Consider the following 230,686-nt stretch of genomic DNA (forward strand, 5'->3'; position numbering starts at 1 on the left):
TTTTATTAAACAAGGTTTACTATTTGCCGCCTGTTACAATTACAGTAAAAAAAATTAAGTATTGTTATTTTTTGTCATGAGGATTTTATGAAAAAATTATTATTATCTACTGCTATTATCACTTCTCTTTTCACTATGGCTCAAGCAGAAGAAGCACTCATCCCTGCGGGGTCAGCTTCAGGTGAAATCACATTTGAAGGAACGATTACTGCTGCGGGTTGCACATTACTACCTGTTAAGAATGTTCAATTAGGTTCTTTATCTGTTGCATCTATCAATAAAGCCCCTGGATCATGGGGTAGTTCTAAAATTGAATTTGTAGACTGTAACATCGACCTTCCTGGAGGTACGGAAAAAGTTGAATCAGTCACTCTTACCATTCCAAAAGGTACAGCAGCTACCCAAGATAATCTATGGGCCTCTCTTGGAACAGCCAAGAACGTTGGAATTGAAATTAAGATCGCAGGTCAAAAAGTGTCTCCTGAAGGAGTCACAGGTGATGAGCTTACGGCTGACGTTAATACTGCGACGAATACCGTCACTTTCCCAGTACAAGGACGTATGGTGAAAGATACTGAAGGTGTTACTGCCGGTACAGTGAGAACAACCATCAACTTCATCGCAGATTATAAATAACTGTATTGCGGTATCAAGGGGATGAAATAACCGTTGAATCTATTAAAACCTCTTCGTTATAAATTCTAACTGTCCCCCAAAAGAGTAAGTATTTCATGCTACATGGTAATACTTACTCTTTTATATTTCCTTCAGATCTTATTTATCTTTCATTTAATATTTAACATAGCACTATAGATAGCTGGCGAGATAATATGCACCCCTTTAAACAACATTGGATAATGCTAGGATGCTTCCTTTGTCTAAATCCGGGATTTTCATTTGAATTTGATAATGAGATTTTAGAGTCGTTAGGCTTTGATAATGTCGATTTAACCATCTTCAATGGTAGCGAGAATAAGAGATCAGGCGAATATATCGCGAATATCCAAATCAATGAACAAGATATTCTCCGCAATCACTCTATCTACTACTATGTCGATGGGGATCATAGTCGTCTCTGTTTTACAGAAGCGCTTCTTCAACGATTACCTTTCAAGTCTGACTTTATTACAAAAGTACAGAAAGCGCCCCACTATGAATTCGATTCTAATATCTGCTATGGCGTTGAAGATTATGATTCACAAATTCATATTGATTTTAATGAAGCAATGCAACAGATCAATATCCAAATGCCCCATGCCTATATCACAGACTTTGATCCGAACTGGGTTCCCCCAGCACAGAGAGATCACGGTATCTCTGGCTTGGTCTTCGATTACAACTTACTTCAGACTTTTAATCGTCATAAGACAGGCGCTGGTTTTGAGAGCCGTAATAACCTCACAAGCTATGGTGCTGTCGGCATCAATATCGGCCGTTTTCGCCTTAGAAGTAACTATCAATATGATAAAAACAGCCATTCTGGACAAAAACTAGAGTGGGTGCAAACCTATGGTTTTACAGATATTGGCGCATGGAATGCCCATCTCTACGCCGGGGAGATTTACACCAGAACCAATCTCTTCGACTCTACGCGCATTAAAGGGGTGAGCCTTTTTACGGATGAGAATATGATGCCTAATTACCTGCAAGGCTATGCGCCCCAGATTACAGGCACAGCCCGAACTAATGCGATTGTCACAATTAAACAATATGGTTCGATTATTAAAAGTGTTCAAGTTCCCCCTGGGCCATTTATTATCTCTAATCTCCCCTCTTATCTTAATGGAGTGGTCGATGTCAGTGTGGAAGAGAGCGATGGCTCAGTCGATCAATATCAAGTGAATATCTCCCAAGTGCCTTTTTTAACTCGGAAAGGGGCGCTTCGCTACAATATTAATGCAGGAAAACTCAGCCCTTTTAATGAAAAAGGGGTTGATACCAATCTTATCGCCTTTGATGGTTCCTACGGATTAACCAATAATATCTCCCTATTAGGGGGCGCTCAATATACGACTAATGGAGAGTATCTTGCAGTCAATACCGGCGCCGGCATCAATCTTGAGAACTTTGGTGCAATCTCATTTGATGTGACCCATTCTATCAATAAAGCAGATTCAAATAGGGTATTGAAAGGACATAGCTATCGTTTCAATTATGCAAAACGCTTCGACAGAGGAACAACACTGAACTTAGTGGGTTACCGATTCTCTAGTAGAGATTACACGAATCTCAATAACTATATTCAACAAAAATCCTTACATGCTCGCCATAGCCCGCGAGAAAAGCAGCATCTATCCATCAGTGTCTCGCAAACCTTGCCGATTTGGGATATTAATTTCACAGCTTCAGTCTCTCGTTCACGTTATTGGAATAATGAATCCCAATCCCATTATAATATTTCAGCCAACAAAATTATTCGAGATGGTCTTTTTGCTAATACCTCGATAGCTCTCACCTTATCCCACAAAAAATCAAAATATTCCCCTACAGATAATCAAGTAGGTCTATTTATTAATATCCCGCTCGAATCACCTGATGCTTCACTCTCTTATAGTGGATCAATGAGTAATAACAATCAGAATGTATCGCAGCAAGTGAGCTATAGTGATGCGGGTCTTGGCGGAAGATACTCTATTGGCGCGGCGGTGGATCATCCTCGTAATTTTAGTGACGCCATTAATTACAATCTCTCCGCGTCATACTATACAAACTTCTACTTTGGTGGTTTTACCGGTATGGGGAATTACTCGGAAGATCAGCAGAGTTTAAATACAAGCTTTAATGGGTCACTCACGCTTACACAACATGGTATCACTGCACAACCGCAAGTCTATGATGAAGGTACGCGCTTAATTATCGATGCCAATGCGCCCGGCGTTGAAATTAGTGGTGTGCCTAGTAAAACTAACCTTTTTGGTATTGCCGGTATCAGTAATATTCCCGATTACTATCGTATGACATATCAAGTTGATAATGACAACCTCCCTGACAATGTGGAGATTCAAGATAATGTCATCGAAGTCGCAGCCACTAAAGGGGCTATTGCTTACCGCTCATTAAAAGGCATTACCGGGGAGAAGTCTCTCTCTACTATCACCCTTCCTGATGGTTCTTATCCGCCTTTCGGCGCAGGCGTCTATCGCATCTTCGACCAAAAAGAGATGGAGGTCGCCATTGTGGCAGATCGAGGTCGCACTTACATCACCGGTCTCAATAAAACCGCAATCTTTATTATTAAATGGGGAGCAACGAATAGTTGTCGCATAGAAATCCCTTCAATGGATCCTCACACACTTCAACAACTCACCTGTTATCCGGAGTAAATATTTATGAAAAATTCAATTAAAACAGTAATTCACCGATCAATCAAAATCGCTTTTTTCGTTACTGTAGGACTCTTTAGCACAACAGCCTATGGGCAATTAAGTCTTGACCGTACGCGGATAGTGTTCGATCGAGCCAAAACGAACTCGCAATCTATTACGCTCACCAACACTAATCCTGAAGTACCTTACCTTGCTCAATCATGGATTGAAAATGAGTATGGTCATAAAATTGAGGACCCTTTAATTGCGCTCCCAATCCTGCAGCGATTAGAACCTAAACAAGAGAAGCAAGTTAAAATCTCACTATCAGGCGCGAATAATCTTCCGACCGATCGTGAATCTCTCCTCTATTTTAATGCGCTAGGTATCCCACCTAAAGGGAGCAGCAGTGGCGGTAATGAAGTGAATATCGTTGTTCAATCTAAGATTAAGCTCTTTTATCGCCCGAAAGGTTTACCCGAGTTCCCCAATAATGGCTGGATCAAAAAGTTAGAGGTGAATAAACAAGGAAATCAATATACCTTGACCAATCCAACGCCTTATCACCTTGTTATTCTAGGATTTAGTAGCGGTCAAAAAGGACGTTTTATTGAAAAAGAGATGATGGTCAAGCCCTTTGCAACGGAGACCGTTAAGTTATCTTTAGGCAATACCCCGACAATCCATTTTATTAATGATTTTGGCAGCACCGAATCTAATCATTACGAATGTCAGAGCGCTACATGTAAGCTAATACCTTAATCTATTCATCAATATCTTTCACGAATGCCTTTCATGAATACCATTCATGAATGAGTACTGAAAATGAATAGAGAATAGAGGTTAATATTGCCATGTTAAAGAGAGAGAAAATGAACATATTCAAAAAACTCTTCACAGCAGCCCTGTTGTTAATCACATCGAGCAGCGTCAGTTTTGCAAGTTGTTATTTGTGGAAGTTTCAATCCTCCACAGGCAGGGTCATATCACAGGGAGGAAATCCCGTCATTACAGAGCTTTTAGATATTGTACAAAATGCCCCCCCGATTAGTTATAGCTTTACCGCACGCATCAGTTGTAGTATTGGCAATGGAAGCACGGCAATACAAGATCTTAATCTAGACCGGAACTTTACAACGAATAAGGAGAGGATAGACCGGGATTTTCGACCCACGTCCACTCAAGGTACCGCAAAAATTGTCGTCCGCAGTGATACAAAAACATTACTCGATGGTACCTCTAATATCTTTACAGGTGAGCGTACAGGAAAGACCGAGAGCAGCATCACCAATACTCGCAATGTGCACTACGATATTTCATTTACCATACCCGCCATTCAACTAATGTCGGATGAATTTCTAACAGCCGATAAGATTGATCCGGCAGGCTATCGGACAGGTGGGTTTATGCTTCGTATGAATGATATTAATACCAGCCCTGACTTCTTCTTCTATTTGTATGTCAGAATCAAGCCCATGACAATGGATTGCACAAGTCGCACCTTTGATGCGGTGATGAATCGTTCCCGCATTGATTTTGGAGCGATTGCGAAATCTGATCTCAACAGAGGTAAACAATTCCAACAACCTTTTGCGATGACAATCACTAAAAAACCCAGCAATTGTACCCGTGATATAACCCCAAAAATTACCTTTGAATCAGCGAACCTATTCGATAATCACTCGGTAGATCTCCATAATGGCCTTGTGCTTCGCCTTAAAGATCAAGATGGTGAGATCATTGAATTTGGTCAACCGGTAGGGAAAAAGGTTATTCCCGGCAATCAAGAACAATTTCAGATTCAAAATCAATTTCAAGCAGAGATTGAACGTTCTCCCAAAAAGGATGCGATTAAAGATGGTCATTTCTCAACAACGATTATCTATAAAATGGAGTATCACTAATACATTGATCACATCATGTTAGTGATTCTTTATCACAAGGCTGCGATAGGTTATATCGTAAATTTGGTTTAAGAAAAATGGGTTTTAAGTAGCGAGCGAGATTTAAAAGATTATCAATTTTACTAAACAACACTTGCAAGATGCCGGATAGAATAGCTTCCTCGCTTTTTATAGCCGATGCGCCGGCATTTTGATAAGCTTATTTTAAACCGATCTGACTATGAAAGTGATATATAAAAAACGGTTACACTGTATGTAGTGTAACCGTTTTATCATCTCTATTCATCGTATCAGACAATATAAGATATATGAATATACGACTAAAGACCGATATACAGTGATCCTTGAAGGATTATCCTTGAAGGATTCCGTCGATCTTCTTAATTAATCCGCGCTTTCTCTTTCTGCTCTTCGATCTCTTTACAATCGATACAAAGTTCAGCTGTCGGGCGTGCTTCTAAGCGACGAACACCAATCTCAACACCGCAAGTATCGCAGTAACCATAATCATCAAGACCTAAGCGACGAAGTGTCTTTTCGATTTTGGCGAGTAATTTACGCTCACGATCCCGAGTTCTGAGTTCTAATGAAAAACCTTCTTCTTGCGTTGCTCGATCATTAGGGTCAGGGAGATTAAATGCTTCATCTTGCATATTATTCACCGTCTTTTCCCCTTCTTGAACTAATGCCGCACGCCAACCCTCTAAAATGAGGCGGAAATGCTCTTTCATCGCATCGTTCATATACTCTTCACCCTCTACAAACTCATAGGGCTTGAAATCTTTAAACTCTTGATTTTTCATTAAAATCCTCTCTAACCTCTTTTGCAACAGTAATCATATATTGCATCATTACTATGACAAAGAAGAGATATAAAATATATAAGTACCTTAATAATAGATATTAATAATTTACATTGATTATTATATTAATAATTACTTTAATTGGCGTAGTGAAATTATCAAAAAAACAACATTACAGAAAAACAAATAATTTTATATAAGTTGCTAATTAATAATAGATTACAAAGTAAAGTAATGGCTTATATTACAAATACATTATTCTAATTCTTGTCTCAGAGCCATCATAATGTGGGCAAAATGATACAACAACTTGAAGTAAAAAGATACCATTTAATATCGCTACTCGATATCTCTACTCATTGAAAATAGATCAGTTATCACGCGACCGTAAGCAATAGAATTTTACGGTCACATTGAGATCATTCAAGTGCCTCAAAGGGGCATTACAATCATTAAAGCTCGCGATACTCTCCTTCATAGAGTTTACCGTTGGCCTTCCCATTGACTGTTCCATTGGGCTCTGTAGAGGCCCCTTGCCCTGGGTTATTTTGATTATTTTGGGTAAAACCATACATATTATTCATATTGCCATGCATATTACCATTCATCTCACCGCGCGCTTGTGCTTGGCGTAAGCCCTCTTCCATCTGTTTACGCACCTTGCGAACTTTCCACCAGAAATAGCCCCCAAATACGAGCGCAATGGCTAAGCCGATTAAGAAGATCGCAACGCCGAAGAATGCGAAGAATATTAATGAAGCCACAGCAATAATCGTCGCGGCGATACGTTGCATGAGGGATGCCGGTTTGCCATCAATATATAATTGGTTACTCAAAATGAGCCTCCTAAAACAGTAGAGCGCTAATCAACTATTAGCATAAGAGTCATTATGACCAAGATTCCTTAAGAGAGACTTAAGCGCTGATAAAACCATGGTTTTGATGAATAATTATCATCACAGATATTCATTCATCACAGACAATCATAATGCGATTTTATAATAATGGTGACGATATCCACGCTATTCAATATCTGCTTTGAGAGATAACACATCAAATATCGTATATTGCCCTGCTTTTTGCGTTAATAACCAATTTGCACATTTCACCGCCCCTTTTGCGAACAGCGTGCGATCAAATGCCGTATGCTTGATCGTGATCTCCTCTTCTAAACTGGTGAAAGTCACTTCATGCTCGCCGACAATCGAACCGCAGCGTGCAACCGAGATGCCGAGCTGATGCGGTTCTCGTGCGCCATCACCGACGGTATAAGGGGTAATGGTCTCGCCTCTTGCCTGCTTTGCCCGCTCAATATCAGCTATTAAAGTCTTTGCCGTACCTGATGGGCTATCCACTTTAAAGCGATGATGTCGCTCATGGAGATTAATATCAAATTCATCGCCCAAAGCCTTCGCCACCACTTGCACCAGATAGCGCTGCATCGCCGCACCGATACTAGTATTGGTCGCCACAATCACCGGCACTTGACGACTTAATTGCCCAAGCTGTTCACTGAGCGCTGCTTGATCCCAACCCGTTGTGCAGATCACTAATGGCTTAGGATTCTCAACTGCTGCCTCTAACAAGCTCACAGTTAATGAGGCATGAGAGAAGTCAATCACCACATCATTACCGGCAAAGACCTCTGCAAGTGACACTTCTCCTGCTAATTCATGGCTATAAGAGGGCCCAACCGCAAGCCCCGCTCTCTCTACTTCCCTACTCACTGCCTGCCCCATGCGACCACTAATGCCGATAATGCCTATTTTAGTCATACTTACTCTTCCTTTTTCTAATTAAAATAATGCTATAAATATAGAGCTTTATGATGCCCTATACAATAGCGATTTTATAGATAAAAAAGAGTGAACCTGATGCCCATCTATTGAATTTTGTATTACATTATTCACAATAGATCAATAATCAAACGCAATGACGCAACTATCTATATCAAAAGATCACAGATTAAGAGATAAAAAACTGAATCAACTTAATTCGCTTAATCGAACTGGTCATTTCAGTAAGTTACCTTCTTTATACACATTATTTATAATGCGTCACAAAGGTCACCGTTGCTTCAACACTTCCCGGTGTTGGCATAACATTTTTACCATAGTCCCCAACGATTCGCCCTTTTACAATAAATAAGGCGGTCTTATTAACAGGATCTATATCTGCTTCATAATAATCTGTTTTTTCCTTACCGGTAACAGAATGAGAACCATTTTTATCAATAATGGCAACATCAACATAGACATTTTTGGCCGTGCCTTGATTTCGCCAAAGCCACTCAGTTCCTCTATTTCCCCAGTCGATAACATCCCCAGGTAAAATAGAGAGATAGACAGCAGAAATCCCAGAATCTATTTCACAATCGATAAATTTCAACAGCCCTTGTGTCCAAGTATTTTCATGTAGCGCCGTACCACTTAATTGAGCAAGTGTTGCAACGGTTACGGAACCCAAATCTATCGTTGTCGAATTACCCGATACTAACGTACATCCTTTCTCTGTAATCGCACCAGAAAATTTTACTTGACCATTAGAACCCGCCACAGGCGAGGTATCAGCCCATACTGCTGATAAAGAAGTTAAAATAGCTATGACTGTTAAATTTAGTTTTTTCATGATCCGCAATGCCCATTTATTATTTTTTACCGTTACTTAAACCCAGCTCCATATACAACGTTATTCAAACCACTCCTTGTTTGAATAGTGATAACCAATTGATTAACTTATTATTGACACTTTTAATAAAGATCACCACATATCAATATCACATTACCACACTTAAAATATAAATAAATAGAAAACAACATCTTCAATATATTATTTTTTACTTTTACAAAGTAGATATCATAAATTGGAATATTCCGTTAGTAGTTATATTTTGACATTATTGATTATATTTTTATATTTTCACCACATATTCAAATACTAATTAATTTAATAAACAACATCATAAAAAATTGAATTGTTTGTATTCTCATAGTAAAACACGCGTAAAGATCAACAAATAATTATAGTTGTAAATTTAAGTCAAAAAATATAGAATTCAACACAATATATTGCATTATGCATATTATTATTCTATAAACCGAGACCAGATTATATTGGGTAAATACTACATAGATGGGATTAAATATTCAATAAATTCAAGTAGTTGGTGTTTTGCCACAAATATTTTTATTCACTACAACTTGATCATTTGTCTCTTTTTTATAATTATTTTATTACATATTGGGTTGTTATATTTATGAAAAAATTAACATTAGCGCTAATCACCACATTATCACTTTCTACTATATCCTTTGCTGCAAATGCAGTTCCCGGATCAAATGGACAAATGAAATTTTCCGGCGCGATCACTGAAAGCGGATGCAACATTGTCACAGGTAATGGATCCACGATTGATTTAGGTTCTCATACAGTTGCATCCATAAGACAAGCAGCTAGCAACTGGACACAAGGATATATTAAATTTGTCGACTGTCAGATGGATTCAGGTATCTCCGCAGTATCCCTTCAAGTAGTTCCTGGGGATATGGTAAATGTATCAGGAGAAAGATGGCTATGGAAAAATCAAGGAACCGCAAAAAATGTTAATTTAGATGTTGTCTTCATTGGCGACGAACCTGGTTATACCCTAACATCATCCCCGGCATCATTGACGGCTACTATCGATCCAGTCAATAGAACTGCAACCTATATTGTTGCAGCCAGAATAATACATAATTCTGAAATTACAGAAGGCTCTATTGAAGTGACCATCACTTATATAGCACACTACAAGTAATAACAATTCTTTATAGAACAATCAAATAAAACAAATTATATACAATAATGACTATGAGATTAATTTTATAACTTATTGGATATAAAAGAGAACAACTTTATTATATATATTTTTTAAATCTTATTTACATTACGATATTAAGAATATATAATTGCGTCATGTTTTTTAAACGGATGTAAAAAACTTTCAACTTTAAATATTTTAATTATGAGAGGTTTTATGAAAAAATTAGCTTTAGCATTAGTGGCAGCAATGTCTCTTTCTACTGCAGCATTTGCTGCTACCGAAGTTGCAGGTAGTACTGGACAAATCAAATTCACAGGTCAAATCACTGAAGCAGGTTGTACTATTGTGACTGGTAACAGTGCAACTATTAACCTTGGTTCAATGTCTGTTGCTTCAATGGATAAAATCGGAAACTCAGGTTGGTCTCAAGGTCAAATCAAATTTGAGAATTGTAACTTAGAGGGTGGCGATAGTAAACTTACTTCAGTTGAACTCACAATTAAACCTGGTACTACTGGTGGCAAAGATGATGCTTGGTTTAATGAGGGGGATGCAAGAGGTGTAGGTGTCCAAATTCAAATCGCTGGTGATGAGCCTGCAGTACCAGTTCCGCCTGCAGGTTTAGCAAAAGCAATCTCGGCAAAGATTGACCCTGTAAATGATACTGCTGTTTACACAGTTTCAGGTCGGATGGTTAAAACATTTGAGGACAGTACTAAGGTTGGTGCGGGTTCAGTTGAAACAACTATGACATTCGTAGCAAGCTACAAATAATTTCAGATTATTAAATCTTTAATATTATTGATTAAATAATTAATCAAGGATCCCTAGAGCTTTTCTAGGGATACCTCTTTATTAAGAACGGAAATAATATCTCTTTTATTATTGATTGGTTTATTTTTTATATTGTTCCTACAATAAAATAGATATTATTTTGATTCAAATATATTCTTACTCAATTAAGTGCTTTATTTCAAATAAAAACGAAATGATTTGCCCCCTACCTTTACAAGGTCAATACTAATGCGATCGCCCATATTCTCAATGACTAGAAGTGTTAGCTATCTCCTATTGATAGGAAGTATTGTGTCATCTTATGCTGATGCGGTTGAATTTAATACAAGTGTATTACAATCCATGGGGTTAGAAAACATCGATCTCTCTGCTTTTAATGGAGATAATGAACAGTTTGCAGGGAAATACCTAGCAGATATTGAGCTTAATGAACAAAATCTTTACTACAATCACCCGATACATTTCTACATTAAAGATAATGAGAGTCGCGTCTGCTTTACTAGTGAACTCTTAAGCGATCTTCCCCTATCATCAGAATTACGATCAGGAGTCCAAAAAGAACCCTCGCATACTACTGATATCGGAAATTGTTATGCTTTTGAAGAGTATGATCCTGCTATTCTAGTTGAATATGATGAAGAAAAACAGAAGCTTAAACTCCGTATTCCTCATGCTTATGTGGTAGACTTTGACAGCTATTGGATTCCCCCTAGCCAAAGGGATTACGGGATTAGTGGCTTAATATTGGATTATAATCTTCTCCAAACTTTCTCACATTCAAAAAACAATGGCTATAGCTATAGCAATAATCGATTTTCCAGTTATGGTGTAATGGGTTTTAATATTGGACGTTTCCGTTTTAGAACCAATTACCAGTATGATCCGAATGCCACCAAAAAATTTGAGCGCACCCAAACTTATGCTTTTACCGATATTGGATCACTCAATGCACAACTCTATGTTGGTGAATTACGATCATCTACTAATCTATTTGAGTCCGTTCAATTCAAGGGTGCGACGCTTTTTACTGATGAAAACATGATGCCTAATTATCTTCAAGGTTATGCACCACAAATATCAGGCACAGCAAACTCTACTGCTATCGTAACTGTACGTCAATATAGTAACATTATTAAACAAATTCAAGTTCCACCAGGTCCTTTTACAATCAGAAATCTCCCCTCTTATATAAGTGGTATTGTGACTGTTACGGTAGAAGAGAGCGATGGACAAACTCATGAATTTGAAGTTGAACTCTCTTCTGTACCCTTTCTCACGCGACCAGGGGCATTTCGTTATAATGTTAACATTGGTGAACTCGATTCTAGATATGGCAGAAACAAAGTAAGAGATAAATTTATCACTACAGATGGTTCTTATGGCTTAAGCAATACAATATCTGTTAATGGTGGTATTAACTATACTTTTAATCGAGACTATCAAGCTTATAGTCTTGGCTTAGGACTTAACCTCAACTTTTTAGGTGCACTCTCCTTCGATATTACTCGTTCTGAAAATAAGGTTGATCCTAATAAAAATTTATCTGGACAAAGTTATCGCTTCAATTATGCAAAACGGTTTAACCAAAATACTTCACTCAACCTTGTGGGTTATCGCTTTTCTAGTCGTGAATATACTACACTCAATAACTATGTTGATATGAAAAGTCATGATTATGAGCAATTACAACTGGAGAAGAACCGACTATCGTTAAGCGTCTCTCAATATATTCCAGATTTAGATCTCAGTGTTACGGCAACGGGATCTAAATCGACTTACTGGAACCAAAAAAGTAATTCCTACTATAATATTTCTTTCAGTAAAACAATCAACAAAGGGCTCTTTGAACGTACGAGAGTAACCTTCAATCTTGGTCATAACAGAAGTAGAGACTATAAAAATAATACCGTAGGGCTCTACGTCAATATCCCATTAGGAAATGATGCGGGTAATATCTCTTATAACAATTCATATAATGGAGGAAGTGAGACTATATCACAACAGCTAACCTACTATAATAAGGGGTTAGGGGGTAACTACTCTGTTGGAGTTTCTATGAATAATAAACGAGACTTTAGTGGCTCGGTAGATTATGCTTTAAACGCTAACTATAATACGAATCTCGCTTATGGTAATTTCAACAGTAATGTGAGTTATTCTGACCACCAACAATTTGCTAGCGCAAGCTTTAATGGTTCCTTAACCTTAACGCAACATGGTTTAGCTACTCATCCTTACGTTTTTGATGATAGCTCTCGTTTAATAGTTGATACAGATGTCTCGGGTGTAGGTTTTATTGGAAATAGTGCTAAATCCAATATCTTTGGTTTAGCTGGTATTGCTAATATTCCAGATTATACTAAGCAGACCTATCTCATTGATAATGACAACCTTCCTAATAATGTTGATATTCCTGATAATGTACTTGAAACGACATCAACTAAGGGCGCAATCATCTATCGTGATACACATGCTATTGGTGGTGAGAAAGCATTGGTGAGAATTATACTTCCTAATGGTGAGCATCCGCCTTTTGGTGCGACAATTTATCGCGAAAATGGCGCTGATACCGAAGTTGGGATGATTGCAGATAACGGATTAACCTATTTAGCAGGTCTCAATAATAAATCTACATTTATTGTGAAATGGGGACTAGATCAATCTTGTAAATTACAAATCACATCCACAGACCTAGCTGATCTCAGCGACGTTATGTGTCAATAGGAGAAAACAAACATGAAAAAAAGACTCTTTATTCTAGCAATTGCACTACTTAATGTCTCTTTTGCTCAATTAACACTTGATAGAACCCGTATTATCTTTGATAAGGGTCAAACTAATTCACAATCTATTGTCGTCACTAATACAAGTAAAACTGAGCCTTTTTTAGCTCAATCTTGGATGGAAGATGAGCACAATAGAAAAATCGAAAGTCCACTCGTAGCCCTGCCTATTTTACAACGTGTCAATCCTGGGCAGAATAAACAAGTCAAAATCTCACTTGCAGGACAAGATAATCTGCCAACAGATCGCGAATCACTACTCTATTTTAATGTGTTAGGTGTTCCCCCTAAAAATAATCAAATAGAGAATCAGCTCAATATTGCTATCCAATCTAAAGTCAAACTCTTCTATCGCCCTAAAGGATTGAAGAAATATGCAAATAATGATTGGCTTAAAGAAATGCAGGTTAATAAGAATGGTAATAGTTATATTCTTGAGAATCCTACCCCCTATCATTTTGTAATCTTTGCAGTAAGTAATGGTTCAAAAGGAAAATTACAAGAAGATGACATTATAGTTAAACCTTTTGGTAAATCCACTGTCAATCGTTCACTTGGTAATAACCCCACATTTTACTTTATTAATGATTTTGGTGGGACAGTTTCACAGAGTTATCAGTGTAATGGAAATCACTGCACACTAATGGCTGAATCAAACTAATAATGAATGCTTCTTAAAAGGCAGGATGGTAAATCCTCCCATTAATTATGGTATTACAGACTAATACATATTGAATGGGAGGCTAATGCTTAAATTACACAATGAGTAACTATTACATACTATGCGCAAAACACTCTCTTCTTTAAAAAAAATTATTGCTAGCATAGGATTGGCAATCCTTTTAATGAACTCTACACATATATTTGCTAGATCCTTTTGCCGAATTTCAAATATTGCAGCAATGGTTGGTAATGATCACCTAGATGTAACATATACTTCAGGAATATCAGCAAATGTATCTATATTCGGAACAGTGGTAGCTAATCATAACTCAAGTCCATTCCAATTTGGCTACGATGTTACTTGCGTTTTTACAGAGTATGAGGACAGGCCATTAGAGGTGGTTCTCGAAGTTGATCGAGAGGGGCCCAATTATGATGCAACATTAGAAGAATTTCATAAGGTATATGATCCCATCACACATGTAACAGATAACATGAATGTAATTGTAAAACTTGAAAAGGGAGTAACACCCGAGTGGTCAAGAAAGATTCTAACCACTCCTAAAGGCAATGGTCATAACCTCTATTTTTATTATCTTTGGGGAAATAATTCGAAGGAATATACCTTTAGAGTAAATATATCTTTTAGACCTGGTCTCTCATTTGACTCACAAAAGGAATATGATAAACCCTTAAGATTGTCATTTTCTCCATTGATCGCAAAAGTAACAGTGGGTCCAGGACCTACCGGTGCTGCCCGTGAAGAGCATATCCTCACAAAGATTGATTTTGATGTTGATCTTCTACCTGGAAGCGGGGAAGTCTCCCCTATCCCTGAATGTACAGGATCTGCATTTACTGTTATGACCCCTAATACAGTATCTTTTGGAGGAATAGTAAAAAGAGAGGCTATGCAAGCAAATAAAGTATATAAGCAAAACTTTGAAGTAGCCTTAATAAAAATGGATGCAGGTGAAACTGGTTGTCCTGTAGATGTAACCCCTTATATTACCTTTGAAGCAGATTCTAATAAACTGCTAAATGAGAATAACCTTGATCTTGACAATGGAATGCAACTGAGACTCAAATTTGCAGACCAGATTGGTGAACCTAGGCTCATACAATTTGGAAAAGAGTATAAAAGTAAACTGATACCTGGAAGTGAAACCTTATACGAGATCAGACAGAATTTTATAGCAGAAATTGAAAGAATCCCAGGTCAAAATATTAATGAGGGAACTTTTGAAGCTATAGTTCGTTATATAATCGAATATCGCTAATAACTCTTGAAATACGGCTATCTACAACATGGACTACCTTTTTCAATATTAGTTATGATCGAATCTCAAGCGCTCTAACAGAGCGCTTTTTTTATATTCTACGAATATTATCTATAACGATATCTATTATCGTAAATTTAATTTAAGAAAAATGATTTTTAAACAGCTATTGTGGAGTTTTAAAAGAAGATAAACCTGATTCACCAACACTTGCAAGATGCCGGATAGAATAGCTTCCTCACTTTTTACAGCTGATGCGCCGGCATTTAAATAGGCTTATTTTGAACCGATCTTATTATATTTCTAATCTAATCTTTGACGAACAGGGTACCTGTAGAGGGTACGGCTTTTTGACAGATAACAAAAAACCCTTGTAATTCATTGAATTAAACAAGGGTCTTGATAAATATGGCGGAGAAGGAGGGATTCGAACCCTCGATACGCTATTAACGTATATCCGCTTTCCAGGCGAACGCCTTCAGCCACTCGGCCACTTCTCCATATTGATCTTCTACAGTAGTTTAGTTACCTCATGCAAGGCTTCTCACAAACTGAGTAGAGGCTGATAAGATACTAAATATTGCGCCTTTTGACAAGTCTACTTGAGAAATAGATATCGCCCACGCCCCACAGAATATTCTAACGGTTGCTTACGTGTTTCAAATTGCGCATACCCTTCATGCAGATTATTCCAAAACTCATAATGAATGGAGTGTTTAGCGCGCTCTAAGCGTTCCGGCGTCATCTTAAATGGATAGGCTTGTACTTCTACATAAGTTTGTCCATTTTGTAGCGCCATCTCAACTAAGCGATAGATCTCATCGATCTGAGCATCAGTCATTGCATAACAGCCCACAGAATCACATTTACCATGTACCATTAAATAACTGCCTGTCCGCCCTAAAGAACGATCAAAGTTATTGGGAAATCCTAGATTAAAAGACTTATAGAAACGGCTATGAGGATTAAGCGAGGAGCGATAGACGCGATAGAAGCCCTCCGGAGATTGTAGATCACCTTCATACATCTTCGGCCCTAAGATCCCAGAGAAGTTACAGATCGGGTAATTGGCAAAATGGCGAAACTCTCGACTATTGTTAGGTTTCATCCAGAGCTCAAGCATCCCCTCTTCTTTAAAGATTCGAATTAAGACCTCATCTCCCTGCTTCAAACCATAATCTTTTAATCGTGCACTCAAACTTCCCCCTGAAATATAGGAAGGCCCTTGCGGTGCCGAACTACAAGCCACTAAAAAGAGGCCTATCGCACTCGATAAGCATAGCCATTTGATCCATGTGAACTGTTTCATCCATTGAACGACTTGCATTGATAATTCCTTGTAGCTTCTTTGAGAGTAATGTAGAGCGAACTTAAACAGTAACACCGCCGATGGCGATCCATCGACGGTGTAGAAATATTATATAAAAAGCCGGCAATAAGAGGAATTAATTTCAGTTTAATTTCCGCTACACTCCGATTATTTTATCTCGTGGCTTCGATCTGTGACATAACGAATTCAATCTTAGAATTGTAAGATTTCCAAAGCCTGAGCATGTAGACTCGGTGTTGCCGCAAGGATTGTCGAAACGGAGAGGTCAATCGGCGAGCCATCAAGGGCTGTCATTTTACCGCCAGCTTCATTAACAATAATAGAGAGCGCCGCGATATCGAGAATATTGACATCAGATTCCACAATTAGATCCACTTTTCCGGTGGCTAAGAAATGATATTGTAAGAAATCCCCAAAGCCTCGTGTTGAATTGACCTGCCCCACTAAATTCCCATAACGTGCCCATTTTTCAGGATCTTGGGTTAAGCGTTTCAAATTCCCTGAAGAGAAGACCGCTTGGGAAAGCGTATCAATATCACTCACTGAAACTCGTTTCCCCTCTAAAAAAGCACCTTGCCCTTTAACCGCATAGATTCTCTCTCCGCCATTAAAGCAAGGAGCGGTTGAAACGCCGAGAATAATCTCCCCTCGAACCATCAAGGCAATTTGACAAGAGAATAATGGCCGACCACGCACGAAGGCTTTCGTGCCATCAATGGGATCAATGAGCCAGATAAAATCAGACTCCATCTGCTTCTGCCCGCTCTCTTCCCCATAGAAACCATGTTCCGGAAATTGAGCAGAGATATGTTGATAGATCGCCTTTTCAACCGCAACATCCACTTCTGTCACCGGCGTCGCATCGGCTTTAATCTCAATTTTAAAAGCATTCTCTTCATAAGCGGTTTTAATTAATTGTCGGGCTATCTCTGACGCTTCTAAGGCACAATCTAAATAGGGTTGCATCTCCATCTCTTCTCTTCCTCTATCAGTTAAATTGATTAATTCTTTCTCTATTCGTTATCTTCTATTCTTTATCTATAGAGTAGTAGATCAACATAAAAATATAAAAATAGGTGCAAAAGTCTTATAACGCCTTTGCACCTATCGATCATTCTTTATCTATAACTATCATGATAGCAATGAGGGATCATCTTCTTAATCACCAAATCTATTATTCTATTAATTGTATTTAAGAAATCCACTACATCACGATTGTTTTAACATAGGGAAGCCGAGCGCTTCACGGGATTCGTAATAGCTTTTTGCCACCATACCGGCCATCTTACGAACCCGTAAAATATAACCTTGACGCTCTGTCACTGAGATCGCTTTACGCGCATCGAGTAAGTTAAAGGCGTGAGAAGCTTTCAAGACCATCTCATACGCCGGCAATGCTAATTTAGCCTCTAATAGACGAGAAACTTCTTTCTCGTAGAAATTGAAAGAATTTAATAAAAATTCCACATCGGCATGGGAGAAGTTATAGTGCGATTGCTCCACCTCATTTTGATGGAATACATCGCCATAAGTGATGCGGCCTAAGGGGCCATCTGACCAGATAAGATCATAAACGCTCTCCACTTCTTGCACATACATCGCAAAACGCTCAAGACCGTAAGTAATCTCCCCTAATACCGGCTTACACTCTAAACCACCTGCTTGCTGGAAATAGGTAAATTGGGTCACTTCCATTCCATTGAGCCAGACTTCCCAACCTAAGCCCCATGCGCCTAATGTTGGAGATTCCCAGTCATCTTCCACAAAGCGAATATCGTGCTTCGTAGGATCAATCCCTAAGGCTTTGAGAGAACCGAGATAGAGCTCTTGCATATTTTCAGGAGAAGGTTTAATCGCGACTTGGAACTGATAATAATGTTGTAGTCGATTCGGGTTTTCTCCATAACGACCATCCGTTGGCCGGCGTGAAGGTTGGACATAGGCAGCAGCCCAAGGCTCAGGGCCTAATGCACGAAGGAAAGTTGCGGTATGGAAAGTTCCGGCGCCCACTTCAATATCGTAAGGTTGTAATACCGCACAACCCTGCTCCGCCCAGTAGGTTTGGAGGGTAAAAATCATCTCTTGAAAGGTCATTTTTTTCATATTTTATTCTTTCTCTTCTTTCTTTTTAACGCGATCTTTTAAAATCTGTTTCTGCCAATTATTTCACTAAAATCAATCTTATAAAATTAATATAGTCATATCGGTTCAAAATAAGCTTATTCAAATGCCGGCGCATCAACTATGCTAGCTCATGACGCATCATAGCGCCTATTATAACGAAACGCTATCCACAATGCTGAAGCGATTGAAGTCTTTTAAATCCACCTTATCTATCTCGTCCTTTTTTATCCGCCTCTTTCGCTTCTCGTTCAGCAATCTCTGCTTCTACTTCCGCCTCTGCCTCTTCAATCGCCTCTTGCGCTAAGATATCTCGGCGCACTCGCTCAATCGGAAGGATCTCCCCTTCTCTAAAACGATGCTCTCGTTGTGGCAATGGAATCTCAATGCCATTTTCTCGAAGCGCGGTATCAATCGCCCACATATAAGCGGCACGAATACCATTAGGCCGTTTAACAGCTCTTGAGGTTAACCAGACAACAAGTTCAAATTCATAGTAATAATCTTGGAAATTAACGAGCCATACCGCAGGGTTTCGCCCAGGAATCCCTTTTAATGTATGAGGTAAACCTTCCGCGGCTGCTAATACCGCTTCTCGCACCAACTCTTTCGATGTACCATACGCCACCCTAAAAGGATAACGCACCCGACGCTGTGGCTCTTTGAGCGTCCAGTTCAGCATTTTAGTGTTAATAAATTCTGAGTTCGGAATGACAATATCCACATTATCATTATCGGTAATGATCGTTGCTCGAACATTGATCTCTTTCACCTCACCCCAGAGCGGTTTACCATTCTTCTGATCCTGAAGTTCAATAAAGTCCCCCACTTTGATCGAACGCTCAAAGAGAATGATCAAGCCCGAAACGAAGTTATTTACAATGGACTGTAATCCAAAACCCAGTCCGATCGCTAGTGCCCCGGCGACAAGTGCAAAGTTGGTAAAGTCAATGCCAACGGCGGTCAAACCATAAAGGAATCCGAAAAGAATAATGCCGTAATAGGTCAGACGGCCGGCAAGATAGTACGCCGGTAATTTGTCATCGCCGCGCTTATTCCCCATTCGATTAAAGACACGATTAAGCCAAAAAGCAATCCACCAACAGACTAAGACGATCATTAAGAATTGTGCAAAACTCAATGCCGTAACTGGCGTATCACCAATTGTAAAGAGTGGCGTACGAATCAATTGCTTCACATTACGCCATGCATAACTGAGTGCACTTTTAGTGCGATTAATGGTGTTGAGTAATACCCCTTGGTATTTCAGTAATTGATTCTCTAAGATTCGCCCCATAAATTGGCTATCGGCGATCTCAGTTTGTAATTTTTGCAGTAAAACTGAAGTCTCTTGAATCAGTGCTAAGCGATCATTCGCAATGCCCGCTAAGAAGCTATTTTCATTCATCCCACCACGGGTTTCAATATCAGCGAGTAATGCATTGGTACTACTGCGCTCTGCTTCATTTTGATTAAACCAATCTTTCGCTTTAAGTTGTAACTCCTGAATGGAGCGTTGTCTCTCGGCATAATCTTTCTGAATACGCTCAACATCTGTACCTTCATCATCAGTGGCAAGCAAAGTTAAGGTGTCTCGCTCATTTTCATACATATCAATCTGCGCTTCTAAAATCGCAACATTGATCTTCTCTTTAGAGACTCGCTGATTACGTAAACGCGCCACTGCCTGATCTTCTACCGTTGTTTCAGGCAACAGTAATAGCTGTGATTGCTCTCGTAACAACCGTGTATTAGCCTCTTGTAGCCGAACAATCGCATCGCTCAACCGGTGCTCTACATCTTCAAATTCCGCCTCAGAATAGGTCAGACGTGCGATAGCTGTCGACTTCACTTCTTGTAATAAGTTTGATTCTTCTTCCGCAAGCGTAAGATTCTCACGCAAAATCCGTAAACGCTCATTGAGTAATGCAAGCTCTGTCTGCTGCATAATCACTTTCAGTGCTTCAAGGTAACGCTCTGGAGAGTTTTCCCCTGTTTCAAAATAAGTGACAAATTGTTGACTAATTTGCCGAGAGAGATCTCTCGCTTGTCGCTCTTGGTCGCGGATATTCTCCCGGGTGCTCATCAAATCTGAGCTTAGCTCTCGTTCACGGTGAATAATGGCTAATAATTCTGCCACATTATAGTGCTCTTTGGCTGAAAAAGCCGGGGCTTTAACTTTGACACTTTTCTCGACTAATGCCACATACGCAAAGAGATTCGCACTGATATGGGAAATTTTCGTGGCTTCTTTTTTACGATTCTCTTCCGGTAATAGCAGCGCCGCCTCCTCGATCTCATTTAAGAAATCGATCACTGCTTGACGTAGATCTGCCACCTTTTTATCTTCAAAATATCCCCACCAAGTCGGTGTCAAATGCAGAGGATCAGGTAGGCTTTTCGCCTCCTCTTTTGTCGTCTCTCCGCCCAAACCATTTTGTAAAATAGAACCAATGGGATGCACTTGAGAGTAAGCGGTACTAACACTCATGAATAACACAAAAAACAGCGTTAATAGTCGCTGAGCCATGTACTAAATACCTCTTTAGATAACTTTGTAGATAATAATTACGATAATGATCGAGGGGATAAAGTTTTACGTCAGCAGAATGCTACGTAGGATGAAGCTATTATTATTGCATATAGCGCTCACTCAATCTAGAATATGAGATCGATATTATTAAATAATTTTAAGGATTGCTCTGTGTCTGAAAAAAATGTAGAAAATCAAAGCATTGAATCTTTACTACAAAAACTCAATGAAATTGTTGAATCGCTTGAGAGTGACGAGCTTCCGCTTGAAGAGTCCCTTAAACAATTTGAACAAGGCATTGCGCTCACAAAAGCGTGCCAAGAAACCTTAGAAGCTTCAGAAAAACGCATCAATCAATTATTATCGCACGATTAAGCAAGAATGAAGGATTAGAGAAATAATGCCTACCGCATGGTTTAGCCAACAGCTCTCGGCTTTTGAAGTAGAATTTGTACGCTATTTAACAGCCATTTCCGCACCTGATCGCCTTAAAGAAGCCATGCTCTACAGCACATTAAATGGCGGTAAGCGTTTACGCGCGCTATTAGTGATTGCGAGCGGTGAACTCAATGATGCACCTAAAGCACCCCTTACGGCAATTGCCATTGCGATAGAGATGATTCACGCTTATTCCCTTATTCACGATGATCTACCGGCAATGGATGATGATGATTATCGCCGAGGAAAACTCACTTGCCATAAAGCATTCGATGAAGCAACCGCTATTCTTGCCGGCGATGCACTCTTAACACAGAGTTTTGATTGCTTAAGCCATATTGATGGATTCTCTGCGGAGCAGCTCATTCAGCTTATCCAACTTATTAGCCACGCAAGTGGTAGCAATGGTATGGTCGGTGGTCAGATATTTGATATCGAAGCAGAAGAGCGGACTGTATCGCTCGTAGAGTTAGAGCGCATTCATCACAATAAAACAGGCGCGCTTATTAAAGCGGCGATTCTTGCGGGTGTCATTGCCGGCAATGGTGATAATGATGCTTATCAAAGACTTTCGATCTATGCAGATAATATTGGACTCGCTTTTCAGATCAAGGATGATATTTTAGATGTTACCGGCACCCAAGAAGAGCTCGGTAAGAAGCCCGGTGCCGATCAGCTACATGAAAAATCCACCTATATTTCATTATTAGGTTTAGAGGCTTCTATCGAAAAACTTGATCAGCTGATTGCTGAGGCAATTAAGCAACTTGAGCCTTTTGGAACTAAAGCCACACCGCTCATCGACTTGGCAAATTATATCCAAAAGCGTAATCACTAAGGTTAGATAACAACATGACGAATGCAACTACGTTATTACAAGAGATCGACTCTCCTGATGATCTTAAAAATCGTTCTCTGCAAGATCTGCAGACTATCTCTGATGAACTCAGACAATTTCTCATCGAAAGCGTTCTCGATTCCGGCGGACATTTTGCCTCGGGATTAGGGGTTGTCGAATTATCCGTTGCGCTCAATCATGTATTTAATCCCCCTTTTGATAAAATCATTTGGGATGTAGGACACCAAGCTTATCCCCATAAAATCCTCACAGGCCGTAAAGATCGAATTCAAACCATTCGTAAAAAAGGCGGACTTGGTCCTTTCCCTTCCATTTTTGAAAGTGAATACGATGCCTTTGGTGTCGGTCATTCATCCACTTCGATCAGTGCTGCTTTAGGAATGGCCATTGGCGCGAAACATCATCATGAAGATCGACAACTCATTGCGGTCATTGGCGATGGCGCACTTACCGCCGGGCAAGCTTTTGAGGCACTCAATCACGCCGGCGATCTGAAATCCAACATGTTAGTCATTCTCAATGATAACAATATGTCGATCTCGCCTAATGTCGGGGCACTTAGCACAATGCTCACCAGAATGCTCTCAAAGCCTGCATTACAATCGATTCGCGAAGGTGGCGCTAAGATCCTTGAACATCTCCCTTTCCCGAATGCACTCGATATTGCGAAACGCGCAGAAGCACATGTCAAAAGTACCGTTGCCGAACAGAGCGTGGTTTTTGAAGAATTTGGCTTTCAATATTTTGGCCCGATCGATGGGCATGATCTACCAACATTAATTACTACTCTGAAAAACCTCAAATACAAGCATGGGCCTAAGTTACTACACATTACCACTAAAAAAGGGAAAGGTTATGCTAAAGCTGAGGCTGAACCTGTAAAATTCCATGCTGTTTCAGCTTCTAAACCTACGGCAAAAAATACTCAAAATAGAGAATCAACTGATCAAATCAGCGCGCCGCCAACAACTAAACCGAAACAGCTCACCTACACCGAAGTCTTCTCGCAATGGCTCTGTGACATGGCGGCTGTAGATCCCAATTTGATGGCGATTACGCCGGCAATGTGTGAGGGCTCAGGATTAGTGGCATTTAGCCAACGTTATCCTCAGCGTTTCTTTGATACAGCAATTGCCGAGCAACATGCAGTAACACTTGGCGCCGGCATGGCATTAAGTGGCGTTAAACCAGTTGTGGCAATCTATTCAACTTTCTTACAACGCGCTTATGATCAGCTCATTCACGATGTGGCGATTCAAAATTTAGATGTCACTTTTGCCATTGATCGCGCCGGCATTGTGGGTCCTGATGGTGCAACGCACGCCGGTACATTTGATATGGCATATCTTCGTACGATTCCCAATATGGTGATTATGGCACCATCAAATGAAGATGAATGTTATCAAATGCTCACAACGGCTTATCAGTATAAGGGCCCTGCGGCTGTTCGTTACCCTCGCGGAAAAGGCATTGGCCGAGCAATCAAAGCAAGCATCCAAGATCAACTTCCTTTCGGTAAAAGTCATCTATTACAACGGGGCGAAAAATTACTCGTTATTAATATCGGCGCATTAATTGCAACGGCAACTGCTGTCGCTGAACACTTTAATGCCTCGCTCCTTGATCTTCGTTTCATCAAACCCCTCGATAGAGAAACCCTACTCGAACTTGCAAAAACACATCAAGCAATTATTACCATAGAAGATGGTGCGATTATGGGCGGTGCGGGTTCTGCTATTACCGAGTTATTAAACGATGAAGGCTACTATCTCCCTATCAAGCACTTTGGCATCAAAGATTACTACCCGCAACATGGGGAGCGAGAAGAGATTTTGGCTGATTATGGATTGACGGCAGAAGCAATTATTAATGAATCAAATCAATTAGTTAATATAATAAACAATAAATAACAGGCCATAGATAATAGGCAATGAATAATAAACAATAATAGAAATATTATTCATTGCAAATGTTCAGCGATTATCTCTCCTGCCGATTCTTATGAAAATAGAGCACATACTTTGAAAGCCTATACAGGTCAAAAAAGTATGTGCTTTTTATATTTTACATTTTTTTACATGCTACCATTGTAAGTGGATATCTATAATTATTTTAAATAACATCCCCTCATAGCCTAGAAAAAATCACAATAATAACAATAAACTATTTTATTGCAATGATCAATTATCAATAATAATCACTACGATTTATAAATATCTTTTATTCTAATTATTGATATTTTTTGACAAACATCCCGCTACAAAAATTCATTAAATATCATTTTTTATAATATATAAACATATAGTGCTACAATTTATTACAAACAGCACACTTAGTTAATGTGGTTAATCTCATTGAGATAATCTCTCAGATAGGGAATAGAGATTAATAAAACTATCATCAACATAACTGGTAGATAAAATATTATGAAAAAATCTTTTTATCGTAATCAATACTTTTTGGCGCTCTCCTCTATACTCATTCTCGGCTCAACCTCAATCGGCTGGGCTTACGACCCTTATATCAATGCACCTGGAAAAGAATCTATTAACGAAACTATTGATGGCGATCAATATGTAGAAAATGGCGGAAAAGCGGTCGGCAGCGTTGTGATTAATGATGGCCACCAAGTAGTTTCTAATGACGGTATCTCCATTCGCGCTAGCTTTAACAATCAGGCAAAACAGAGTATTTATGGGGGCGAAACCTCGGACAATACATTTTATAATCACTCTGGGCAAACCATTATGGGTGGCGAAGCAATTAAAAATAGCTTTGATAGCGGTTCTTGGCAACATATTAACGGTGGAAATGCTGCTGATAACACGTTCTATAATGGATCTAGCCAGACTATTACTAAGGGTGAAACCACCAAAAATAGTTTCGCTAGCCAATCATCACAAAACATTAATGGCGGAACAGCATTTGACAATACATTCTATGAAAACTCAAGCCAAGTTGTGAATACTGGAGAGGCAATTAAAAATAGCTTTGAGAGTGGGTCTTGGCAAAGAATTGAGGGCGGAGAGGCTTCTGACAATACCTTTTACCATCAATCTAATCAAACGATAACGGGTGGGAAAACTACACAAAGTAGCTTCGAAAGTGGATCTTGGCAACATGTTGACGGTGGAGAAGCCAATAATAATCAATTTTACAATGATTCTTTCCAAAATATTAACAATGGCGGCGTAGCGACCAACAATCAGTTTAATGATGCCACACAAACGATCTATGAAGGGGGATTTGCTACCGATAATAATTTCAATAATGGGTCTTGGCAAAATGTAGAGGGTGGTATCGCTCAGAATAATACGATACAAGAACTTTCCGGACAAAATATCAATAGTGGAATAGCTCGCAATACTCGAATCAAACAGGATGCATGGCAGAATCTGAATGGTGGCTCAGCGATTGATAACACAATTGAAGAAGGGGGCTTACAGAATATTTTTGCTGGGACAGCTACCAACAATGAGATATTCGGTAAACAGATCGTTGCCGGTGGATTAGCGACTAATAACACGATTCAACTCTCTGGTGAACAACAGGTCAATGCAGAAGGATTGATCAAAGATACTCACGTTCAAGGTAAGAGTTACTTCGCTTCTGGCGCGCATTCCGAAGGGTATTTCACCATTCAAGATGGTGGACAAGTTGAAATCATCACTAATGAAACAGACGCCAAAACAATTGATAATTTAGCCATCGAATCAGGAGCGAATGGCTTTATGACCCACAATAGTCAATTCGATAGCGCAGTCTCTTTCATTGGAATTGGGAATCTCACCAATTCCGGCGTGTTAGCGATTAATCATAACTTTGATATTGATCGTCCACAATATATTACTCTGTCTGCTGATACACTCTTAGGTGAAGGCACGATTATCATGCATACAGATATCGCAAACCATACCGGCGATTTACTCAAAATTAAACAATTAGACTCATCTACCAAACAAGGACTCGATATTCAAAATAATGGTGCAGCGAATGCGATGCGCGATGACGTGCTCACCGTGGTCAATACAGAATCAGGGGGAAAATCTGACCAGTTTTATCTTACCCATACTGTAGAATCGGGTGGATATCAATTTCTCCTACGCACTACCAATGATGGCAAAGATTGGGAACTCTATACCCCTAATGACCCATCAACTGGCAATGGTTCAGGTAATGGTTCCGGCAATGGTTCAGGCAATAGCTCCAACGGGAACGGGTCCGGCAATGGCTCCGGCAATAGTTCCAACGGAAACGGCGCCGGCAATGGTTCCGGCAATGGTTCCGACAATAGTTCCAACGGAAACGGCGCCGGCAATGGTTCCGGCAATAGTTCCAACGGAAACGGCTCCGGTAATGGTTCCGGCAATGGTTCCAACGGTTCTGGTTCGGACGAAGGGAACTCAACACCTAATAATAAACCGCTTTATACCTCTACTGCAGATGCAGCTGCCAATAGTATTATGAGTACCTATCTTGCCAACTTTGTGGATACACAAACATTGCTACAACGGATGGGAGCACTACATCACAACTATGAGGATGGTGTTTGGGGACGGATTTATGGCGGTAAATTAGATTCCTTTACCGATCAAGGGCTAGATGGCTTTGATATGAAATATTATGCACTGCAGATCGGAGCAGACCATCAATGGCACTTAGATCATTCTCGCCTATATCTCGGAATTGCAGCGAGCTATCTGAATGCGGATCAAGACTTTGATAAGCGGGCAAACTATTTAGACAATAGTGAAATTAAATATCGTAACCAAAAAGGTTCTGGCAACTTAAAGAACTATAACTTCTATATTTATGCCACTTATATCACAGATCATGACTTCTATATTGATACCCTTTTTAAAGCAGGACGTATGAGAAGTAAATTTGATGTAGAGGATAGTGCCGGCGCACTTGTTAGAGGTAAAATGTCGCTGAATCTCTTCTCATTATCTACAGAAATTGGGCAACGTTTCTACTTGAATGAGAATCACACAGGATGGTATATCACACCACAGGCCCAATTTACCTATACAAAATTTGGCAGCGGTACATTCCATGCAACGAATGGCCTCAATATCCAAGTAGACCGTCGAAAATCCCAATTAGGACGAATGGGCTTAGAAATTGGTTATCAATTAGATAGAGATAACACAACTAACCTCTATTTCAGAGGATCTTATCTCAAAGAATTCTCGGATGATGGGCAATTCTATCTCAATAATAGTCAAGAGAAATACTCTATGAAAGGACATTGGTGGCGCTATGAATTAGGAGCTACGCGGCAATTTAATAAACGCAATCATGGTTATCTCAATCTCAACTATAGTACAGGTCAACGCTTTGATCAGAAACAGATCGAAATTGGATTCCGACATGAGTTTTAATCTCCCTTAAAGCACTCTAACGCGCTTCCGTTATTACTAAGATAGGAATAAAAGCAATATCACCTATACAATAAAACCGCCTTTCTTCGATGAAAAGGCGGTTTTTTATAACCATAATATTAAGATGGACAAGCTATCAATAACTACTGAATCTCAGCCGCTAATACTGCAATTTGTGCTTCAGTAATCTGTTTAATCCCTTTCTCTGCCAAATCAAGCATTGCTAACAATTCTTCTTTGGCAAAAGGCGCTTGCTCTGCCGTTGCTTGAATCTCGATGAGTTTACCATCGCTCGCCATAATGACATTCATATCGGTATCAGCTTGGCTATCTTCTGCATAATCGAGATCAAGTACGGGTGTTCCTTGATACACACCCACAGAGATGGCCGCAATTTGTGCAACTAATGGCGTTTTCTCAAGCAATCCTGATTCGACCAGCTGGTGAAGCGCTAATACTAAAGCAATATAGCCTCCTGAAATAGCCGCCGTTCTCGTGCCACCATCGGCTTGTATGACATCACAGTCAATCGTAATTGTGCGCTCACCCAATAACTCAAGATTAACAGCGGCACGTAGCGAGCGGCCGATTAAACGTTGAATCTCTAAAGTGCGACCACTCTGTTTACCTTTTGCGGCTTCCCGTTGTGAACGCGTATGCGTTGACCCTGGTAACATACCATATTCTGCTGTAATCCACCCCTTCCCTTCACCACGCAAAAATCCGGGCACTCGCTCTTCAACACTTGCAGTACAGAGGACTTTAGTATTACCGAAAACAGCTAATACTGATCCTGCAGCATGCATTGTAAAATTAGGGATAAATTGCAAACTTCTCATTTCATCAGGTTTTCTATTAGATGGGCGCATTGCTCTTCTCTCTCTTTTTAGGTGTAATGTTCATTTCAATGATTTTTTAAATCTATTAGACAATTATATAGTAATATCGGTTCAAAATAAGCTTGTTTAAATGCCGGCGCATCGGCTGTAATAAGTAAGGAAGCCATTCTATCCGGCATCTTGCAAGTGTTGTTTAAAACCATTTTTCTTAAACCAAATTTACTATACATAGATTTCAATTCAGTATGATTTTGCATGACTCTCTATCGTTATTGTTGTTTATTTTTTTTAGTGAAAAACAACGAAGACAACAAAAACGCCCGTCTACTAAACGGGCGTCTATGCTTACACAATAGGTGTAATAAATACATTTATATAACTATCAGGCATTAATATTATATTCAATTAAAAATATTCAGACTGATAATGATCATTACAAATCATAGAATATATATAGATCTCTACTTTCTACGACTGGCACTCGATCCGATAGGTTTCAATCTATCTATTTACCACGATAAACAATTCGACCTTTGCTCAAATCGTAAGGAGTGAGTTCAACTTTTACTCTATCTCCCATTAAAATGCGAATATAATTTTTACGCATTTTTCCAGAAATATGCGCAGTAATAACGTGACCGTTATCTAACTCTACTCTAAATTGTGTATAAGGAAGGGTTTCTGTAACCGTTCCTTCCATTTCAATATGATCTTCTTTTGACATAGAACTCTTCAAATAACGATAAATATGTTGGTCGGGACAGCAGGATTTGAACCTGCGACCCCTTGCACCCCATGCAAGTGCGCTACCAGGCTGCGCCATGCCCCGACAAAATGAGGTTTAAATAGTAGCAAATAAAAAGCAAAATGGCAAGCAATTAACCGCTATCCTACCATTTTGCCTATATCGCTCAAGCGCCTATTTTACAATCTGAAATAGAAAATCGTCTCTTTTTTGCAATGATCAAGAAGGTTATCCTTATTCATCAAAAGATCGACTTTTTACGCTGACTGTTAACCGCGCTTATCGATTGATTCTAGTTACTGCTCTTGTGTACGAACTTCGACTTTAACACCATTAATATGTGTAATGGAGCTATCGGCTTGCGCAACATTGGTTTCAGGTACTTTAATCTCAGCACCGCCACCTAATGCGGCATAGAGCATCACATCATTGATATGCTTATCGAAGTAGGTTGTCAGCAATGCTTGACGTGAACTAAAGAGCGTTCTCTGCGCATCTAAAACATCAAGATAACTTGCAATACCATTCGTATAGAGTAGATTTGCTAAACGAAGCTGTTCTGACGTTGTGGAAACCAAGTTTTGCTGTGCACGTAACTGATCAGCAAGTGGCTGTTTCGATACAAGCGCATCAGATACTTCTTGGAAGGCCGTTTGAATAGTCTTCTCATAAGTCACCACAGCCATATTCTTACGAACGTAAGAGAGGTCTAAGTTCTGCTGAATTTTACCCCAGTTAAAGATAGGAATAGAGATTGATGGATTAAATGTCCAACCACTATGACCGCCTTTGAAGAGATCAGAGAGATCTTGTGAAGCTTGCCCTACCGTTGTCGTTAAGCTAATACTTGGGAAGAATGCAGCACGGGCAGCACCGATATTCGCATTGGCAGCCAATAGATTATATTCCGCTTCCATAACATCAGGACGCACCAATAAAACTTGTGATGGTAATCCCACAGGAAGGCTTTCAACAAAATGACTTGTTCTAAGAGATAAACCCTTCGGTAGGTCTGTTGCAACAGTTCCCACAAGTGTATAAAGCGCATTTCGTGCTTTACCGAGTTGTCCTTCGATATTCGCAACTTGTGCTTGGGCGGAGAAGACCTGTCCTTTTGCTTGTGCTAAATCGAGGTCATTGGCAATACCGGCATTCACCTGTTGCTGAACTAACGCATAAGACGCACGATTTGAATTCAACGTCTCTTTCGCCACACGCAGTTGTTCTTGCGCTAATACTTCTGTTAAGTAAGCTCGTGCAACCCCTGAGATCAGTGAAATACGCGCCGCTTTTTGCCCTTCTTCAGAGGCAAGATAACTTGCAAAAGCTGCATCGCTCATCGATTTCGCTTTACCGAAGAAATCAAGTTCGAAGCTACTCACACCGAAGTTAATACCTGATGATTCTGATATTCTCGCTTCCCCTGTAGGACTATTTTCTCTTCCCACTTTATTACGATTATAACTACCGCCGGCATTCACCCCAGGTAGACGCTCTGAAACAGAGATCCCGTAAGTAATTCTCGCCGCTTCCATATTCAAGGTTGCGAGTTTAAGATCTTTGTTATTCTCTAAAGCAAGGCCAATTAACGCTTTTAGACGAGGATCTTTAAAATATTGCTCCCAAGTAATTTCATACGCAAATTGTTGGTCAGCAAGGCTTCCTGCCTGAACCTTTGATGTTGCCGGGAATGTATCGATTACCGGTAAAGCCGGGCGATCATATTCAGGGGCTAGTGAACACGCCGCAAGAATAAATGGGGCGCTAATATATAACAGGTTTTTTTTCATAATACGTAATCAACCTCTAAGGTGTGTGCAATCAATTGACAATTGTGCTGTAACAATTTAATGAACTTTATAATCTATTTGATTTAAATCATTTACTTGATGCCGTATTGTAACAATCGACAACAAGGTTGTCATTATTTTAAATCTTCCCAAAAGCATAAAAATGCTTCTGCCAATAAGGGGTATCTAAACGGGTAATTTCTACACGTTTTCCCGAACTAGGTGCATGAATCATTTTATTATCACCGATATAGATACCGGCATGAGAAATGCGATTTCCTCGAATCTTAAAAAAGACAAGGTCACCCGGCTCCGGCGTTGCGGTCTTCGGCAAAAATTGATATTGCGAGCGAGTATCTCTTGGAATCTGAATTCCTACTTTCTGATAAGCATATTGGATCAACCCACTACAATCAAATCCTCTGCCCGGCTGTTTCCCCCCAAAAAGATAAGGGGTGCCCAACTGCTCTTTTGCGTAAGAGATAGCGGCATTTTTGATACTTGAAAAATCTGAAAAAGTATTTCGTCTATGATCTGCCATTGCCATATTCGACAATGATAAGGCTGAAAATAAGCAAAGCGCTACAATCATCATTGGCTTTGTAACTTTTGCTTTCAAATTTGAATGTGAATATTGTGTCATTCTATCCCCACAAAATGATGCATAATGGTCATATTAACGATAATTTTAATCTGAAATAGTGCAACAGGTAGTGTTATTTACACCACATTTATGATGTATGTTAATCATGTTTGTTATACTTTGATCTATCGATAATGACCGATCCTTTCCCTTTCAATTGAGGAATCCACAATACATGACCAAAAAAATCACAAATAATGTCTTAATTGTACACAGAAATCCGCAAGATGCTCAAAAAATTGCACGTTTATTGCGTGAGGCCAATTTTTACTCTGAAGTAATTCGCCCACAAGATCTTGAAGCACATCTTACACAATCTACGCCATCTGCGATTATTACTGATAGCCGAGCAACAATAGATAATAGTATCAATAAGATAGATGTCCACACATTAGAAATTCACCCGACTCATTCAGATCAAGATTTTCTCAATTTCTTACAAGAAGCAAACGTTAAAGCCGATTGGGATATCCCTGCTTTTATCACTCACCATACAAAAGCAATTCAAAATAGCGTCGGCCAAGATGAAGTGATCCTAGGACTTTCTGGTGGCGTTGATTCATCAGTCGTTGCAGCGCTCATTCATCAAGCAATCGGCACGCAACTTACCTGCGTATTTGTCGATACTGGATTACTTCGCCTAAATGAAGGCGATAAAGTGATGCAAACTTTTGCAGATAATATGGGCATTAAAGTGATTCGTGTGGATGCTGAAGATCGCTTTTTAGCAGCACTGAAAGGTGTTGCTGACCCAGAACAGAAGCGGAAGATTATTGGCGAGCTTTTTGTGAAGATTTTCGAAGAAGAGGCACATAAATTACCCCAAGCAAAATGGCTGGCTCAGGGCACAATTTACCCTGATATTTTAGAATCTCTCAATACTCAAGATGGTGTTGCTGTCAAATCGCACCATAATGTGGGTGGATTGCCGAAAGAGATGAACCTTAAACTGCTTGAGCCGATTAGCTCGCTCTTTAAAGATGAGGTTCGTAAACTTGGGGTTGCACTAGGACTGCCGGAATCAATGGTCTATCGTCACCCATTCCCAGGACCAGGTTTAGGCGTGCGGATTTTAGGGGAGATCAAAAAAGAGTATGCAGATATTCTACGTCTTGCCGATGATATCTTTATTGAAGAACTGATCAAAGCAGATCTCTACCATAAAGTTTCTCAAGCTTTTGCGGTCTTTGTACCAGTGAAATCTGTAGGCGTTGTCGATGAAAAACGGGTCTATGATTATGTGATTGCCCTACGCGCCATTGAAACCGTAGACTTTATGAGCGCTCGTGCGGCACATCTTCCTTGGAACTTTATTGAAATGGTCTCTAATAGAATTATTCGGGAAGTCAATGGTGTCTCTCGTGTCACTTATGATGTCTCTAATAAACCACCTGCCACTATTGAGTGGGAATAATTTACCTTATCACTGGTAATCAATTATCTAAGATCATCTAAAATTAATCTCAGATAGAAGAAGAGCCCGTAACGCTGCAGTTAGGGGCTCTTTATTATTGTATTGTGAGTTTTATCCTTAAGATTTTACACTAATGGCACTTCAGGGAAATCGATCTTAGGATCAACAACATTATTGAGCCAATTCGTAAAGCTATTGAGCGCAGTTAATAAGGTCAATTGCACAATATCAGCTTCTGTAAAGCCTTCAGCTTTTGCACGCGCCAATAATGCTTGATCTAACTTGCCATGATTTTTAAGTACCGCTAGTGCGATATCAATGATCACCTGTTCCCGCGAATCTTTGGCTCGCCCATGTTGCGCTTCTCGGCACTCTTCTTCATTCATGCCAGCCATTCTCTTAGCTGAAAAAGTATGAGCACTCACACAATAGTGGCAACCATTATAATTCGCGACCGCTAAAGCAAGCATCTCTTGATCACGCTTAGAGAATTTTGATTGCTCAAGTTTTGATTGTAATGCCATAAAAGCTTCTAAGCTGACACCATCAATACCTAAAGCACCGAAGAAATTCGGTAACATTCCAAATTTCCCCTGAAGTTGAGTTAAAATCGGTTTCGCTTTTTCATCGGCATTATCAGGGGTTGCTAAGTTAAATGTGTAGATCATATTTTCCTCTTAAAAATTGGTTTCAGTAGATGGATGATTGTTTTCCGTTAGTTATTTTTCAGTAGCAAGTTCTTGAAGCCAGATTTTAGATCAGTACTTACCTTAATTAAGAGCTATCATAGCAATAATATTTAAAATTACAATATATAATTTAATATATCGTATAACGCTTTGATTTCCTTTATCTCATCATTTCCCGATGATGAATCCCACAATAGAGGGCTATTTTCTAAAAAGAATGGATCAATAGTCCACTTTATGACCATAACTGATTTGAGCGTCACTTCATAAATGTGTATGATAAAAGGGTCATTAAGCCATCTCATAGAGGTGGATATTTATAACTTAAGGAGAGAATCATTTATGCGTATTGTCCTGCTTGGCGCACCGGGATCTGGAAAAGGAACTCAGGCTGAAAATATTGTTAAAAAATTTGGTATTACCCATTTATCAACAGGTGATATGCTTCGTGCCGAAGTCAGTGAAGGTACGCCGTTAGGCTTAGAAGCAAAGAAAATCATGGATGAGGGTAAATTAGTCTCTGATGAGATCGTTTTAGGCATGGTTAAAAATCATATTCTTAAAGCTGAAAATGGTTTTTTACTCGATGGTTTTCCAAGAAACATCAATCAAGCAGAGCAACTCGATGCGTTACTTGATGAGATCAATATGCCGATTGAAAAAGTCATCTATTTTGATGTCCCTTTTGAAGTCATCAAAGAGCGCCTACAATCTCGTGGCCGTTCTGATGATAATGAAGAGACTATCCTTAAACGCCGTAAAGTGTTTGAAGATGAGACATTCCCATTAGTGGACTATTTCACTATTCAAGGAAAACTCAAAACAATCAATGGTTATGGCGATATTAATGAGATTAGCGAAGAGATCTTTAAAACAATCGATCCTTCTCTCTAATGGCTTAAAGCTACTCACCTATTTTAACGCATGATTCAAAAAGAAACTTTGCGATTAAAAGCAGAAAAGGCTACGATTTCAGGTAGCCTTTTCTTTTATCACTGTTCAACCATTTCCAATCATTTTATAGTAAATTTGGTTTAAGAAAAATGGTTTTTAGCTGTCAGTATCGGATTTTCACAAGAATATAAAACCTTATTAAACAACACTTGCAAGATGCCGGATAGAACGGCTTCCTTGCCTCAATCAACTGATGCGCCGGCATTTAAATAATGCTTATTCTGAACCGATCTTACTATAAAAACTATTTTTAAATATTATTAAATGAATGATCATAATCTATCTCTTATTCTACTCGACCTATAACTCAAGGATTGATCCCGATGAAACGTAGTCTCTCTATCTTAGGCGTTGTGATTTTTATTGCTATTTTTGCCTATTTCGCCCAACCGCTCTTTATGCCACCGGCACAATCTGATCGGCAAACAGAACCCTTTTGGGTGATCGAAGCTACACCGAACTCTCTCACCGTATTCGATCTCACGCTCAATCAATCCTCTCTCAGAGATTTGATTGACGTATTAGGAAATCGTCTTGATCTCTCGGTTTTTGAGCAAAATGGCGAATATCAGTTAGAAGGCTATATTCGAGAAACATTTGTAGGAGGGCTGACCGCACGTATTCCCTTTACACTACAAGCATCTCAATCAGAATTGAAAGCGCTCACCGATCCTTTAACACCGAGTAAAAAATCACTCTCAACACATCGAATTTATGAGATCCCTGAAGATCAGCACCCACAATTTTATGACTATATCGTCCAAAGCCTCTCCTTTATTCCCATTGCGGTAACATTGGATGAACCTGTTATTCTAGGGAGATTCGGTACTCATCCACTCAAACTACAGGAAGCTAATAATGGCATCATCCATTACCTCTATCCTGAAAAAGGCGTAGATATTCTCTTAGACCCTAAGGGAGAAGCGCGCGCCGTTGTCCAATATTCAACACCAGATCAATTTCAAACAAAAGTGATTGACCCACTTTATGAAAATGGTGCAACGCAATTGCCGGTGACACAATAACCTAGAGTTACCTGAACGTTATATAATAATATCGGTTCAAAATAAGCTTATTGAAATGCCGGCGCATCGGTTGATCGAGGCAAGGAAGCCATTCTATCCGGTATCTTGCAAGTGTTGGTCAGTCAGGTTTTATCTTCTTTTAAAATTCCACAATAGCTGTTTCAAAACCATTTTTCTTGAACCAAATTACTATACAATACAGCCATTACGAGCCACAACGATAGTGTCCTTCTAGCCCTTCACAACCTTATTAATGACATAATTGGCGGCTAACAAGCCCATTGTAGCGGTTACAGCGACTGATGAACCATAACCTTGACAGCTTAAGCCGCCACTTGCATTCTTAACCGGCGCTCTATTTTCTTGGCTAAAGACAATAGGAATACCACTTTTTTGTGTATGACTCGGAAAACCATACTCCTTACGTAAAATCGATTTCAAACGCGCGCACAGGGGATCGTGGAATGTGGCATTGAGATCATCCACTAAGAGCTGTGCAGCATCTTGCTTACCGCCAGCAGCACCGGTCGTAATGATGCGATACTTCTCCCGTTTTGCAAATGCAATCAAAGCAGCTTTAACTTTCACTTGGTCCATCGCATCGATAATCCAGTAGTTTTCTCTCGGCGCTGCTAAATACTCCTTAAGATTATCCACTGTCAAAAAATCTTCGATGATATTCACCTGGCAGCGATCATTAATCTCGGCAATGCGCCGGGCCATCTCTTCTACTTTCGGCGCGCCAATCGTACGGCTTAGCGCATGAATTTGTCGATTAATATTACTCTCCGCAATATTATCTAAATCAATCAAAGTCAATTGCCCTATTGCACTGCGAGCTAAGGCTTCTACTGCCCATGAACCAACCCCACCAATGCCGATTACAACCACATGGGTTTCGGCTAAACGAGCTAATCCTTCCGCCCCATATAACCGTTCTAAAGTTGAAAATCGTCGATCATAATCCTGTTTCACACTACCCTCTTTTATCTATAATGAATCCTATCTATTTTCTAAGAATCTTAACATATCGATGAGATATCGATTAGCTTCTCAGAGATCCTTCGAAATAAAAAAGAGATGCCACCAGTGCATCTCTTCTCTCTATCCATATTTTTGATACTTAAATATATTCGAATATTCAAATATATCAGTCCGTTTGAGATTAACCTAAACGCTCGTTTACTTTATCCCAGTTTACTAACGCCCAGAAGTTCTCTAAGTAGTTAGGACGGCTATTACGGTAATCGATATAGTATGCGTGTTCCCATACATCACAAGTCAATAATGGTGTTTGACCTGCTGTTAATGGTGTTGCGGCATTAGAAGTTGAAACAAGCTCAATAGAACCGTCTGCATTTTTCACAAGCCATGCCCAACCTGAACCGAAAGTACCAATTGCACATTTATCAAATGCTTTTTGGAACTCTTCAAAAGAACCCCATTTTTTATTGATCTCTTCTGCAATTTTACCAGTCGCTGCACCACCACCTTGTGGTTTTAATGATTCCCAGTAGAAAGTATGATTCCATACTTGCGCTGCATTATTAAACATTGGACCTGAAGCTTTTAAAATAATCTCTTCAAGTGATGCATTCGCAAACTCAGTACCTTCAATAAGGGTATTCAATGTATTCACATAAGTTTGGTGATGTTTACCATAATGGTACTCTAAAGTCTCTTTAGAGATATGAGGTGCAAGCGCATCCATCGCATAAGGTAATTTTGGTAATTCAAATGACATAATACTTCCTCCAGTCAAATTAAAATAAAATCGTTGTGACCCATTAATTTTAGGCTTTATTCTGACCTAACACAAGTTATCGCGACTTTTCTTTCAAAAAAAGCGCTATCTCACTCATTTTAATGGTTATTTTACATTCTCAGCTTGACGGCTTGGGATTGTTTTCGCCAGTTTATCTAAGACACCATTGATATAACGATGACTTCCCTCTGCCCCAAATTGTTTTGCTAATTCAACTGCTTCATTAATCACAGATTTATAAGGGATATCAGGCTGATTCTCTAATTCATAAGCCCCTAACCATAAGATAGAACGCTCAATAGGATCAACATTCTCGATATCACGATCTAAAAAAGGATTAAGAAGTTGATTGAGCTCTGTCCGCTTTTGCGTAATCCCTTGTAATGCTTCGTGAAAATACTCACTATTCGCTTCAGAAAACTTAGGGTTATCCGCAAGATTCGCACTAATCTCACTCAAAGAGTTTTGGGCAATTTGCCATTGATAAAGTGCTTGAATTAAGAAAAATCGAGCAGATTTACGAGACTCGATTAATTTACGTTTTGACATAGACACGTCTATTATCCTCTTGATATTGAAATAAGAAAGCGCCCCATTAAAGGAGCGCCTACTCTTTTAAGTTAGAAGTAATCTTAAAAAGCTTTTAAAGATTACTACTTAGCAGCATTACGACGCTCTTCATGATAGATCAAGCCTGTACCTGCAGGAATTAAGCGTCCTACAATAACATTCTCTTTCAAGCCACGAAGATGGTCTTTCAAGCCTTTAATCGAAGCATCTGTCAAGACACGCGTTGTCTCTTGGAACGATGCCGCCGAGATGAAGCTATCTGTCGCTAATGATGCTTTAGTAATACCAAGAAGAACAGGGCGATACGTCGCAGGAATCTTACCTTCTGCTTCTAAACGCTCATTCTCTTCAAGTACTGCAACATATTCAGCTTGCTCACCTTTAATGAAGGTACTGTCATTTGATTCAAGAATCTCAACCTTACGAAGCATCTGACGAATAATCACTTCGATATGTTTATCAGAGATTTTTACCCCTTGTAGACGGTAAACATCTTGGATCTCTTTCACAAGATAAGCTGCAAGTTCTTTCACGCCTAAAAGACGAAGAATATCATGTGCACTTAACTCACCATCGACAATGATTTCACCTTTCTCAACTGATTCACCTTCGAATACGTTGACATGACGCCATTTTGGAATCAACTCTTCATGCGCATTGCCTGCTGAATCCGTAATAATCAAGCGTTGCTTACTCATAGTTTCACGCCCGAAGCTTACGATACCGCTCTGCTCTGCAAGAATAGCGGCCTCTTTAGGACGACGTGCTTCAAATAAGTCCGCAACCCGTGGAAGACCCCCGGTAATATCACGTGTTTTCGATGATTCTTGCGGAATACGTGCAAGTGGATCACCCACAGAAACTTGGTCACCATCATTCAAGTTCAAGATCGCACCAACTGGCAATGTGTACATTGCAGTCACATCTGTGCCTGGAATGTTAAGCTCATTACCTGCTTCATCGACAACATAGATTGAAGGACGTTTACCGCCAGCATTCCGTTGCTTAGAATCAAGTACGATCAAGTTAGAAAGACCTGTAACATCATCCGTTTGTTTCTGAATATTGATATTCTCTTCAAAATCCACAAACTTCACATAACCCGTAACCTCAACGATAACAGGGATAGTATGTGGATCCCAAGTCGCAACGATATCACCTACATCAACGCTACCACCTTCATCCACAACGATCACCGCACCATAAGGGACTTTATAACGCTCACGGTTACGACCAAACTCATCCATGATGATCAGTTCACCCGAACGAGAAGTAGAGACTAAGTTGTTATCTTTGTTACGAACAGTTTTCACACGAACAAGTTTCAATGTACCTTTTGTTTTAACCTGTACATTTGAAACCGCTGCTGAACCTGATGCCGCTCCCCCGATATGGAAGGTACGCATCGTTAACTGTGTTCCTGGTTCCCCGATCGATTGTGCTGCAATAACGCCCACAGACTCACCTGGGTTCACAAGATGACCACGACCAAGATCGCGACCATAACATTTTGCACAAAGACCATGACGATTCTTACAAGTAATCGGTGAACGGGCTAATAACTCATCCACACCTTTCTCATCAAGAAGATCAACTGCTGCTTCATCTAATAAGGTACCCGCTTCAAATAAGACTTCATCCGAACCAGGAACATAGACATCTTCAGCAACCACAAGTCCTAATACACGAGCGCGTAATGGCTCAACGATATCCCCACCTTCAACGATTGGTGTCATTAAGAGACCATCACGAGTACCACAATCTTCATTCACAATCACAAGATCCTGCGCAACGTCAACAAGACGACGTGTTAAGTAACCTGAGTTTGCTGTTTTAAGTGCCGTATCCGCAAGACCTTTACGAGCACCATGGGTTGATACGAAGTACTGAAGAACGTCAAGACCTTCACGGAAGTTTGCAGTAATCGGTGTTTCGATGATCGAACCATCTGGTTTCGCCATCAGACCACGCATCCCTGCAAGCTGACGAATCTGAGCCGCACTACCCCGCGCCCCTGAATCGGCCATCATAAAGATCGAGTTAAATGAAGTCTGCTCAACTTTTTCACCCGTTTTTGCATCAATCACTTCATCTTTACCGAGGTTGCTCATCATTGTCTTCGCAACTTCTTCATTGGTACGAGACCAAATATCGATGACTTTATTGTAACGCTCACCGTTCGTGACCAAACCTTGTGAATATTGATGCTGCACTTCTTTAACTTCTGCTTCTGCACGCTCAATAATTGCTTGTTTTTGTGGTGGAATCACCATATCTTCATAGCCTACTGAAGAGCCTGAACGCATCGCATAGTAGAAGCCGGTATACATCAATTTATCGGCAAAGATCACCGTATCTTTAAGACCTAAACGGCGATAACAGGTATTGATCAGGTTAGAGATCTCACGCTTCGTTAATACTTTATCGATAACTGAGAAAGGTAAACCGACAGGTAGAAGATCTGTCAAGATCACACGTCCAACAGTGGATTCTACACGACGATAAGTTTCACCCTCTTTCGCATCTTCAAACATTACGATAGGAAGACGAACAGAGATTTTTGCATGCACGTCAAGTTCTTTAAGGGCATATGCTCTATGAACTTCAGCAGTATCTGCAAAAACACGACCTTCACCTTTCGCATTTAGACGCTCACGTGTCATATAGTAGAGACCTAATACAACGTCCTGAGAAGGAACGATGATAGGCTCACCATTAGCAGGTGATAAAATATTATTCGAAGACATCATCAATGCACGCGCTTCAAGCTGTGACTCGATTGATAATGGTACGTGAACCGCCATCTGGTCACCATCGAAGTCGGCGTTGAATGCGGTACAAACGAGCGGATGCAACTGAATCGCTTTACCTTCGATCAGTACAGGTTCAAATGCTTGAATCCCTAATCTATGCAGGGTTGGCGCACGGTTAAGTAAAATTGGATGCTCAGTAATAACATGCTCTAAGATATCCCATACTTCCGGCACTTCACGTTCAACCATTCGTTTTGCAGCTTTAATCGTTGTTGCAATACCACGTTGAATCAATTGTGAGAAGATAAATGGTTTAAATAGCTCAAGCGCCATCTGTTTTGGTAAACCACACTGATGTAGACGAAGTGTCGGTCCCACCACGATTACAGAACGACCGGAATAGTCAACACGCTTACCAAGAAGGTTTTGACGGAAACGACCTTGCTTCCCTTTGATCATATCTGCAAGTGATTTCAATGGACGCTTATTCGCACCTGAAATCGCACGACCACGACGACCATTATCTAATAATGAATCCACAGACTCTTGAAGCATACGCTTCTCATTACGCACAATAATATCTGGCGCTTCTAATTCAAGAAGACGTTGTAGACGGTTATTACGGTTAATAACACGACGATAAAGATCATTCAAATCTGACGTCGCGAAACGGCCACCATCAAGTGGGACTAATGGACGTAAATCTGGCGGTAATACAGGTAAATTCGTTAAGATCATCCACTCAGGTTTATTACCTGATGCGATAAATGATTCGACTAATTTAAGGCGGTTAGAAAGACGCTTAAATTTAGTCTCTGAACGGGTTTCTTGTAACTCTTCACGTAATTTTGAAGCTTCTTCTTCAAGATCAATGGCTTTTAAGAGCTCAAGAATTGCCTCAGCACCCATACGAGCATCAAATTCATCGCCGTACTCTTCGATTGCATCGAGGAATTCTTCATCGGTTAATACTTGACCATGCTCAAACGGTGTTAAACCTGGTTCAATCACTACAAATGATTCAAAGTAGAGGATCTTCTCGATATCACGAAGTGTCATATCCAATAAAAGACCAATACGGCTTGGTAACGATTTGAGATACCAAATATGCGCAACAGGTGAAGCAAGACTAATATGCCCCATACGCTCACGACGGACATTTGAAAGCGTGACTTCAACGCCACACTTCTCACATACAACACCGCGGTGTTTTAAACGCTTATATTTACCACATAAGCACTCATAATCTTTTACAGGCCCGAAAATTTTGGCACAGAAAAGTCCATCACGCTCTGGTTTAAAGGTACGATAGTTGATCGTCTCTGGCTTTTTAACTTCACCATAAGACCAGCTAAGAATCTTCTCAGGAGAGGCAAGACCAATCTTAATTGCGTCAAAACCACCTTTATCTTCATTCTTAAATAAATTTAATAAGTTCATTCGTTATCTTCCAATCTATATTTAAAGAAATGTCTCTATGAAACGGTGTGAAAAGTGATGATTACTCATCATCACTATCGTTGACCGTATCAATATCGATACCTAGAGAACGAATCTCTTTAATCAGTACGTTAAAGGACTCCGGCATTCCCACTTCGATGTTGTGTTCACCATTCACAATATTTTTGTAAACAGCTGTTCTTCCCGCAACATCATCTGATTTCACAGTGAGCATCTCTTGTAGCGTGTATGCAGCACCATAAGCTTCAAGTGCCCACACCTCCATCTCACCAAAACGCTGACCACCAAACTGAGCTTTACCACCGAGCGGTTGCTGTGTCACAAGTGAGTATGGACCTGTTGAACGAGCATGCATTTTATCATCTACTAAGTGATTCAATTTGAGCATGTACATGAAACCTACCGTTACAGGACGGTCAAATGCATCTCCTGTACGACCATCGAATAACTTGATTTGGCCCGACTCAGGAAGATCCGCTAAGCGAAGCATCCGGCGTAACTCTTCCTCTGTTGCACCATCAAATACAGGGCTTGCCATTGGCACACCTTTTCTGAGGTTTTCGCATAATTCAAAGAGTTCATCATCATTGAATTTATCAAGATCAACCGTCTGTGCGCTGCCATCTTTATTATAAATTTGATCTAAGAAGCTGCGTAACTCATCTGCTTTTGCTCTCGCCTTAATCATCTTATCAATCTTAAGACCTAATCCATGAGCTGCCCAACCTAAATGCGTTTCAAGAATCTGACCAATGTTCATACGTGAAGGAACCCCGAGTGGATTCAAACAGATATCAACAGGCGTACCATCTTCCATATAGGGCATATCTTCTTCAGGAACGATCATCGAGATAACCCCTTTGTTCCCGTGACGACCCGCCATTTTATCCCCAGGTTGAATACGACGTTTTACCGCAAGATAAACTTTAACCATCTTCAGAACGCCCGGCGCTAACTCATCACCTTGAGTCAATTTCTCACGTAACTCTTCAAATTTCTTATTTGAATCTTTACGTTGTTGCTCAAGAAGTTGCTTCAGTTTTACTAACTCTTCCGCTTGCTCTTCTGATTTAAGTTTAAGCTCAAGCCATTTTTCACGTTCAATACCTTGAAGATATTCATCCGTAATTTTATCGCCTGCTTTAATCCCTTTATTACCAGCAACCACTTCTGCACCGATCAGGTTTCTACCCACACGCGCAAAAAGGTCATCTTCTAAGATACGTAATTGGTCATTTAAGTCCTTACGAACACCACGAAGTTCACGATCTTCAATCTCTTTCGCACGGCTATCTTTTTCAATACCATCACGTGTAAAGACACGTACATCGATAACAGTACCATCCATTCCAGAAGGAACACGTAACGAGTTATCTTTAACATCAGAAGCTTTCTCACCAAAGATGGCACGAAGCAATTTCTCTTCAGGCGTTAAAGTTGTTTCCCCTTTTGGAGAGACTTTACCCACAAGGATATCACCTGATTTTACTTCTGCTCCGATATAAGCAATCCCTGCTTCATCAAGCTTAGAAAGCGCTGATTCTGATACATTAGGAATATCTGAAGTAATCTCTTCAGGTCCTAACTTAGTATCACGAGCCACACAGGTTAATTCTTCGATATGAATCGTTGTGAAACGCTCTTCCTTCACAACACGCTCAGAGATCAAGATAGAATCCTCGTAGTTATAACCATTCCATGGCATAAACGCTACGAGCATATTTTGACCGAGGGCTAACTCACCTAAGTCTGTTGATGGACCATCCGCAAGAATATCTTTTTTAGAAACAATATCACCTTCTTTTACGAGTACTTTTTGGTTAATACACGTATTCGCATTTGAACGCTGATATTTCGTGAGGTTATAGATATCAACCCCTGATTGACCCACTATTGTCTCTTCATCATTCACACGAATAATGATTCGAGTAGCATCGACATAATCAACCACACCGCCACGCTTCGCAACCACACAAACCCCAGAATCGCGCGCAACAATACGCTCCATTCCAGTCCCTACGAGTGGTTTATCGGCATTTAAAGTAGGCACAGCTTGTCGTTGCATGTTCGATCCCATGAGTGCACGGTTCGCATCATCATGTTCAAGGAATGGAATCAATGCTGCTGCTACAGATACGATCTGCTTTGGAGAAATATCGATATAGCTAATTTGCTCTTTAGTTAAGAGCGTGAACTCACCCTCTACACGAGCAGCAATCAGATCATCAACAAAAGCGCCATTTTCATCTAATTTTGCATTTGCCTGTGCAATACCATAATTGGCTTCTTCATAGGCAGAGAGGTAATCCACTTGATCTGTTACACGACCATCGATCACCTTACGATAAGGTGTTTCAAGGAATCCGTAGCTATTCGTACGAGCATAACTTGCCAATGAGTTGATCAAACCGATGTTTGGACCTTCAGGAGTTTCGATCGGACATACACGACCATAGTGGGTTACGTGAACGTCACGAACCTCAAAGCCTGCACGCTCACGAGTCAAACCACCAGGGCCTAATGCAGAGATACGACGTTTATGCGTAACTTCTGATAGAGGGTTATTTTGGTCCATAAATTGCGATAACTGTGATGAACCAAAGAATTCTTTGATTGCTGCACCTACAGGCTTCGCATTAATTAATTCATGTGGTGTTAAACCTTCTGATTCAGCTAATAATAAGCGATCTTTAACTGCCCGCTCAATACGCACTAAGCCAATACGGTAAACGTTTTCAACCATCTCACCAACTGAACGAATACGACGGTTACCAAGATGATCTACATCATCCACAGTACCGTGACCGTTACGAATTGCGATAAGTTCTTTTAACACATCTAGAATATCTTTATTAGAAAGCGTACCCTCGCCGGTATCAGAATCACGACCTAGACGACGGTTAAACTTCATTCGGCCTACCGCAGATAAATCATAGCGATCACTAGAAAAGAAGAGGCTTGCAAATAAGCTCTCAGCAGCTTCTTTTGTAGGTGGTTCACCTGGGCGCATCATACGATAAATTTCGATTTGCGCTTCTAATTGGCTCTTAGTTGTGTCTGCACGAAGCGTATCAGAGATATATGAACCACGATCTACATCATTTGTGAAAAGTACAGGAATTGTATCGATACCGTATGCGACAAACTTCTCAAGTAAATCTTGCGTCACAACATCATTCGCAAGCGCTAAAAGCTCACCTGTTGATTCATCTAAGATATCTTGAGAAATAACACGGCCGATAAGGTAATCAAAGGGTACTTCAAGATCTTTAACGCCAGCATCTTCTAGTTTTTTCACGTGACGAGCTGTCACACGACGACCTTTCTCAACGAGAACTTCCCCATCAAGAATAATATCGAATGCAGCCATTTCACCGCGAAGACGAGCAGGAACTAATTCTAAGAAAAGTTTTTGTTTGCGAATTTTGAATGTATTCGTTTCAAAGAATTCCGCTAAAATTTCGCTATCAGATAAACCTAACGCTTTAAGGATAATCGTTGCATGAAGTTTACGACGACGGTCAATACGTGCATAAACAAGGTCTTTCGCATCAAATTCAAAATCCATCCATGAACCACGGTAAGGAATAATGCGTGCAGAGAAGAGTAGCTTTCCAGAAGAATGCCCTTTACCTTTATCATGATCAAAGAATACGCCAGGTGAACGATGGAGCTGAGAAACGATCACACGCTCAGTACCATTAATCACGAAGGTGCCATTTTCAGTCATCAATGGAATTTCACCGAGGTAAACACCACCACGACCAAACTGATCGATATCCGCTTCACGAATCTCTTTAATTTCCCCTGTTTCAAGGTCTGAAATTTTAAGACGCATCCCAATGCGAAGAGAAGCTGCGTAAGTTGTACCGCGCATTTGACATTCACGAACATCAAACTCAGGCTCACCAATATGGTAATCTACATATTCTAAAGAGAGACGAAAACCATTTGATGTTGCTGTTTTAGCCTTGATAGCTTCAATAGGAAATACGGATTTAAAAGCCGCATGCAACCCTTGATCACCACGCTCTTTACGAGAAACAGTATCTTGTAAAAAGTTATGATATGAATCGATTTGGGTAGCTAAAAGAAAGGGAACTTCTTGAATCTCAATTTGTTGCCCAAAATCTTTACGGATGCGTTTTTTTTCTGTAAACGAATAGACCATGCAATGAATTCCTCATAAGGTAGGAAATATAAACATATAAATTAATCCTTTGTGGCTTTTTCAGCCTAATCGCAATGATTCTCAACAGGCCTAATTTATACGCTCGAAAATATTTTTTTAAAGCTAGTAAAGGCTAGGGTCTAAACCCTAGCCTTTACGCTTAATTATTGCTTAAAAGAGAGCCCTCTTCAGGCATAGGTTTCACCATCTCTTCTAACGATAATACTATTTAAGCTCAACAGTTGCACCAGCTTCTTCAAGCTCAGCTTTGATTTTGTCAGCTTCTTCTTTAGATACTTGCTCTTTGATTGTTGCAGGAGCGCCTTCAACAAGGGCTTTAGCATCACCAAGACCAAGACCAGTGATTCCACGAACAACTTTAATAACGTTGATCTTTTTCTCACCAGCTGATGTCATTACAACATCAAACTCAGTTTGAGCTTCAGCAGCCGCACCAGCATCGCCAGCAGGACCAGCAGCTACAGCTACCGCTGCAGTTACGCCGAATTTTTCTTCGATAGCAGAGATTAATTCCATAACTTCTGCAGTTTTCATCTCTTCAATCGCATTAAGGATATCTTCGTGTGAGATTGCCATAATATAAAACTCCTAAATTATCTTAAAATTTTGATTAGTATATAATTCTAAATTAAGAATTACGAACAGTTGCGCAATTAAGCCGCTTCTGCTTCTTTTTTGTCTCTTACTGAAGCTAATGTCGCAGCAAGTTTCTGAACTGGTGCTTTCAATACAGCTAAGAACATTGAGATCGCTTCTTCCTTCGTTGGAAGTGATGCGATTGCTTTCAATGCTGAACCTTCATGAACTTCACCATCATGCGCGATTGCTTTAACAACTAACTTCTCGTTCGCTTTTTCCTTAAGGAAATTGTGAATTACACGTGCACCTGCCACTGGATCTTCTTCACTCATTGAAAAAGCCATAATGATAGGACCCACAAGACTTGGAATAGCATCTTCAAATTGAGTATCTTTCAATGCTAATCTTGCTAATGTATTTTTCACAACGCGGATATCTACATTCGCAGATCTTGCCGCATTACGAAGAGATGTAATCTGAGCTACCGTAAGCCCGTGGTATTCAGAAAGTACTAAAGAGTGAGCACCATTTGCTACCCCATGAACTTCTTGCACCACTTCTTGTTTACTTTGCAAAGAACTCATTTTTCACCTTTACATTTTTGGTAATTTTACTTACCACCTATAAACCCGAATATCTATCAACTTTAAAGGCTCATAGATATTCAGCCCTATACGGTAACCCTAATTTAGAACTACCGTCTACGTAGAACACTTTCGTTATTAAGCCAATTAAGGCATCTACGGTCTTCGACTCACCTTTAATTAAAATTAAAAGATAAGTTCAATTCTTTATTAAAAGATTAAACAGATGCTAAATCAACAGCGATACCAGGACCCATTGTTGATGCAACAGTTAATTTCTTAATATAAACACCTTTTGCAGATGCTGGTTTCAAACGTGTTACTTCAGCAATTAATGCTTTTAAGTTGCCACGAAGTTGTTCAGCATCAAATGCAACTTTACCGATTGAGCAGTGAACGATACCGGCTTTATCAGTACGGAAACGTACTTGACCAGATTTTGCATTTTTAACTGCAGTTGCAACATCAGGAGTTACAGTACCTACGCGTGGGTTTGGCATCAAACCACGTGGACCTAATACTTGACCTAATTGACCTACAACACGCATTGCATCTGGAGTTGCGATAACTACATCATAGTTAAGATCTCCACCTTTCATGCTTTCAGCAAGATCTTCAAAACCTACAACATCGGCACCCGCTTCTTTTGCCGCGTCTGCGTTTGCACCTTGTGCAAATACAGCAACACGAACATCTTTACCTGTACCATTAGGCATTACAGTTGCACCACGAACGACCTGATCAGATTTACGTGGATCAACACCAAGATTCAGTGCAACTTCGAAAGACTCTTCAAATTTTGCAGCAGGTACTTTTTTAAGAAGTTCAACTGCTTCATCTAAAGTGTATACTTTTGTAGAATCAACTAATTCTAAAATCGCTTTCTGTTTTTTAGTTAATTTAGCCATCTTACACGCCCTCCACTTCGATACCCATTGAGCGCGCACTACCTGCGATGATTTTTACTGCAGCATCTAAGTCAGCTGAAGATAAATCTGGCTCTTTTGTTTTAGCAATTTCTTCTAATTGCGCACGAGTCACTTTACCCACTTTTTGTGTATTTGGTCTTGGGCTACCAGATTTGATACCGGCAGCTTTTTTGAGCAAATATGCAGCTGGTGGAGTTTTAGTGATAAAGGTAAATGAGCGATCATTGTATACAGTAATCACTACAGGAATTGGCATTCCTGGCTCTAACTGTTGAGTCGCAGCATTAAACGCTTTACAGAATTCCATGATATTAACACCATGTTGACCAAGCGCAGGACCGATTGGTGGTGATGGGTTAGCTTTACCTGCAGCAACCTGCAAGTTAATATAAGACATTACTTTTTTTGCCATTTGGCGATACTCCTATGAATGGGTCAACGCACAAAAGTGCTCCCCTATTTTAAAGACCAATAATTGTAGCACTATTTTTAAAGCACTACAATTCTTTAATATTTAAATTTTCAAAATTCTTGAGTTTTAAAAACGTTAACTTTCAACTTAATCTCTTCATGAGAATCACTGATAACTGCATTTATTTTCTATCATCCAGAGATTCTATGAATCAATATCAAACTTTTTCTACCTGACTAAATTCTAAATCAACAGGTGTTGCACGACCGAAGATCATAACCGAAACTTTGAGGCGACCTTTCTCTGAATCCACCTCAGTAACAGTTCCATTAAATTCGTTAAATGGACCATCGATAACACGAACTTCTTCACCCACTTCATAAAGCACTTTAAGACGTGGCCCTTCTTCAGCTTGAGCAATACGATTTAAAATCGCTTGCGCCTCTCTTTCAGAAATCGGGCTTGGGCGATCACTTTTACCACCTACAAAACCGATCACTCGAGGAACACTATTCACAAGGTGCCAAACTTCCTCTGTCATATCCGCTTGCACTAAAACATAACCAGGGAAAAACTTCCGTTCACTTTTGCGGCGTTTACCATCTTTTACTTCCACCACTTCTTCTGTTGGAACTAAAATCTCACCAAATTTAGACTCAAAGCCTTCACGCGCAATATACTCATGTAATGCTCGAACTACCTGCCCTTCATACCCAGAATAGGCTTGTATTACATACCAATGCATCGCTCTCTCCTACGAAAATGATAATATCAATGAGATGATATTTTTAATAATAAAATCAACTAACATTAAAAATAGCAACGTCACAGCCATAACAATTACTACAAGCAATGTCATCTTTCTTGTTTCATCCATTGTTGGCCAGACAACTCTGCGCAACTCAATTCTTGCTTCTTTAAAGAAAGTAATGAGCTGCTTCCCTTTAGGAGATGTGAGGAAGAGACCGACACCAGCAACCAAACCCACAAGTAATGCACCAAATGCATACAAGCTATTTACGCCCTCAAAATAGTAGTAGGTAAATACACCTGCTAAAACAATGAGAATAGAGAGCCACATTAACCCCTTACCCTCACCTTTCACTTCTTGCCCTTTAGCGGAGTTCGTCGCTACTTTTTTAGGCGCTGTCTTTACTGCTTTTGTATCAGCAGGTTTTTTCTTTGTATTCATCTTATTACTTCTCTTTTCTATAAATAGTAGAGCTGCATTATACTCGATTATTTTAATTACATAAAATAAAAGCAGTCAGAGACTGACTGCTTTATTTATTTTGGCGGGCCAAGAAGGAATCGAACCCTCAACCTACGGTTTTGGAGACCGTCGCTCTGCCAATTGAGCTATTGACCCAGATACTGCTAGCAGTAGTTGTTACGCAATAACTTTAGCTACAACGCCCGCACCAACGGTACGACCACCTTCACGAATTGCGAAACGTAAACCTTCATCCATAGCGATTGGGTTAATCAACTCAACAACCATTTTCACGTTATCGCCAGGCATAACCATTTCTACACCTTCAGGTAACTCAACTGAACCGGTTACATCTGTAGTACGGAAATAGAATTGTGGGCGGTAACCTTTGAAGAATGGAGTATGACGACCACCTTCTTCTTTAGAAAGAACGTATACTTCTGCTTCAAATTTTGTATGTGGCTTGATTGAACCTGGTTTTGCTAATACTTGACCACGTTCAACATCTTCACGCTTAGTACCACGAAGAAGAACACCTACGTTATCCCCTGCTTGACCTTGATCAAGAAGTTTACGGAACATCTCAACACCTGTACAGGTTGTTTTTTGTGTAGGACGGATACCAACGATCTCTAACTCTTCACCAGTCTTAACAACACCAGTCTCAACACGGCCAGTTACAACTGTACCACGACCTGAGATTGAGAACACATCTTCGATTGGCATAAGGAAAGGCTTGTCGATTTGACGCTCTGGAAGTGGAATCCAGCTATCAAGCGCATCAAGTAATTTTTTGATTGCAGGTACACCAATCTCAGACTCATCACCTTCGATTGCTTTAAGTGCTGAACCTACGATTACTGGAGTATCATCGCCAGGGAATTCATATGCATCAAGAAGCTCACGAACTTCCATCTCAACTAATTCGATTAACTCAGCATCATCAACCATATCTGCTTTGTTTAAGAACACAACAATATACGGAACGCCTACTTGGCGAGATAAAAGGATGTGCTCACGAGTTTGTGGCATAGGACCATCTGCAGCCGAACAAACAAGAATTGCGCCGTCCATTTGTGCCGCACCAGTGATCATGTTTTTAACATAGTCAGCATGTCCTGGACAGTCAACGTGCGCATAATGGCGTAATGGTGACTCATATTCTACGTGAGAAGTAGAGATTGTAATACCACGCTCTCTCTCTTCCGGTGCATTATCGATCTGATCATAAGCACGAACATTCGCACCTGAAGATTCATTACCGACTTTAGTTAATGCAGCCGTCAACGTAGTTTTACCATGGTCAACGTGCCCAATTGTACCGACGTTTACGTGCGGCTTATTACGACTAAAAGTTTCCTTTGACATAATATCACTCTTCTAGATTAGATTTAATTACACGGAAGGGGAATGGTGCTCATAACCGGAATTGAACTGGTGACCTCGTCCTTACCAAGGACGCGCTCTACCAACTGAGCTATATGAGCATGAAATGGAGCGGGTGATGGGAATCGAACCCACACAATCAGCTTGGAAGGCTGAGATTCTACCATTGAACTACACCCGCAGAACTCATTTAAATTTGGTGGTGGAGGAAGGATTCGAACCTTCGAAGGCATAGCCGCCAGATTTACAGTCTAGTCCCTTTGACCGCTCGGGAACTCCACCAAAGAAGCTGTTATTATACACTGTGCTTTTTGTCTGTCAATTAAATTTATGTCTGTTTTTTTACCAACTCTAAATTTAATCTAAAACCATTTACTTACTCTACTTACTCAGATTATTAAGTGCCTTAATGAGCACTTGGTCTTTGTTGTAGATGTCAGCACGGAATGAGATACTATCACCCTTTACTCTCGTTGTCATGTATAAAGTATAGACAGGTATCTTTTTATCTTTTGCTAATCCTACATGTGATTCTTTTGATTGACGAAATGCCGATTTAATTTTTGATTGATTCCAACCTGCTTCCCCTAAAAAGTACTCTGCAAGCTCTTCTGGATTCTCAATTCGCACACAACCAGAACTAAAATCCCTTGATGTTCTATTAAAAAGTGATTTAGAAGGTGTGTCATGTAGATAGATCGCGTGCTCATTCGGGAACATAAACTTCACGCGACCTAAAGAGTTGTAATCACCGGGATCTTGTCGTAATTGGAATGGGAAATTATTGCGACTATATTGCGACCAATCTACAGTACCAGGATCGATCTCTTGCCCATTTCTAAAAATTCTAATTTTAGAGCCTGTAAGCGCATAAGGATTACGTTTTAATCTAGGTAAGAAATCATTTACAGCCATTGAGCGAGGAACATGCCAATAAGGACTAAAGACGATATAGCTCATCGGTGACATAAAGACAGGCGTTTTCCGCCCTTCTCTACCCACGACTGTACGCGCACTAAGTACAGTTTCTCCATCTTTGACCACTTCATAACGGAAGCCTGGAATATCCACTGCGACAAAATGCTCCCCCATCGTTTCGGGCATCCAACGCCAACGCTCTAAATTAATTTGAATTTGCTGAATACGTTCAGCATTAGAACGATTCAATTCAACAATTGTTTTTTTACCCGCAGCACCATCTGGCTCTAAGAGATGCGTTCTTTGGAAATCTTTAACTGCTTTTACCATCTGACTATCATAAGTAGTACCATTGCCAGCGTTATACCCTAAATAATTGAGACGATCACGCATCAACTTCACACGCTCTCCTCCCATACCCGGCTTAATCGTTGTGCCTTGAGGCACTATCGCCGGCTCTTCACTCTGCTCTTTAAGTTTAAAGGCTAACAGAGCTCTTTTGAGATCTCGATATTCCTTATACTGTGGTTCAAGTGCTGACAATGCTGCCTTTATATCATCACTTAATAATATCTGCTGATAAGTATCAGCCACATCAACGTTACGGCCTTCTAATAACCAATCTTTATCTTGCTTCTTAACTTCAGGCATCCCCTGAACGATATCTCGAACATAAGAGAGTCCTGCCTCTGTTAAGAGCGCCACCAATTCAGCCTGATGAGCGGCGACATCTCCACTTTGTAATAAATTCTCAATACGTCCTACGTGATAAAGTTGCGGCAATAGCCCTAAACCTTCACTCTCTAAAAGTGCGGTATAAAGAGCTTCTCCTTTAGGTGTTAGTCCTTTAACAGTCACTAGCACCGTAGCATCACCCACTGTTGGATCTTGTTGTAACTGATGAAACTTCTGAAGATCAGTTTTAGCTACTCGCGAACTATAGCTATAAGTTTCAGTTGCTTTGGGGGCTTTTTCTGCCCAATAAGCAGATTTTGTTCGATAATCAATAGCTCTATCAGGCGCTTCAAAAGGTTGGAAGTTTTCGATACCTCCATCATCTCGTTTAGCTCGCTCTTGTTTCACCTGATCTTGCTTTACTTCAGTTGAAATAACTTGTGCATTCTTAGGAGAAGCTGAAGAAATCCTCTCTTCTTGCTTTGGTACTTTTAGCACTTCAGGCTTACTTTGAGCAGTCATTTCAATAGGTGGTACGGAAACCTGTGGCTGCGGTACTTCAATTACAGTGACCGTTTCCACTACAGGCAAAGCATCAACATCCACTTCCCCATTCAAAACTTGATTTAAAGAAGAGACATTCTCCAAATCAATCTTTACTGTAATAGACTCTTGCGCTTCAGGCGCCGCTATACTGGCACTCTGAAGTAAAGCAAAAGTCAAACTCACCGCAACAAGGCTTCTTTTCATACTCAAACTCTCTAAGTTTACTGTAGGTTATATAGGTATAGGCTATTCAATATTACTGATAACAGTCAATTTATATACTCTTATCATTTATAAAATACGATTATCAACAACTATTCAGCAAAATACCATTTATACGAAATAAAGTTAAATACCTGCTAATAAATGCTTATTATACAAAAGTTTTTCTAACTGCGCTTTAAAGTATGAAGATCATAAGGTGTTTCTTGATACACACAATAATTTAACCAGTTAGCAAAAAGCATATTGCCATGAGAACGCCACGTCACTAACGGCTCATTATTAGGGTCATTATTGCGATAGTAGTTTTGTGGAGGATCAATCTCCATTCCTTTGGCTAAATCTCGGCGATACTCTTGATCGAGCGTATCAAAATCATATTCTCCATGCCCCATGACATAGACATGCCGTAGGTCACTATTCGCCACAATATGAACACCCGCTTCTTCTGACTCAGCTAGAATCATCAAATCAGGATGCTTCTCAATATCCGCTCGACGAACTTCTGTATGTCGGCTATGAGGGGCATTAAAACGATCATCAAATCCTCGTAATAGCTTTACTGTGGGGGAATAGATTTGATGAGAGAACACCCCAAACCGTTTCTCCGGCAAATCATATTTATCAATGCCATAACGATAATAGAGCCCTGCTTGCGCCCCCCAGCAAATATAGAGTGTTGAGAAGACATTCTGATCCGCCCACTCCATAATTTTCGTCAACTCATCCCAATATTGCACTGACTCAAAAGGAATTGTTTCCACTGGCGCACCGGTAATGATAAAACCATCAAAGACATCGTCTTTAATCTCTTCAAAAGTTCGATAAAAAGCATTTAGATACGCTTGATCCGTATTCTTAGGCTGATACGTCTCTGTCGCTAAGAAGACAGGCTCTACTTGCAGGGAAGTATTCCCTAATACTCGAAGTAGCTGTGTTTCTGTTACTTCTTTTAGTGGCATTAAATTTAATATTGCAATCTTCATCGGACGAATATCCTGCGTTACCGCACGATTCTCATCCATTACGAAGATATTTTCATTTTGTAAAACTTGATAAGCAGGTAGATTGTTGGGGATTTTAACAGGCATTACTGCCTCCTTGTGTAACGATGATGCATTGCGAAGAAAAGCAAGCTTGCAATAGATAAGTTGCTATTGCATCTTCCAATAATAGCCACTCAGTGATCGCAATCATCAATCAACGATATGTCAGTTAAATGAATAAATTAGAGAGGTAATTTATAAGCCAAGATACAAAATAGTATCAATGATAACAAATAGATATAGCAAATATATAACAAGCAGATACATCAATCTTCAAAGAAGTTTCTCAATATTAGAAGAATCTACAATTAACACTAAAACAGATTAATCAGGCTATCTTCAAAAGAAAGGATGATTCAACGTAAAAATTATCAACAATCATTGCTTCATCAATATTTGATATCAAGATCTTGCCGAATGTCTCGGCAAGATCCTACAGATAAATTGCTCTGTCAATAAAAACAAATCTATTTAATTACTGGGATTTGGCAAGCGCTTGATCAATATCAGCGATAAGATCGTTCACATCTTCAAGCCCTATCGAGAGACGAATTAACTCCGGCAATACACCTGCTTTCTTCAACCCTTCCTCATCTAATTGTGAATGGGTTGTACCCGCTGGATGAATCACTAAACTCTTCGCATCTGCGACATTCGCTAGAAGTGAGAAGATATTAAGGGAGTCAATAAAGCGAATACTTGCCTCTTTCCCACCCTTAACGCCAAAAGTAAAGATCGCTCCGACGCCTCTTGGAAAATACTGCTTCGCCCGATCATGATAAGGATTCCCCTCTAAACCAGGATGCTTCACCCAAGCAACCGCAGGGTGATTTTGTAAATATTGCGCAATTTTAAGCGCTGATTCTGTCATTCGTTCAACGCGTAAACTCAATGTTTCAAGCCCAAGTAGAATTAAAAAGGCGTTAAATGGACTAATGCAAGCGCCAGTATCACGAAGTAACTCCACACGCGCTTTTAAAATATAAGCCTGCTCCCCCAAATCTGCATATTGCAAGCCATGATAAGCCGCGTCGGGCGTATTGAAGCCAGGATAACGAGGATTATCTTTAAAATTAAAATTACCGTTATCGATAATGGCACCGCCAATCGATGTGCCATGCCCCCCGATATATTTCGTTAAAGAATGCACTACAACGTTAATTCCGTAACTTTTCAGATTAATAAGATAAGGTGTCCCAAAGGTATTATCTACGATTGTGATAATCTTGTATTTCTGTGCAATTGCAACAATTCGTGCAATATCAGGGATATTGATATCAGGATTACCGATGCTCTCAAAAAAGATCGCTTTCGTTTTATCATTAATCGCAGCTTCTAGGCCGGCAAAATCCTCTGGCTCAATAAAATGCACTTTAATGCCAAATTGAGACTGCAAACGATTATTAAAGAGTGTATAAGTACCACCGTAAATCGTACTTAGAGTGATAATTTCATCACCAGGTGTAGCTACATTTAATACTGAATAGAGAATAGCCGCCATCCCTGAGCTAGTGGCTAATCCGCCCACACCACCTTCAAGCGCTGCGACACGTTTCTCTAAGACATCCGTTGTAGGATTCATAATACGCGTATAGATATTTCCAGGCTTTGCTAAACCAAAAAGATCTGCCGCATGTTGCGAATCATCAAAGACATAGCTTGAGGTTTGGTAGATTGGCACAGCACGAGAACGGGTTTCATCCACCGTTTGCCCGGCGTGAAGCTGTAGAGTATCGAAACTCCAATTTGAGGTTGTCATTAAAAGAACTCCTAAATTTTATTGGTTACCACAGATCCTCTGCATCATTTAGCCTCTTCATATTCGTTCAAAGTATTGACTATATGAGAGAGCTGTTAGATTTTATTGCGATGAATAATCTTAATCGGATCTGCAAAATAATCACGCTCAGTCCAAAAAATTAGAAACATAAACTGATAGCGCTTAAGAGATAGCTATACCTTAGCCCTAAAGAGAATGCAAATAGTTCGTAGGAAAAAGGATCAGTTTCCTCGATCTTTTACAAAATTGACAAGCTCTTTTTATGCCATCGATAATCTTACATCTTAGAATATAACCTATTGATATAAAATTAATTAAACTATTATAACAACCTCTACCACCCCCTAATCATTATATCGCCTCATAAACCTTTTGCCCTGCAATATAGGTCGCCTTAATCGCCCGATCATCTCCTAAAATCATCTGTACAAAGAGAGCTTCTTCTAAACTCTCTACATGGCTCATGCGATAACGAATAATCGGCGTTGAATACAAATTGAGTACCGTTAAATCAGCTTCCATTCCCGGAGCAATCGAACCTATCTTATCGGCTAATGATAGTGCTTCAGCTGTTCCTTTTGAGGCTAAATAGAAACTATGCAGAGAGGAATAAGGGGCATTATTGAGCTGCGCCGCTTTATACGCCTCATTCATCGTCTGTAATAGGGAGAAAGAAGTACCGGCCCCTAAATCTGTGGCGAGCCCTACCTTTACAGGTCGATCTTTCCGTTTTGCTAATTGCACATTAAAAGCACCAGAACCTAAAAAGAAATTCGAAGTCGGACAATGGGCAATCGCCGCATTTTTCTCATATAATCGCTGAAATTCTCGCTCCGTTAAATGGACACCATGTCCATAGATTGCTCGATCTCGTAGAAGATGAAAACGCTCATACACATCGGTATAGTCAATAGCATCTGGAAATAAGGACTTCACCCAAGCAATCTCATCCCTATTCTCTGAAACATGGGATTGAATCAAGGTATCGGGAAATTCTTGTGCTAACGCGCCAACCATTTCAAGTTGCGCAACCGTAGATGTAGGGACAAATCTTGGGGTAATCACATATTCTGCTCGCCCCTTTTTATGCCACTTTTCAATTAGCGCTTTCGATTCATCGTAAGCCCGCTCCGGCGTATCAAGAAGTGCTTCAGGCGCATTTTGATCCATGCATACCTTGCCGGCCATAATACGCATATTATACTTCTCTGCCTCTGTAAAGAGTGCTTCTACCGATTCAGGATGGACCGTACAAAAAACAGTGGAAGAAGTTACGCCATTGCGATGTTGTTCCGTCAAGAATATATTAGCTACTTGATCAGCATAAGCGCGATCTTGAAACTTCTGCTCCGCTACAAAAGTATAATCATTCAACCAATCAAGTAGTTGCTGACCATAAGAAGCCATAATTTCTGTCTGTGGATAGTGCACATGACTATCGATAAATCCTGGCAGAATTAAGCTATCTCGATAATGAGTAATCGCTACAAGATCCTCTATGATCGCTATTTGGGACAATAATTGGGATGCTTCTCCTACAGCCACAATTTTCCCAGCCTGCATCACAATGAGCGCATCTTCTAAGTATTGGTATGCCCCCTCAATCCCATATAAAAAAGGATCGTGATGAAAGCTCAACATCGCCCCACGAAGCGCCGTTATCGGCTCTAGATCCTCACCTTTGTTGATAGCTTCCTGCATCTCTTGAACGAAAATTTCTAATGATAGTTCTGGCGCTATACTCATCTTCTTCTCACTTATATCCTAATATTTGTACTTGGTAGTTATATCTCTATTCACAAAACACAATCTCAACTTATGCTGACCACTTTAAGTGCGCAATGGCGTAAGGTTCTGCTAAAAGATCGCCAGGTTCAGGAATCGTCTCATCAAAAGGGGTAAATCCTCGTTTTTCAAAAAATTGGATTGCCGCTCGATTATCTTGGTACAGATCGAGATACTCTGCCTGATAATCTTCTTGCGCCGCTGTTAAGAGCGCAGAGCCTATCCCTTGACATTGATCACTAGGAAGTACCGCAAATCGCTCAATAGAATCTTCCTCAATGGCAATAAACCCTAATAAGCGCTTGCTCTCTTGATCATAAGCACCTAGTAGGGTTGTAATTACCTGCAATAAGGCGGTCGTTTGTCCTTCATCCACCTTATAGAGTGATTTGCCACAATGCTGATTAACAGCTTCTATCGCTCTTTTCCAAATGATCATAAGCTGATCGATCTCGGCATTTGATCGCTCTACTATCGGCGCTAAGAAAAAAGAAAACGCCTCCATAGAAGCGTTTGAATGATTATTGTGTTTCATTACGTTTAATTATCTCGTTCTTATTTTTGTTCTGATTCTGATGTCTATTGGTTTCTAATATTTATTATTCTAACCTTTATTATTCTGATATTTATTAATTAGGCTCTTCTACACGCCCAGGTTTAACAGTTTCATCATATCTCTTAGCTACTTTAGAAAATTTCCCCGCCACAACGGCACAGATATAAGCATAAATAGCACTTAAGACTGCACCAATGGGTACAATAATTAAAAGCTGCACTGAGAAAGCTTGTAGGCCAAGCATTTGCGCAATCGGTTCATCAATAAAGAGTACAAGACCAATAAAGATCAGCAGATAGAAGAATGAAAGCACAAATCCACGCTTCATCGCCGCCATTCTAAACTGATGATCGAGCGGTTGCGAGGCAAAAGCGCTCATCCAGAACCCCAACAACAACCCAAGGGGTAAAATGGCCGAAAAAGTGATGATCGAAAATGGCAAGATTTTACTTAACTGTACTGCTTCTCGTACATGCTCTGATGCCAGGGTATGTAGGGCACCAAAGCCGATTAGATACGTAATGAGCATCAAAAGATTAAAGAGATAGAAGAAAGTCAGAATAATTCTGCCCCGTTGATTATCTTTATAGACTTGTTCTGGTTGTGTTGTCATCATAAGCTCCTTTAGAGGTTTAATTAGAGGTCTTATATCCTCTATTTATGTCATCAATGATAGAGTGTTTAATAACCTGTTTAATAAAACTATTTAATAACCTATTTATCCATTAAATTTGACAACTATTTTAGCACATTAACATTTAATAACGGGTTTATTCTGTTTGAAAAGCCACAAAAGCAATAGACTCCGCCATAATGTTTTCGCATCCTATCTCTTTCACTGCCCTAATCTTCTTGGAATAAGCTATAATTTCAGTATTGTGACACAACAATTGAAGATATTAGTAATGGGGAAAGTAAGGTAAACGATGAAGATACTTCATACTGCAGATTGGCATCTAGGCAAATTGATTCATGGCATCTATATGACTGAAGATCAAGGTTTTCTTCTTGCACAACTGATCGATCATATTGAAAGAGAGCGCCCTGATCTTATTATCATCGCCGGTGATATCTATGACCGAGCCATTCCCCCAGTTGAAGCCATTGAACTCTTAAATCATTTCCTCAATCGTGTAGCATTAGAATTGAATATTCCCATTATCGCGATTACCGGCAATCACGATAGCCCTAAGCGCTTACAATTTGGGAATGATTTCCTTCAAGCCAAACAGTGTTACCTTATCACCGAATTAGATCCAACTTTTAAACCGATCATACTCTCTGATCAATTTGGTGAAATCCATTTTTATCCTATTCCCTACTTAGAGCCTGCTATTGTTCGCCACATATTACAAGATCATTCTATTACCGATCACGATAGTGCACTCAAAGCGATCGTGGGCAAAATTGCAGAACGATACAACCCCGATGTTCGAAATGTGCTTATTTTACACGCCTTTGTGACCCATTCCTCCTCCCCAGAAAAGCAGACTTCAGATTCAGAAAGACCCCTTTCAATAGGTGGCAGTGAATATGTCTCTGCTGAATATCTCGATATTTTTGATTATGTAGCTCTTGGTCATCTTCACCAAGCCCACTATATTAAAGATCAACGTATCCAATACGCTGGCTCCCTACTCAAATACTCACAATCTGAAGCCAATCACCGTAAAGCTATTTTAGAGATCGAACTCAATCAAAAAGGCGAGCTCACCATTGAAAAATGCTTTTTGACACCGAAACGTGATCTTCGGACAGTGAAAGGATACTTGAAAGAGATCCTGCAGATGCCAATGAGTGAGGATTACTGTTTTGTCACATTGCTCGATGAAACGCCGGTTCTACAACCGATGGAACAGATTCGTACCGTATTCCCCAATGCGATGCATGTAGAGCGTACTCCCCAAAATACGCCATTGTTTCACAAGAAACATTTCGATACTCCGCAAAAAAAACGAGAAGATGATCTCACGCTATTTAAGGGCTTTTATCGTACATTACTCGATAAAGAACCTGATGCCGAGACATTACGAATCTTTGCCGATGCGATTCAAGATAGCGATAAAATATAAAGGAGAATCGAAATGCGCCCTATTCAATTAACATTAACTGCATTTGGCCCTTATCAAGGGACGGAAGTGATCGATTTTCGTAAACTTGCACCCCACGATCTTTTTGTCATTTCTGGGAAAACAGGTGCCGGCAAAACATCGATTTTTGATGGCATCTCTTATGCACTCTTTGGGGAAGCGAGTGGTGCTGATCGTAAAGATGCGACCTTATCACTTCGCAGTGATTTTGCGAGCGATCAGGAGCCGACAACGGCGGAATTGATTTTTGAGCTCCGAGGAAAACAGTATCGTATCTTTAGGCAACTCCCTTATCTCAAAAGTGGGAATAAAACACTCACGCAAGGCAAAGCTGAGATATATGCACTTAATGATACAGAAACTCAAAATGATCTTTTTGCTGAAACGCCCTTAGTGGAACGACAAATCCCCAATATTGTCAACGCTAAGATAGAGGCACTGCTCGGTTTAAATCGAGATCAATTTAATCAGCTTGTCATGCTCCCACAAGGTGAATACCAGCGTTTTTTAACCTCTAAAACAGCTGATAAAGAAGCAATTTTACGCACAGTCTTTAATACCGAAAAGTATCAAAATGTCGTTGAAAACCTCAAATTGAGTGTCGATCAATCACAAAAAACAGTCATCCAACTGCAAGCCCATTATCGCTCGCTGATTCAGGCGATCTATCGGCAACTCCCCGTTCGTGAATCTCCTTTTTTCCAACTCTTCCAAGAAGACGCTGAATTGCAAATCAATAGTTATCAAGCTATTCAAGGTTTAGAGATAGAAAACCGTTTTTACCAAGAGCAAGTAGAAGCCATTGCGAACGATATCACCACTCAAAAGCAGACACTTGATGCACAGAAACAGGTATTACTGAAAAGTAAAAATATCAATGAAAAATTTCAATCTTTTGCCACTGCACAACAATATCTTGAAACCTTAAATACCCAACAGGCAGAGATTAATAGACTAAAAAATGAGATTTCATTAGCTGAAAAAGCACTCTCTATGGAGAAGTTTGCCCATGATGTTTTTCGCTTACGACAAGAAAAAGAAGAAAATGAAAATCACCTATCAACGGCAAAACAAACGCTCACCGAAGCGCAAAAAAATCATCAACAGGCAGTCGAACAATATCAAGAAATGCAAGAGAAAGAAGCCGAGATCTTGGCTTTGAGCGAGGAGATCACATTACTTGAGAGCCGAAAGAGAGAGGTTGAGACCCTTGCCGATCTACAATCGACAGTGATCAATACTCAAAAAATGAGTGAACAACTACAGCAAAAGATGACTAATTTACAACAGGAGATCGCCACAAAGCTATCAGAAAAAAAGAGACTACAGAATAATATTAGAGAAGCCGAAACCATTAGTCATCCTATTGCCATTTATCAACAATTACAGAGCTATTTAGAACAGCTAACAAAGTTATACTCGAAACAAGCAGAGCAAAAACAGGTACTCATTACGATCAATGAGCAAAAACAACAAAAATCGCTCATACTTCAAGCTGCAAAAGAAGCAAGAGAAAGCGCTGCCATAAATTTTTATCAACAACAAGCAGTGAACCTTGCACATACCTTAAAAGAGCACGAGCCTTGCCCTGTGTGTGGTAGCCTCGATCATCCGCAAAAAGCAAAGGATCCTCATCTGCAAATCGAGGATGATCGCACTCCAAATCCTCAAGCGGATTTTGACAACGCAAATGAGGCTTTGAATCAAGCTCAGAGAGAATATGATCAAGCTACCCATAGCGCACAAGAGATACTGACTCATATCGAAAGTCTCGAGCAAGAGATCTATCAAGGGTGGCAAACAGTAGATCACCTCGCTAATAGAGAAGCGCAATATATTGCACCGCTGACATTAGAGCTCGATATGGAAACAATCACAGATTCAGTCATACAAGCGAATATTGACAAGGTAGTATCAGCCTTTAAAAAAGGGCAAGCCTCTTGGCAGTTATTACAAACTTTACGCCCAGAGTTGAACGAAATTGAGCACTTAATCACACAACAGCAGACAGAACTAGAAGCGCTGAAAGAATCCTATCAAATTGAAAATACACGATTAGTGGAAGCTCAAAGTGCCTTAACTCAAATTTTGCAACATATTCCGAAACATCTCCAGGATTCAAACAGCTATCAAGCGCATTTATCGGCGCAAAAATCCCGTTTAACAGCGCTCAAAAGTCACTTACAAAAGGCTGAGAAAGAGCGCCAAGAGGCAGAGCAAAAACGCGCCCTTGCCTTCCAAAGCGTTGAACAATATCAAGCACAAGAAGCAAAACTCATCACGGCTTTAGAAAAAGCAGAGCACACTTTCCATGAAGCCCTTATCAATGCTTCTTGGACAACTGAATACTGCGAAACAGCTACAGAAAACAGAGGAAATCAATCTGCTGATGAAACCCAATTTCTGCAAGCCCAACTATTGATCCCTAAGCTTTCAGAGAATCGGCAAGTAGTTGAAACATTTACTCAGCGCTATCTCATAGCTCAAGAAAAGGTCAACACATTGACCTTAGAACTCAAAGATCAAAACCCTCAAGATACGGTTGAACTTGAGCAAAAAGTAGAGGAACAAGAAACGATCCTTGAAGCAAAGCAACGTACCCTTGTCACTCATCAACAATATATTCAACTCATTACCCAAACAATTACAAGCATCAAAGAACAAGCGCATGCGTTAGAATCAGCCCGTTCAATCCATGAAAAAACCGTAGAAGTATATAACCTGGTTCGAGGACAAAATCGGCACCGTATCTCCTTAGAGCGCTTTATTCTCATAGAGTATTTCGAACTCATTATTCATGCTGCTAATATTCGCCTACAACAGATGACCAATGGGCAATTTCAGTTTATTCGCTCTGAAGAGATTGCTGCTAGAAATGTGCAAAGTGGTCTTGATCTTAATGTTTACGATGCCTATACCGGGGAAAACCGAGATGTAAAAACCCTATCCGGCGGTGAAAAATTTAAGGCATCTCTGAGTCTTTCACTCGGTATGGCCGATGTGATTCAATCCCATAAAGGAGGGATTTCAATCGAAACGCTCTTTATTGATGAAGGATTCGGAGCTCTCGATGAAGAGTCGCTATTACAGGCCATTGATGTACTGATTGAACTACAAGCCTCCGGTAGAATGATCGGAGTCATCTCTCACGTTGAAGAGCTAAAGCAGACATTGCCGGCGAGAATAGAAGTCACTAAGACGAAAAGTGGCTATAGTAAAACAGCCATTATGCATTCTTAATGAGATCATCATAAAATCTTCAAGAAACCTTCATCGGAATCTGATCTTCTTCTCAATCAGCGATTCAACTCCAGGGATTCTCTATAAAACAAGGTTAATAAGAGTTCCGCCAAAAAATACACCTCATGCTAAAATAGTTAGCAATTATCATGATTTTTAGGATTAAAACAATGACAACATACCCTCGTGCACAATTGCATCGCCGGATTGGTGCGCTTTTATACGATATTCTCTGCATTGTGGCGCTTGAAATGGTTGTGGGGGCGATCTTCCTGCTCTTTAATGGTGGGGAAGCTATTACGCAAGGGCATCCTCTCTACAAAGTACAACAGACCTGTTTTGCCATTGTCCCTTTTCTCTACTTTCTCTTCTTCTGGCTAAGAGATGCCCATACAACCGGCATGCGTGCTTGGCGATTACGGATTCAAACACTCGATGAGAAGCCTATTACTGTATCTAAAGCCATTATTCGCCTCTTTTGCGCTATATTGAGTTGGATTCCTTTCGGTTTAGGCTATTGGTGGATTTTAGTCTCTCCAACAAGGCTCGCTTGGCATGATCGACTCTCTGGAACTGAAATTATTCAGTTACCGAAAAAACCGAAGAAATAGTGCCATTATTTAGTAGGGGCGCGATCCTTTATCAACATCGTTCCTAATCGTTATAATCCAAATCATTATAAAAAACCCATTCTACTCATACGACTATAGTCAATCTTCATAAAAATTCTATCCTATGAAAAAGATTTCGCTTAAGACCCTGCCTATCCCCGCTCAGAAACGCACAGTTGAATGGCAGATGGAAAATAGCGCTCACTTTGCACTACATCTTGTTCACTCGGCTAAAAGTAGTGATCGAACCTTAGTCGTTGTTGTGAATGATATGCGTCAAGCTGAAGATTTAGCTACAAACTGCCACTTCTTTGGCGGTGAAGCGGTGATTTTCCCTGATACAGAAACACTACCTTACGATACGTTTTCGCCACAGATCGATATCATCTCAGAGCGCTTATCGGTACTCTATCGTCTTAAAGAAGCACAACTATCCCTCATTATCGTTACCATTCCAACCTTAATGCAGCGACTCGCACCCCGAAGTTTTTTCGATGGATCCGTGCTTATTTTTAAAAAAGATGATCAGATCGATCGTGAACAATTTCGTGCGAATTTAGAAGCCGCAGGTTATCTGAATGTACAACAGGTTCTCTCGCCCGGCGAGTTTGCCGCACGAGGCTCTGTGTTTGATCTCTTCCCGATGGGAGAAAAGATGCCGCTTAGAATTGATTTCTTTGATGACGAGATCGACTCTATTCGCACCTTTGATCCTGAAACCGGCGATACCTTAGCCACATTCCCCTCGATCTCACTCCTGCCGACTCGGGAATTAGATACTAGTGAACGTGGACTGGCAACTTTTACCCAAAAGTATCAGGCTACTTTTTCCGATGACCCCACGCTTTTAAAACGGGCTTATCTCTATCAAGAAACGCTCAAAGGTAATCTTCCTTCCGGTATCGAGGGATATCTTCCACTCTTCTTTGAGGAAACCGCCACTTTCTTTGACTATCTGCCGGCAACGAGTACTTTAATGCTCTTCCCAGATATTAATACAGAAGGACTGAGTTTTCATCAATTAGTGGAAACCCGATTTGAACGCTATCGGCATGATCAAGAACGCCCAATTTTAACCCCTTCCCGACTCTATCTCACACCCAAGACGCTAGAGGGGCACTTAACGCAATATCCGCAAGTCTTATTACAATGGACTACCAAATTCCAACCGCTAGTCAATTTAGAAACATTACAAAAGCAAGTTGAACATGGTTCCTCTCCTTACATCTTAACCGCAGAAACTTCAGGACGACGAGAGAATCTACTCAACCGATTAGAGAATGAATCTATCAAGCCGAAAATGGCTCAAGATATCACTGAAGCTTTTCACTCCCCACACGCCTTAATGCTGGTAACGGGGCCTTTAACCCAAGGCTTTAGTAATCACAATCCTGATTTTCGTTTTATTACGGAAGCAGAGTTTTTAGGCATTAAACCGCGAGCCTATCGCGCTAAGGGGAAGGTGGCTGATATTGAAGCAATGCTCACTAATCTCGATACGTTAGAGATTGGCGATCCGATTATTCATATCAATCATGGTGTCGGCCGTTATGCCGGTATGGATATTGTGGATGGTACAGAATTAGTTGTCATTCAATATCGCGATAATGCCAAACTCTATGTGCCAGTCACTTCCCTCGACCTACTTGCAAAATATTCTGGTAGGGAGAAAAAAGATGCTCCCCTACATAAACTCGGCACAGATCAATGGGATAAAGCACGCAGAAAAGCGGCGGAAAAAGCCAATGATACAGCGGCGGAATTGCTTGATATCTATGCAAGACGGGAAGCACAATCCGGCAAATCGATGAGCGTCCCCGGAGAGTATGAACTATTTGCCCAACAATTCCCCTATAACACAACGCCCGATCAACAAAGGGCAATTGATGAAGTGATTGCCGATCTTGAACGGGGAAAAATGGATCGTATTATCTGTGGTGATGTGGGCTTTGGGAAAACGGAAGTCGCAATGCGCGCAGCATTTATGGCAGTAATGAATGGCTATCAAGTCGCCATTTTAGCGCCCACAACGCTATTAGCAGAACAACATGCCACCGCTTTCCAAGATCGCTTTGCCGATTGGCCGGTCAAGATTGCAGCACTCTCTCGCTTTCGTAAAACAAAAGAGACGCGAGAGATCTTAGCTGCCGTTGCCGAAGGAGAGATCGATATTGTGATCGGCACCCATAAATTACTCTCCAAAGATACCACTTTTCAGAAACTCGGCTTAGTGATTATCGATGAAGAACATCGTTTTGGAGTTAAGCAGAAAGAGCGATTACGAGAACTCCGCGCTGAAGTAAACTTTATTGCTATGACGGCAACACCTATTCCTAGAACTCTCAACATGGGACTCACTGGCTTAAAAGCTCTCTCCATCATTGCAACACCGCCGGAAAATCGTATTGCGGTAAAAACTTTTGTGAATGAATGGAGTGATGAACTAATTGTCGAGGCTTGTATGCGGGAATTTAAGCGTGGTGGACAGGTCTACTTTCTCCATAATGAAGTAAGAACGATTGAAGCGGTGCAGCAACGTCTACTTGAGCTGATGCCCGATATTAATATCGGTATTGCCCATGGGCAGATGCATGAAACAGAGCTTGAGCAAGTGATGCTCGATTTTTATCATCATCGCGTGAATATCCTCCTCTGTACCACTATTGTAGAATCAGGGATCGATGTCCCCAATGCCAATACTGTCATCATTAATCGCGCCGATCATTTAGGTCTTGCGCAATTACACCAAATTCGTGGGCGTGTAGGCCGCTCTCATCATCGAGCTTTCTGTTACTTAATTATCCCTGAATCAGCGGCTATGACCTCAGATGCGAAAAAACGAATTGAAGCTATTGCCACAACAGATACCTTAGGTGCGGGCTTTATGTTAGCCAATCATGATCTTGAGATTCGAGGCGCCGGAGAACTGCTCGGCGATGCACAAAGTGGAGAGATTAATGCCATTGGTTTCTCCCTCTACATGGAACTTTTAAGTGAAGCTGCTGAGATGGTCAAACGAGGGAGTAAGCTTGATGTGGCAGATCCTTTCAATAAAGGTTTAGAGATCTCCATTGGCGCACCAGCCTTAATTCAAGAGGATTATCTCTTCGATGTATCTCAACGACTCTCTTACTATAAACGCATTGCCAGTTGTAAAAATAGTGATGAACTTGACCACATTCAGGTAGAGATGATTGACCGCTACGGCTTATTACCGGATAGCACCAAGCGACTCTTTAGAATTGCTGCGCTCAAACTCAAAGCAAAACCGCTCAATTTGAAGAAAATTGAAGCCACAAGTCATGGAGTTCGCATTATTTTTGGCGATCAACCACGAATTAATCCGCAAAAACTGATTCAACTGATTCAAGAAAAACCACAATTTTATCAACTTCAAGGACAAGAAGCTTTACGTTATCAGATCCCGCTAGAGAATGCCGATATTAGACTCAACGCTATTCAACAATTACTCGATTTGCTGATATAAGTGAGTCATATCAAATTATTCTCAAAAAGAGATAAGGCTTAAATCTCTTGAAAAAAGTAGAAATTGCTTATGATAAGATAATGACAAGTTGAATTATGGCTTATATCGACCATCACATTGATGTCTATAAATAAAAATAGTGCGATACAATCCATCTTTCATCAAAAACAAATAACAAATAACAAATCAATTCCCTACATTGATGTCGGGATTCTCGCAGAAGGATCTTTTATGAAACAACTTTCTATCGTCATCCTCGCCGCAGGACTAGGCTCTCGTATGAAATCAGAGCTCCCTAAACCGCTTCATAAAATTGGTGGAAAACCAATGTTAGAGCATGTGCTCCACTGCGCACGCCAATTAAACCCTGATCGGTTAATTGTGGTTTATGGTCACCGTGGTGAAGAGCTCAAAGCCGCTTTTACTCATCATGATGATATTACTTGGGCCAAACAGGAGACTTTTGAAGGTACCGGCGATGCGATGAAATATGCACTCCCGCATACTATCGAAGGTTCAACCGTATTAGTGCTCTATGGTGATACCCCATTGATTCAAGCGCCGACTTTACAAAAACTTATCGATAATGCCGAGAAAACTCGCCTTAATTGGCTGATTTCCACTGTTGAAAATCCCACGGGCTATGGTCGCATCATCCGGGATCATAATCATCACATGATTGCCATTATCGAAGAGAAAGATGCTAATGAGACCGAAAAAGAGATCAGAGAGATCAATACCGGTATTTTTGCAATCTGCCAAAGCTTCTTAAAAGAGGCGCTTCCTCAGATCAACAATGATAATCAGCAACAAGAATATTATTTAACAGATGTTGCAAAACTCGCTGTTAAAAATGGTATTACCATTCACACCTTTGAAGAGCAACCCGCCTTAATTCAAGGGGTGAATGATCGTGTTCAACTCGCAACCCTGGAGCGTTACTACCAAAAAGAGCAGGCAAAGCAGCTGATGCTCAATGGCATTACCATCGATGATCCAGAATCATTGACGATTCGCGGTACAATAAAGAATGATCTTGATTGTCATATTGAACCGAATGTGATCTTAGAAGGTACCATTATCCTTGGTAAAAATGTCACGATTCGTACCGGCTCGGTTCTGAAAGATGTTGTAATTGGCGACAATACGACAATCCATCCCTACTCTGTTATTGAGAAAGCGTCCATTGGTAAAAATGTAGATGTAGGACCTTTTGCGCGTGTACGGGAAAACAGCAAACTCGGTGATCATACACGGGTCGGCAACTTTGTAGAGACCAAAAATACAACACTTGGAAATGGATCGAAAGCCGGTCACCTTACCTACCTTGGCGACGCGACAGTCGGCGTTGAGAGCAATATCGGAGCAGGCACCATTACCTGCAATTACGATGGCACCTTAAAACATCGCACTATTATCGGCGATCATGTCTTTATCGGTTCTAATAGCTCACTCGTTGCACCCGTTACTATCGGCGATCATGCCTCAACGGCAGCAGGAGCCATTGTTCCTAAGGATGTAAAAGCAAATACACTGATTCGTAATCGCTTAGAAATGATCGAAAAAGAGAAATAGCTAAGAATCGACAAGCAGTTCAATAAATAATACAACTTACTGATATTTAAAACATTTATTCAACATCTATCACAATATTTGCGATCATAAGTTAGTCATAAAGATATGCAATCTCATTATCTTTGATGATATAATGAGATATAATGTATATTTATTACACATTGCTGTATCGAATAAGTGTGACGAGCAGACATCATTTATTGAAGCAGCTTACTTTTCAGTAAATAGCACTCTCATAAGGAGTTTAATATGAAAAAATTACTCGTTGTTGCTGCTGCATTTGCAGCTTTAACTGCCCCGACATTTGCACAAGTAGATCCTGATCTTGCAAGTGCTTCAGGTTGTTTTGCTTGCCACCGTCAAGATCAAAAACTCATCGGCCCTAGCTATGATGAAGTTTATGAAAAATATCAAAATGATGATGGCGCTGAAACGTATCTTGTAGAGAAAGTAAAAACTGGTGGTTCAGGTGTTTGGGGTCCAATTCCTATGGCACCTAACTTACATGTGCCAGAAGCAACAATTCAATTATTAGTGAAACAAATTCTTCACAAAGCAAACTAATTTAAGAAACGTGATTTTATAGATCACACTTAGTTGTAAGCTTAATAATGAGTCATCAAAATAGCAACACCCTGAAAACCTTCAGGGTGTTTTTTCATGAATCATGATTTATAGTAGGTCGGCTCAAAATAAGCCCATTTATCGTGAAATCGGTTTTAAATTATTAACTGAAGATGTTTGCAAGCTTGTAAGAATCTTCATCCTATAATGATTGTGACTTTTCTTAAACCAGAATGGCTATAAATGCCGGCACATCGGTTGTAAAAAGAAAGGTAGCCATTCTATCCGACATCTTGCAAGTGTTGTTTAGTACGATTTGATCTTCTCTTAAAGTTCCACACTAACTACATAAAAACCATTTTTCTTAAACCAAATTTACGATAGATCTATTCCGCACTATTCTCTTTAGTCCACAATATTTCAAGTGCATCAATGACTTCATCACTGCTATCGACGATTTGAAATTTATCTAAATCCGCTTCTGCAATTAATCCCTCGCGTACAAGCGTTGTTTTAAACCAGGTAAATAATGGCTCCCAAAATGCACGATCCACAAGAATAATCGGTTTAACCGCCATTTTTTTCGTCTGCATTAAAGTAATGGCTTCAATAAGTTCATCTAAAGTCCCAAAACCTCCCGCTAAACAGATAAAAGCCTCTGAATAGGCCATAAAGATCGTTTTACGAGTTAAAAAATGCTCAAACGAGAGAGAAAGATCTTGATATTCATTTGGAAATTGCTCTTTAGGCAATTTAATATTGAGTCCAATAGAAAGCGCATTCCCAGCTTTACAACCACTATTGCCGGCTTTCATAATACCAGGTCCTCCGCCTGTGATAACGGCAACACCTCTTTGCGACAATTTTTCAGCAATTTCAAACGCCTGTTGATACGCATGACTCTCTTCCGTGAGACGCGCAGAACCAAAAATACTCACAGCAGGACCAATATTATCGAGTTTTTCAGAAGCCGCATTCAACTCTGCAACCACTAGATCAATATCAAATAGATGAGCTCTTGGCTTAAAATTAGCAAGTGATCTGAAAGCTAATTTCCCCTCTTTCTCTACACTCCCCTGCTCTGTACGTTGTTCCACGCAATACTCCTTCTATAGTCTGATCTTTTCTGATGTTTGATGTTTGATGTTAATAATAATGATAATAGATTCATTATCATAAGCGCTTTAGCATAACCGATCTTACCTATCGACTCAACGTCTCTACCGGGTGTTGCAGATAAACATCAAATCGAGTATTCGGTGACTCAACTGAGTGACTAGGTTTCAAATCTGCTACAAATTCAGCCCCTTTTGGTCGCTTCACAACAACACGCGGGACACCACTTGCAAGGGCCTTTTTAAGTAGTAACTCATTATCTAAATCTGCGCCCACTAAATTACGAATAATTCGAAGTTCCTTTTTCACTAGCGCCGATTTTTTCCGTTCAGGATACATAGGATCCATATAGATCACATCCGCTAAAGGAATAGCTATATCACTCCTTTGCATCTCTTGAGAGCCTCGATTTTGCAAAAAAGCAATTGCATCTTCGGGCATTAAATATAGATATGGATCTACTGCAGTACCAATATCTGCCTGCCCCACAGGTTGCGAAAGCTGTGCTAAACCATACTGTAGTAAGGTCTGTAATACAGGATTACGCTCAAACATTAATACTTGTAAACCTGCAAAATAGAGCAGCGCTGAATCCCGCCCGAGTCCGGCAGTTAAATCCCAAATCCGTTGCCGCTCGGTACTCTTCCAACCTACTGCACGAAGCAAGGGTTCTTGTGCTTTATTAAGTTTTTGCATCCGATATTGTAGCTTTTTAGAAGTAAAATCGATCTCTAGATTCCCAGCTTCTAAATCTTGCCAATAAAATCGAGCGCCATCCCAAATAAAACGATTAATATCCGAGCGATTCAATTCTGAAGTATGATTTAAACAATAGGTCTCAAAATCTTGTAATTCGATCTCTAAAGAAGCGGGCAATTGAATAGGATGCTCCAACCCTTTTTTGATTATTTCAAAAGGATATACGCTCTTTTGCTCCATTATCTTGCTCCCATATCGATCATCATTATAGACTTATTCACCGTTTTCCCCTAAGTTATCTACAAAGTTATCCACAGGATATCTCACTATGTAAATGACTACTCCTATTAACGGAGAGTAGTATAACGGTTTTCGACTGAAAGATAACAACTATCCCCTATAAATAGAGTAAATTTGGTTTAAGAAAAATAGTTTTTAAGCAGCTAGCATCGGGTTTTAAAAAAAATATAAAACTGCGTATTAAACAACACTTGCAAGATACCGGATAGAACAGCTTCCTTGCCTCGATCAACCGATGTGCCGGCATTTCAATAAGGCTTATTATGAACCGATATTACTATAATGAGAAGAGCAAACCTCTCATCAAGCTTCCCTTATCAATCCGCAATCTTATCTGCGCTCAGGTCACATTCGGCGAGATGATCGTAAACCATTCCCGCAGCTTGAAGAAAAGCATAGGCTGTTCGGCTACCAAAAAATTTAAAACCAAACTTTTTAAGCTCTTTTGCAATTTCATCAGATAGAGGTGTCGTAATAGGGCTTAACGCTTCAGACTGATAAACGTTAATGATCGGCTTTCCGCCTACCTTCCCCCAAAAATAATCACTGAAAGAGCGATACTGTTGACAAAAAGCGAGATAACGCTCAGCATTATGAATCATTGCGGTAATCTTAAGTCGATTGCGAATAATGTCAACATTTTGCATGAGTTGTTCGATATCAACATCATCCATTTGACTCATTAAAAGCGGATCAAACCCTCTGAAAGCTTTACGATAAGCCTCTCGTTTTGACAGCACTGTCCACCATGAAAGTCCGGCATGCTGTGTTTCAAGGGCAAAAAGCTCCCATAATTCAAATTCACTCTTATTAGGATTTCCCCATTCATCATCATGATAAGCTTGATAGAGCGGTTGCGTGCCACACCACCGGCAACGATGTATAATCTGTTTCTCTCCTCTGTCTACGTCTTTACTCATTCCTTTAAGCTCCTCATCTACTTTCAATAATCGAAATATGAGTGTGATCACACGCTTCACTCATCTAGTTTGTCACTTTACGCTCAGATTCTTCTACTTGCCCGATTCTTTTTATCCAATTCTTCTACTTCTATTATAGTAAGATCGGTTCAAAATAAGCTTATTAAATGCCGGCACATCAGTTATAAGAAGATAAGCTATTCCCCCCTTTTAGGATAATGCTTTCCACAACTTTAATTACTCGCTTGATACCCCCGATCAAGTGCGCGAAAGGCTAAACTCTCCGTTAAATGTCGGCTATTAATATTCATTTCCCCCTCAAGATCCGCGATCGTTCTAGCAACGCGCAAGATCCGATGATAACTTCTTGGAGAAAAATTGAGCCGTTTTTGTGCCATTTCAAGTAATTTCTGTTCAGCTTCTCCTAAATAACAATCTTGCTCAATATCTCGCACTGCAAGATCCGCATTCATTTTCTCTCGTCTTGTCAGTTGTTGTTGCCTTGCCCTCTCTACTCTACTACGAATCATCTCTGATGTTTCCCCTTGCTCATTACTTTGAAGCTCTTCTGTGCTAATTCTCGGAACCTCCACATGTAAATCAATTCGATCTAACATCGGCCCAGATACACGCCCACGATAACGGGCAATGGCATAATCACTACAAGTGCAATCGTGTACAGGATCACCATAATAACCGCAAGGACAGGGATTCATCGCCGATAACAGTTGAAATTTAGCAGGAAAAGTGACCTGCTGCATCGCTCTAGAAAGATGAATAGAGCCCGATTCCATAGGTTCTCGTAAAACCTCTAGCACATGTCGATTAAATTCCGGAAGCTCATCAAGAAAGAGAACGCCATGATGGGCTAGTGAAATTTCCCCAGGCTTAGGGTAAGTTCCCCCACCTACTAATGCAACAGAAGAAGCCGTATGATGCGGTGTGCGATAAGGGCGAACGCCAAATTGCTCTGCTCGAAATCCTTGCCGACTAACAGAAGCAATCATCGCACTCTCTATCGCCTCTTCTCGCGTCATACTTGGCATAATTGTAATAAATCGCGAAGCAAGCATCGTCTTGCCCGTCCCCGGTGGCCCTATTAAAAGAAGATTATGCCCACCCGCAGCAGCGATCTCTAATGCCCTTTTCGCAAAAAATTGCCCTTTCACCTCTGAAAAACAACGATTTTGAATCGAAGATTCCACTGTTATTTCTGGTGGCAGGGGAAGATCAATTCTCCCCTCTATAAAATCCACCACAGATCTTAGATCAGAGGCCACTAAAAAACGATCATATTGCAAAAAGCCAATCTCCTCAGACCGCTCTTTAGGCACAATCAAAATTCCCTCTTCTTGCATTACCTGAATGGCAGTGGGCAGTAATCCATTAATAGGACGCAACTCCCCCGTTAAAGCAAGTTCTCCGACAAATTCATAACGACTCACGTCAGAAGCAATCTGCCCTGAAGCTTCTAATACCGCTAATGCAATGGGTAAATCATAGCGCCCGCCCTCTTTAGGCAAATCAGCAGGGGAAAGATTAATGGTGATTTTTCGATTTGGAAATTCAAATCCTGAATTCACAATCGCCGCAATCACGCGATCTTTACTCTCTTTCACTGCCGTCTCCGGCATTCCTACAATCGTAAATGCGGGTAAGCCATTACTAATATGCACTTCAACCCGTACTTCCGGCGCTGATAGAGCATCTAATGCTCGAGTGTGAATCACTGAAACCATTGTTTTCCTCTCTCACTACTAAAGATCTTAATAGTAAGATTAGGTTAGATTATAAATTTAGGGGACTAACTCACTAAATCAATTTCAAACTTCATTCCATTTATAGCGTTAATGATTTCTATACCCTCACCATTAACTGATATATTGATTATATATATCCCACAATATTAATTTATAAATTTTATAAAAATTAAGGAAAAAGTATGTTTACTTATGAAGATGCAATGCGACCTGTTTTAGACTATTTGAAGTCTGGTGAAATAAAACAGAAAAAAGAAATTACTGAAGCTATTTTAGGAGAATCCTATTTTAATCTCTCAGAAGAAGACAGAGCTCAACAGATATCATCCGGCATTGGTTTATATGCAAGTCGAGTAGGTTGGGCCTTATCTTACCTCTATCAAGCAGGCTTGGTTTCTCGCCCCAAACGAGCACATTACCAAATGACCGATCGCGGATTAGATGCCTTACTATCAGGAGAAACAATTAACAAACAATATTTAGAATGCTTTGAAGAATTTCAAGATTTCCTTGGACGTAACAAGAATATGAAAGAGTCCAATATCAAGCAAACTATAGCTACTCTGACTACTTCCCCCAAATATCTTCCTCAAGAAGAAACACCAACCGAAATTATCGATCAACAATTAAAGATGCTACATAAAGAACTTTCCAGTGAGTTACTTGAAGAGATTCTTGCAAAAGATGCTTTTTTCTTCGAGCGGTTAGTGGTTAGGCTACTTTATAAAATAGGCTATGGTAGCCATATAGACCATGCAACAGTAACCAAAAAAAGTGGGGATGATGGTATCGATGGAATAATTTCTTCTGATCGTCTTGGATTAGATACTGTTTACGTTCAAGCAAAACGGTATGCTAGCGATAATATAATTGGAAATAACCAAATCCGAGATTTTATGGGTGCGCTTATTCAAAAAGGAGCTAGCAAAGGGGTTTTTATAACTACTTCTGATTTTTCTGAAGCTGCTAGAAAAGCCGTACAAGAGAATCGCCATCAAGTTATTGCACTGATTAATGGCCACCAACTGACATCTCTAATGATCGAATATAATATTGGGGTATCTATCGAAAGAGAAATCCATATTAAACGTCTAGATAGTGATTTCTTTGATGAAAATTTTTAGTTTCTTCCTTATCCGATTTTAAAAAAATCGGATCTTGCAGTTTAAATAGCAAACTCACTTTACATACTTTCATGGTAAAATAGCTCTATTTTAATTAGACAATCAATAAAATGCTGAGTTATCAATATAGCTCACAACATTATTTAATCATCGATTGTCTTAATCCTTATTCTTGATACAAGAGGTAAACTTATGGGATTTTTACAAGGTAAACGCGCCTTAATCGTAGGACTAGCATCAAATCGTTCGATCGCTTGGGGAATTGCTAAAGCAATGCGTGAGCAAGGTGCTGATTTAGCATTCAGTTTTCATGGCGAACGTTTAGAAGAGCGTGTACGCAATATGGCAGCTGAGCTCGATTCTAATATTGTTTTTCCTTGCGATGTAGCAAGCGATAGTGAAATTGAGACATTAATGACATCTCTTCATGGTGTTTGGCCTGAAGGGTTTGATATTGTGATTCATTCTGTGGGCTTTGCACCAAGAGAAGCATTAGAAGGTAATTACCTTGATACTGTCACTCGTGAAAACTTCCAAATTGCGCATGATATCTCTTCTTATAGCTTCGCAGCACTTGCAAAAGCAGCCCGTCCTTATCTGCGTCCGGGTGCTTCACTCTTAACACTTACCTATCTTGCAAGCGAGCGCACAGTACAAAACTATAATGTGATGGGATTAGCCAAAGCCTCTCTTGAAGCGAATGTCCGTTATATGGCAGCAGCACTAGGTGCTGATGGTTTCCGTGTAAATGGTATTTCTGCAGGTCCTATTCGCACATTAGCCGCTTCGGGTATTGCAAACTTTAAGAGCATGCTTTCAGCCTTTGAAGCCGCAGCGCCAATCGGTCGCTGTGTCACTATTGAAGAAGTAGGTAATGTGGCCGCATTCCTCTCATCTGATCTTGCATCAGGGATTACTGGCGAAATCACGTACGTAGATGGTGGATTCAATACCGTGATTGCCGGCATGTAATTGAACCTCATTACAATATGAGGATATTGCATCAATCAAAAATAGACCTCATTACAAATAGACTTAACCCCAAGAGATCACAAATAATCTCTTGGGGTTTTTATTTTATTTCAAACAGTTGTTCTAATCATTTCATTGAAAACTAATGGTTAGTATTCACTTTTTTCATTTTTTATCTTTTTGTAACATTACAATAGGACATAAAAGCAAGAGAAGTTTTCTATTCTATTTCATAATAATTATTTTTGATAATCAAAACTATATAAAATAGGTCTTAGACTACCTATGAGATAAATCAATTATCTCGACACTAAAAGTGCGATATACATTTGACAAGGCTAGTAATAACGACTATGATATGCAGGACGCTTGAGCAATCGAGCGTTCTCCTCCATATCCTCCTTTGGTGGTTATTTTGCCGACTCTTTTAGAGCTCGGCTTTTTTTTGGCTGTGAAATGGTCACATTTCTACACGATCTTCTCAAATAACAATTTATAAAAGAGCGCTACGATCCATATTGCCCTCAAAATTGCGCAAAAAATCCACTTTATTCTTACAAAGATGTTAGATGTTTTTAAAAAAAGTTAATTATTGTCATAATACTGACACTATTTTAAAGTAGCCATCATTGGTTAATGATAATTTTTAAAAGAATTCCTTTTCAGTTTAAAGGTAATTATTTTAAAATAACGCATTGCAACATTAGTCTAAATACGTCCCTATATACTATCTGGAATTATTATGAAACAATCCCGACTTACATTATCTCGACTATTCAGTAGCTTTCTCATAGGAGCCAGTTTGATGACAACCTTGCACAATCCGCTCTTCGCAAATGATCAAATCAACACATCTCAAGCATCGCAAGTATCTGAAGCGCAATTATTACAAACCTCTTCTTATGCATTTCCAAGTCTTGCTGAAGCGGCTAAAACTGAAGTAATGCACTATACAATGCCTTACCGTACAGGAGAGATGGCCAATGCAAGTGCGCTTCTGTTCTATCCTACAACTGAGAAACCACAAGAGGGTTGGAAAATTGTTGTCTGGACACATGGCACCGTTGGAGTTGCTCATAACTGTGCACCAAGCTTACAGCCTATTAATGATAACTTTAAAGTACTTGCACAATCACTATTAGATGCAGGCTATGTTATTGTTGCCCCTGATTATGAGGGCTTAGGTCAACAGAGAATCCATCCTTACCTAAATCTTAAAAGTGAAGCGGATGCGGCAATCTATGCAGTCAATGCATTAAAGAATGCACATCCTGATGACTTTCAAGGAGATTGGATGGTCGTCGGACAATCTCAAGGCGGACAAGCAGCCATTGGTACAGCGGAATATGCGAATAATGATCCTTATTTCAAAGGGGCTGTCGCAGGCGCACCCGCTTCTAGTTTAGATTATATTATTGGTACTGTTGCTCCGAAAGCCTTAACACAACTCGATCAAGCTGAAGCCAATGCGGGAATCCCCCTATCAGAACGCAACTCGCTACACTCTTTTGCCACCCTTCTCTCTTATGGCGCTTTTGTCGGGATCGGTATTAAGGCTGATCATCCTGATTTTGATTATGAATCACTCTTCTATCCGCGATCACAACCGCTTGCCGCTAAAGCAGAGGATCATGAGAATCAACCGGGACTTTGCCTCAATGAGTTACGAGAACTCTGGAAAGCAGATATCCGCGCCTTTTTAGCAGAAAATCCTCACCACCAATTAACTGATTATCCTGGCATTAATATTGATATCTTTGAGCATAATCCCGTACTACTCGATTTCTTCAAAATTAGTCAACCCGGCACACAACGAATCGATAAACCTTTGCTCATTATCCAAGGTGAGAAAGATACCAATGTTCCGGCAGGTGTGACGACGATTCTTGCTGAGCGATTAAAATCATTAGGTTCAGAAGCAGTGGATCTTGTTATCGTTCCCGAGGCATCGCATCAAGAAGCTATTGTTTGGGAAAATGATCGTGTCGTTGAATTTGTCGAATCGGTGATGCCTGCAAAATAGAGATTCCCTCTTTCGGAATATCATCAATACAATAAGTACAACAAATACAATCAATATTGATAAAGTAAGGTTACCGGATAGAGGTAACCTTTTTTATCACTAACTGAAATCGATCGGATCAACCTCGATCAACAAGCGAATATCTTTACGCACATTGGCCTCATAAATATAGCGTAATTGTAACGCCATTTGATGCAACTTTGTTCGAGATTGAGATTTAAAAATAGTGTGCACCCGATAGTAATCTTGTCGGCGACTTAAATTATTAGGCATCACTGGCGTAACTTCTACCTCCTCTATTGTGGGTAAAAAGGCCATAATTCCTTCTAAATAGTGATACGCCTCCATTTCACTCCGCGCTTCTACTTGTACTAATATCTGATAGGCATAAGGCGGTAACTCTAATAATTGTCGAATTTCTAACGCCTCTAATGCGTACGCATGGTATCCCACTTTCGGTAATTGATGAAAAAGGGCATGTTCCGGAAACATTGTCTGCACCATCACTTTTCCTCGTTTCTCGCCTCGACCCGCTCGCCCTGAAACCTGAACCAAAAGTTGGGCGAGCTTCTCATCTGCACGAAAATCATTGGCAAAAAAGAGCCCATCACTATTAAGCAGAACCACGAGCGTGATATTTGGAAAATCATGCCCCTTCGCTAACATCTGCGTACCGATAATAATATCCGCAGAAGCTTCCCCAATTTGTGTCAGATGCGCTTCTAGATCGCGGCTATTTTTAACACTATCTCGATCAAAACGAAGCACATTCGCCTGTGGAAATGCATCACTTAACACCTTTTCAATCTTCTGAGTTCCCACACCTAACTCTTTGAAAGTCTTGCCCCCACAGGCAGTACAATGATCGGGATAAGGATAGTGCCGACCACATTGATGACAATGCAACTTTCCCGTTGTTCGATGATAATTCAGATAGCAGCTACAATGATCACATTCAAGCATCACACCACAATCAAGACAAGCTAATACCGGTGAAAATCCTCGACGATTTAAGAAGATGAGGACTTGCTCTTTACGCGCAATAGTCGCTTCAATGGCCTCTAATACACGATTGGAAATCCCATCATAGACCTTCTCTTCATGACAATTGATAATCTCCCAGTCCGGCATTTTCCCAGATACCCGCTCCGGCAAGGGATAGTAACGAAATCGCCCTTGTTCAATATTTAAAATACTCTCATAAGTAGGAGTCGCACTCCCTAAAATAAGGGGCACAGATTCTAAAATAGCCCGCTTAATCGCACTATTGTGCGCTGAATAACGTACTCCATCTCGCTGAATGTAAGAGCCATCATGCGCTTCATCGATAATCATCAACCCTAATCGTGCAAAAGGGGTAAAGAGCGCTGAGCGAGTGCCGATGACTAGATCTAATTCCCCTAACATAGCGCCTCGCCACGTGGCAAATCGTTCACTATCGGTCACTTGAGAGTGAATCACACCCACACGAACCCCTAAAGCCTGCACGATTCGACTCACAAATTGTGGCGTAAGACCAATTTCCGGCACGAGCATTAAGACCTGCTCGCCTCTGGCTAATACTGCCCTTGCAATCTCCGTATAAACGGCTGTCTTACCAGAACCTGTAACCCCTTCAATAAAAGAGATTCGATCTTGAGGGTTTCGCGCTTCAATCGCTTGTTGCACAACGGTATCCACGATCGACTGCTGTGCTTCTGTCAACTGATGTGCCGGCTCTTTTGTAGGAAATTGGGGTGAAGCAATTTCATTATGTAGTCGTTCTTGAACCTCTAACAGCCCCTCTTGGACTAAAGCCCGGCAATGATTTTTAAAATTAGGAAAAGCCCGCAGTAGATCTGCTTCACTATAATATTTCTCAGGTGAAAGAGAGTTTAGGATTGCTAATTTCGCCTTTGCTCGTTGATTCTCTTTGGCTTCTCGCCACATCATACCGGCAGGTGTCATTTGATAGGTAAGCTCAACGGCAAATAGTGAACGACCTTGCCGAAGTGATGCCGGTAAAAATAACTGAATCACTTCCCCAATCGGAGCATGATAGTAACTTGCCATCCACTTCGCCAATGCTAATAACTGAGGCTGTAAAATCGGAGCTTCATCAAGGATTGTTGTAACGGCTTTGAGCTTTTCACGAGGATAATCACTCTCTGATTTTACCGCCATCACAACACCTACGACTCTACGACCAGCAAAATTGATCTCTACACGAATGCCCTCTTTAACAGGAATCGGCGTTAGATAATCAAAAGTTTTATAGAGTGGACAAGGTAAAGCCACTTCCACAATATCTGCCGGTTGTTCCATCAATCTCTTCTCTCCTCATAACTGCCGAATAGTGAACAGAGTATAGTTTACCATCTCTGTCTTAAATCCCTATAAGATCATTTTGTTATCTAAAACTGATGCAATTAAAAAACCGAGCATTCTACGATACTCGGTTATATAGTAAGATCAGCTGACAATAAGCATTATTTAAAGGCCGAGCATCGGCTGATCGAGGTAAGAAAGCTGTTCTATCCGGCATTTTGCAAATGGTGTTTAATAAGACTTTATGTTCTTTTCAATTCCCTATTCGCAGCCCTGAAACAATCCTAATGTCCTAATATCCTAACATCTTAAAATAATCATTAAGTTAGAATGGAATACGCTTCATAATACGCGTCAAGAAACGAGAAAGCCCTTGGCGAACCGTTGTCTTCTCCACATATTTAATGCTATAGACATTATAATCTTCAATAGCATCTAAAATATAAGCATCACTTGTTTTAAGTTCATCCACTAACTTTAATTCTAAACCTTTCACCGCCAACCAATACTCACCAGTTGCGATCGCTTCGATATCCAATTCAGGACGGTATTGCTGTACAAAGTTCTTAAATACTTTATGAATTGCCACTAACTCTTCGGTAAATTTCTCTTTCGCTTCATCGGTATTCTCACCGAACATTGTCACCGTACGCTTATATTCTCCGGCGGTAAACTGTTCATAATCCACATTATATTTCTTTAATACTTTATGGAAGTTTGGCATTGCCGCAACAACGCCAATAGAACCCACAATCGCAAAAGGTGCAGCCACAATATGATTTGCCACACAGGCCATTAAGTACCCACCACTTGCAGCAACTTCATCAACTGAAACAGTCAATTTAAGACCTTTATCGCGAATACGCACTAATTGTGATGCCGCCAATCCATAGCTATTCACCGCTCCGCCTGGACTGGTTAATTTCACTAAGACTTCATCTTCTGGCTTGGCTATATGTAAAAGTGCCGAGACCTCTTCACGAAGATTTTTCACCTCTTCTGCATGCACATCGCCATCAAATTCTAATACATAGAGGGTCTTCGATTTAGGTTCAACACTCTCCTCTTCCTCTTTTTTCCAGAATTGCCAGAAGCGCTTCGGTTTTGTCTCTTTAGCCGTTTTTGTAGCTTTTATACTCTGATTAGATTGAGTTGATTGAGTTGATTGAGTTGATTGGGTTGATTGGGTTGATTGAGTCGACTGCTCTGATTCTACAGAGCGATCTCTATCTAAAGCATGATCTGCTTCTTGCTTATTCTCTACTTTATCTGCACTATCAGCATTATCTGATTTTTTGTTTTTTGATACGTCAGATTGATCATTCTCTTCTGAATCTTGTTTACTAAACTCTAAAAATCCCTCCTCAATTTGGGTAAAACGATCACCTAGGTCTTTAAACTCTATTTTACCGCCACTATTGCCGCTATTGGCATTCCGTAGCGAGGCTAAAAAGAGAATCACAGCAATAAACCCTACTAATAAGGTCGCTGTTTTTGCCAAAAAAAGAATAAAATCAATTAAATAAATCATATATATCTATATCACCTAATGATAAAAAACCTGATCCATCTTTTCAGAGAATCAGGTTGAAATGTGTATTATCTCTACTGAACTACAGATTGTAGCAGAATAAAAATATTCGTTATCTAATTTAAGCAGTCTACTTTGAATATATCAGTAATCTTACTATCAAAGCTGACTCTGGATGCTCTAGTTTATTTTCTCGCTTATTTTATTAGATCGATCTTATTTTTTCTCAGCAGGTAATTCAACTTTAACGCCTTGTTGTACTTTATTCACATATTCTTGGAATAAAGGCTGTGCCAGTTGTAATTTAGTTGCTTCATCTAAATCAGCATAAGGGGTAATTTCAAGATCACGAACATCATCTAATACAATCACGTGATAGCCAAATTGTGATTGTACAGGTTTTTGAGTCATATCACCTTTTTTCATGGTTTTAAGCGCTTCACCAAAACTTGGGTCCATCATTGATAAACGGAACCAGCCACCAATGCTACCATCACGCTCAGCTGTCGCTGTATCAAGTGATTTTTCTTTAGCATCTTTAGCAAACAGCGCTTTTTTCGCATCAGGTGTTTTCTCTTTGTTGATTGCATCAATGATTGCTTGTGCTTCTTCTGCAGTCTCAACTAAAATGTGTGATGCTTCATACTCTTGCTTTTCAAGTTGAGACACAGCAGCATCATATTGTGCTTGAATCTCTTTATCTGAAATTTCACCTTTCTTAACCATATTTTGGAAAAGAAGATTAGTCAGAAGATTGTCACTGACCAATTTAACACGCATTTGATAATCAGCATCTTTATCTAAACCACGTTTTACAGCTTCTTTTGCCAATGCTTCTTGAGTACCGAGCATTAAAACAAGCTGTTTTGCTAGCTCTTCATTTTCTACCGCGTTCGCTTGAATGCCTTGGGATAGTAATAAGTAACTCTCAAACTCCGCCTTAGAAACATCACGCCCATCTACTTTTGCCACTGGATCTTGGAATACATATATTGATTCTTCATCTACAGCGGGTGCCGTAGTTGTCGCAGCCGGTTGCTGTGCAATGGCCATTGAAAATGCGCCCATTAATGCGGTCGTTAATAACGTTGTTTTGAATAATTTTTTCATTTTTACTCTTCCCTTATGGTTCTTGAGTCATAACTTGAATACTTAATGCGTGAATCTCATTCTGCATCATGGTATCTAATGCTTGATAAATCAAGCGATGTTGCTTAATTAATGTCAATCCCTCTAATTTAGGTGAGGCAATTTTCACTGTAAAATGCCCACCGCCACCGCGCGCCCCTGCATGACCTGCATGCAAATGGCTATCATCAATGACTTCTAAATAAGTCGGAGACAATGATTCAGTCAACAAGGTTCTAATTTTATCTAATCTTGCTTGATTATTCATCTTTTTTATCTATCTTCTACATTAACTATAATAAACCTATTACTATAATACCATTTATAACTCTTTTTATTTTCAATAAAAACAGCACTAATAACCAGATAGATATAGCCTATAAGGCTATTAAGACTATTCAAACTATCTAGTAATAATGCCTATTAACATAATGAATAAGATCTAAATCCTTCTGAAATTGGTATTAATCTTTTAACTTTGATTCTTCAATACTCGCTTTTTCAGCTTTATAGGCCTTACTTTTTTTGACTAGATAGATAATCAAGGTTAAAGCTAATACAAAGGTAATCGCCGGATTGATAATCATCTTAAAAGTCATCCAAATATCATTTGAAAGATCTAATAAGACAATAATGGTATTGAGAAGCGCCATCGCCAACATATAAGCTGCCCACCATAAATTGGTACGTAACCATTCACTTTCCGGTAATTCCAGTTCTAGGGGCTTTTCAAAAATCATCTTAATCGGTGATTTTTTAAGATAAAACATCCCAACTAAACCCAAAGCGATCACCACATTAATGATCGTGGTGCGCCATTTAATAAAGATATCATTATCAAAATAGATCGTCATTGCACCAAAAAGGACTGTGGCAATCAGAATCAACCAATCTTTACGCTTTGTGGTATAGCGAAAAAAGATCAGGGAAACGACTAAAGCAATAAAGGCACAGCCTACAAGTGCTTTCGTCGCAAGTACTAAATCTTTATTGAAAAAGAGATAGATCGTAATAAAAAGAACCGTTCCTAATCCTAAGATAAGTTGCGGAATTGCTTGATATTTAGATTTCTTTGATAACTCGGTCAAGGGAAGCTCCATCAAATACGTTATAAGTGATTAAACTTTTATCAATACGGCGAATTAAACCTGTTAAGACTTTACCCGGCCCGCATTCAACGATTGTCGTCACGCCTTCACGAACTAACTGTTCAATCGTCTCTGTCCATCGGACAGGCTCATAAAGCTGACTAATCAACGCTGTTTTGATCTCATCACTATCGCGGTGCGCTTGAACATCAACATTATGAATCACCACTTCACTCGGCGAAGCAAGCAACATATTGTCTAATAAAGCGGATAAGCGCTCGGCGGCAGGCTTCATTAATACAGAGTGAGAGGGTACAGAAACCGGCAATAAGAGCGCCCGTTTTGCACCACGCTCTTTTGCAAGATCACAGGCTGCAGCTACCGCATCTTTTTCACCGGCAATCACCACTTGCCCTGGAGAATTAAAATTCACAGCCGAGACAATACCATGCTCTGCTGAATCTTCACAAAGCGCAATTACAGCAGCATCGTCTAATCCTAAAATAGCCGCCATAGCACCGGTTCCTTCCGGCACTGCTTCTTGCATATATTGCCCACGGAAATGCACTAATCGCACCGCATCTTTGAACGCCATAACACCCGCGGCCACTAAAGCCGAGTATTCACCTAAGCTATGCCCTGCAAAAAAAGCAGGTTTTGCACCATTTTCTGCAGCCCATACACGCCATAAAGCGATACTCACCGTTAAAATCGCAGGTTGTGTGATCTCTGTTTTGCCAAGTGCAACTTCATCCCCAGTGCGAATAATATCAGATAGAGAAAAACCTAAAGCCTCATCTGCCTCTGATAAAGTCTGTGTAACAATGGCATGATCTAATAGATCTGCGATCATACCTACAGATTGCGATCCTTGCCCTGGAAATACAAATGCTAATGTTTGATTGATCTCACTCATCTCTTATTCTCTCTTATTCTATTGATCTAGCGCTGCTCTTTGATAATGTAGAGTACAACTATAGCTATATAAATCAACGATCTATTCATCTATCTCTATATTATAGAGTATCACCACTAGATTGACCTTTAATCATTATTTTTAATAACTTAGACTTTAACCACTAAGTTCTAGATCATCTCTTTGGGATTTAAACCCCATTAAACAATAGGATCGTAGCAGGATACTCTTGAACTACCCTATTACGATCCTTTTCGAATTCTATTGATATTACTATTTACATTCTAACTAATGCAGAGCCCCATGTAAAACCACCGCCAAAGGCTTCCATCAAGACTAAATCACCTTTCTTAATACGACCATCTTTTCGTGCAACATCTAACGCTAACGGAATACTCGCTGCAGAAGTATTTGCATGCTGATCAACAGTAACAACCATTTTCTCTTTCGGCATACCAGCCCGTTTTGCAGTGGCTGTCATAATACGTAAATTTGCCTGATGGGGAATGAGCCAATCGATATCATCACCGGTCAAATTTGCTGAAGTCAAAGTCTCATCGACAATTTCATGAAGTTTGGTTACTGCATGCCGAAAAACTTCATTACCTTTCATCTGAACAAAAGGATAAACATCCGGTTTAGAGATAACACTCTTCTTCACAGATAGAAGATCTTGATAACGACCATCTGCATGTAGATGTGTCGCAATAATTCCCTCTTCCTCTGTGGCTTCTAACACAACGGCCGCCGCACCATCACCAAAAAGTACACAGGTCGTCCGATCTTCCCAATCTAAAATACGTGAGTAGATCTCAGAACCAATGATCAATACTCGCTTTGCTGAGCCCGCTTTAATAAAGTTATCACCGATCGATAATGCATAGATAAATCCTGAGCAAGCCGCACTAATATCAAAAGACGCGGCATGATGATTTCCGAGCATCTCTTGTACCATCGTTGCTGTAGAGGGATAAGTCTGATCGGGCGTTGTTGTCGCAAGTACAATCAAGTCAATATCATCGGCAGCAAGATTTGCATCAGCTAAAGCATTCTTGGCGGCTTCAAAAGCTAGATCCGCAGTGGTTGCATCATCATCGGCAATGTGGCGCTGACAAATCCCTGTTCTCTCCACAATCCATTCATGGCTTGTATCAACCGTTTCAGATAACATCTGATTAGTGACAATATTAGGCGGCAAATATTGCCCTGTTCCGATTATTCTTGAATTCATCCTTATCTAACCTATTCTTCCGACTGCTTTATCTCCGCAGTTTCAAATTGTTTACGCATCTTCTCAATGATCTTTTGCTCCACGAGCTTCACCGAAATCTCTATTGCATTTTGAAAAGAGACTCGGTCAGCATTGCCATGGGATTTTACCACAATACCACGTAATCCTAATAAACTCGCACCATTATGTTTGCGAGGATCGAGCTTTACTTTCAAATCATTGATTACAGGAAGCGATACCACTGCCGCACATTTTGTAAAAAGATTACGCTTAAATGAACTTGAGAGTTGGCTCACGATCATTTTAATCGTTCCTTCTAAAGTCTTAAGCGCAATATTACCGGTAAAACCATCTGAGACAATCACATCTACATCATCAAAGAAAATGCCATCTGGCTCTGTAAAACCAATATAATTAAGCCCTGAATTTTCCATAAGAGGTACCGTACCGCGAACTAACTCATTTCCTTTCATCGCTTCTGTACCGATATTCATGAGTGATACTTTAGGCTCAGGATCACCGCTTACTGCTGAAGAGAGTAGCGCCCCCATCTTTGCAAATTGATAAAGGTGCTCCGGTGTCACATCCACATTTGCCCCTAAATCTAACAGATGAACAAATCCCCGCTCTCTTAAAGAAGGAATTGAAGTACAGATTGCCGGACGCATAATGCCAGGTAACGTTTTCAGCACAAATTTAGCAGTTGCTAATAAGGCACCCGTATTTCCGGCTGACATAGCCGCATCCGCTCGACCATCTTTAACACAATCAATCGCAACCCGCATAGATGAATCTTTTTTATTACGTAATGCACTTTGCGGTGCATCATCCATCTCCACCACTTCTGTTGCGGGGATTAAGGTAATTCTTCCTGATTTAAAAAGAGATTCTTTCTCTAACAATGGTAACAGCTCTTCACTTTTACCAATCGCTAACACAGAAAGGTTATCATGTACATTAAGGGCACTCACAACGGCCGGCAAAAATTCTTGAGCGCCATTATCACCGCTCATCATATCGACAGCGAGTTTAATTTGCACCTGATGATTCTTAATCACTTTGCAATTCCTACTTCATTTTCCTATTTAATAATAAAAAACCTACGCTATCTTCGATTTAAGATATATGCGTAGGTCTTTCGATAAATGTCTATCGATCCTAAATCAACAAGGATTACTCTTGATCGATAACTTGTTCATTTTTAGTGATCACTTTACGACCACGGTAGTAACCATCTGCAGTTACGTGGTGACGTAAATGAGTTTCACCAGAAGTTTTATCAATGCTCACAGGACGAGCAGTTAAGAAATCATGCGCACGACGCATGCCTCTTTTTGAACGGGTTACTTTCGATTTTTGTACAGCCATGTTAACAACTCCTAAAATACAAATTCTGTTAAGTGGTAGAAACAACAGTGAATTTCATTTAATCCATTGTTGCAATTACTTTTGGTCTAATAGATCTGTCAGGATAGCAAAAGGATTTTTCTTATCCTCTTCTTCCGGATGTTCCTGATTCTTTAGAAAATCCCGACCTGCGCAAGGTTCATCATCTTCGTGATAAGGAATAATCGGCAATGCCATTAATAACTCATCTTCTACATGATAAAGAAAGCCGATAGGATCAGCCTCTTCAACGATAATCACATCGGCATCATCACCTACAAGCTCTGCTTCATATTCACTTTTTACAGGAATCCAACGGAATTGAACTTCCACTTCAAGTGGGAAAGGTTCAAGACAACGCTGACACTCCACGTCAACATTTACAGATGCTGTACCGATAATACTCTGATGTTGATTTTCATCGAGACCTGCTCTAAATGACAACACAATATCACCATTGACCTTTGCAACTGCTGCCTCTAATCGAGGAAAGAACTTACTCGGTAAATGGTCATTTTCGACCACATAACCATGTTCAATGGCTTGCCATATGGATAATGTAGAGTAATTCAAAGAACACCATCAATTCTAAATAAAGAGGGATATATTAATCTATTGCATATTTTTTTGCAATAAATCCGTTCGCTAACGGACAAAATCACCACTTTTGCCACCCTGTTTACGAAGTAAGGCAATCGATGAAATCTCCATCCGTTTATCAATAGCCTTTAACATATCATAAACTGTCAATAAGGCAACCGATGTTGCAGTTAAAGCTTCCATTTCAACTCCAGTTACACCATTTGTCGAGACCTCAACCTCAGCAATCACCTTACGTTCAGCCTCTATTAAGGCAAACTCTACATTCACCTTTGTAAGTGGAAGAGGGTGACAAAGAGGAATGAGATCCGACGTTTTTTTAGCACCTTGGATCGCAGCAATACGGGCAATACCGAGTACATTACCTTTAGAAACTTTCTCTTCAACTAATGCAGTAAATGCTTCCTCATTCATCGTAATTGAACCGGTTGCAAGGGCCACTCGTTTCGTAACAGCTTTATCGCTAACATCGACCATATGGGCTTCACCAGCCGCATTCAAATGTGTTAATTGTGATTTCCCCATTCTATTCCCCTCTTTTTTATGACATTTCTCTTCTATGACGTTTCTCATCACTTTTCTATTATAGCCTATGCCACTTGGAAAATCCTCATAACTCCATCTGCTGTCGATCCATTACAACACTGCTATCGGTATCTCTACTGCGTAATCTTCTAGATCACACTCCGCATCCATTTCACTTTCGTGAATTAAAGCTAAATTCGCCATTCCACTCCTCTTTCTCGCTAAAGTCCGATCTCCCGATAAGAGATAATGCCAGCTCGGAAGCGCTTTCTCTTCATAACGTAGCCGATAAGCACAACTTTGAGGCAACCACGCTAATTGTGGAATATCCACTAATTGTAGTGAGATACATTCTGGTACATATTGATGACGAATGGGATACTCCCGGCAGCCTCCTTGACAGGTATCAAGCAGATTACAAGCTACTCGAGTATAGAGAATATCGCCGGTATCTTCATCTTCTAGCTTATTCAAGCAACAGAGCCCACAGCCATCGCAGAGCGCTTCCCATTCTTGAGTCGATAGTGACTCGAGCGGCGCTTCCCAAAATTTTTCTCTCATGATTCTATGTCTATCCTTTTGCCTATGCGTAAGAATCTCTCTAAATTCTGGTTATTATAAGCGACCAACGATCATTACGAGCAATAAAATAGTCTATTTCAATAAAAGAGCTAAAAAGAGATGAAAACATATCAACGATATCTCTCGATACTCTATTTGTTGGATAGAGATATCCTCAAATAATATCTAACTTGAGGATATCTAACTTGGGCGCTTCTCTGAATGAGTCATTTCATCTGCAGTAAAGACATCTTGAGGGATCTCTTCTACTGTTTGCACTACAGTTGCATTGGCAATCTGATGAACTGTCTCCTCTTTCACTTTTTTGAGTGTCAGGATTGATTCTACTTTATTATTTTTGACCGGCACATTAACATCAACAGACTCACTCTTCATCGACTTCACAAACCACTCTTGTCGATCCATATCTTTAGCCTCTAAACAGAGCGTGACCTCTAATTGACTCGCCTTCTCTACCCCATCATCATCTTGAATAATTTTCTCTGGGAACTGCAAATAGTAAGCAATTTGGCTTCCCACTAGAACAATCAACCAAGAGAGATACATCCACATAATAAAGAGTACAACACTGGCAAAACCTGAATAGATTTGTGATTGTTTACCGGACATCACTACAAAATAGGTAAAGAGTTTTCCGATAAAATACCAAGCATTTGAAGCAATTAATGCCCCGATAAGCGCAGGGATAAGATCAACCTTACGATAAGTAATGAAGATATAACCCAGCCAAATCACAAAGGTCACAACGCCAATTGTAAAGGCTTGGCCCAATAGAAAGTTAATCAATGGATTAGAGACAAAGCCACTCACTCGCAATACAATAGAGCTTGAAAGGAATGAGAAAGCAAGAAAAGCGAAGATCGGCCCAATTAAAATCACAACCACATAATTGAGGATTCGCTCCCGCAAAGAGCGCCCTTTTGCTACGCGCCAAATGCGATTAAATGCGGATTCAATTGTCGTCATTAGGTTAATTGCAGTATAGAGTAATACCACAAATCCCGCTCCCCCAAGAATCACGCCTCGCGTATTCTCTACAAAGCCAACTAAGAGATTGACAAAATCAGTTGCATTTTGCTCCCCTAAAAAGGCTAGCCCTTTAAGCATTAAGGGCTCAAGCTCATTATGCACACCAAATCCAGCTAAAATCGAAAAGGTAATCGCTAATAGCGGCACGATTGAGAGCATTGTCGTATAGGTCAATGCTTGCGCTCGCTCTTTAAAGTTTGCTTGCTCATATTGAACCGCAAGGCGATAGATAATTTGAATAATGCGCCGAAAAAGAAAACAGGGTCCCTCTTTTGACCAAAGCCAAGCTTCTAATTTTTCGATAATTGCTTTCATAAATGGATGTTGTTCGTTAAAGCGTTTGGAATCTAAAGTAAAATTCTACGCGAGTTCATCGAATGCATCTTTGATTAAAGCGATACGGCGACTTAAGGCATCTGAAGCATATTGCGTGCTTAATTCAAAATATCCCCAGACAGGATTTGGCCAAGCAAGATCCGCCTCATAACGCGCAATCACATGCAGATGTAATTGGCGAACAATATTTCCAAGTGCGCCAATATTCAGTTTATCGGCATTAAATGCACTCTGCATCACTTTTGAAGCCATCCGTAGCTCTTTCAGAAGTTGCTCCTGATCTTCAATTGAGAGATCAATAATTTCTGCCACATTGTCCCGCTTTGGAATCAAAATAATCCAAGGAAAGCGTGCTTCATTTTGAATACGCACTTCACATAAAGGTAGATCTGTGACAAAACGGCTATTTTTTGCTAACTCTTCATTTAACTGCATTACACTTTTCCTTTAGTTGTTATCATTGATTGTTATATTTGTTTATTATCTTTAGTCGTTATCTTTGGTGATCTTAGTTATCATTGTTATAAATAACAGAGAAGCTAATATCCCTTATTTAAACCTATTTTTCTACTATTAAAAACACCAATGTACAATCAATAGTACTTCATATCACCCGTCCAGAGTGCCCAATAACAAGGTTAATGATCGCGAATCTATCACAACCATAGTCAATCTATAGCCGTTATCTATTTTTTATTATGATTAATAATTTAAGTAAAATCAAACAAGAATCAAATAGATATAGGATATTATGTGAGATAGATCACATATAAAAAAATCTCTTTTGAAGTTTTTCAAAAGAGATTCTTCTCTGAAGTGGGTATTCATATCATCTTCAGATACTCTTCAAATGATCTACAAATTATCCCTAAGCATTTTAGTCATCTGAATAGCGCCTACACTATTTAGATGCTATTTGGATACGATCTAAGTACTATTTAAGTATAAAGTACTACTCTTGAAACTGATCGACCGTTTTACTTAATGCCATTAACTGCTCACGAAACTTAAAATCTGCAAGTGCTAATCCTTTCTCTGTACGAATTAATTCACTCGCAATAATAAGACCGGCCATGACAGCCGCTTTCTCAAGAGAGAGGCGACCTTTCTCTCGTAATTTACTGATCTCTGCATCTAATCTTGCTGCAGATTCTTTTAAGACGTCTACCTCAGAAGCCGGACTACTAATTGGATACTCTTCATTGGCAATTCGAATAGGTACTACAACTGTTTCGCTCATTTTCTCTCTCCTACATATTTTGTTGCATCGATTCAACACGAGAAATCAATTTATTGAGTTTCTCAGATAAGAGCGCATTATCGGCGATAAGTCGACTATTCTCTTGCTCTACAGTCTGTTTATAAGCGGCCATATCTGCCTGCAATGCCACATTACGATCTTTCTCTTCTTGTAATGCTACTTTCAACTCATTTTTTTTAGTCCCGAGCGCGAGGATCTTTTTTTCAAGCATATCAAATGCCGCTTTTACTGTCTCTGACACGATCTAATTCCCTCTTTTATGGTTTAACAAAACTTGGAATATCTCCATAATACCCCATTGCCATTCTTGCAAGGCGTTTTTTCACAAAAGGAAGCTTATCCGCTGCCGATAATCCGAGATTTCGAACACCTTTTACGAGCCCAGATTTACTGGTAGAGCTACGTTTAAAGAGATCCATAGAGCCCATAATCAATAAGTTATGGGCTTTTCGGCGTTTCTCATAACGTTTTAAAATGGTCATATCGCCTAGCGAAATCCCTGCTTTTTTAGCATTGATTAACTCCTCAACCAAAGTGGCCGAATCAAGATAGCCAATATTGACCCCTAATCCTGCTAGCGGATGAATCGAATGTGCCGCATCTCCCGCAAGGGCAAAATTTGCTCGCACATAATGTTGCGCATGATTTAAACGAAGTGGAAAAGCCCCTAATTCACCTGCAACTTCAATTTTACCAAATTTCCCTTCAAAACCATTCGTTAACCGTTCAGAAAATGCTTCTGGCGATAAAGCTAATAACTCATCTGCCTCTTCGAAAGTGGTATGCCAGGCGAGTGAACAACGGCCATCACTGAGCGGTAGAAGTGCTAACGGTCCATTTTCTAAAAATCGTTGCCAACAGCTATTTTCATGACTCTTTTCAGGACGAACTTGACCTACAATAGTTTTCTGCCCATAGCTCCAACCTGTTGTCGGAATATTCGCCCAATCTCGCACTAATGAACGTCCACCATCTGCGCCAACGACTAATTCCGTTTCATAAGTATCACCATTACTCAGTGTTACTTCTACGAGATCTCCTTTACGCACAAAGGATTCTAATTTTGTACTATCCAAAATCGTCAAATTTCCCAATTTTTGTGCACGATCAAGTAGCACACCTTGCGTTGCTTCATTATCAATGATCCAACCTAAAGCATCAGAGCCGGTGCCTTGTGCATCAAAGGTCAATTCTCCTCGGCCACCTTCATCCCACACATGCATATGTAAGAACGGTGTCACGCGACCTGTATGTTGCAATCCATCCCAAGCATCCACATATTGCAACCATTTCTTACTTGACGGTGTAAAAGCCGACACGCGCAGACCGTAATCCTCTGTAGGATAGAGCTTCGCAAGAGGATGAAATTCAATCACTAAAACCTTCATTCCGGCTTTTGCCAAACCAATTGCAATACTTGACCCTACTAATCCTGCGCCATTAATAATGACATCAAATCGGTTACTCATCATCAACACCTCGACTCTTTTATTTATGAATGCTTATTCATCAAGCACAATCACTCTTATCTATTTTTGAAGCCAGAATTTTGAATTCTCCATTCTAAGCGCATCATTCTGAAATCGTTATTTTAAAAAAATTACGCTAAACCCTAATACACCACTGATTTTTCCCTGATATTCTCTAATACCCCATGCCAAAACGGGCAATCCGTTTCTTTAGAGGGGGTAAATGGCTGACTAAGCGCAATGCCACATTACGAATATGTGGCGCAATCGGAATATCGATCCCAAAGCCTCGTACCAGGAAATCAGTCGCACCGACGACTTTCACTACATCTTTCCGGCGATCTTTTTGATAAGGTTTAAGCGTCTCTAAAGTTGGAATATTGCCTCCTGCAAAATAAGGCAGTAATAATTCACAATCTCGAAAACCTAAATTAAGACCCTGTCCAGCAATAGGATGCAGCGAATGTGCACTGTTGCCAATCAGTGTTAAACAGGGTTTGCAGACAGTTTTAGGGATCATAAGAGATAGCTCCCATACATGTCGATCTGTCACCGCTTCTACATCGCCTAATTCATAACCGATACGATAGATAATCTCATCGGCAAATCGTTCATTAGAGGCTGTTTCCCACATCTCTTTATCCGCACGATCTGCAATTAAGACTACTGCCATTTCATGACTACCAATAGGCAATAAAGCTAATGGCCCATCACTCGTAAAGCGCTCATATGCCATATTATGATGCGGTTTACTAAAACGTGCGCGCGCAATAACCGCCACTTGATCATAATCAGTATGGTAAGACTCAATACCAGAGAGCATCCGTAAGTGAGAATGCATGCCTTCTGCTGCAATAATCCAATCAAAAATATCGGTCTCTTTTTCGCTCGGCGATTGCAAAACTGATTCTGCTTTATCGCCTATTACTTGATAATCGGTAAGACGCGTTTCATCTAAGTAAACGATGTTATCACAGGCTTCAATTGCTTCATGCATTCCTAATACTAGGCGCCCAAGCGGAATCAGTGCACCAAAATCCTCTAAATGATGATCAGAGGCGTAAAGCTCTACTTTTGTAGCATAGCCTTTTTCAGAAACATGCACACTCTCAATGGGAGTTGCATAAGGTTTAAGCGCCTGCCATAGATCAATGGACTCAAGAAATTTCACAGAGCGATGAGAGAGCGCAATCATTCTCGTATCTTGCTCTAAAAGAGCAGCTGTGGGCTTTTTATGTTGATCCACGACGACAATTGATAATGCACTCTTTTGCAACCCTAATGCAAAAGAGAGACCTATCGGTCCAGCCCCTGAAATTAAAATACGCTTCTCTAACCCTTCCATCTTCCAATTTCTCACTCTATTTAGATCTATCATATATCGCTCTATTGTAACGATCTTCCTCCATCGGATATTGACACATCACAATTAAAGCCCATATTTATCTTTTTGATTTCTATTCGCTATGCCTAGTAGAAATCTCTCACTCCATAACAATAGAAGCGTGATAATCCCTATAAGAATCATACGCTTCCATTCATCCTAGCAATGTCATTACCTCAGTGTCATTACCTATTTACCCTAGTCACATTGCATTCTGATCCATCAGCCTGAATAGATCAACCTACTCTGTCGGTAAACTTAAAATCTCATAGCCTGTTTCAGTCACTAAGACCGCATGTTCCCACTGTGCTGTGAGTGAGCGATCTCTCGTAACCGCTGTCCAACCATCATTGAGCACTTTAACGCCCGGTTTGCCCACATTAATCATCGGTTCAATGGTAAAGATCATACCCGGCGCCATAATATCGCGCACCATCGGCGAATCATAGTGCAATACTTGAGGCGCTTCATGTAGACTTAACCCCACGCCATGACCACAGAAATCTTGAACCACGGAATAATTATGCGCATGTGCATGCTTCTCAATCACCCGTCCAATTTCACGGAAAGGCACGCCCGGTTTTACCACTTCAATACCAAGCATCATACATTCATAAGTTACATCCACAAGACGCTGCGCTAAAATAGAAACCTCTCCCACGCAGAACATTTGACTACTATCTCCAAAATAACCATCTTTAGAAAGACAGATATCAATATTGACAATATCGCCCTCCTTCAGCGCGCGATCACCCGGGATCCCATGACATACCACATGATTAATTGAGATACACGTTGCACCTGGGAATGGCGGATGGCCATAATTAAGACTTCCCGAGACTAAACCCTCTTCTAACATCCAGCTGTGAATGAGTTCATCGAGTGATTTAGTGGTAACGCCGGGTTTTACATAAGGCTTAATTCGCTTTAAAAGATTCGCAACCGCTTGATTGGCCTTACGAATACCTTCAATTTGCTGTGCATCTTTAATAAAAATTTGTGACATATCGTTCCTTTCTTTTCTCCTAATAAATAGGTTTACTATTAATCCCTATCGTTGCTATCAGTTTGCCATTATAAACAGGTCTATGAGCATATTGTTATGTGCGTGGTAGAGTAACACCTGTTTGACCTTGGTATTTGCCCCCTCGGTCTTTATATGAAACTTCACATTCACGATCAGATTCTAAAAAGAGCATCTGCGCAACACCTTCGCCGGCATAGATCTTCGCCGGAAGTGGCGTTGTGTTAGAGAACTCAAGCGTAACGTGCCCTTCCCATTCAGGCTCTAATGGTGTGACATTCACGATAATACCGCAACGTGCATAGGTAGACTTCCCTAGACAAATGGTCAACACAGAACGAGGAATACGGAAATACTCAACAGTACGGGCCAGTGCAAATGAATTGGGGGGAATAATACAGACATCTGAAACCACATCAACAAAGCTATTTTCATCGAAATTTTTAGGATCGACAATGCTTGAATTAATATTGGTAAAGATCTTAAACTCATTGCTACAGCGCACATCATAACCATAACTTGATGTGCCGTAGCTAATAATCCGACCCTTCTCATTTTTCCGAATTTGTCCGGGCTCAAAAGGCTCGATCATGCCATATTTCTCTGCCTGTTCCCGAATCCAATGATCTGCTTTTATTGACATTCTCTATCCTTTTATTCTGTACGTGTCTATTCTATGCACTTTTCTTCAATCTTATTTCATCTTGATAACCACTGCCCTATTCTACAATCGCGCAGTGGATACAGATTCTATTTCAGCTCTTTACCTTGCGATTGCTGTACAACGACCTTCGGGAAACCCGCCATTCGATCCCGCTCTCTTAAAGATAAAATGGCACTCATCTTAATCGCCATCTCACGATAACGATCTGCTAATGGGCCGCCGGCGGTCACTGTCGGTGCGCCACGATCTGCTTCTTGACGAATTGAGATATCAAGTGGCATCTGTCCAAGCAATGCAACATTCGCCTCTTTTGCTAAATGATCACCCCCTAGAGTACCAAAGATCGCCTCTTCGTGACCACATTGGCTACAGATATGAAAACTCATATTCTCAATAATACCCAGAATCGGCACGCCCACTTTCTCAAACATATTGATCCCTTTACGGGCATCTAATAACGCAATATCTTGAGGCGTTGTGATAATCACACTGCCGGCAACCGGAATCTGCTGTGCCAATGTTAATTGAATATCACCGGTTCCCGGTGGCATATCGATAATGAGATAATCGAGCTCCTTCCACGCAGTCTCTTTAAGCATCTGTGTTAAAGCAGATACCGCCATCGGCGCACGCCAAATAGCAGCATCGGCTTGTGCAATCAAATAACCAATCGAGTTACTCTGTAAACCTTGCGCCATAATAGGTTCCATCGATTTACCATCGAGAGATACCGGTTTTTCGTGAGTATTGAGCATTGTTGGCAGACTAGGACCATAGATATCCGCATCTAAAATCCCCACACTTGCGCCCTCTTGCTGTAACGCGAGCGCTAAATTAACGGCAGTCGTAGATTTACCCACACCGCCCTTACCTGAAGCCACCGCAATAATATTCTTCACATTGGCCATTGCGTGCAATTGTCCTTGCACCTTATGCGCGACTACTTTGCTCTCAACGGTTACTGTTGCGCTGTAACCTGTCTCTTGACTTATTAAAGTACTTAATCTGGTTTGGATCATTTCGCTATGGGCTTTGGCATAAAACCCTAAGACGATCTGCACGCTAATCTTCTTTTGCGCATCATCGATTTCAATTGCTTTCACACAACCCGCTGAGCGTAAATCCATTCCCAAATAGCGATCAACTTCTTGACCAATAATCCCTGCAACAACATCCTTTGTAATTTTCATCTCTACCTCTAGCACTACTCTATTTTTGATTCTCTATTCTATCACTCATTCAGGGATAAATTCATTTTCATCTATGCTTCATTCGCACTAGTACCATTTACCCCTGATTTATTCATTCTCAATCTGACAATGTCGAATCACTATTGTGAATCACTCTTGGTAATCACGATTACCAATCCTCTGCGACTTTTACCATCAACTGCTGACCTAAGTCTGTGCGCGCTTCACTAGTCACCGTCAACTCCTCACCTACCCGAGCTAGTTTTAACACGATATCCGCTTCCGGCAGAACACCCGCCCCTTTCTCCGGCCATTCAATGAGCCAAATACCACTCTCTTCTAATAATCCTAAATCAAAGAGCTCCACCGGCGAGGCAAGGCGATAGAGATCGGCGTGAAGCACCGTCAGCGCCGGCAATTCATAAGGTTCGATTAATGTATAGGTTGGGCTTTTAATCGCCCCCTTAACACCTAACGCTTGAATAAAGTGGCGGGAAAAGGCGGTTTTACCTGCCCCTAACTGCCCCTCTAAATAGATTTTACAATCGGTAATCGCTAAATTTTGTAACCATTTAGCCAATGTTTTTGCCCATAAATCAGTCTCTTTTTCTGAAGAGAAGACCCATTGCATTGCTGTCTTTTGTGAGATTTCATCCATTTTTTCTATCATTTTTCTGCCATCCTATCCGTCTTATTACATTCCCCGTAATACTAACCTTGTTACGCTCATATCATTATTGCCCTAACTTTATCGGCGCTTGATCTGTCGGTAATTTTTTAGATAACAACCATAAACGAATATTGAGGAAGATCGCAGCAAAGGTTAAACCGGCAATTAAACCCATCCAAACGCCGGGCGCTTCTAGCTGTTTCACCACTCCAAGATAGTAGCAGAGCGGGAAAGCAATTAACCAATAGGAAGCGATCCCTAAGAACATCGGCACTTTGGTATCTTTCATTCCTCGCAACACACCATTGGCAGAGATCTGCATTCCATCAGGCAATTGGAAGAAGATAGAGTAGATAATTAAGCCCGCGCTCATCTCAATAATCGCCGGATTGCTATTAAAGAGTTGTGGGATATGGTAACGGGCGCCATAAAGAATCAAGCTTGTCACTAACATCAATGCGATCACCACTGTGCGCCCCATTCGGCTCACCCGTAATACACTCTCATAATCCATTCGTCCCATTCGTTGACCGATCATCGAGGTAATCGCCATTGCAGTACTGAGTGGAATCATAAAGGTCATTGAGGTAATCGCCAAAGAGATCTGATGACTTGCCACCACTACCGTCCCAAATTGTCCCAAAATTAAGCCAGCTGCCGAGAAAATCGCCACTTCTGCAAAGAACGTTGCTCCACTCGGTAACCCTACGTGCACCATCTCTTTTAATCTCGCATCCGGCTTTTCTAACTTACGCACTAAACGCAGGCTTCGTAATCGGGGATCGATAAAGGTAAAACCCACTAATAAAAAGAGCATCACCCAGAAAGTTAAGGCAGTGCCTAACCCCGAGCCGACAATTCCATAGCTTGGTAATCCAATCGGCGCATAACCATTAACAAGGATATAGTTTAAAATTCCATTCACTACAAATCCGACACCACACACAATCGTAATCGGCACCGGGCGCGCAACCCCCTCACAAACGGCACGCAAACTATTAAAGACAAAAATCGCCGGCACCCCCACACTCAAAGCGCGTAGATATGAGACCGAGTCCGGAATGAGTTCCGCTTCCACCTGTAGCCACTGTAGTAGTGTTCCCGAGAAAAAATTCATTACCAGTAGCACAACCACCATAAGAATGACCGAAATCAAGAGCCCGTTATGCCAAATCTTCGCCACATCCTCGCTCTTGCCTTTACCAAATTCATGGGCACTAAAGATCGCCACACTCATCAACACACCGGTACTAAAAAGTAGTAATGGATTCCAAATCATCACCCCTAATCCCACAGAAGCCTGTGTATGATCGGCATAATGGCCGGTAATCGCAATGTCGGTTACGCCCATTCCCACCAAAAACCATTGGGTAATAAGAATCGGTAATGTGAGGGCAAATAACATCTGCAACTCATCTTTTTGAAAATGAAAATAGCGACTCACGCCCACAATAAAACTCCTTGATTGATTCTTTCTTAATTGGCTCTATATTCTGTATCTAACACTTCATTCACCCTATTATCCGCATCGCGCATTACAACCGTAAGACAATGATGAGACAATTGTTAAGACAACAATTGAATAAAGCGAGAATTAATAGAGAATTGATAAAAGGGCTCTATTTTACCTTAGTTTAGGGAATACTCTGAAAAAATATCATCAAGTGTCATTGCCCAAGAGTATTCCCCGATACAATTTGGGGCGATGTTCCTTTCTTATGATCCTTGTCGCAATCCTTGAAAGACAATCTCTGCCAGCTTTTTACTAATGCCGGGCACTTTCTCAATGTCACTCACCGCGGCTTTTTTCAGTGATTCCAAGCCACCAAAATGCGTTAAGAGTGCGGTTCTTCTTGCTTCTCCAATGCCGGGAATATCCTCTAACAGTGAGCGCCGGCGCGCTTTATCTCGGCGAGCTCTATGCCCTTCAATGGCAAAGCGATGTGTTTCATCTCGAATCTGCGTGAGAAGATGAAATGCCGGAGATTGTGGACTCAACGGTAAGCGTGTTTTATCCCGAAGCCAGATCATATCTTGGCCTCGAACTTTACCCTCTCCTTCAGAGATCGCAAGTAGAAAAATTGACGTAATATTGAGCGCATCGAGCACCTCAATCGCCACTTGTAATTGCCCTTTGCCACCATCAATAAGCAAAATATCCGGATAATCTGCCGGGTCTTTGCCCTTTAAGCGCCGCGTTAAGGCTTGTCGCATCGCTTCATAATCATCGCCCGGGGTAATGCCCTCAATATTAAAGCGCCGGTAATGCTGCTTCGCAAAGCCCTCTGTGGTAAAGACAACATCCGCCGCAACGGTTCGCTCCCCAAAGCTATGCGAGTTATCAAAGCACTCTATTCGGCGAATCGCTCGATTAAATCCTAACACTTCGCCTAGTGCAAAGAGACGATCTTCCACTTGAGATCGGCTCGCTAATTTCACTTTAAGGGAATGCTCAGCATTATTCTCCACCATCTCAAGCCATTGGCGCTTACGTCCCCGCAAATGACGGCTATATTGCAGCTGTACTGCATAAGGACTAATCTCGGCAAGCCCTGCGACGAGCCAACCCTCTTCCTCTTTCGGTAAGGCTTTATTGAGAATAATCGTTCGAGGGGGAAGACGGTGTTCGCCATAATATTGGCTGACAAAAGCCTCCATCACCTCTTCTGCCGGCGTACCGCTTGGCACTTTAGGAAAGTAAGCCCGAGTACCGAGCACTCGGCCATCACGGATTGTCATCACTTCAATATTGACCAATTCAGCCGCTTCAGCATAAGCAATAATATCTAAGGAATCGTGACTCTCCTCCATTAGATTTCGCCCTTGAATCTCCCGAATATATTGAATCTGATCCCGAACAATAGCCGCCTCTTCAAAAGCCTTCGATTGACTCAACTGCGTCATCTTCTCAATAAGGTGATCTACCAATTTTTGCGATTCACCGGTTAAAAAGAGCACTGCTTCATCCACACTCTCTTGGTAATCTTGCTGAGAAATCTTCTCGACACAAGGGCCACTACAGCGCTGAATCTGATATTGCAAACAAGGGCGCGTGCGATTGGCAAAAAAACTATCCTCACATTCCCGCACCCGAAAAACTTTCTTCATCAAATTGAGCGTCTCTTTCACCGCTAATGAAGAGGGATATGGCCCAAACATTCGCCCCCGTTTTTTACGGGCTCCCCGATAGAAGCTAAAACGAGGGAAAGGATGATCTGAGAGATAGATATAAGGATAACTCTTATCATCAATTAAACGCACATTATAACGGGGGCGATGCGCTTTAATCAGATTACTCTCAAGCACTAACGCATCTTTTTCAGTGGCTGTCAGTGTCGTTTCAATAGAATCAATGTTGGCCACTAGCGCTTGTGTCTTGGGGGGAAGATTTTTAGTCTTAAAGTAGCTAGTCAGGCGGTTTTTAAGATTCTTTGCTTTTCCAACATAGATGATATCGCCCGCACTATCGCGCATCACGTAAATGCCGGAAGTCGTGGGTGCATTTTTTAAAAAGTGGTCTGCATCAAATGCCATAGTTTTCTCATTCAGTGACGATCAATTACTTATGAATGTAAAAAATATTCAACAACTATAAATATTTATTTATCACAAATATACGCTTGTTATTCAAATAATTAACTTTTTTAATAGCTTTTTACAGAAGAAAATATCACACAGTTAGCCTATAGAAAGCTACTATCTAAATCTCGTTCAATGATATATTATCAACCTCGTGCAACTAAAGGACAGATCAAACAAGAGGCCCAACCTATGTCACATAGAAACTCACTACAAGATGTATTACAAAATATTGACCCCGTACTCTCAAGTGAAACATACGTCTATGTCGGTCTTGCTGATCATTCTCTTCTTAAGGTATTAGGATTCGATCCTCTCGCCTTTTATAAAGAGGCTGAGGGAATTACGCTCATTCTACGCAAAGAAGAAGCAGATAACAATTTCCTAAAATATGAGGGCGAATATTGCAAAATCACCCTCAATGTTCCTTTTAAACCGATCAGTACAGGCCTAACTGCCATTATCTCAAGTGCGCTGGCTAAAGCCGGTATTGGTATTAAACCCGTTCATACCATCTATAATAGCTATGTGCTGATCAATAAGCCTGATGCCCATATCGCCCTTGAGATTATCACAGCACTTCAACGAAAGATTCAAGGTATTAACGCTCATTAAATCGGTTGGCTGTTAAGCTCGTGGTTCTATTCAATCCATTCTCTGTTTAGTCAATTCACTGTTCAATTAGAGCAGTGTTCAATCAGAGCGGTGTAGCTTAGCGTATTTCTACCGGCATTATTGTAATCATTGTGATTATCGCAGAGTATTCATTTGTGCTAATTGATAGAGCTTCGCAATATTTCTCGCTGTGCGCACCAAATTCTGCTTACTCTCCAATAGCGCTTTTTCGAGCGCTTCTGGTCTTTGGGTAATCGTGAAAATAGCATCAATGCCATAAGGATATACCGCGTCCGCATCCGATCCTAATGCACCGGCAATCCCAATCACCGGTTTATGATACCGTTTCGCTAATTGCGCAACTCCCATCGGCGTTTTGCCAAAAGCCGTCTGCCCATCAATCTTTCCCTCTCCTGTAATGACTAGATCGGCTTCTAATAGATATTTTTCAAGCTCAACAATCTCCATCACAAGATCAATGCCGGGAAGCAGTTCTCCCTCTAAATAAGCCAGCGCTGCAAATCCTAATCCGCCAGCAGCGCCTGCACCTAATCGATCGGCATAATCCATTCCTATCGTTGAAGCGGTCACTTTCGCAAAGTGAGTTAAAGCTTCATCTAAAGCAGTGACCATTTCCGGTGTTGCCCCTTTTTGTGGGCCAAAAATAGCCGAAGCACCTCGCGCACCGGTTAAAGGATTATCCACATCGCAAGCAATCAAGAAATGCGTATCCTCAATACGAGCATCAAAAGCAGCAAGATCAATCTTTGCCACCGATTTTAAAGCGATACCACCGCCTTCTACTTCTTTACCTGCTTGATCCAGGAACCGAGCATCTAAAGCCCGTAGCATTCCACTGCCGGCATCATTGGTAGCGCTTCCCCCAATCGCGAGCATAATACTCTTCGCACCACGATTAAGGGCATCTTTGATTAATTCCCCAGTACCATAAGTGGTCGTGATTCTAGGATCTCGCTCATCGGTCGTGAGTAAAGCTAATCCACTTGCCGTAGCCATCTCAATAATCGCAAGTCCCTCCGGTGTTAAACCATAATGTGCCGTAATAATGCGCCCTAAAGGATCTTCTACTTCACAAGCGATTAATGTGCCTTGCTTCGCATCAATGAGCGCTTGCAAGGTTCCCTCCCCGCCATCTGCCACTGGAATTTTAATATAGCTTGCTTCCGGGAAAATCTCGCTAAATCCCTGTTCAATTGCATTAGCGACTTCAATCGCCGTTAAACTCTCTTTAAATGAATCAGGGGCAATAACAATTTTCATACGATTCCTCTCTATTTCTCATCTCAATAGCTGATCTTTGCGGCTATTTGAGTTTTTCATTCTCTGTCCATCCGTTATTGATTCGCTTCTAATAATCTTTAGATACGTTTATCTTGCAGTCAGTAATGCAGCGATTAAAAGAGGGCAAAGACCCCAAAAATCAAGGTTGAAAAGGCGGCTAAGGTAAACCCAACTAACGATTCATAAGGAATTAATTTTAAGCGCTCTTTCATCTCCATATTGGTAGCACCGCCGGTTGCGTGGAAATAGCTGCCGTGTGGCATATGATCTAGCATCGTCGCTCCGGCTTGAATCATCGCTGCCGAGCCTAATGCCGAAACACCTAAGCCCAATAATGTCTGCCCAAAGGAAGCAGAAGCAACCGCCGCGCCGGCTGTGGTTGAGGCAGTGGCTAATCCCATAAAAGCACCGGACATAGGTGCTAACATATAATCGGGTAGGTTAATCGCGTGAATAATGCTTGCCATCGCTGTTTTTAACTCTGAAGAACCGACAATCCCGGCGAGCGTCCCCGTTCCTAATAACATAATCGCAATGCCAGACATTCGACTTAATCCTGAGATCACGTAACGATTGAGCTCTTTCGCTTTCCCCATCGCAATCGCCCCCACTAATCCGCCAATCGGTAATGCAATCATCGGGTCAACACTAATCTTCGCTAAAGGGCGCAATGTCAAAAGACCAATAGCCACTAAAGGGCCTAAAATAGCGCAGAAAAAATTGGGTAAGCGACTATTATCGATCGTGGTTAAATCCTGCGTTTGAATTGCACTTCCTTTTTTAACCAACTTTTTAGCAATAAAAACAGTCACAAGGATCCCAAATAACGCCGGAATCACACCTGCGGCCATTACACTTGTCAATTCCAAATTAAAAAAGTCTGCCACCGCGATACTATTGGGATTCGGCGACATAATATTCCCCGCCTTACCGCCACCACTCATTGCCAGTAAAATGGCCATTTTGGATAAATTAGCCTTGTGTCCAATTGCTAACGCGATAGGGGCTACCGTAATAATCGCCACGTCAATAAAAACCCCAGACATTGTTAAAATAGCCGTCGCTAGAATGAGCGCTAATAACGCCCGAGATTCCCCCACTTTATGAATAATCGTTTCAGCAATAATAAGAGCTGCGCCCGATTCAATCAGGACACCGGCTAATACGCCCGCCGCAATAATCCTCAACACTGCCGGCATAATGCCCTGAGCCCCTTGCATCATAATATCCACCGTAGAGACCAAGGCTTGATCTAATGAATATTGTGTAATTAATCCAATAAATCCTCCGACAAAAGCACCTATCAACATCCCATATACCGGCGGGACCTTTTTTAAAATTAAGATAATTGCCAAAATCAGCGCAATGAGTGCGCCCATCAGTGTTACTGTCATAGCCAAGCCCTCTTTTCAATGCCCAATATATTCCACCTTGATTCATCGGCTTCCAATCAGCCCCCGTATCAATTAAGGTTTAACATAGCACACTCAATCTTAAACAGCGCCTTTCCCAATTTATTATTTGATTAATAACAAAATATTTCTCCAAAATTTTTTATAGTTAAATCGGTTTTAAACCGTGGTATACTTCGATTAAGAATATTTAAATAATATGAGGAATTTATGGCATACGAAATTTCATTTAGAAAACGTATATTAGAAGCTCTTGATGAGGGTAAAAGTATGGCTGAAGTCTCTCGTTTATTTAATGTATCTCCAACAAGCATTAAAAAATGGCGACAAAAACTTGCTGAGGGTTCTTTAGAAGATCCCGTTCGGCAACGTAATTTTAAAAAGATCGATCCAGTAAAACTCAAAGCTTATATGGAAGAACACCCTGATGCTTATCTCTATGAAATTGCCGAGGTTTTCCAATGCGCAACATCCTCTATTCACGAAATGCTTGTTAAGCTTGGTTTGAGACGTAAAAAGAAAAGCACAACCTATCGTGAACAAGATCAAAAAAAGTAGACCAATTTTTAAAAGAGTTAGAGGAAATATCAAAAGATAAGATTATTTATCTTGATGAGACTGGGTTTGACCAATATCTTTATCGGACACATGGCCGAGCCCCAAAAGGTGTTAAAATCGAAGGTCTTATAAGCGGTAAACGATTCCGCAGGACAAGTCTTGTAGCGGGTCTTGTTAATCGAAAAACATTAATAGCTCCCTTTCAATATGAGGGAACAATGGATAGTGATTTTTTTGAGTATTGGTTTGCAAATCAGTTACTGCCAGAACTTCCTAAAAATAGCGTTATCGTCATGGATAACGCTAGATTTCACCGTAAATCTCAATTAAAAGTGATCTTTGGTGTACCAATTATTTAGAGGTGTCCTTACAAAACTCAAAGTATCTGTTTACTGCTGACTTCAAATCCGCCATACGGAATCGGATGTTGGCATTCTCCTTAAAATGAAATTCCGCAGGGGCTTCCTTTTTTGCTCGTTCATCTGCAATAGAATACTGCATCTTGTTAATTAGACGGTTTCCTTTGTCATAAGAGAATTCTTCATCCAAGTCAATTTGTAATGCCTGTTCGACTGTTTTGCATCGACTCATGCAGTCACTTATTGGCTTTTTCTTAATGCGTGTAGACAGCCATTCTTTGAATTCATCCTTTCTCATTTTGCTTACCTCCAAAATGGATCTGAAATTTTTTCGTAGTGTCTGTTTTTGAGAATATCCGGAACAGTATCAACAGAGGGGAATTCTTCTGCTATTTCTTCACAAAGACACCAAAGAAGTTTATCGCCCATAATATCAGCATACTTTCCTCTTAATGCCTTCTCATACCATTCAATCAAGTTGTTTTCTGTTACAATACTCTGAATGTGACTGCGCCATCCAATCTGAGTGAGAAGCGAAACAATAATTGCTCTCTCTGCATCCTTGCAAACAATTACAACACGATCACTGGATACACTGTTAACAATATTTTCAGCCAATTCAACATCCAAGCTCAAGTGCTTAATTTGGATAGCTGGTCCCCAGTTAGAGTACATATCCAACCCACGGTCGGCGGCATTAGTCACACCCACACGATAAACTTTAGCATCTTGGATATAACTCGGATTAGAGAAGTCGATGCACATAATCATCTTAGCGAAATCTACAAATTCAGCTAAAATCTCAAAGTTTTCGGAATCAACGGACACTTCTACCTGCAACTTTAATGTTTCTACCAATGTGGAAAACAAAGCGTAAACGATGATTTCGTAAATTTTATCAAGGCTTCGTTTAAGCCCCGGCTCCTGCCGGAAAGAATCAATAAATCTTTTTACGCTAAAATCTTCCTTCTTGACTTCTAAGCAATAATTCAATGCGTCAGACAACTGACTGTGTTTATTTGTAAAACGCCTGTAAATATACGCTTCGACAGCACCATTGGTTCTTCGGTTTTCTTTTCCAAGCTCATTAACAAGTACTGGTGGGATAGCAGTATCGTTGAAAAGATCATCTTGGAACTTTGCACTGCTTGTGCATACCCGTCCGAGTAGAACCTGACATACATCGTCACGCCATTTTTTGCTTTTCGTTCGGTAGTCCTCAAGATTAAGCAAGTTGATATCTTGTCTTGTACGGTCACGATAGAGAATTTCTGCAATCTGTATTGGCTTGTACAAATGAACTCTAGACTTGCGGATAACTGCATCCAATGCTTCCTTTGCTTCGTTTCTATTTGGCATTGTTTCCACCTCCGTTTAATTGTTTATTAGCTTCGTATTCTTTGAGGGCTACCATCATTTGTCCTGCGACAGCTTTAATAACTGGAACAGCAACAGAATTCCCGCACTGCTTTTTTACTTTTCCGTAAGATACCACAACCTTGTATGTATCGGGGAATCCTTGAATTCTTAGCATTTCTCTTTCGGTAGGTCTACGCTCATCGTTAATTAGAATATAGTTAGCTGATGCGCCAGCTCTTAGTGCCGAGGAATATGGATGGGGGGTAATTGAACCAGCCATATTTTCGTGAGAAATGTAAGGTTTAGGATAGTTTTTATCTTTCAAGCGTTCAAGTCGAGATTCACGAATAGCATCACGAACATAATATTTCTCATCTACATCTTGTTCGAGAATATCAGTAAGCTTTTGCTTTTTTTCATCCGGCACTGGGTCTGGAAAAACAAATTTTACATCATCCAGAAAACCAACTATGATAATTCGTTCCCTTTTTTGAGGAACACCATAATCTAAGGCATTCAGCACTTTTGCGTACACATGATAGCCTAAATTCTCAAGATGCTCCTTAATTACCCTAAAGGTATTCCCACCATCATGTGCGGTAAGATTTCTGACATTTTCGAGCATAAATGCTGGTGGGCGTTTCTCTTTCAGTATTCGTTCAATATCGAAGAACAGCGTTCCACAAGTTTCATTAGAAAAGCCCTCTTTTTTTCCTATAATGGAAAAGGCTTGGCAAGGAAAACCAGCCAAAAGAATATCAAAGTCCGGAATATCCTGCGCTTCAATTTTTGTAATATCTCCAGACGGATGTTCTCCAAAATTTGCTTCATATGTTTTACAAGCGTCCTCATCGAATTCAGATGAAAACACGCAATGACCACCAACAGACTCAAAGCCTAATCTTATTCCGCCAATTCCAGCGAATAAGTCTATGAATCTGAAATTATCCCAGTTCATGTATCTATCTCCTTTCAGCGCAAAACGTATCGTTATTATTATAGCGCTATAATAGCGCTATTATAGCGCTTTTCAAGGTGCTATGATAATTATTTACACTCACAATACTTACAGATTCGGGGGCAAGCACCTTTGTATTCCTTTATGTATAGTCATTTTTAAATAAATCCCGATTGTAAAATCATTTGGTCTAAGTTAAGTGTTGAGTGATTTCTCCAAAAACGTTTAAGGTTAGCCCAGAGCTTTTCTATGGGATTCAAGTCAGGGGAGTATGGCGGAAGAAATAATAGTGTAATATGGTGCTTTAATGAGATTTCTTTAAGATAATCGCTTTTATGAAAGGTAGCATTATCAAGTACTACTACGCTATTCCCAGGCAACTCAGGAATAAGTTGCTCTTCAAACCACGTATTAAATACCTCACTATTACAAGAACCTGAAAACAGCATAGGAGCAATACATTTTTTATCAAGATAACCTGCGACTAAAGAGGTGCGAATACTTCTTGTCCCTTTCTGATAATCAAAGACTTTAGAGCCTCTTTTATTTCTTCCATAATCCCGTTGCGTTGTTGAATCGAATCCAGTTTCATCAATGTAGACTATCGGTCTATTATTTGAAAAATACTTATACCAACGTTTTAAAAAAGATCGCCTTTTATCAGGAGATTTCAAGCTTTCACGGTATCTTAAAGTCTTTTTTACGCGTGATTTTCATTTTTTTCAATGAATGTGTAATGGAGCCAATACTGACACCAAAGTGTGATGCGATCTCTTTGAGGAAAGCATCTGGATGTTGTTCAAGAAAATCACTTAATTGTTTGTAAGTATATCTTTGCGGCGTACGCTCTCGTGTCTTCTTAGCTTCATATATAGTAGGTGTCTTCAACCATTCGTAGACAGTTGAAGGATGAACGCAAAATCTGCGTGCAGCCTCAGCTTTGCTACCGCCTTCAGCAACAAAATCAAGGACTCGTTTTCTTAAATCTTTTCCATAGCTCATAAGGAGTATTATATAGGAGTTTATTTATAAATAGCTATACAAAGAGAGTTTCAAGAAACTCCTTGGTTTCTCAATGATAAAGAAGATGTACGTTCTTCTTATTACCTAGAAGAAGTGGCCACAGAATTTGATATTCAAGGATTAGAATTAGATTGGGTATGTGTCGCTTGGGATCTAGACCTACAAATAGATGAAAATAGATGGGACTATCGAAGCTTCGTAGGCACGAAATGGAATAATATTAATAAACTTGAGGATCAAGCCTTTAGGCTCAATGCATATCGAGTACTATTAACAAGGGCGCGGCAAGGTATGATCATTTATATCCCTCAAGGGGACACTGATGATCATACCCGCCCACCTGAGGCGTATGAGAAAATATACCAATACTTAAAGCAATTTGCGGAAGTAATTGAGTAACAATTTATTCAATATAAACACTTATAATTCCCCCTACTTCAACTCCGAACCTAATAGCGATTGCTTAGCGATATGCGGTTTCATTTTTCCCATTACGTGCATTTCACAAGGGCGACAGTTAAATTTGAGCGTGTACTCTTCCCCTTTGTGTGAAAGGGTTAGCGGCGTTGGTTTAACCTGTCCTTGTACACCGGTTACGCCGATAGTCTGTTTAGGGCAGAGATTATAAGAGAAGCGAAGACAATGTTTCGTGATCATTACCGGCACTTCGCCAAGTTCTTCGTGGGCTTCATAGGCCGGCTCAATCATCTTCACGCCGTGTTTAAAGTAGAATTCTCTCGCTTTATCATTATAAACATTCGCTAGGAAACTGAGCTCCTCAAAGGGGAAAACTGCAGGCGGATCCACCGGCGCTTTACGACTCCCACGAACATAATTGTGGCGAATCGCCTCCTCTAAGGCTTCAATCGCTTCCCGGCGTAATTGATTAATCATACTCACCGGAATAAAGGGGATTTCAGAGAGCTGAATCTGATGATCGAGTAATAAGAAACCACTGCCCCCAAATTTCTGTAAATTCTTCTCTAACGTCGCAAGCCCTTTTTCAGGATCTTTCGCTAATTCAAACTTCCCAGATAGAGTTGCATACCCATAATGCCCCTCCGGCGTAAAGAGCTCAAGGCGATAGTCCGCTTCATCTTGACTAAAGATCAGAGAAACCTCTAATAGGCGTTCTGCCGAATCTTTGGTTAATAGCTGACTCCAGACTTGATCGTGATTGCGATTAAGCGGATGTTTTTTCTGAATATTCGCTCGCTCTGTAACAAACTCTGCCGGCATCTCATTGGGATATACGAGATAATGATTCTCCCCAATTTTATCCGCTCGATTAACGGCAAATCCTACTACTTCCCGCTTAATTTGAATATTGAGTCCATCACCATTAGCCAAGGGTTCTGTGGTTTTCACTTCAATAAAGTTCTTTTTGACATCCAAAATATGCCCAATAGGTAAGCCGACAAATTTAGGCGAATCAAAAGCGCCAATATCCCCCTTACGAGCATTGACAAAATAATCGGTACTGCCACGATTAAAGGTCTTATCAGGATTGGGCTCAAAATGATGAATCACTTTGCCATAAGAGGCTCGCGTAAAGGCCGGATTTTGTTCCATATAGCGATCTAATAGACGGCGATAGTGAGCAGTGATATTTTTCACATAGGCCATATCTTTATAGCGCCCTTCAATTTTGAATGAGCGAATCCCTGCTTCAATAAGCGCATCAATATTATTCGATTGATTATTATCTTTCATCGACAATAGATGTTTATCAAAAGCAATCACCCGCCCTTCACTATCTTTGAGGGTATAAGGAAGACGACAGGCTTGTGAGCAATCACCCCGATTGGCCGAACGTCCTGTTTCTGCGTGTGAGATATAACATTGTCCCGAGAATGCCACACAGAGCGCGCCGTGAACAAAAAATTCTAATGCGGTATCAGGACGCGCCTCGTGAATCGCCCGTATCTCTTTAAGGCTTAATTCCCGGGCAAGTACCAATTGAGAGAAGCCCACATCGGCCATAAACTTCGCTTTATCCAATGTGCGAATATCTGTTTGGGTTGATGCGTGTAGCTCAATCGGCGGTAGATCGAGTTCAAGCAAGCCCATATCCTGAATAATCAGCGAATCTACGCCGGCATCGTAGAGTTCATAGATCAATTTACGGGCCGATTCCAACTCGTTATCGTGCAAAATGGTATTGAGTGCAATAAAGACCTTCGCATTAAAACGATGTGCAAAGTCCGTTAAACGCGCAATCTCGGCAACATCATTCTCCGCCGCGTGCCGAGCACCAAATTCAGGTCCACCAAGATAGACTGCATCAGCGCCGTGAATAATCGCCGCTCTTGCAATTTCAGTATTACGGGCAGGACTTAATAACTCTAATTCGTGGGATAAAAGGCTCATCTTTCTCGCTACAACTCAAATAGGATTTAATAATCGGATTTACTAATAAAATTTCAATCACACTCAAAATAAAATAGTGGCAGATCAATTAGAAAGATCCCACAAATTGCGGGATCTTCTACTGATACTCTATGCGCTATAGGATACTAAGAATCGAGAAAGTTTGCAGATTTTTAGACTCCTTCAAGAGATCATTCTCTTGATCAATCCATTCTCATTAAGAGACCGCCATTACCGCATTTCAAAATATTCACAATGCAGATAACGGTGCGGTGCTAATCCTTTAAGGGATAGTTGTCGACTAATCGCCTTGGCAATGCCGGTCGGACCACAGAACCAAACTGAAGTATCGGCATCAAAAGGCAGTGTTGCAAAATCTAAATGTCCTTGATCATCACTATAGTGCAGATGTAATGTCACATTCGCCTTTTCCGCAAGCGCTTGTAATTCCGTTAACATCAGTGCTTCCTCTGAATTACGAACCAAATAATAGAGGGTAATCGCTTTTTGACGACTCTCTAGTTGCTGATTGTCTCGTTGTAAAGATTCTAACCAAGCGATAAAAGGGGTAATTCCAACACCACCGGCAACCCAGAGCTGTTTGGGAAGCGTCGAGCTCATCGAGAAGAATCGACCATAAGGGCCTTCAATAATCAGTTCATCGCCCACTTGCCAACGCTTAGATATTTTCCGCGTATAATGCCCTAGCGCTTTGATTGCAAAACAGATCGTCTGATCTTTGCGAGTCATCGATGCGATTGTGAAAGGATGTTTCTCCCGATATCGAGGATGCTGTACAAAGGCATATTGTCCCGCTTGATGATTCCAATCTCTCGGCATCTCACAAGTGACTACCGCCGTTTTAGCGACAAAGTCGAGCTCCGTAATCGTCGCTTGATAACGGCGTTTTTGACCAATTCGCCCCAATATCGCAATGATCGCACTATAGATCCCAAACGCCATTAAGAGCAACATCACAATCCCAACCGGTTCAGTCCAATAACGCGCCGGCGATAAGACTAAAGCGTGAAAGACAACGCCGATAAAAAAGAGCCCCATCAATTTATGAAGCAAGCGCCAAAAGCGATAAGGGAAACGTTTTAAGAGCGTAATCACCAACATAATGACAAAGGCGTAGAAGAGAATCTCCCCCATATCTTTTGCTAGAGATTGCATTCCATCGAAAATCCATAATTTCGGATCTTTCGGCTTGGGACCTTGTTCAAAAAAAGGTTTTAAGATTCCTTTACTGAGCTTCATCCCATAATGCAATATCACAAAGACAATGGACCAAATTCCAAGCCATTTATGGGCATAATAGATCTTATCCATTCCGCCAAAGAGCCACTCTAATTTCGGCGGACGAAGCGCTAAAATCATAATAATCCCCATTGGAATAAAGGCGAGTATCCCTGTTAAATTGATCAACTCCTTGCGCCAGAGCCAAACGCCCCAATCAGAAGCTTGAAACCGAAACAGCACATCTACGCCCCATAGTAGTAGTGCAAATAGGAAAATGGTAATAATGATTGTTTTCTCACGACGCATAAGGGTCTCTCTATTATTATGATTTTTGAAAGTATTTTCTGAAGTTTTAGATTAAAACGTGAATCTTAAGAAATACTTAAAATAAAAATGGAAATACCATTATAACTATCTATTTTTAAATATCTTTTTATGAAAATAGTTCTCAATAAATAATAAGAGTGATTCGTAATTTTATTTGAGAATGTTTGAGAATGATCGCAGATGATTGCGATATTTTTATCCCCCTTTTATCTTCATCCAGAAAAAGAGCTAAAAATCGTGAAGATCTTTAGCTCTCGTATATCGTCAATTGGGTTTACAAAAAAATGGTTTTTAAGCAATTCGTATGCGATTTTAAAAAGAAGATAAAACTGTTCTAAACAACGCTTGCAAGATGCCGGATAGAACAGCTTCCTTACCTTGATCAGCTGATGCTCCGGCATTGAAATAATGCTTATTTTGAACCCCTTTTTTATATTCTGCGCCCCATCTATCAATCCTGCCCATCAAATGCTGTTAATCAACCTTGTGATAAGCTTGAATTAATTGTAAACCACGCGCTTCATCATAACCGTGAATCTCTTTCACATCGAGTTTACGCATAAAATCAATCGCATCTTGGGTAATTACCTGCCCCGGCACTAAGATCGGGAACCCCGGCGGATAAGGGATGACCATCTTCGCGGAAATCATCTCAGGTCCATTGATCAGGCGCTGATCACACTCCTCGCTACAAAGCTTAATATAATCACACTGCTCGGCATCCCAACTCGCGAAAAAGGCGGTACGAATATCACCCTCTACGGCAACTTCGCCGGCGACATCTTCCCGATATTGTGGGGCGAAATGGCTAAAGTTAGGTAGATCAGGCACATCTTCCATTAAACTTGCCACTTTCTCCTCAAAGAGCGCCACAAAATCAGGGCCGGAATGCCGTATCTGCTCCTCAATCTCAAGCGAGATTGTTAAGAGTACATTAATGAGATGCGCCACATCACTACGGGTATTATTGATATTTGATTGAATCAGAATTGAATTTCGAGAGGTTTTATTCACCTGAATATTAAAGCGATCAGCTAAGAGATTCTTAAATTCCGTCCCATTTAACCCCGCACGACCACACACCAAGGTCATTCTTGTGGGATCTAAGAAGAACTCATCCTCGGCAATACTCTGCGCTAAGCTGTGCCAATTATCTTTGGTAGCAAAATAATCCGCATAGCCCGTCACCCGAAGCTCAGGCGGAATCATCTCCGCCGGCGTTAAGATTGAGAAATATTTAGCAATCACAGGATGATTGGCAATTTGGGTCCGAATATCTAAGGCGATCTGTAACGCATTAGATACCAAGCGATACCCTTCAAGCTCCATCTGCCGGCGGGCAAGATCCAACGTTGCAATAATTTGTTGATTGGGGCTTGTAGTTGCGTGGGTAAAAATCGCCTCTTTCAATTGTGGTTCAATGGCATAAAATTGCACATCTTTTACCAATATCATCGATGCTTGTCGCAGTGCCGAGAGCGATTTATGTGTTGAGTTTGTCTGATAAACCCGAATTTTCACCTGCTTTGGATCAGGAATTAGGCGAGTATTGAGCAATACTTCATCGCTAGGATTCTCCCCTAACTGTAACTGCTGTGCCCGATAGCTCTCTTCTGCTTTTGCAGTTTGTAGCCAATATTCGATATCTTCTGCCGCACCCATCGCCGTACGAGGCCGTAAAAATGGGGACCAATGCGCAAATCCAAACCACGCTTCATCCCACAAGAACACCAAATCAGGCTTAATCGCTAAACACTCTTCCATCACTCGGCGCGTATTATAGACGTGACCATCAAAAGTACAGTTAGTTAAATCGACCACTTTAACCCGATCTAACTTCCCTTCTCGTTTGAGATTTAAGAGCGCCCGTTTAATCTCAATGAGCGGAACTGCCCCATACATCGAGTATTCCCTCATTGGGTACGCTTCCACATAATAAGGTTTCAATCCGCCTAACACCATCGCATAGTGGTGAGATTTATGGCAATTTCGATCCACTACAATAATATCGCCGGGCTTCGCTATCGCCATTAGCACAATCTTATTAGAGGTACTTGTACCATTCGTGACAAAGTAGCAATGGTCAGCACCAAAGGCTCGCGCCGCTTTCTCTTGGGCAATCTTAATATTACCGGTGGGTTCTAAGAGACTATCTAACCCGCCTGTTGTCGCCGAGGATTCCGCTAAGAAGAGATTTTTACCATAAAATTCTCCCATATCGCTAATCCAATCCGAATTAAAGATCGACTTCCCTCGGGCAATGGGTAATGCGTGGAAAGTACTAATCGGCCGCTTGGTATACTCTTTGAGATTGTCAAAGAAAGGCGTTTGATAACGATCACGAATGCCCTCCAAAATCGAAAGATGCAGATCTAACACATCTTCAGAAGCATAGATAATTCGGCGAATCTGCTGTGCTCTCTCATCGCTTGATACTTCCTCTGAATAGCGATCAGAAACGAGATAGAGATCTAACTCAGGGCGATAATGGCTCAAGGTATCCACTAATTGCAAGGCTAAATGCGCTTCATCCGTTTGATCTACTTGCCCATCTAAATGGGTCAAGGCCGGCAATAAAAAAGGAACCGGATGCTTAGCGTCATAATCAATATTATCGTAGATAATCACGCTATTGATATTGCCATTGAGAATCACCGCAGAATAGGCATCTTGATAGCTCTCTACGTAGACAATTTCATAGATAAAATCATCTTCATTTCGGCGTTGCTCCATAAAATCTTCGAGTAACGATTCTGCATAGCGATGTTGATTACTCGCCACGACTAAAACTTCAAAGTAAGGACGATTATGATGCCCCTGCTTTTTACGCTCCCGCTCCTCAGAATGAAGCTGAAACTCATTGGGCGTGTAATCTTCCGATTTATAATCCCGCGTTAAAATCGCCAAAGAGACTTCAGAGATCAAGGTTTCCGCTAATTCACTATCATCTTCCTCAATCGCTTCTTCGATTTGCGCAAGTAGTTTCGCGCCGGGGAAAGCATAAAATGTCTCAAGATTGGCTAATTTAGCAAACTCTCGTAACACCGCTTCATTGGTAATGGTTTGATGTTGCCATTGCTGTACTGTTTCCAATAGTTGTCGCCAAAGATCTGGGCGAATCATCCCTACGGCAAAGGCCGAATCTTCAGGTTCTATACGAGACATTTGCGGTTGCTGTTCCATCTATGATCCTTTTCCTCTGATACCTAATCGGATATTAGGTCAATCAATCGTTACGGTAAAATGTGATTTATAGTAATGTCGGTTCAAAATAAGCTTATTTAAATTCCGGCGAATCGGCTGTAATAAGTAAGGAAGCGATTATCCGGCATATTGCAAGTGTTGTTTAAAACCAGTTCCCTTAAACCAAATTTACTATAAAATTAATTCATTAAGCGCACTATTATAACACCCTTATTTCAGAGAACAGGGGTTTGATCTGACTATTATAAATCGCTCTGATACCGATCACGATTCCTGCCTTTGATCAGCTGTATGACATCCCTCATTACATAAAAAGAGCACCCTAAGGTGCCCTTAAACGTCTCAACTTATAGTAATGTCGGTTCAAAATAAGCTGATTCAAATGCCGGCGCATCAGCTGATCGAGGCGAGGAAGCTATTCTATTCGGCATCTTGCAAGTGTTGTTGAATACGGTTTGATATTCTTTTAAAGTGCCACTAGCGACATAAAAAACATTTTTCTTATTTTCTTAAACCACATTGACTATAAAATCATTGCGCTTGGCAAGAGGTATTGCCGGTACGATGATTGATCGCACCATTTTTAATTAAGAGTTGTTGCATCTCCTCATAGCCATTTTGGCAAGCATAGCTTAAAGCGCTCTGATTATAAGAGGGGCGCGCAGGATTCGTTTCTGTGGTGACTTTATTAAGATCAGCCCCTTGATCGATAAGATATTGCACCACATCTAACCGGTTATTGCTCGCCGCTACCATCACTAATGATTCACCATCATCTTCATAAGAAGTATCGTTAATATCATATTGATCTTTCAATGCTTCGTGTAGCTTCTTCACGATATTGACATTTTTCCCTAATACCGCTGATTTAAGCGTATGATAAACATCACCTTTATCGGTCGCCCAAAGATTCGCATCATTCGCTAACAGGAAATCCACCATATCTTCATAACCAATAAATGCAGCCCAACCAAGCGCCGTTTGATCAAGGCTTCCCACATCTTTCGCCTCAATATCTTGCCCATTAGCCACCATTGCTTTAACAGTATCAAGATCGCCCCGCTTCACCGCATCAAACCACTTTGCATCAGGGCCTGTTGACGGCGTAGTATAGAATACGCGATGCTTTAATTTGGTATCGCTCGCAATATCTTGCATCTCTTCTAAAGTATAGCGAAAACTCCCCGCTTGCGCTTCAAGCGCCGTCGGCGCTACTTCAATAACCTCTACCGCTGTCGTTGCTTCCTGTGCATTCACTGTCAACATCAACGACATTACGGCGGTCGCTAACAGGCTCTTCATTGCTACTTTTTTCATAAATTAACCTCTCTAATTTTAATATTAAATACAACAATATTGACTAATTAGTAACTTTAGGCATACATATCGATTCAATATTTTTATAACGTTACGCACTACCATTGAATTATTTCAAGATAACACAGCTTTCATCAAGATACTCATTCGATATAGAAAATCTCTTACTCCTCAAAGGAGCAGATAAACTTTTTTCACTTATTTTAAATCTAAATTTACCTTTAATTGACAAAGGTCAATATTTGCTTTGTTAAGCTCATAGATACAAAAAACATTATTATCTTAATAACAAAAATGGAGCAGAATCGATTATGAATCACGATATTCCAAACGATACTTCCCGTCGAAAATTTTTGATAAGTGGATGTGCTGTATCTGCCATGATGCTGTTACCCTCGTTAACATTTGCACAATCCTCCTCTAATCAAGATGCCGATCTACAACTTGCTAATTTTCTAACCAATAAAACGCTTGATCCTCAATTAGTCCATCGAGCCTTTGATGCCTTATCCAAGGCCGATAGTACATTCCGTACAAGCGCTTTGGAGCTTTCAGCTTATATTCAAGATAAAGGTTTCTCAAATATCGATGCTTTAAAAAATGATGCACTTTTTAAGCAACTACATGAGAAAACTGCCAAAGATATCATCTCTGTTTTCTACCTTGGTTATGCCGGAACCCCCATCCAACAACGAGCACATGATGGTGTTCAATTCGTCACATACACTGAAATTGAGACATTTAAACTAACGCAAAAATATACCCCCATTCCTGGTTACTCTCGCTGGACTACCAACTATTGGGCAACACTACCTAAAGCGTAATCAATTTCAATATAGGATATAGAACAATGAGTACAAAAATATATGATGCTGATGTGATCGTCATCGGTTCCGGAGCAGTGGGATCAAATGTGGCGAATGAACTCGCAATGAAAGGAAAATCGGTTATTTTACTCGAAGCAGGCCCTAGCGTTCCTCGCTGGAAGCTGCTGGAAAATTTTAAAAACTCTGGCCGCCATTATGACCGTAATAATGCCTATCCTAATAATCCTTGGGCACCGACTAGTAACCAAGAGGGATATTTAGAAAATATAGGGTCATTTAATATGATGCCGGGTATGCTAAAACTTGTAGGGGGAACTACGGCTCACTGGGGAGGCGCTACCTGGCGTTATACTCCGAGTGACTTTAAAATGAAATCGCTCTATGGCGTCGGTCGAGATTGGCCAATGACCTATGAAGATTTAGAACCTTATTATGTTCGTGCTGAATATGCGATTGGCGTTGCAGGAAATGATCTTGAAGATCAATCCGGCGTCAATCCAGGGAAAGCATTCCCACCTCGCTCAAAACCATATCCAATTGAGCCAGAAGCCGATATTTACATGACAACAAAGATTAAAGAAGCATTACAGCCCGCAGGAATTGCCGTAATTCATGAACCCACGGTGAGAATTCCTAAATCATACGATGGTCGCCCAGGCTGCCAAGGCAACAATAACTGTGATCAGATCTGCCCAATTGGTACGCTCTATAATGGTTCAGTTCATGCCATGCGTTCTGTTCGTAATGGAGCAAAGCTCATTACGGAAGCTGTTGTTCATAAAATTATTGTCGGTAAAGATAATAAAATTGAAGCAATCAAATATCTTAAACCCGATGGTAGCGAATATACATTAACAGCTAAAGCATTCGTTATTGCAGCGCATAGTTTTGAATCAGCAAAATTATTAATGATGAATGATGTTGCAAATTCATCAGATATGGTCGGTCGAAACCTCATGGATCACGTAGGTATCTCTATGAATTTCCTCGCAAAAGAACCAATGTGGATGGGACGTGGACCTGTACAACAAGCCACTGTTAATCAATGGCGTGAAGGAGATTTTAGATCTCAATACTCTGCCAATAAACATAGTTTTGCGAATAATAACCCTCAGGTAGATATTGCGGCTAAATTAATTGCGCAAGGTTATATGGGGACAGAGCTTGATGAAAAGATCATGGATTGGTCATCTCGCTGGGTCTCTATCTACACATTCTTTGAACAATTACCGGATCCTCGTAATCGCATTATGCCAAATCCAAATTGGAAAGATAGCCTTGGACTTCCTGGTATTAAGATCAATTATGATGTCGATAGTTATGTACAACGTGGCGCAGAAGTGGCAAAGGATCAATATCGTCTGATTACCCGTTTGATGGGAGGAGAATCACTCACCATTAATACTGATTGGGAAAATCATGATCACCTGATGGGAACGCTCATTATGGGGGATAATCCTAAAGATTCCGTCACAAATCATGAAGGCCGTACATTTGATCATGACAATCTCTTTATTGCCTCTGTTGGATTAATTCCGGCCGGTGGCGTTGTCAATCCAACCTTATCAGCGATTGCTCTTGGTATTCGCACAGCAGATATCATTGCAAGGGAGGTATAAGCGATGAAAGTCACTCAACTTACACAATTGATCACCAGCGCAGTACTTGTTGGACTATCCTCAATCAGCCTCTCTTTTGCCCAAGCCAATACGGAAGTTGATACAACCCTTATTAAAAAAGGGGAATATCTCTCTATTGCAGGGGACTGTGCCGCTTGTCATACAACATCAGCTGATGCGCCATATGCCGGGGGATTAGTATTTGCAATGCCAATGGGGGACATTATCTCCACTAATATTACCCCCTCAAAAGAATACGGTATTGGTAACTGGTCATTAGAAGCATTTGCTAAGGCCGTTCGTAAAGGGGTTCGCCCAGATGGAAGTCACCTCTATCCCGCAATGCCTTATACGGCCTATGCAACAGTCACGGATGATGATATTAAAGCGCTTTATGCCTACTTCATGAACCAAAAGCCAATTGATAAAGCACCGGACAAAGTTACACAACTCAAATTCCCATTCAACCTTCCAGGAGCAATGGCTATTTGGGATGGTTTATTTGCCAAAAATGAGCCTTTTACACCAGATCCTAATCTTTCGGATATTGAGAATCGCGGTAAATATCTTGTGGATGGTTTAATGCACTGCTCAACTTGTCATACTCCACGTAACCAGTTGCTAGCAGAAAATTATCAGCAATATCTATCAGGTGGCGATGCCGGTGGTTGGCATGCGCCGAACATTACATCTGATAAAGTATCCGGGATTGGGAACTGGAGTAAAGAAGAGCTCTTTACTTACTTGAAAACAGGAAAAGTTATTGGAAAATCTACTGCAGCAGGTCCTATGGCTGAAGCAGTAGATAAGAGCTTTGCCTTAATGAAGGATGAGGATATTCGGGCTGTTACAGAGTATCTTCAAAAAGTTCCGGCTATTTCGCAAAAATCGCAAGAAGCGCCAGCCTACTCTTTCGAGGGACAAAAAGTTGTATGGAGTGATTACGAAATCTATCCATCAACCGATAATCAATCTGAAGCCAATAGAGATCATTCTACACTCGATGGAGCCATCCTCTATAATCAAGCATGCTCAAGCTGTCATGGTATTAATGGGGAAGGTTCATTAGACCATCACACACCGGCACTGACACATAATAGTACCGTTGGGCGTGCAGATCGCACTAATCTTGTCATGAAAATTATGCAAGGAGTCACGCGCGAAGATGGGAAAACCCACGAAGTGACAACTCTTATGCCTGCATTTGCAAAATCGCATACAGAAATTTACTCGTGGCTTGAAAATGACCAAATTGCAGCTGTGACCAACTATGTCACTAAAACCTTTGGGGATGGGAAAGAAACGCTTTCTGTCAATGATGTAGAACTCATCGCTAAAGGCGGCGAATCACCGTTCTTAATCCGTCATGCCTCTTTACTAGCGGTGATTGGGTTTATTGTCGGTGCACTACTGATTCTATATATTTTAAAATTGATATTCTTTAGAAAAAAATAAGATTCATTATTACAAATACTTGTAGATAATCTTTTTTACAAATCTATCACGTAACAATCCCCTTAGTAGCTTCTCTATTAAGGGGATTTTTTATCTTGATGGAATCAATTCTATAATAAATTTTGTTCAAGAAAAAAGGGGTTGAAGCAATTAGTATGGAACTTTAAAAAATATCAAACTGTACTAAAACACTTGCAAGATGCCGGGTAGAATAGCTGTCTTGATTCTTACAACCGATCCGCCGGCATTTTTATAAGCTTATTTTGAACCGATCTGCTTATCCAATGAATCCTGAACTAAACATGCAAATAAGTAACAATCCTGACGCCTGCACCGAGCATAGATCCCTTACCTTATCATAACTTTGCGTAATGTTTCATTATTCCCTCATAAACCCCTAACGCCTCTACTTCATCCCGTGCACCATAGACAATTCCTCGACCATCGGCGAAGAGAATAATACGATGTTGTGCTAGATGAATATTGAGAAAATAAGCATTGTATTGATAACTGATTTTATCTTTATCAAGGGCAACTTTGAGCATCTCAAGATCAAGGGGATTCTCCTCTCGAATCATCACCGTTCCCTCGCCACAGAGCTTTTGCACTTTGCGCTTAGGGCGATTGAGTGCAGGATAAGAGGGATGATCGCCACAGGTTGGGCAATCGGACTTTTTGAGAGATTCAATGGCGATATTTTGTTGATGAAAAGGCCATAGATCAATTGTCAAAAGGGTGTTTCTCAATGCCGTAGGATCGATCAATAACTTCATCGCTTCCGTTGTTTGAATCCCGGAAATGATCTGCAAAATAGGCTGAATAACGCCGACAGAACTACAACTATCTTGCGTATCTAACGGTAGATAATCCGATAGACAGCGAAGACAGGGGAGCTTCTTTTTTAGCTTATTATCTGCCGGGATATTAAAATTATAGCTCATTCCATAACTCTCTAAAGCTGAACCAAAAATCCAAGGAATAGCTAACTTATAGCAGGCATCATTGATCAAGAGCCTTAACGAGAGATGATCCGTTCCATCTAACAGCAGATCGTGGCCGGCGATCAACCTTTCAATATTATCGCTAGCCACATCCATTAAATGCGTTGTAATCTCAACTGAGGGATTAATGCGTAGAAGATGATTTTTAAGAGCGATCACTTTTGGTAAGGCTTGCTTAGCATCTGCTTCGGTAAAGAGCGTTTGCCGCTGTAGATTGGAATACTCTACAAAATCTCGATCAATCAAGGTTAAATGACCAAAACCGGCGCGTGTTAAAGTTTCTGCGTGTTGTGCTCCTAATGCGCCACAACCGATAATCACCACTTTCGCTTGCCGAAATCGCCTTAAACCCGATTCACCAATGCGATGAAACCGCATTAATCGGCTATATCGTACCGCTTCTACTTCTGTCAAAACAGAATGTTGCTCCACTCTATCCACAAGATTCCCTCTTTTAATCATCCATCTCTAACTTGTGAGCAAGCCCGTTAAAGGGCTACTTGCTGTAGCCGTTAATTTTGCCGGCATTCGTTTCGCTTCATAGCCTAACCGCCCTGCCTCTACCGCAAGTTTCATTGCTCGGCTCATCTTAATAGGATCTTCGCTATAAGCCACTGCACTATTCATCAAAACACCATCAGCGCCTAATTCCATTGCAAAAGCCACATCCTTCGGGCTTCCTAAACCGGCATCGACAATTACAGGAACCGTTGCTTGCTCGATAATATGATGTAAATTGACCGGATTAATAATCCCAAGGCCGCTACCAATAGGGGAAGCGCCCGGCATAATGGCGTGGCAACCCATCGCTTGCAATTTGCGTGCTAATACCACATCATCCGAGGTATAGACTAAAACGGTCATTCCCTCATTGAGTAGAATTTCTGTAGCTTTCAAGGTCTCAATAGGATCGGGCAGTAAGGTTTTTTGACAACCAATCACCTCCACCTTGATCATATCGCAGAGCCCTGACGCGTGGGCAAGCTTTGCGGTGCGTACTGCCTCTTCTGCGGTATAAGCGCCGGCAGTATTTGGCAATAATTTATAACGGCTTAAATCGAGCGCTTCTAATAGATCAGGCTGATTCTCATCGAAGATATTCATACGTCGAACAGCAAAGGTTAAAACTTCCGTTTCACTCGCTTCCACTGCCCCTTTCTGCTCCTCAAAGTTGCGATATTTCCCTGTGCCTAAAAAGAGCCGAGAGTTAAATTCAAAGTTTCCTATTTTTAAAGTCATCTTAACCACCTCCTACAAAATGGACTATTTCAAAACAATCATCGGCAGAAACTGTTTCTACCTGGTAATTCTCCGGGGAAATGACTGCCCTGTTTTTCTCAATAATAAAAAATCGCCGATGTGAAAGATTGAGCTTCTCAATCAGATCTGCCACCGACTTCACATCTGCTGTAACATGTATCGACTCACCATTCACTTGAATCGTGATCTTATTCATATCCTCGGCAATTGCATTTTTAGGTATCATCGTTATCGCTCCTTTTATCTCTCTTTTCTCTCTCTTCTTTCTTCGTCAAAATCTGCTGAAATTGTGCGGCTTGTCGAACGGCTTGATCGGTATCTAAGCGGTAATCTCTCAAGGGAAATAGAGTCGACATCAAGGCGATACCATCGGCAAAGGGGAATAGGCTTTCAACATTGCCAAGATTGATGCCGCCAATAGCAATTAGTTTGCCGGCAGAGGCCTTATTCCCTCCATTGAGGCGACATTCTGCATTGATGGCCTCATAGGCTAATTGCAGATAATCAACGCCTAATGGCGCATACTCTTTCGCTTCTGTGGGGAAAATGTGCCCTAAATATCCATAGTCATAATGAGAAAGTTGCTTTTCTACAGCATTGACGGAATGAAACGAGCGCCCCCACTGCAAGGTGGGAAAAGCAGCTTCTAATCGACTTAAAGGCAAGCTCTGCTCAGTTAAATGGACTTTCTGAATGCCAAAGGCCAACGCAATATCGGCACGATCATTGATAATGAATTTATCCGCAGGAACATCTGCCTGTAATAGCCGTTCAATCAATAGCGCAAGTGCTTTAGGGGAGCGAGATTTTTCCCGTAGTTGAATTGCATCCACATACGGCGAGAGCGCAACAATATGCGCCACCAATGCTTGATCAGCAATTGTTGGGATATCTCGAGTGACTGCGTGTAACTGTAAGGACTGTAACATCTTCTCTCCCTTGCGGAGATAAGATCATAATCGACGTGCAGAGGGATTCTGCCTATCGATTATTCGCCACTTTCCTCCGCTAGTATTAACTAGATCAGGTTCTAAGAGTCCCGAAGTATCACTTCGATCTCAGCTGTTCATAACAGCACCTCTAGGGGAATATTCTCTGCGCTATAGCACTGATAAAAAAGGTATCCTCTACCTATCAACGTACAACGCACAACGCACAATTTATCATTCTGCTTGTCATTCTATTTATAACACGATCAATATCGTGCTGAATCTCATCGAGTATAGAAGATCTTCTAACAATGGGCAACTCTCTTTTCTGAAGATAGAGGCAACAAAAAAGCGATATCCCTTTCAGAATATCGCTTCACTAAATGCTTTAATGGTACTGCTATATCATCGGTACTCTCATACCAATCGATAAATTTTCTTAACTACCGAGCAGTAACATTAGGTAAGCGAAGAAGATCACTAAGTGCGCAACCCCATCAACTTGATTGGTGCGTCCGCTATCAAATGTCGCTTGGCAAAGTACAAACAAACCACTCACGAGAATCACATCGGTAATCGGCAAGCCTAGAATAATTTGGCTACCGGTAAAGAGCGAGATAATCGCAACCGCTGGAACGGTTAATGAAATCGTGGCAAGCACCGAACCGAAATACATATTGATCGCTCGTTGCAGGTTGTTATTCAATACCGCCCGAATAGCACCTAATCCCTCCGGTGCGAAGATCAGAATCGCGACGATCAAACCGGTTAACGCTTTAGGGGCATTGAGGTTTGCAAGTAGAGACTCAAGTGGCGCTGAATCCACTTTTGTTACGGCAACAACGGATACTAAGTGAACAATCAACCAAATACCGTGCCAAGTATTGGAGTACGGAGACGGCATCCCTTTATGGTTCTCATCTTGGTCTTCATCATCATAGATAAAGAGGCTTTGATGTGTTTTCGTTTGAATTACTAAGAATACGGCATAAAGTACCGCAGATAAAAGCGCAACGAAAATCAGTTGACCATTACTATAACTTCCACCCTCTAAGAAGCTTGGCAGAATCAGTACCACTAAAACAAGTGGAATAATCGCCGTAGTATATTGGGTAACACCGGCAAGGTTAACGTGTTGTGTTTTAAACTTTTTACCGCCAATCAGTAGTGAGATCCCCACAAATCCACTGATTACAAGCATAATCAATGAGTAGAGCGTATCACGCATCAAGGTGGCATAAGGATCGATTCCATCAGGACCGGGCCCTGGGCTTGATGACATAACAACGGTAATTAAGCTCACTTCCAGAATAACCACTGAAAGACTTAAAATCAGAGAGCCGTAAGGTTCTCCAAGACGGTGGGCAAAAACGTCGGCGTGACGTACCACACTGAATGCACTATAGAGAATTGCGATCAAGGAGATAATATTGATCACAAAGAGAAATGCTGTAGATTGGGTTGAACCAAAGAAAAGATCAAAACAGATGACAGCTATAGCGAGTATAACCGCATACTCCTTATGTCGAGTTCCTTTATATTTTTGACCATCAATTAATCCCATTAATATCTCCTTATCTGTTAAGTGGTATAAACTATCGTAGGCAATGGTGCCCTTGACAGATGAAGATCTCCTAGTTGATCACTTTAAATATCTGACGATAACTATTAATTATCAACTTGGCGCTTTATTTTACTTTTTTTATCGCTAAATTGCTATTTTTTATACGTTTTTTGACAATAAAGTGCCATATTTTACATCCATTGACATCGAAAACCGACCGAAATATCAGCTCTATACTATTCATTTCATACTGCTATTATCAGATCATCGCAATCCTTCAAACTCCTCTAAAAGTCAATCTTTTATCGAGCATCTGCTAAAGCTATATGGCTTGATTCATTGTTCAATGTGCTTTTGGATTACTCTACTCTTTGAGAGACTTTACTCTTCCCCCTACTCATTGGTGACTTGTTCTGCTTCCTTAGTACCGCAAGTGGGGCAGAAATTGAGAAAAGCATTTTTACGGATATGACAAGTAGGACATCTTTTATAGAGAGTAATACCACAATGCGGGCAATAGTCAATTGAGGGATCACGATAATTTATGCCTCTTTCACAAGAGGGACAGAGTGATTTATCAAGCCGTTGTAATACAAAGCTATAATTAAGTGTTTTCCGGCGCTCCACATCGCTCGCCGATTCCTCTTGTCGCTGTTTTTCTCGATAACGATTGAGCGTGCGAATCGCATAGTAACCGCCTAAGAATGTCAGGATCAAGCCCACACTAAAGCGCACATACCCCCCATAGCTTGGAAGGTAGGGCACTAATTCAAAGAAAAAGGCAAAGAGCGCAAAGAAGATGAAACCCCAGCTAAAAGGCCAATAGCGACCGTTCCGGCGCTTCACAAAGAGATAGCCGGCAATCACTAAGAGCGGTAAAGTGACCGCTAATCGAATGAGGAAAATCTGTAGAACCTGTCGCCGATCAGCCTGATAATAGCGCTCCCAAGCTTGATCTGTGAGCGTGTTGACTTTTTGCAATAACGCTTCTCGCTTATTCAAAAGGGCTTGCCAATCTTTCTGTGCCGAGAGATTCTCTCGTTCAAGCGCCCCAATCCGATTCCGACTTGCTTCTAAGGCTTCGGTTCGAGTCATTAACTCAGGATCTCGCTGCGGATCTAAGGTCGCTTCCCGCGTTTTCAGCCAATTCTCAAAGATCTCTTTCTCATTACTATAGGCTAATTGGGCGATCGTTAAAGCCTCTGCGGCCCCGTTTTTGACAAGTTTCTGCGCATTCAATTGTTCCTCTAATTGATTGTTTTGGGCTAATAACTGACTATAATCAGGCTCTTGATAGAAATCCTCAACCTCTAACCGCTCTGTCACTGCCGGCAGATCGCTAATCACACGCTCACCAATGCCGGTTAAGAAAAAGGCGAATAGAATCGCCACAATCCATAGTAAACGATTTAACCATTTCTCTGTTCTGCGTTTTGATCGACTCATCATTCATCCTTGTCATCTTAAAATAGTCAATGTGCAGTAATATCGGTTCAAAATAAGCTTATTTAAATGCCGGCGCATCAGCCGTAAGAAGCGAGAATGCTGTTCTATCCGGCATCTTGCAAGTGTTGTTTAATACGGTGTTATGTTCTTTTGCAATCCCATAATCGCTATTTAAAAATATTTTTCTCCAACCAAATTTACTATATGGAACGCGCTCATCACGCTATTGATAATGAATATATTAAAAAAGAGATGACCATCTTCAGATCGCCATCTCTTCGTCATCAGTTGATGTGATATGCTTGAATATCACTATTGTAGCAACTCTATGAATTTCCGTTAAAAATTCTCTTATTCAATCAGACTTCTTCCGAGATTTAATTCGAAAATTCAACCCTAACGCTCAATTCTAACGTTCACTGTATCGCTTTACTACATCACTTCACTGCTTCACTTTCCCCATCATTAGGGATTAGCCCTTTTAAACGCCCTTAGAACTTCCGTTCAACTGCATAGTAAGCTAATGTTTTTAATGCTTCTTTATAAGGGGAATCCGGCAATGGGGCTAATGCTGCCACCGCAAGATCCGCCTGTTTCACTGCCATTTGATGGGTATATTCCAGTGATTCTGTACGCGCGACAACTTTTAAAATCGTCTCTAATTTAGAGATATCGGCATTCACAAGCGCATCTTGAATCAACTCCGCCTCTTCCGCTGTTCCTACGCGCATCGCATATATGAGCGGTAATGTGGGTTTTCCCTCCGCAAGATCATCGCCGGTATTTTTGCCCATCTCCGCCGCACTTGCCGAGTAATCTAAGATATCATCCACTAATTGGAAAGCGGTTCCTAAATACATACCGTAAGTCGCGAGCGCCGTTTCATAATCAGCACCGCCGGCTTCTCTTGCTAAAATTCCCGCTACAGCACCGGAAGCTTCAAAAAGTTTAGCCGTTTTGGAATAGATGACATTCATATAATTCTCTTCGGTGGTATCAGGATCGCCGATATTCATCAGCTGCATCACTTCCCCCTCGGCAATAATATTGGTCGCATCCGAGAGAATATTCATAATCGGCATCGACTTGAGGCTGACCATCATCTGAAATGAACGGGTATAGATAAAGTCACCGACTAAAACAGCCGCTTCATTCCCCCAAAGCTCATTGGCAGTCTCCCGTCCACGACGCATATCAGAGTGATCGACCACATCATCGTGTAGTAAAGTTGCCGTATGGATAAACTCAATCAATGTGGCCGCAGTAATGTGTCCATCGCCATCGTAGCCCGCAGCTCTTGCCGCAAGTAACGTGATTAAAGGACGTAGACGTTTGCCCCCTGAAGAGACGATATATTGCCCGACTTGATTAATCAAGACGACATCGGAATGAAGCGCACTTAAAATCTTCTGATTAACCGCGGAAAAATCATCTTTTGCAAGCGCTTGAACTGCTTCTATTGACATTGTTTAGATACCTTACATTCTCAAAATAAGAAATTTCAATCAGTTTTAATGAATTTCAATTAAACCAAAACTTTCCTTATTATAAATGAATTTATGATAAATGGGGGTTCTTTTATGGGACTTCTTTTATAAGACTTCTTTTATGGCAATCATCCAATAATGCCCCATTATCACACTTCATTATTGCGCAAAGGTATTACAAGCGTTGAGATCGCCACTCTTAAAACCGCGCATAAACCACTGTTGCCGTTGTTGTGATGTACCGTGAGTGAAGCTATCGGGCACCACTACACCCCGCGCTTCTTTCTGTAGACGATCATCACCAATTGCGGCGGCTGTTCTCATCGCTTTTTCCACATCTCCGGCTTCTAAGAGATTTTGATGTTGCACTGACCTGCCCCAAATACCGGCCAAACAATCTGCTTGTAACTCTAACTGCACCGAAAGACGATTCGCCTCGGCTTTACTCTTAGCCTTTGATTGCAACTCTCGAACCTTAGTCGAAATCCCAAGAAGATTCTGCACGTGATGACCGATTTCGTGGGCAATGACATAGCCTTGGGCAAAATCACCGCCTCCACCTAGATTGCGTTTCATATCATTATAGAAACTGAGATCCAAATAGACTTTCTCATCGGCAGGACAGTAGAAAGGCCCCATTGCCGCCTGTCCATAACCACAAGCAGTTCCTGTACTTCCATTATAGATAACCAATGTGGGTTCTCGATATTGCATCCCTTGCGCATTAAATTGAGCGCGCCAGAGATCTTCTGTTTTTGCTAAGGCGACCGCCGTAAAGTCTGCCATCTCTTGCTCTTCTTGCGTAGGCGTATAAGATTGTCCTGCTGTTTGTCGCTCTATTGTCTGCCCGCCCGGCATCTCTCCTTCGAGTAACGGCGTTAAATCTAGCCCAAAATAACCGCCAGCTAACACGACTAATAGCACCACAATTCCGGCTTTACCTTTCAGGGGAATGGGAATACCAGCCCCCATCGCCCGTCCTCGGGAACTACGAACATCTCCTCGGCGATCTTCGATATTTTGACTTCGTCTCTCATTTTCCCAGCGCATCGCATCTATCTCTCTTGTTAATAGGGGTTCATTAGTAGAGTTTCATTAGTAAAATCTCATTAGTAGAATTTCGTTAGTAAGCTTTACTTTCGATCAACATGGTTGAATCGTCATCTATTATGCCGTTTTCTCTACGACAAAAAAAGAGCGCCTTACGGCACTCTTATTCTCTCGTTCTAACTGCCACGATCTTATTGCTTTACATGCAAGATCAAATGCTACTTCGCGCCATAACGCTCAAGTACCGTTACAATATTGGTAAATCCTCTATTTTTCGCGTACGTTAGTGCAGTCACGCCTTTATTATCAGGAATATTAGGATCTGCGCCGCCCTCTAATAAAATTTCAATAATGTCGGCATAAAGTGCTGAACCATTCCCCAATAGAACCGCCTCTAATAACGCAGTCCAACCTAAATTATTCACATGATTAGGGTCAACGCCGGCTTTCAAAAGGATTTTCACCGTTTCCGGATGGCCTTTTTCGGCTGCGGGAATAATCGTATTCCCTCCATAACGATTCGTATCTTTTAAATTCGCACCATGCGCTAACGTCAATAGTAAGATCTCATTATAGCCTTGTGCGCCTGCTAAGAGATACGGCGTATCTTGAATCGCATCTTTCGCATTCACATCTGCCCCGGCTTCAATTAAGATCTTGGCAATCTCAGGGTTATTTTTTTGAGTGGCAATCATCAACGGTGTACGCGCTTGAAAATCCCGAGCCTCTAAAGAAGCCCCTTCTGCCACTAATTGCGCAACTGCCACCACATCATTATCCAGTACGGCTTGATGTAGATTACTCTCACCTTTGGCATAACCTGCCATCTGTCCGAGCACCAAAACAATCCCTCCTAATAGTAACCATTTTGCCATTAACTGTTTGACCCTTCTCATAATCTCCTCTCTTAATTCTAATTTTAATTTTGAACTAATAACAAAATATCACACATTAGGCTATGACAAACGTATTAACATCGAATAATAATGAAAGTATCCATCGTGCTTAACCAATATTACACACTTATAAAACAAATAGTTAACAACCATCACTCTAAAATCAAAATGAGGGTGCGATATCAAATAAAGAATATAAATAAAATAATCCTATTTAACCGCACAAAAAATGATTATTTTGTTCTACAATGAATACGATATCATTCCCTAATATGAAGTGATTTCAGACTTTAGGGATTTAAAAGATAGCGATAAAATTAAAGAGTTAGAGGAGAAAATATGAGCGATATTATTGTTAAAAATCCAGCTACCGGCGAAATTCTTGCCACCGTCAAAGCCGATAGCGCTGAAGTTGTGAATGCCAAATTAGAAAAAGGCGCTGAAGCTTTTAAACATTTTAGTAAAACAGATGCTTACGAACGCGCAGCCCTACTTGAAAAGTGGGCGGAACTTATTATGCAGCATCAAGATGAGTTAGCGGAGATTATGACCAAAGAGAATGGGAAGCCGCTCAAAGAATCACAAGGAGAAGTGCTATATGCCAAGAGTTACCTTACTTGGTATGCAGAAGAAGCAAAACGCATCTACGGCCGAACCATTCCCGCAAGTAACCCCCATAAGCGCCTATTAGTCACTCGACAAGGTGTGGGATTAGTGGCCGCGATTACCCCTTGGAACTTCCCGGCAGCGATGATGACCCGTAAAGCAGGTCCTGCCCTCGCTACGGGTTGTACCTTTATTGTTAAACCAGCGGAAGATACGCCGCTAACGATGATTCGCTTAGTGGAGCTTGCCCATGAAGCGGGGATTCCTGAAGATGTCATTCAGATTGTCAATGGTAAGGGGGCTGATATTGGCCCACTATTCACAGCCAGTCCTTATGTGCGGAAGATCACCTTTACCGGTTCAACACCTGTGGGTAAATTACTGATGAAAGAGAGTGCTGATAGCGTTAAACATGTCTCTATGGAGCTAGGCGGTCATGCACCTTTTATCGTTTGTGAAGATGCCGATATCGACTACACTGTCACGCAAGCAATCGCTTCCAAATTCCGCAATGCCGGTCAAACTTGTGTTTGTGCCAATCGCTTCCTAGTCCATGAAAATGTATTAGCCGAATTTAGTGAGAAATTTGCTAAAGCGACTACAGCGCTCAAAGTCGGCAATGGTTTAGAAGAAGGCGTTGATGTAGGGCCTCTCATTAATCAAAAAGGTTTCCAAAAAGTGGTGGCACAAATTGAAGATGCCAAAGCGAAAGGGGCAAAAGTCCTTGCCGGCGGTACGACCCATTTTGACGACGAGAAAGGATTCTACTTTATCAATCCTACGGTACTTGCGAATGTCACCCTTGATATGAATATTATGCAAGAAGAGACCTTTGGTCCGGTGGCGCCCATTATCGCCTTTAAAACCATTGAGGAAGCAATCGAGATTGCTAATAGTACGCCTTTTGGCCTAGCGGCTTACTTCTTTACCAACAATTATCAAACAGGTATCTACTGCCAAGAGAACCTCACTTTTGGTATTCTCGGTTGGAATGATGGTTTACCAAGTACTGCCCAAGCGCCATTCGGTGGCCTCAAAGAGAGCGGTATTGGTAACGAAGGGGGATCTGAGGGTATTGAACCTTACCTTGAAACAAAATATCTTTCGATTGGGAATGTGAAAGCGTAATGTTTTGCGTTACTCGATCATAAAGAAGAGGCGGGTCACAAAGATCAAATCATCCAATGATCTCAAAAAATCGCCTCAATAGAGAACCGCACCTCAGAAGTTAAACATTACTTTTGGGGTGTTTTTATCTCTTCGTACGCTCAACAATCATCAACGATATCAACCTTCCCCATTCTTTTAAAGTTCCACACGAACTACTTAAAAAATATCTGTCTTAAACCCAATTTACTATAGATTATCGATCTCTGCTCTATCTGTGATTCTGTTCACAAGTTCACACGTCCCTTGATCAATTAGACAACTTATTGGCTCAATTTAGTAAAAACTGAATATCCTACGCAAAAAACTCGCGGTTATCGATGCCCATAAAATGCTTTTTCACAAGGTATCACTCCATTTTTTTGAGGCATTAAAGCAAAAAAAGCTTGAAATTTAACCTAAAACCAATGGTATATTCAATGGGTAGTTGCTCAATAAAAACAATAATTAACAAGCAAATACTCATCATTCTCATATTTCCTAAAATTCTCACAATAAGGAAGTAAAGAGTATTACCACACAATATAAAAGGAGGGAGACGATGCGCTCATTATCGTCATTTTTAGAAACTGTCCAAAAAAGAGATCCCCTACAACCAGAGTTTTTACAAGCGGTCCGTGAAGTATTTACCTCACTTTGGCCATTCTTAGAAAATAACCCTAAATATCGGGATCAAGCACTTCTTGAACGCTTCGTAGAACCAGAAAGAGTGATTCAATTTCGTGTCTGCTGGGTAGATGATCAAGGTAAAGTACAGGTCAATAGAGCTTGGCGCGTGCAATATAGCTCTGCAATCGGCCCATTTAAAGGCGGTATGCGTTTTCACCCTTCAGTGAATCTCTCTATTCTTAAATTCCTAGGCTTTGAGCAGACATTAAAAAATGCCTTGACCAAATTGCCAATGGGCGGCGGGAAAGGTGGCTCTGACTTTGATCCTAAAGGAAAAAGTTATGGCGAAGTAATGCGTTTCTGCCAAGCCTTAATGACCGAATTATATCGTCATTTAGGCGCAAATACCGATGTCCCCGCAGGTGATATCGGCGTTGGTGGGCGTGAAGTGGGCTTTATGACCGGTATGATGAAAAAGCTATCTAATGATACTTCCTGTGTCTTTACCGGCAAAGGGCTCTCTTTCGGTGGAAGCTTAATTCGTCCAGAAGCAACAGGTTATGGCCTTGTCTATTTCACCAATGCAATGCTACAGCGCCATGGATTAGGCTTTGAGGGAATGCGGGTTTCTGTATCGGGTTCCGGCAACGTTGCGCTATATACGATTCAAAAATCGATGGAAATGGGGGCGAAAGTCATTACCGCTTCTGACTCTAACGGTACGGTAGTCGATGAAGAGGGCTTTACCCCCGAAAAACTTGCTCGTTTAGAAGAGATCAAAAATAATTATGGACGTGTAGAAGCTTACGCAAAAGAGCTTGGCTTAACTTATTTAGCGGATCAACAACCTTGGTGTGTGCCTGTTGATATTGCCCTTCCCTGTGCAACTCAAAATGAGTTAGATGTAGAAGCAGCACAAATGTTGATCAAAAATGGGGTCAAAGTCGTGGCTGAAGGCGCGAATATGCCCACAACGATTCCCGCTACAGAGCTTTTCGTTGAAGCCGGTGTCTTATTTGCACCAGGAAAAGCCGCGAATGCCGGCGGTGTGGCTACATCCGGTTTGGAAATGGCACAAAATGCAGCTCGTATGTCTTGGGATGCTGAAAAAGTCGATCGCTATTTACACCGCATTATGTTAGATATCCATAATCACTGCGTTGAATTTGGCGGCGAAGCGAAACAGACCAACTATATTCAAGGCGCTAACATCGCCGGCTTTGTAAAAGTCGCAGATGCAATGCTCGCCCAAGGTGTTTTGTAACTCTAACTAGCTGTTTATAGATACAATAAAGATCTAAAACCTCATAAGGACTTCTGTTTTTAGTGCCTTATGGGGTTTTTAGTAAATTTGGTCTAAGAAAAATAGCTTTTAAGCCTCTAGAGGAGATGTTCAAAAACAAACCTAAAACCTTACTAAATTACGCTTACAAAATATCAGATAGAACGGATTCTTTGCTTCTTACAATCTATATACATGCAGTTAAATAGGCTTATTTTGAACCGATCTCATTATCTTATTTTACTTAATACAGTTGTTCTGAAAATAAGTCAGTTGTCATCTCAACCATATTTCTGTTTATTTTTTGATGAGAACTGCAAATTTGTCATTTCTCAATACTCTTTTGAATTTCTCTACAATAGGCTTATCAATTCAAGTCTTAATCAATTTCAAAGGAGCACACTATGATTCCATTATTAGTAGGTGTTGGTGCGGTTGTCGGTGTAGCGGCATTATTTTTAAGTGCAGAGAGTCAAGCAGCAGAGCGAGAATGGAATAGTCGTCGTGTTGCGCTTTCGGATGAAATTGATTACCAGACTCGCCGTTTACGCGAACATGCTGCTCGCTCACAAAACTATTTACAATATAAATCCCTTGTGAATGAGCATTATCGTAGTGTGCAAGTGGGAAATGAGGCCTATCAGCTCTTAAAGAATTGTCGAGTTGCCATTAATGGACTTCGTGAGGCGATCCATCAGGCTAAAAGTGTGCGGAATACTTTAAAAGCCGAGTTGAACCGTTGCCATAAAAAAGAACGTCATGAGATTTTTGAAAAAATGGCGCTCTATAAAGAGACAATTGATCAATTCTATGAAGATCTCAAACGCTATAGTTCACAGAAAGATGAGTTTTATGCTCAGGTACAGATGCTCAATCGTGCAACAAGTCGACTTAAAGAGCAAATTCGTGATACCGGTGAAGAGGGGCGTGCTTGGTATGCTCGTTTAGAAACAAGAACTGAGTCTCGTGCTGCTCATACATTTATTCAATATTAAAATTGTTCGCCTCATCTACCCATTTTTTTGATCTCTCTTTCATCTAATTTTAAGGAGTTTTTATGTTACCGATATTGAAAGTGGCTCCTGTTGTTGCCTCTACTCTTCCTGCCACATTGAACATTGTTGAATCAATTAGCAAAATTGCGGAGTATCGAGTCAAAATTAAAGAAATTGATCTTGAGATCCATCGTGTACAGTCCCAAGCCAATGTAATGATGCATCGTATTGATGCCGAGCGAGATATTGCACTTACGCGACTACAAAATGAGCGACACTATTTTGAGAAACAATTTTCACTCATAGCGAAACAGAACCGTCATATTTATCATTCCACTCGAGAACTGCTCCAATCACTCACTCAGGTGATTGCACAGATGGCGAATATGCCAGTGGAAGTGATGCGAGAGTACAATAATACGATCCGAGAGATTCGCGGAATGTTACAAGATCAGCAACAGCAGCAGAACATTCAGATGTCGAAACTCTATCAGCAACTCTCCCCTCCTCAAGATTCTCCCTTGAAACTGTTAGAGTAATTGAGCTTTCCAGTATCTAAGAGATTCTCCGGCGCGAAAGCGCCACAACTGCCGGCACACGATTGCTAAAAGAATGAGATCATTCTCCCCGGCGATGCGGTTAATTTTCTTATGGAACATTTATAACCAGAAAGATAGTACCCACTTTTGAGATGTAGGAAAATTTTTAAGAATTTTTCATTCTAATGAAAAGTCGATGTCCGGCGGGAGAGAATGCTTGCAACTCCAGAGCAACCGAGCGCCCGCAGATGAATGATTCTCAATCACTCGGCAATGAAGCAAATCCCGAAACTTAAGAGATTCCCCGGCGCGAAAGCGCCACAACTGCCGGCACACGATTGCTAAAAGAATGAGATCATTCGCCCCGGCGATGCGGTTAATTTTCTTATTTCAGACAACAAAAAGCCATCATAATTAAACTTATGATGGCTTTCTTTTTATCTCAATCCCTTTTCAAACAGGGCATGATTCTGACTGAATTCTGGGGTGACGTGTTCGCACGTCATTGGGTCTTAATCCCTTTTCAAACAGGGCATGATTCTGACCGCCGTGAGCAGAAGTTACAAACTGATGCTATCGGTCTTAATCCCTTTTCAAACAGGGCATGATTCTGACCTATTGGGACTATGTATCTCAGTTCCATAATTATGTCTTAATCCCTTTTCAAACAGGGCATGATTCTGACAACATAATAAGTTTAAGGGTGACCTAAAGGTTACCGTCTTAATCCCTTTTCAAACAGGGCATGATTCTGACAGTAAAAAGCCTAAAGTAACAGAAGCGCACATCGTCTTAATCCCTTTTCAAACAGGGCATGATTCTGACCGCACCATTAAAATTTAACCTTATATTTCAATAAGTTACAATAACCATTTCCAATCTTTACAAATTTACAAAAGATGACATTGGATAACATATACGATCCCTATCCTGAGACATTTTTCACATCGGTCATTTATCAATGAATCTCGGTCATTATAACAGCCTTACTTATTTTATAAAATTTTTATCCTATCGCATTTTACTGATTGGCAAATTTGTACTTTATCTTTTCTGCCTACTATTAACGTACATTAGCTATCAGTTAATCAAGATTATTAATCAATCGTTAGATAGGAGATGCAGTATGACAATGAATCGAGTTCGTGCTTTAAATATTGCGTCTTATAGAAAGGCCGGTACTTCCTTTACCTACTATCCCAAAAAAAGTGATCTACATGATAACTTTAGCCGGGATCTTCTTGATATGAAATCAGGGTTACGCCCTGAGTTAGAATCATTATTTGTACTTCGCCTGCTTGAATTTATTGTATTGAACAATCTGAACCTTACAGGCATTGTACGTATTTTAGGTCATGACGAGATGTATGCGGAAGCGAATCATCCCTTACATCGAGTTGCGATGCAATTAGCCAATAAAACGGGTATTCCTTTTCATTATGATTGGTTCACAAAACCATTGACGCCTAAAACGGCCTCTTTAGGATCTCGTGCAGAACGTTTCGCACATATTCATGGCACATATAGTGTTGCACTACCTCATCATTCTACTGAGCCCATGCGGATTTTAGTAATTGATGATGTTGTAACAAGCCGAACTACAGCGCAAGAAGTTCATCGCGCCTTACGTGAAGCGAACCCTAATGTAGAATGTTATTTCTTTGCATTAGCGGAAAGCTATCATCGCAACACCATGGCTCGTCCTCAAAATATAGTACGTACTCCGGATAGATATCATTACCCGCATGCTGCGTGATTTTTAACAATAATTGGTAATTACTTGTTTTTTTATAAATGAAAGGGGCTAATTTAGATCAGCCCCTTTCATTTATATCCTTTAAATATCACTCAATGATTCATTCAAACACTCTTACCAATCAAATGACTCTTGAGTCAATGAGTTATTAAAGGTAATGATATTACAATGACGTTGTTGAGAAATTCCCTGCAGTTGTGCAATCCAGTGCTGCAAATCGGTACTATTCTCAACTGCATTTGCAAGCCCCTCGCGAATATAATGATTATTACCTGTAAATCGGGTCAAAACAGACGGATTACAGTAGGCATTAAACATATCCTGAGAATATCTCAATGCTAACAATGGTCTTTTGAGAGAGAGAACCCCTTTCATCGCATGAATAGAACCTCCCTCAAGTGTTGTCTCTAGAACAAAAGTTGCATCACTCATTCCCGCTTGTAGTAAATCTCGTCGTACAAAAAGTCCTTGATGTGGCAATGTTCCCCAAAGAGATTCACTGATTAATGCTCCATCATTTTCTAAAATAGACTCCGCTAATGCCCGGTGTTGGGAAGGATAGATTTGCTGTAAGCCATGAGCTAAAATCGCCGTTGTAGGCTTTTTTGCATCAACGGCTGCTTGATGCCCGATTGCATCAGATCCTTCAGCAAGCCCACTGACGATATGAATATCCGCCTCAACGCATTGTTGTGCAATTCTCATGCCCAATTTTTGACTCAATACATAAGGTGATCTCGTACCGATCCACGTTAACAGTGGCGCTTGCTGCAAATGATCAATATTCCCCTGATAATGCAAAATTAAAGGCGGGTTTTTCAAAAAGCGTAATAATGGTGGGTAGTTTTCCTCAAATAAATTGACCTGTAAAACGCCATTCTCTTGAGAAGCTTGTAATGCTCCTTCAATTACGGTTAACTGCTTTTTCCAATTGATAAAGTCAGCGGTCTGAATACGTGTTGGCCATAATTGCTGTGCCGCCTCAAAAATCTCTTTCGGCGTTAATGTATCTAACATTTTCCCCTGAACTTCAAACATTGAAATCAGATCTCGAGCACGTGCTTGCCCAATAGAAGGCAATGCTAATATGTATAAAATATTGAGATTTCCTTGGGACACTGGCATTCCTTTGTAGACAGAGGGTTCGATGAACAATTCCAGATTGCTAGTATAGATCAGAGAATATTCTAATCTGTTAATCACAAATTTATTATTAAAAACATCCCAATCGTTGTTATACATTGAGATGCTTTGCAATTATTATCTAAATTTGGTTATAGCTTCATTGGTCGTTACTAATGTAGCCCCCTGGAGTATTAGTAAAACTATCTCCCCCAACATAGCCACCATCTGGAGTTTTAGTAAAACTGCTTCCTCCGACATATCCTCCATCTGGAGTTTTGGTAAAACTATTCCCTCCAACATAGCTCCCATCTGGAGTTTTAGTAAAACTGTCTCCCCCGACATAGCCACCATCTGGAGTTTTGGTAAAGCTACCTCCACTTATATAACTACCATCTGGAGTTTGCGTCAATACGTCCGCAACCACAGATAATGGCAGTGACGTCAATAAAATAGATATACCTAAAATTAATTTTTTCATAATAAATCCCATATAAAATTGAAAATTAATAGCACATTACTCAATGTGTTGCATAAATTACCTTAGAAAGAATTACAAATTACAGTTCCTGCGATATTGTTACAGAAAGTTTGACGGGGAGGATTATAACTCCCACCACTGGAACCACTGGAGCTATTTTGGCTATCATACCAGGCTTTTGCTTGCATCTCAGAGATAGGTCGTCTTGATCCAGTATATTCTCCTTTTGAATTATAACAGTTTAAATTACCGTACTGATTCACGCTCCCTCGCTTACAATCTGAATCTCCGGCCATGTAGTAGCGACCATTAATATAATTCGGAGCTGCAGACATGCAACCTGCCAATAGCAAAACCATCATTAAAACACCTAAGATCTCTCTTATCTTCATATTAACTACCTTTCAGTTCAAAATTTAATCCAATTGGGGCATTCCCCACGATCCCTTTTAAACAGGATTGCACATAAAAACTCATAATAAAGGCGTACAAAGACCTTACTCGAATCTCTTCGAGCAGATTAAATTATTCAAAAGATAGAACATCAATGGAAGATCATCCCCCAATCTTTGGGGGAGATTAATAGGCATAAATCCCTTTTCAAACATGATCCCGACACAAGAGGGAACACACATCCCTCTAACTTAAAGGTCTGAATCCCTTTTCAAACAGGGCATGATCCCGACGGAAATCCCAGCAGGGTCTAGCAAAACTATCGAGTCTTAATCCCTTTTCAAACAGGGCATGATCCCGACAACGTTCTCGCCGTGAGCAGAAGCTCGCGACCGAGTCTTAATCCCTTTTCAAACAGGGCATGATCCCGACAGGAACGTCAGTTGTATACGCTCCAAAGGAATCGTCTTAATCCCTTTTCAAACAGGGCATGATCCCGACATATTTTTGACGAGGATGGGGATGTGAATGTGGAGTCTTAATCCCTTTTCAAACAGGGCATGATCCCGACGAAGACAAAGAAACCTTCGTATCACTTGATGTGTCTTAATCCCTTTTCAAACAGGGCATGATCCCGACGCACCATTGAAATTTAACCTTATATTTCAATGAGTTGCAATAACCATTTCCAATCTTTACAAATTTACAAAAGATGACATTGGATAACATTCCCAAACACCCTTCTAATAGAAAACATCAAAAATTATCATTATTACAATGCTGCCAAGATCAGAGATCAATAAGTGACTGATTATAACAATATCAACATCGGATTACCAATGCATTTAATGCCCTTTACCTAACAGAGTAATATCCCTTCTAATATCGATTTATCTTCCCATTCCCAAACTAAACTCTCTGTAAAAATAGGATACAAACGAATGTCATCTTCACTTTGATCCATTGTTTCTAGCAATAGTTGTTTTAATTGCACAATATCCCGCGAGCTATCCACAATAAAAACACTCTTTTGAAGCGGTATTCCCCACGCCTTTAATAACTTATGAATACGCTGTAAACGTCGAGGTTCACATATATCATAAGAGACTAAAAATTGTTTCATATTCTTCGCTCCGTTAATGATTGTTCAGAAAATAACCCGAAATGATTTTCAAGATTACAGGATTTTTTCCAACACACCTGCGCTTCTTCGATTTGGGCAAATAACAATTGCTTTTGCGCGCGAATCAAAGTGAGATTATCCTTCAAAAATATCTCAAAAGCCTCATAAAAACGTAACCTCCCTGCCTTTCCCATTTTGCAAGCCTCTTCTTTATAAGAAAAATCCTCTTCTCGTAACACTCTCTCTTTAAACAGAGATAAGGCAAAAGCATCGTATTTAGGTCTCAGTGGTTCCATCAAATCACTCGCTAAAGATTCCCGCCCGAAAGCAGGTTGATGTAAAAAACCGATATAGGGGTCTAAACCCATCATATAGATTTGTCGAACCCATTCTGCATGAAGCAATGTATAACCTAATGATAAAACGACATTATAAGGATCTTTAGGCGGCCTTTTATTACGCCCCTTAAACTTTAAAGACTGTGGAACAAAGAGTGACAAGGAGCGAAAATAAAGATTCGCCATAGCTCCTTCGAGCCCTCTAATTGCCTCTAGATCTGACAGTATCGCTAATTTCTTAAAAGCCTCCCTCTGACTCATCTGTAATTTTGTCGTAATATCTGCATCTCGCTGTTCTGTTTTAGACAAATGGATCAAGTGCTCAAATTGAGACTCTATTTTCCGTTGAATAATTTGCCGAGAAAAATTGAGCGCAAACTGATCATTTTGGGAAAGAAAATATTGCACTTGCCGACGAAGTGCATCCTTACGAAAACTTGGCAACATCATTACAGGCTTTTGCATCAAACCTTGTAGTACTAATACTGCAATATCTTTTTCCCCTAATTTTGCTAATAATGAGGCTGAAAGTTGTGTACTGCCTTTAATACAAATGCGCTCTACAATCTCTAGAGGGACTGTCGCTATCCGACCAGACTCCCCAAAAACAACCAGCACATTTCCCTCGCTTTTTAGCGTCAAACCACGTTTATCTAGGTAGAGACAAGTCATTACAATTATCCTTCTTCAAGATGATTACCCTATAATAATAGGCGAGACAGATAAAGATGAAGCGGTCCCCAAATATTGGGGATCTTGGGCTGGTGGAAGTTTAAAGATATGCACTTTATCCACTGTTTCTAATGTCTCTTCAACCCATTGCCTAACATTCTCTAATTCAGTATGTGTTAACCAACATTCATACACCGATTTCTGTCGACCAGCCGTATATCCGAGCAGGTGTTGACTCATTTCAACACGTTCTCGATCATCGCGAATATCATAACTCACCAAATATAACGCTCTATCCATATAATCTCAGTTAACTCAACCAATACTAGCACTTGTAATGATCGACTTAATATTGCTATTAAAGATAATCTAAAAACAATTTCTTATATGCCTTTAAATGCGTTGGAGCAATTCGTAGCGCCCTAATCCAAAAGTTGTATTTTTCCCGGCATGAAGCCATTGGCCTAAATAGAGAAGCTTTGCTAGATCTTGAGAAAGATTATTAAAATCCCAAGTTCCCAACATTCCCCCTAAATGCATTTTCCGTTTTTGTCTTGTAGAATAACGTGCCCAATCTTGCCAGTAGAGCATTTTATGATCTCTAATCACCGCTATCTCTTCTGCTAATTCTGAGTAATGAAGCTGCATATAGTCGCCTAAATGACGTTCACTTAACCAAGAGAGACGGCGAAGCAATTGAGATAAAAAACAATAAGCTGTTAATTCATCATCCTGAGCAAGATGACCATCAATCTGCAAACGCAGAGGTGTTATAAATCTTAAAATATATTGATTAGGGTAAGTGACAGGTAACTGTAAAAATGGATCATGCGCTATGATTTCTTTGTTTTTAAAAATAGAATCCCATTGATCATGCGCTATTTCCACAGCGATATCACACAATGTAGCATTTCCCCCTCGAATATCCTTCATTAAAGCTTTTTGCCAAGCAAAAGCGATTAGGGGTAGACGCTCAATATTACGACCTAACAATACCATCGAGAATGTAAAAATATCCCCTTTTCGATATAACCGTTGTTGCGTAGACGGTTCAACAATATAGCCTTGCGGTGGATTCTTCGCTTTTGATAAGCCAGCTCCTGTAGAGGCTGTTTCAAACACTTCAGCATAAGGACATATCCGAGTAAGTGTACAGCCAGTACAATTTTCAACTTTCGTCAAACAACTTAAAGAACGAAGTGCATGGCCAAATATTCCTCTTAAAAGCGAGCCGGAATATTCCGGCAACATGAAATCAGCTGTCACTTCAAAGGAGAAACGATAACGCTTAATAGGTAATTGATCTGGGATTGTAAAAATAGGCATCGCTATCAAATCTTATAAAATTCCTCTGTTTTATTATATAAAAATACTATCTAGTATCTATCTATGCCAAGGGAGCTTTATCATAGGCATAAACCTGTTTGAGAAGCAGTAACATGAAACTCCTGAAGGTAAGCACCTCTTTCAAACATCGCTTCACAGCTATGCTCCTGTCCTCTATCACTCGGGCTTTGTGGCAAAATAAGGGCAAAATAACGGACATTATGAGCCGTTAATACAGCAACAATAGAGAGAGGTAAAATCCCGATGACAATATCACCGGGATGAATTTGTGCCAAATCAAGATGTGTTACCCAATGGTCTACGTGCATTTCTTGCTTTTGCATCCACTCAATAGCACCTACATGTCTTGAAACAAACCAAACTGCCATCTTAAATTAATGTCCTCTCATTTATCTACTATGCCAATATTTAATAAGACCTTGTAAAGGCCGCACGAATCAATGCCACCGCAGCCAATCCAAGTGGTACGATCACTAAGCCTAGGAAAAAGACTGCGACACTTCCCATAAAACTCGTCGGGGATATAATTAAATACGCCACATAAAAGGGTAATAATATTACTGCGATATTCAGTATAAAAATGATTATTACCCCGAATATACCTAAAGCAAGTTGTGTATTTTCGTTCATATTTTCCTTTAAAATATTATTGATTACGTCATCTTCCATTGATGAGGGCAAGTCTGACCGCCATCTAACACTATACTCAACACTACTATCTTAATTCCACAGATCATCCCAAGAACCCATAATGTTCTCCTTCTACTCATAATTTTCGGATAAATAATAATTCCTTAGCCTACTACTCTCTAAACCTTAACGCCTCATAAATCCTTTCACTGTAATATCCTCTCCCCTTTTCTCCTTCCCCTCAATATGCTTATAAATACTATATCCTATAATGGTAAGCACCCCTACAACTGCGACCACAGCAGTGGTTGGATTAGACATATTAATGGTAATGATCGGGGTTTTAATTTCTATATTGAATCCTCAACAATAATCAATCTAATAGGATGAGAGTGGGTTGTCAGATAGTAATCTTAAATCTTTTAACCTTAGTAGAGGGGAATAACAAATTTGCGTTTATAGCTTTTATAACTTTTATAACTTTTTCAGCATCAATCAAAACTGAATAAGGGTAGTATATAGATCACCCTTACTCTTAGGATATTTGGCAAATTTGTAATTCATCATAAAAACGTCCTCAACTATCCTATATATCCATAACTTGCTATATAAAAAGGATGTATTTCACAATACATCCTTTCTTGAAAAGAATGATCTAATAAATAGTGTCGATTTAGATAAATAAGTTATTGTTTATTTTTAACTTGAAAGATATTTCTGCAAGTATTTATAAGCTTCCCACTTACTTTTAGCTGATTTTTTCGTCTCACTTTCCCAAGTGGCAACAACATCAGCATGCAATTCCATCACTATTTGGCAGAGTTCTTTTTGTTTCAAATCATCATTCTCTTCAATTTGTAACTCTTTCAATAGCGCTTTTCTACCCCTCGCTAATTGCTCGCTTAGTCCTTTTTCATCTAGTGATTCGATATGAGCCCTGATTAAAGAACTGCTATCACCACTTTGCTTAGCCTCTTGTTTCGCAAGCTCTGTAGTTTGACGCTCAAAATAACGATCTAAAGCCGAATCTTTTACAAAGTAACCATAGCCTGTTGCTGTTTTGGCTCCAAGACCTTGCTCCTGAATCGTATGATTCAGTAAATCCGCCGCATACCGAGCCCAAGCAGGTTCTCCCTCTACTACGAAGTAAAACTCCCCTTGGATAGCAATTTGCAGATTAGGAATTGGACTCTCTGTACCTGTTGCAATATCTGATTTTTCAGAGTAGTAAGACTGTTCATGGACTGTCACAACTTCTTTTGCAAAAGGCTTAATTGATTGATCTCTAGGTACCCACCATGCATCATGCCAAATCAATGACCCAGCAGTTTCTGAGCCATCATCATCTCCTGCTCCAAATAAAATACGCAAAATATCTGCTTCAATATTGATAGACTCTGCATACGCCCGCACAGCTCCTTTGATACTAGAGCCAGCAATCAGTGGTGTACCATAAGTATGATGGGTTGTCATCCCTGTCTCAAGGGTCCCTCCTAATGCTAATCCAGTAAAGAGACGACCATCGACTTTTGCCGCAATATGTGCAAATTGCTCTTTTTGCGTCAATTGCATCCATCGTTCAAATGCTAAAGGATATACCTCAGGGCAATTAACATTTGCTACTTGTTCGACAAGACGGTGTTTAGCTTCCTTTTCACCCTCTTCCCATATAGGCAACCCCCGTTGCATTAAAAGTCCAGGATGAGCACTTTGCAAACGTTGTACTAGTGGTCTTAATTTTTCTCGCATTAAATGCATCATGACTCTCCTATGCTTTTTCTAATAATGCCTGTGTATAGCGTTTAACCCAAGCGGTTGCATCTAGAGACCGTCGAGTCAATAACTGATACTCTCCTAATGATGATTTTAAAATCACTGTATGCAATGTACTCGAATTAGGATATCCCAATAATTTAGCAATATGATTCAGTAATAGAGAATACTCATCATCAGCTGATGAACTTTTTGCCATTAAGAATCCGACAGCTTGCGATAAACCTGATTGCATAATCATTGTCGGAAAATTAAGTGCTAACGTACGATATTTTGCTTCATAACTACTACGATAAACACTCTCTACTAGAGGATAAGCCACTTTGGCATAATCTTGTGTTCTAATTTTATGATTCTTCTTTTCTATACTCATCATCATTATCCTTCTTGAGTTTGAGTAATCAAAAATCGGCACATCCCCCGACCTACAGTATGTTTTCCGCCTACTTGGATCATCATCTCTTCTGTTGGAAGTAGTGCCATCATCTCTTCTTCTGACTTTTGATTCTCTTTATTAAATGATCGATTCACACCTAAGACACCCCAAAGCACAGATTCTGCCGGAAGATTTTCCTCCGTCCAAAGTGCACCATCTTTCACAATTCTTGTTTCACGATTAATACGAATACGAGTACGGATTTCTGTTGCGGTATCCACTAAAAAAGAGAAAATATTATCTGGTAAAATCACAAAGCGCTTTATAAATTCAGAACGCCAATCTTGGGCTTTTAAAACAGAATCAGGATAAAGTTCACTTGCTAATAACTCAGCCCAATCGGTCGCATCATTAGAGCGTTCTGAACTAATATCTAAATCCTCTAATGCTAAAGATTCTGTAGCCACTTCTAACTTAGAATTTGTCGTAATAATAGCCAAATCTCCCTCCGTTGCCGGAACATTGAGTGAATGCTTAAAATCACGTGCATAACGCTTCAAAATAAATGGACAAGTAGCATAAGCTACTGTGCCAGCAAATGATCGCAATGGTAAAATTAGAAGATTCGCATCACTAAAAGAGAGCGCACCGGCAAAACTATCTCCTGTTGTTGTATCAGGGCCAAAAAGTGTATTGATATCTTTTGAATCTAGTGATTGCTGAACAGCTAATTCATCTCGTAAGACCCCTTTTAATGAAGAGCCGGGAACTAAAGGCAGATTCGTAGCTTTAGAGCGTGCAATTGGAAGGTCTACAACACCGACACCTTGACCTGTCCCCACATGGAGAGCTGTAAGAGACTGTAAATAAAAAGTTTTTGTTTGCATAATCTGTTTCCTAATATTTATATCAATATTGAATATATTGTGCTTAATCTATTGACGAGCGTAAAATAATGACGCTCATGTTGTTTTCATTTACTGTATTGACCAAGGTGCAACTACGACAATGCCAAAACCATCTTTTTGGTCTTGCATCTGGTCACTCACACTTGAAAAATAGAGATTTGTAATAGAAGAAATATCCCCTTCTAATACCTCAAACCAATATACAGCACCACTTGCAACTGCTTTACGCATCGCCTTAGGTTTTTTCTGATGTAAATCCCAACCTGATACTGGCAGCCAACGATCCATAGCACATGCTTTTAAACGCACTTTAATTGTGGTCTGTGGCAATATGCCTGTCAAAGAGTCTTCTTCAAGCCATGCAGGCAAATAGCCATTACTAAAAATAGCCGGCGTTAATAGCGTAAGCTGTAATCCTTTAGCTTGTTCTATCTCTGCAACTAAAGATTGTGGCACTGTTAAATCCTGAGGCATTGCCACAGATTGCATTTCAGAGAGTCGGCTCTCACCACCAAAGCGCACATGATTATTATGAAGACTCGCATCACTTAATAGTAAAAAGCCATAAGATCTATCATGCCAACCACCTACTTTTATATCTTTCCGAATTGCCCCAAAATCATAGGAAGCGCTCTGAAAAAGCTGACCTTCAATGCCCGCATGCGTCGAGTTATCAATAGCCACATGAGTACGAACATCTACCGGCAATGATTGAATACCTTCTCGATTAAGCTCTTCAAACTTAATATCCCCCCCATTTTGCCAATGAATAGCCATCTTTAGAGGCCATAAATTCGGGCCCGGTTGTGGTTTACCTTTAATATTTTTAGTCATCATGACTGGCAATAGACCTGCTGGTAAATCTGAACCAACCTGTTCACTTCCGAGATTTTGTGTAGGAGCTAAACGAATGAGCTCAATATTCCCACTCTCTTTATTTTTAAGATAAATGGCATTAGCCGGCTTATGCACTAAAATAGTAAAGCTATTATCAATACCCAGCTCTACAAGAAATGGTCCTTTATGACCAATTTCAAGTAGGTTTTTCTGATCTTCTTCTGTCACTGTCAAACTCTTTGCTTTACCCTGCACAAGTTGATACCCTTTTTGCAGCAAGGTTTGTGTGCGAATTAATCCCGCACCACTCGATGGCAAAGGAAAGATGATATCGGAAATATCAGACAGTGAGCCAAAAGGTTTAGCACTTCTAAAAACCAATGGCGACAATGGTCGAATTAAATAAGATTTTTCTTGTTTCATATTACTCCCTACCCAAATCACGTTGTGTTTTAGCGGCCATCCAACGGGCAATAATCAGTTCAGTAGCTAGGTGATCTAGGCTCTCCAATTGATCCAAACGCTTTTCTAATTTCGAAACTAACGCATTATCTAAAGTTGTCCCCGAAGTAGTTCGGGCTTTTTTTAACATTCGTTTAAATTCTGCAGCTCTAATTTTGACTAAGAGATCGTTCTCTATATCTCTAGCTAATAACTCAGTTTGCAGATATATCTCTCGAGTATCGTACGCAAGACGACTTGTAATTTCGTGTTGTTGATAATCATCAATCCAAGTTTGGAAAGCCTGTAATCCAGCCTCATCATCCCAACGCAGACGAAGTCCTGTGGTCGATCCAGAACGAACAGCCAATACAATGCCTAATGCATTACGTTGCTTTTGAAGATCTTTCACCTGATCCCCTTTCGCCATCTTTTCCGCTTCTTTAGCTAAATGACGAATATGACCTAAGGGCGTATTAATATGTGCAATAGCTAATCCGACTGACAGCGTGGGAGTTGTTGCCTTGAGCTTTTTAGCCACAGTATCTAAAGAAGCTGCAAATTTCTCTGAAAGCGTTTTGGCACAATCATAAGCAGAAGCAAGCGGTACGAAACCTAACACATCATCGCCGCCAGCATAGATTCGATGCCCATAATGATCCCGCATAATCGCTTCAACAGAACCTGCAAACTGAGAGAGCGCAGTCGTTATCTCTTGGTGTGCCGTTTGATCGCCAGCATGATCAAGCAGTTCACCCATCTTATCGCCATCTGCCAACAATAAAACCCCATAATTACAAGGATCGCCATATTTGCGCCAAAGTGGTTGCAGGACTTCTTTGAGATTTAACAATACTTGATAAGCCTGTTCTACTTCAGATAAATCTAGATCTTCTACTTCTAGTGACTCCTTATTCGTAATCTTACGCTTCCAAGACTTATAACGATTTAACATCGCTTCTAAACGAAAAGAATAGAGATACTCACCATCATAAGGTAGCTTCGCATAACAGGAATGATTACCGGTTACATTGGTAGCAAGCTGTAGATCAACCAGTGGCTTATAAGCTTTAGCGATATTATTTGCTTCTTCATCACTAATATTTTGCACCCAACTATCTGCAGCTACACGAACATATGGGGTAAATTGATCGACATCGCCACCGAGTCTTTTGATAATCCCTGAACTATCTAATTGCTCACTATCAGATAAACCTAACCGCTTCACAATATGGTGATTTCTGCAAAAAACATCAGGTAATACCGTCTCTCGAGCTCCATCTAACGATGACTTAGGAATCATAAATTCTGGATCGTAAGCTGAAGTGGCTAACGCTCTAAAATCCCGCGTCGCTTTACGAGCTGCGAGCATGATAGAAGCCTGATCACAAGCGATCTTATACCCTTCTTTATTTGAAGCATCAATCAAGGCATAAGCACCTTGAACCTCTAGGTAATCTTTCAACTGACCTTGCCAAATATTCTGACGAATTTTAAAGTTTCCAAGTAACGCTTCTACTGTTGTGGCCTCTAAATCAAACCGCGCTTGGATAGCAGACTTAGTTTCTTCAATTAAACGTTGCACTGCTTCAGCATTTTGAGCTGAAATCACTACTTGTAATTTATTACCTACTGATAATTCACTATTGACGTTCAATTCTTCTGCATCAGCCACTGTCGGAAAGATCAATATTGCACCATGATCATAGAGATATTTAGCACCAGCTTTTGCCATCTCAGAGAGTAACCACGAACCACTCCATAAATCACGACTTCTTCTTGCCGCCGCAATAAATCCCTGTACAGGACCTACCGATAAAATTAATACATATTGATTCATATCGCGCCATTATCCTTTTTGAAAAAAATTCATAAATGCTGTTAAAGGATTATCACCACCATTGTCTTTAATCGGTGTAATCAATTCTGCCACTTTAGGATCCCATAGCGAAACTTCGCCAGCTCTCGAGCCCTTAAGCTCAATCGGTTCTTCTAAAATCCAATCATAGGGTGTTAAAAGTACAGCAGGTGAGAAGTTGTTTTTCTCTCTGTTATAAAAAGGACGAATAAAGAGTGGACTCGCAAGACGCTCCTTACCTTTAGGCTGTAGCGATGTATCTCCTGGCTCTCCCCTACCTACAAAATGGAAAATAATCGGCATACCAAATAACCCTCGAGGAAAGATATTGCCGGCTTTATGTTCTGGCTCATGTCTTGGATCATGCATTTTTTGAATGCGGCGAATGGCATCTGGTTCAGGCCAACGACTTCTACCGGCAGGTTTAGGGGGGGCTGAAGTTGGATTACGACCGATATTTGCTTTTTGACGAAAATCGCTCAACTTACCAACAGCATTTTTCCAAGCAACTAATGCATCTCCCTGCCCACCAGCAATAGCTAATTGACAACCTGCTTTCGCCACATCATCAGCTGTTAACGGCTCCAACACTTCTGGTAAATCAGATGCCTCTGTGATAATGAATGCCCCAGTTCCTCGACGCGAACGCGCGCCAATCCCCCCAAATTGACTCCACCAACGGATCGTTTCTAAGACTTGCTGTTTTAAAATGGCATTTTGCTCTAATTGATCAGAAAATTTCACTGATAGATTCCAACGAAAACCTTCTTGTAATAAATGACATTCTATAACTTCATTATTCTCATTTTTATTGTTGTCGGCTGGAAAAAAAAGATACTTCAACTCAGAGTACTTTTTCGTATATTCATCATGTTTGATCAGATTTAGTACAAGTTTATTTTTTTCATATTCATCATGTGGTATTGAGACTCGAATAAACACTTCGCTCGCATGAGAAGCATCATCCTTACCGATACCTCCCCACAGTTTAAATTCTTGTATTCTGATCTCTTTATCCGATCCAAGCTTCCACAAATTCTTAGCTAACAAACGCCACCAAATTCGTAACTGTCCTTTAATACTACTCGTTCGAATCGGCATCGACTCATCAATTGTCGAAGAATCAACACCGCCACCATAAAGTGGTGTCACTAATTGACAGGTTAAATGATGCCACTTAGAAACTACATCAATGGATTCAGGACAAGCCTTTTCAATTTTTCTTATTGCCATTTCAATTTCCTACTTACAAATGAATGTCTAGCTGACCCTTTACTGCTTGGTCTCAATTTTGATATTTTTGGGATGAAGAGCAATTTGATAATACTTCTGTAACTTTTCACCATAACCTTGAATACTAAAATACTCAGAGATCGAACCTAATTTATCGTTTAATTGCCCTTCAATTTTTGAACTTACGGGCGAAAGCTTCATGAAAATTTCTCTCTCGCCTTGGATATCTTTCAATAATTCTTCTACCGACATATCCTCTACATCCTTGCCTGTCTGGCCATAGAAGTAGAGGTAATTCTCCGCAAATTCCACTAAAGAATAAGCATTCTCATATTTTTCTGGATAAGCGGTAATGACCCTATTTTCTTGGGTTGCTTTAGCAATCACAGCATAAAAAGCTATCTGCTGAGGCGTAAGTCCAACCTCCACTCGATCATTACAAATCAATTTCCGTTCTTTCAATAGTACCTCAACGGTATAATCCGAAATGGCACGCTGTGCCAATGCTACTGCATCACGATATTCCCATCCGGTTGAAAGGTTCAAATTAGGCACGCCTTCTCCCATCCGTACAAAAGGAATATCAGAGAGCCATATTTGAGCATCTTTTGCATCAACGATTTTTACCTGCTTTTCACCCTTATCCCAATACTCTGCTGTTACTTCTTGAGTACATACAGTTGGGAAAAAGAAATCTCTTGCATGCTCATACGGATGATTGACTAGCACGTGTGACATAGAATCTTGTTGCCGGCCAAAGAGGGAGAGGGCATAACCGATATAGAACCCCATTGACTTACGTCCACCCGCCAAGGAAACATGGAGTTCGTTATGAGGATTTTGACAGAGATCATGAATAAAATGGACAATCATATTCGCCGCTCGATCATTGTCTTCAACACTTTTAATATCTCCTAACAACGCACCTTCCTCATTAGTAATGACATGAATAGATTTTGAAGAAAACTCAATCCCTTGTAAATCATAGCTATCGCAAAGCTTTTGAAATTGCCCTTCTTCAAACAGCTTTTGTTGGATTTCATCACGGCCATGTGTCGTTGTTAGTACATGCACTTCATCGGGCACCCAAGCACGTTCTTTGAAAAGAGCATAAATAGTTTCCGTTAAGATTTGTGGTGTCGAGCCTGTAACGGCAACTAATATTTTTCTACTCATCTTGACTCCATTTATCTAATAATTTTTTTAGCCCTTGAACATCATTACCATCGATAATATAGATATGGTTTCCTTTAGCTCTATCCCGCATATCTGGTGATACTTTAAAATAAGAGACAAAAGCCAGTTGAGTTGAGCGTCCTCCTAATGTGTCTAAAGTTTTAAGCTTATTAAGATCAGCCACTCCTTGCTTTCGCGCTTCTCCTCCATAATTAGCCGTTTTACACTCCACCAAATATAAACGGTTATACCTCATAAAACCGACATCTAACTCATTAGGTTTATGAACATTATCTTCTGCACTTTTAATTTGAATATTTAACTCCAAAGCTTGAATGTCCGCTAATTGATCAACCAAACTATAAACATAATCTTCAAACCATCCTCCCATCAGAAACTTCTTATCTTCCATAGAAGGGAAAATAAGATTTTTACCTTCTAAACGACAAATTTTAGCTGCCACAAATTGATCTAGCACTTTTAACTGTGGGGTAACTAGAGGAACGGTAAGCAATGATTCTGATGAACGCCCAATTTCATAATAAAGTTGAGATAACTCTGGACGATAAAGATCAGGAAAGCGGATTAATTCTTCAAATAATGCTTTCTTTAAAGCCGAAGTTGTATATTTTTGTGTACTGATAATCTGATGATTGTGCAATTGAACATAACTCGCAAGATCAATTTTCTTAGGATGTAAAATTAAAGAGATCTTTTCACTATCCGATGATTCAGGTTGTTGAAGAAAAAAAACTTCACTATTTTCGATTTTAAAATAGAAAGTATCTAAACCCCAGCTATTAAATAGAGATAACAATTCAAAGGACATCAGCTTAGTCCCCCCTGTTGCATTCAGAACAATCCCTTTTTCTTCATCAGGATGTGCTTCTAAATAATTTTCAATATAGCTATTTACCTTACTTTTTAGATCTGCCAGATTATAAATATCGTCTATCGTAATTGTATGAATCACAGTATGAGGGTGATTTTTTTTCAGTACTTGAATAAAATCGTTGGCTTTTTTGTCCATATCGGAACTAGCTAATAACACAAGTTCTTTCGGCATAAATTGCTCATGAATCACAGGAATATAATTAGGAGTTAACTCATTAGAAATTGTACATATCTGAACTTGGTATTTCTTCATAAAACCATCCTCATTAGTGAAACCTATTTATTATGCAAAAACTTAAATATAAATTATTCTACAGTACCATATTTAAATGATATTTAATTAAAATTTATTTTCTCTCATTAAATCCTAACTCTATATAAATACAGTCATAATCAAGTAGCCTCTTTGATTCTAACTATAACTAAAACATCCCTAGACTCTCTCTAGTGGGCCTAAATTTAGAGCGCTTCTTAAGACTACTAAAATCTCTATTCTTGAAGACTGTTAACACTCGATAAACTTCTTCTTCAACAGAAGTAACAACTTGGATTCCCTCTAGTTTCTTTAAAATAGGCTCTTGATCCCCATATTTTTGAATCTCTTTACGGCCTAATACGTAATAAACTGCACCTTTAAGATATATTTTACGCCCAAAAGCCAATACTGTTTTTAGACCATATTCGTTGATCCCACGAGCGCTCATTCGTTGATAAGCATGTTGGGTAATTGCTAAAGCCATTTGTCACTCCTATTCATTATGTTTATTTTTGATTTTTCATCTTATTCAAATAACCTGTTGATCCGCATTGTAAAATAAATATTTATAAAATCAGGAAATGGCAAATTTGTGATTCCCTAAATTAATCACTCAAACCTCCCCACTCACCGCTAAAATACCCAAAATAAGCTTATTCTAACTATGCTTGAGATATTAGATTAAGTTAAACTAATGCCATTATGGTATCTTTTAGTGAAGTTACTATTTCTCTTTTAACCAAAATTGAAGATCTTTATACGTGGAAACGCTCAAGAATAGACCGATTACAAAACTGAAAGGTGTTGGGCCGAAAATGGCTGAAACACTCGGTAAGCTCGGGATTCATAATTATCTCGATCTGCTCTTTCATCTGCCTTTTCGTTATCAAGATCGAACCCGTATTACCCCTATTGCAATGGTGCAGCCTTCACAGATTGCCATTATTGAGGGGGAGATTATCAAAAAAGAGATGAGTAAAGGTCGAAAGCCAACGTTATTGGTCTACCTTAAAGATGATACCGGCGTAATGGCCGTGCGATTTTTTAACTTCTTCCCCAATATGGTCAAGCGCTTTGAAGCGCTGAAAGTGCTTCGCTGCTATGGTGAAGTACGTTATGGTTTAAATCGCCTTGAGATGAGCCATCCAGAAGTGCTGAATTTCTTAGATCAAAATAGCGAGCTTGAAGAGCGAATGACACCGATCTATTCTCTCACTGCCGGTATTACACAACGGCAGATGCAAGGCTTTATCGATAATCTGCTCAGCGAATTAAAGGATGAACACTTTCCGGCATATCTCGAAGATGAGGATATTAACCTTAAAGATGCGCTCTACTTTCTTCACAAACCCCCAACCGATGTTAATATCGAACGACTTGAACAAAAGCACTATCCTGTGCAAGAGATTCTCGCCCTTGAAGAGATTGTCGCCCATCAAATTGCCCTTAAACGCGCCCGCGCCCATTTTCATAAAGAGCGCTCTCAACCGATTCATCTTGATCCTAAGGCACAAGCCACCTTTCGGGAAAATCTCCCCTTTACCTTTACCAATGCTCAAAACCGCGTCATTTCCGAAATTGAGCAAGATCTACAATCACAAGCGCCGATGATGCGTTTAGTACAAGGCGATGTGGGTTCTGGTAAAACTGTTGTGGCTGCAAGCGCATTAATTCATGCGGCTAAAGCGGGCTTTCAGGCTGTCTTTATGGCGCCCACCGAACTATTAGCCGAACAGCACTTTATTAATCTCGAAAAGTGGCTCTCGCCGCTCGATATTCCTACGATTCTCTTAACCGGTAAACTCACCGAGAAGCAGAAGCGAGCAGCGCAGCAGAAAATAAAATCGGGAGAGGTTTCTGTAATTATCGGCACCCATGCCGTTTTTCAAGAGAGCGTGGAATATCAAGCGCTCAATCTTGTGATTATCGATGAACAACATCGCTTTGGTGTTGAACAGCGCTTAACTTTACAAGCCAAAGCCCCCAAAGGTTTTACGCCTCATCAATTGATGATGACCGCAACACCTATTCCAAGAACATTGGCTATGACGCTCTATGCCGATCTCTCAAGCTCTGTGATTGATGAGTATCCGCCCAATCGAATTCCAATTACGACAACTGTCGTAAGTGATAAAGCGCGGGATAAAGTGATTGAACGAGTTAAAGCGCAGTGCCAAGAGGGAACGCAAGTCTACTGGGTCTGTACGTTGATTGAAGAATCTGAAGTTTTGCCGGCAAAGGCTGCGGAAAAGGCTTATGAAGATCTCTGTGAACGACTGCCGCACTTACGCATCGGCCTCATTCATGGCAGGCAAAAAGCGTCTGAAAAAGAGGCAATTATGGCGAGCTTTAAAGCTCATGAGCTTGATATTTTAGTGGCAACAACCGTCATTGAAGTGGGCGTTGATGTTCCAAATGCCTCCATTATGATTATCGAAAATGCCGAACGCCTTGGTTTATCACAGCTTCATCAGCTTCGTGGTCGTGTTGGGCGAGGCTCTAAAGCCTCTTTCTGTCTACTGATCTATTCACCGCCATTATCACAGATGACGCAAGAGCGACTTGAGATTATGCAGGCGACCAATAATGGCTTTGAAATTGCCGAGAAAGATTTTGAGTTACGAGGTGCCGGTGATATCTTCGGGACTCGACAAACAGGGGAATTTCGTTTCCGTATGGCCGATCTCTTCCATCATCAACCGCTGATTGAACGCGCCACCGAGATTGCCAATCGTGTGATCGATGATCCCCAATTAACCCAAAAACTCATCGATCGTTGGATTGGGGAGAGCGGACAATTTGTCTGGAGTTAATACCCACAATCCATCTCCATCAAAGATCTTAGAGTTTTTTCAATTCTAGATTTTCCAACTCGGCTTTTAATCAGGCTTTCAACCTTAGAGTTTTTCAATCGATTTTCCTGCCGGTAACTTCGGTGCCAATAACCATTTAAAGGGGTAGATACTCGCTAAGCCCACCGCAATGGTAATTGTAATAAGGGTAAAGAGAATCGCCATCGGTAGATCTAAGCGCAAGCCTGTTCGCTCTAGAAGCGTGAGAATAATGACACATAAGATCGGATGAATCAGGTAAACACCCAGCGATTTCGGGGCGATATCTTTAAGTAAATGACTATATCGAATCAGATAGAGCGAGAGCGCACCGAAGAGCAGATTAAAGAGTGTAAAAACACAATAGGTCAAAAGCGCTTCATCGATTTGCCATTGCCAAAGCGTCATAAAGTCGGGCGCAAGGGGTAGATAATGATAACACCATAAGAAAAGCAGCACCGTCCCTAAAAGAAAGACGGTAAATACCATCCATGATTGATTCCGCCAACGCATAATTGTCTCAACCGGAATACGCCGACCTAAGAAGAAGATCGGGAAATAACCGAGCGTTAAGGCAAATCCTGTATAAGGCTGCAACCAATAGAGCCCGACAAATCCAATCGCAAAGAGTATCAAAAAAGAGATTAAAGGATGATGCCGAAGCTCGATATTCATCACACTCACCCATTGCCAAACAGGTACAGCCAGAATAAACCAAACCCCATCTAGTGGCATGATGAAGAAATTCACCCAAGAGAATTCACCACGTAGAATAAACGGAATCGTATCGATCATCTGAAAGCCATAACAGGTAATGATCGCCGGAATGACTGATCGACTGATCTCCGCTTTCGTAATATCCCGCGAGAGATAGCCGGAGATAAAGACAAACATGGGAATTAACGTGGTATTGAAAGCAATCATCAAGCCTTCAACACCCGCTGATGGCGCAAGCAATCGATCGAGATAGTAGGTTAACACCATTAAACTACTCAACATAAAACGTAATGTCTGCCAAAATGGCTTCGGCGTATCCGTCATTTGATGAACCTTTCCTTGCTAGATTGTGAATTCACAGTAAGAAATTGAATAATAGATTAAAAGCTCTACCCTCTCTTCACAGAAGAGCCTTGTATTATAGAGCTTTGATCTGCTCATTATAACAAACTAATAAATCTAATATTTTAATATAATATCCCTTAGCATTAATCAATTACTCGGATTACTTGCTTTCTATTATTCCTTTTTCATTCAGTGCCAGGTATTCAAATAGACTTCTTTGTTTGCCTTCCATTTTAAAAAACTACAGCGAATCTAACTCGCTATTTTTAATATCCGTAATAAACATATGTCCTGGCGCATGCGTAATCACAAAGCTTGGTTTAGAACGAATCACCGCCGCTTGAGGTGTCACGCCACAAGCCCAGAAGACAGGAACTTCGCCGGGGAGAATACGTACCGCATCGCCAAAGTCGGGTTTACTGATATCTTGAATACCTATCAAAGAGGGATCACCAATATGTACCGGCGCACCATGAACTTCCGGTAATTGGTTGGTGACGGTAACGGCTTTTACTACTTGATGATAAGGAATGGGGCGCATACTCACGACTAAAGGCCCGCTGAAAATGCCGGCAGGCTTCGTTTCAATATTAGTAATATACATCGAAACATTCGAACCATCATCAATATGTCGCATTCGAATTCCGGCTTCAATCAAGGCAGACTCAAAGCTAAAGCTGCACCCTAAAAGAAAACTGACCAAGTCATCACGCCAATAATCTACAACAGAATCCACTTCTCCTTGCAACTGCCCATCTTTAAAGATTCGATAACGAGGAATATCCCGGGCAATATCAGAGCCTTTAGCCGTCAATTTAAACTCTCTTGAACCCACATCACTCACCTCTAAGACCGGGCAAGGTTTAGGATTACGTTGCGTATAGAGGAGGAAATCATAAGCATATTCTTTGGGAAGCACGACTAAATTCCCTTGGGCAAACCCAGCGGAAATACCGGCAGTCGGTTGACGAATTCGGCCTTCTCGAATTAAAGAACGCACTTTTTGTGGATGAAGTTGATAAAGTTGCGTCAAATTAAAGTGGTCAGACATAATTCTCCCCCAGATAATGGCCTTTAATAGCTAAGTAAAAGATCGTTCTCTATTAATAGCCTGTTATAAACTGGAGATCAAGTAGTTCCCTACCCTTATTCCATTAACTCGTCTAAAAAATAGATTCAAGCTACAACGTGCGCAACTTTGCCTGAATAGTTACTGCCTCAAAGATATCTTTCTATCCCGGGAGATCCTATAATAGAGCCTCTCTGTCGACAATGATTGACACACAATAACTTTAATATGCAATTCTATGTTGTTTTAAAGATATATTTTAAAAATAAATTTTAAGGATATGTTTTAAGGATATACGTCTCTTACGAGCCCTATTCTAAATACATAGAAATACATAGAAACACCTATAAATACATACAATTTTAAATTGACCTAATTACACTGACTGAACGTACTATTTTATGAAATTATTTCATCGTACCATCACATTCAACTATCGGCTGATTGCCAAAAAGCTACTCTATACACTCACCATTCTCGCCTCAATCATTCTATTGATTGATATCACGATTGTGGATCTTCCGAACATTCAGCGCAATCTCGATGTCGCTCCAACACGTCTACAATTTTGGATCTGTATCTATTTTCTCGTCGATTTCATTCTATTAATGTTGATCGCCGATAATAAGTGGCATTACTTTAAGCGCTACTTTCTGCTTGTCCCGCTCTCGATCCCTTATCTGAATCTCTTCTCCTATTACGAGATTGATCTACCTAATAACCTGCTCTACTTACTGAAATTCCTCCCTATTTTACGGGGTGTTGTCGCCCTAATTCTGCTCATTAATCTCTTGATTAGTAATAAAATTACCACGCTTTTTATCGCTTATCTCTCACTACTGATCTCGATAGCCTATATTCAGACGCTGATCTTCTATCTCTTTGAATCACCGGTGAATCCCGATGTCAAAAATTACTATGATGTGTTGTGGTGGGCTTCGATGACTGTGACCACGCTCGGGTCTAATATTATTCCTGTTACGGATGCCGGAAAAATCAGCACGGTCATTTTAGCGGTCACCGGCATTACAGTATTCCCCATATTTACCGTCTATGTGACAACGATGGTACAAGCTTGGAGTAGTCGAGATAAAGCTCGTTACCAACATCTATATACGCCACAACATATGATCACGATTACCAAAGATATGCCGAAAGAGCTACAAAAAGGACTACAAAATAATTCCAAAAATTAACATTTTCAATCATAAAGATCTGATAAAAAACTTAATCTATGACAAAAAATGTTTTAAAAAAGTCACTTAGCTTTACCACACTCTAATGGAAAAAGCGTATAATGTAGTCAGCTTGTAGATCTTGCTCCCAAAAAGAAAATTTACGGTATAATAGTAGTTAACAGTAGATATATCGCAGTTTATGAATAATTTCTTACAATCAGATTAATAATTAAGTAAATGATTGTAATGTCATGATAAGTTTTATTAACGAGAATTAGCCATCCGGCTAATCTAATCAAGGAGAAGTTATTATGAGTAGTACTTTCTTTATGCCCCCTGTAAACGTGATTGGTGAAAATGCCCTTGCTGATGCAGTTGCAACCCTTCAAGGTTATGGCTTTAAAAAAGCGTTAATCGTCACCGATAGTTTCCTCTCAAAATCAGGTATGGCTGATGAAGTCATCAAACTTCTAAATGAAGTAGATATCCAAGCTGCAATCTTTGATGGCACAAATCCTAACCCTACTACTAAAAACGTGGCTGACGGTTTAGCTATTTTAAAAGCGGAAAAATGTGATTTCGTCATTTCATTAGGTGGCGGTTCACCGCATGACTGTGCAAAAGGTATTGCACTTTGTGCAACAAATGGCGATGACATCAGCGCATTTGAAGGTTTAGATAAAACTAAAAAACCACAATTACCAATGGTTGCAATCAATACAACTGCCGGTACTGCAAGTGAAATGACTCGTTTCTGTATCATCACTGATGAAGAGCGTCACGTCAAAATGGCAATCGTTGATAAAAACTCAACCCCTATTCTTTCTGTGAACGATCCTCACATGATGAAAGGGATGCCAAAAGGTTTAACCGCAGCAACAGGTATGGATGCATTAACGCATTCTGTTGAGGCCTATATCTCAACAGCCGCAAACCCTATTACGGATGCTTGTGCGCTTAAAGCCATCACTTTAATCATTGAGAATTTACAAACCGCCGTTGAACATGGCGATAATATCGAAGCACGTGACAACATGGCATATGCACAATTCTTAGCAGGTATGGCATTTAACAACGCATCTCTTGGCTATGTTCATGCAATGGCGCACCAATTAGGCGGTATGTATGACTTACCACATGGTGTTTGTAATGCGGTTCTTTTACCACATGTATTAGATTTCAATAAATCAGCAGCTTCTGGTCGCCTGAAAGATGTTGCAAAAGCAATGCACATTGATGTTGCTAATATGAGCGATATGGATGCCGCAAACGCAGCAATTGCAAAAATCCGCGAATTATCAGCAGCGATTAATATCCCTGCAAACTTAACAGCATTAAATGCAAAAGCAGAAGATATTCCATTACTTGCTAAAAATGCGCTTCTCGATGTATGCTCTGCAACAAACCCTGTTCAAGGTTCACAAGCAGATGTTGAAAACATCTTTAAAGCAGCAATGTAATTGATTAACTCATTATAAGATTTGTAGATACTATCATCATACCCGATTGATCTTGTAGATTGTTGATAGTATGACAATGTAGAACGGCACTCATAGAGTGCCGTTTTTTTGTAAAATCATAGCTAAGATTTCCTATCAATGTGTAAGATTCAAAACCCTAAGTTATATAGTCAATTTGGTTTAAGGGAAATGGTTTTTATGTAGTTAGTATGGAACTTTAAGCGAACATCAAATCGCACTAAACAACACTTGCAAGATGCCGGATAGAATGGTTACCTTTCTTTTTACAACCGATGCGCCGGCATTTGAATAATGCTTATTTTAATGCCAATGTATTGATTATAAGTAGCAAAAAAGCTGTAAGTAGAACACTTACAGCTTATAGTTTTTATCTTATCTTTCTATTGAAAAACGAGATATTACAATCTACGCTTCCACTTCTAACCAAGCACGACCTAGACGATCCGCCGCAATCATCGCAGCATAAACATCATCAACCGTCACTTTAAATGGCATGTTATGAATGGTTTCCCCTTCAGCACAGCTTAATTTGGCTGCCTCTTTCAATTTTTCATGATAATTAGGTGCATCATCTTCAAAACCAAGTTCTGCAAATGTGACTGGTAATCCTACAGATGTGGAGAACTCTAACACTTCCTCAATCTCTTCAAGGGGACTATTCTCAAGCACTAATTGCACGAGAACACCGAAAGCTACTTTCTCACCATGATACATATCGTGGCACTCTTCGATGACAGTCAAACCATTATGAATTGCATGACATGCCCCTAAACCTGCACTTTCAAAGCCAAGTCCACTTAATAGAGTATTGGCTTCTACGATATTTTCTACCGCTTTCGTGCTCACCTTATTCTCTACCGCAATTTTCGCTTTCAAACCCTCTTCGAGCAGTGTGTCATAACAGAGTGTTGCCAATGACATTGCCGTTAATGTGGTTAATCCACCGGCCATCGTCTGATTATAAGATTCTGTACAGGCCCGCGCTTCAAAATAAGTGGCAAGTGCATCGCCCATCCCTGCCACAAAGAGTCGAACAGGTGCATTCGCAATAATCGTGGTATCCATCACCACGATATCTGGATTCTTAGGATAGAGAAGATAGCTTTCAAACTCACCTTTATCAGTATAGATCACTGATAATGCACTAGTGGGCGCATCGGTAGAAGCGATTGTAGGTGCTATCACAATTGGCACTTTACCATAGTATGCCACTGCTTTCGCTGCATCGAGTGTTTTACCGCCCCCGATTCCTACGACAATGCCTGCGCCACTTTTCGCAAAGAGTTCGCCTAAACGTTTAATCTCATTTTGTGAGCACTCGCCCTCAAAAGTTGCTTTTGTTAATTGCACACCACTTTTTGCTGCACTTGCATCGACGATCTTTTCCACTAATCCAAATACAAATGCATCTGCGATCACAAATGCTTTGTCGCTCAATGGTTTCACATAATCTGCAATAGAATGAAGCGCATTCGGGCCTTGAACATACTTACCTGGTGATTGTAATACTTTTAACATATATAAACTCCTTCAGTTGTGTACCCACGAATCGGATTCCGATTCTTGAATGAAATAGTCCACTATGAGTATCAAAAGTGGCATATTCAGCATGATGGGCTTCCCAATGACTGACTTATAACACCTTAAAATTAGAAGACTATTACCCTACCTCCATACTATCATTCTTCACGTCAAACCTCTAACCACCAGAGTAATTAGATTACTTAAAATAACTTATCCACATTAGAGCATTAGCCACTATAACAGAGAGAAGTAAAAGTAGAACGATAGATCCATTTCACCTTACTTTGATCAATATCAATCCCTAAAATCAAATAATAAAAAAGAGTATCTGTAATGACTACAGACACTCTTTCACATCCTTGTTCATCTATATCGCTGTTATGCAGCGCCAATCTCTTCAAGCTGATCGAGTGATGGTACATAAAGGAAACTACCGGTTACCGCATGAGTATACGAGAGCATGTGATCAAAATGACCATCTTCATCGCCAAACATACGCGCAAGCATCTTCTCATAACGGGTTAATTCTGCACTATAAGCTAAGAAGTAGAGCCCTTTCTCACCGCTTGCATAACCATAAGGCAAGCTATGACGGACAATTTCAAGCTCTTCCCCATCCTCATCAATCACAACCCGCTCTGTGTGCGCGCCGACAGGTTTCTCATCATCATCCATTTCAATATCATCGACTTTTGTCCGTCCAAAGATATTCTCTTGTGTTTTCAGATCAAAATGTTCCACTTGCTCTAAAGAATGGATCCATTTCTGCGCAATCACGTAACTTCCGCCGGCATCTGCGCCTTCTTGAATAACCGCAACTTCTGTTCGATCTTTACAGCCTTTAGGATTCTCCGTACCATCCACAAAACCACTTAAATCCCGCGCTTCTAACCAACGGAAGCCATGTACTTCCTCTTCAATCGTCACTAAACCTTTAAAGAGCTTCACAAGATCTTGTGCCACAGAGAAGTTAATACGGTGAGAATGGGAATTAATATGCACAAACATATCTCTTTGCGTAGCTTGTGCCATGCCATAACCCAGCTCTTTAAAATCCACAAGCTCCGGTGCACTTTCCGCATTGCCGGATAACTTAGTCCAAGCATCACGTCCAAAAGCTACCACAATTTGCAAGCCACAATCTCCAAAACGAACGCTATATGATCGTTGACGTGCTAATAAACCGGCAATCGCCTCTTTAATCGCATCTAAATCATCGCTTTTGAAATTGATTTCCATGAAAATAGCATGATCACGATTCTCTACAATCAAACCTTCCTGAAAATTTAATTCACTCATCTGCTGCTCCTTTCTATCACAAAATTTCAAGGGGACATTGTCTTGCAATGTATTTATTTATTAATTTCTTTCTATCGCTTTTAATAATCGTATGCCTATATCACAAGTTATATTACAACCTATATCGCAAAATAGATCTTAGGATAATAGCGGAATATGCTGATTATTGAAAAACATTAAAAATTAATCATATGCTCGCTATTTTACGCCTTTTCTGATTATTTAGCCGAAAATTTAGTAAGCAATTGATCTAGCAGTTAGGTACTGATTACAAGCTCATCTTCATACACTTAAGAATAATTTTCACAAAAATCCCCGCTAGTTCCCGTACAATAGTGGGATCTATTTTCTGCAATATACTATTCTCTTTTCACGCTTATTAATGGAAAAACATATGTCCTCAGCAACACAGACTCCATCCTCGATTATTGATCCCGATAAACTCTTTATCCTTGCTGCCGGCATTGTGATTGATCCACGGGGTCGATTACTCGTTGTCCGTAAACAGAATACCGAGAAATTTATGCTTCCCGGTGGCAAAATTGATCAAGGGGAAAGCCCCATAGAAGCGCTTATTCGGGAATTTAAAGAGGAGATTGATCTGACGATTGCACCTAATCTTGCCAACTTCATCAAAACTTATGAAGCGCCGGCGGCAAATGAACCTGGTTATTTTATCCGCTCTAATCTCTTCTTTGTACTGCTACCAACGCCCATTGAGATTACCCCAAGTGCCGAGATCGCCGAGGCAAAATGGATTACACCGCAAGATGTTGCCGGTATGAACCTTGCGCCTTTAATGGTGAGCTTTGTCATTCCGACTTGGCTCGATCTGCTTAAAGATGCTGGCGAAAGCTTAGGCTTTGATACTTATTTAGATGCTTAATTCAGCTCAAACAGCGTTGCCGACATCATCAAACAATCGGCGTTATAATATCGGGATAAACATCACTTTTACTCATCATTGGATAAGGAGTTGAAATGGAACAACCTATTATTTTAGATCCTAAACAACCAGCGGATTCAGCCGTTATTTGGCTTCATGGTCTCGGCGCTTCGAAAACAGACTTTCTACCGGTTGCCCAAATTCTACAGAAAGATCTATTACCCACAACCCGTTTTATCTTACCGCAAGCACCTGTGCGCCCGGTAACGCTCAATAATGGCTTCCCGATGCCCTCTTGGTATGACATTATCGCCCTTACTTCTCCTCGTGAAATCAAACAATCTGAGCTTGATGAATCCGCACAATATGTGATCTCCTTAATCGAAGCAGAGCAAGCGAAAGGTATTCCCCTTGAACGTATTGTTCTTGCCGGTTTCTCGCAAGGTGGCGCAGTTGTATTGCATACTGCTTTTATTGCTTACAATCAACCCATCGGCGGCGTTATGGCACTCTCAACCTATAGTGCTACTTTCAACGATGAGCTAGCGATTGGCGAGAATAAAAAAGCCATTCCAACGCTCCATCTCCACGGACGACAAGATAATGTGGTAGATATTAATCTAGGACGCGCTGCAGAAACCTTCCTTCGTAGTCGGGGAATACAAACTACTTGGCACGATTATGCAATGGCACATGAAGTCATTAATGAAGAGCTACAAGATATCGCCGCATGGCTTGTCGCCCTACTGCATCCAGAAACAACCGAATCATAATAGATAACTTCATCACAATGATTTAGCTGTTATAGCAATGAGCAGGCTCTTTGTAGTCTGCTTTTTCTATTCTGCCGAGTGATATACCTGATATGGTTAATATAATAAGATGAGGACTTTTATAATTATTCAAATAATTATTCCCAAATTCAGCTATGATTTACTATTGAGATAGATAAATTGATCGAAGAAGGAATTATGACAGATACGCTTGAATACTATAATAAAAATGCCGAGCTATTTTCTGAAAATACTTTTGACGTTGATATGTCAGAACTCTATCAACAATTTCTCGACTATCTTCCCCCTAATGGAAGCATTTTAGATATTGGCTGTGGTTCTGGTCGTGATGCGCTTTTCTTTCATCAACAAGGTTACGAGGTGACTGCTTTTGACTTCTCACCTGAATTAGTGCAATTAGCACGACAAAATACAGGTTTAGATATCCAAGAAGCGAGTTTTTATGATATTGATGACATAGAGAAATATATCGGAATTTGGGCTTGTGCTTCGCTATTACACTGTGAACGATCACGCTTACCCGAAGTGCTTACCAAAATCATTAATGCACTAAAACCGGACGGCATTTGCTATCTCTCTTTTAAATATGGTTCAGAAGATCGAGAGAAAGAGGGACGACACTTCACCGATCTTAATGAAGTGCAAGCCGATCAACTACTCAAACAGTTTTCTAATATTTACCTGTTACAACAGTGGGTAACGGCAGATCAACGCCCCGATAGACAAGAGCATTGGCTCAATATCATCTTTAAAAAAGATCCTGATAGCTCTAAGACACCTTCATCGAATACTCAAATTCAATTTATTGCAGACATTCAACAACTCCTAGCTACTGCAAAAACTACCTCTACCTATAAATTCGCCCTTCTGATTAGCTTAGTTAGAATATCCATTGAAAAAAACCGATCGAATAGTGAAGCTTTGACCATTCCCATAGCAGAAATTGCTGAAAAATTTATTGAGCTTTATTGGCAACAAGCTCGCCCTTATTTTCCAGAAATTGAAGATGGGAAAAATATCGAGAATCAAGTTAATTATAGCCCCATTGAACTCCCTATTTTAAAGCAAAATACAGGAAAACAGGCTGCTATTATTAACGATATATTGAAAGCCCAAGAAAAATTTCCATCGTTATTCGATTTTAAAAAAAATAAATCTGAATGGAATAAATTGATTGATTCTACAAAAAAAACTATTCATACATATCCACTAAAGCATCTACAAATGAGTGATACCAATCCTCATGAATTTCTCTATTATTACGAACCCCAAAATAAAGAGAATATTACACTCCATCCTCATGTTGCCTTTTGCCTTACTCGCTTCTCGATCTTTATTGAAGAGATATGCCAAAAGTATTGGATGGATAATATTCGTCTCTTTAAGGATAATCAGAATAAATTTGGTAATTTCCCCAACTTAGATGATTTTCTATTTAGCGCAGATAGAAAAAATCTTACTAAAATAAAACCCGTACTCCATAAAATTCAAGATGGCTACTGTTTTTACTGTGGAAAATCAATTTCAATCAATGCTGGAGAGGTTGATCACTTTATTCCTTGGTCTCTTTATCAGTATGATACAGCCCATAATTTTGTTTTAGCTGATAAAACTTGTAATAACAGTAAAAGTAATAATCTTGCAGCCATTGAGTTCTATGAAAAATGGTTTATTAGAAATGCTCAATTTAATCAGGAAATTACGCAGGAAATTGGGAAATATGGCTTTCTTGTAGATCGTGAACGATCAGAATCGATTGCTAGAAATTATTATTTTCATGCCCAAAAACTACACGATGACAATGGATTTTGGCGACCTAAATCGACTTAATATCGCAATATTATCTGCATTCATTTAGTGGCATAATCCCAACGATTATTCCCTATTTTTAATATCTATATTCTATGGATTATCTGAGATCTGTTAGTAATAATTATTTTTCTAAAATTTTCGCAAATAAGATTGCAGCTCGGCTGTTGCTTCTCTATAGTAGCCTCTACCATAAACTCGGTGTGCTATTTTCTAGCTGATTTCTCAACGAAGAATATTGCACTCATTCCTTATCTTTTTTCACTGAAAAGTCGCGATTCTATGAATAAAAAACTCTTTCTCACGATGCTGCTTTCACTTTCGAGTGTTGGTTTTGCTCAATCTTATTATGATCAGCTCAGCCTTGGCTTAGGCGTTGGTTATCAACAGAAACCTTATATTGGCGATAATTCTGAATGGATTCCGGTGCCCCATCTTGAATATCAATCAGGCCCATTCTTTATTAAAGGCTTAAAACTGGGCGTAAATGTCATGGAGTTTTCCCAAACAAAAGTGGATCTTCATCTCAACTATCAAGCGCTAAACTTTAAACCAGGGGATTCTCATTGGCCTTATGATAGACTTGATAAACGTAAATCTACCATTCAATTAGGTGCCGGCATTAATCATCAATTTGATAATAACGTCTTTATTAGTGGCGATATCCAAGGGGATATTTTAGGCCGCAGTAAAGATGTCGTTGCGAATGCCAATATCGGCTATGTTTATCGTGTGAATGATCATTTCACTTTAGTGCCAAGAGCTGGATTAACCTGGGATGATAAGAAGCATAACCGTTACTATTATGGAGTTTCAGCAGAAGAATCTGCACGTACCGGCATTCATCAATATCGTCCGGGAAGTTCAGTAACGCCGCATATCGGAATCGGTATGGCGGTGAAAGCGACGGATCGTTTTCATGTCTTTGGCGGCATGGAATTTCAATTCCTCCCAAGTGATGTGAAAGATAGCCCCATGACTAAGCGCTCTACCTTAAGTAGCTTTGCTTTAGGATTAAACTATAATTTCTAAATTTTTAGACTTCTAAAATGATGATTGATTCTATAATCAATCCTTAAAAGTGATCACAAAAACGCCAAACAATGGATGAACTGTTTGGCGTTTTATTATTGTGGGATGCTATTCGATACGATATCTCATTCCCTTATACTTTACTGCCGGTGTTTTCTTGTTGTAGCGATTGCTGTAATCGCTTGTAATATCGATATAATCCCCACAGTGCTAATAATCCATAAACACCCATTAGGATGATAATATTAATCACTTCCGACTGGATATTATGGATACCCCCGCCCATCTGATTGAGCGTAATCATGCTAGTAATCCCTGGAAAAACGGGGAAGATATAAGTGATCCACTCCAATAACGGCGGGACTAACTCCTTCGGCCAGCTCATGCCGGATAAGAAGAAGAGAAGCATACTTGACGGCATAATAATCAAAAATACATCATCAAACTTCCGGAAGAATTGCCCGAAGAAGATCCCCATAAAGATCGTACCCGATAAGAATGGGATCGAAAAGAGTAAAATCCGCGGAATCGTACCATGGAATGGGAGCTGATAATAGATCGGTGTTAGCCCCATATAAGCCACAAAAATCATTAAACTCACAATAAAGTAAGCCAACCACTTCCCTATTAAAACAGAGAAAGCGACTGCAAAAGGCGCAGTTTTTTCATCACTCACAAGCGCTTTATCAAAGTCTGAGCGCCGACCTAAAATAATAGAGATAACGACCGCAAGGAATAGACATTGATAAACGATCAATACATATACCGGTGGAATCACATAGGTTGCATAACCATTTTGTGGATTATAGAGCGGTACAAATACCGGCGTAATCGGCGAGCTATTCCCAAGCGCTATCGCCGGATCAACGCCCATGCTGATCTGCTTCGCAGCCCCAATCTCTCGACTATAATTTTTGACAACGGATTGTACTGCCGAAGAGATCTTACTATAGATGATGACGTAACTTGCATCGCCATAATAAGAGAGCGCACCAGAACGACCACTTAAAATATTCTGCTCAAAATCGAAAGGAACCCAAATAATCGCATAAACATCACGATTACGCATGAGATGTTCTGCTTCCTGCATTGTCGAGACATAACCTACAACATTGATACTATCTGTAGCATTGAGCTTGCGAATAATCTCTCGACTCATTGTCGAATTATCATGATCGACAACAATCGTGGGCGCTTCCCGTACCTCTTCATTATTATAAGGAATAGGATAGTAGAAGAAATAGAGAATCGAGCCAGAAATTAAAATGCTCAACACAGCTTCTACACGAAAGATATTCAAAAACTCATTGAAGAAGACTTTTAAAGTTGTTTTAAACACGTTTTGCCCCCTTTTTGAGTAGGTGCATCCGTAGCGCTACCAAAAGATAGATCACAATACCAATAATCACCATCCATAGAATAGGCTCTAAGTTATAAGGTAATTCATGACCTCGAAGCGTCTGATCCTGCCGGACTTCTGAATACCAAGTAATTGGTAAAACAGCCCCCCAAGCAATAGCGTACCAGCTCATCGCAATTCTTGGGAAGAAGAGCCCAACAAACCCAAATGCCGGCGAAGAGAAGCTACTTGCCGCGCCGTAGTTAATCACTTTTTGCGGTAACCAAAGCGTAAAGAACATAGCCCATAATTGTGCGGTAAAGATAAAGATCACCGTTCCCACATAGAGAATGGTCAAGGAACCTCGTACCGGTAGATCATAAAAGAGAATCAGCACAGCATCTAAAATCATATGAACAATCACAAACCATAAGAGATAAGGCAGTGTCTTATTGATGATATAGCGCATAAAAGAACCATTAGCCATCGCAAGCGGTACGGCAAGACCGCCGGCCTTATATTTATCCCGCGCGACAGTATAGACCATTGTCATCATAATTAAGATTTGCAACAACGTCGGCACAACGCCATTGACTAAGGTATAGACATAGTTGAGCGTGGGATTAAAGACAGGATGCGTTTCAAGCTTAATCGGTGAGAGCTGCTGCTCTGCAATCTTCCGCGCAGTCCCCTGCTTGAGCATTGTTTCCGTCTGATAATCGGCAATAATCGCCGCTAACGTCTGCATAAAGCCTTTATTCAGCGTACTACCTACAGACATATATTGCTGATTATAAAAAGTTGTAATTTCAGGAGAATTATTAGCCAATAAATTCTTCTCAAAATCACTGGGAATAAAGAGAATCCCGTAGACTTCGCCGGAAAGTAGTGCTTGTTTGGCATCAAAAAGCGAGTTATCTCGTTTAGCAATGAGAATTTCAGGCTTTGCCGCCATTTTCTGAATCACCTCTCTCGAAGCCACGCTACGATCCATATCCACCACAGTAATGGGCGCTCTCTCAATCACACCTTGTTGAAACAGATATGTAAAAAAGAGCACAACTAACAGAGGATAACAGAAGAGCGCAAAAGCCAGCGGCTTTGCCCGAAAAATGACGCGTATCTCCCGAAAGAGTAGCGAAAAATAGTGCTGTTTGACAGCCGTTTCTGTAACACGTTGTTCCATCTAATAACCTGATCTAGAAAGGATCTATAAAGAATCTATAGAAGATCTATAGAGGATCGATGAGAAGATAATGCTATCCTCTCATCTTAAATCGATCTTTAGTGATCTCATTGGTGATTTCAAGGGATTTACTCAGTATGACGACGTGACTTCCAATCGGCTATCACGCTCATGCCCGGCAATAGACCCTCATCTTTATTCACAGGTCTTGCACGCACTTCAAAAGTCCGTAGATCAAAATCGCCGGTTGCCTTTGTCGCCTGCCAGTTTGCAAACTGCCCTAAAGGATTGATTGCTTGAATATAGACATCGATACTCTTTTTAAGTGCCGGTACATAGATATTAAAATGATCGCCCACCGCTGCATAGTTAAGGTAATCTTCCCGAATATTAAAAGTTAACCAAAGATCATCCATATCAACGATAGAATAGAGTGGCGTACCAGGATTATAGAGTTGCCCTACTTCGGCGACTCTAACGGTCACTTGCCCATCTGCCGGTGAATAGACCGTTAGGGTTTCATAATCATTTTTAACTTGATTGAGTGCAGCGAGCGCTTGATCTACCTGTGCATCTGCTAAACGCTTCTGTTCAATACTACTGCCGTTGACAGCAAGCTCATAATTCGCTTTTGCAGCAGAAGCCGCATCAACTGCCGAGCTAAATGAGTTTCGCGCAACATCTAAATTTTGTTGTGAGATCCCGCCTTTTGGTGCGGCTTGTTCCATTCGTTCAAGGTTGCTTTTCGCAAGTGCTAAATCCGCTTCTGCTTTCTCATATTGTGCCCGCATTGCTTCAATGGTTTCAGGACGGGTACTATAAACCACATCACGATTAGCCACCGACACATTATATTGCGCTTTCGCTGTTTCTAACTGCGTAGCAAGCGCTGGACTCTCTAATTGTAAGAGCAGATCCCCTTTCTTTACTTTATCCCCTAATTCCGCATACAATGCCGTTGCTCGACCTTGTACCCGTACAGAGATATCGACACGATTCGCCGCGACTTCCCCTTGGAAGACGAGCTCAGGACGATGATTAGAGATATAGTAGAGAGTAACAATAAGTAGGACAATAATTCCCACCAAAATTGCGACAGTTTTTTTGATATTTTGCATAGGATTAAACCTTAATTGATCGTTATCCAAAGAGTGAATCTAATGAAAATTAGGTCTCATATAATAACACGATCATTGTCAATAGAGTTATCCCCAACTGATCACAATATCCCTATCTAACGCCATTTTTCACTATCTTATTGAAGATATTTATCTTTCATTCAGCAAATAAATACTATTTTTTCCCATCACATCCTATTTTTAAAAAATAAAATGCCTTATCACAACCCATTTTATGGCGGATATTTTGAGATAAATCGAGAGATAATCCCGGAATAATATAGTAATATCGGTTCAAAATAAGCTTATTTAAATGCCGGCGCATCGGCTGTAATAAGTCAGGAAGCCATTCTATCCGGCATCTTGCAAATGTTGTTTAAAATCATTTTTCTTAAACCCAATTTACTATAAACCACTTCAATGATAAAAATAGCTAAACAACTCCATTAACACGCCTATTCTCATTGAAAATTTAAATAAAATAGCTGAAATAAAATATCCTATGAATCCTATAGGGTATAGGGATCCGCTCTCCTCCCCTCTCTTTGATTTGAGTCCATTGCGGCACAATCACTTTTCAAAATAAGAAAAGCCTTCTAAATTAATACTCGAACGAAAATCAGTAATTAAGTCCGCAACAATATTGGCGCTGCCGGCAGCTAGGGTAAATCCTAAACTACCATGGCCGACATTCAACCATAAATTGCGATATTGAGTTCGCCCTAAAATAGGGGATCCTTTCGGCGTTGCAGGACGTAGGCCGCTCCAAGCTCGCGCCTGATCTAATCCTTTAATTTCGGGAAACGTTGCTTGAACCTGCGTTTTAAGGGCATCTATTCGCCGAGTTCTAATGCCACTCTTGTCATATCCGATATCCACCATTGCGGCAATACGTAATCGATCCCCTAATTGTGCATAAACGGTTTTATGGGCATAATCGGTCACACTTAATGTGGGAATGGTTTGTGCCTCAAATTGAGATTCAGCATTTTCAAGTGTTAAGCTGTAGCCTTTTAACGGATAGATCGGTAGATCAATCTTCAGAGGTTTCACTAACGCTCGACTCTCATTGCCGGCACAGATCACTAGATGTTTCACTAGCATCTCTCCTTGGGAGGTTTGCAGCGCAACAACGCGCCCTTCTCGCTCAACTATATGATTTACTTTGCAATCTGTCACTAAGGTAAATTGTGAAGAGCGCTGTAGATAATCTAAGAGCGATAAACAGTAGGCGTAAGAATCGGCGGTTTCATCAAAAGGAGCATAGATTCCGCCTTGAATATTTGAGCGAGTAGCCGTTAAAGCCGGCTCTAATTCACAGACTTCATCGGCATTTAAAACTTGTTGAAATTCAGGATCGATTTTTTCCCGCGCCTGAGTAAAATCGGAGGCACTCCGATGAAGAATTAATTTTCCAGAACGTTGCCAATGAAAATCTTGTGTCAAAATCTCCCGGCGCCAGTGCGTTAAAATCGATTGACTATAGAGTGATAACCGTAAGAGATGAGCCTCTGTGATCTGATGTTGCCGCTTATTGCAAGCGCGCATAAATTGTAACAACCAACGCCACTGAGTAAGTGAGGGTTGTAGCCGCATATTAAGTGGGGAGCTAATCCTCCCCATCCACTTAATCCCTTGCCAAATCACGCCCCGATCGGCTAAGGGTGATACATACCGATAACTTAGTTGACCTCCGTTAGCAAAGCTTGCGCCTTGTCCAACGCCATCTTCAGCATCTAAGAGCGTGACATGCGCCCCTTTTAGAATGAGCGCTAATGCTGTCGATAGGCCAATTACTCCTCCACCTACAATAGTGATATATTTTGCCATCTTTTATTATTTAACCTCTAAGATCGGTAAGAATCATTAAAGAGGATTTAAAAGATAACCACAATTGACATTATCGTACTTGGTATAACTTTTGGTTATGATCTTTGAGACGCTTCTGCAAAAAACGGTGCAATAATCGTTGATAATCTTGTGCAATTTTACGTAAAGGACGCTCGGCCTGGTGCATAATACAGAGATCTAACATCAGAGGTTCCGATAGAGGATAAATCATTGATAATGGCAAAACTTCCATCGCCGAAAAGATATCACTAATTGTGCAACCAATCCCCCGTTTTACAAATTCTGCCGCCATATAATAAGTATGCACATTCAGCTGAGGGGTTTGAAAGGTGCGATATTGATGAATTAGCATCGAAAGAGAATCAGCACCGGGATTAATCCAACGAGATTCATCAATCGCTTCTACCGACATCTGCTTCCCATTAATCGGGGAGGCATCGAGATATACAAGCGGTACTTTAGCAATCGGAATCGATGAGATCCCCTGTTCTTTAAGCGGTTTAAAGCTAATGGCAAAATCGAGTTGATAGCTGTTGAGTAAACGTAATAGTTCGGTCGTATGATAGGTACTTACCTCAATATTACCCTGCGGATGTAAACGGATAAATTCAGCGGTTACTTCAGGGATTAAACTTAATCCTAGGCTCGGCAAACAGCCAATCGAAAGATCGCCCTGAGGTTTTTCTGCTAAATTTTCAGCAATGGCTTGAAAACCACTCAATTCTTCATAGACCGTTTTGGCTTTATCATAGAGAATAAGCCCCTCTTTAGTCGGGATCAACTTCCCCCGTACGCGCTCAAAAAGCGGATACCCTAAGCGTATCTCCGCATGCTTAATCGTTTTACTCACCGCAGGTTGTGAAACATTGAGCATATCCGCAGCTCTTGAAATAGATCCACAAAGCATTACCGCATAAAAAGCCTCTAAATGACGCGCATTCATATCGATCCTTTCTCATCAATTATTTTTCAGATAGCACTTATGATACAAGATCGTACAAGAAAAGTGCGGATTGAAATACTTGGAAAAATAAGCGCAGTGACATTTCTAATCGCTATCTCTCCTAGTGATTATAGTCAATTGGATTTAAGACAAGGTTTTTAAGTGACTACTATGGGATCTTAAAAAAGATCCAATATTATATAGATTAACTTATTATATATAATGTTTATTAGAACTTAATCTATCGATTATTACTATCAGCCCCTATAAATAGGATTCTAACAATAAGCGTGATGAGAATAAAACCTATAATAACACTCTCTAACAAACCCCAACTTAATATAATTAAATCAAATAATTACATCAAACGCATACAGTAATTCTCTCAAAAGATATCGCTCACTATAGACTTTTTACAAGCTCACTCCCTCGCTTTCAGAAAAGAGCATTTGTCAATTTTTTTAAATATTATTAAAAATAAATATTGATTTAATTAGATTATTTATATAATATTACCTACATAACAAATGTACTAATTAAATCATTCGTTATTAGTTAATATATTATTGATTATATATTAACCTATCTGTTTGTAATTCAATCATATTATACTCAAACCTATGAAGGAGAATATATGAAAGGTATCGGTGTTGCACTTTTTGTAATAGGAATTATTGGATTATTACTCTGTGTGCTTATGCTTAAAGATATTGATGTTGTTGCTGCAGGTGCGGTTGCGGCGGTAGTAGGTATCTTAAATGGTATCGGCTTCTTCCACTTAAGTACCCTTTTAAGCAAGAAAGAAATTTCTCAACAAACAAATAGTTAATTGATATTTCACTAGGGCAATGTTTTGTGTCCTATCGAAGATTATTCTGCTCAATAATCCTAAATAGTAGATCAATTTCACTGCCTTAGCTTACTTTTAAATTTTACTTTTAAACAGAAGGAAAATAGATATGAAAGGTATTGGTGTAGCATTATTCATCGTAGGTATCGTAGGCTTATTACTTTGTGCAGTGATGCTCAAAGATATTGATGTAGTTGCAGCAGCGGCTGTTGCTTCTGTAATCGGTATTTTAAGCGGAATCGGTTTCTTCCAATTAAGCGGTCACCTTGATAAGAAGTAAATGCCAACCAGCATAAAATAGAAGTCATCAATCATATGATGCATTTCTATCAGTCTATAAGATTATCCAATCATTCATAAAGTATACTGTAAGCCCTCAAACCTAAGTCAGATACCTCAAATGAGGATTGCGATAATCTTACCCTAAACCCCATAATCTTTCTAAGAGATTGTGGGGTTTTCTAATAGGTGTTTATAATAAGGCTTTATAATAGAACTACTTATTAAGTTCTTCACCTATCTTAAAAAAACAGAACGATATATTTTTATGTATTATGATATACCTTAGATGCCATAAAATAATACCTACAGTATGATGCATTACAAGAGTATATAGATCATAAATAGCTATAACAAATCACTACCAGTATGGTATTGATTATCTAATATAGACTTCAATGAAACAATAGAAATAAAGGACAATAATGAAACAGCCCTCTTCCCTTGATCGCTATAAACTTCCTCCACAAGCGCTCCATATTTTAGTACCGCTATTTCTCTCCGGTAGTATGTCCTGTATTGTCTCATTAGTGAGTACACTCATGAGTATCGGCTTCGCGGGGTTTGTCTTTAAAGAATGGCTAGGTGCTTGGATGTTCTCTTGGCTCATCGCCTTTCCCTCAGTCCTCATTCTATTGCCAATTATGCGTAAGTTTGCCAGTTTCTTTATTCGAAAAAATCCTTAACTTTTGAATAGTTAAACACAGAAACGATACTTTTGTAGCCCCAATAAAAAACGCTAAAGCGGAATTAATGTCCACCTTAGCGTTTTGTTGTATTCAATCATTGACTACATAGAGAGCGATTGAAGGATTGATCACTCATTGATGAGTCATTCCTCCTTCAAGTCGTTCATATCAAAATTTTAAGCGATTACTCAACATCTTTCATCGTTAAACGGATACGGCCCTGACGGTCGATCTCAAGTACTTTTACTTTCACTACTTGCCCTACCGCTAAATGATCACCCACATTAGAGATACGCTCTTCTGAAGGGATTTGTGATACGTGAACCATACCATCTTGACCAGGACGAAGATTCACAAAAGCACCGAAGTCCATGATACGTACAACCGGCGCTTCATATACTGAACCGATTTCGATATCAGAAGTAATCTCTTCAATGCGTTTTTTCGCAGCTTCTGCTTGATCATTATTCACCGCAGAGATACGCACTTCACCGCTATCTTCGATTTCGATAATGGCACCCGTTTCTTCGGTAATCGCACGAATTGTCACGCCGCCTTTACCGATCACATCACGAATCTTATCTGGATTGATACGAATCGTCGTGATACGTGGTGCAAATTCAGAGATTGAATCACGTGATTCACTGATCACTTTATTCATCTCATCAAGAATATGTAATCTTGCCACTTTAGCTTGTGATAATGCAGTATCCATGATCTCTTTCGTGATACCATCAATTTTGATATCCATCTGAAGCGCTGTAATACCATCTTTTGTTCCAGCGACTTTAAAGTCCATATCGCCAAGATGATCTTCATCACCAAGAATATCGGTTAATACCGCATATTGCTCGCCTTCTTTAATAAGCCCCATCGCAATACCGGCCACAGGTGCTTTTAAAGGTACACCGGCATCCATAAGCGCAAGTGAGCTTCCGCAGACTGAGGCCATTGAGCTTGAGCCATTGGATTCTGTGATTTCAGATACCACACGAATCGTGTATGGATACTCTTCCATATTCGGCAATACCGCAGCAACACCGCGTTTTGCCAAGTTACCATGACCAATTTCACGACGTTTTGGTGAACCTACACGTCCTGTTTCGCCGACTGAATAGGGAGGAAAGTTATAGTGCAGCATAAAGCTCTCTTTATACTCACCTGAAAGCGCATCGATAATCTGCGCATCACGCTCCGTACCTAATGTTGCAACCACCATTGCTTGCGTTTCACCACGAGTAAAGAGTGCAGAACCATGAGTGCGTTTTAATACACCAACGCGCGATACGATTGGACGAACTGTTTTAGTATCACGACCATCAATACGTGGCTCACCTGCAATGATTTGACCACGAACGATATCCGCACTAATACGACCAATTTCTGCCGAAACTTCTGCCGCTGTAAAACTATCTTCGTCATCAGAAACTAGTGCTTCAATCGCTTTCTCTTTTGCTGCATTAATAGCCGCACCACGATCTTGTTTAACGGTAATTTTGAATGCCGCTTCTAAATCTTTACGCGCAATATCTGATACTGCAGTTTGTAGCGCAATGTTCGCTTCAGGCGCTTCGAATGGGAATGGATCATTACCCACTTTATCTGCAAGTGCTTTGATATTTTCGATCACCACTTGGAATTCGTTATGACCAAACATCACAGCGCCGAGCATCACTTCTTCACTTAAAAGGTTCGCTTCAGATTCCACCATTAATACTGCATTTTCAGTACCGGCAACCACTAAATCAAGATCAGACGTCTCTAGCTCTGTACGTGTTGGGTTAATGATATATTGACCATTTTTATAACCAACGCGCGCAGCACCTAATGGCCCATTGTAAGGTAATCTTGCAATTGAAAGAGCCGCTGATGCACCGATCATCGCAACGATATCTGTGCTGATTTCTGGGTTGATTGATACAACCATCGCCACGATTTGCACTTCATTGGTGAATGCTTCGTGGAAAAGTGGGCGGATAGGACGATCGATCAAACGTGAGATTAAGATCTCTTGCTCAGAAGGACGACCTTCGCGACGGAAGAAGCCACCTGGGATTTTACCGGCAGCATAGGTTTTTTCTTGATAATCCACTGTTAATGGAAAGAAGTCACGACCAGGATCTGCGCTTTTTGCTGCAACAACAGAGACAAATACGGTTGTACCTTCCATATCTACCATTACCGCAGCCGTTGCTTGACGCGCGATTTCAGCAGTTTCGATCGTAACCTTACGACCACCATAGGTAAATTCTTGTACGATTGGTTCTAATTTCATAATTTCCTCTTATTTTTAATTCTCAAAGCCTTTAATAAAGCCTATAGAATCTAAGGGAACTGTTTTAATGCTCTGACAAAGATCATCACAGAGCCTTAAAACAGTGCCCCTATAGATATCTCTATTAAAGGCCAACATAACAAACCGATGATCGATCTGTTTTACTACTATCTTTCTGCGAATAATTCTCATTGATCACTCATTGAGTATCACTTCGCAGTAAAATATATAAAAAACCCTCACATAAAACTTATGCGAGGGCTACATTTCACAGACAGATTACACCTAGCGCATAGATTGTGTGCGAAATATAATCTGCGAGAAACTGCATCTTTATCAATTAACGACGTAATGATAAACGATCGATAAGATCTTGATAACGACCTAGATCTTTTGATTTTAAGTATGTAAGCAATTTACGACGTTTGTTTACCATTTGAAGAAGACCACGACGTGAGTGATGATCTTTTTTATTCACTGCAAAATGCGCTTGAAGTGCATTAATGTTGAATGTTAAAAGTGCAACTTGCACTTCTGGTGAACCTGTGTCGTTTGCGCCACGACCAAAATCTTTAACGATCTCTGCTTTTTTCTCAACTGATAACATAAATTTAAACTCCAAAATAATATAAAAGTGTCAATGGCGATGACAGCATTTACTGCCGGCATTATAGTATGATTCCGTTAAAATACCAAACTAATTCCATTGCCTATTTAAATTATCGCCTGCTTGTAATCCAAGCTTCTCAGCCATACCCGCATTGAGCTCAAGCACATATTTCCCCGGCGCTTTTGAGGGATAAGATGGACAGTGGGCACTCTTGCAAGGCTCAGCAGTGACAATATCCACAATCTCACCATTTTCCGCAATATAGATAATATCTAGCGGGATAAGCGTATTTTTCATCCAAAAAGAGAGCGGTTGCGTAGAGGGAAACATAAAGAGCATTCCCCGATCTTCCGGCATTGATTCTCGATACATCAATCCTTTAGCCTGAGCATAGCCATCTAGTGCTAACTCCACTAAAATAGGTTGTCCCCCGACAATCATCTCCCCTTCCCGTAAACCAGAAATAGGTGACAAACCAAAACTTGGCTTAACAATACCAGCTCGATTTTGTTGAAAAGTCACTAGATCAGGACTCTGTGTCACCGCTTGTTGTCCAATGGCCAAGTTATTAGTGACAGTTAGCAATCCTAAGCTACCTACCACCGTCAGCAATAATGTCCGTTTCCACAGTTTGATCGATTTTTGCATCTCTGATAGTCCCATATTATGCTTCGTCCTCCTCATCGTCCCAATCAGCACCTTCAGCCATCTCTTCATCTTCACAGAGTAAAATGCCGTCATTGACTAATTGCACCAGAAATTGCTTAGCAACATCTGAGCTTAAAGCCTCTTCCAGCGCTTCATATTCCAAAAACTCTGAATTGACAATATAAGTTACCAATGCCTTTTCCGACTTCGGTAGTGAGTAAGATTTACCGGCAGCAAAGAGATAAATTGCATCATTGATCTCCCGATGCAATAGCGTAATGCCGGGATGTACTTCAAGCGCGCCGCCATCATCTAAGAATTCAACAAGTGATTCTTCATCCATCGGCTCATCGAGAGGCTCCGGTGTTTGAAACATCTTAGGTTCAGTAATAAAAGCCCCAAACCATTCACTCACCATCTCCCGATTATGGGTTAAGCTCTCTTGCAATACCGCCATTACTCGATCAATTGCATCATCTGTTAAGTGACCATATTCAGTGGCAACCGGCAGCGAAGGATCACTAAAACGGGCATCCTCAGCAATCTTATCAAACTGCATTTCGATAAAATCTCGGAACATCTCCCGATGCTTCGGTGCGCGAAAGCCCACAGACCAGGTCACACTCCGACCAATATTCACGCCATAATGACCAATTCTCGGGGGTAGATAGAGCATATCGCCAGGCTCTACAATCCACTCTTCATCCGCTTTGAAATTCTCAATCAGACGGATATCCACGCCATCGACAAAGTCATCTTCGGAGACCGGCGCATAGCTAATCTGCCAACGCTTCTTCCCCATTCCTTGAATCAGGAATACATCATAATCATCCCAATGTGCACCAACGTTTCCGCCCTCTTCCCCAAGGCTCACTTGTAGATCATCTAAGCGCCAATTCGGGATAAATTGAAACGGCGCAGTCATCGCTTTTAATTCCGGCAGATTCTTCTCCACATCATTAATCACGAGCATCCACTTCTTATCTTTAAGAGCTGTAAAATCCGCCTCTACTGCCGGCCCCATTTTCAATTGCCAAGGACGCTCTCCTCCTGATTCAAAGATAAAACGAGAGGGAATAAAAGGCTCTAAGGCTAATCCAGCAATCTCATCGGCATCAATCGGATCTTCAAAATCAGGAAATGCATTTTTAATAAAGAGCGGTTTCTTCTGCCAGTATTCAGTTAAAAATTCTCGAGCAGTCAAGCCACCTAAGAATGAAAGGGGTTTATCTTGTGTCATAATATCTATCGCTTTTCAAAAATTAATATATCGCTATATCTATCTATATCTTGTATCAGATAATGATACTCGAATGAGTAGTAAAAAGACCATTTAATAATAGAAGATATTACGCTATTTTCAGCATAATTCTTACACCTCTCCAACTTTACTTTGATCTATCACAATAATGGAGGTAAGCATTCTAGTCTGAAAATAGATCTGTTATAGTATGGCAAGACAACTCCTCATTGATGAGTCCTATCATCTTTTGTAACCACATTAAGCCGAGCGCTATGAAAAAAAGAATTCTCTCCCTATTCGTTCCAACATTACTCAATTTCTCTTTCGCTCTCCAAGCGCAGATTGTGTCGCCTTACACCATTACGCAATATCAAGAGGAAGCGTGTCTTACTAATCAGCAGAATGAGGAAGAGTGTTCAACCATCGACTTATCACTTCCTATTTACAAAGATCAACCTTGGCTTAATACTTATATTATCCATAATCTAATTGGGGATTCTCAGTTTCAGATCGATCAGCCGATTGAAATACAGATCAAGCAATTCTTGAGCAGAGCCATTGCCGATATGATTGAGTATGATGCAGAATATGACTCGATAGAAACACAACTTCTAGGACAAACAATCATCCCTAAAGGCCATTTTCAACACTTTTTCGCACTTTTGAATAGCAATGAAACCTATTTTAAAGGCGCAGCCCATGGCAATAGTGAACAATATTTCTATCTCTTAGATACCAAAACGCAGAAAATAGTGTCACTCAAAGCCCTACTTGTCGATGCTATCGCCGAAAAAAAATTGGCCAAATTACAATATAATGCGCTACAGCAACTCTTTAAAACATTAGAGATTGATATTCAAGAGCACTTTGCGGATGATACTTGGCAATTTATACCCTCCACAAATTTCATCCCTAGCAAAGCGGGATTAACTTTTTTATATAATCCTTATGAAATAGCGCCCTATGCACTCGGCACTATTGAAATCACGGTTCCCAAAGAAGCACTAAAAGGTATTGTGAAAGCGCCATTTCTAGAGATGATTGAGCGGTGGGAAGCCCCATAGATTTTATCGGCGAGATACTCGCTCAACCAGGGGTAATAATCGAAGTTCACGCATAATATCCGCTAAATGTTTACGATCACTCACATCCACGACAAAGCGGATTTTTACTAAATCATCACTCATAGGCTCTGAAGTAAATTCACCAAAATCGAGATTCATTTCGGTCACCTTAGCACTCACTGAAGCAATGGCCCCTCGGCGATTTTTGGCAATTAAGGTCAATTGTACCGGGAAATCGCCTTGTGCTTTCTTACTCCAAGCAAGCGGAATCCAGCGATCAGTCTGCTTCTTATAGTTTTCAACATTCGCACAATCTACTTGATGGATCACCATGCCATGACGTTGACTCAAATAGCCAATAATAGACTCGCCAGGAAGCGGATAACAACAACGACCTAAGGTTGTTTTCATCTTCTCCGCACCGATAATAATATCGTTAGAAACCTCTAAGCCATCATCCTCATCTTCAATACCATCATGCATCTCCACTTCTAAACCTTGTTTCACTAAGAAACGGTTAAGAATATAATGAATCGGATATTTACCTCGACCAATGGCAATAAGCAGTTCTTCTTTCGTTCCTAACTCAACCTCTTCAAGTAATAAATTCTTGTCTTGCTCTGTAAAATCACCTAGTTGAACGCCTTTCCCCTCTAATTCAGCAAATAGAAGCGATTCTCCTGCATGATAGGCCTCTTCATCTGTCAAGCGAGAGAGATAACTCAAGATACTCGTTCGAGCTCTGGCACTGACAACATAATCAAGCCATTTTGCCGTAGGTCTGACACCCTGTTCAGTGACAATCTCAACCGCTTGCCCATTATGCAGTGATTGTGAAAAGGGGACTTCTTGTCCATCTACAATCACTGCCTTACAGCGATTTCCTACTTCAGTATGTACTGCATAAGCAAAATCAATACCTGTTGAACCTTTGGGAAGCTCGATAATTTTCCCTTTAGGTGTAAAGAGATAGATCTCTTTCGGGAAGAGATTCGCTTTCATCGCCTCCATAAATTCTTGCGATGAAATACCAGAATCTTGTAATTCATTAACGGAATCGAGCCATTGATTGGTTCGGCTCTGATTATGCCCCTGCCCTTCATAAGCATCTTTATAACGCCAATGCGCAGCTGCACCCGCCTCAGCAATGACGTGCATATCTCGCGTACGGATCTGAACCTCGACCGGTAATCCATTACGTCCAAAAACGATCGTATGCAAACTCTGATAACCATTCCCTTTAGGAATCGCAATATAATCTTTAAAGCCACCAATAATCGGTTTATAGAGCTGATGTACCATTCCTAAAACGCGATAACATTCATCCACTGTTGAGACAATAACACGAATAGCAAAAATATCGTAAACTAGCTCAATCTTACCCTTGACCTTCAGCTTATTATAGATACTCCAGAGATGTTTTTTCCGGGTTGAAATGCGAGAGAGAATATTACTGCGCACCAAGCGATCATAGATCGTATCTTTAATTCGTGTTAAGTTCTCGCTCTCATTTTGATATTTATGCTCTATCGCTTTCGCAAGAACACGATAGCGCATAGGATAGATATTCTCAAAGCAGAGGTTTTCAAGATAGACTTGCAGTACATACATTCCAAGTCGAGCGGCAATCGGTGCATAAATCTCTAAAGTTTCATTGGCAATACGACGCTTTTTATAGGGTTGCAGCGAACCTAAAGTGCGCATATTATGCAGCCGGTCCGCAAGCTTAACCATAATAATCCGAAGATCTTTAGTCATAGCTAAGATCATCTTACGGAAATTCTCCGCTTTTGCTTCCTCTTTCGAGCGGAACTTCATCTGCGTTAATTTGGTAACGCCATCGACAATCTTCGCAACATCTTCCCCAAATTCGAGGGCAATCTCATCATAACCAATCTCAGTATCTTCGATCACATCGTGCAGTACCGCGCCGACTAAAGAGGCTTTATCGATCTGTACTTCACTCAAAATCAAGGCAACCGCAATCGGATGGAAGATATAAGGTTCTCCAGATGAACGAAATTGCTCTTGATGCGCAAATGCACCAAAAATACAGGCTCGCTCTACCTCTTTAACCTCATCTTCTGGCAAATAGCGCCCAATAATCCGAAGTAAACGATCAACCTTGATCTCAAACTCCGCACGCCATGGCAGAAGATTCGCAGGAAGCTGGTTCTGTTCCATAAATATCCCCTCTAAAACCGCTCGATCTTACCAAGACGATCTTTACCGTTACGATCTATATAGATTCATACTGATTTACAATACTAATTGCAATATCAATATCAATATCGATATCGATCTTGATTAAAACTCAACGTTATACGCTGCTTCTTTAGCATTGATTTCATCTGCACTAATTCCACCTTTTGCAATCTCTCTTAATGCAATCACTGTAGGTTTCGATGCTTTACTTGTTCTGGGTACTGTTGGCTCTTCGCCACGCTCAAGTTGTCTTGCTCTTTTTGCAGCGACAGTCACTAACTGAAAACGGTTATCTACTTTTTCTAAACAATCTTGTACGGTTACACGTGCCATTGGATTTTAACTCCCTAAAATTTGTTCTTACATATACTTCAATATTTCTTTGATCTCTCATTTTTGATCAAAGAAATATTTAATCTCATGATCTTTAATCTATAGTTAATCTATAGGCTTAGTATACTGATCATTTACTATACCCCATTTCCTATAGAGGCGATATCCTCTAAACTTGAAAAGTCGAGATAAATGTTTCAGAAAAGGCATCTAACAAATATTTAAATCGCTCAATAAATCAATTAACTATTAAATAAAATCAATCAAGGTTGTACACAATATTTAACCTTTCTACTTACGAAATCTGTATAAAGGGGCGACATTATACCCCTAAATTGATTATCCATTTAGATTTTTTCCACAAGAAGCCGGTGTAATAATGCTCTGTTATGGGACTTCTGATAATGGATTCTCAAACGATTAGCTGCAAATATCGCCTGCAATTCATGCAGCGCCACTTCAAACTCATCATTCACCACTAAATAATCAAAACGCTCATAATGTGCGATCTGATTCACCGCATCTTCCATCCGTTTTGCCACAACCATCGGTTCATCTTGCTTGCGTGCAGAGAGTCGTTTTTCAAGTGCTGTAATTGACGGCGGAACAATAAAGATTAATTCGGCTTCTGGCATAATGCGTTTGACTGCTTCAGCCCCCTGCCAATCAATGACAAGCACAACATCCTGACCGGTCGCCGTATGCTTTTCAACTTCTTGAAGTGATGTTCCATAAAGATTATCAAATACTTGCGCATATTCTAAAAATGCACCTTGACCGATCATCTCTTCAAATCGATTTCGCGTTACAAAGTGATAATCATAACCATCTTGCTCCCCTTTACGTGGCGCGCGAGTGGTATGGGTCACAGCACGAGTAATCTTCTTATCTTGCGCCATTAATGCTTCTACAAGGCTTGTTTTACCACCACCTGAAGGCGCTGAAATCACATAGACATGACCAATATTCTCTGCTTTTTGTTGCGTCTGTTTCATCACTTTAACTCTCTATTTCTACTGTAATGTCGATAACGATATGCTTTTCTTGAAGGATTATTGAAGTAGTATATAATAAACCGCTAGTAATGATTATTCTATTTACTGAAAATCAAAACTGTTAGCGTTTCCTATTGTATGTATACGGAGTAAAACCCAATTATGTTGAAAAAACTATTCTTAAGCGCAAGCGTTGCGCTCCTACTCGGCGGCGTCGCTTCTGCACAAGGTCAAACTGAGGTAATCTATCTCAAACAGCATGGGGACTGGAAAGTTGAGTGCTTACAAGATGATTCGCCAGCAGGGACTTTTGAGAACTGCCTTATGTCAACAACTGGCGACATAGAGCTTACGAATCCAAATGATGAGACTCAAAAGCAAAAAATCAAAGCATTAAGAGCGTCGGTTGTTTATCTTGATGGTAACCCAACACTGATCTTTAGTGCACTTCCTGGCGCACTTTTAATTCCTGGTCTTGAGCTTCAAATCGATGGTAAACAACTTGAGATTGAAGGCAACAAAGTAACAGGTTTAAGTTTTGAGCGCTGCTTACCAGATGGTTGTATCACAGGTCTTCCCATCAATGATCCTAAGGTGCTCGAAACCCTTAAGAAATCAGGTAAATTAAATGTGAGCTATACCCATGACTTCTTAGGGCCTGATGCGAACAATGTAAAAATTGACCTTTCAATGAAAGGCTTCACAAATGGATTAGATGATTTAGCAAAACAATCAGAAGCTAAATAATTTTTCATAAATAAAATCAGCTATCAAAGGGATCAACATTGGTTTGATCCCTTTTTTAGATTATAATTTATGATTGTCTCCCTTTCTCTAAGCGCTATTTCGCACTGCGAATAATACGCGTCGTTATTACTTTGAAATTTACAAATAGATTGTTTGAAAAAGACTGTTTGAACAAGACTGTTTAAAAAACTGTTTAAAAATTGAAAGGTATATGAGCGTTATAGATGACCTCATGAGCACTTCAAAAAATTAGAGAAAGCTTGGAAACTCTAAAAAATATTACAATCGCACTCAATGAGAATAAACCTGCAATAATGGTCTCTACGAATGTTGATCTATGCATTTTTATCACAACTCAAGGGTCATGATTTCCCCTTCCTTTTGATCTAACTTATTAAGAAAAGCCGTTTATCTATGGACTATCCTCAACACTTTGGCGTTATTATCATCGGCGGTGGCCATGCCGGTACAGAAGCAGCCCTTGCATCTGCAAGATTGGGCGTTCCCACTCTTCTTTTAACTCATAATATCGAAACCTTAGGGCAATTGAGCTGTAATCCTGCAATTGGCGGTATCGGTAAAGGGCAAATTGTCAAAGAGATCGATGCGCTCGGCGGTGCTATGGCGCATGTCACTGATCTTTCTGGTATTCAATTTCGGATTTTGAATGCATCAAAAGGCCCAGCCGTTCGCTCAACGCGCGCGCAGGCAGATCGTACACTTTACAAAACAGCGATGCGAAAAATCCTTGAGAACCAGCCAAATCTCTATATCTTCCAACAGGCTGCCGATGATCTAATTCTCAAAGGCGATAAAGTCTGTGGCGTCATTACCCAAACAGGTATTCGCTTCCATAGTGAAACGGTCGTTCTCACAGCCGGTACATTCTTATCCGGCTTAATTCATATTGGAATGTCTAACTATAGTGGTGGCCGAATGGGGGATACTGCGTCTATTACCCTATCGCATAAATTAGCAGAGCTCAATCTTCGTAAAGGTCGCCTTAAAACAGGTACTCCGCCGCGGATTGATGGCAAAAGTATCGATTTTTCCAATATGACAGAACAGCCTGGCGATACTCCCTGCCCTGTTTTCTCCTATTTAGGTCGAGTGGAAGAGCATCCTCGGCAGGTCTCTTGTTGGACCACTTATACCAATGAACGCACCCACGATATTATTCGTAGCGGTTTAGATCGTTCACCGATGTATGCCGATAATAAAACGATCGAAGGTTTAGGCCCACGTTACTGCCCTTCTGTAGAAGATAAGATTATGAAATTTGCCGATAAAGATCAGCATCATGTCTTCTTAGAACCTGAAGGGCTCGAAACGCACGAATATTATCCTAATGGCATCTCAACCAGCTTGCCCTTTGATATCCAATTACAATTGGTCAGATCCATCCCCGGTATGGAAAATGCCCATATCACGCGCCCAGGTTATGCCATTGAGTATGATTTTTACGATCCCCGGGATCTTAAATTTACCCTCGAAACGAAAGCAATTCAGAACCTCTACTTCGCCGGTCAAATTAATGGTACAACCGGTTATGAAGAGGCCGCTGCGCAGGGTTTATTAGCAGGGTTAAATGCCGCGCGCCGTTATCTTGAACAAGAAGCTTGGTACCCTAAACGTCACGAGGCGTATATCGGTGTGATGGTAGATGATCTAATTAATCTTGGGGTTCGCGAACCTTACCGGATGTTTACCTCACGGGCAGAACATCGGCTTATTTTACGAGAAGATAATGCCGATGAGCGCTTAACGCCGATTGGCCGAGAATTAGGACTTGTGGATGATCATCGTTGGGAAGCATTTCTTGAGAAACAAGAGCTGATCGAAAAGGCTGAACAACAATTTAGAGATTGGATGGTCAAAGCCGATTCTCCAGCAGGTGAGAAGCTTGAAAAAGAGCATAATCTCCCACTTAAACAGAATATCCGTGCGCTCAATCTCTTAAAACGCCCAGAAGTAACACTCTCTGTGTTAGAGAGCCTTGAGGATGATAATGGCCCTCATTTTGCCGATTATCCTGTAGAAATTTTACAAAAAATTGAAATTCACACTAAATATGAAGGGTATATTAATCGCAACCTAGAAGATATTCAGCGAAATCAAAAATTTGAAAATGCCCCCTTGCCGGCACACGTGGATTATAGCCAAATTGAAGGCCTCTCCATTGAGATTCAAGAACGCCTTAATCAAGCACAACCTGAAACGATTGGCCAAGCTTCTCGAGTTCAAGGCGTCACACCGGCAGCGATCTCGCTCATTTTAGTACATTTAAGAAAAGGGAAACTCCCTACACAAAATAGTCGAAAGGATTAATTATATTATGCGTAAAGCTGTATTGAACGTAGCACTCTCATCATTACTGCTATTATCCCCCACATTTGCCAATAACTTGATTGATCTGCTCAAAGATAGTCAAGATCCCAAAGTGGATTCTCTTACAGAATATCAGGATGATAATGTTCTCTACTTCAAAGATATCTACGGCTTTACGCTCTATGATTACACTAAGCCGAAACAAAATGAAGCGCTCAAACAGTGGTTAGAAACCCAAAATATCGCCACAGGCGTTACCCCTGAAGTGATTCAGAGAGCGCAGATTTGGCTCTATCTGCTCGATTATCCTATTGATAACTTAGATGGCAAGATGAGCGAAGCCTTTAAAGCACATATTGTTGATTATCAAAAGAAAAATAATCTACCCATTATTGCCGACATTGCACCGGAATGGTTTATCGATCTTGAACAGCGCGCGATTAGCACACTACTTGATGAGGTCAATAAAGAGAACCCAAATCTTTCAGATGTTGAGCTCCAAGCGGCGCTTGTGAAAAAACTACGGGAAAAGCTTCCGGCGAATGTCAATGCTGCCGATTTGATTACCTTAGATACTCTATTACCGGCGACCAACAACAAAGTCATCTTTAAGATTACGCCGCAAAAAACGGGGGAAAATCCTTATGAGCTAATGCTTGATTTAAGCTATCTCAACAAGACTCCAACCACCAATGGCGCCGAAACAATCAGTGCTACAGAGATCAGTAATCCGCTTATTTCGCTCTTTGATCTCTCTGAAAATGAGATTCAAAAGCTCATTAGCTCAGCGCGCTCCGCTAAAACCTTAACCCTACAAACATGGCTGAAAGTTGCAGGCTTCTTCCCTGAACCCTTAGTTATCGATGGTCAAGCCGGGGGCGATACGCGTAGTGCGATTATCCATTTCCAAAAATCAATCAACTATACGCCGGCAGATGGGATTCCTAATGTCAAATGGGAAGTCCCCCTTGAAACTATTGTCCGTAAAGAAGCCCAAGAACAGCTACAATTATTAGGGTTTTATGAGGGTGGGATCGATGGTCGTAATGGTACGGCAACGCGTAATGCCATTAAAGCGTATGAGAAAAGTATTCAAATCCCTGAAACCGGCACGCTCTCCCCGAATCTACTCTTCCACCTCTTTAATAGCCAGTTTTTACCCAAAGAGCTTGCGGTTAAAACAGTGACTCAAACAATAGAAGAGCCTACGGATACGGTAGAAAACAGCACTGAACCTGTAACAACAGCAGCAACTGAGACAACGGCTACGGACGCTACTACGCCAGAAGTTAGCAAACCGGAAGAGAGCAAAGCTGAAGGGAACAAAGCAGAAGCGAATAACGCGGAAATCACTGTCGCAGAAGTGATTGAAACAGAGAGCACACTCGATAGTAATAATGAGTTATTACTCTTTACACCGATCGTACAAAAAACCCTCGAAAATGTGGTGAGCACACCTCAAGAAACTGCCACAACTCAAGAGAGTACTGAACGCATTATTCTCCCTCCCGATAGCGATGATGAAAATGAAGATACGGTCAGTGAAGAGGATGAAGCAGCCCTTGATGAAGCGGATATTGATGATGTTGAATTTGTCGCTGAAACACTACAAGTTGACCCACAAGAAGCGAAAGATAAACTGAAACAGCTACAAAAAATTGTCGATCTTGAAGCGCCTATTCGTCTATTTGACCTTAATCGTTCAGAAGTTGATGATCTTCTTATTAAAGCGAAAAGCTCCGAGATCTTCTTTACCCAAATTTCTCTCTATCTCTTAGGGATCTATGATGGCCCACTCGATGGTGCGAATGGCCCTGCGACACGAGATGCAATCCGCACCCTTGAGAAAGAATTAGGGCAACCCGAAACAGGGCAGATTCTCCCACGTTGGCAGACACCTCTGCGCCAATTAATGTATCGTTTTGTCCAATATAAGCTAAAAGAAGATGGCCTGTATGATGGCACGATTGATGGAATTACAGGGCCCGGCACACGTAATGCCATTATTGCTTATGAGAAAGCGAATGATACTGAAGAAGTGGGTCGTCTAACTTCAGCGCTACTCTTAACGCTCTTTAATGAGGGACTCAATAATGCCGCAACAGATGAAGAGATCCCTACAGATTCACCTGAGGATGTCACAGATGATGGTACTGCTCCGGTATCAGCGGAAGAGGATCAAACTCTCAAGACTGATAGTAAAAAAGAGGAAGAACCACTTCGTACGAATGTACAAAAATTTGATCTTTCCCACCCTAAGAGTAAAGAAGATACGGCACTACTCCAACTTAAACTCGCCTATCTTGGCTTCTTAACCGGTGATGTCGATGGCTTAACAGGTCCTGCAACCGCTCGTGCCATTACCGCTTTCCAAAAAGCCTTTAATCTGCCACAAACAGGCAAGCTTGATAAGAAAACGGAAGCAAAATTGGAAGAGGAAAATATCAATAAATTCCAACGTTATCTACAACGTACCGATTATATGAAAGATAATCCCACCGGCACACTTGGTCCTAAAACCCGCCGCGCCATTGGGATCTTAAAAAATCGTTACGGTTATAAAGTCGATAATAATCTTGATCTTCCGGCCTATCTGATTCTGATTGATGAAGAGCAAAATAGTCGCTTTGCTAAGGATTATTACGAGAAAGAGATTAAGGCACGTGAGCAAGAGCAAGAACTCAAAGATACGCAAGCTTATCTTGTGGGATTCGGTGTTCTCAATAGTAAAGTTGATGGCAAAATGGGCCCTTCAACCGAGAAAGCAATTGCCACTTACCGCTCACAACAAGGTCTGAAAAAAGGGAACCAGATCGATAGTGCACTCATTGAATCTTTCAAGAAAAATGCGCCTAAACAAGCGCAGGCTTATCTACAACAATTAGGCTATCCGATTAAACCCGATGGTATCTTTGGTGCAAACTCTAAGAAACAGCTCAATGCGTTCTTAACAAGTCAGCGTAAAGCAAAATCAGATATCGTCACCGCGACAATCTTAATGGATCTGAAACAAGCTGTTGAAAAACGTTTAAGCAGTAAAAGTAGTAGCTCTACCGCTTCAAGTAGCACTTCTACACCACGTAAAACAGGCACTGCACCCCGTTTACAGAAAGGTTTGCAACAAGAAGGCATCTTAACTGCAGCACCAACTCGCACAGTCAATGGTCCACTGCAAGTAATCAAAAATGGAAACAATATCGTAGGCTGTAAAGTGAAAAATATTACAATGGCCGCCGATTGGTGCACCGGTAAACGCAATGGTTCTAGCTGTCGGGTACTCTATAAAAATGGCCGGGTACTATCGATGAACTGTAAATAGTTCTCACGATTATGGGGTTCTCATCCTTTTGAACCGTCATTTTAATGTCAGCCTCTTTAATCTCGAATTGAAGAGGCTGAATTGTTATATAGTAAGATCGATTCAAAAGAAGCTTGTTCAAATGCTGGCGCATCGGTTGTAATAAGCAAGGAAGCCGTTCTATCCGGCATCTTGCAAGCGTTGTTTAGTAAGATTTTAATAAAAAAACCATATTAAAAGGAATGATTCACGATGCATATTGAATTTAACCGCCAAACACTCAATTTAAATGAGCCCAAAATTATGGGCATTTTAAACTTAACGCCGAACTCCTTTTCAGATGGTGGCGATTATTACGATCCTGAACGGGCTTTAGCACGTGCTTATGAGATGATTGAGGAAGGGGCTGATATTCTCGATATTGGTGCTGAATCCACCAATCCTAAAGCAAGCCCGATTAGCAGTACTGAAGAGATTAAACGTCTACTGCCGGTCATTCGTAAGCTCAAACAATCCCTCTCAATGCCGCTCTCTATCGATACTTTTCGCGCCGAAACAATGAAAGTAATGATCGATGAAGGCGTTGATATTATCAACGATGTGACGGCATTGAGCGACCCTAAATCAATAGAGTATATTCAACGATCAGATGTTGCGGTGATTTTGATGCATATGTTAGGGGATCACACGAAGATGCATATTACCGGCGACTATGAAGCAGAAGGAGGCGTAACACGCTCGGTCAAAAAACGCTTAGCTGAACGCATCGATCTTTGCCTGCAACAGGGGATCTCGCCCAAACGTATTATTCTCGATCCTGGCTTTGGCTTTGATAAATCGCCGGAAGAGCAGCTGCAACTACTTCATCAATTAGAAGAACTGACCCAATCACCCTACCCTTATCTTGTAGGCGTATCCCGCAAACGTTTTATTGGCACCATTACCGGCGTGACAGAAGCAAAAGAGCGCCTTGCCGGCAATCTTGCAGTTGCCCTTTGGTCTATTGAAAAAGGGGCAAAAATTCTACGGGTCCACGACGTAAAAGCCACCAAAGAAGCATTCTTAATGTGGCAAGCAATGAAAAATGTACAGATTCCCGCTCGATAATCTTCATTGCGATACTCCTTGAATTTAAAAGGGCTCATTACAATGAGTATTGACGATGAGAATCTATAGTAAGATCGGTTCAAAACAAGCTTATTCAAATGCCGGCGCATCGGTTGCAGGAGAGAAATAGAATCTTGCCTTAGTTTAAAGGTAGCAATTAATTTCTATCCTATTCCCATATTGATGTCACTTTTTCGGTATAATATTCCCCTTATTACAAATCGAACACGTCATCGGCGTGTTTCACTTCTTCGAGTCAAAGCAGATAATTATGATTGAATTTCAAGGTTTAACCGTTCGAATGAATGCCAATGTCCTCATTGATGGATTTAGCTTCTCCGTGACCCCTAAAATGCGGGTCGGATTAGTAGGCAAAAATGGTACCGGCAAAACAACGCTCTTTAATACGATTTTAGGCCGGTTAGAGCCCGATAAAGGGGATATTCAAATTCCTAAATCTGCAGTGATGGCTGAAGTGGCGCAAGAAGTTACCAATACCGAGTTGACCGCTTTTGAATATATCTTAAGTGGCGATGCCGAGTTGGTGGCACTTCGGGCAGAAGAGGAAGAAGCCCTCATCGCCGAAGATGGAATGAAGATCAGTGAAATTCATCAACGCTTAGCGCAGATCGATGGTTATCGGGCTGATAGTCGCGCTTATCAACTCTTAGCGGGTTTAGGCTTTAAGCAGGAAGATTACCATAAGAAAGTGAAAGAGTTTTCCGGAGGTTGGCGGATGCGTCTCAATATCGGTAAAGCCTTGATGTGTCGCTCTGATATTCTTCTACTCGATGAACCGACCAATCACTTGGACTTTGAAACCGTTGTCTGGGTTGAAGATTGGCTCAAACAGTATCAAGGAATCTTGATCGTGATCTCTCATGACCGCGATTTCCTCGATAATATCTGTACCCATATCATTCATCTCTATCAACAGAAAGCCACCGTTTACACCGGAAACTATACCGGATTCCTGCGCTTAAAAGCGGAAAAATTAGCACATCAACAAGCCCAATTTGAGAAAAATGAACGCACAAGAGCGCACTTACAAAAGTTTGTCGATCGTTTTAGCGCCAAAGCAACAAAGGCTAAACAAGCTCAAAGTCGAGTGAAAGCATTAGAGAAATTGGAAGATATTGCACCTGTTGTGGCGGAAAATGAGTTTACCTTTAATTTCCAAACACCTGATCGCTTACCCGATCCGCTTATTCGCCTCGATGAAGTGAGCTTTAGCTATGATGGCATTCACAATATTCTCGAAACGATCGACCTGACAATTACCCCCGAAACGCGTTTAGGAGTTTTAGGACGCAATGGTGAGGGGAAATCCACGCTGATAAAACTCATTGCCGGCGAGAATAAGCCCACTGCCGGGCAAATTATCGCTTCAGAGCATCTTAGAGTCGGTTATTTCTCACAGCATCAAGTGGAATATCTCAATCTTGATGCTGATGCTATTTGGCATTTGACCCAATTAGATAGCACGCTCTCAACCCAAGAAGCCCGTAATTTCTTAGGTTCTTTTGGTTTTCATGGCGACAAAGTGATTGAGAAGATCGCCCCTTTCTCAGGGGGTGAAAAAGCCCGTTTAGCATTGGCGATGATTGTCTTTCAAAAACCCAATCTGCTACTACTCGATGAACCTACGAACCATTTAGATATTGAGATGCGTGAAGCGATTGCAATGGCGCTACAATCTTTTGAGGGCGGCGTTTTAATGGTATCCCATGATGCGTCACTTCTTGAGCTCTGTTGTGATCAATTTATTTTAGTCGCTAATAAAACCTTGAAAGAATTTAAAGGGGATCTTAACGATTATCGACAATATTTGATTGAACAAAATCGACAAATCCAACGAGAAGAGCGCCAAAATAAGAAAGGGGATCGTATTGAGAAAGAACCCGAACCCATTATCGAAACACCGAAAGAAGTGGTACAACTCGATCGGGAAACCCGGAAAGAGCGACAAGCAGAGTTACGCCGTTTAACGAAAAATGCTGAACAGGCAGAGAAAAATATCGCAAAGCTCACCACAGATATTGAGAAGATTGACCAAATCTTAGGGGATCCCACAACATATGATAGTAAAAGCCCTGAGGAGATCCAAAAGCTCAATGAAGAGAAACAGCAATTAGAAGAGAAACTTGAAGCGACAGAAGAGCAATGGATTATCGATTCTGAAAGAGTGGAAGTGCTCACAGAACAATTGGCTCAGTAAAGCATTCATTAGATCACGCTTAATCGAATCACTTTTAATTCAATCATAATACAGACGAATGGAGCTCCTTATAATTTATAAGGGGCTTTTATTTTGTAAACTCTATATTTTGCAAACTCTATTTTAATCAGAATTCCTATTTGTAGGAAAATCGGTTCAAAATAAGCTTATTGAAATGCCGGCACATCAGCTGATCGAGGCAAGGAAGCTTTCTATCCGGCATCTTGTAAGTGTTGGTGAGTCAGGTTTTATCTTCATTTTAAAATAATATACTAACTACTTAAAAACCATTTGTCTTAAACCCCATTTACTATATTGAGCTCCCTTGTTATTCCTACCTCTTTCAATACTACCTGCCAATATCACGTCTCAACAATAACGTAATTCATTACGCATTGAACAATAAAACTAGAAATCATTTTACAAAAATTTATACTTTTAATTTATTTCATTTATAATGCTTATTAGTTTTTATTTTTAATATTCGATTGATTATATTTTAATTTCTAATAACACAAATTATCTATCAAATTAATGTAGATAATAGAGTATAGGTAACTAAAATGCGTAAAACCTCTACGAAAACTCTACGCCGAGGGAGCCTGATTCTACTCTCTCTCTTAATTCTTTCCGGATGCGATCTCGCCCTTTTTAATCCCAAAGGAGAGATTGCCACCTACGAGATGTGGCTCTTAATTGCGAGTGCAGTGGTAATGCTCATCGTCATTATTCCCTGCATTATTATGGCTATTGTCTTTCCTTGGTGGTATCGCAAATCAAATCAAAAAGCGAAATATCAGCCCGACTGGCGTGAGTCTAAAACCCTTGAAAAATGGATGTGGGGCATTCCTATCGTCATTACTGCGGTATTAGCCTTTATTGTGATTCAGAGCACTATTGATCTCAATCCTAAAAAACCGATCAAATCTGATAAGAAAGAACTAGTCGTTGAAGTGGTTTCGATGGATTGGCAATGGCTCTTTATCTATCCGGAAGAGGGCATTGCGACGATTAATGAGCTCTATTTACCGGTAGACCGCCCACTCAAATTCCGCCTTACTTCCCAAACGGTGATGAATGCTTTCTTTGTTCCCCAATTAGGCACACAGCTAGATGTGATGTCTGGTATGGAAAATGTGCTTCATCTTATCGTGAATGAACCCGGTGAGTTTCAAGGGGCCTCTTATGGTTTTAGTGGCGCGGGTTACTCTGATATGAAATTCCCTGTAATCGCCGTTCCTGAAGATCAGTTTGATGCTTGGGTGACAAAGCTGCAATCGAATGATCAAAACCCGCTTACTTGGGCAAAATATCAAGAAATGGTAGCGGCACTTCCGATTAACGCGCCTATTCAATATTTCCACCCTATAGATAAAGGAATCTATCTACGTGTCATTAGTCAATTCTTAGATCTCAAAGAGGTTGAAGAACATATGAAACATGAGATGGAATCCCACCATTATTCCTACTAAGCAGCCCTTCACAAAAGGAACTAAAAATGTTTGGACGATTAACTCTCGATAGTATTCCATGGAGCCATCCTATTCCGCTTGCGGCATTTGGCTTCATTATTCTTGTGGTACTCGCTGTCCTAGCCACTATCACCTTTACCCGACGTTGGAAATGGCTTTGGACGAATTGGCTAACCACTACGGATCATAAACGAATCGGTATTATCTACATTATTGTGGCCATTATTATGCTACTTCGTGGATTCTCAGATGCGATTATGATGCGCTCCCAGATGGCACTTGCCTCAACAGGAGATCGTATCGGCTACTTACCACCAGAGCACTATGATCAGATCTTCTCTGCCCATGGTGTGATCATGATCTTCTTTATGGCGATGCCCTTTATTATTGGTCTGATGAATGTGGTGATTCCACTGCAATTAGGTCGCCGCGATGTTGCATTCCCCGTCTTAAATGCGGTCAGTGTTTGGCTCACTGTTGCAGGGGCGATTCTCATTAACCTCTCACTTGGAATTGGGGAATTTGCCAAAACAGGTTGGGTTGCCTACGCGCCTCTCTCTGAAAGTCTCTATAGCCCGAGTGTTGGAGTCGACTACTATATTTGGAGTATTCAGATATCAGGACTCGGAACAACCCTGGCAGCACTCAATATGTTTGTGACGATTCTTCGAGTCCGAGCGCCCGGGATGAAGATGTTTCAGATGCCACTCTTCACTTGGGCAAGCTTCTGTACCTCAATCCTTATTCTCGCGACCTTCCCTATCCTAACAGCAACAATGTTACTCTTAGGTTTAGATCGAATTTTAGGCTTTGAGATCTTTACCAATAGCTTAGGGGGCGGCAGTCAGATGATGTATGTTAACCTCATCTGGGCTTGGGGGCATCCTGAAGTCTATATTCTCATTCTCCCTGTATTTGGTATCTTCTCTGAAGTGGTTTCCACCTTTAGTCGAAAGTATCTCTTTGGTTATAAAGCATTGGTGTGGGCGATTATTGCTATCCTCTTTATGTCCTTAACGGTTTGGTTACATCACTTCTTTACGATGGGTGCAGGTGTGAGCGTCAATACTTTCTTCGGGATTACGACGATGCTCATTGCGATTCCGACAGGGGTAAAAGTCTTTAACTGGCTCTTTACGATCTATCGTGGTGAAGTTGTCATGGAACCACCGATGCTCTGGGCCGTTGGCTTTCTAGTGCTCTTTGTACTAGGGGGAATGACCGGCGTTATGCTCGCGATTCCCGGTGTGAACTACTCTGTTCATAATACGATGTTTGTCGTGGCACATTTCCATAATACGATTATTGGCGGCGTGGTCTTTGGAGTGATGGCGGGTTATAACTACTGGTTCCCAAAAGCCTTTGGTTTTAAACTTAATCGTAGTTGGGGAATTGCCTCCTTCTATCTCTGGTTCTTTGGTTTCCTCTTTGCCTTTATTCCACTCTATATTTTAGGGTTTGATGGAATGCCCCGTCGTATTAGCCAAAATATCGATTATCGTTATGGACCGATGTTAGTCATTGCCCTCTTTGGTGCCATTATGATTCTCTTCGGCATTATTACAATGCTCGTTCAACTCTTTGTGAGTATTCATCAACGGGAAGCTCTTAAAGATGAGACAGGCGATCCTTGGAATGGTCGAACGCTCGAATGGTCGATTCCTTCCCCACCACCTGTCTATAACTTTGCAGTCATTCCAAAAGTCGATGCTATTGATACCTTCTGGGAAGAGAAGCAACAAGGTACTGCTTATAGCAAAGATCGACAGTATGAAGATATCTATGTGCCGAAACATACAGCCCTTGGCTTTGTCTCTGGCGGTGTATTAGCAGGATTAACCGCTTTCTGCTTAGTTTGGAGTATCTGGTGGCTTGCGATTATCTTCTTTGCCGCAGCGATTATCTTCTGGATTATTGAAAGCTTCAGAGAGCATGAAGAGGTTTTAATCCCGAAAGAAGAAGTTGAAAAAGCTGATCAAGCCTTTTTACAACAGGTCGAACAATATCAATTAGCACAAGGAGAGCACTAATGACAACAACGACATTAGAACACTCTGATATCAAGCTCCTTCAAGAGAAAGAGAGTGCCAATAATAAGGTTTTTGGATTCTGGATCTACATTATGGCCGACTCCATTATCTTCGGAACTTTCTTCGCAGTATTTGTGGTACTGATTCGAAATACGATGGATGGACATACACCACAAACGCTCTTTGATCTTGGTAATGCCTTTGCAGAAACAATTGCGCTTTTAACCAGTAGCTTAACTTGTGGTTTGGCAATGTTAGCACTCAAAAAAGGCTATGTTCAACGCGCAATTTGGCTCTTAATCGTGACCTTTATCTTTGGCGGTATCTTCCTAACCTTAGAGGTCAAAGAATTTATTGGATTTATTGATATTGGTGCAACGCCGCAAAGTAGTGGATTTCTCTCAGGCTTTTTCTCATTAGTCGGCCTTCATGGCGCGCATCTATCGATTGGTATGGTTTGGATGTTAGTCATGATGTTTCAATTAGCTTTCAAAGGCTCGACACTTGAAACAAGAACTCGTCTGAAGCTCTTTAGTCTATTTTGGCATTTCCTAGATATTATCTGGATCTGTATCTTCTCAATCGTCTATTTAATGGGGGTATCGCTATGAGTATCAATAATATCGATCAAGCAGATCTTCAGCCAAAAATCGATCGAGATGATATGGACCTTAAAGCGCATAAACACGAGCTTTGGGATTACCTTATCGGTTATGGGTTCTCGATTATCTTAACCCTGATCTCATTTGCGGTCGTGGTCTACCTTAGACATATTGCTTCTATTGGTGTTATTGCTTCAATTCTAGCCGTATGCGCTGTAACACAAGTCTTTGTACAACTTGTCTATTTCTTACATATCAAACGTAATGAAAATGGTGGTTGGAACTTAGCAGCCCTCCTCTTTACCGCAGTAATTCTACTGATGGTTATTGGTGGATCGGGTTGGGTCATGTATTACTTACATATGAATATGATGCCGGAATTACCGATCTAATAAGAATCATCACTATTTCATTCTATAACAGGCCTAGCAATCCCCTTAAAGTTTGCACAATACCTTAAGGGGATTTTCCTATCTTTCACTGATCGTCCTTTGGAGTGGTACTTGTTGTGGCAAAACCCATGATGCAACCTTACTTAAAATTGATAAAACATGGCATTATTCTTGGGAATCTTGTCCCCGTTATTGCCGGATTCTGTTTAGGATTATCATTCACTCATACAAGTGATGTAGCACTGCTACTTTGGACACTGCTCGGCTTAAGTTTGGTGATCGCTTCTGCCACGATTATCAACAATATTATTGATCGAGATATTGATCAAAAGATGACTCGCACCCAAAATCGCCCGCTCATTAATGGTGATATCAAACTTTCTCAAGCCACTATTTTAGCCATTTTAAGTGGTTTATTCGGATTTATCATACTCTATTATAAGGTAAATCTGATAGCGGGTAATTTAGCCCTCATTGGCTTTATCGATTATGTATTGCTCTACTCTCTTATCTTCAAGCGCCATTCACCTTATAGCATTTTAATTGGCAGTATCTCGGGCGCAATCCCCCCTTTAGTGGGGTATGTTGCCGTTTCAAGTCAACTTGATTTCACAATGCTCTATCTATTTGTCATCTTCTCCTCATGGCAAGTGATTCACTCCTATGCCATTGCGCTCTATCGCCGAGAGGATTATCAAAAAGCGAATATTCCGATGCCACCGCTTTTGATGACTCGTAATCGGGTCCAACAACAGATGCTAGGCTATACGTTTATCATGTTCGTGGCTGTATTGTTGCTCATCTTTACTAATTTTTATTTTATTATTCCGCAAATAGGGGCAATCATTATTATGGTTTATTGGCTAGGTAGCATTATTGCCCCGATTCGCCGCTCAACAGAAGGTTGGGGTAGAGAGCAATTTTTGAATTCTCTTTGGGTCATTATGGCGCTCTGCTTCTTCAGTATGATTGACCGAGGAATGCTCTTTTGGCTTTAAGCGAGTCTTCTAATTAGATTGTTAATAGTAAGATCGTTACAAGAAAGTTCATTATAAAAGCAACAAGCTATCCTACTGATGCTTTCACTCACCACTGCTCTAAATGGTCCATTCATCATCTCTCTATCTACCAAGGAATATTCTTATTCATTTCTTATTCACTTCTCCTTCATCTTGAATTCTCCATAATGGATATGATTTTGTGCTAGGATAAAATCGTGCTTTGAATACATTTAAATAGACAAAGGCACTTATAAAATCGAAACACAATAATAAAAGAGGAGAGAGTATGAATATCTTCATTACCGGTGCATCATCGGGCTTTGGGCTAGAGGCATCCCGTCTATTTATCGAGCATGGTCATACCGTCATTGGTCTTGCTCGCCGGCATGATCGTTTAATGGCATTAAAAACAGAACTAGGGGACAATTTCTACCCTTTGACTGCAGATATGCAAGATTTAGCATCGATTAAACAAGGAGTTGAGAATCTCCCCGAACCATTTGACCAGATCGATGTCCTAATCAATAATGCGGGTTTAGCACTCAATCTCTCCCCTGCTTTTGAGGCAGATTTTGCCGATTGGCAAACGATGATCGACGTGAATATCCGCGGCTTAAGCTATATTACTCACCTAATCCTACCGCAGATGGTGGAACGTAATGATGGCTACATTATTAATGTCAGCTCTACCGCCGGCACTTATCCTTACTATGGCTCAAATATCTATGGCCCTACAAAAGCCTTTATCACCAGTTTTTCACTTAACTTACGGGCAGATTTAGTCGGGAAAAATATTCGAGTTACCAATGTAGAACCGGGGCTTTGTGGCGAAACGGAGTTTTCTAATGTCCGCTTTAAAGGCGATGATGCGAAAGCCGAAGCCGTTTATGCCGATGTCGATGCCGTTACCGGAAAAGAGATTGCAGATATTCTCTACTGGCTCACGACACAACCTAAGCATCTCAATGTGAACCGTATTGAAATTATGCCGACAATGCAAACCTTTGCGGGCTTGAAAGTCGTAAAACAATCTGAATCGTCCTCATAATAGGCAATACATCATACTAATGCGATCGTGCAGTTTTGAAGTGTTGATGCTTTCAATCGTGCATACTTTTTATACCTCTATCGGCTATTCACCATGACACAGACTATAAAACCTGCATCATACGATGCAGTCACGGATTCTACCCCTTTATCCTTTCCCATTATTGACCTCCATTGCGATGCGTTGATGAAGCTCTCTGAAGCTAAGGGCAAGCTCTCTTTTACCGATGGAGAATCTCTCGATATTAATCTCAAAAAATTAAAAATAGGCAATGTAAAACTACAAGCCTTTGCCATCTTCGTTTATCCTTCGATGCCATCAAACAATCAATTTCAAGAAGTATTAGATCAAATTCATTATTTCTATACAGAAGTTTTAGCTAAACATCCTGAAATGAAACTCATCCGAAAATGGTCTGAGTTAAGCGAATTAAAAGAAGGTGAGATTGGCGCAATTTTAACACTTGAAGGTGTTGATCCCATTGGTAATGATCTCCACAAATTGACCATCCTCTATCAATTAGGGGTTCGCTCTATTGGGCTGACTTGGAATAGTGGTAATCTAGCTGCCGATGGCGTTGCTGAGGCTCGAGGTGCTGGCTTAAGTCGCTTTGGAAAACAGATCGTTGAATGGTGTAATCATCATCAAGTATTTGTCGATGTCTCCCACCTACATCCATCCGGATTTTGGGATGTTATGAAATTAGCCCAATATCCTATTGCAAGTCACTCCAATAGTAAGGTCATTTGTAACCATCGCAGAAATTTAGATGATGCACAAATTAAGGCGATGATTGAACGAAACGCCATGATCCATATTGTCTTCTGTCCTGCTTTTGTGAAAGAGGGCGGGAAAGCGACTATTGCTAATCTTATTCAACATATTGATCACATTGTGACCTTAGGCGGACAAAAAAATATCGGTTTAGGTTCTGATTTTGATGGCATTGAATCAAAAGTTGAGCAGCTAGAAGATGCATCTATGTACAATAATCTTATTGCCGCGCTGCAACAACGTTATAGTAATACCGAAATTGCAGACTTCACCCACCGGAACTTTGAAAACTACTGTTTACGCATTCAATAAAATAATTCTTTATCACAATAATAAAAACCGTTTTATCCTCTATATAAAACGGTTTTACGCCATCTATCAGCTAGACAAACTCATCTCATGCTTATTTTTCAGCATGATCTTCAATGATTTGACGATATTCTTTAAAACTCACTAGCCCTTCCCGACCTTGATTTGCACGCTCAAAACTCTCTTTGAGCTCAGGTGTAACATGATCCGCATAGATATTTTCTTGATGATCGAACTCATCTTCCGTGTAGAGCTCGCCAAGCATATAACGAACGCCTAATGTGAATTCTGTCGATGAAATTTTTGATTTAAGCTTTTGATTCTGTTTTCCGAATCGGCTCATACCTGTATCAGCTTTTCCCATATCAACATATCTAACACCTAGATCAATATAGGTATTCTCTATAGGTTTAAACGAAATACCCGCACCTAACGACCAAGCAAAATTCCCTTTTGTACTTGTATTAAAAGTATAAGCCTCACTATTTTGATAGCCAGATGACTTCAAACGCGCATATCCTATACCTGCAGTTGCATACACATCAATGGTTTCATTCACAGGATAAGAGAGGTAACCATTCAGCATTACTCGCTGTCCTTTCACATTATGGTAATTGAAGTCTTTGCCCCGTGAAGAACTATACTCAACTTTCTTTGGAAGTACATACTCCACACCTATGCGGAAAAGATCATTAAATTGATAACCAAGCCCTAAAGATCCCGTCAAAAAGCTTTTACTATCTTTGTGAATATTAAAAGCACCCGAGTTAGGTTGTAAAGAATCATCTAGATCTTTTGCTTTCTGCTTTGCGCTGATCATGTCAGCATTGACATAAAATCCCTTTGTGATACCAGTCTCCGCGCTAGAAACTGCCCCCAATAGTAGCGTTGTGGCTAATAAGGCCCGGATTTTCATGATTACCTTTCCTGTATAAAATTGTTGATCGCTATTATAAACTGAATATTCTTGATATTGTAATACTATTCATTTGCACTAATTTGATTAATTTATAAAAATTATCAATCAATCGCAATATTGTCTATTTTTAATCAACTATTGTAAAGTAAGCTACACTGCTTTTACAAAATATACTCGAGAAGCAATATGAGTCAAGATAGTATAAGGAATCGTGCCCGCCCAATTGGCGACTACTTCAATAGGTAAATTGTCTCCAAAGATTTCGACAGATGATGACCAATACTCACGAGGTATATTGCGTAAATCAATCATCATCATATCCATCGCAGGTCGCCCAATAATCGGCGCTTTAAATGCCCCCACTAAAACATAAGCATCTTCACTAATTTCTCGGGGATAGCCATCAGCATAACCACAAGCAATCACCCCTATTGGCATCGTTTCTGGTGCAATAAATTTTGCACCATAACCCACACTCTCCCCTACTCGAATCTCCATAGAATGGATAATTTTAGACTCCAAACGAAGTAAAGGTTGAAGCCCAAAGTCCGCACCTACGGTATGATCAATGGGTGACACGCCATAGAGTGCAATTCCCATACGGACCAGATCATAATGAGTATGGGAGGCGGTTAAAATTGCTGCTGAGTTTGCTAATGAGAGGGGATATCCAAGAGTTTCTAATGGCTTCATATTTGCAATCTGCTGTAAGAATAGCGGGGAATCCCGTTCATCAGATGTTGCAAAATGGGTCATTAAAGTGATTTTTTGAATATTGGGAAGCGCTGTCAACTCTGCTAAAACACTTTCAACTAATTCAGGCTTAAAGCCTAAGCGATGCATACCGGTATCGACTTTTACAAAGACTTCTATCGGCATTGAAAACGTTGTCGCCTTAAGCATCTCTAACTGATGCAAATTACCAATTGTGATCCAATAACCCGCTTGCGCTGCCGAGGCATATTCTGCTTGAGAAAAGAGCCCCTCTAATAATAGAATCGGCAATTGACAACCTAATGCCCGAATAGCATCGGCTTCTTCTCGCATCGCAACAGCTAAACAATCAACCGATTGAGATAAGATAGGTAATAGATTCTCTACCCGATGACCATACGCATTCGCTTTCACAACTGCACAATGACGACTCTCAGGGGATTTAGACTTCAAAACAGCAATATTATTACGTAGCGCAGTTTCAGAGAAGTATGCAATTAGCGGTCTCATAATTACCTATCTATTTTATCTTATCGGTCAACTCCATTGACATAGAGAGTAGCCATGATAAATAACATTCAAGGATTATTAAAATCGATCAGAAATCGGAGATCTTATATCACAAATCCCAACTGAGAGTTCATAGCACTCTATGCATCCTGAAATAAGATACCACCATTTGCTTTCTGTAGTGCAATAAATTGTGCTGTCCAATCCCCTGCGATGATTTGTAAAATCGCATGATGCGTTAATAATTTATTGCTAAGCGCCTGTAATTTTGGGAAATCCGTCAATAAATCTTCAGCGCCTAATGAGAGAAGTACATCTTGACGAATAAAAAACGGTGCTAAAACAACATCTACCGCCGTCATACTTTCACCACTGAAGTAGGTACGGCCACAGCGTGCCTCAAGGATCGCTAATTTGTCATACATGACCGCCATTTGAGCCTCAACCTCTTCCATACTCTTTGCTCGCATACAGAGATGCTGAGGACCATAGAGCTCACCTGCAACGCCCGCCCAAGCCCGTTGAAGAGCTCGCTTAGCCGGTAATTTAGCATAGATAGAAGGGACTTTATGGAGCTCTTCTACATACTCAACAATCGCCATAGATTCAAAAAGTACTTCTCCTGTTGTGACTTTCATCACCGGTACTTTTCCAAGCGGAGACCATTCTTGAAACCACTCAGGAAGATCCGCATGAGGATCAAGCCAAATTGATTCAAAATCAATTGCTTTCTCATTTAAAGTAATTAAAACTCTTTGCACATAAGGACAAAATGGATAACCCACAACTTGATAACTCATACATTCTCCACTAACGATCGTTGTCGAATAACTCTAATTAAAATAAACCGCAAAGATAGGTAAATAGCTTCATTTAGTCTATCATATTAAGTTCTCAATAAGGCCGATTATACAAACTTCTATTACATTTCCAATAGATCTATTTAAAAATATTGACCTTACATGCATTTAACTTAGGTATATTTATATTTTATCCATACCTATATCACATTCATTGATGACAGATTTACTACGGAGGTGTTTCATGTCAATTTCCCTAAGTCGATTACGCGTTGAGGGCCAAGATGCGGCCACATTTTTACAAGGGCAAATTACAGCGGATATTCACCATCTTAACTTTATTGTGCCTTGCCAAACTGATGAGCGAACCACCGGACTTGCCGCGCTCTGTAATCGCCAAGGACGAGTCATTACCCTCTTTTGGATAATCAAAACAGATAATGGCTTTCATTTGCTTTTGCCCGCAGCGCTTGCTGAAAAAGTCGCACAATATCTCAAAATTTTTATTTTCAGAGCAAAAGTGACTCTAACTATTGAAGATGTCACAGAATCAGATCTTACAACCTTACCCTCTGAACTGATCATTCCTTGGATTACAGAGGGTAATAGTGAAGCTTATGTACCACAGATGTTAAGCCTTGATATTCTCGGAGCTATTAGCTTTAAAAAAGGGTGTTATACCGGCCAAGAGATCGTTGCACGTATGCAATATCTTGGAAAACACAAGCGTCGATTAGCATTGATTGAAGTCTCATCACAAGATGCGCTCGCAATCAACGGAAAGCTGATCACAACCGCAGAGAAAGATGCCGGAGAGATTGTCTATTTTGAGGGGAACAAGGCGCTTGTTGTCCTTAGACTTTCTGAGCGGAATGAACCACTCACTTTAATGGATCATCTAGAGGTGTCAGTAACATTACGCCATATATGGCATGATGAAAATGAAACAGATACTCTTGACAGTAATGATGAAAGTAGCGAGTAGAGTAGTGATGATGGAAATCATCATGAAGGCAGTAAAGTGTAGAATAACTGGCCAACAAAATAGTATGAAATTATTTGCATCAAGTCATATCAAGATGATGTAGATTACGCTAGAGTATTAACTAGTTTACCTATAGTCTTAGGAAGGAGAGAGTCAATTATGGCAAAACACATTGGAATATTAACTGCCGGCGGCGATTGCCAAGGTCTTAATGCGGCACTCCGGGGGATTACCCTCTCTGCGTTGAAAGAAGGATGGAAAGTCACCGGTATTCATGATGGTTTTGTGGGTCTTGCCGAAAAATCTCATAGCGAATTAACATTCAAAGATGTCTATGATATTGCAGGAATCGGCGGCACTATTCTCGGAACAGGACGAGGAGGTGGTCGAGCACGTAATACTGAAGAGGCGGTTCAAGCTTGTGTTGAGAGCTTTCATGAAATAGGGTTAGATGCTCTCATTTGCCTAGGTGGCGATGGTACACAGCGTTTTGCTTCTTATCTGCATGAGGCAGGAGTCCCTGTCGTTACGCTGCCTAAAACAATCGATAATGATATCGCCCATACCGATGTCACCTTTGGTTACGATACAGCAGTACACGTTTCTGCAATGGCCTTAGATCGCCTCCGTACTACTGCAGATTCCCATCATCGTTTGATGATTTTAGAAGTCATGGGCCGAGATGCCGGTTGGTTAGCTGCCGGTGCCGCACTAGCTGGGTCTGCCGATATCTGTTTAATTCCTGAAATCCCCTACTCGCTTGAAGCGATTGTTTCTTATATCAGAGAAAATATTCGTAATCGTCGTTCAGCACTGTTAGTGGTTGCGGAAGGCGCCATTTCACAAGAGAATTATCGGTTAGGTTTAACCCCGAAAAAACATGTAGAAGCGATTAAACTCGTTGATAGTATTCCTGAATTAACTGGCATGCAATCTCGTCTGACAACCTTAGGCTACGTCAGTCGAGGAGGATCCCCTACGGCAACTGACCGTATCTTTGCAACCCAATGTGGTACTAAAGCAATTGAGTTCGTCAAAGAAGGACGCTTCGGTGTCATGGTCGCAGAGCAAGGTCGTGTTCTTGTGCCGGTTCCCATTGAAGAGGTTGCCGGTAATCCTCGTCTGCTACCCGTTGATCATCCATTAATTGAGACAATGAAAGCCACTAATATCTGCATGGGCATCTAAATCAAATTAGGGGTTCCCTATTAATTTATCTCTATTGATTTAGGTCTATTGATCAAAGAAACTCATAGGGAAAAACTAGGATGTTATGGGAAAAACTGATACCATCCTATTCTTGTTTATTTGAAATGTATCAGAAGGTAATTAAGAGAGAGTATTATGAAGAAAATTATTAATACCGATCATGCGCCTGCAGCGGTAGGCCCTTATTCACAAGGTAATGCATTAGGTAACCTTGTCTTCACATCCGGCCAATTACCATTAAATCCTGAAACGATGAAGTTTCCTGAAGGTGGCATTAAAGAGCAAGCAGCTCAAGCACTCGAGAATCTCAAAGCAATTCTACAGGCTGCCGATGCAGATCTTTCAACTGTTTTAAAAGTCACTTGTTATCTTGATGATATCAATGATTTTGCTGATTTTAATGAAGTTTATACCGACTTTTTCGGGACAGAAAATGCACCTGCGCGCTCTTGCTTTGAAGTAGGGGCATTGCCAATGGGTGCTCTCGTTGAAATCGAAGCAATTGCTTACCGTAAAGAAGACTAATCTTCTCTAGATTAAGCAAACTCTAAAAGATGAGATTAATATTGTAACCATTACTACTATTAATCTCATCACATCAAAATATTTTGCAAATAATTAAAGCTGGTTTGAAGCTAGGAGAATCCTGTATCAAACCAGCTTTTTAATTAACCAGCTTTTTAATTTATTTTTGATGGGCTTTTTATAGTGAATTTGGTTTAAGAAAAATGGTTTTTCAACAGCTATTGTGGAGCTTTAAAAGAACATAAAGCCGCCCTAAACAGCAGTTGCAAGATGCCGGATAGAACAGTTTTCTTACTTCTTGCAACTGATTCACCGGCATTTGAATCAACTTATTTTAAACTGATATTACTATATAAGTCTCTATAGATCTTTATAGGCTTTGCCGATATTTAAATTGCTAGCAATTTATGAATACTTAAAGCCACTTCTTCCGTAAAGGCCTCCCAAGAAGCATGTTCCTCTTTAAAGAAGTGATATTGAATGAGAGGCTCTAATACTAAACCGGTATAGAGCGACACTAAACTCAATAGACTAATCGTCGAGGTAATCTCCCCCATCATAATGCCTTCCGATAAGACACTTTGCATCCAAAAGTGCGGTTTAAGATCATCCTCCACCGTTGGCCAAAATTTATATTGCGACAGTAATGCAAAGCGTACACTCTCCGGCTCAGCGGCATATAATTGATAGGTATAACGTTGCATATCTTGCAATCGTTCAATGGCGGTTCTCTCGCTATTTCCAGCGATTTTTTGAATCTCTGCAGTATACGTTCGGAGAATTAACCGGAAAAGATAGAGCGCCATCTCCTCTTTACTCTTAAAATGTTTATAGAGGGCCGCCTCCGATGTTCCCGCCTCACGGGAAATATCTCGTACAGAAACTAGATCATATCCACGTTCTGCAAATAGCGTTAAACTTGCTTCTAAATATCGGGATTTGCTCCCCTCAGCACTAAAATTAAATTTCATAAAAATACTCCCGAAAAGCTCATCAATGTTAACGACTATACAATTGTGTGATCAGATATAGATATAAACCATTTACGATATTCCTCCGCTTTCACATTATAAAAACAGAATAGTAAGGATATCAAAAAAGTTAACAATTGATTACTTTTTTCTTGACTTATAATTTCACAAACATTAACCTACTGAAGTTAACTATTGTTTACCTTAATGGAAGATACTTAATAAATAGTTGTTTCAATCATCCAATAAGATACTTAATAATATAGTCATATCATTCTCAATAGGAAAACTTCAAGATGAAATGGTTACTTCGTGTATTTTTTACCTTTTTTTACCGAATTAAAACAAATATTGCACCTGAAAGCCAGGACCAACAAGGTATTATCATCTGCAATCATCTTTCATTTTTAGATGGCATACTACTGGGACTTTTTCTACCTCAAACCCCCCTATTTGTCATTGATCGGTTAATTGCTGATCGATGGTATTTTAAATGGCCTCTAAAATTTGTACCGCACTTAACACTCGATCCAACACACCCAATGTCGATCAAAACCTTAATACAGGTCGCAAAAGAAGGACGAAGTATCGTTATTTTTCCAGAAGGTCGGATTACACTCACCGGTAGTTTTATGAAAATCTATGAAGGTGCGGCCTTTACAGCCTATAAGTCGGGGAAACCGCTTATTCCCGTCTATATAGAGGGCGCGGAAAAGAGCTATTTCAGTCGTCTTAAAGGCCTCGTAAAACAGCGTCTTTTCCCTCAAATTAAGATCACGATGCAAGCGCCGATTGAGATCACTATTCCATCGGCACTTAAAACTCATCAAATTCGGCACTATCTTGCCCAACTCACACAGGAAATTCTTATGAATACACGTCTTGATGTTTTCAATCCGACCTCTCTTTTTGCAAGTATTGTTCAAGCACGCGCCGATTTTGGTAAAGATAAGATCTGTATCGAAGATATTACCCGTAAACCTATGAGCTATCAAAAACTCATAGAATCCTCTTTAGCGCTCTCTCGTCTCTTCAAAAAAACGTCTCAAGAACAAGAAAGAATGGGAGTGCTATTACCTAATACGAATGCTGCAGCGATTACGATCTTGGGGCTCAATGCCATTAATCGTGTGTCAGCCCTCATTAACTATAGTGCCGGCATTGAGGGCGTTGATGCAGCCGTAACAGCCGCCGATCTCAAAACAATTATTACTTCAAAGAAATTTATTCAAGAAGCAAAGCTTCACGCCCTAGTCGCACATTTTCCCGATATTCAATGGATCTACCTAGAAGATCTAAAATCCTCACTCACTCTCAGAGATAAGCTTTGGGTTTGGTGGTGTCGCCGCCGGCCAATGAAGTATCTCCCAAAAGTCTCTGCCGATGACGAGGCGATTATTCTCTTTACTTCGGGTTCGGAAGGAAAGCCGAAAGGCGTTGTCCATACTAACCGTTCGCTTCTGACTAATGTCGAGCAACTTCGGACTGTTGCAGATTTTACGGCCAAAGATACTTTTATGGTTGTGCTCCCGCTATTTCACGCCTTTGGCTTAACAGCTGGCTTATTCACCTCGATTATTTCAGGTGCGAAAGCATTTCTCTACCCCTCACCGCTCCATTACCGCGTTATTCCTGAGATGATTTACGAGCTACAAGCCACTGTCTTCTTTGGGACTTCTACCTTTCTGCAAAATTATGCACGCTATGCTAAAGCCGCTGACCTCGCTTCCTTGCGTTACGTGGTTGCCGGCGCAGAAAAGCTTAATCAAACCGTTAAAGAGAGTTGGCAAGAGAAATTTGGGATTCGCATTTTAGAAGGCTATGGCGCAACAGAATGCGCACCGGTCATTACCATTAATGTCCCGAATGATTATAAAGAGAATACCATCGGCAAGATCTTGCCGGGAATTGAAGCAAAATTAGAAACGGTTGAAGGTATTGACGAAGGGGGCAAACTACTCGTCAAAGGCAATAATGTGATGAAAGGCTATCTACATTACCAAGCGCCTGGCGTTGTATCTAATGAGAGCCTAGCACAAAATGGGGGTTGGTATGATACCGGTGATATTGTCAAAATCGATGATGAGGGCTTTCTGACGGTGATTGGCCGCGCTAAACGCTTTGCTAAAATTGCCGGGGAAATGGTCTCTCTTGAAACTGCCGAACGTATTTTCCGCGAAGCCTATCCTGATTATCAACACGCCGCTGTGACGCGCGAAGATCAGAGTAAGGGGGAAGCCATTGTAATCTATACGACAGCGCCAATGGATACGGATCGCAAAGCGCTTGTTCAAACTGCAAAAGAGTTAGGTTTACCTGAATTAGCCATTAGTCGTGATATTCGTTTTATCCAAGAACTTCCAAGATTAGGTTCCGGAAAAGTAAGCTACCAAGCACTCCAAGCCCTTATTACTACCGATGCCGTCATAGTCGATGAAATTGAGAAGCAGATTGCCGAAGATAGTATGCAACATTTGATAGAAGCGGCGAAGAGAGAGAGCCGATCCTCTAAAAAAGAGAAAAAATCACAATCGGCTACGATCTCCCCAAAAACAACTCGAGCAAATTCTCAAGCAAAATCTCAAACAGACAACTAACAGTGCGTTTAAGGAAAAACAGCTATGAATCACGTTGATCTTCATCCCCCCTCGGCAAAGGAGAAACTCTTTAATCGAGGTATGATCACCATTCTCAATGCCCAGTTTTTCTCGGCATTTGCGGATAATGCGCTCTTCTTTGCGCTCCTAGAGATTCTGCAACAAGGATTATATGGCAAAGAGAGTACCTATATTTTACAAGGCACCTTTGCCCTCTTCTATATTCTCCTAGCACCCATTGTCGGCTATATCGCCGATCATATTGCCAAATCTCAGGTCTTAATGGTAGGCAATGGCATTAAGCTGCTCGGCGTTCTCCTGCTCTTTCTAGAGATTAATCCCTTTATCTGTTATGCCATTGTGGGATTCGGCGCTGCTGTCTATTCGCCGGCAAAATTTGGGGTGTTGAGTGAATTTGTTAGCGAAAAACTCCTGATTAAAGCCAATGGTCTAATCGAAGCTTCCACCATTATCGCGATTCTCTCCGGTGCCGCTTTAGGCGGATTATTAGCGGAACAGAATCTCTACTATGCTGTTGCTTTAACCATTGTGACCTACATTATGGCGGCGATCTTCAATTACTATATGCCCAAAATCGCGCCCCAAATGGGCCCATCATTAAAACCACAACTGATCTTCCAGCAATTTATGCTCGCTTTTCTTCGTCTATTTCGAGATCAAAAAGCACGATTTGCCATTATCGGCACAAGTCTCTTTTGGGCCGGCGTTGCAACCCTTAAATTACTGCTCAATGATTGGGTGCGGGATGTGCTTGGCGAGGGGACAGAAATGGTCTCACAAATGAGTGTGGTGGTCGGATTAGGTGTTATTATTGGTGCAGCATTTGCCGCCCTTGTCATTAAACCTGAGAGAACGCGCATTAGCCTTTGGGCCGGAATTGGAATGAGCTTAACCATTGTACTCTTTGTACTACAAAATAATCCCTACCTCACCTATATCACTCTGCTATTAATAGGCGCTTTTGGCGGCTGCTTTATGATTCCCCTCAACGCCCTACTTCAAACCCGAGGGGGATTATTTCAAAGTGTTGGTAGTGCCATTGCCATTCAGAATTTGATTGAGAATATCTTTATGCTCAGCTCCATCGCTATCTTTGGGCTTCTTACTAGCTTCGGATTCTTCTCCGTATTGACCTTAATGATTATTTTCGGTGGACTCTTTTTAGCGGCCATTATCGCACTCTTCTATGAAGCCTATTGCCATCAGATTTTTGCCCAAGAGGCCATCTAAAAAAGAGAGGCGTTGAACAACAAGCCAATACTGTCTACTTTTTAGCCAAAAAACAAAACCCTGCTCTTCTCAGGGTTTTTCTATGCTTTGCAAGTTTTGCCAATTTTACACAACCGTTATCCCGAAAGTTATCCACAGAAATTGGGGATTAATCCCCACAACTTGGGATAATGATTATTGGTTAATTCCTCACGCTTCATCAGCCAATCATTCAATACTTGGTTCAATACTTAAACAACAACTAAACCGCCTTTGGATAAGTAGCGACCATTGCACAGAGTCTTTCCGTCACTTGATAGCTCTTTTCAAAAGCGCTAATCGGCAGAAACTCAAAACGTGAATGGAAGTTCAATGCGCCGGTAAAATAGTTAGGCGTAAAGATCCCCCGTTTTGAGAGCGCAGAACCATCCGTTCCACCCCGCATCGGGATCACATTTTTAGGAATATCTAAGGCATCAAAAGTAGCAAATAAGGCATCTAGTGCTGTCTGATCAGTACCCATTGAATCTTGAATATTGCTATAGACATCGGTGATTTCACACACAATATTCGCGCGAGGATGACGCGCTTGAATCATCGCTACTGCCGACTCAATATACGCTTTACGTGCAGCATAACTTGTTTTATCAAAATCACGAATATTGATACGTAATACGGCTTCATTCGCATTACCATTTAAGGAAGTCAACCAAAAATATCCCTCCCGCCCCTCAGTGTGCTCCGGTGTATCTAAAGGATCAAAACAGCCCATTAGATCTTGTGCGACTCGAAGCGGATTGACTAACACATTTTTAGCAGACATAGGATGTGCTGTCACTCCGGTAATAGTAATTGCCACCGATCCGGCATTAAAGGTTTCATATACAATCTCCCCCTCTTCACAGCAGTCGATCGTATACGCAAAATCCACCTTAAATCGATCTAAATCCATCACTTTTGCCCCCCGCAGACCAATCTCTTCATCAGGAACAAAAGCCACATAGAGATCCCCCATCGGCGCACACTCTCCTTGTGATAAGCGCGATAATAGCTCCATCACAACCGTTACCGCCGCTTTATTATCAGCGCCCAATACACTTGTGCCGTCACTGAAGATAATCTCTTCACCAATATAACGCTCTGCTTCAGGATGTTCTTCCCGCTTAAACCAGATATTCTCTTGTCTATTTAAACAGAGATCTTCACCGTTATAATGTAACCGCTGAGGATGAATATCTGGCGACAATCCCACATCAACCGTATCCACGTGGGTAATAAACCCCATTGTCGGAACATTCTCAAGCTCCCCTTTACGAAATGCGGTCAAAACACCGTGCTCATCAATATGAATATCCGCAAGTCCATACTGCTCTAATTCTGTTGCTAATGCATTCACCATATTCCACTGACTTTCAGTAGAGGGAATGGTGGGCGATGAGGCACAGCTTTGGCTCTCAATGGCTAGATAACGGAAAAATCGCGTGGTTAACGCTTCACCTAATGACATTATAAATTCCTCTTGTTGATCCATTATCTGCCGAGTATTAACAATGTTACTCGGCAATAATGATCTCTTGTTTTCAAAGTATTACTAATTAATTCTCTCTTTCATTTGCCATCTATTGATACTCTCAATAGATCGCTCATCACTTACATATTCAGCCGATGACGATGATGATGAGGATGATAACTACGGTGTTGAGTGGAGTACCGGAATGGTATAACTACTCTCAAAACCTAGTGGAATATCCAAGCCCCAGAAAATAAAGAGCATCGCCGTTAAAACGATAAATAATCCCGCAGTATAAGGCAACATCATCGAACAGAGCGTACCCACGCCAGCTTTACTATAGTAACGAGCACAATACATAATAATAAGCGGATAGAATGGGAACATCGGCGTACTCACATTTACTGCAGAGTCACTGATTCTAAAGGCCGCTTGCGTCAATTCAGGGGAGATCCCTACCGCCATTAGCATCGGTACTAATACCGGTGCCATAATTGCCCATTTTGAAGTCGCTGAAGTAATCAGAATATTCACAATCCCGACTAAAGCAATCACTAATAATACCGTAAGTTCTGCCGGAATCTTCAAGGTAGTCAACATATCAGCGCCCGCTAATGCGATCAATTTACCGATATTGGAAAAATTAAAGGAGTAGAGGAACTGCGCCGCAAAAAAGGCAAAGACAATAAAAGGAATGAGTGATTTTGTGATCTCTTCCATCGCTTTCACGACATCATTACTTGAGGTAAATGACTTCGTAATAAAGCCGAAGATAATGCCCGGCACGGCAAAGAAGAGGAAGATCAATGGAACGATCATCTGCATAATGCCCGCTTGCGAGCTTGTCATACTTCCATTCGGCGCACGAAGTGGCGAGCTTTCAGGAATGAGGAGTAGCGCAACAATGACAATCATCGCAATCACTGAAAATCCTGCCCAGCGGAAACCCTTTTTATCGAGTTCCGTTACAGTGGATAATTCATCGGTTTCTGTGGCAGAGAGGGTTTTATCCATAGGGCAATTCTTATTTAACCAAGGCTCAACGATCTTCTCGGTGATATACCAACAGACTAAAATAACCCCAAAGGTACTGCCGAAACTCAAAAAGTAGTTTGCCAACACGTTAACATCATAAGTGGGATTGACAATCCTAGCTGCTTCTTGCGTAAAGCTCTGCATAATCGGATCGATCTTTGAGGGTGTAAAACTAGCACTAAACCCTCCGGCAAGTCCGGCAAAAGCAGTAGCGATCCCGGCGAGTGGATGACGACCTTTAGCATAGAACATCAGAGCCGCTACCGGCATTAATACTACATAAGCAGAATCGGACACAATATGTGCCACAATTGCCACAAAGACAACCGTCGGTGTTAAGAAGCGAGGCGAAATAAAGCCTAGCATCTTTTTAAGTGCGGTATTAATAAACCCACTACGCTCAGCAATTCCAATTCCCAATGTGGCGACAATAGTGATCCCAAGGGGAGGAAAGCTCATAAAGTTTTTAACCGTCGAGATAATAAAAGTGACGATATGATCATAAGTAAAGAGATTGATCACCTCAATTTTCGTGGGTGCAACGCCTTCAGCGTGTGAGGGTAAGTAGTAATCAAAATCGATAAATGAGAGTAAAAATGAGAGTATCCAACAGATCACTAATGCATAAATAAAGAGCATTGTGACGCTAGGCATCTTATTTCCAAATCGTTCTACGGTATTTAAAAAGCCCTTTTTCTTGAAAGGCTCAATTGTGTCTGCCATCCGAAATCCTTTTTCATAAACTATGTGTTAGCTCAATAACCTATAAAAAATAGCTGAGAAAAATTCTATTTAAAGAGAAATATCTCCTGAAATAAATCTATCTCCTCATCTACCCATATATACAGTATTAAAAAATACCCTATAGCCTTCAGGATTACTAGAGCAAATGATTATTAAAAATCTCTCTTTATTATTTTATATAAAATCAATAAGATAAAAAAACACTCTAAAAGCGGTAAACTTTTAGAGTGTTTTTTATAGTGCTTTAAATGCAACCTACTATTAGAGATCTCACTCTCCTAGCTTATCGCCGTCTTCTCCCACCGAGTGTGCCACGGACGATTTCATTGCTTAATTGCCGCATCAATTGCTTACTCGTCTGTTGCACTAATCCTTCTTGCTTCCCGCCTCTTGGGCCCGTTGAACCAAAGAGGAAAGCTTTTAACATACCAAATAGCCCTCCATCTGTAGGTTGAACCTTCTCTGCAGGATGATTCTCCGCTCGAGTCTCTACTGTCGCGGCAATCTCTGCTTCTTTGGCCGCTTCTAATTCCGCTTTTTCAAGCAGCTCATACGCAGATTCACGATCAACCATCTCCTCATAACGTCCATAGATCGAAGATTGATTAATAATCGCGTTAATCTCTGCCGGGGTTAATATTCCCATTCTTGATTCAGGCGCTAAAATAAAAGCGCGCTCAACAATATTCGGAGCACCTTTCCCTCCTAAGAAAGAGATCAATGCTTCCCCTGTCCCGAGCTCGCCTATCGCTGTTTCTGCATCAAAATCAGGGTTAGCCCGCATCGTTTGCGCAGCGGCTTTCACAGCCTTTTGATCTCGTGGTGTAAAGGCTCTCAAGGCATGCTGAATACGGTTGCCTAACTGCCCTAAAATATTATCTGGAATATCTAAAGGGGTTTGAGAAATAAAGTAGATTCCAACACCTTTTGAACGAATCAATCGAACGACCTGTTCAATCTTATCGAGTAATGCTTTCGGCGCATCCTTAAAAAGTAAATGTGCTTCATCAAAAAAGAAGACGATTTTGGGTTTATCCATATCGCCCACTTCCGGCAATAATTCAAATAGCTCTGACATCGTCCACAATAAGAACATCGCATAGAGCTTAGGTTGATGATATAACTTCTCTGCAGAGAGAATATTAATCATCCCTCTACCCTGACTTTCACGCATAAAATCAAAAATATTGAGATTAGGCTCCCCAAAAAAACGTTCTGCCCCCTCCATCTCTAGCTGTAAAAGCCCTCTTTGAATTGCCCCAATCGATGCAGAAGCAATATTACCGTACTCTTTTTGTAAAGATTTTGCATTATCTGCCACATAACGCGTCATCGCTTTAAGATCTTTAAAATCAATGAGGAGTAAGCCATTGTCATCAGCAACTTTAAAAATAATATTTAAGATGCCGAGCTGAACCTCATTTAATCCCATCAATTGCCCAAGAATCAATGGGCCCATATCAGATACCGTTGCTCTAACTGGGTGTCCTTTTTCGGCAAAGACATCCCAAAAGGTCACAGGATTATCATGAGGTTCCCAATCATTATATCCGGTTGCATCTAATCTCTCTTGCAACTTCGGGTTAAGAGCACCTGCAGCGGCAATGCCAGAAAGATCCCCCTTAACATCCGCCATAAAAACAGGAACACCTATTTTAGAGAAACTCTCTGCTAATTTTTGTAGCGTGACAGTCTTCCCTGTTCCCGTTGCCCCTGTAATGAGTCCATGACGGTTTGCTAAGTTTGATAACAAATTCAATTCTTGATGATCTGCCGTTTTAGCAATTAAGAGAGGGTAGCCACTCATGATGATCTCCTTATCCGATATTTCCATATTAATTAATTACTGACTAATAACTACGATTTATCATTGATAAATAAAGGAGAATTGTACTAAATAAAGCGTAAATAAGAGATAATTTACTGTATTTAATAATAAATTTTGATTAGTTCTTGAAAGTTTTCACTAAACAATGAACTTTAACAAAAGATCTTACTTATTAAGCCTTTCATCATCCATTTCAATAAAATTTTGTCTTTTAGAAACAATATATTAAAAATAAGCATTACCTAAAAATGTATATCAATACTAATTAATTCTTGATAATACGCTATTTATAAGCGATACTACGGCCTCAAATTATTTTGTGTTAATAAACTTGTTCTATCTTATGGTAAATCTAGTTTATTAACTATCCTCGTTAGGTGAGGCTCCTATATGGAGGCAAGCTACTGCCCAGAAACGTCGAGAGACACCAACGGGTCAGCAGAAACTGTCGAGCTAAGGCAGTATCTAATGTAGCCGAAAGTCTTATTTTCAATCTATCTATCATATATTGAGTAGATTATAAGCCACTTTCATGCCATATAGTGCTAAAGCTGTACGAAAGAGGAGAGATCGCTGGTAAAGCCGATCGCTTTATGGCATAAACACCCTCCTCACGCTGTGGTTGGGTGTTTTTTTCGATCTCAAAATAGACTGATCATCTATTCGCTCTTTGCTCATGGATACCTGCGTTGGCTGAGGCGCCCAGCTACGCTTAACAAAATATAATTTATGCAAATAAAAGATAGGAGTTAAGCTAATGGTACAAGACCGCAATCAAAAGTTTGGCATTGAGACCGCAGGGTCTATGATGTCAGATGACTTCATCACTCTTCCTATGAGAGATACAGTTGATCAAACAATCGACTATCTCCGTAAGACACTCTATCAACGGGAAGATATTCACTACATTTATGTCTTAAATGATGACAAATTACTCGTGGGCGTTATCGCTATTCGTGAGCTTTTAGCTGCGAAAGGGGAAGCAACCCTCCAAGAGATCATGAAGACTAAAGTTAAAACCTTATCTCCTGATATCGACCAAGAGCAAGTTGCACAACTCTTCCAAGAAACTGAGCTCGTGACGATTCCTGTCGTAGACTACTCTCAACATTTACTCGGCGTTGTTCATATGGATCAAATGCTTGATGTTATGGAACAAGAGGGTACTGAAGATATCTATCGCATGGCATCGATTAAAAGTGATGATTTCGATAGTCAAAATATCCTCACTGCGACAATCGGCCTGCTCTATCGTAAACGGGTTGCTTGGTTGATTATTCTCGTCTTTATGAATATCTTTTCAGGTGCAGGAATTGCCACTTTTGAAGAGTTAATCGAAAGTAATGTTGCCCTTGTCTTCTTCTTACCACTTCTCGTCGATAGTGGAGGTAATGCCGGTGCTCAGTCTGCAACACTTGTGATTCGTGCAATGGCATTAGGGGAAGTACGCATGAAAGACTGGTTTAAGATGATCAGTAAAGAGATCCTTGTATCAGGTCTACTCGGCTTTACTATGGCACTTGCGGTTTCACTCATCGGTATCTACCGCGGTGGCCCTGAAATTGCCTTTGTTGTAGCCTTAACAATGGTGGGTGTTGTTATGATCGGTAGCTTAATCGGCCTTTCACTCCCCTTTATCTTCAGTAAATTAAAAATGGACCCTGCGACAGCAAGTGGACCGCTTATCACCTCTATTTGTGATATTGTCGGTGTCTTTATCTACTTCGGTATTGCAAGTGCATTTATCACGTTAGGTTAAGACCTACACTACAAAGTGGTCAGTTTAACCTCTATCAAATACTACCTGAAAAGGTAACCCTTATTTTTACTCAATGATAGATATCGTGTTCTCCATAAGAAGAGCGATCTTCACCAAACAACTCTTCTTCACGATCATTGGGTAAAAATCGTAGGTAATATTAAGATTCTCATCTAGCCTATCAGGCTATAACATATTTAAAGAATTCTCTGTTACTTACACCTTTTAGTCCTAGACATTCATAATAATAACAACAAGTCGATAATATTTTTTACAGTAGTATTTTTACTGCAATATGTAAAATCCCAAAGTATTAAGCTTTGGGATTTTTTTATCTTATGATGCCGCTCATTCTGACATCTTACGAGATTTTGGCGCCAGGTTTTAACTCACCTAATGACGTTAAAAGTGCCAATGATTCATCTGTAGAAGCCGATAAGATCATTCCTTCACTTACCCCAAAACGCATCTTACGAGGCGCTAAATTCGCCACAACCACCACATAAGCTCCAACGAGAGCTGCCGGATCTTCATAGAATTTACGAATTCCTGAGAAGATTGTCCGAGGACGCGCCTCCCCTAAATCCACTTGGAAAGTGAGTAATTTATCGGATCCCTCTAGGAAATCACACTCTAGGACTTTCCCTAAACGCAGATCAACTTTCGCAAAATCATCGATTGTAATATAGTCTCCATCTGCTTGAGCGCCTTTCTCTTGAATCGATTTCTCTTTATCTGCTTTGACCTTTTCCACTTTTCCCTTATCGGATTTTGCAGACTGCGCACTATCTTTACGCTCTGTACTCAACGCCTCTTTATTCGCTTCGATTAAAAGATCGAGGTCTTTACGATTTAAACGTGTCATCAAATGGGTATAGGGTTCCACTTGATGCCCTGCTTTCAATCCTTGCTCTAAATCAGCATAAGAGAGCGGTGCAATATTGAGGAATGATTCTACCCGCGCCGCTACCACAGGAATCACTGGCTTGAGATAAAGTGTCAAAATTCTAAAGGCCTCTAAATAGCCCGTACAGAGATTTTGAAGTAATTCTCGCTTACCCTCATCTTTTGCTACTTCCCAAGGTTTCATTTGGTCAAAGTGCTCATTCACTGCATCACACGCTTGAGAAATTTCCCGCAAACTTGCCGCAAAATTACGTTGCTCAAAACCTGCTTGAATACGGGGCGCGCGCTCTTTTAATGACACGATCAGTTCTGCTGTTTCTGGTGCAATGTCCCCTAAAGTATTCTCAAACTCTTTCGCAATAAAACGGCTAGTCCGAGAAGCGATATTGATATATTTACCGATCAAATCAGCATTCACACGATTCACAAAATCTTCTAAATTGAGATCAAAATCATCAATTGCTGCACTTGATTTAGCGGCAAAATAGTAACGCAACCATTCAGGATCTAAATTTTGACTAATATAAGAATTTGCCGTAATAAAAGTCCCTCGAGATTTACTCATTTTAGAACCATCAACCGTTAAGAAACCATTGATCGCATATTGTGAGGGTACACGATGACCTGAAAAATTGAGCATTGCCGGCCAAAAGAGCGTATGGAAGTACATAATATCTTTACCGATAAAATGTACCATCTCTGTTCCTGCCTCTTTTGCCGCTTCTCGTTTGACAAAACGATCAAACTCAATGCCACCGGTTTTATCGCAATAGTTTTTGAAAGAAGCAAAATAGCCGATCGGAGCATCTAACCAAACATAGAAATATTTGTTCTCGGCATTCGGAATAGGGAAACCAAAATAGGGTGCATCTCGAGAGATATCCCAATCAGAAAGCTTACAATCTCCCTCTTCTCCAATCCATTCCCGCATTTTATTCGCAGCTTCAGGTTGCAAGCGAGATTTATCTTCTAAGAACTCACGCAAGAAAGCCACACAACGAGGATCTGAGAGTTTAAAGAAGAAGTGCTCTGAAGGACGCATTACCGGCGTTTTACCAGTAACTACAGAGAATGGATTAATAAGCTCAGTTGGGCGATAGGTTGCACCACACACTTCGCAGTTATCCCCATACTGATCTTTTGCGTGACATTTCGGACATTCACCTTTAATAAAACGATCAGGCAAGAACATTTTCCGCGTTTCATCATAGAATTGCTCAATCGTCTTTGTTTCAATGAGATTCTCCGCTTGAAGTGCAAGATAGATCTCTTCTACTAAAGCTTGATTCTCTTTTGAGTGAGTGGTGTAGTAATTATCAAAGTTGATATAGAAACTATCAAAATCAGCAGAGTGTGCCGCATGCGCTTTCGCAATCAATTCTTCCGGCGTAATGCCTAAAGCGTCAGCTTTAAGCATAATCGGTGTACCATGAGTATCATCTGCACAGATATAGTAGACATCATTCCCTAATAATCGCTGAAAGCGCACCCAAATATCCGCTTGGGTATAACCTAAAAGATGCCCTAAATGGATATCACCATTGGCAAAGGGCAAAGCATTTGTCACTAAAATCTCTCTCTTTTGTTGCATACTCTACTAATTCCTATTTATCTGTGTAATGTGTGATACGATCTATACTCACATTAGCAAAATGAGTGCTTATGCACTAATTTATTATTGAATCTTCTATTGAATCTATTCATAACCGAGCCAATCAATGATGCTCAGCGATCAAAAGCTATCGTTCTATTAATAATACAGCGACTTGTGCGGCAATTCCCTCTTCTCGACCGACAAACCCCATCTTTTCCATTGTCGTTGCTTTCACGTTGATATCATTCATTGAAATCGCTAAATCTCCGGCGATAATCTGCTCAATCGCTTCTCGATGTGGCAAAATTTTAGGGCGCTCTGCGAGTACTGTAATATCGATGTTGCCAATTCGATAACCTTTATCAAATACCAACTTATAGGCTTGTTTTAGCAATACTCGACTATCCGCACCTTTAAATGCGGGGTCTGTATCAGGGAATAATGTCCCTATGTCGCCCGCCTTTGCCGCACCTAAAATCGCATCCGTTAAAGCGTGTAAGACAACATCTCCGTCAGAATGCGCTTTAAATTTTTTGTGAAAGGGGATTCGTACCCCACCAATCATCAAATGATCACCCTCTTCAAAAGTGTGAACATCAAATCCAAATCCTATCCTCATACTTCTCTCGCTGTAAAATAGAGGCGCATTAATTCAAGATCCTCGGGATAAGTAATCTTTAAATTATGGCTATAACCTCGATATAGTTGGGGAAATAGGCCATTATACTCCAAAATCGAGGCTTCATCTGTGACATTTACGCCATCCCTTAATATTTTTTCACTTGCGTTCAACAACACTCCTAGCTTTGCTGCTTGCGGTGTTTGCGCTAACCACAAGGTCGACCGATCCTCTGTTCTGATAACTCTTCCGGTCTCATCCGCTCGCTTTACTGTATCCTGCGCCGGCATCGCCATAATCAACCCTGCTTCTGGTTGTGTTGATACTAAATGATCGCAAAAGAGGGCTAATTCCGAAGATTTTAATCCAGGTCTTGCCGCATCATGCACTAAGACCCAAACATCATCGAGAGACTTCCCTGCTTTCGATAACCGATTAGCCAAATACTGAAGCCCTGCTGTAACGGACTCTGTTCGAGTTTCTCCACCGATCGTCTCCCATAATCGCTCACTTTCAAGTGGCAACGGTGTTGGATCTCCCTGAGACCGTACAACTACACCGCCGGCAATGGCATCTACCGATAAGAAGAGAGAGAGCGTATGATAGAGCACGCTCTTCCCGGCAAGCATTAAGTATTGCTTAGGGCAATCTGCTCCCATTCGGCTTCCTACTCCCGCCGCGGGGATGACAAAATAAATTTCTGGTATCGCTACTTTCTCTACCATTAATGCTTCCTACCTTGATATAAAGTGATCATCGTTAACTTCTCTCCTTATTTCTCTTTATCAATCTCACAATATCCCCTATGATGAAGCAGATACTTTTTTTATCACACTTTTTAAGCGCTACTTTAAAATAAAAGGGAATGATGATGATTAATAAGAATACTCAGCTCTGCATCTCTCTCTCCGGCCGCCCCGGCAACTTTGGGACATTCTTTCATAATTACCTTTATCAACAATTAGAACTCGATTATATCTACAAAGCTTTCTCTACTCGCAATATTGAAGATGCAATTAAAGGGGTTCGTGCTTTAGGTATTAGAGGCTGTGCAATCTCTATGCCCTTTAAAGAAGCAGTAATTCCCTTAGTCGATCAGATCGACCACTCAGCAGCAGCCATTGATTCTATCAATACTATTGTCAATAATGACGGAGAACTCTTTGCCTATAATACAGATTATATTGCCGTAGTTGAACTTCTTAAAAAGAATCAAATATCGCCTGATACCCCTTTTATTCTCAAGGGAAGTGGCGGAATGGCAAAAGCGGTAGCCGGTGCGCTATATCATCAAGGTTTTAAAAATGGCACAATTGTTGCCCGAAACAAGCAAAAAGGGCAAGATATTGCGGCACTCTATCAATTCTCTTATAGCGCCACAGAACCCTCTCTTAAAGAAGCACAAGCAATGATGCTCATCAATGTCACTCCCATTGGGATGCAAGGTGGCGAAGAGGTCAATGATCTTGCCTTTACTCAAGAGAATATCGAACACGCATCTATCATCTTTGATGTTGTAGCACTCCCTGTAGAAACACAGATGATTAAACTCGCACAACAGCTTAATAAAATCATCATTAGCGGTGCAGATATCGCCGTCATTCAAGCATTAGAGCAATTTGCCCTTTACACAGGCATTCGCCCCTCTTCAGATCTCGTAAAAGAGGCCTCAACATTTGCACGAAGCCGAGCCTGATTTTCAATTGGTCAGTGAAATCCACATTACATCTTTACTTTTTATCTTTACTTTGTATCTTTATAACTATAGTCAATTTGGTTTAAGAAAAATGGTTTTTCAACAGCTATTGTGGGGTTTTTAAAAAAACATAAAACCATACTAAACAACACTTGCAAGATACCGGATAGAACGGCTTTCTTATTTCTTACAGCTGATGCGCCGGCATTTGAATAATGCTTATTTTGGATCAATCTTACGATAATAAAAACCTCAGCTCCTAAAAGCTGAGGTTTCGTGCAGTGTGACATATTTAAGGGTTAGTTTAAATATCAACACTCATAAAATTAAATTTTTAATGACTTTTGCAAAAGCAACGCCTTATGATCGTCATTCATCCTGCAATGACGATAGAGTTTCAACAATTTCTATTTTTGTAAAGGAAAATGCTCACGACTTTCGTCTACTCTTTCACGCAATAACTTACCTGGTTTAAAATGTGTGGTGTATTTACCACTCAATTTTACTGCATCCCCTGTTTTAGGATTACGGCCAATTTTAGGCTCACGATAACGTACTGAGAAGCTACCAAAGCCACGGATTTCGATGCGGCCACCCTTTCCTAATGTATCTGTAATATGCTCTAAAATTTTCTTAACACTTTTCTCAATTTCAGAAACTGAACAGTGTGGGTATTTTGCGCTAAGTTTTTGAACTAATTCTGATCTTGTCACAGCATTTTCTCCTTGAAATTCATGCGTTACGTTTTATAAAAAATATTGATATTTGGTAAATATATGTATATTTTGACAAATAATACAATTTATCACGTCATTTCGCAAGATTTGGAAACAGGATTCTATACTTTTTTTTGTTGTGAAATCAAAGCTATCAAAAGAGAAAGCCACGGAAAACGCGTTCCCGTGGCTTTTTGATTACATTTTTTTACACTTTATAGTGTTAGTTGAACTCGAACAATTATTGTTGTTTTAATTGCTCTTTTAAGAGATCCCCAAATGTTGCACCAACTTGTTGGTCATTTGCATATTCAGCGATATCTTGTGCACTCACTTCGTCTACTGCTTTTACAGAAAGAACGATTGAGCGGTTACGGCGGTCAACGCTTACGAAACGAGCTTCAACTTCATCACCCACATTGTAAACGTTACGAACGTCTTCAACGCGCTCTGAAGAGATCTCTGATGCACGAAGGTTACCTTCAACACCATCACCAAGATCAACAACTGCGTATTTTGCGTCAACTTCAGTTACAACACCTTTCACTAATGAACCTTTCTCATGTTCTGCTAAGAATGAAGAGAATGGGTCTTGATCAAGTTGTTTGATACCAAGAGAAATACGCTCACGGTCAGCATCCACTGCTAATACCATTGCTTCGATCTCGTCGCCACGATTGTATTCACGAATCGCTTCTTCTCCAGGAACACTCCAAGAGATATCAGATAAGTGAACAAGACCATCAATACCGCCTTCAAGGCCGATGAAAATACCGAAATCAGTGATTGATTTGATAGTACCTTTGATCTTATCGTTTTTGTTGTATTTAACCGCAAACTCTTCCCAAGGATTAGGCATACATTGCTTCATACCAAGAGAGATACGACGACGTTCTTCATCGATATCAAGTACAACTACGCCCACTTCTTCTCCAGCTGTAACAACTTTAGAAGGGTTAACGTTTTTGTTTGTCCAATCCATTTCAGATACGTGAACAAGACCTTCGATACCTGGTTCGATCTCAACAAAACAACCGTAATCAGTAATATTAGTAACTTTACCTTTGGTTTGAAGTCCTGCTGGGAAGCGCATTGCGATATCTTTCCATGGATCTTCACCAAGTTGTTTAAGACCTAGAGATACACGGTTACGTTCTTTGTCAAACTTAAGAAGTTTAACTTCGATCTCTTGGTTGATCTCAACGATTTCAGAAGGATGACGAACACGTTTCCAAGCCATATCAGTGATATGAAGAAGACCATCGATACCACCAAGGTCAATAAACGCACCGTAATCAGTGAGGTTTTTAACCACACCTTTAACCACATCGCCTTCCTCAAGATTTTTGAGAAGCTCTTCACGTTCTGCAGAATACTCTTCTTCAAGTACCGCACGGCGTGAAACAACGATGTTGTTACGCTTTTGATCAAGCTTAATAACTTTAAGCTCAAGCTCTTTACCTTCAAGGTAAGCGATATCACGAACAGGGCGAACATCTACTAATGAACCAGGTAAGAACGCGCGCTCTGTACCGATATCCACAGTAAAACCACCTTTAACGCGACCAGAGATAACACCTTTAATGATTTCATCATTTTCAAGTTTTTTCTCAAGGAACGCCCAAACTTCTGCACGTTTCGCTTTCTCACGAGAAA

General features: G+C 40.5%; 190 protein-coding genes, 6 tRNA genes, 1 pseudogene and 2 riboswitches (1 of these 199 cut by a window edge). Of the genes and pseudogenes, 68 read left to right on the forward strand and 129 right to left on the reverse strand.

Annotation, left to right across the window (positions count from 1 at the left end; all coding sequences use genetic code 11):
• Positions 1-87 precede the first annotated feature (87 nt).
• From DC083_RS04225 to DC083_RS04240, 4 genes are all read left to right on the forward strand, one after another.
• Complete coding sequence (locus DC083_RS04225; RefSeq protein ID WP_109189016.1) at positions 88-636, forward strand: fimbrial protein; 549 nt, start codon at positions 88-90, stop codon at positions 634-636.
• Positions 637-830: 194 nt separating this feature from the next.
• On the forward strand, positions 831-3,323 hold the full coding sequence (locus DC083_RS04230) for a fimbria/pilus outer membrane usher protein (protein ID WP_109189017.1): 2,493 nt from the start codon (positions 831-833) through the stop codon (positions 3,321-3,323).
• Positions 3,324-3,329: 6 nt separating this feature from the next.
• The gene (locus tag DC083_RS04235; protein ID WP_109189018.1) at positions 3,330-4,067 is read left to right on the forward strand and encodes a fimbrial biogenesis chaperone; all 738 of its coding nucleotides are present in this window, start codon (positions 3,330-3,332) and stop codon (positions 4,065-4,067) included.
• Between the two features lie 110 nt (positions 4,068-4,177).
• Positions 4,178-5,209 (forward strand): fimbrial protein, encoded by a 1,032-nt coding sequence (locus DC083_RS04240; protein ID WP_109189019.1) that lies wholly within the window; start codon positions 4,178-4,180, stop codon positions 5,207-5,209.
• 380 nt (positions 5,210-5,589) lie between these two features.
• On the opposite strand, the gene dksA is transcribed toward DC083_RS04240, so the two are convergent.
• The 4 genes from dksA to DC083_RS04260 all read right to left on the reverse strand — a co-directional run bounded on the left by dksA (position 5,590) and on the right by DC083_RS04260 (position 8,640).
• Positions 5,590-6,012, reverse strand: a complete 423-nt coding sequence (gene dksA / locus DC083_RS04245; RefSeq protein ID WP_109189020.1) for an RNA polymerase-binding protein DksA — start codon at positions 6,010-6,012, stop codon at positions 5,590-5,592.
• A gap of 452 nt (positions 6,013-6,464) precedes the next feature.
• Positions 6,465-6,848, reverse strand: a complete 384-nt coding sequence (locus DC083_RS04250) for a hypothetical protein (RefSeq protein WP_109189021.1) — start codon at positions 6,846-6,848, stop codon at positions 6,465-6,467.
• Positions 6,849-7,034: 186 nt separating this feature from the next.
• A complete protein-coding gene (dapB, locus tag DC083_RS04255; protein ID WP_109189022.1) occupies positions 7,035-7,787 on the reverse strand; it encodes a 4-hydroxy-tetrahydrodipicolinate reductase in 753 nt (250 codons plus the stop codon).
• A gap of 268 nt (positions 7,788-8,055) precedes the next feature.
• Entirely contained in the window at positions 8,056-8,640 is a 585-nt protein-coding gene (locus tag DC083_RS04260; protein ID WP_109189023.1) for a fimbrial protein, read from the reverse strand.
• A 628-nt stretch (positions 8,641-9,268) separates the two neighbouring features.
• Between DC083_RS04260 and DC083_RS04265 the strand changes: the two genes are divergently transcribed.
• The 5 genes from DC083_RS04265 (at position 9,269) to DC083_RS04285 (ending at position 15,335) form a co-directional block, all read left to right on the forward strand.
• Positions 9,269-9,808 (forward strand): fimbrial protein, encoded by a 540-nt coding sequence (locus DC083_RS04265; RefSeq protein ID WP_109189024.1) that lies wholly within the window; start codon positions 9,269-9,271, stop codon positions 9,806-9,808.
• Between the two features lie 219 nt (positions 9,809-10,027).
• The gene (locus DC083_RS04270) at positions 10,028-10,588 is read left to right on the forward strand and encodes a fimbrial protein (RefSeq protein ID WP_157954890.1); all 561 of its coding nucleotides are present in this window, start codon (positions 10,028-10,030) and stop codon (positions 10,586-10,588) included.
• A gap of 312 nt (positions 10,589-10,900) precedes the next feature.
• The gene (locus DC083_RS04275; protein ID WP_189364577.1) at positions 10,901-13,333 is read left to right on the forward strand and encodes a fimbria/pilus outer membrane usher protein; all 2,433 of its coding nucleotides are present in this window, start codon (positions 10,901-10,903) and stop codon (positions 13,331-13,333) included.
• Positions 13,334-13,345: 12 nt separating this feature from the next.
• A complete protein-coding gene (locus tag DC083_RS04280; protein ID WP_109189027.1) occupies positions 13,346-14,053 on the forward strand; it encodes a fimbrial biogenesis chaperone in 708 nt (235 codons plus the stop codon).
• Between the two features lie 121 nt (positions 14,054-14,174).
• A complete protein-coding gene (locus DC083_RS04285) occupies positions 14,175-15,335 on the forward strand; it encodes a hypothetical protein (RefSeq protein ID WP_109189028.1) in 1,161 nt (386 codons plus the stop codon).
• Between the two features lie 409 nt (positions 15,336-15,744).
• Here the strand turns inward: DC083_RS04285 and DC083_RS04290 are convergent.
• The 5 genes from DC083_RS04290 to DC083_RS04310 all read right to left on the reverse strand — a co-directional run bounded on the left by DC083_RS04290 (position 15,745) and on the right by DC083_RS04310 (position 21,316).
• Positions 15,745-15,835 (reverse strand) — tRNA-Ser (locus tag DC083_RS04290).
• 98 nt (positions 15,836-15,933) lie between these two features.
• Positions 15,934-16,662, reverse strand: coding sequence for a L,D-transpeptidase family protein (locus tag DC083_RS04295; RefSeq protein WP_229822443.1), 729 nt, complete (start codon positions 16,660-16,662; stop codon positions 15,934-15,936).
• 195 nt (positions 16,663-16,857) lie between these two features.
• Complete coding sequence (locus DC083_RS04300) at positions 16,858-17,637, reverse strand: inositol monophosphatase family protein (protein ID WP_109189029.1); 780 nt, start codon at positions 17,635-17,637, stop codon at positions 16,858-16,860.
• Positions 17,638-17,874: 237 nt separating this feature from the next.
• The gene (gene glyQ, locus DC083_RS04305) at positions 17,875-18,768 is read right to left on the reverse strand and encodes a glycine--tRNA ligase subunit alpha (RefSeq protein ID WP_026879356.1); all 894 of its coding nucleotides are present in this window, start codon (positions 18,766-18,768) and stop codon (positions 17,875-17,877) included.
• Positions 18,769-18,994: 226 nt separating this feature from the next.
• Positions 18,995-21,316 carry a mechanosensitive ion channel family protein gene (locus DC083_RS04310; protein ID WP_109189030.1) on the reverse strand — a complete coding sequence of 774 codons (2,322 nt, stop codon included), beginning with the start codon at positions 21,314-21,316 and terminating at the stop codon, positions 18,995-18,997.
• Positions 21,317-21,490: 174 nt separating this feature from the next.
• On the opposite strand from DC083_RS04310, the gene xseB reads away from it, so the two are divergent.
• The 4 genes from xseB (at position 21,491) to DC083_RS04330 (ending at position 28,000) form a co-directional block, all read left to right on the forward strand.
• Positions 21,491-21,694, forward strand: coding sequence for an exodeoxyribonuclease VII small subunit (gene xseB, locus DC083_RS04315; protein WP_229822447.1), 204 nt, complete (start codon positions 21,491-21,493; stop codon positions 21,692-21,694).
• Between the two features lie 13 nt (positions 21,695-21,707).
• Positions 21,708-22,595 (forward strand): polyprenyl synthetase family protein, encoded by an 888-nt coding sequence (locus DC083_RS04320; protein ID WP_373296746.1) that lies wholly within the window; start codon positions 21,708-21,710, stop codon positions 22,593-22,595.
• A 14-nt stretch (positions 22,596-22,609) separates the two neighbouring features.
• Positions 22,610-24,526: a 1-deoxy-D-xylulose-5-phosphate synthase gene (dxs, locus tag DC083_RS04325; protein ID WP_109189033.1), complete on the forward strand. Its 1,917-nt coding sequence runs from the start codon at positions 22,610-22,612 to the stop codon at positions 24,524-24,526.
• A 516-nt stretch (positions 24,527-25,042) separates the two neighbouring features.
• Complete coding sequence (locus DC083_RS04330; RefSeq protein ID WP_109189034.1) at positions 25,043-28,000, forward strand: autotransporter outer membrane beta-barrel domain-containing protein; 2,958 nt, start codon at positions 25,043-25,045, stop codon at positions 27,998-28,000.
• A 143-nt stretch (positions 28,001-28,143) separates the two neighbouring features.
• Here the strand turns inward: DC083_RS04330 and rph are convergent, their stop codons facing one another.
• The 5 genes from rph to DC083_RS04360 form a co-directional block, all read right to left on the reverse strand.
• Positions 28,144-28,869, reverse strand: coding sequence for a ribonuclease PH (gene rph / locus DC083_RS04335; protein WP_109189035.1), 726 nt, complete (start codon positions 28,867-28,869; stop codon positions 28,144-28,146).
• Positions 28,870-29,344: 475 nt separating this feature from the next.
• Positions 29,345-29,563, reverse strand: coding sequence for a translation initiation factor IF-1 (gene infA / locus DC083_RS04345; RefSeq protein WP_109189037.1), 219 nt, complete (start codon positions 29,561-29,563; stop codon positions 29,345-29,347).
• A 28-nt stretch (positions 29,564-29,591) separates the two neighbouring features.
• Positions 29,592-29,668: transfer RNA gene (locus DC083_RS04350), tRNA-Pro, on the reverse strand.
• A 212-nt stretch (positions 29,669-29,880) separates the two neighbouring features.
• Positions 29,881-31,374, reverse strand: a complete 1,494-nt coding sequence (locus DC083_RS04355) for an efflux transporter outer membrane subunit (protein WP_109189038.1) — start codon at positions 31,372-31,374, stop codon at positions 29,881-29,883.
• A gap of 139 nt (positions 31,375-31,513) precedes the next feature.
• A complete protein-coding gene (locus DC083_RS04360; RefSeq protein ID WP_109189039.1) occupies positions 31,514-32,017 on the reverse strand; it encodes a C40 family peptidase in 504 nt (167 codons plus the stop codon).
• Between the two features lie 310 nt (positions 32,018-32,327).
• Between DC083_RS04360 and guaA the strand changes: the two are divergent.
• Positions 32,328-33,431, forward strand: a pseudogene (gene guaA, locus DC083_RS04365) (glutamine-hydrolyzing GMP synthase); the annotation flags it as partial.
• Between the two features lie 125 nt (positions 33,432-33,556).
• Here the strand turns inward: guaA and DC083_RS04370 are convergent.
• Entirely contained in the window at positions 33,557-34,099 is a 543-nt protein-coding gene (locus DC083_RS04370) for a carboxymuconolactone decarboxylase family protein (RefSeq protein WP_109189041.1), read from the reverse strand.
• A gap of 363 nt (positions 34,100-34,462) precedes the next feature.
• Between DC083_RS04370 and DC083_RS04375 the strand changes: the two genes are divergently transcribed.
• Complete coding sequence (locus tag DC083_RS04375; RefSeq protein ID WP_109189042.1) at positions 34,463-35,014, forward strand: adenylate kinase; 552 nt, start codon at positions 34,463-34,465, stop codon at positions 35,012-35,014.
• Between the two features lie 383 nt (positions 35,015-35,397).
• Positions 35,398-36,099 carry a hypothetical protein gene (locus tag DC083_RS04380; protein ID WP_109189043.1) on the forward strand — a complete coding sequence of 234 codons (702 nt, stop codon included), beginning with the start codon at positions 35,398-35,400 and terminating at the stop codon, positions 36,097-36,099.
• A 231-nt stretch (positions 36,100-36,330) separates the two neighbouring features.
• On the opposite strand, the gene DC083_RS04385 is transcribed toward DC083_RS04380, so the two are convergent.
• From DC083_RS04385 to DC083_RS04485, 22 genes are all read right to left on the reverse strand, one after another.
• Positions 36,331-37,074, reverse strand: coding sequence for a tRNA threonylcarbamoyladenosine dehydratase (locus tag DC083_RS04385; protein ID WP_229822449.1), 744 nt, complete (start codon positions 37,072-37,074; stop codon positions 36,331-36,333).
• A 190-nt stretch (positions 37,075-37,264) separates the two neighbouring features.
• Positions 37,265-37,843, reverse strand: a complete 579-nt coding sequence (locus DC083_RS04390; protein WP_026879327.1) for a superoxide dismutase — start codon at positions 37,841-37,843, stop codon at positions 37,265-37,267.
• Positions 37,844-37,969: 126 nt separating this feature from the next.
• The gene (gene nusB / locus DC083_RS04395) at positions 37,970-38,413 is read right to left on the reverse strand and encodes a transcription antitermination factor NusB (protein ID WP_109189045.1); all 444 of its coding nucleotides are present in this window, start codon (positions 38,411-38,413) and stop codon (positions 37,970-37,972) included.
• 104 nt (positions 38,414-38,517) lie between these two features.
• Entirely contained in the window at positions 38,518-42,627 is a 4,110-nt protein-coding gene (gene rpoC, locus DC083_RS04400; RefSeq protein ID WP_109189046.1) for a DNA-directed RNA polymerase subunit beta', read from the reverse strand.
• Between the two features lie 61 nt (positions 42,628-42,688).
• Positions 42,689-46,819, reverse strand: coding sequence for a DNA-directed RNA polymerase subunit beta (gene rpoB / locus DC083_RS04405; protein WP_109189047.1), 4,131 nt, complete (start codon positions 46,817-46,819; stop codon positions 42,689-42,691).
• A gap of 225 nt (positions 46,820-47,044) precedes the next feature.
• Complete coding sequence (rplL, locus tag DC083_RS04410; RefSeq protein WP_026879330.1) at positions 47,045-47,416, reverse strand: 50S ribosomal protein L7/L12; 372 nt, start codon at positions 47,414-47,416, stop codon at positions 47,045-47,047.
• A 77-nt stretch (positions 47,417-47,493) separates the two neighbouring features.
• Positions 47,494-48,003, reverse strand: a complete 510-nt coding sequence (gene rplJ, locus DC083_RS04415) for a 50S ribosomal protein L10 (protein ID WP_026879331.1) — start codon at positions 48,001-48,003, stop codon at positions 47,494-47,496.
• 218 nt (positions 48,004-48,221) lie between these two features.
• On the reverse strand, positions 48,222-48,911 hold the full coding sequence (gene rplA / locus DC083_RS04420) for a 50S ribosomal protein L1 (RefSeq protein ID WP_109189048.1): 690 nt from the start codon (positions 48,909-48,911) through the stop codon (positions 48,222-48,224).
• Between the two features lies 1 nt (position 48,912).
• Positions 48,913-49,344 (reverse strand): 50S ribosomal protein L11, encoded by a 432-nt coding sequence (gene rplK / locus DC083_RS04425; RefSeq protein WP_109189049.1) that lies wholly within the window; start codon positions 49,342-49,344, stop codon positions 48,913-48,915.
• A 217-nt stretch (positions 49,345-49,561) separates the two neighbouring features.
• The gene (nusG, locus tag DC083_RS10215) at positions 49,562-50,089 is read right to left on the reverse strand and encodes a transcription termination/antitermination protein NusG (protein ID WP_189364579.1); all 528 of its coding nucleotides are present in this window, start codon (positions 50,087-50,089) and stop codon (positions 49,562-49,564) included.
• A 9-nt stretch (positions 50,090-50,098) separates the two neighbouring features.
• A complete protein-coding gene (gene secE, locus DC083_RS10220) occupies positions 50,099-50,536 on the reverse strand; it encodes a preprotein translocase subunit SecE (RefSeq protein ID WP_189364581.1) in 438 nt (145 codons plus the stop codon).
• Between the two features lie 101 nt (positions 50,537-50,637).
• Positions 50,638-50,713: transfer RNA gene (locus DC083_RS04435), tRNA-Trp, on the reverse strand.
• Between the two features lie 21 nt (positions 50,714-50,734).
• Positions 50,735-51,925, reverse strand: coding sequence for an elongation factor Tu (gene tuf / locus DC083_RS04440; protein WP_109188571.1), 1,191 nt, complete (start codon positions 51,923-51,925; stop codon positions 50,735-50,737).
• A 43-nt stretch (positions 51,926-51,968) separates the two neighbouring features.
• A tRNA-Thr gene (locus DC083_RS04445) sits at positions 51,969-52,044 on the reverse strand.
• Positions 52,045-52,050: 6 nt separating this feature from the next.
• Positions 52,051-52,124: transfer RNA gene (locus DC083_RS04450), tRNA-Gly, on the reverse strand.
• A gap of 16 nt (positions 52,125-52,140) precedes the next feature.
• A tRNA-Tyr gene (locus DC083_RS04455) sits at positions 52,141-52,225 on the reverse strand.
• A 99-nt stretch (positions 52,226-52,324) separates the two neighbouring features.
• Positions 52,325-54,286, reverse strand: a complete 1,962-nt coding sequence (locus tag DC083_RS04460; RefSeq protein WP_109189050.1) for a L,D-transpeptidase family protein — start codon at positions 54,284-54,286, stop codon at positions 52,325-52,327.
• Between the two features lie 185 nt (positions 54,287-54,471).
• Positions 54,472-55,395, reverse strand: coding sequence for a homoserine O-acetyltransferase MetA (gene metA / locus DC083_RS04465; RefSeq protein WP_109189051.1), 924 nt, complete (start codon positions 55,393-55,395; stop codon positions 54,472-54,474).
• Positions 55,396-55,825: 430 nt separating this feature from the next.
• Positions 55,826-57,109, reverse strand: coding sequence for an O-acetylhomoserine aminocarboxypropyltransferase/cysteine synthase family protein (locus DC083_RS04470; protein WP_109189052.1), 1,284 nt, complete (start codon positions 57,107-57,109; stop codon positions 55,826-55,828).
• 372 nt (positions 57,110-57,481) lie between these two features.
• Positions 57,482-58,831, reverse strand: a complete 1,350-nt coding sequence (guaD, locus tag DC083_RS04475; RefSeq protein ID WP_109189278.1) for a guanine deaminase — start codon at positions 58,829-58,831, stop codon at positions 57,482-57,484.
• Between the two features lie 115 nt (positions 58,832-58,946).
• Positions 58,947-59,450, reverse strand: a complete 504-nt coding sequence (locus tag DC083_RS04480; protein WP_109189053.1) for a GNAT family N-acetyltransferase — start codon at positions 59,448-59,450, stop codon at positions 58,947-58,949.
• Between the two features lie 94 nt (positions 59,451-59,544).
• Entirely contained in the window at positions 59,545-60,087 is a 543-nt protein-coding gene (locus DC083_RS04485) for a hypothetical protein (protein ID WP_133243358.1), read from the reverse strand.
• Positions 60,088-60,397: 310 nt separating this feature from the next.
• Here DC083_RS04485 and DC083_RS04490 point away from each other — a divergent pair, with 310 nt between their 5' ends.
• From DC083_RS04490 to DC083_RS04515, 6 genes are all read left to right on the forward strand, one after another.
• Positions 60,398-61,543 carry an exonuclease SbcCD subunit D gene (locus tag DC083_RS04490; protein ID WP_109189055.1) on the forward strand — a complete coding sequence of 382 codons (1,146 nt, stop codon included), beginning with the start codon at positions 60,398-60,400 and terminating at the stop codon, positions 61,541-61,543.
• A 12-nt stretch (positions 61,544-61,555) separates the two neighbouring features.
• On the forward strand, positions 61,556-64,801 hold the full coding sequence (locus DC083_RS04495; protein WP_109189056.1) for an AAA family ATPase: 3,246 nt from the start codon (positions 61,556-61,558) through the stop codon (positions 64,799-64,801).
• Positions 64,802-64,971: 170 nt separating this feature from the next.
• Positions 64,972-65,412, forward strand: coding sequence for an RDD family protein (locus tag DC083_RS04500; protein ID WP_157954891.1), 441 nt, complete (start codon positions 64,972-64,974; stop codon positions 65,410-65,412).
• 124 nt (positions 65,413-65,536) lie between these two features.
• Positions 65,537-68,899 (forward strand): transcription-repair coupling factor, encoded by a 3,363-nt coding sequence (mfd, locus tag DC083_RS04505; RefSeq protein ID WP_109189058.1) that lies wholly within the window; start codon positions 65,537-65,539, stop codon positions 68,897-68,899.
• A 231-nt stretch (positions 68,900-69,130) separates the two neighbouring features.
• Entirely contained in the window at positions 69,131-70,474 is a 1,344-nt protein-coding gene (gene glmU / locus DC083_RS04510) for a bifunctional UDP-N-acetylglucosamine diphosphorylase/glucosamine-1-phosphate N-acetyltransferase GlmU (RefSeq protein WP_109189059.1), read from the forward strand.
• Between the two features lie 249 nt (positions 70,475-70,723).
• Positions 70,724-71,038: a c-type cytochrome gene (locus tag DC083_RS04515; RefSeq protein WP_109189060.1), complete on the forward strand. Its 315-nt coding sequence runs from the start codon at positions 70,724-70,726 to the stop codon at positions 71,036-71,038.
• A 386-nt stretch (positions 71,039-71,424) separates the two neighbouring features.
• Here the strand turns inward: DC083_RS04515 and DC083_RS04520 are convergent, their stop codons facing one another.
• The 4 genes from DC083_RS04520 to DC083_RS04535 all read right to left on the reverse strand — a co-directional run bounded on the left by DC083_RS04520 (position 71,425) and on the right by DC083_RS04535 (position 75,812).
• Positions 71,425-72,135 carry an LOG family protein gene (locus tag DC083_RS04520; RefSeq protein ID WP_109189061.1) on the reverse strand — a complete coding sequence of 237 codons (711 nt, stop codon included), beginning with the start codon at positions 72,133-72,135 and terminating at the stop codon, positions 71,425-71,427.
• A 106-nt stretch (positions 72,136-72,241) separates the two neighbouring features.
• Positions 72,242-73,093 carry a class I SAM-dependent methyltransferase gene (locus DC083_RS04525; RefSeq protein ID WP_109189062.1) on the reverse strand — a complete coding sequence of 284 codons (852 nt, stop codon included), beginning with the start codon at positions 73,091-73,093 and terminating at the stop codon, positions 72,242-72,244.
• A gap of 377 nt (positions 73,094-73,470) precedes the next feature.
• A complete protein-coding gene (locus tag DC083_RS04530; protein ID WP_189364583.1) occupies positions 73,471-74,073 on the reverse strand; it encodes a DNA-3-methyladenine glycosylase I in 603 nt (200 codons plus the stop codon).
• Between the two features lie 233 nt (positions 74,074-74,306).
• Positions 74,307-75,812: a YifB family Mg chelatase-like AAA ATPase gene (locus DC083_RS04535; RefSeq protein ID WP_109189063.1), complete on the reverse strand. Its 1,506-nt coding sequence runs from the start codon at positions 75,810-75,812 to the stop codon at positions 74,307-74,309.
• A 203-nt stretch (positions 75,813-76,015) separates the two neighbouring features.
• Between DC083_RS04535 and DC083_RS04540 the strand changes: the two genes are divergently transcribed.
• From DC083_RS04540 to DC083_RS04550, 3 genes are all read left to right on the forward strand, one after another.
• Complete coding sequence (locus DC083_RS04540; protein ID WP_109189064.1) at positions 76,016-76,957, forward strand: restriction endonuclease; 942 nt, start codon at positions 76,016-76,018, stop codon at positions 76,955-76,957.
• Between the two features lie 192 nt (positions 76,958-77,149).
• Entirely contained in the window at positions 77,150-77,929 is a 780-nt protein-coding gene (locus DC083_RS04545; protein ID WP_109189065.1) for an enoyl-ACP reductase FabI, read from the forward strand.
• Between the two features lie 805 nt (positions 77,930-78,734).
• Positions 78,735-79,952 carry an alpha/beta hydrolase family protein gene (locus DC083_RS04550; protein WP_229822453.1) on the forward strand — a complete coding sequence of 406 codons (1,218 nt, stop codon included), beginning with the start codon at positions 78,735-78,737 and terminating at the stop codon, positions 79,950-79,952.
• A 99-nt stretch (positions 79,953-80,051) separates the two neighbouring features.
• Here the strand turns inward: DC083_RS04550 and priA are convergent, their stop codons facing one another.
• The 24 genes from priA to uvrC all read right to left on the reverse strand — a co-directional run bounded on the left by priA (position 80,052) and on the right by uvrC (position 103,807).
• Positions 80,052-82,256, reverse strand: a complete 2,205-nt coding sequence (gene priA / locus DC083_RS04555; protein ID WP_109189067.1) for a replication restart helicase PriA — start codon at positions 82,254-82,256, stop codon at positions 80,052-80,054.
• A gap of 328 nt (positions 82,257-82,584) precedes the next feature.
• Positions 82,585-83,790: a protease SohB gene (gene sohB / locus DC083_RS04560; RefSeq protein WP_109189068.1), complete on the reverse strand. Its 1,206-nt coding sequence runs from the start codon at positions 83,788-83,790 to the stop codon at positions 82,585-82,587.
• A 216-nt stretch (positions 83,791-84,006) separates the two neighbouring features.
• Positions 84,007-84,900 carry a peptidylprolyl isomerase gene (locus tag DC083_RS04565; RefSeq protein WP_109189069.1) on the reverse strand — a complete coding sequence of 298 codons (894 nt, stop codon included), beginning with the start codon at positions 84,898-84,900 and terminating at the stop codon, positions 84,007-84,009.
• A gap of 13 nt (positions 84,901-84,913) precedes the next feature.
• Entirely contained in the window at positions 84,914-85,186 is a 273-nt protein-coding gene (locus tag DC083_RS04570) for a BolA family protein (protein WP_109189070.1), read from the reverse strand.
• Positions 85,187-85,382: 196 nt separating this feature from the next.
• Positions 85,383-86,006, reverse strand: coding sequence for an inner membrane-spanning protein YciB (locus DC083_RS04575; RefSeq protein WP_157954892.1), 624 nt, complete (start codon positions 86,004-86,006; stop codon positions 85,383-85,385).
• Positions 85,981-86,922 (reverse strand): ACP S-malonyltransferase, encoded by a 942-nt coding sequence (gene fabD / locus DC083_RS04580; RefSeq protein ID WP_109189072.1) that lies wholly within the window; start codon positions 86,920-86,922, stop codon positions 85,981-85,983. The genes DC083_RS04575 and fabD overlap by 26 nt, the downstream gene beginning before the upstream one ends.
• Before the next feature lie 277 nt (positions 86,923-87,199).
• A complete protein-coding gene (locus tag DC083_RS04585) occupies positions 87,200-88,153 on the reverse strand; it encodes a beta-ketoacyl-ACP synthase III (protein WP_109189073.1) in 954 nt (317 codons plus the stop codon).
• A gap of 11 nt (positions 88,154-88,164) precedes the next feature.
• Positions 88,165-89,211 (reverse strand): phosphate acyltransferase PlsX, encoded by a 1,047-nt coding sequence (gene plsX, locus DC083_RS04590; RefSeq protein ID WP_275667282.1) that lies wholly within the window; start codon positions 89,209-89,211, stop codon positions 88,165-88,167.
• 115 nt (positions 89,212-89,326) lie between these two features.
• On the reverse strand, positions 89,327-89,521 hold the full coding sequence (rpmF, locus tag DC083_RS04595; RefSeq protein ID WP_026878149.1) for a 50S ribosomal protein L32: 195 nt from the start codon (positions 89,519-89,521) through the stop codon (positions 89,327-89,329).
• Between the two features lie 75 nt (positions 89,522-89,596).
• On the reverse strand, positions 89,597-90,112 hold the full coding sequence (locus tag DC083_RS04600) for a YceD family protein (RefSeq protein WP_109189074.1): 516 nt from the start codon (positions 90,110-90,112) through the stop codon (positions 89,597-89,599).
• 72 nt (positions 90,113-90,184) lie between these two features.
• The gene (moaC, locus tag DC083_RS04605) at positions 90,185-90,664 is read right to left on the reverse strand and encodes a cyclic pyranopterin monophosphate synthase MoaC (RefSeq protein WP_109189075.1); all 480 of its coding nucleotides are present in this window, start codon (positions 90,662-90,664) and stop codon (positions 90,185-90,187) included.
• 111 nt (positions 90,665-90,775) lie between these two features.
• Positions 90,776-91,225: a YcgN family cysteine cluster protein gene (locus DC083_RS04610; protein ID WP_109189076.1), complete on the reverse strand. Its 450-nt coding sequence runs from the start codon at positions 91,223-91,225 to the stop codon at positions 90,776-90,778.
• A 201-nt stretch (positions 91,226-91,426) separates the two neighbouring features.
• A complete protein-coding gene (locus DC083_RS04615; RefSeq protein ID WP_109189077.1) occupies positions 91,427-92,590 on the reverse strand; it encodes a YihY/virulence factor BrkB family protein in 1,164 nt (387 codons plus the stop codon).
• A gap of 45 nt (positions 92,591-92,635) precedes the next feature.
• Positions 92,636-93,046 (reverse strand): HIT domain-containing protein, encoded by a 411-nt coding sequence (locus DC083_RS04620; RefSeq protein ID WP_026878152.1) that lies wholly within the window; start codon positions 93,044-93,046, stop codon positions 92,636-92,638.
• A gap of 517 nt (positions 93,047-93,563) precedes the next feature.
• Positions 93,564-93,851: a cell division protein ZapA gene (locus DC083_RS04625; RefSeq protein ID WP_109189078.1), complete on the reverse strand. Its 288-nt coding sequence runs from the start codon at positions 93,849-93,851 to the stop codon at positions 93,564-93,566.
• A 10-nt stretch (positions 93,852-93,861) separates the two neighbouring features.
• On the reverse strand, positions 93,862-94,113 hold the full coding sequence (locus DC083_RS04630) for a hypothetical protein (protein WP_109189079.1): 252 nt from the start codon (positions 94,111-94,113) through the stop codon (positions 93,862-93,864).
• Between the two features lie 16 nt (positions 94,114-94,129).
• Positions 94,130-95,341: a UbiH/UbiF/VisC/COQ6 family ubiquinone biosynthesis hydroxylase gene (locus DC083_RS04635; protein WP_109189281.1), complete on the reverse strand. Its 1,212-nt coding sequence runs from the start codon at positions 95,339-95,341 to the stop codon at positions 94,130-94,132.
• Positions 95,342-95,516: 175 nt separating this feature from the next.
• Positions 95,517-96,719 (reverse strand): FAD-dependent monooxygenase, encoded by a 1,203-nt coding sequence (locus DC083_RS04640; protein WP_109189080.1) that lies wholly within the window; start codon positions 96,717-96,719, stop codon positions 95,517-95,519.
• A 247-nt stretch (positions 96,720-96,966) separates the two neighbouring features.
• The gene (gene map / locus DC083_RS04645; RefSeq protein ID WP_268248491.1) at positions 96,967-97,755 is read right to left on the reverse strand and encodes a type I methionyl aminopeptidase; all 789 of its coding nucleotides are present in this window, start codon (positions 97,753-97,755) and stop codon (positions 96,967-96,969) included.
• Positions 97,756-97,825: 70 nt separating this feature from the next.
• On the reverse strand, positions 97,826-98,392 hold the full coding sequence (gene dcd, locus DC083_RS04650; protein ID WP_109189082.1) for a dCTP deaminase: 567 nt from the start codon (positions 98,390-98,392) through the stop codon (positions 97,826-97,828).
• Positions 98,393-98,499: 107 nt separating this feature from the next.
• Positions 98,500-99,603: an iron-sulfur cluster carrier protein ApbC gene (gene apbC / locus DC083_RS04655; RefSeq protein WP_109189083.1), complete on the reverse strand. Its 1,104-nt coding sequence runs from the start codon at positions 99,601-99,603 to the stop codon at positions 98,500-98,502.
• 169 nt (positions 99,604-99,772) lie between these two features.
• Positions 99,773-100,273, reverse strand: coding sequence for a tRNA (adenosine(37)-N6)-threonylcarbamoyltransferase complex ATPase subunit type 1 TsaE (gene tsaE, locus DC083_RS04660; protein WP_229822461.1), 501 nt, complete (start codon positions 100,271-100,273; stop codon positions 99,773-99,775).
• A 64-nt stretch (positions 100,274-100,337) separates the two neighbouring features.
• Positions 100,338-101,717 (reverse strand): MATE family efflux transporter, encoded by a 1,380-nt coding sequence (locus DC083_RS04665; RefSeq protein ID WP_229822463.1) that lies wholly within the window; start codon positions 101,715-101,717, stop codon positions 100,338-100,340.
• Positions 101,718-101,989: 272 nt separating this feature from the next.
• Positions 101,990-103,807: an excinuclease ABC subunit UvrC gene (uvrC, locus tag DC083_RS04670; protein WP_109189084.1), complete on the reverse strand. Its 1,818-nt coding sequence runs from the start codon at positions 103,805-103,807 to the stop codon at positions 101,990-101,992.
• A 237-nt stretch (positions 103,808-104,044) separates the two neighbouring features.
• On the opposite strand from uvrC, the gene DC083_RS04675 reads away from it, so the two are divergent.
• On the forward strand, positions 104,045-104,467 hold the full coding sequence (locus tag DC083_RS04675; protein ID WP_157954893.1) for an ACT domain-containing protein: 423 nt from the start codon (positions 104,045-104,047) through the stop codon (positions 104,465-104,467).
• 135 nt (positions 104,468-104,602) lie between these two features.
• On the opposite strand, the gene DC083_RS04680 is transcribed toward DC083_RS04675, so the two are convergent.
• Complete coding sequence (locus DC083_RS04680; protein ID WP_109189086.1) at positions 104,603-105,748, reverse strand: glycerate kinase; 1,146 nt, start codon at positions 105,746-105,748, stop codon at positions 104,603-104,605.
• A 134-nt stretch (positions 105,749-105,882) separates the two neighbouring features.
• Positions 105,883-107,163, reverse strand: a complete 1,281-nt coding sequence (locus DC083_RS04685) for a GntP family permease (RefSeq protein WP_109189087.1) — start codon at positions 107,161-107,163, stop codon at positions 105,883-105,885.
• A 228-nt stretch (positions 107,164-107,391) separates the two neighbouring features.
• Between DC083_RS04685 and DC083_RS04690 the strand changes: the two genes are divergently transcribed.
• Together DC083_RS04690 and DC083_RS10365 are read left to right on the forward strand one after the other, a co-directional pair.
• Positions 107,392-107,739 carry an IS630 transposase-related protein gene (locus DC083_RS04690; protein WP_109189088.1) on the forward strand — a complete coding sequence of 116 codons (348 nt, stop codon included), beginning with the start codon at positions 107,392-107,394 and terminating at the stop codon, positions 107,737-107,739.
• Positions 107,740-107,783: 44 nt separating this feature from the next.
• A complete protein-coding gene (locus DC083_RS10365; protein WP_373296747.1) occupies positions 107,784-108,098 on the forward strand; it encodes a transposase in 315 nt (104 codons plus the stop codon).
• Here DC083_RS10365 and DC083_RS04700 read toward each other — a convergent pair.
• From DC083_RS04700 to DC083_RS04720, 5 genes are all read right to left on the reverse strand, one after another.
• A complete protein-coding gene (locus DC083_RS04700; protein WP_109189090.1) occupies positions 108,091-108,396 on the reverse strand; it encodes a hypothetical protein in 306 nt (101 codons plus the stop codon). The two genes, DC083_RS10365 and DC083_RS04700, sit on opposite strands and share 8 nt — an antisense overlap.
• Before the next feature lie 5 nt (positions 108,397-108,401).
• Complete coding sequence (locus DC083_RS04705) at positions 108,402-109,457, reverse strand: HaeII family restriction endonuclease (RefSeq protein ID WP_109189091.1); 1,056 nt, start codon at positions 109,455-109,457, stop codon at positions 108,402-108,404.
• Positions 109,447-110,415, reverse strand: a complete 969-nt coding sequence (locus DC083_RS04710; protein WP_109189092.1) for a DNA cytosine methyltransferase — start codon at positions 110,413-110,415, stop codon at positions 109,447-109,449. The genes DC083_RS04705 and DC083_RS04710 overlap by 11 nt, the downstream gene beginning before the upstream one ends.
• Before the next feature lie 158 nt (positions 110,416-110,573).
• Entirely contained in the window at positions 110,574-111,089 is a 516-nt protein-coding gene (locus DC083_RS04715) for an IS630 family transposase (RefSeq protein WP_109189093.1), read from the reverse strand.
• A 4-nt stretch (positions 111,090-111,093) separates the two neighbouring features.
• Positions 111,094-111,417, reverse strand: coding sequence for an IS630 transposase-related protein (locus DC083_RS04720; RefSeq protein ID WP_109189094.1), 324 nt, complete (start codon positions 111,415-111,417; stop codon positions 111,094-111,096).
• Between the two features lie 36 nt (positions 111,418-111,453).
• Here DC083_RS04720 and DC083_RS04725 point away from each other — a divergent pair, with 36 nt between their 5' ends.
• Positions 111,454-111,837 (forward strand): DNA/RNA helicase domain-containing protein, encoded by a 384-nt coding sequence (locus DC083_RS04725; RefSeq protein ID WP_275667310.1) that lies wholly within the window; start codon positions 111,454-111,456, stop codon positions 111,835-111,837.
• Positions 111,838-111,870: 33 nt separating this feature from the next.
• Here DC083_RS04725 and DC083_RS04730 read toward each other — a convergent pair whose 3' ends face one another.
• From DC083_RS04730 to DC083_RS04745, 4 genes are all read right to left on the reverse strand, one after another.
• Complete coding sequence (locus tag DC083_RS04730) at positions 111,871-113,808, reverse strand: peptidase U32 family protein (protein ID WP_109189096.1); 1,938 nt, start codon at positions 113,806-113,808, stop codon at positions 111,871-111,873.
• A 231-nt stretch (positions 113,809-114,039) separates the two neighbouring features.
• The gene (locus DC083_RS04735; RefSeq protein ID WP_109189097.1) at positions 114,040-115,356 is read right to left on the reverse strand and encodes a ferredoxin reductase family protein; all 1,317 of its coding nucleotides are present in this window, start codon (positions 115,354-115,356) and stop codon (positions 114,040-114,042) included.
• 495 nt (positions 115,357-115,851) lie between these two features.
• Positions 115,852-118,560, reverse strand: coding sequence for an aminotransferase class I/II-fold pyridoxal phosphate-dependent enzyme (locus DC083_RS04740; protein ID WP_229822465.1), 2,709 nt, complete (start codon positions 118,558-118,560; stop codon positions 115,852-115,854).
• 552 nt (positions 118,561-119,112) lie between these two features.
• On the reverse strand, positions 119,113-119,898 hold the full coding sequence (locus DC083_RS04745; RefSeq protein WP_109189098.1) for an ankyrin repeat domain-containing protein: 786 nt from the start codon (positions 119,896-119,898) through the stop codon (positions 119,113-119,115).
• 311 nt (positions 119,899-120,209) lie between these two features.
• Here DC083_RS04745 and DC083_RS04750 point away from each other — a divergent pair, with 311 nt between their 5' ends.
• Genes DC083_RS04750 through DC083_RS04760 form a run of 3 tightly spaced genes read left to right on the forward strand, consistent with a single transcriptional unit; the run spans position 120,210 to position 123,799 of the window.
• The gene (locus DC083_RS04750; RefSeq protein ID WP_109189099.1) at positions 120,210-120,722 is read left to right on the forward strand and encodes a sugar dehydrogenase complex small subunit; all 513 of its coding nucleotides are present in this window, start codon (positions 120,210-120,212) and stop codon (positions 120,720-120,722) included.
• A 26-nt stretch (positions 120,723-120,748) separates the two neighbouring features.
• Positions 120,749-122,344, forward strand: a complete 1,596-nt coding sequence (locus DC083_RS04755) for a GMC family oxidoreductase (protein WP_109189100.1) — start codon at positions 120,749-120,751, stop codon at positions 122,342-122,344.
• Between the two features lie 3 nt (positions 122,345-122,347).
• The gene (locus tag DC083_RS04760; protein ID WP_109189101.1) at positions 122,348-123,799 is read left to right on the forward strand and encodes a c-type cytochrome; all 1,452 of its coding nucleotides are present in this window, start codon (positions 122,348-122,350) and stop codon (positions 123,797-123,799) included.
• 356 nt (positions 123,800-124,155) lie between these two features.
• On the opposite strand, the gene DC083_RS04765 is transcribed toward DC083_RS04760, so the two are convergent.
• From DC083_RS04765 to DC083_RS04805, 9 genes are all read right to left on the reverse strand, one after another.
• Positions 124,156-125,241: a ThiF family adenylyltransferase gene (locus tag DC083_RS04765; RefSeq protein WP_229822467.1), complete on the reverse strand. Its 1,086-nt coding sequence runs from the start codon at positions 125,239-125,241 to the stop codon at positions 124,156-124,158.
• 27 nt (positions 125,242-125,268) lie between these two features.
• Entirely contained in the window at positions 125,269-126,039 is a 771-nt protein-coding gene (locus DC083_RS04770) for a thiazole synthase (RefSeq protein WP_109189103.1), read from the reverse strand.
• Position 126,040: 1 nt separating this feature from the next.
• A complete protein-coding gene (gene thiS / locus DC083_RS04775) occupies positions 126,041-126,286 on the reverse strand; it encodes a sulfur carrier protein ThiS (protein WP_229822469.1) in 246 nt (81 codons plus the stop codon).
• Positions 126,276-126,989: a thiamine phosphate synthase gene (locus DC083_RS04780; protein ID WP_109189104.1), complete on the reverse strand. Its 714-nt coding sequence runs from the start codon at positions 126,987-126,989 to the stop codon at positions 126,276-126,278. Before DC083_RS04780 ends, thiS begins: the two co-directional genes overlap by 11 nt.
• Positions 126,990-127,043: 54 nt before the next feature.
• Positions 127,044-127,152: riboswitch (TPP riboswitch) on the reverse strand.
• Between the two features lie 276 nt (positions 127,153-127,428).
• The gene (locus DC083_RS04785; RefSeq protein ID WP_109189105.1) at positions 127,429-128,553 is read right to left on the reverse strand and encodes a sodium-potassium/proton antiporter ChaA; all 1,125 of its coding nucleotides are present in this window, start codon (positions 128,551-128,553) and stop codon (positions 127,429-127,431) included.
• A gap of 393 nt (positions 128,554-128,946) precedes the next feature.
• Entirely contained in the window at positions 128,947-129,999 is a 1,053-nt protein-coding gene (locus DC083_RS04790) for a zinc ribbon domain-containing protein (protein ID WP_109189106.1), read from the reverse strand.
• A 491-nt stretch (positions 130,000-130,490) separates the two neighbouring features.
• Entirely contained in the window at positions 130,491-131,465 is a 975-nt protein-coding gene (ispB, locus tag DC083_RS04795) for an octaprenyl diphosphate synthase (protein ID WP_109189107.1), read from the reverse strand.
• Positions 131,466-131,645: 180 nt separating this feature from the next.
• A complete protein-coding gene (ypfJ, locus tag DC083_RS04800) occupies positions 131,646-132,536 on the reverse strand; it encodes a KPN_02809 family neutral zinc metallopeptidase (protein ID WP_109189108.1) in 891 nt (296 codons plus the stop codon).
• A 218-nt stretch (positions 132,537-132,754) separates the two neighbouring features.
• A complete protein-coding gene (locus DC083_RS04805; RefSeq protein WP_229822471.1) occupies positions 132,755-133,432 on the reverse strand; it encodes an ankyrin repeat domain-containing protein in 678 nt (225 codons plus the stop codon).
• 339 nt (positions 133,433-133,771) lie between these two features.
• Between DC083_RS04805 and DC083_RS04810 the strand changes: the two genes are divergently transcribed.
• The 6 genes from DC083_RS04810 (at position 133,772) to DC083_RS04830 (ending at position 140,386) form a co-directional block, all read left to right on the forward strand.
• On the forward strand, positions 133,772-135,166 hold the full coding sequence (locus DC083_RS04810; protein ID WP_109189110.1) for an NAD-dependent succinate-semialdehyde dehydrogenase: 1,395 nt from the start codon (positions 133,772-133,774) through the stop codon (positions 135,164-135,166).
• Between the two features lie 580 nt (positions 135,167-135,746).
• A complete protein-coding gene (gene gdhA, locus DC083_RS04815) occupies positions 135,747-137,078 on the forward strand; it encodes an NADP-specific glutamate dehydrogenase (protein WP_109189111.1) in 1,332 nt (443 codons plus the stop codon).
• Between the two features lie 422 nt (positions 137,079-137,500).
• On the forward strand, positions 137,501-138,091 hold the full coding sequence (locus DC083_RS04820; protein WP_109189112.1) for a hypothetical protein: 591 nt from the start codon (positions 137,501-137,503) through the stop codon (positions 138,089-138,091).
• Between the two features lie 62 nt (positions 138,092-138,153).
• Positions 138,154-138,630 carry a hypothetical protein gene (locus DC083_RS04825; RefSeq protein WP_109189113.1) on the forward strand — a complete coding sequence of 159 codons (477 nt, stop codon included), beginning with the start codon at positions 138,154-138,156 and terminating at the stop codon, positions 138,628-138,630.
• Positions 138,631-139,094: 464 nt separating this feature from the next.
• Entirely contained in the window at positions 139,095-139,238 is a 144-nt protein-coding gene (locus DC083_RS10370) for a hypothetical protein (protein ID WP_420843998.1), read from the forward strand.
• Positions 139,239-139,756: 518 nt separating this feature from the next.
• Entirely contained in the window at positions 139,757-140,386 is a 630-nt protein-coding gene (locus tag DC083_RS04830; RefSeq protein WP_109189114.1) for a ComF family protein, read from the forward strand.
• A gap of 114 nt (positions 140,387-140,500) precedes the next feature.
• Here DC083_RS04830 and DC083_RS04835 read toward each other — a convergent pair whose 3' ends face one another.
• From DC083_RS04835 to DC083_RS04920, 16 genes are all read right to left on the reverse strand, one after another.
• Complete coding sequence (locus DC083_RS04835) at positions 140,501-141,505, reverse strand: DNA-processing protein DprA (RefSeq protein ID WP_157954894.1); 1,005 nt, start codon at positions 141,503-141,505, stop codon at positions 140,501-140,503.
• 163 nt (positions 141,506-141,668) lie between these two features.
• Positions 141,669-141,989, reverse strand: coding sequence for a hypothetical protein (locus DC083_RS10145; protein WP_133243359.1), 321 nt, complete (start codon positions 141,987-141,989; stop codon positions 141,669-141,671).
• A gap of 1,252 nt (positions 141,990-143,241) precedes the next feature.
• On the reverse strand, positions 143,242-143,505 hold the full coding sequence (gene cas2 / locus DC083_RS04850; protein ID WP_109189118.1) for a CRISPR-associated endonuclease Cas2: 264 nt from the start codon (positions 143,503-143,505) through the stop codon (positions 143,242-143,244).
• Positions 143,502-144,515: a CRISPR-associated endonuclease Cas1 gene (cas1, locus tag DC083_RS04855; protein ID WP_109189119.1), complete on the reverse strand. Its 1,014-nt coding sequence runs from the start codon at positions 144,513-144,515 to the stop codon at positions 143,502-143,504. Before cas1 ends, cas2 (DC083_RS04850) begins: the two co-directional genes overlap by 4 nt.
• A 24-nt stretch (positions 144,516-144,539) precedes the next feature.
• Positions 144,540-144,815 (reverse strand): CRISPR-associated endonuclease Cas2, encoded by a 276-nt coding sequence (gene cas2, locus DC083_RS04860; protein WP_109189120.1) that lies wholly within the window; start codon positions 144,813-144,815, stop codon positions 144,540-144,542.
• 93 nt (positions 144,816-144,908) lie between these two features.
• Entirely contained in the window at positions 144,909-145,841 is a 933-nt protein-coding gene (cas6, locus tag DC083_RS04865; RefSeq protein WP_109189121.1) for a CRISPR system precrRNA processing endoribonuclease RAMP protein Cas6, read from the reverse strand.
• Between the two features lie 80 nt (positions 145,842-145,921).
• Complete coding sequence (gene csx16, locus DC083_RS04870) at positions 145,922-146,230, reverse strand: CRISPR-associated protein Csx16 (protein ID WP_109189122.1); 309 nt, start codon at positions 146,228-146,230, stop codon at positions 145,922-145,924.
• A 961-nt stretch (positions 146,231-147,191) separates the two neighbouring features.
• The gene (cmr6, locus tag DC083_RS04880) at positions 147,192-148,253 is read right to left on the reverse strand and encodes a type III-B CRISPR module RAMP protein Cmr6 (protein WP_109189124.1); all 1,062 of its coding nucleotides are present in this window, start codon (positions 148,251-148,253) and stop codon (positions 147,192-147,194) included.
• Between the two features lie 7 nt (positions 148,254-148,260).
• Positions 148,261-148,638: a type III-B CRISPR module-associated protein Cmr5 gene (gene cmr5 / locus DC083_RS04885; RefSeq protein WP_109189286.1), complete on the reverse strand. Its 378-nt coding sequence runs from the start codon at positions 148,636-148,638 to the stop codon at positions 148,261-148,263.
• A gap of 5 nt (positions 148,639-148,643) precedes the next feature.
• Positions 148,644-149,528 carry a type III-B CRISPR module RAMP protein Cmr4 gene (gene cmr4 / locus DC083_RS04890; RefSeq protein ID WP_109189125.1) on the reverse strand — a complete coding sequence of 295 codons (885 nt, stop codon included), beginning with the start codon at positions 149,526-149,528 and terminating at the stop codon, positions 148,644-148,646.
• Positions 149,529-149,618: 90 nt separating this feature from the next.
• The gene (gene cmr3, locus DC083_RS04895; protein ID WP_109189126.1) at positions 149,619-150,809 is read right to left on the reverse strand and encodes a type III-B CRISPR module-associated protein Cmr3; all 1,191 of its coding nucleotides are present in this window, start codon (positions 150,807-150,809) and stop codon (positions 149,619-149,621) included.
• 1 nt (position 150,810) lies between these two features.
• Entirely contained in the window at positions 150,811-152,667 is a 1,857-nt protein-coding gene (gene cas10 / locus DC083_RS04900; protein WP_109189127.1) for a type III-B CRISPR-associated protein Cas10/Cmr2, read from the reverse strand.
• A 9-nt stretch (positions 152,668-152,676) separates the two neighbouring features.
• Positions 152,677-153,918, reverse strand: a complete 1,242-nt coding sequence (gene cmr1, locus DC083_RS04905; protein ID WP_109189128.1) for a type III-B CRISPR module RAMP protein Cmr1 — start codon at positions 153,916-153,918, stop codon at positions 152,677-152,679.
• Positions 153,919-153,957: 39 nt separating this feature from the next.
• Positions 153,958-155,094, reverse strand: a complete 1,137-nt coding sequence (gene csm6 / locus DC083_RS04910) for a CRISPR-associated ring nuclease Csm6 (RefSeq protein WP_109189129.1) — start codon at positions 155,092-155,094, stop codon at positions 153,958-153,960.
• Positions 155,087-156,241, reverse strand: coding sequence for a Card1-like endonuclease domain-containing protein (locus DC083_RS04915; protein ID WP_109189130.1), 1,155 nt, complete (start codon positions 156,239-156,241; stop codon positions 155,087-155,089). Before DC083_RS04915 ends, csm6 begins: the two co-directional genes overlap by 8 nt.
• A gap of 169 nt (positions 156,242-156,410) precedes the next feature.
• A complete protein-coding gene (locus tag DC083_RS04920) occupies positions 156,411-156,728 on the reverse strand; it encodes a DUF4258 domain-containing protein (RefSeq protein WP_109189131.1) in 318 nt (105 codons plus the stop codon).
• 277 nt (positions 156,729-157,005) lie between these two features.
• Between DC083_RS04920 and recG the strand changes: the two genes are divergently transcribed.
• A complete protein-coding gene (gene recG / locus DC083_RS04925; RefSeq protein WP_109189132.1) occupies positions 157,006-159,057 on the forward strand; it encodes an ATP-dependent DNA helicase RecG in 2,052 nt (683 codons plus the stop codon).
• 84 nt (positions 159,058-159,141) lie between these two features.
• On the opposite strand, the gene DC083_RS04930 is transcribed toward recG, so the two are convergent.
• Both DC083_RS04930 and DC083_RS04935 read right to left on the reverse strand, forming a co-directional pair.
• Entirely contained in the window at positions 159,142-160,116 is a 975-nt protein-coding gene (locus DC083_RS04930; protein WP_109189133.1) for a hypothetical protein, read from the reverse strand.
• 262 nt (positions 160,117-160,378) lie between these two features.
• The gene (locus DC083_RS04935) at positions 160,379-161,188 is read right to left on the reverse strand and encodes a putative hydro-lyase (protein ID WP_109189134.1); all 810 of its coding nucleotides are present in this window, start codon (positions 161,186-161,188) and stop codon (positions 160,379-160,381) included.
• Between the two features lie 419 nt (positions 161,189-161,607).
• Here DC083_RS04935 and DC083_RS04940 point away from each other — a divergent pair, with 419 nt between their 5' ends.
• Positions 161,608-162,402, forward strand: coding sequence for a potassium channel family protein (locus tag DC083_RS04940; protein WP_109189135.1), 795 nt, complete (start codon positions 161,608-161,610; stop codon positions 162,400-162,402).
• Positions 162,403-162,695: 293 nt separating this feature from the next.
• Positions 162,696-163,844 (forward strand): L-threonine dehydrogenase, encoded by a 1,149-nt coding sequence (gene yiaY, locus DC083_RS04945; RefSeq protein ID WP_109189136.1) that lies wholly within the window; start codon positions 162,696-162,698, stop codon positions 163,842-163,844.
• A gap of 426 nt (positions 163,845-164,270) precedes the next feature.
• Here the strand turns inward: yiaY and DC083_RS04950 are convergent, their stop codons facing one another.
• Positions 164,271-165,383, reverse strand: coding sequence for a glycerol dehydrogenase (locus DC083_RS04950; protein ID WP_109189137.1), 1,113 nt, complete (start codon positions 165,381-165,383; stop codon positions 164,271-164,273).
• A 384-nt stretch (positions 165,384-165,767) separates the two neighbouring features.
• Entirely contained in the window at positions 165,768-166,688 is a 921-nt protein-coding gene (locus DC083_RS04955; RefSeq protein ID WP_109189138.1) for a Dyp-type peroxidase, read from the reverse strand.
• 394 nt (positions 166,689-167,082) lie between these two features.
• On the opposite strand from DC083_RS04955, the gene DC083_RS04960 reads away from it, so the two are divergent.
• The 4 genes from DC083_RS04960 (at position 167,083) to DC083_RS04975 (ending at position 171,209) form a co-directional block, all read left to right on the forward strand.
• On the forward strand, positions 167,083-167,574 hold the full coding sequence (locus DC083_RS04960; protein ID WP_109189139.1) for an NUDIX hydrolase: 492 nt from the start codon (positions 167,083-167,085) through the stop codon (positions 167,572-167,574).
• Between the two features lie 95 nt (positions 167,575-167,669).
• Positions 167,670-168,347 (forward strand): alpha/beta hydrolase, encoded by a 678-nt coding sequence (locus DC083_RS04965; RefSeq protein ID WP_109189140.1) that lies wholly within the window; start codon positions 167,670-167,672, stop codon positions 168,345-168,347.
• A gap of 198 nt (positions 168,348-168,545) precedes the next feature.
• The gene (locus DC083_RS04970) at positions 168,546-170,198 is read left to right on the forward strand and encodes a methyltransferase domain-containing protein (protein WP_109189141.1); all 1,653 of its coding nucleotides are present in this window, start codon (positions 168,546-168,548) and stop codon (positions 170,196-170,198) included.
• Between the two features lie 261 nt (positions 170,199-170,459).
• Positions 170,460-171,209: a MipA/OmpV family protein gene (locus tag DC083_RS04975; protein WP_229822479.1), complete on the forward strand. Its 750-nt coding sequence runs from the start codon at positions 170,460-170,462 to the stop codon at positions 171,207-171,209.
• A 133-nt stretch (positions 171,210-171,342) separates the two neighbouring features.
• On the opposite strand, the gene DC083_RS04980 is transcribed toward DC083_RS04975, so the two are convergent.
• The 5 genes from DC083_RS04980 to DC083_RS05000 form a co-directional block, all read right to left on the reverse strand.
• Entirely contained in the window at positions 171,343-172,548 is a 1,206-nt protein-coding gene (locus DC083_RS04980) for an ABC transporter permease (RefSeq protein WP_109189142.1), read from the reverse strand.
• Positions 172,541-173,734 (reverse strand): ABC transporter permease, encoded by a 1,194-nt coding sequence (locus DC083_RS04985; RefSeq protein WP_109189143.1) that lies wholly within the window; start codon positions 173,732-173,734, stop codon positions 172,541-172,543. The genes DC083_RS04980 and DC083_RS04985 overlap by 8 nt, the downstream gene beginning before the upstream one ends.
• A gap of 128 nt (positions 173,735-173,862) precedes the next feature.
• Positions 173,863-174,852 (reverse strand): HlyD family secretion protein, encoded by a 990-nt coding sequence (locus tag DC083_RS04990; RefSeq protein ID WP_109189144.1) that lies wholly within the window; start codon positions 174,850-174,852, stop codon positions 173,863-173,865.
• 570 nt (positions 174,853-175,422) lie between these two features.
• Positions 175,423-176,682: a D-amino acid dehydrogenase gene (locus DC083_RS04995; RefSeq protein WP_109189145.1), complete on the reverse strand. Its 1,260-nt coding sequence runs from the start codon at positions 176,680-176,682 to the stop codon at positions 175,423-175,425.
• 70 nt (positions 176,683-176,752) lie between these two features.
• Positions 176,753-177,646 (reverse strand): LysR family transcriptional regulator, encoded by an 894-nt coding sequence (locus DC083_RS05000; protein ID WP_109189146.1) that lies wholly within the window; start codon positions 177,644-177,646, stop codon positions 176,753-176,755.
• 634 nt (positions 177,647-178,280) lie between these two features.
• On the opposite strand from DC083_RS05000, the gene DC083_RS05005 reads away from it, so the two are divergent.
• The 3 genes from DC083_RS05005 (at position 178,281) to DC083_RS05010 (ending at position 179,461) form a co-directional block, all read left to right on the forward strand.
• Positions 178,281-178,475 (forward strand): hypothetical protein, encoded by a 195-nt coding sequence (locus DC083_RS05005; protein WP_109189147.1) that lies wholly within the window; start codon positions 178,281-178,283, stop codon positions 178,473-178,475.
• A gap of 130 nt (positions 178,476-178,605) precedes the next feature.
• Complete coding sequence (locus DC083_RS10225) at positions 178,606-178,776, forward strand: hypothetical protein (protein WP_189364589.1); 171 nt, start codon at positions 178,606-178,608, stop codon at positions 178,774-178,776.
• A gap of 424 nt (positions 178,777-179,200) precedes the next feature.
• A complete protein-coding gene (locus tag DC083_RS05010) occupies positions 179,201-179,461 on the forward strand; it encodes a DUF2798 domain-containing protein (protein WP_109189148.1) in 261 nt (86 codons plus the stop codon).
• 187 nt (positions 179,462-179,648) lie between these two features.
• Here the strand turns inward: DC083_RS05010 and pnp are convergent, their stop codons facing one another.
• The 4 genes from pnp to DC083_RS05030 all read right to left on the reverse strand — a co-directional run bounded on the left by pnp (position 179,649) and on the right by DC083_RS05030 (position 184,237).
• Positions 179,649-181,739: a polyribonucleotide nucleotidyltransferase gene (gene pnp / locus DC083_RS05015; protein ID WP_109189149.1), complete on the reverse strand. Its 2,091-nt coding sequence runs from the start codon at positions 181,737-181,739 to the stop codon at positions 179,649-179,651.
• A 340-nt stretch (positions 181,740-182,079) separates the two neighbouring features.
• Positions 182,080-182,346: a 30S ribosomal protein S15 gene (rpsO, locus tag DC083_RS05020; RefSeq protein ID WP_026879137.1), complete on the reverse strand. Its 267-nt coding sequence runs from the start codon at positions 182,344-182,346 to the stop codon at positions 182,080-182,082.
• A gap of 90 nt (positions 182,347-182,436) precedes the next feature.
• Complete coding sequence (locus DC083_RS05025; protein WP_157954895.1) at positions 182,437-183,012, reverse strand: DUF192 domain-containing protein; 576 nt, start codon at positions 183,010-183,012, stop codon at positions 182,437-182,439.
• A 1-nt stretch (position 183,013) separates the two neighbouring features.
• A complete protein-coding gene (locus DC083_RS05030; protein ID WP_109189151.1) occupies positions 183,014-184,237 on the reverse strand; it encodes a JmjC domain-containing protein in 1,224 nt (407 codons plus the stop codon).
• A gap of 275 nt (positions 184,238-184,512) precedes the next feature.
• On the opposite strand from DC083_RS05030, the gene DC083_RS05035 reads away from it, so the two are divergent.
• Complete coding sequence (locus DC083_RS05035) at positions 184,513-185,304, forward strand: RsiV family protein (RefSeq protein ID WP_157954896.1); 792 nt, start codon at positions 184,513-184,515, stop codon at positions 185,302-185,304.
• Between the two features lie 3 nt (positions 185,305-185,307).
• Here DC083_RS05035 and DC083_RS05040 read toward each other — a convergent pair whose 3' ends face one another.
• From DC083_RS05040 to gmk, 3 genes are all read right to left on the reverse strand, one after another.
• Positions 185,308-187,488 carry a RelA/SpoT family protein gene (locus DC083_RS05040; protein WP_109189153.1) on the reverse strand — a complete coding sequence of 727 codons (2,181 nt, stop codon included), beginning with the start codon at positions 187,486-187,488 and terminating at the stop codon, positions 185,308-185,310.
• A 123-nt stretch (positions 187,489-187,611) separates the two neighbouring features.
• Entirely contained in the window at positions 187,612-187,842 is a 231-nt protein-coding gene (rpoZ, locus tag DC083_RS05045) for a DNA-directed RNA polymerase subunit omega (RefSeq protein WP_109189154.1), read from the reverse strand.
• 347 nt (positions 187,843-188,189) lie between these two features.
• Positions 188,190-188,837: a guanylate kinase gene (gene gmk / locus DC083_RS05050; RefSeq protein ID WP_109189155.1), complete on the reverse strand. Its 648-nt coding sequence runs from the start codon at positions 188,835-188,837 to the stop codon at positions 188,190-188,192.
• A gap of 162 nt (positions 188,838-188,999) precedes the next feature.
• Between gmk and DC083_RS05055 the strand changes: the two genes are divergently transcribed.
• From DC083_RS05055 to DC083_RS05110, 12 genes are all read left to right on the forward strand, one after another.
• Positions 189,000-189,584, forward strand: a complete 585-nt coding sequence (locus DC083_RS05055) for an invasion associated locus B family protein (protein WP_109189156.1) — start codon at positions 189,000-189,002, stop codon at positions 189,582-189,584.
• 414 nt (positions 189,585-189,998) lie between these two features.
• Positions 189,999-191,912, forward strand: coding sequence for a tRNA uridine-5-carboxymethylaminomethyl(34) synthesis enzyme MnmG (gene mnmG / locus DC083_RS05060; protein ID WP_109189157.1), 1,914 nt, complete (start codon positions 189,999-190,001; stop codon positions 191,910-191,912).
• Between the two features lie 7 nt (positions 191,913-191,919).
• Positions 191,920-195,231 (forward strand): peptidoglycan-binding domain-containing protein, encoded by a 3,312-nt coding sequence (locus DC083_RS05065; protein ID WP_109189158.1) that lies wholly within the window; start codon positions 191,920-191,922, stop codon positions 195,229-195,231.
• A 231-nt stretch (positions 195,232-195,462) separates the two neighbouring features.
• Positions 195,463-196,317, forward strand: coding sequence for a dihydropteroate synthase (folP, locus tag DC083_RS05070; RefSeq protein WP_109189159.1), 855 nt, complete (start codon positions 195,463-195,465; stop codon positions 196,315-196,317).
• 271 nt (positions 196,318-196,588) lie between these two features.
• Positions 196,589-198,535 (forward strand): ABC-F family ATP-binding cassette domain-containing protein, encoded by a 1,947-nt coding sequence (locus DC083_RS05075; RefSeq protein ID WP_109189160.1) that lies wholly within the window; start codon positions 196,589-196,591, stop codon positions 198,533-198,535.
• Positions 198,536-199,098: 563 nt separating this feature from the next.
• The gene (cyoA, locus tag DC083_RS05080) at positions 199,099-200,007 is read left to right on the forward strand and encodes a ubiquinol oxidase subunit II (protein WP_109189161.1); all 909 of its coding nucleotides are present in this window, start codon (positions 199,099-199,101) and stop codon (positions 200,005-200,007) included.
• 26 nt (positions 200,008-200,033) lie between these two features.
• Entirely contained in the window at positions 200,034-202,037 is a 2,004-nt protein-coding gene (locus DC083_RS05085) for a cbb3-type cytochrome c oxidase subunit I (protein ID WP_109189162.1), read from the forward strand.
• Positions 202,037-202,648, forward strand: a complete 612-nt coding sequence (locus tag DC083_RS05090; protein ID WP_109189163.1) for a cytochrome c oxidase subunit 3 — start codon at positions 202,037-202,039, stop codon at positions 202,646-202,648. Before DC083_RS05085 ends, DC083_RS05090 begins: the two co-directional genes overlap by 1 nt.
• On the forward strand, positions 202,645-203,031 hold the full coding sequence (cyoD, locus tag DC083_RS05095; protein WP_229822483.1) for a cytochrome o ubiquinol oxidase subunit IV: 387 nt from the start codon (positions 202,645-202,647) through the stop codon (positions 203,029-203,031). Before DC083_RS05090 ends, cyoD begins: the two co-directional genes overlap by 4 nt.
• A 116-nt stretch (positions 203,032-203,147) precedes the next feature.
• Complete coding sequence (cyoE, locus tag DC083_RS05100) at positions 203,148-204,029, forward strand: heme o synthase (RefSeq protein WP_229822486.1); 882 nt, start codon at positions 203,148-203,150, stop codon at positions 204,027-204,029.
• A 289-nt stretch (positions 204,030-204,318) separates the two neighbouring features.
• On the forward strand, positions 204,319-205,080 hold the full coding sequence (locus tag DC083_RS05105) for an SDR family NAD(P)-dependent oxidoreductase (RefSeq protein ID WP_109189164.1): 762 nt from the start codon (positions 204,319-204,321) through the stop codon (positions 205,078-205,080).
• Between the two features lie 93 nt (positions 205,081-205,173).
• Positions 205,174-206,166, forward strand: a complete 993-nt coding sequence (locus tag DC083_RS05110; RefSeq protein ID WP_109189165.1) for a dipeptidase — start codon at positions 205,174-205,176, stop codon at positions 206,164-206,166.
• Between the two features lie 91 nt (positions 206,167-206,257).
• Here DC083_RS05110 and DC083_RS05115 read toward each other — a convergent pair whose 3' ends face one another.
• From DC083_RS05115 to DC083_RS05125, 3 genes are all read right to left on the reverse strand, one after another.
• On the reverse strand, positions 206,258-207,079 hold the full coding sequence (locus tag DC083_RS05115; RefSeq protein WP_109189166.1) for an outer membrane protein: 822 nt from the start codon (positions 207,077-207,079) through the stop codon (positions 206,258-206,260).
• A 153-nt stretch (positions 207,080-207,232) separates the two neighbouring features.
• Positions 207,233-208,306: an alanine racemase gene (gene alr / locus DC083_RS05120; protein ID WP_109189167.1), complete on the reverse strand. Its 1,074-nt coding sequence runs from the start codon at positions 208,304-208,306 to the stop codon at positions 207,233-207,235.
• A gap of 140 nt (positions 208,307-208,446) precedes the next feature.
• A complete protein-coding gene (locus DC083_RS05125; RefSeq protein WP_109189168.1) occupies positions 208,447-209,106 on the reverse strand; it encodes a glutathione S-transferase family protein in 660 nt (219 codons plus the stop codon).
• Positions 209,107-209,350: 244 nt separating this feature from the next.
• Here DC083_RS05125 and ygfZ point away from each other — a divergent pair, with 244 nt between their 5' ends.
• The 3 genes from ygfZ (at position 209,351) to DC083_RS05140 (ending at position 211,825) form a co-directional block, all read left to right on the forward strand.
• Positions 209,351-210,091: a CAF17-like 4Fe-4S cluster assembly/insertion protein YgfZ gene (gene ygfZ / locus DC083_RS05130; RefSeq protein WP_189364591.1), complete on the forward strand. Its 741-nt coding sequence runs from the start codon at positions 209,351-209,353 to the stop codon at positions 210,089-210,091.
• Between the two features lie 159 nt (positions 210,092-210,250).
• Positions 210,251-211,279, forward strand: a complete 1,029-nt coding sequence (locus DC083_RS05135; RefSeq protein WP_109189170.1) for a 6-phosphofructokinase — start codon at positions 210,251-210,253, stop codon at positions 211,277-211,279.
• Between the two features lie 156 nt (positions 211,280-211,435).
• Positions 211,436-211,825 carry a RidA family protein gene (locus DC083_RS05140; RefSeq protein ID WP_026878804.1) on the forward strand — a complete coding sequence of 130 codons (390 nt, stop codon included), beginning with the start codon at positions 211,436-211,438 and terminating at the stop codon, positions 211,823-211,825.
• A gap of 389 nt (positions 211,826-212,214) precedes the next feature.
• Here DC083_RS05140 and DC083_RS05145 read toward each other — a convergent pair whose 3' ends face one another.
• Complete coding sequence (locus tag DC083_RS05145) at positions 212,215-212,796, reverse strand: TetR/AcrR family transcriptional regulator (RefSeq protein ID WP_109189171.1); 582 nt, start codon at positions 212,794-212,796, stop codon at positions 212,215-212,217.
• Between the two features lie 296 nt (positions 212,797-213,092).
• Here DC083_RS05145 and aas point away from each other — a divergent pair, with 296 nt between their 5' ends.
• Both aas and lplT read left to right on the forward strand, forming a co-directional pair.
• Positions 213,093-215,393: a bifunctional acyl-ACP--phospholipid O-acyltransferase/long-chain-fatty-acid--ACP ligase gene (gene aas, locus DC083_RS05150; protein ID WP_109189172.1), complete on the forward strand. Its 2,301-nt coding sequence runs from the start codon at positions 213,093-213,095 to the stop codon at positions 215,391-215,393.
• Between the two features lie 24 nt (positions 215,394-215,417).
• Positions 215,418-216,644, forward strand: coding sequence for a lysophospholipid transporter LplT (gene lplT / locus DC083_RS05155; RefSeq protein WP_109189173.1), 1,227 nt, complete (start codon positions 215,418-215,420; stop codon positions 216,642-216,644).
• Between the two features lie 241 nt (positions 216,645-216,885).
• Here lplT and pepT read toward each other — a convergent pair whose 3' ends face one another.
• The 3 genes from pepT to DC083_RS05170 form a co-directional block, all read right to left on the reverse strand.
• Entirely contained in the window at positions 216,886-218,130 is a 1,245-nt protein-coding gene (pepT, locus tag DC083_RS05160) for a peptidase T (RefSeq protein WP_189364593.1), read from the reverse strand.
• A gap of 183 nt (positions 218,131-218,313) precedes the next feature.
• Positions 218,314-219,891 (reverse strand): AbgT family transporter, encoded by a 1,578-nt coding sequence (locus DC083_RS05165; RefSeq protein WP_109189175.1) that lies wholly within the window; start codon positions 219,889-219,891, stop codon positions 218,314-218,316.
• Positions 219,892-220,195: 304 nt separating this feature from the next.
• On the reverse strand, positions 220,196-221,719 hold the full coding sequence (locus DC083_RS05170; RefSeq protein WP_109189176.1) for a helicase HerA-like domain-containing protein: 1,524 nt from the start codon (positions 221,717-221,719) through the stop codon (positions 220,196-220,198).
• A gap of 383 nt (positions 221,720-222,102) precedes the next feature.
• A riboswitch (M-box (ykoK) riboswitch) is annotated at positions 222,103-222,311 on the forward strand.
• Between the two features lie 186 nt (positions 222,312-222,497).
• Here DC083_RS05170 and mgtE point away from each other — a divergent pair.
• Positions 222,498-223,499 (forward strand): magnesium transporter, encoded by a 1,002-nt coding sequence (mgtE, locus tag DC083_RS05175; protein ID WP_109189177.1) that lies wholly within the window; start codon positions 222,498-222,500, stop codon positions 223,497-223,499.
• A 361-nt stretch (positions 223,500-223,860) separates the two neighbouring features.
• On the opposite strand, the gene metG is transcribed toward mgtE, so the two are convergent.
• From metG to ispD, 3 genes are all read right to left on the reverse strand, one after another.
• On the reverse strand, positions 223,861-225,996 hold the full coding sequence (gene metG, locus DC083_RS05180) for a methionine--tRNA ligase (RefSeq protein ID WP_109189178.1): 2,136 nt from the start codon (positions 225,994-225,996) through the stop codon (positions 223,861-223,863).
• Positions 225,997-226,144: 148 nt separating this feature from the next.
• Positions 226,145-226,618 carry a 2-C-methyl-D-erythritol 2,4-cyclodiphosphate synthase gene (gene ispF, locus DC083_RS05185; protein WP_026878811.1) on the reverse strand — a complete coding sequence of 158 codons (474 nt, stop codon included), beginning with the start codon at positions 226,616-226,618 and terminating at the stop codon, positions 226,145-226,147.
• Positions 226,615-227,343 (reverse strand): 2-C-methyl-D-erythritol 4-phosphate cytidylyltransferase, encoded by a 729-nt coding sequence (gene ispD, locus DC083_RS05190; protein WP_109189179.1) that lies wholly within the window; start codon positions 227,341-227,343, stop codon positions 226,615-226,617. Before ispD ends, ispF begins: the two co-directional genes overlap by 4 nt.
• Before the next feature lie 146 nt (positions 227,344-227,489).
• On the opposite strand from ispD, the gene DC083_RS05195 reads away from it, so the two are divergent.
• Entirely contained in the window at positions 227,490-228,314 is an 825-nt protein-coding gene (locus DC083_RS05195; RefSeq protein WP_109189180.1) for a shikimate 5-dehydrogenase, read from the forward strand.
• A gap of 407 nt (positions 228,315-228,721) precedes the next feature.
• Here the strand turns inward: DC083_RS05195 and DC083_RS05205 are convergent, their stop codons facing one another.
• Both DC083_RS05205 and rpsA read right to left on the reverse strand, forming a co-directional pair.
• Entirely contained in the window at positions 228,722-229,027 is a 306-nt protein-coding gene (locus tag DC083_RS05205) for an integration host factor subunit beta (RefSeq protein ID WP_026878814.1), read from the reverse strand.
• Positions 229,028-229,271: 244 nt separating this feature from the next.
• Positions 229,272-230,686: the 3' portion of a 30S ribosomal protein S1 gene (rpsA, locus tag DC083_RS05210; RefSeq protein WP_109189182.1), read on the reverse strand. It continues 253 nt past the right edge of the window; only the last 1,415 of its 1,668 coding nucleotides appear in the window; its start codon lies beyond the right edge, outside the window — the gene reads right to left on this strand; its stop codon occupies positions 229,272-229,274.

Source organism: Ignatzschineria ureiclastica, from assembly GCF_003121845.1.
Classification (GTDB): domain Bacteria; phylum Pseudomonadota; class Gammaproteobacteria; order Cardiobacteriales; family Wohlfahrtiimonadaceae; genus Ignatzschineria; species Ignatzschineria ureiclastica.

What these genes read in the sequence shown, in the direction of transcription:
- DC083_RS04225 (WP_109189016.1), top strand. Translation starts at nt 88, where the DNA reads ATGAAAAAATTATTATTATCTACTGCTATTATCACTTCTCTTTTCACT.
- DC083_RS04230 (WP_109189017.1), top strand. Translation starts at nt 831, where the DNA reads ATGCACCCCTTTAAACAACATTGGATAATGCTAGGATGCTTCCTTTGT.
- DC083_RS04235 (WP_109189018.1), top strand. Translation starts at nt 3,330, where the DNA reads ATGAAAAATTCAATTAAAACAGTAATTCACCGATCAATCAAAATCGCT.
- DC083_RS04240 (WP_109189019.1), top strand. Translation starts at nt 4,178, where the DNA reads ATGAACATATTCAAAAAACTCTTCACAGCAGCCCTGTTGTTAATCACA.
- dksA (WP_109189020.1), bottom strand. Translation starts at nt 6,012, where the DNA reads ATGAAAAATCAAGAGTTTAAAGATTTCAAGCCCTATGAGTTTGTAGAG.
- dapB (WP_109189022.1), bottom strand. Translation starts at nt 7,787, where the DNA reads ATGACTAAAATAGGCATTATCGGCATTAGTGGTCGCATGGGGCAGGCA.
- DC083_RS04260 (WP_109189023.1), bottom strand. Translation starts at nt 8,640, where the DNA reads ATGAAAAAACTAAATTTAACAGTCATAGCTATTTTAACTTCTTTATCA.
- DC083_RS04265 (WP_109189024.1), top strand. Translation starts at nt 9,269, where the DNA reads ATGAAAAAATTAACATTAGCGCTAATCACCACATTATCACTTTCTACT.
- DC083_RS04270 (WP_157954890.1), top strand. Translation starts at nt 10,028, where the DNA reads ATGAAAAAATTAGCTTTAGCATTAGTGGCAGCAATGTCTCTTTCTACT.
- DC083_RS04280 (WP_109189027.1), top strand. Translation starts at nt 13,346, where the DNA reads ATGAAAAAAAGACTCTTTATTCTAGCAATTGCACTACTTAATGTCTCT.
- DC083_RS04285 (WP_109189028.1), top strand. Translation starts at nt 14,175, where the DNA reads ATGCGCAAAACACTCTCTTCTTTAAAAAAAATTATTGCTAGCATAGGA.
- DC083_RS04295 (WP_229822443.1), bottom strand. Translation starts at nt 16,662, where the DNA reads ATGCAAGTCGTTCAATGGATGAAACAGTTCACATGGATCAAATGGCTA.
- DC083_RS04300 (WP_109189029.1), bottom strand. Translation starts at nt 17,637, where the DNA reads ATGGAGATGCAACCCTATTTAGATTGTGCCTTAGAAGCGTCAGAGATA.
- glyQ (WP_026879356.1), bottom strand. Translation starts at nt 18,768, where the DNA reads ATGAAAAAAATGACCTTTCAAGAGATGATTTTTACCCTCCAAACCTAC.
- DC083_RS04310 (WP_109189030.1), bottom strand. Translation starts at nt 21,316, where the DNA reads ATGGCTCAGCGACTATTAACGCTGTTTTTTGTGTTATTCATGAGTGTT.
- dxs (WP_109189033.1), top strand. Translation starts at nt 22,610, where the DNA reads ATGACGAATGCAACTACGTTATTACAAGAGATCGACTCTCCTGATGAT.
- DC083_RS04330 (WP_109189034.1), top strand. Translation starts at nt 25,043, where the DNA reads ATGAAAAAATCTTTTTATCGTAATCAATACTTTTTGGCGCTCTCCTCT.
- rph (WP_109189035.1), bottom strand. Translation starts at nt 28,869, where the DNA reads ATGCGCCCATCTAATAGAAAACCTGATGAAATGAGAAGTTTGCAATTT.
- infA (WP_109189037.1), bottom strand. Translation starts at nt 29,563, where the DNA reads ATGTCAAAAGAAGATCATATTGAAATGGAAGGAACGGTTACAGAAACC.
- DC083_RS04355 (WP_109189038.1), bottom strand. Translation starts at nt 31,374, where the DNA reads ATGAAAAAAAACCTGTTATATATTAGCGCCCCATTTATTCTTGCGGCG.
- DC083_RS04360 (WP_109189039.1), bottom strand. Translation starts at nt 32,017, where the DNA reads ATGACACAATATTCACATTCAAATTTGAAAGCAAAAGTTACAAAGCCA.
- DC083_RS04370 (WP_109189041.1), bottom strand. Translation starts at nt 34,099, where the DNA reads ATGATCTACACATTTAACTTAGCAACCCCTGATAATGCCGATGAAAAA.
- DC083_RS04375 (WP_109189042.1), top strand. Translation starts at nt 34,463, where the DNA reads ATGCGTATTGTCCTGCTTGGCGCACCGGGATCTGGAAAAGGAACTCAG.
- DC083_RS04380 (WP_109189043.1), top strand. Translation starts at nt 35,398, where the DNA reads ATGAAACGTAGTCTCTCTATCTTAGGCGTTGTGATTTTTATTGCTATT.
- DC083_RS04390 (WP_026879327.1), bottom strand. Translation starts at nt 37,843, where the DNA reads ATGTCATTTGAATTACCAAAATTACCTTATGCGATGGATGCGCTTGCA.
- nusB (WP_109189045.1), bottom strand. Translation starts at nt 38,413, where the DNA reads ATGTCAAAACGTAAATTAATCGAGTCTCGTAAATCTGCTCGATTTTTC.
- rpoC (WP_109189046.1), bottom strand. Translation starts at nt 42,627, where the DNA reads ATGAACTTATTAAATTTATTTAAGAATGAAGATAAAGGTGGTTTTGAC.
- rpoB (WP_109189047.1), bottom strand. Translation starts at nt 46,819, where the DNA reads ATGGTCTATTCGTTTACAGAAAAAAAACGCATCCGTAAAGATTTTGGG.
- rplL (WP_026879330.1), bottom strand. Translation starts at nt 47,416, where the DNA reads ATGGCAATCTCACACGAAGATATCCTTAATGCGATTGAAGAGATGAAA.
- rplJ (WP_026879331.1), bottom strand. Translation starts at nt 48,003, where the DNA reads ATGAGTTCTTTGCAAAGTAAACAAGAAGTGGTGCAAGAAGTTCATGGG.
- rplA (WP_109189048.1), bottom strand. Translation starts at nt 48,911, where the DNA reads ATGGCTAAATTAACTAAAAAACAGAAAGCGATTTTAGAATTAGTTGAT.
- rplK (WP_109189049.1), bottom strand. Translation starts at nt 49,344, where the DNA reads ATGGCAAAAAAAGTAATGTCTTATATTAACTTGCAGGTTGCTGCAGGT.
- nusG (WP_189364579.1), bottom strand. Translation starts at nt 50,089, where the DNA reads ATGCATTGGTATGTAATACAAGCCTATTCTGGGTATGAAGGGCAGGTA.
- secE (WP_189364581.1), bottom strand. Translation starts at nt 50,536, where the DNA reads ATGAATACAAAGAAAAAACCTGCTGATACAAAAGCAGTAAAGACAGCG.
- tuf (WP_109188571.1), bottom strand. Translation starts at nt 51,925, where the DNA reads ATGTCAAAGGAAACTTTTAGTCGTAATAAGCCGCACGTAAACGTCGGT.
- DC083_RS04460 (WP_109189050.1), bottom strand. Translation starts at nt 54,286, where the DNA reads ATGAAAAGAAGCCTTGTTGCGGTGAGTTTGACTTTTGCTTTACTTCAG.
- metA (WP_109189051.1), bottom strand. Translation starts at nt 55,395, where the DNA reads ATGCCTGTTAAAATCCCCAACAATCTACCTGCTTATCAAGTTTTACAA.
- DC083_RS04470 (WP_109189052.1), bottom strand. Translation starts at nt 57,109, where the DNA reads ATGACAACCTCAAATTGGAGTTTCGATACTCTACAGCTTCACGCCGGG.
- guaD (WP_109189278.1), bottom strand. Translation starts at nt 58,831, where the DNA reads ATGCAGGAAGCTATCAACAAAGGTGAGGATCTAGAGCCGATAACGGCG.
- DC083_RS04480 (WP_109189053.1), bottom strand. Translation starts at nt 59,450, where the DNA reads ATGAAACACAATAATCATTCAAACGCTTCTATGGAGGCGTTTTCTTTT.
- DC083_RS04485 (WP_133243358.1), bottom strand. Translation starts at nt 60,087, where the DNA reads ATGATGACAACACAACCAGAACAAGTCTATAAAGATAATCAACGGGGC.
- DC083_RS04490 (WP_109189055.1), top strand. Translation starts at nt 60,398, where the DNA reads ATGAAGATACTTCATACTGCAGATTGGCATCTAGGCAAATTGATTCAT.
- DC083_RS04495 (WP_109189056.1), top strand. Translation starts at nt 61,556, where the DNA reads ATGCGCCCTATTCAATTAACATTAACTGCATTTGGCCCTTATCAAGGG.
- DC083_RS04500 (WP_157954891.1), top strand. Translation starts at nt 64,972, where the DNA reads ATGACAACATACCCTCGTGCACAATTGCATCGCCGGATTGGTGCGCTT.
- mfd (WP_109189058.1), top strand. Translation starts at nt 65,537, where the DNA reads ATGAAAAAGATTTCGCTTAAGACCCTGCCTATCCCCGCTCAGAAACGC.
- glmU (WP_109189059.1), top strand. Translation starts at nt 69,131, where the DNA reads ATGAAACAACTTTCTATCGTCATCCTCGCCGCAGGACTAGGCTCTCGT.
- DC083_RS04515 (WP_109189060.1), top strand. Translation starts at nt 70,724, where the DNA reads ATGAAAAAATTACTCGTTGTTGCTGCTGCATTTGCAGCTTTAACTGCC.
- DC083_RS04525 (WP_109189062.1), bottom strand. Translation starts at nt 73,093, where the DNA reads ATGGAGCAAAAGAGCGTATATCCTTTTGAAATAATCAAAAAAGGGTTG.
- DC083_RS04530 (WP_189364583.1), bottom strand. Translation starts at nt 74,073, where the DNA reads ATGAGTAAAGACGTAGACAGAGGAGAGAAACAGATTATACATCGTTGC.
- DC083_RS04535 (WP_109189063.1), bottom strand. Translation starts at nt 75,812, where the DNA reads ATGGTTTCAGTGATTCACACTCGAGCATTAGATGCTCTATCAGCGCCG.
- DC083_RS04540 (WP_109189064.1), top strand. Translation starts at nt 76,016, where the DNA reads ATGTTTACTTATGAAGATGCAATGCGACCTGTTTTAGACTATTTGAAG.
- DC083_RS04545 (WP_109189065.1), top strand. Translation starts at nt 77,150, where the DNA reads ATGGGATTTTTACAAGGTAAACGCGCCTTAATCGTAGGACTAGCATCA.
- DC083_RS04550 (WP_229822453.1), top strand. Translation starts at nt 78,735, where the DNA reads ATGACAACCTTGCACAATCCGCTCTTCGCAAATGATCAAATCAACACA.
- priA (WP_109189067.1), bottom strand. Translation starts at nt 82,256, where the DNA reads ATGGAACAACCGGCAGATATTGTGGAAGTGGCTTTACCTTGTCCACTC.
- sohB (WP_109189068.1), bottom strand. Translation starts at nt 83,790, where the DNA reads ATGATTTATTTAATTGATTTTATTCTTTTTTTGGCAAAAACAGCGACC.
- DC083_RS04565 (WP_109189069.1), bottom strand. Translation starts at nt 84,900, where the DNA reads ATGAAAAAATTATTCAAAACAACGTTATTAACGACCGCATTAATGGGC.
- DC083_RS04570 (WP_109189070.1), bottom strand. Translation starts at nt 85,186, where the DNA reads ATGAATAATCAAGCAAGATTAGATAAAATTAGAACCTTGTTGACTGAA.
- fabD (WP_109189072.1), bottom strand. Translation starts at nt 86,922, where the DNA reads ATGAGTGAGATCAATCAAACATTAGCATTTGTATTTCCAGGGCAAGGA.
- DC083_RS04585 (WP_109189073.1), bottom strand. Translation starts at nt 88,153, where the DNA reads ATGAATTCAAGAATAATCGGAACAGGGCAATATTTGCCGCCTAATATT.
- rpmF (WP_026878149.1), bottom strand. Translation starts at nt 89,521, where the DNA reads ATGGCTGTACAAAAATCGAAAGTAACCCGTTCAAAAAGAGGCATGCGT.
- moaC (WP_109189075.1), bottom strand. Translation starts at nt 90,664, where the DNA reads ATGGGGAAATCACAATTAACACATTTGAATGCGGCTGGTGAAGCCCAT.
- DC083_RS04610 (WP_109189076.1), bottom strand. Translation starts at nt 91,225, where the DNA reads ATGAGAGAAAAATTTTGGGAAGCGCCGCTCGAGTCACTATCGACTCAA.
- DC083_RS04615 (WP_109189077.1), bottom strand. Translation starts at nt 92,590, where the DNA reads ATGAAAGCAATTATCGAAAAATTAGAAGCTTGGCTTTGGTCAAAAGAG.
- DC083_RS04620 (WP_026878152.1), bottom strand. Translation starts at nt 93,046, where the DNA reads ATGCAGTTAAATGAAGAGTTAGCAAAAAATAGCCGTTTTGTCACAGAT.
- DC083_RS04625 (WP_109189078.1), bottom strand. Translation starts at nt 93,851, where the DNA reads ATGAGCGAAACAGTTGTAGTACCTATTCGAATTGCCAATGAAGAGTAT.
- DC083_RS04635 (WP_109189281.1), bottom strand. Translation starts at nt 95,341, where the DNA reads ATGAGTAACCGATTTGATGTCATTATTAATGGCGCAGGATTAGTAGGG.
- DC083_RS04640 (WP_109189080.1), bottom strand. Translation starts at nt 96,719, where the DNA reads ATGATAGATCTAAATAGAGTGAGAAATTGGAAGATGGAAGGGTTAGAG.
- dcd (WP_109189082.1), bottom strand. Translation starts at nt 98,392, where the DNA reads ATGTCAATAAAAGCAGATCATTGGATTCGGGAACAGGCAGAGAAATAT.
- apbC (WP_109189083.1), bottom strand. Translation starts at nt 99,603, where the DNA reads ATGAAAATTACAAAGGATGTTGTTGCAGGGATTATTGGTCAAGAAGTT.
- tsaE (WP_229822461.1), bottom strand. Translation starts at nt 100,273, where the DNA reads ATGATAGAAAAAATGGATGAAATCTCACAAAAGACAGCAATGCAATGG.
- uvrC (WP_109189084.1), bottom strand. Translation starts at nt 103,807, where the DNA reads ATGGCATTTGATGCAGACCACTTTTTAAAAAATGCACCCACGACTTCC.
- DC083_RS04675 (WP_157954893.1), top strand. Translation starts at nt 104,045, where the DNA reads ATGTCACATAGAAACTCACTACAAGATGTATTACAAAATATTGACCCC.
- DC083_RS04680 (WP_109189086.1), bottom strand. Translation starts at nt 105,748, where the DNA reads ATGAAAATTGTTATTGCCCCTGATTCATTTAAAGAGAGTTTAACGGCG.
- DC083_RS04685 (WP_109189087.1), bottom strand. Translation starts at nt 107,163, where the DNA reads ATGACAGTAACACTGATGGGCGCACTCATTGCGCTGATTTTGGCAATT.
- DC083_RS04690 (WP_109189088.1), top strand. Translation starts at nt 107,392, where the DNA reads ATGGCATACGAAATTTCATTTAGAAAACGTATATTAGAAGCTCTTGAT.
- DC083_RS04700 (WP_109189090.1), bottom strand. Translation starts at nt 108,396, where the DNA reads ATGAGAAAGGATGAATTCAAAGAATGGCTGTCTACACGCATTAAGAAA.
- DC083_RS04705 (WP_109189091.1), bottom strand. Translation starts at nt 109,457, where the DNA reads ATGCCAAATAGAAACGAAGCAAAGGAAGCATTGGATGCAGTTATCCGC.
- DC083_RS04710 (WP_109189092.1), bottom strand. Translation starts at nt 110,415, where the DNA reads ATGAACTGGGATAATTTCAGATTCATAGACTTATTCGCTGGAATTGGC.
- DC083_RS04720 (WP_109189094.1), bottom strand. Translation starts at nt 111,417, where the DNA reads ATGAGCTATGGAAAAGATTTAAGAAAACGAGTCCTTGATTTTGTTGCT.
- DC083_RS04730 (WP_109189096.1), bottom strand. Translation starts at nt 113,808, where the DNA reads ATGAGCCTTTTATCCCACGAATTAGAGTTATTAAGTCCTGCCCGTAAT.
- DC083_RS04735 (WP_109189097.1), bottom strand. Translation starts at nt 115,356, where the DNA reads ATGCGTCGTGAGAAAACAATCATTATTACCATTTTCCTATTTGCACTA.
- DC083_RS04740 (WP_229822465.1), bottom strand. Translation starts at nt 118,560, where the DNA reads ATGGAACAGCAACCGCAAATGTCTCGTATAGAACCTGAAGATTCGGCC.
- DC083_RS04745 (WP_109189098.1), bottom strand. Translation starts at nt 119,898, where the DNA reads ATGAAAAAAGTAGCAATGAAGAGCCTGTTAGCGACCGCCGTAATGTCG.
- DC083_RS04750 (WP_109189099.1), top strand. Translation starts at nt 120,210, where the DNA reads ATGAATCACGATATTCCAAACGATACTTCCCGTCGAAAATTTTTGATA.
- DC083_RS04755 (WP_109189100.1), top strand. Translation starts at nt 120,749, where the DNA reads ATGAGTACAAAAATATATGATGCTGATGTGATCGTCATCGGTTCCGGA.
- DC083_RS04760 (WP_109189101.1), top strand. Translation starts at nt 122,348, where the DNA reads ATGAAAGTCACTCAACTTACACAATTGATCACCAGCGCAGTACTTGTT.
- DC083_RS04770 (WP_109189103.1), bottom strand. Translation starts at nt 126,039, where the DNA reads ATGACTTTAAAAATAGGAAACTTTGAATTTAACTCTCGGCTCTTTTTA.
- thiS (WP_229822469.1), bottom strand. Translation starts at nt 126,286, where the DNA reads ATGATACCTAAAAATGCAATTGCCGAGGATATGAATAAGATCACGATT.
- DC083_RS04780 (WP_109189104.1), bottom strand. Translation starts at nt 126,989, where the DNA reads ATGTTACAGTCCTTACAGTTACACGCAGTCACTCGAGATATCCCAACA.
- DC083_RS04785 (WP_109189105.1), bottom strand. Translation starts at nt 128,553, where the DNA reads ATGGGATTAATTGATGGTCAAAAATATAAAGGAACTCGACATAAGGAG.
- DC083_RS04790 (WP_109189106.1), bottom strand. Translation starts at nt 129,999, where the DNA reads ATGAGTCGATCAAAACGCAGAACAGAGAAATGGTTAAATCGTTTACTA.
- ispB (WP_109189107.1), bottom strand. Translation starts at nt 131,465, where the DNA reads ATGTCAATAGAAGCAGTTCAAGCGCTTGCAAAAGATGATTTTTCCGCG.
- ypfJ (WP_109189108.1), bottom strand. Translation starts at nt 132,536, where the DNA reads ATGCGCTGGGAAAATGAGAGACGAAGTCAAAATATCGAAGATCGCCGA.
- DC083_RS04805 (WP_229822471.1), bottom strand. Translation starts at nt 133,432, where the DNA reads ATGAGAAGGGTCAAACAGTTAATGGCAAAATGGTTACTATTAGGAGGG.
- DC083_RS04810 (WP_109189110.1), top strand. Translation starts at nt 133,772, where the DNA reads ATGAGCGATATTATTGTTAAAAATCCAGCTACCGGCGAAATTCTTGCC.
- gdhA (WP_109189111.1), top strand. Translation starts at nt 135,747, where the DNA reads ATGCGCTCATTATCGTCATTTTTAGAAACTGTCCAAAAAAGAGATCCC.
- DC083_RS04820 (WP_109189112.1), top strand. Translation starts at nt 137,501, where the DNA reads ATGATTCCATTATTAGTAGGTGTTGGTGCGGTTGTCGGTGTAGCGGCA.
- DC083_RS04825 (WP_109189113.1), top strand. Translation starts at nt 138,154, where the DNA reads ATGTTACCGATATTGAAAGTGGCTCCTGTTGTTGCCTCTACTCTTCCT.
- DC083_RS10370 (WP_420843998.1), top strand. Translation starts at nt 139,095, where the DNA reads ATGATTCTGACTGAATTCTGGGGTGACGTGTTCGCACGTCATTGGGTC.
- DC083_RS04830 (WP_109189114.1), top strand. Translation starts at nt 139,757, where the DNA reads ATGACAATGAATCGAGTTCGTGCTTTAAATATTGCGTCTTATAGAAAG.
- DC083_RS10145 (WP_133243359.1), bottom strand. Translation starts at nt 141,989, where the DNA reads ATGAAAAAATTAATTTTAGGTATATCTATTTTATTGACGTCACTGCCA.
- cas2 (WP_109189118.1), bottom strand. Translation starts at nt 143,505, where the DNA reads ATGAAACAATTTTTAGTCTCTTATGATATATGTGAACCTCGACGTTTA.
- cas1 (WP_109189119.1), bottom strand. Translation starts at nt 144,515, where the DNA reads ATGACTTGTCTCTACCTAGATAAACGTGGTTTGACGCTAAAAAGCGAG.
- cas2 (WP_109189120.1), bottom strand. Translation starts at nt 144,815, where the DNA reads ATGGATAGAGCGTTATATTTGGTGAGTTATGATATTCGCGATGATCGA.
- cas6 (WP_109189121.1), bottom strand. Translation starts at nt 145,841, where the DNA reads ATGCCTATTTTTACAATCCCAGATCAATTACCTATTAAGCGTTATCGT.
- csx16 (WP_109189122.1), bottom strand. Translation starts at nt 146,230, where the DNA reads ATGGCAGTTTGGTTTGTTTCAAGACATGTAGGTGCTATTGAGTGGATG.
- cmr6 (WP_109189124.1), bottom strand. Translation starts at nt 148,253, where the DNA reads ATGATGCATTTAATGCGAGAAAAATTAAGACCACTAGTACAACGTTTG.
- cmr5 (WP_109189286.1), bottom strand. Translation starts at nt 148,638, where the DNA reads ATGAGTATAGAAAAGAAGAATCATAAAATTAGAACACAAGATTATGCC.
- cmr4 (WP_109189125.1), bottom strand. Translation starts at nt 149,528, where the DNA reads ATGCAAACAAAAACTTTTTATTTACAGTCTCTTACAGCTCTCCATGTG.
- cmr3 (WP_109189126.1), bottom strand. Translation starts at nt 150,809, where the DNA reads ATGAAACAAGAAAAATCTTATTTAATTCGACCATTGTCGCCATTGGTT.
- cas10 (WP_109189127.1), bottom strand. Translation starts at nt 152,667, where the DNA reads ATGAATCAATATGTATTAATTTTATCGGTAGGTCCTGTACAGGGATTT.
- cmr1 (WP_109189128.1), bottom strand. Translation starts at nt 153,918, where the DNA reads ATGGCAATAAGAAAAATTGAAAAGGCTTGTCCTGAATCCATTGATGTA.
- csm6 (WP_109189129.1), bottom strand. Translation starts at nt 155,094, where the DNA reads ATGAGTAGAAAAATATTAGTTGCCGTTACAGGCTCGACACCACAAATC.
- DC083_RS04915 (WP_109189130.1), bottom strand. Translation starts at nt 156,241, where the DNA reads ATGAAGAAATACCAAGTTCAGATATGTACAATTTCTAATGAGTTAACT.
- DC083_RS04920 (WP_109189131.1), bottom strand. Translation starts at nt 156,728, where the DNA reads ATGGCTTTAGCAATTACCCAACATGCTTATCAACGAATGAGCGCTCGT.
- DC083_RS04930 (WP_109189133.1), bottom strand. Translation starts at nt 160,116, where the DNA reads ATGACGGATACGCCGAAGCCATTTTGGCAGACATTACGTTTTATGTTG.
- DC083_RS04935 (WP_109189134.1), bottom strand. Translation starts at nt 161,188, where the DNA reads ATGTCTGACCACTTTAATTTGACGCAACTTTATCAACTTCATCCACAA.
- DC083_RS04940 (WP_109189135.1), top strand. Translation starts at nt 161,608, where the DNA reads ATGAAATTATTTCATCGTACCATCACATTCAACTATCGGCTGATTGCC.
- yiaY (WP_109189136.1), top strand. Translation starts at nt 162,696, where the DNA reads ATGAGTAGTACTTTCTTTATGCCCCCTGTAAACGTGATTGGTGAAAAT.
- DC083_RS04950 (WP_109189137.1), bottom strand. Translation starts at nt 165,383, where the DNA reads ATGTTAAAAGTATTACAATCACCAGGTAAGTATGTTCAAGGCCCGAAT.
- DC083_RS04955 (WP_109189138.1), bottom strand. Translation starts at nt 166,688, where the DNA reads ATGAGTGAATTAAATTTTCAGGAAGGTTTGATTGTAGAGAATCGTGAT.
- DC083_RS04960 (WP_109189139.1), top strand. Translation starts at nt 167,083, where the DNA reads ATGTCCTCAGCAACACAGACTCCATCCTCGATTATTGATCCCGATAAA.
- DC083_RS04965 (WP_109189140.1), top strand. Translation starts at nt 167,670, where the DNA reads ATGGAACAACCTATTATTTTAGATCCTAAACAACCAGCGGATTCAGCC.
- DC083_RS04970 (WP_109189141.1), top strand. Translation starts at nt 168,546, where the DNA reads ATGACAGATACGCTTGAATACTATAATAAAAATGCCGAGCTATTTTCT.
- DC083_RS04975 (WP_229822479.1), top strand. Translation starts at nt 170,460, where the DNA reads ATGAATAAAAAACTCTTTCTCACGATGCTGCTTTCACTTTCGAGTGTT.
- DC083_RS04985 (WP_109189143.1), bottom strand. Translation starts at nt 173,734, where the DNA reads ATGGAACAACGTGTTACAGAAACGGCTGTCAAACAGCACTATTTTTCG.
- DC083_RS04990 (WP_109189144.1), bottom strand. Translation starts at nt 174,852, where the DNA reads ATGCAAAATATCAAAAAAACTGTCGCAATTTTGGTGGGAATTATTGTC.
- DC083_RS04995 (WP_109189145.1), bottom strand. Translation starts at nt 176,682, where the DNA reads ATGGCAAAATATATCACTATTGTAGGTGGAGGAGTAATTGGCCTATCG.
- DC083_RS05000 (WP_109189146.1), bottom strand. Translation starts at nt 177,646, where the DNA reads ATGAATGCGCGTCATTTAGAGGCTTTTTATGCGGTAATGCTTTGTGGA.
- DC083_RS05005 (WP_109189147.1), top strand. Translation starts at nt 178,281, where the DNA reads ATGAAAGGTATCGGTGTTGCACTTTTTGTAATAGGAATTATTGGATTA.
- DC083_RS10225 (WP_189364589.1), top strand. Translation starts at nt 178,606, where the DNA reads ATGAAAGGTATTGGTGTAGCATTATTCATCGTAGGTATCGTAGGCTTA.
- DC083_RS05010 (WP_109189148.1), top strand. Translation starts at nt 179,201, where the DNA reads ATGAAACAGCCCTCTTCCCTTGATCGCTATAAACTTCCTCCACAAGCG.
- pnp (WP_109189149.1), bottom strand. Translation starts at nt 181,739, where the DNA reads ATGAAATTAGAACCAATCGTACAAGAATTTACCTATGGTGGTCGTAAG.
- rpsO (WP_026879137.1), bottom strand. Translation starts at nt 182,346, where the DNA reads ATGTTATCAGTTGAGAAAAAAGCAGAGATCGTTAAAGATTTTGGTCGT.
- DC083_RS05025 (WP_157954895.1), bottom strand. Translation starts at nt 183,012, where the DNA reads ATGGGACTATCAGAGATGCAAAAATCGATCAAACTGTGGAAACGGACA.
- DC083_RS05030 (WP_109189151.1), bottom strand. Translation starts at nt 184,237, where the DNA reads ATGACACAAGATAAACCCCTTTCATTCTTAGGTGGCTTGACTGCTCGA.
- DC083_RS05035 (WP_157954896.1), top strand. Translation starts at nt 184,513, where the DNA reads ATGAAAAAAAGAATTCTCTCCCTATTCGTTCCAACATTACTCAATTTC.
- DC083_RS05040 (WP_109189153.1), bottom strand. Translation starts at nt 187,488, where the DNA reads ATGGAACAGAACCAGCTTCCTGCGAATCTTCTGCCATGGCGTGCGGAG.
- rpoZ (WP_109189154.1), bottom strand. Translation starts at nt 187,842, where the DNA reads ATGGCACGTGTAACCGTACAAGATTGTTTAGAAAAAGTAGATAACCGT.
- gmk (WP_109189155.1), bottom strand. Translation starts at nt 188,837, where the DNA reads ATGAAACAGACGCAACAAAAAGCAGAGAATATTGGTCATGTCTATGTG.
- DC083_RS05055 (WP_109189156.1), top strand. Translation starts at nt 189,000, where the DNA reads ATGTTGAAAAAACTATTCTTAAGCGCAAGCGTTGCGCTCCTACTCGGC.
- mnmG (WP_109189157.1), top strand. Translation starts at nt 189,999, where the DNA reads ATGGACTATCCTCAACACTTTGGCGTTATTATCATCGGCGGTGGCCAT.
- DC083_RS05065 (WP_109189158.1), top strand. Translation starts at nt 191,920, where the DNA reads ATGCGTAAAGCTGTATTGAACGTAGCACTCTCATCATTACTGCTATTA.
- folP (WP_109189159.1), top strand. Translation starts at nt 195,463, where the DNA reads ATGCATATTGAATTTAACCGCCAAACACTCAATTTAAATGAGCCCAAA.
- DC083_RS05075 (WP_109189160.1), top strand. Translation starts at nt 196,589, where the DNA reads ATGATTGAATTTCAAGGTTTAACCGTTCGAATGAATGCCAATGTCCTC.
- cyoA (WP_109189161.1), top strand. Translation starts at nt 199,099, where the DNA reads ATGCGTAAAACCTCTACGAAAACTCTACGCCGAGGGAGCCTGATTCTA.
- DC083_RS05085 (WP_109189162.1), top strand. Translation starts at nt 200,034, where the DNA reads ATGTTTGGACGATTAACTCTCGATAGTATTCCATGGAGCCATCCTATT.
- DC083_RS05090 (WP_109189163.1), top strand. Translation starts at nt 202,037, where the DNA reads ATGACAACAACGACATTAGAACACTCTGATATCAAGCTCCTTCAAGAG.
- cyoD (WP_229822483.1), top strand. Translation starts at nt 202,645, where the DNA reads ATGAGTATCAATAATATCGATCAAGCAGATCTTCAGCCAAAAATCGAT.
- DC083_RS05105 (WP_109189164.1), top strand. Translation starts at nt 204,319, where the DNA reads ATGAATATCTTCATTACCGGTGCATCATCGGGCTTTGGGCTAGAGGCA.
- DC083_RS05110 (WP_109189165.1), top strand. Translation starts at nt 205,174, where the DNA reads ATGACACAGACTATAAAACCTGCATCATACGATGCAGTCACGGATTCT.
- DC083_RS05115 (WP_109189166.1), bottom strand. Translation starts at nt 207,079, where the DNA reads ATGAAAATCCGGGCCTTATTAGCCACAACGCTACTATTGGGGGCAGTT.
- alr (WP_109189167.1), bottom strand. Translation starts at nt 208,306, where the DNA reads ATGAGACCGCTAATTGCATACTTCTCTGAAACTGCGCTACGTAATAAT.
- DC083_RS05125 (WP_109189168.1), bottom strand. Translation starts at nt 209,106, where the DNA reads ATGAGTTATCAAGTTGTGGGTTATCCATTTTGTCCTTATGTGCAAAGA.
- ygfZ (WP_189364591.1), top strand. Translation starts at nt 209,351, where the DNA reads ATGTCAATTTCCCTAAGTCGATTACGCGTTGAGGGCCAAGATGCGGCC.
- DC083_RS05135 (WP_109189170.1), top strand. Translation starts at nt 210,251, where the DNA reads ATGGCAAAACACATTGGAATATTAACTGCCGGCGGCGATTGCCAAGGT.
- DC083_RS05140 (WP_026878804.1), top strand. Translation starts at nt 211,436, where the DNA reads ATGAAGAAAATTATTAATACCGATCATGCGCCTGCAGCGGTAGGCCCT.
- DC083_RS05145 (WP_109189171.1), bottom strand. Translation starts at nt 212,796, where the DNA reads ATGAAATTTAATTTTAGTGCTGAGGGGAGCAAATCCCGATATTTAGAA.
- aas (WP_109189172.1), top strand. Translation starts at nt 213,093, where the DNA reads ATGAAATGGTTACTTCGTGTATTTTTTACCTTTTTTTACCGAATTAAA.
- lplT (WP_109189173.1), top strand. Translation starts at nt 215,418, where the DNA reads ATGAATCACGTTGATCTTCATCCCCCCTCGGCAAAGGAGAAACTCTTT.
- pepT (WP_189364593.1), bottom strand. Translation starts at nt 218,130, where the DNA reads ATGTCATTAGGTGAAGCGTTAACCACGCGATTTTTCCGTTATCTAGCC.
- DC083_RS05165 (WP_109189175.1), bottom strand. Translation starts at nt 219,891, where the DNA reads ATGGCAGACACAATTGAGCCTTTCAAGAAAAAGGGCTTTTTAAATACC.
- DC083_RS05170 (WP_109189176.1), bottom strand. Translation starts at nt 221,719, where the DNA reads ATGAGTGGCTACCCTCTCTTAATTGCTAAAACGGCAGATCATCAAGAA.
- mgtE (WP_109189177.1), top strand. Translation starts at nt 222,498, where the DNA reads ATGGTACAAGACCGCAATCAAAAGTTTGGCATTGAGACCGCAGGGTCT.
- metG (WP_109189178.1), bottom strand. Translation starts at nt 225,996, where the DNA reads ATGCAACAAAAGAGAGAGATTTTAGTGACAAATGCTTTGCCCTTTGCC.
- ispF (WP_026878811.1), bottom strand. Translation starts at nt 226,618, where the DNA reads ATGAGGATAGGATTTGGATTTGATGTTCACACTTTTGAAGAGGGTGAT.
- ispD (WP_109189179.1), bottom strand. Translation starts at nt 227,343, where the DNA reads ATGGTAGAGAAAGTAGCGATACCAGAAATTTATTTTGTCATCCCCGCG.
- DC083_RS05195 (WP_109189180.1), top strand. Translation starts at nt 227,490, where the DNA reads ATGATTAATAAGAATACTCAGCTCTGCATCTCTCTCTCCGGCCGCCCC.